The following is a 230,686-nucleotide window of genomic DNA, read 5'->3' on the forward strand; positions in this document are numbered from 1 at the left end:
CCCTAGGGGACGCCACTTTGCTCGGGGTATTGGGTGAAAGACGGTGCCGGCCTTATTGCTAAGCGGGTTTGTCAGCCGGTTTAGCAATAATTGCTCTTTAACAATCTGGAACAAGCTGAAAATTTGAAACAATCAGTAGCGTCGAAAGACGGTATTGATGAGTCTCTCAAAACTCCAGTCCGAAGACACCTTCGGGTTGTGAGGTTAAGCGACTAAGCGTACACGGTGGATGCCTAGGCAGTCAGAGGCGATGAAGGACGTGCTAATCTGCGAAAAGCGCCGGTAAGGTGATATGACCCGTTATAGCCGGCGATGTCCGAATGGGGAAACCCAGTGCAATCCGTTGCACTATCCTTATCTGAATTCATAGGGTAAGGAGGCGAACCGGGGGAACTGAAACATCTCAGTACCCCGAGGAAAAGAAATCAACCGAGATTCCCCCAGTAGCGGCGAGCGAACGGGGAGCAGCCCAGAGCCATCAGCGATATTCATGTCAGGAGAACGGTCTGGAAAGGCCGGCAGTAAAGGGTGACAGCCCCGTATCCGAAGGCGTGCGTATTGTGAGCTCGAAGAGTAGGGCGGGACACGTGGTATCCTGTCTGAATGTGGGGGGACCATCCTCCAAGGCTAAATACTCCTGACTGACCGATAGTGAACCAGTACCGTGAGGGAAAGGCGAAAAGAACCCCGGCGAGGGGAGTGAAAGAGAACCTGAAACCGTGTACGTACAAGCAGTGGGAGCCCTGATTTATCAGGGTGACTGCGTACCTTTTGTATAATGGGTCAGCGACTTATATTCTGTAGCAAGGTTAACCGTATAGGGGAGCCGGAGGGAAACCGAGTCTTAACTGGGCGTTAAGTTGCAGGGTATAGACCCGAAACCCGGTGAGCTAGCCATGGGCAGGTTGAAGGTTGGGTAACACTAACTGGAGGACCGAACCGACTAATGTTGAAAAATTAGCGGATGACTTGTGGCTGGGGGTGAAAGGCCAATCAAACCGGGAGATAGCTGGTTCTCCCCGAAAGCTATTTAGGTAGCGCCTCGTGAAGTCATCTCCGGGGGTAGAGCACTGTTTCGGCTAGGGGGTCATCCCGACTTACCAACCCGATGCAAACTGCGAATACCGGAGAATGTTATCACGGGAGACACACGGCGGGTGCTAACGTCCGTCGTGAAGAGGGAAACAACCCAGACCGCCAGCTAAGGTCCCCAAGTCATGGTTAAGTGGGAAACGAAGTGGGAAGGCTCAGACAGCCAGGATGTTGGCTTAGAAGCAGCCATCATTTAAAGAAAGCGTAATAGCTCACTGGTCGAGTCGGCCTGCGCGGAAGATGTAACGGGGCTAAACCATGCACCGAAGCTGCGGCAGCGACACTGCGGTGTTGCTGGGTAGGGGAGCGTTCTGTAAGCCGTCGAAGGTGGGCCGTGAGGTCTGCTGGAGGTATCAGAAGTGCGAATGCTGACATAAGTAACGATAAAGCGGGTGAAAAACCCGCTCGCCGGAAGACCAAGGGTTCCTGTCCAACGTTAATCGGGGCAGGGTGAGTCGACCCCTAAGGCGAGGCTGAAAAGCGTAGTCGATGGGAAACAGGTTAATATTCCTGTACTCGGTGTTACTGCGAAGGGGGGACGGAGAAGGCTATGTCATCCGGGCGACGGTCGTCCCGGTTTAAGCGGGTAGGTGGGATAACCCGGCAAATCCGGTTATCCGCAACACTGAGGCGTGATGACGAGGCACTACGGTGCTGAAGTGACAGATGCCCTGCTTCCAGGAAAAGCCTCTAAGCACCAGGTAACACGGAATCGTACCCCAAACCGACACAGGTGGTCAGGTAGAGAATACTCAGGCGCTTGAGAGAACTCGGGTGAAGGAACTAGGCAAAATGGTGCCGTAACTTCGGGAGAAGGCACGCTGGCGCCAGGTGAAAAGACATGCTCTTGGAGCCGAGGCCAGCCGCAGATACCAGCTGGCTGCAACTGTTTAATAAAAACACAGCACTGTGCAAACACGAAAGTGGACGTATACGGTGTGACGCCTGCCCGGTGCTGGAAGGTTAATTGATGGGGTCATCCTCAGGGAGAAGCTCTTGATCGAAGCCCCAGTAAACGGCGGCCGTAACTATAACGGTCCTAAGGTAGCGAAATTCCTTGTCGGGTAAGTTCCGACCTGCACGAATGGCGTAATGATGGCCAGGCTGTCTCCACCCGAGACTCAGTGAAATTGAACTCGCTGTGAAGATGCAGTGTACCCGCGGCAAGACGGAAAGACCCCGTGAACCTTTACTATAGCTTGACACTGAACCTTGAGCCTTGATGTGTAGGATAGGTGGGAGGCTGTGAAGTGCGGACGCCAGTCTGCACGGAGCCATCCTTGAAATACCACCCTTGAATGTTTGATGTTCTAACGTAGGCCCGTTATCCGGGTTGCGGACAGTGTCTGGCGGGTAGTTTGACTGGGGCGGTCTCCTCCCAAAGCGTAACGGAGGAGCACGAAGGTCAGCTAATCACGGTCGGACATCGTGAGGTTAGTGCAAAGGCATAAGCTGGCTTGACTGCGAGCGTGACGGCGCGAGCAGGTACGAAAGTAGGTCTTAGTGATCCGGTGGTTCTGCATGGAAGGGCCATCGCTCAACGGATAAAAGGTACTCCGGGGATAACAGGCTGATACCGCCCAAGAGTTCATATCGACGGCGGTGTTTGGCACCTCGATGTCGGCTCATCACATCCTGGGGCTGAAGTAGGTCCCAAGGGTATGGCTGTTCGCCATTTAAAGTGGTACGCGAGCTGGGTTTAGAACGTCGTGAGACAGTTCGGTCCCTATCTGCCGTGGGCGCTGGAAGATTGAAAGGGGCTGCTCCTAGTACGAGAGGACCGGAGTGGACGCACCACTGGTGTACGGGTTGTCATGCCAATGGCACTGCCCGGTAGCTAAGTGCGGCAGAGATAACCGCTGAAAGCATCTAAGCGGGAAACTTGCCTTGAGATGAGTCTTCCCTGACTCCTGGAGAGTCCTGAAGGGCCGTCCGAGACGAGGACGTGGATAGGCTGGGTGTGTAAGCGTTGCGAGACGTTGAGCTGACCAGTACTAATGCCCCGTGCGGCTTAACCTGACAACACCGAAGGGGTTTTGTGGGTTTGAGAGACGAGAGAAAGACAGGGTTTCAGGTATATTTTCGATAGACGCGGAAGCGGTGACGGACGAAAATAACAAGCAGCTTGTTCGGGATTGAATACAGGATTTGTCTGGCGGCAACAGCGCGGTGGTCCCACCTGACCCCATGCCGAACTCAGCAGTGAAACGCCGTAGCGCCGATGGTAGTGTGGGGTCTCCCCATGTGAGAGTAGGGCACTGCCAGACATCAATTCAGTCAGAGAAGCCATCCGTCCCCGGATGGCTTTTTTGCGTTTGCTCAGCAAAGTTGGGCCATATACCTTTCCTTATTCCCCATGAGTACCGCCGTGGTCTATTTCCCTTTTCGGTCCTACCTTAATTGATGAATCCATCTGTTCATCGTTGATTTACTGACATTAATTGCTTTGGCAACTTTGCTAACATTAGTTATTAAATTCAGAATTTGTTCTTTAATAGTGAATTAATTTCTTTGTTGTCCAATTTTGTGGTAAAAACGGATGTATATTTTAGATACAATATATTTGTTAACCTTATGATCTGTGTTCTTACGATCGGTTATGATTGTATATCACTGAATAAAAGGATAAACGCTGAATTTTCAAGGGTTACAAGCAAAATACAGTCGTCTTTTTCGGGATAATGTAGCTTGGAAACTATTAAGAGCTGATAATGCACCGTACATTTTAGCTTTTTTAAGCGATTTGTTTTCTGAAAACAGTGAAGCTCCCTTCAGCCAGGCTCGAATATTACTTGATGAAGAATTAATCCGTTTCCGGGAATTGGATATTTGGAAAACAGAAACATCAGCGGGGACTTATCTTAATAAATGGATTAAAGAAGGCTGGCTGCGAGAAATGAATGATGTCTTGACCAAAACGGATGCCAGTGAAATTGCTATTCGTTTTGTCCAAGGGCTTGATGAACATAATTCAGGAACAACAGCATCTCATCTGAGAATTGTTCAGGATGCAGTTAGGGATTTTGCAGTAGCAATTAACTCAAATGTTAATGAACGTATCACGCTTTTAAAATCCAGAATATCAGAAATACAAAGAGAAATTGACGCATTGCATTCTGGTGTTGTTATTGAATTAACTGTAGCGGAACAAAGAGAAAGAATCCGTGAAATCTATCACTTGGCATCAATTTTAACCGGGGATTTTCGCCGTGTTGAAGATGAAGTCCGTCGATTAGATCAAAACATTCGAATTCAAATTATTGAAGAAGATTCCACAAAAGGAAATATTCTTCTTTCCGTGTTGGAGAAAGAAAATTTATTATTCCAAACTGACGCAGGTAGTGCATTTGAAAGCTTTTTCCATTTGCTATGTGATCAGCACAGAACAACAGAATTGCGGGAACAGCTTCGTAGTATTTTAAGTCGTCCGGTTGCAAAGCATTTAACTACTCAGCAGCAACAGTTTCTCAATCGATTGATGAGAGAACTGAGTCGAGAGAGTGAAAGGGTTTTTCAGATCAGGCGCCGAATAGAAGAAAGCTTACGTGCTTACATAGAAAGTGGTTATGCTCAGGAAAATCGGGCAGTAGAGCGATTACTTAATCGATTGGAAAAACTGGCTGTTGAACTAAAAAACGCAGGATGTAACTTACAAACAGAAACAACCCTATTACTGCCTACCGGGACAGCAATAATAAACTCTCCTGACAGTATGCAACTCAAGTTACCTGATGAAAAACTCAATACTTCTGGTGTTGAGGAAAATCTAAACTCTAAGTTGCCAAGTACGCAGATGTTGGATTGTCTTGATACAGTTCAAGTCAGGTTAATTGCTGAAAAGATCCTGGCTACATTAAAAAAATATGGGCCAATGACGATAGCTTCTATTGTGATTCATAACCCTATTGGTGCAGGATTGGAAGAATTAGTTGCCTATTTGAGAGTGGCAAAATCGATAGGCATGGTGTCATTGGAAGAAAACGAATCAGTAGAGATCAAGGATAAACAAGGTGTCCATTTGCGGGCATCTATTCCAACTTTTATTTTGAGTGCCGATTTATTTCCCGACAATTTAGATGAGTTAGTCCTTTAAATTATCTGGCTAGAAAGTGGGGGATGGACTATGAATAAATATAAGAAAGAAACCAGTTTTTTTGATCAGTTAATAAAAAATCATACACAGTCAGAGCGTTCCTCTAATACTCCTAACACAGAGTTAAATGCAGACTTTTCATTTGGGGAAGTGCTTCCTGATGATCATATATTGAGAGAAGATAACCGTCATTCTGATTTATTGAATGATACGGCGAATGATAAAGGCATGCCTGTTGAAGCGCGTCAGGTATTAGTCACTTTATTACGTCATGGTGTCATATTGTCTTCACAGAAAATAAAGCTTTTTGCATCTCTTTGTCGCTATCAAAATGATATTCGTAAATATTTATCAGAAATTTATTTGAAATTAGTTCTGGATGAGAGAGTCGGGGTTGCGTTTATCGCAAATATTAATGATGAAGAAGACAAAAAATCTTTGGGGATGGATGATGATGAAGAGACATTGTCTATCATTAGCCGGAGAACGCTTTCTCTATATGACACGTTACTATTGTTGATACTTAGAAAACATTTTCAAGATCGGGAATCTTCAGGTGAACAAAAAATTATCATTGATATAGAACGAATTGAATCCAATCTGACTCCATTTCTGCCATTAACCAATAGCACCAAATCTGATCGTAAAAAACTCAATGGTGCCCTGACCAAAATGGTGAATAAAAAAATATTGAGTTCGGTACGAGGAAGTGATGATCGTTTTGAAATTACTCCAATCATTCGTTATGTCGTTAATGCTGAGTTTCTCGAAAAAATGCTTGCCGATTATCTCAACATGGTAAATGAAAAAGGTATAGCTCCCGGCAAAAAGAGTAGTGACATAAATAATGATGGTGAAACAGGAGATGACTATGTTGACTAACTCATTAATGCATACGAACCAAATCAGATTGGCTGAACTTTCCGTATATAACTGGGGTTCATTCAATGGACTGCACACCGCGCGGATTGATGAGGTGGGAACATTAGTTACGGGGGATAATGGTTCAGGAAAATCAACGTTTATAGATGGATTGATGGCTTTGTTGCTCCCCGCAGGCAGGGCGACATTCAACGTTGCAGCAGCACAGGGAGATCGTACTGACCGAACTTTAATTTCCTATATGCGGGGTAGTTTTGGTTCTGCTCATGATGGTGCTGGCACAAGAGTTAGAAGTAAACGTGAATCTGCCGTAGTTACCGGGCTCAGAGCATTATATCGGAGTGATGACGGTACAGAAATCACACTGGCAGCGCTTTTTTGGAACAGTAAATCAACCAATTCCCTGTCAGATGTGACACGGGTTTACGCCATTGCCAAAAGAAATCTGATACTGAAAGAAGTTCTTGATGCATTTGGTGAAGGTAATGTGCGGGCCCTCAAACAGTGGCTCCGTACTGATCCTGCCATAACATGTTGTGATGACCGATTCTCTGAATATCAGGAGTTATATCGAAAGCTCTTATATATGGATAATAAAAACGCTCCGGCATTGCTTTCACGGGCATTGGGTTTAAAAAAGATTGATGATCTGACAGAGTTAATTCGTGAATTGGTCCTTGAACCCAGTACCGTTAAGGATGATGCCAGAAAGATAGTGGGAGAATTTTCCGATCTCGTTGCTATACACAGCCAACTTGTAGATACCAGAGCACAAAGGGATCATCTGGCTAAATTACCAGAGCTGAATGCTAGTCTGGAAAAATCAATAAAAGATCTGGAAAAACTGACAGCAGAGAAAAATGAATTGCCTGCCTATTTGGGTGAAATTTTCACACAATTGTGGAATGAAAAAATTATTGAGATTGAAGCACAACTGCAAAATATTCACCAGCGAATAGAGCAGGCTGAGATACAAGAAAGGGATACTCATGAGTTGGTCGAACGAAGACACGAAGAATATCTCCAGCTTGGTGGTATTAAAATAGAATCACTTCGCAAAGAGATTCAGCATACTAAAGATCAATTAAAAAGGATTATTCGGGAATCCTCACAATATCAGGACAATGTTAAGGCACTTGACCTTCCTTCCACGTTGCAACATACCGTATTTATTCAGAACCAATCTACTGTTGCAAGCAGGTCTGCCAATATTCAGGCAGAGCAGGAAGAATATGAGCAACAATTTGGTACCATCAGTGGAGAATTCAGTCAGTTACAGGGAAAAATAAAGCATATTTCTCAGGAAATCAGCGAAATAGAGTCAAGACCTAACTCTAATATTGATGTGAGATATCAGCAGCTCCGGGATGAATTGGTTAATTCCCTTGAATTAAACAAAGATGACTGCATCTTTATTGGAGAATTAATTGATGTTCAGGAGCATGAAAAGGCGTGGCAGGGGGCAATAGAAAGGGCTCTGGGAGGGCTGCGTACAACGCTTGCCATCCCACAGCACCGCTACCCAATGGTGACACGCTGGCTGAATGCCCGTCATACTGGCTTGCATGTGAGAGTCCAGGTTGTCACTGAGATTCAGGATAACGTTGTCGAGTTTAAGCTGAATGGATATTTAAGAAAATTAGCATGGCGGGAACATCCTTATCGGGAATGGCTCAAACACCACCTCCTGCGCTTTGATCTGCAATGTGTTGATAATACGGAAGAGTTAGACAAAACATCGTATTCAATGACGCAGCAAGGATTAATGCACATGGATAAAGGGCGTTTTGAGAAAAAAGATCAGTACCGGATCGATGATAGAAGACGCTGGTATTTAGGTTTTTCAAATAAATCGCGTTTAGCCATCCTTAATCATGACAAAAATAATTTCATACAGCAGTTATCTGTAATTGAAAAGCAGGTCAAAGAAGCACAAGAGGCGTTGAATTCCATTGTTAATATCAAAATATTGTTGTAAAAAGTGCAGAATTATCAATTGGATGATATCAATACACCTTACTGGTATGACAAACTTTCAACCCTGGAAAGAGATCTGGAAGTACTGGAACAATCCAGTGATTCACTTGAAAAAGCGATGGAACGCTGGAAATCGGCGAAAGAACAGTTATTCCAGATCCAGTCAATATTAAAAGGGTTTAACGAACAATCAGGGGCGGTTAACTCAACGTTAAATGTGGCCAAAGGGGAATGGAGAAAAGCACAGGCCAAAGCATCAAAGGGGATATCCGATATCACGCGGCAGTGGCTAACCACTCGAGTGGGTAAGCTATATGCGGATGTATTGGATCGGGAATCAGAATTGGTTTCTCAGATTGAAGAAAAACTGGAACACCAACTGGAAAGTAGCCGTAACAATAAAAACCGGGCGGAAAAATCCTCTGTCAGCATAATGGCTTCGTTTAGATCCCATGAAAAGTGGCAGATTTATGCGGTGGACTGGCAAACCGATATTAGCAGCTTGCCTGACTACCTTAATCATCTGCAACAGTTGGAAAGTGAAGGCTTGCCGAATCTGGTAGATCAATTTATCGAACGACTAAATAAACATGCCACCCAGTCAATGGCAACTATCAAAACGAAACTTGAATCTGAGCGAGAAGATATTCTTGAGCGGATAGATATTATTAATCAGGTATTAAAGCGTACAGAATTTCGCTCAGGTACTTATTTGAGGCTGGGAAGCAAAAGGGAAAAATACCCACATGTTCAGGAATTTGATCGGCTTTTACTGAAAGTATTGAGTAAAGTGACAAGCGATGATCATGAAGGGCGATTCCGTGAACTCTGTAATGTGGTTTCAATTCTTGATAAAGCCAGCTCTTCCGGGACATTCACCACATTGGAAAGCCTGCGATTGCTTGATCCTCGTTATCAGATAGCATTTTATGCCGAAGAGATCGATGCTACGACTAGTGAGGTTCGTGACGTACTGGAATCATCCAGTGGTAAATCGGGAGGAGAAAAAGAATCTTTTGCTGCCACAATTGTGGCCGCGAGTTTAGCGTATGTATTAACCCCGGATGGTTATGACAGGCCAGTTTATTGCACTGTTTTTTTGGATGAAGCTTTTTCAAATACTGCGGAGTCTGTGAGCCGGCGTGTACTTCGTGTATTCAGGGAACTTTACATTCACGTTAATTTGATTACTCCCTATAAAAACCTGAACTTAGCAAGAGAATCAGCGCGTTCTTTACTAATTGCTGAACGAAATCAGGAAAATCATGATAGTCACCTTTGTGAAGTTACCTGGGAAGAAATTGACAGGATCATGAGTGAGGAAAAAAGAAACAAACTAGAAACTGAAATGCATGAATTTGGCATTAAGATTGAAAACTGACATGTAAAAATATGCAAAAAACACCACACACATATTCCTGGGGATTATTACCCACGCAGGTGAAAGAGATCGTCAGAAAAAGGGAATGGGATAACCTGTCTTCCTTAAAGGCACGTCTATTGGGAGCTAAACCATTTCCCATTCGTATTGGCTTAAAACCCCCCAGTGGTGCTTTTGCATTATCGGATTTGACACATTTTCAGCTAGTTGTCAGTGAATGGAAATCATTTTCCCACCAAGAAATGGTGTTGTGGTCGAGTAAAAAATTTCGTGAATTATCTGAGCAAGTTGTTCCAATTTGGGTTGTGATTGAATCCATGCAACAACTGATAAAGTTTTTAGGTAAGGACGCCATCCGCCGAAGTGTGATATGGGAAAGAAATATGAGACCCTTTTTACACATTGATGAAGTACTTTATTCGGCATTAGTCAAAAATATCGATATCGTAGAAAAAATCACGTTGAAAGAAGCGGAGTTACTGGCGAAATTACTTCCACAATTAAAACAAGGGCTAGGGAAAGGGCAATATCTACGGGCGCTGCCTATAATTGGTATTGATACCAAATTCTTGGAGAGTCACCTGCTCTTGTTGGAGGAACTTGTTGATATACTTCATGGCGGCGCAGTTTCTGAGGTTGGCGGGTTGGTGGATTGGCTAGGGTGTCAGACAAAGCCTAAAGGCTGGCTGACAATCAGGCCACTTTGTCCTCATGTTGTTGACGCACTTGGAGGATTACCCATCCTCCAATTACCTTATGAATTACTGAAAGAGTATGAATTACCGGCATCAAATATCCTGGTGGTGGAAAACCTGCAATCAGGTTTAGCATTGCCTGATATGCCGGATACGGTAGCCGTTATTGGGGGCGGGAAAAATATTGCCTGGATGGATGCCCTATGGTTGAAGAAAAAACATGTCGGATACTGGGGAGATATTGATACATGGGGGCTAACTTTCTTAAGTAACGCCAGAGGAAAGTGTACCAAATTAGAATCAATAATGATGGATATTAACACTGTTAAAACCCATGAAGATAGAATGGGGATTGAAGATACACCAACTGAAGTTGTTCCTGAATTTCTTAGTGAAGAAGAAACTAATTTGTTTAATGGTCTGCTTTCCGGTTGCTTTCAATCTTCTCGTCTGGAACAAGAACGTTTGTCATCAGATTACATTAAACATCAACTCATTATTTGGTTAACAAAATAGAACCTGCCCAAAAGGGCAGGGGAATTTTAGTATTTAATGCTAATGTACATTTCCTTGTTCAATACCAATTCCTGTCTGTGAACGCAGAAATTGCTTACGGAACATTTCTCTTTCCAGTTGACCTTGTTCTGATGTATCTGTGATGGAGAAAAGCCATGCAGCGAAAAATGCTACAATCATAGAAAATAGGGCTGGATACTCATAAGGATAAATTGGTTTTTCATGACCAAGAATACTAACCCAGATTGTTGGGCCAAGGATCATTAATACGACGGCTATCATTAATCCCAGCCATCCACCAACCAAAGCTCCACGTGTTGTCAGCCTGCTCCAATACATTGACAATAAAATAATTGGGAAATTACAACTTGCTGCAATGGAGAAAGCCAGACCGACCATAAAAGCAATATTTTGTTTTTCGAATAAAATACCTAATCCAATAGCGATAATTCCCAGGAAGACGACAGTAATTTTGGAGATTTTTAACTCATCCTGTTCATTGGCTTGTCCCCGTTTAATCACATTTGCATAGAGATCATGAGAAACAGCTGAGGCACCAGCCAATGTTAGCCCTGCTACAACAGCTAAAATCGTGGCAAAAGCGACAGCAGAAATAAAACCGAGGAAGAAATCACCGCCAACCGCACTTGCAAGATGGACTGCGGCCATATTAGTCCCACCAATTAATGTTCCGGTTGGATCTTTAAATGCAGCATTGGGGCTGACCAACAGTATTGCACCAAATCCAATGATAAAGGTTAGGATGTAGAAATAACCAATAAAACCGGTGGCATAGAAAACACTTTTGCGGGCTTCTTTAGCATCATTAACAGTGAAAAATCGCATGATGATATGTGGTAAGCCAGCAGTACCAAACATTAACGCTAATCCTAAAGAGAGCGCAGATACAGGATCAGAAACTAATCCACCTGGACTCATAATATCCTGCCCGTGTGAGTGTACGGCAATAGCTTCTTTAAACAGGGTATTAAAATTGAAATTCACGGTTTTCATCACCATCAAAGCCATAAATGTTGCTCCAGCCAACAATAAAATTGCTTTGATAATCTGAACCCACGTCGTTGCCAGCATGCCACCAAACAGTACATACAGAACCATTAGAATACCAACTAAAACAACAGCGATGTGGTAATTCAGCCCGAATAGTAGTTCGATGAGTTTTCCGGCTCCAACCATTTGTGCAATCAGATATAACGCAACAACAACCAGCGATCCCATTGCAGACAAGGTACGGATAGGACGCTGTTTTAATCGATAAGAAGCGACATCAGCAAATGTGTAACGTCCAAGATTTCTCAACCTTTCAGCGATCAGGAACAAAATAATTGGCCAGCCAACAAGGAAGCCGATGGAATAAATCAGGCCATCATAACCGGAGGTATAAACCAATGCGGAAATCCCCAAAAAAGAGGCTGCTGACATATAATCCCCAGCAATGGCCATACCATTTTGAAAACCCGTGATCCGCCCCCCGGCAGTATAGTAATCTGAACGAGAAATTGTTCGTTTTGATGCCCAATAAGTAATGTAAAGCGTGAACCCAACGAACAACAGAAACATGATAATGGCTTGAATATTCAAAGGTTTATTTTCTACATTATTACCTGAAAGGGCGTCTGCCTGGGCTAAGATAGGATAGAGGGAAGAAAATAGCAGTATTGTTGAAAGGAGAAGCTTTTTCATTTTCCCACCTCCTTGAGAATAGCAGATGTCAGACGATCAAATTCACCATTTGCTCTGACAACATAAATCCCTGTTAATATGAAAGAAATAAAAATAATACCGATACCAACAGGAATACCACGTGTTACGCTGGAGCCTTCATAAAGAGGTGTGCCAAGCCATTCGGGGGCAAAAGCAATGAGAAAAATAAAACTAACATAAAGCATTAACATAATGATGGACAACAACCAGGCAAAACGTCCGCGCTTCTCAACTAATTCCTTAAAGCGAGGATTATTCTCAACCTCTTGATAAATATCGGTATTCATCAGAGTTTCTCCTTTTAAATGTTAAAGGACGTACCTTAGGCCACATTAAGGACTATCAGATACGGAGCAGCCGTATTCGGAGGAATTCATGACTACTTATCACGTCCCTGAGCAGTTCTGCACTTTTTGATGATACGTTACCAAGCCGCCCCACAGCGGCATGGGTGTTTTACGGCATATGCTAAGACATAGCTATGGACTGCTTTTCTTCTAGTAGTTTTTCAACAACGCCAGGATCGGCTAGAGTGGAAGTATCTCCTAAGTTACTGGTATCACCGGAAGCGATTTTGCGCAAAATACGTCGCATAATCTTTCCTGAACGCGTTTTGGGTAGAGAATCTGTCCAGTGAAGAATATCAGGGGTTGCAATCGGGCCGATTTCTTTGCGTACCCAATTTTTGACATCGCTATACAGCTCAGGAGAAGGTTCTTCACCGTGAATTAATGTGACATAAGCGTAAATAGCTTGCCCTTTAATATGGTGAGGGATCCCAACAACGGCTGCTTCAGCGATTTTAGGATGAGCGACCAGAGCCGACTCAATCTCTGCAGTACCCAATCGATGGCCTGAAATATTCAGCACATCATCAACGCGGCCAGTAATCCAGTAATAGCCGTCTTCATCACGTCTGGCACCATCCCCACTGAAATATGCCCCTTTGAAGGTAGAAAAATATGTTTGCTCAAAACGATCATGATCGCCAAACAGAGTCCTGGCTTGCCCCGGCCATGAATCTGTAATAACAAGATTTCCCTCGCATTCACCACTCAGAATGTCACCTGAGTTATCCACTAATGCGGGGCTAATGCCGAAGAATGGCAGAGTAGCTGATCCTGCTTTGAGATCAGTTGCTCCAGGTAATGGTGTGATCATGAAGCCACCCGTTTCCGTTTGCCACCATGTATCGACAATAGGGCATCTACTGTTGCCTATTTTTTTGTAATACCATTCCCAGGCTTCTGGGTTGATGGGTTCGCCTACAGAACCCATGATGCGTAATGATGTACGCTTGGTTCCTTCAATAGCTTTATCCCCTTCGGCCATTAATGCACGAATGGCTGTTGGTGCGGTATAGAGGATATTCACCTGATGTTTATCGACAACCTGACTGAGGCGATTCACATCAGGATAGTTCGGTACACCTTCAAACATCACGGATGTTGCACCACAAGATAGCGGGCCATACAACAGATAACTATGACCTGTTACCCAACCAATATCGGCTGTACACCAATAAACTTCATCAGGGCGGTAATCAAACGTATATTTGAACGTCAAAGATGCGTAGACCAGATAACCCCCAGTGGTATGCAGAACCCCTTTGGGTTTACCTGTGGAGCCGGAAGTATAAAGAATAAATAGCGGATCTTCTGCATTCATCTCTTCGGCCTGACAGTCTGCATTAATCCCACTGGTTAATTTATGCCACCATAAATCACGTTCGGTCTGCCAGCTTGTTGCATTATCTGTACGTTTGAAAACAACAACATTGGTAACACTTGTCACGGCTGGATTGTTCAGTGCTTCATCGACATTTTTTTTCAGTGGAACAGTTCGTCCGGCTCGTATGCCTTCATTAGCAGTAATAATTAACTTGGCATTTGAATCGATAACCCGACCAGAAATTGCATCAGGAGAAAAACCACCGAAAATCACCGAGTGAATTGCGCCAATCCGGGCGCAAGCCAGCATGGCAACGGCCGCTTCCGGCACCATTGGCATATAGATAGCGACGACATCACCTTTTTTAATCCCAAGTTTTTTCAAAGCATTAGCGAATTGACAGACGTCGTGATATAGCTCTCGGTACGTAACATGTCTGGATTCAGCGGGATTATCTCCTTCCCAGATAATGGCAGTTTGATCACCACGCTCTTGTAAATGACGGTCAAGGCAGTTAGCACTTAGATTCAGTGTCCCATCTTCAAACCAGCGGATACTAATGTGTCCGGGGTCGAAAGAGCTGTTTTTAACCTTTGTATAAGGTTTTATCCAATCCAGTATCTTACCTTTCTCACCCCAGAACCCTTCAGGATCTTGTAGTGACCATTGGTAGTCTTGCATATATTGTTGCTTGTTTATCAGGGCTGTTTCTGCGATGTCAGCAGGAATAGGATGCTTGATTATTTGAGTCATATTTTTATCTCCTTGCAATTGTTAATACTATGTCAAAACAAGGTTAACTAAAGTGTAAGAAGAATTTTTGTTTCTTTTTTGCGCGGAAGATCACGCATTGGAAAGAATGAATTTCATGAGATGATCATTTAGTGCGGCGTATTTGTGAAAAATTAACTACCATTAATAATTTTATTTTTTGAATAAATACACTAACTAATGGATTTTATTCAGTTATTTTATCTAAGAAATGTATAAAAAGCGAAAGAGAAAGGAAACCATAGTTATAACATGGAATTGATAATCATTTTCATTGTTGTTTAATTCACTATAATAATCTTGCAGTTCACAAGGTGTGAGCCTCATACCCAACAAATAAAAGGTGTATATATTTTAAACAACTGGAGATATGACATGAGCCATTCACTACCTTCTCTACCATATCCTTATGATGCGCTAGAACCGCATTTCGATAAACAAACGATGATTATTCATCACACCAAACACCATCAAACCTACGTTACAAATACCAATCTTGCATTAGAATCCTGTCCAAAACTAGCCTGTCTGGAGATTGATGAACTCGTTCAGCGGCTTGATGAAGTTCCTGAGGATAAACGTACTTTCATGCGTAATAATGCAGGAGGTCATTCAAACCATAGTATGTTCTGGGAAGGTTTGAAATTAGGGACAACTTTATCTGGTGCCTTAAAAGCCGCGATAGAATGCGATTTTGGTAGCGTTGATGCTTTCAAAAAAAAATTTGAGCAAGCAGCCGCAACTCGTTTTGGTTCTGGGTGGGCCTGGTTAGTATTAAAAGAAGATGGCAAACTTGAAGTTGTTTCTACTGCAAATCAGGATAGCCCATTGATGGGTGAAGAGATTTCCGGTACTTCTGGTTATCCTATTTTGGGATTAGATGTATGGGAACATGCTTATTATCTGAAGTATCAAAACCGTCGTCCCGACTATATTGAGGCATTTTGGCATGTCGTAAATTGGGAAGAAGCGGCAAAACGTTACGAAAAAAAATGGAATAAGTTCTAAAAATCCCTCTCTTAATAATGCTGATCACTGCGGGGTCAGCATTTTTTTTACTTGTAGCAGAGATATTGACCTTTCACAATGCTCTCTCAAAGGGCAAAAGATGAAGCTTGCCGCGTTTATTCGGTCAGGATAATATTTATATTAGTCTATTGAGGAGAAATAGAAATGTATTACCCACAGGTATATAGAGGTAAAATAACATCTTCCGAAAAGTGGGGTTTCAGTGCAATCAACAAACTGTTGGTGAATGGCCGTTTACAGCTTACCTCTCTTGGTCTGGAAGGTGATGAACAGGCAGAGACTCGTTTTCATGGCGGTCCTGATCGCGCGCTTTGTCATTACCCTATGGAACATTACCTCTTTTGGAAAAGGCAATTTCCTGAATTAGTGGAATTATTTGTATCTCCCTTATTTGGTGAAAATATATCAACGGAGGGTATGACAGAAGAGAATGTTTTTATTGGGGATATTTTCCAGTGGGGAGAGGTAATTATTCAGGTGACACAGCCCCGTTCTCCTTGCTACAAACTTAATCTTATTACTGGAATTGCGAATTTTGCAGCTATGATGCAAGATGAAGGGTATTGTGGCTGGTTATATCGGGTCATCTCTTCAGGTTTTGTCAGTGCTGCTGAACCACTAAAATTACTCAGTCGAAATAGTGATGTTTCTGTTAAGGATGCTATTTCCATTGCTTTTCATAGCCCATTTGATGGAGAGCAATACCAACGTCTAATGGGTGCAGCAGGGTTATCTGCTAGCTGGAATCTAACGATGCAAAAGCGGATATTGCATGGAAAAATAGAGGATTTCAATCGTCGTTTATTTGGTAAATAATTTATTTACTGATATATATTTTAATTAAAAAATATGTTGTTTTCTTGTAGTGGACGATAACAATAATTTTGTTATCGTTATACTTATTTTTTCTATTTTGTTCTGCTCTTTCAAATTATTATATTGTTTCTTTTATATAAAATTAATTTATCAATATTCTATATCCTGAATTAGTGGAATTATTTGTATCTCCCTTATTTGGTGAAAATATATCAACGGAGGGTATGACAGAAGAGAATGTTTTTATTGGGGATATTTTCCAGTGGGGAGAGGTAATTATTCAGGTGACACAGCCCCGTTCTCCTTGCTACAAACTTAATCTTATTACTGGAATTGCGAATTTTGCAGCTATGATGCAAGATGAAGGGTATTGTGGCTGGTTATATCGGGTCATCTCTTCAGGTTTTGTCAGTGCTGCTGAACCACTAAAATTACTCAGTCGAAATAGTGATGTTTCTGTTAAGGATGCTATTTCCATTGCTTTTCATAGCCCATTTGATGGAGAGCAATACCAACGTCTAATGGGTGCAGCAGGGTTATCTGCTAGCTGGAATCTAACGATGCAAAAGCGGATATTGCATGGAAAAATAGAGGATTTCAATCGTCGTTTATTTGGTAAATAATTTATTTACTGATATATATTTTAATTAAAAAATATGTTGTTTTCTTGTAGTGGACGATAACAATAATTTTGTTATCGTTATACTTATTTTTTCTATTTTGTTCTGCTCTTTCAAATTATTATATTGTTTCTTTTATATAAAATTAATTTATCAATATTCTATATTAAAATGTTTGTTGATAAAATAAGATTATTATTAACTTGTTTATGATTAAAGGTTAAAAAGACTGATGTTTTTTAATGTGATATTTATCACAAAATAAGTACTCGTATTATTAGAATATGATTTATATGTGGATGATTTAAACCATAGAAGTATAGGTAGCCATAAATATTAGTTATATTAAGGGGTGGTTTATGAGTGTACCAAAGAAAATTCATTATTTTTGGGCGGGTAATAAAATATCAGAAGAAAATTTACAGAATATTATTGCTATGAAAGTGGAAAACCCTGGTTTCAGCCTTAATTTATGGGTAAATAATAAATCATTAATCAAAAAAACTTTTGATTCTCTCTTAAATAAATTTGGCTTAGGTGAAGTTTTTGGATGTGAATTTGATAAGGTACAGAGAGAATATTTTGAATCCAAAGATAGATCTCTAACAAAACAAAATAATTTTTTTATTAGAGATATAGGAGAGGCTTTTAAATCATTAGGTGGGGCTTTTTTTATTTTAGAGTCGATGTTTTATCGTAATATTAATGGGTATTATCATAATTATGCATTGGCTAGTGATATTGCACGTCTTGTCATTTTATATACAGAAGGAGGAATTTATCTGGATGTTGATGTTAAAGTGAAAGGTATCCGTTTTAATAAAAAAACCTGTTTTGATAATATTAATAGAGAGGCTAAATTTAAAAATATTAATGCACCATCAGGAATAGCTTTCGGTGATGCTAATGGAAAAGCATGGAAAAAAGGTAGTTATCTTGCAGGGAATGCTATTCTTGCGGCACCTGCTAAATCAACTATAGTTTTTAAAATATTAAGTATTATTAATAATAAAATAGAAGCTAATCTCAACCAAAAATATATTGATATAAATAAAAGAATACCAATAATTAAACCACATCATATAATAAAACCAATTTATCCAAACCAAATGATTCAACTAAAAAACTTTGCTAATCCGGGGCAACCAATTAGTTCTCTTGATAAAAATACTAAAATTGACAGATGGGAAGGTGTAAGTAGAAAATATCCAGACTGGGGAAAAGACACATGGTGTGCATCACGTGTTATTCCTGATTTTCGTTTTGATGCTGCTGTCAATAATACAGGACCAAGAGTATATCACGAGTATTTAAAAGAAATTAACAGAGAAGGAAAACCTGAAGTTCCTGTACATCTTAGGTTTGAAAAAAATGGAACGGAATTTTTTGAAAAAGTTGATGCACACGGAAAGTGGAGGAATACAAGAGAGCCAATGATACAACAAAGGGGATTTCGCTATGATGATGCAGAATTCCCTTCTTTATCTAATTTTATTTTGGGAGATGCTGAGATCAGGATGTTACTAAAAAAATTAAAATGGGTATAAACCTAAATGAAATTTGTAATTCATATGCCAAAGGGTATCAATACCAACCCTTTGGCATGCACATAAAATTATTACGGATGAGCAATAAATCCAACCGCCTCATAGACTTTATCCAGAGTCGCCTGAGCACGAGCCTGTGCTTTAGCGGCACCTTCTGCCATGATTTGGTTAAGTAAAGCTTCATCATTACGGAAATGATGGAAACGTTCTTGTAAACCTGCCAGCATTTCACATACTGCATCTGCAACTGCACCTTTCAGATGGCCGTACATTTTTCCTTCAAATTCGGCTTCCAATTCAGGAATTGTTTTACCTGTGACGCCAGAAAGTATATCCAACAAATTGGAAACACCAGGTTTATTTTCCAGATCATAACGTACACGAGGTGGCTCTTCGGAATCGGTAACTGCACGTTTGATTTTTTTGGCAACAGATTTTGGATCTTCCATCAGGGCAATCACGTTATTGTGGTTATCATCTGACTTTGACATTTTCTTATTCGGATCTTGCAATGACATCACGCGTGCACCGCCTTTCGGAATGAATGGTTCTGGCACAGTGAAAATGTCGCCGTATAAGGCATTAAAGCGCAGTGCTAAATCACGGGTCAGTTCAAGATGCTGTTTCTGGTCAATACCAACTGGGATCTGATTGGCTTGATAAAGCAAAATATCAGAAGCCATCAGGACAGGATATTCAAATAAACCTGCATTAATGTTTTCTGGATAACGAGCTGATTTATCCTTAAATTGGGTCATGCGGCTGAGTTCGCCGAAATAGGTGTAACAATTTAATACCCAAGCCAGTTGAGTATGTTGTGGAACATGTGACTGAACGAAAATGGTGCTTTTCTTTGAATCAATGCCACAAGCAAGGTAAAGCGCCAGCGTATCCAGTGTGCGTTTTTTCAGTTCTTCGGGATCTTGGCGTACGGTAATAGAATGCTGGTTAACGATACAGTAGATACAATCATATTCATCCTGCATTTTAACCCACTGACGTAACGCCCCCATGTAGTTACCGATGGTCAATTCACCGGAGGGTTGTGCGCCGCTGAATACAATGGGTTTTTGTGCGTTTGGTTTCATTGCAGTGGGTTCATTCATTTTATTACGCTTCCTGTAAGTTCAAAGTTGATAGTCCAATTGTTGGGATTAAATTCGAGAAATTGTCCAATATATAATCTGGGCGACTTAATGCTATAGATTCTCCATAGTTATATCCATAGGTTAAGCCAACACAAGGACAACCTGCTGCCTGTGCAGCCAAAATATCATTACGTGAATCACCAACGAAAAGCAATTCTTCCTTATGTAAACCAAATATGCCCATTGTCAGATACAGTGGTGCCGGATGCGGTTTTTTCTGTTTAACATCGTCACTACCCAGCACCAGTGAAAAGTATTCACTGATACCTAATGATTCCAGCAATGGCGCAATAAAAGGTGTTGGCTTGTTAGTGATAATCGCCATCGGCAGGTTATGTTTTGCCAGCTCTGCCAAAGTTTCTTTGACATGAGGAAAGAGTTTGCTGCCTGTTGTGACGGTGGTTTTATAGAATTTATCAAACAGTTCGCGGGTTTCTCGGTGCAACTCTGGGGTAAGTTCCACCGTCGCCCATTTCAATGCGCGTTCAACCATGATATCTGCGCCATTACCCACCCAAACCGCAACGCGTTCTTTTCCTGCTGTGGGCAGTCCTTTGGCAATCAGAGCCTGATCTAAAGCATCAGCCAGGCCACCGGCACTATCGACCAACGTTCCATCCAGATCAAATGCAATGGCCCGAATGTTTTTAACTACATTTTTTTCCATCATGTTGTCTGCCATTATGCTACTGTTGATAATTCACGGCGCATCTCATCAATGACTACTTTATAGTCAGGTTGACTGAAAATAGCGGAGCCTGCGACGAACATATCCGCCCCGGCCTGAGCTGCTGCGGCAATATTATTGGCTTTGATACCACCATCAATTTCAAGGCGAATATCGTATCCGCTTTCATCAATAAGTTTGCGTACCTGACGCAGTTTGTTCAGGGTTTCTGGAATGAAAGATTGACCGCCGAAACCAGGATTAACTGACATCAACAAAATGACGTCCAGTTTATCCATAACATAATCAAGATAGCTGAGAGATGTTGCCGGATTGAAAACCAAACCCGCTTTACAACCATGATCTTTAATCAGTTGCAACGTTCGGTGAAGATGCTCGCTCGCTTCGGGATGGAAAGTGATATAGGTTGCACCTGCTTTGGCAAAATCGGGGATAATGCGATCAACAGGTTTTACCATCAGGTGAACATCAATCGGAGCGGTAATACCATAATTGCGCAGAGCCTGACAGACCATCGGGCCAATTGTTAGGTTCGGGACGTAATGGTTATCCATAACGTCAAAATGCACAACATCAGCACCTGCTGCCAATACCTTTGCGGTATCTTCACCCAGACGGGCAAAATCTGCGGATAGAATGGATGGGGCAATCAGAAAATCTTTCTTCATTATTCTCTTCTCCAATTCATTGTTTATCCCCGTTATTTCAGGGGCAGGAAACCTCAATCACTTCTGGCAGTATAACGCCAAAAGTTCATCAACTTTACTGCGGGCAAGAATATTTCTACTTATTGTCCGGCGGGCTTTAACAATGTAAAGGGAAGCTTGATGATACCATTCCCGTGTCACCGGCGTGTCGTGATTGGATATAAGCACTGGAATACCCTGTTGCGACGAGAGGTTATAGGCGAGCTGCGCCAGATTTTCCTGATCCAGGAGGTTAAAACTATTTGTATGGTAGGCTGTAAAATTTGCCGTTGCTGAAAGAGGGGCATACGGCGGATCGCAGTAAACGACTGAGCCTTTTAACGTTTTAGTTAGTGCAATTCCGTAATGTTGGCAGATAAAGGAGGCCTTCTGGGATTTTTCGGCAAACCAGTACAACTCATTTTCTGGAAAATAAGGTTTTTTATAGCGCCCGAAAGGAACGTTAAACTCGCCCCGTGAATTATAGCGGCAAAGGCCGTTATAACAGTGGCGATTAAGATACAGAAACAACACACTGCGATAGAATGGATCTTTGCTTTTGTTGAACTCTTCTCTCAGGTGATAGAAGATCTCAGACGTGTTGAACTCTGGTAAAAATAAGGGACGGACATGATCAATAAATTCATCCGCACTGGATTTTACTGTGTTGTACAGGTTGATTAGATCACTATTTATATCTGATAAGATGTAAGAATCATAATCGGTATTCAGGAATACCGAGCCTGCGCCAACAAATGGCTCAATTAAGCGCTCGCCCTCTGGCAGATAACGTTTAATGTCATCCACCAAGGGGTATTTTCCACCGGCCCATTTTAAGAAAGCGCGTTTTTTTTTCATGCCGTCAAATAAAGTATTCAATAATTTCAGAGCCGCAGATTGTACTCTGTTTAGGACAGCATATCAGCGCCTAATAAAAATAGTTTTATTTTTTCAGATCTTGATGAACCTGTTGTAGTTTTCTTACCCAAGGTTTTTGTGTCTGAATGCCTGTAGGGAGTGAAGAAATTGCCTTTTTGGCCTCAGAAGCGGAGTTGTAACTACCGTAGATCAAAATAAACCATGTCTTATCATTACGTTTGGTTTCATAAACCTTGTAGTTAGCAAGGTTATTCTTTTTCGCAAAAGCGATCAAGGTATCAGATCGACTAGCGCTACTTAATTGAAGTGTAAATCGATTTGCAGGTACTTTCAGTAAGTCACCTGCTGCATTTGCAACACTCTGCTTATTCCCCTGATGATCGATGATGGCAGGTTTAGCTGTTTCCTTGTGCTGCTTGTCTGTTTTTCCTATTTTGGGAGGTGCAACCTTTTCAGTTTTTTTCTGTTCTACCGGCGGTGTTACCGTTTGTTTTACCGGGTTATTTTGTGATGGAACCGGTTGTGATGATGACTGATTTTTTTGTACGGTATTGTTAATGTTGCTCTGTTGTTGATTCAAAGTATCAGAAATATCGCCAGGTAACTCTATGCGCTGGTTGTAGCCACCGATTCCGGTTGTTGCAGGAGCGAGATCCTGACTAGGCGTACTGTTGATTGGTGGCATACCGATTTCGCGCGGATGATTCGTTGATGGTGCCGATGTGGCAGGTTCAGATGGATTTTCCTGCATACTATTTTGCGCATTAGTCGTTTGCGTGTTAGTAGAAGATGATGGAGAGCCCGACAGATCGATACTTTTCTCGACTGAATTCTGTGATTGCTGTTTTTCATGCTCAGTTGGGGATTTCAGAGCAGAACTGATAGTGATAATCAGCAGTAAAAGTACCAGTATACCGACCCCAATCATCATTTGTTGGCGTGATACTGCCAGCTTTGGGCGCTGGTTTTGAGTTCGCGATCGCTGAGGGCGGCGATCAGAAGCATCAGGTTTAAATTCATTTTTTGTTTCTTGCTTATTTTCTGATTTTAATTCGTCCATATGCCCTCCCAATCGAGATAATACTGCCAATTACTATTCTATAGGTTTGGCAGCCTGACCTAACTAAAACCGATAATAAAACTGATAATGTATTATACCCTCTATCTTTCAAGTTGCCTCTTTGTTGGCGGCAACTTGAAAGCTATCAGGCAAATCTGTCAATGTAGCTATTTTATAACAAACAACCGGAGAATGATGGATCATTCTCTGCAACGTCGGATGGCATCTAATATGACGTCTGTACTGATATCAGAACGAAGTTCTGCTTTCCCGATCGCCTTGGGCAAAATCAGATGAAGTTTACCCGCAGACACTTTTTTATCACGCATCATGTGAGGTAAATAATCTTCAGGGGACATTACTGCCGGGCCGTGAACGGGTAGTTTTGCCCTTTTCAGCAAGTTGATAATGCGTTGTGTATCTTGACTGGAAAATGTTCCAACAAGTTCAGAAGCCCGTGCAGCCATCACTATACCCGCCGCGACAGCTTGACCATGCAGCCAGATGCCATAACCCATGTTCGCTTCAATGGCATGTCCGAAAGTATGGCCGAGATTTAATAAAGCCCGCATTCCATTGCGTTCATATTCATCTGTTGCGACGACAAATGCCTTCAATTCACAGCAACGACGGATACAGTAAGCCATTGCCTGATGATCAAGAGCCAGTAATTTTTCAATATTGTCTTCAAGCCAGCTAAAAAACTCACCATCCAGGATCACGCCATATTTGATCACTTCCGCTAAACCTGCATACAGCTCTTGGGCTGGCAGGGTATTTAAACAATTGAGATCAATGACAACGGAGGCTGGCTGGTAAAACGCCCCAATCATGTTTTTGCCAAGGAGATGGTTGACCCCTGTTTTTCCACCAACGGAAGAGTCAACCTGAGCGAGTAGAGTGGTGGGTATCTGAATGAAACGAACACCGCGTTGATAGCTGGCGGCAGCAAACCCCGTCATATCACCGATGACACCACCACCGAGAGCGATAAGCGTTGTGTCACGACCATGATTATTTTCCAGTAAGGCAGAAAATATATCATTGAGCACAAAAAGTGATTTGTATTGTTCACCGTCAGGCAAGATAACTTCATTTACCCGAAGACCCATACTCTGCAATGTGGATTTTACCTGTTCAAGATACAGGGGTGCCAGTGTTTCATTGGTCACTATCATGACCTGCTGACCAGATTGCAGGGGCTTGAATGCTTCACTGCTGGAAAACAGCCCTTGGGCGATGGTAATCGGATAGCTTCTTTCACCTAACGTAACAATCACTTGTTCCATATCAGCTTTCGCCTTATCGTGCGTTGCGGAGCGAGTCCGCAAAGATCAATTTTTTTCCAATAGCTCAATAATTTGGTTAGCTACAACTTTGGCACTTTGCTCATCTGTACGTATAGTCAGGTCAGCAATTTCCTCATAAAGAGGATTGCGCTCATCAGCCAGATTTTCTAAAACTTCACGGGCTGGTGCATCAACTTGAAGTAAAGGGCGTTTTTTGTCGCGCTGGGTACGAGCTAACTGTTTTTCGATGGTTGTTTCTAAATAGACGACCACACCACGGGCAGACAGACGATTGCGGGTTTCTTTTGATTTAACTGAACCCCCCCCAGTTGCCAATACAATGCCTTGTTTCTCAGTCAGTTCGTTAATTATTTTTTCTTCGCGTTCACGGAAGCCTTCTTCGCCTTCCACATCGAATACCCAGCCCACGTCAGCTCCGGTACGTCGCTCAATTTCTTGATCAGAGTCGTAAAACTCCATATTGAGTTGCTGAGCTAACTGACGACCAATAGTGCTTTTGCCGGCACCCATAGGCCCAACCAGAAAGATATTGCGTTTCTCTGCCATGTTTTTGGTATTACTAAGATATTTGTTAATGATAACCCGCCCCGCCAATCAGATTAGCCGCGGGACCTAAACTGAAACCTCATGAGTGAGAATGTGAGATCAGATAGAAAAATTATCTCAACACATCAGCCTATATTGCAACTATATAAATCTGCACGAACCCGTGAAATTAGGTTCATGCTTTTTCCGGCTGATTATGACCCTACCTATGCATATTCCGGTAGGCTCTTACTGGTGATGAGAAATCTGCTCACTCAATTAGGTAAACCTTGTATGCTAAATTACTCTCAGCGTCAAATCCATAAACAGGTCAGACCAAGAAAAATAACCAGCAATATGGCAAAAAAAGTACAGAGATCTTTATCAACCGACTGATAACTATGCGTATATTTTCATTTGATTAAATATCGTCCAGTTGAGGTGTGATAAAAATTACGAGCTCTCTTCGACTATGTCGTTCTCCTTGTTGGCTAAATAATGATCCTAGTAGAGGAATGTCTGATAAGTAAGGAACCTTTTGTGTGCTGGCTCCTTTTTTCTGTTGAAAAATTCCACCCAGAATGAGGGTTTCACCACTTCTGACGGTGACTTGTGTCATAATTTCCTGTTTATCGATAGCCAGATTTTCATTCCCTCCCTGATTAATAGGAAGGCCGGGCGCATTCTGGCTGATTTTCAGCATTAACCGGATTTTTCCTTGTCTTAAAATGTGTGGAATTACTTCCATGCCTAATACTGCCTCCTTAAATTGAATCGTTGTTTTGTTTTTGTTCTGAACGAGATAAGGGATATCAGAACCCTGTTTGATACTGGCAGGTTGTTGATGTGAAGCGGTCAGACGTGGACTGGCGATGATATCCAGTTGATTTTCTTGCTCCAGAGCACTGAGTTCCATTTCTAACAGGTTTGCATGGATGCGGGCAGTGTTCAGTACCAATCGATGGCTTTGATTTCCTGCGGGTTGATGCAGATTCAAGCGGTTGAGGCCGAGTGAGCGATTTTGTGGATCGGCGGTGATACCCCAATGAATACCCAGCTCATGCAGTGCTTCTCTGCTGCTCGTAACAATATGAGCTGTGATTTGCACTTGCTGTTGTGGTGTATCCACTTCTTTCAGCCAGTTTTTGATACGAGTGATAGCATCAAACTTATCTTCTAATATCAAACTATTCGTTAAGTTATCATGTTCGACTTTTCCCCGTTTTGTCAGTAAAGCAGGCGTGTTTTTTTGTAATTGCTCTGTTATTTGTCCGGCATCGGCGTATTGCAGAGGAATAACCTGATATTCTATTTCTTGTTCTTCTTGAGCTGTCGGGAAGGACTGAACTTCTTCATCTACGTTATTTTTTGGCGGCTGAAAAGGGTCTCTCACTGTCATTGAATAAGTTGTTTCTTCCGGTTCTATTTCTTCGGCGGAACAGGAAAAAGTCAGGAGCAGGAAGGCCAGTAAAGCGAAAGCACGACGATTCATCATTTTTCCTCATAGCCGATATCTTTCAGCACCATACGGACAGTCAGATTATTATCGGCAGGTGTGATTGTGAGATGTTTTATCAGCAAGATAGGTTGTAATTGCTGAATCTCATTGATGAAACGGAGTAATTGCTCATAGGTCAGTGACAGTATGATATGCCATAAAACCTGATCGCCTTCCTTGATGCTCTTCCATTCCATGAGTTGACTCCCGGAATTGACCAAAGGCTGGTGGAGCCGTTTAAGGACGGTAGTTTTTAGCGGCGATGAGATATGACCGTTCTGGCTGAGCTTGGCTGTTATTTTCTGGATCTGTTGGTGGAGCTCAGTCAGATTAGGTAATGCGGAAAATTGGTTTTGAGATAAGGCAAGACCATTTTTTTGTTCTGTCAGTTTAACCTGAAGGGAATGAATGACATCTTCACTCTGTTGCCAGACAAAAAAATAGCAGCCCAATATAAGAGGAACGATCACCAATTGCTGCAATAAAAATAACTGCCATATGGGGCGAAATAACCACACAAGATAATTATTTCTCATTTCTGTCTCCTATTAACCAGTCTGCATCAATGGTGAATACCTTGAGGTAATCCTCAGATGTGGTGGTCATTTTTTTCAACTGGACATTGATAAGTGAAGTATTACCCGTCAGGTTATCCAGTAAGTTGGAGACATCTTCATAACTTTGGCTGTTGGCTGCAAAAACTAATTGCCCGGTGTCATCGCTGAAAGCAGTAAGCCAGCTTTTCTCCGGTAATAAATGAGGAAGTTGGCGAAATAGCTGTAAATATCGTTGATTCTGTTCCATGAATATCTGTTTTTTCCTTAACTGTTGGGTCAACTGATGGTGATGATGAGCCGCTTGTTCTGTTTCACTGATAATTTGTTTTAATTGCTCAAGTTGCTGGCTATTTTGGGCAAATTGATCGTGATATTGTTCGATTTTCTGCTGTTGTTGTATTGAGGTAAATACGAAAAAAGCCCCCCATAGAATCAATTGCAGGACAAGAAACAATCCCCATTTCCGGTATTGGCGTTTAAGCTTTGCCTGACGCCAGGGTAAGAAATTAACCTGATACATCATTGGTCATCCAAGTCATTGATCATCCGGTCTGAGAGCCAGCCCGGCGGCGATAATGAAAGCATCTGTTTGTGTCGGTAACGGAGGCTGATAATGGCGAAATGCTGCCAGCATATGCCAGATATGAACGGGTTCTTTGGGTACGGTTTGCTGTTTTTCTTTATTGATATCAGTAGATTGTTCGTCACTGTAATAAATGGTGTGGTTTTTACTTTCTGTTGTAATGGGTAACTGGTTAATAACTTGTGCCAGAAATGGATGAGACTGGGTTGAGATCAATCCATAATTAAAAGGGAGATTAGCTGGAGCGACCCACAGCCAGTCAGTTATCCGTTTATGGATCAACCAACTGTCATTGGGAATGCCGGCAGATCCTGCTGTATAACGTAATGCACAGGGCGCAATATCGATGGCATCAGGGAATAAACCGATGTCTGCGAGTAGTTCAATCCAGAAGTTGAGATCTTTTTGTCGGGTTGCACTGATGCAGATTTGCTGACCATGAACTCGATAATCCAGGGCAAGATCAGTGACAGGAAATTGCTTTTCAGCATTGGCGTGAATAAACCATCCGAGTTCCGGCTCCTGTAATGAGATGTGGTGAGGCAAAGCGATCTGTTTCTGTAAGGTTTGCTGAACAGGCAGTGCCAGCCTTAATTTAATCTTGTTAGGTAATATTTGACGCCATTGCATTAAAATGTACTGTAATTTTTCAGGGTGCTGTAACCACCCTCCTGAGACAGTGCCGTGTGATGTGTCTTGTAATAATGGTATTTCATTAAATAACGGTATCTCGTTAAATAAAGAGTATTGCCAGCAATGACGGAGTTGCCAGCCATTGCGACGTTTAATAGCCGCGATTGCCCGAATGTAATGTTCATGGATATCCAATCCGATATACCATCTTGATAGGTACATATCGTGATCTCCTTATCAGTGATTAGTGACAAATTGTTATTAATGAAAGGACATATTCATTGTGTTGTATAGCCTTTATACTACGTACTAATCGTTTATAAATTGCCTCATTAACATGGCGTGAGAAATTTCAGGTGAAGTTCATAAAGTATTTTTTGATCCTTGTCGTTGTTTGCATTTTATTGGGAACCGCCTCGATTTTGGGTTTGTACAAATATATCGAGCCACAGTTGCCAGATGTCGCGACTTTAAAGGATGTCCGATTACAGACACCAATGCAGGTGTTCAGTGCTGATGGCGAACTGATTGCCCAATATGGTGAAAAACGTCGTTTGCCGCTGACCTTGTCCGAAATACCTCCTTTAATGGTGAAAGCCTTTATTGCCACGGAAGATAGTCGTTTTTATGAACACCACGGTGTTGATCCAATAGGTATTATTCGTGCGGTCTCAGTTGTGATGACTTCTGGTCATGCTTCTCAAGGGGCAAGTACCATTACTCAGCAACTTGCGAGAAACTTTTTCCTCAGTCCGGAAAAGACTTTAATACGTAAGGCTAAAGAAGCGTTTCTGGCGATTAAGGTCGAGCAACTGTTAACCAAGAATGAAATTCTTGAGCTATATCTCAACAAAATCTACCTTGGTTATCGTGCTTATGGTGTCGGTGCCGCAGCACATGTCTATTTTGGCAAGAACGTTAATGAATTGACTTTGGGTGAAATGGCGATGATTGCCGGATTACCGAAAGCGCCTTCTACCTTTAATCCACTCTATTCTCATGAGCGGGCGCTTAATCGCCGCAATGTGGTATTGGGGCGTATGCTGGAGGAGGGATACATCACTCAGCAGCAATATTATCAGGCAAGAAGTGAGAAATTAATTGCCCGTTACCACACTCCGCAGATTGTTTTCTCTGCTCCTTACCTGACTGAAATGGTAAGGCAGGAAATGATTAACCGCTATGGTGAAAATGCTTATACGGATGGCTATAAGGTCTATACCACGATTACACGCAAACCTCAGCTAGCGGCTGTTGATGCTGTTCGTACCAATGTGATTGACTATGATGTCCGTCATGGTTATCGCGGTGCTCAGGAAGTGTTATGGAAAGTTGGCCAACCGGCATGGAGCCAGTCTCAGATTATCGATAAACTGAAAACTTTGCAGAAATATGACCCTTTATTGCCTGCCGTCGTGACGAGAGCCAACGCAACTCAGGCTGAAGTTATTTTGACGGATGGCAGTAAAGTTGAACTGACTATGACAGGCGTTCGCTGGGCACGTCGATTCAAGACTGACAATTTGCAAGGGCCTGCACCGCAAAGTGTTAATGAAGTGATTCGGGCAGGTGAACAGATTTGGGTCAGAAAAGTCAATAATATCTGGTGGCTGGCTCAATTGCCGGAAGTTAATGCTGCGCTGGTTTCCATCAACCCGATGAATGGTGCGATAGAAGCATTGGTCGGTGGATTTAATTTTGAATTGAGTAAATTTAACCGTGTAACTCAATCGTTGCGTCAGGTTGGCTCCAATATCAAACCATTCCTGTATACCGCAGCGATGGATAAAGGTCTGACACTGGCATCGTTGCTTAACGATGCACCTATTAGTCGTTGGGATGCAGGCGCGGGTACTGACTGGCGTCCGAAAAATTCTCCCTCAACCTATGATGGCCCGATTCGTCTGCGTCAGGGATTGGGGCAATCCAAGAACGTAGTGATGGTGCGTGCCATGCGTGCAATGGGCGTTGATTATGCCGCTGATTACCTGAAACGCTTTGGTTTGCCAGGTGAAAATGTTGTCCGCACAGAGTCGTTGGCATTGGGGTCTCCTTCTTTCACGCCAATGCAATTAGTGCGTGGTTATGCAGTGATGGCGAATGGCGGTTATCTGGTCGATCCTTATTTCATTAACAAAATTGAGAATGATGAAGGAAAAATTCTGTTTGAAACGAAACCGAAGATTGCTTGTCCGCAGTGTACCGATATTCCTGTGATCTATGGTGATACCGCCCGTTCCATTGAATTATCCGAAGATTCGATTGAAAACGTAGCCCATTCCAATCTTTCCGCCGAACCTGCTTTACCGCAGCCGGATCTGGAAAGTGTAGTGCCTAATGTGCATACCGATGATCAGCAGTATGCTCCGCATGTTATCAGCACACCGTTGGCGTTTCTGATCCATGACGCTCTGAAAACCAATATCTTTGGTGAACCGGGCTGGATGGGAACAGGCTGGCGTGCTGCTCGTGATTTGAAGCGCCGTGATATTGGTGGCAAAACCGGGACAACCAACAGCTCGAAAGATGCGTGGTTCTCAGGTTATGGGCCAGATATGGTTGCGACGGTCTGGATTGGTTTCGATGAGCACAGTAAAAGTCTGGGGCGCACACCCGCTCTGAAAGGGGAAGGTGGAGCGAAAACGGCGCAGCCAATTTGGGATGATTTCATGAAAATGACATTGGAAGGCGTTGTGGAAAAAGTGATGGAACCGCCAGAAGGTATTGTGTCTGTCACAATTGATCGGGCGACAGGCAAGCTCTCCAATGGTGGAGCAAATACCCGTAAGGAATATTTTATTGAAGGTACGCAGCCGACGGAATATGCCGTACCAGAGGCGGGAACGACAGTGACAGAGAATGGCGAGAGCCACGAACTGTTCTGATTGTTTTACATACCAGAATGTTAGGTAGTAAATAGAGATAAAAAGGCTCCGTCAGATAACTGACGGAGCCTTTAATTATTAATTTTATCAAATAATTATTACCAGATATCCACTGAGCAACTACGATTCATCCATTTTATCTTTTACGGCTTTGGCGAATGGTTTGCCACCATCCACGGCGGTATAGTGAATATGGATGTTGATATCTTTTAACCGCCACACAGATACAATGGCCGGGAAATAAAATATGTCATCGATCACGCTCTGATCTGGGAACTCCAGTGTCCAAGTGGAAATAGCTCCTGTGCCTTCGAACGGCAGGTAACGGTCATCATCAAACATCAGGGTATACAGCCAATTCTCTTTAGCTACACTGCCATCATCTTCAGTTAAGGAAGAGAGGGCGATTTGCTGTTGAGCACGCAGATTATTAACGACATTTTTGTTGTTACCTAATTTTCTGCTTGGATCATAGAGCCAATTTACACCGTCTATATCTGGGCTAGTTAACGTGGAGCTGCTGGTTTGCGTCAGAATAGCACTAATCTCCGATGACATCACAGAGCCAAGATTCAGTGTCTCCAACGAGATTGACACGGAGATCCGTTTAATCTGGCGCAGATAATGTCCGGGGTAATTTTCATCAAACAGCATGGAATCCAGCGTAAAGCTGATGGATTGTTTTTTATCGATCTGTTTTTTCAATTCGTTATTTGTCAGTAATGAATTCAGCGAGACAGTTTTCTTGATATTCAGACGACGTTCATTGCGTTGTAACCACGCATTTTCCATTTGCAGCAGATCCAACTGCAATGATTCCCCTGCCAGCAAACCACGATAAGAATCATTCCATGCTGTAGTTTTGATAAAGCTCTGACGCTTATAGTCCCCGACCTCATAACGCCAGCTACTTTCTGCCGTCAGACACATGGAAAGAACCGCGTCATAAGCCGGAGCATACAAGGCAGCGAGACGTCCCATCAACCATTGGTAAGTTGGTACGATCAGGAAGCCAGTGGTCATAAACTCGTACAATTCACGAGCAACAGATTGTTGTGTCTGAGCTTCCCGCAGGGCAATCTGGGCACTTTTGATCAGCAAGTCCTGCTCTTTCAATTGCATCTCAATAATATTGATTTCGCTTTGTGCCTGTTTGTACTCAATTTCCCAATCCTGGCGACGGCGTTGATAATCTGCGCCATCCTGTAGCCTTTCGGCGGCGATCTCCAGGGTTTCAGCCGTAAGTTGTGCAATAATTGCCGCTGTGGTGACTGGCGCTGAGTATTTAGCTCCCCCCATCGCCATGCCAAAAATGTTGGGCACAACCTCCAGTGCAGCGCCGGTAACGTAGAAGGGCGCCGCAGCCAGTTTGGCAACTTCTGATGCAGTTTTCATACTGATGGAGGAAATTTCTAAAGAAGAGAGGTTTTCTTCATATAAATTGTGATAATGCTCATATCTTTCCTGAGCCATATTTTTGCTTTCTTCCAGTGTCGCTTTCCCCATTTGGGCCATCTGAACAGCTTCTTGTTGCAGTTCAATAGCAAATTCAGACAATCTAATCACTTGTGATTGTTCCAATACTTCTTGCTCTGCATTGACTTCGCTTTCAATGGCTTGAAGTAATCGGTGTCCCATTTCAGTGAGCTGTTTCACGGCTTCACTGGCGCGTTTTAACATGATGGGAAAACGATACGGAGGAACCTGCTGCTGCATATTACTGAGTGCATTGGTGACGTAACTAGCATTTCTCTGCATCAGACTATCTGCATCTGCTGCACTGGCATAAAGTGGCAGAGGGAGGACTTTTCCATCTAATGTCAGCCCATGACGCAGGTTATAGAGTCGATTTTCCAGCGTTCTCTGGAGTTCGATCAGTTGGGTATTGAAAGGTGATACAAATAAACTATCAACAGCCCGAACATTGGGCTTAAAGGTAGTTTTAATCTTGTCGAGAGTAACGGGATGCCAGCGGGTTGCATCCAGACCTTTAGGTAATGTACCAAGTAGTTGCAGAGCTTGTTGGTAACATAAACCAGCTTCGTTGAGGCTGTCTCTGGTTAGTTTTCGGTAAAGATTATCACCTTCCTGTATCCAAAGTTTGATCAGAGAATGGAATAGTGACTTCTGATAATAAATAGGTTGGCTGTAGGCGACAGTATCCGCGTCGGCATTTCTGACCGATGGTGGCAGGTTACTACCACTTTCAATGATCGGACGAGAATTCCACATCCGAATGCCCCCATAAGGGTCAAACAGATAGTTGATAAACCAACGACGGGAATCATAGAAGCGCTGCTCTTCACCGAGTCGGGCAGAGACCAAATAGGGAAGATGGAAGAACAATTCCCAGAAATATTGTCCATTGGCACCGTTAAAATCGACTTTGGTCGGTGACGTTTTGTCATCCAATGCAGGTTCTGGCAAGGATTGAGTATCCCACGCCAGTACGCGCTCTATGGATTGGGTTGCCCGTGAAACTAGTTGCTTGCCAAATAGTGTGTTTAATCTAATGGCAGTAGAGTTGAAATCCAGTGTTTTGATATCGAGATATTGTGCCTGCTGTTTATTTCGTTGCAGTGTAATGGATGGGATCTTATCACTTTCTTCAAGATTAACTTCGTATATATTTTCAATAAACAGTACAGTTGAGTTTTTATCCTGAAGGTTCGGTATCAAAATTGTCGCCAAATTGAATAAGTACTTATTGATATTGGGATTAATAGGAAACTCGATTTCTCCCGTTGAAGCTTGACCATTCAGTTTTGCTTCTTTGCTGTAGAGGGATTTTTCCTTTGGATATGTAGTAAGGATCAAGAGAGAGTCAGCGTAATCTCCCCTGCTTTGGGTAGTATATTGTGTACTATCTATAGACGTATTGTTTCCTCCGATTGAGATAGATAGCTTTTTATTATCTCCTTTATCCCATTGCGTACTCCGCTGGAATGTTTCCCCATTAACCCATGAAAGATCACAGCTTTTAGTGATTTTATTCTTTTTCCACTCATTGGGTAATAACTGGAAAAGTTTTGTTTTATCATAGCTTATGGTGAATACATCTGTTGGTGCATCTTGCCCTTTCCATTCAAAATTAAACGTCTTGAGGCCTGTATCGCTGGCTGGTATTTTGACCTCAATATGAATATCATCAGTATTGATTATCCACTGAAGATCTTTGCTGGGAAGCTTGTTGGGGTCAACTGATGTTGCTTGATTCTGGATATTACGTTTGATTAACGTATTTTTGCCCGTTAGCAGAAGCTTGGTTTTTGTTTTGTCCAGCTTAACGTCCAAGGTCAAAATAGGGGATTTAATTGGCTTAAGTCTTCCCAATTCATGGCCGGTTTTTGTATCAGTTTCTTTGATGGTTACAAACTTATCCGTACCAGCATAATGATGTTGTAGAGTATCGGGATTTTTGAAGAGTTTGTACCACGTTTCAACAAGCTTTTTCTCGTCATCAAGCGTTTTTTTATCTACTAATAATAAATCGCGTAACTCAAGATAATAATCTTTATTTTTTCCCCACTGACTGCTGTTTTCTTCTTTGGTGTCGTACAATAGGACGCCCATCCAGGGATCCTCTTCACGTTGTACATCCACCATTGCGATCAGCGCTGGCTTGTATTTTTCATCCTTCAAGTAATGGTTTTCTTTATCAGGGATCCGTTCACCGTTTTTGGTTGGATATTCACCGTTGGCATCAGTACCATCCAGACGGAATAACTCATTGGGTGCACTCCATTCCCCATTGCTTTGCTTGAAGGTAAATTTCACATTGATGGCACGGTAATCCGTTGGTTTTTGATCTGCTCCCATCAATGGAGTGGCTTCACGCTCAACCCAGATGGCATATTGGCGGCCTGAAATAACAATAGGCCGGATTGCCAGTAAAGTACCTGATAATGATAGCGTGATTTTCTCCCACTCACCCCAAGCCAGCGGACTGATAACGTTGTTGCTATCACGCATGCTGATATCAAGAGTTCGCCAGTAATATTCCACAGGTTCGGAGTTGTTTTTGCCAATAAAATGATAGCGATCGCTTGTAGGATCAGTTCCGTCGATATAGCCGCTGATGAGTTGAAGATTGCTAATTCGTTCAAATTCGGTCAGATAACGCAAAATCGCTGTTTGGAGCATATCGTTATTTAAACGAGACTGGCCTAAATCGTTTTCCAAGTCGGCAAAAGCACGGGTTTTACGCAGCCTGCGTGTCGGATCGATAAAGTTTTCCGGGAAGTTTCTTTGTTTCTGCCAAACTTGCCAGTGGCTATATTGGCTCAGGTAACGATTCCAGTATTCAACCCCTTCATCAGTGATGGGTAGAGCATCATAACCCAGTTCCAGATGAGAAAAGAGGCGGAAGAGATAGCGCTGCAAGCTGGCAATACAGAAGGCTACCCGGCTGGTATCCACTTCTGCGGCAACCTGTATATCAGTCAGGAAATAGTTTGAAAGATCTTCAAGGGTGGTGATATCCGACAAAGAGTCATCGGAAGGTGCCCAGCGCCGCAAGAGATAGTCTACCAGTGCATCACGCCAGAGTTCATTGAGTAAACCTTCTGGTTTGGATTGGTCTTCGGGATTAATAGCAGCAAACAAAGCACTACTGACCTGATGCCAATGATCATAGTTAGACGTTGTTGTTAGTTTGGCGACATCTAATAATGGCTGGACAGAAATTTCACTTTTTTCTGCCAATGTCTTAAGCCGAATCACGTTACTGACCCCAACAACATTTTGAGCCACTTTATGGTCAAAATATTGGGTTATCCGCAGAATTTCTTTATCTGACCAGCCAATCAACTCAGCCAGATTGGTCGCAGCCAGCTCTGCTGTCCAGGCATTTGTGACAGGAGGGTTTTGTCCGATTTGGTTGGCCTGAAGCAGATAGTAAATGACATCGTCTTCAGTTTTATTTTCAGGTAATAAGTTCAACCAATCACTATAGCGGCTCAGGCGATGGAGGAAAGTTAAATCAAGGGGGCGAAGCTTGCCATCTTTTTGAAGCTTAAACCAGTCAGGATGGTCAATCAGAGCCTCTATACTTTTTTCTGTCAGCTTGAATATGTTGCAAATCGCGGAATAACGGCTGAGATCGTACCATGCAGCAATAGCTTTAGTTTTTTGCTGTTGATCACCTGAAAGGCGAATCAGGGCAATGGTATTACGCAGAAAATCGGCTTGCTTGTTGTTTGTCCACCGTAATAGTGGTAGGGAAAGCGTATTATCAATGTCAAAGACATGGTTGATAGCATTAACAACGAGATCTTGTTGGGCAATAAACGCATTAATAAGTAACGTTATTAGGTTTTGTGTCCAGATATCACCTTGTTGTTTCCATGCTTCCTCTTGAGCCAGATCTTTGAGGATTTTATTCACTTCATTGAACAGAGCCTTTTCTGTACCGTCATCGGTTGAAATAACATTGTCCAGAACAATACCGAGTTTTGCATCTACTAATTTGGTAAGGGCTGTCATCCAAATAACCGATGTGTTTTTCGCCTGAAAGCCCTGCATGGCTGAGGCAATTTTGTCTTCGGTCAGTAAAGCATCGCTTGCACTGGGGATAACCGATCTGACTTTTTTGAGCCAATCAATATTTTCAATATCAGCGGTAATATTGCTAACAGACTGATAAGGTGTCAGTAACAGGTTAAGGGAGAGAGGGGATAAGTTATGGCGTTTAATCCACTGTGTGGCATTCATGACAGCAATAAGCACATCCAGGATATCAATGACCTTAGCATCTTTATCCAATACCGGAATACCTGCCAGTTGTTGCAGATAGTTTGGATTATCACGGTTCAATAATAATAACAGCCCCAAACCTTCTTTAACTGACATACGTAGCAAGCGAGGCAACGCAACCAGACGATAGAGAGCAGAAACAACATCCAGTGAGCGTTTGGGCTTGCTAAGTTTTTGTGCCTGCATGACGAAAGAAATCAATATCTGGCAAGTGGCGTCATCAATATTCAGCCCTTTGCACAATTGATTAACTGTCAACGCGTCTGTCCCTTCGGTAGCCGCAGGATCAAATTCCTGGTTATCCAGAACCAGTACAGAGGAAGCAGAAGCTTGTTGTGATAAGCCCGGCGCGTTGAACAGACGATCAAAGAAAGAGCGCTTATTTTCAAGAGTATAAGGGGTTATATGACCAATAAAGGCGGCAAATTGTTCTGCGGTGGCGTTATATTCTTGTTGAAAATGCAGAAATACACCCAAAGTACGCAGTGTTGCTTCCGTGATAAAAAACTCAGTCTGTTTTTCGGCCTTACTTGCTGTTGCTAACAATAGATCCAGTTGTTCATATGTGAGTTTCAGTGCCTTCTGGATATGCAGAAAACGCTGGATACGGTCAAAGTTATCATTACTGACGCCTTTAATCCGAATAACATCTTGTGCGGTATCTTTATCTTTCGTTTTTTCCAGATAGAGAGCGGGTGCTTTACCTGCATTGATATATGACGCTGCATAGTTGGCACCGGAAGGAAATTGTTTATCCGCATTGGCTGGTTTAGCGACATTACTGGAATAGGTAACGATACTGTGTGTTGTGCTCTCTTCTGATATCCCATTGACAGCAAATAGTAATTCTGCTTCTTGGGAGCTCAGCCCGGTTTGTTGAGTAAATACCGTGAGACGCTCCAGAGACTCTACTGCTTCGGCAATATCGCCTTTGATACCGTAATATTTATCAAAGAAATCTTTTTGGCTGCTTTGTGATTTTTCCAACAGCAAAGCCTGAAGTTTTGGTGCCAAAGAGCTGCTTATCATCATTGCTGTTTGCAACGAGTCAGTACTCAGATTGTCGTCAATAAAATTGGGATACTTGCTATCAGCCTGTTGGATCAAATCCAGTAATGGGATCTCTTTCTCGGCCAAAACTGTTGTTGTTTGCTTTAGTGGAAAGTGAAACGGCAACGAAAGAGGGTAATGAATATCAGCCAGTGAATGAGACAAAGGTTGATTGTTATTTATATGAGTTTTGACTTTTTCAGCGAGGACTTCAATGATAAGCGGTAGTAAGCTACTGGTTTGATTTATATTAGTATTATCAAGCAATAACTTTTCGATATCAGGCCGGCGTTGGGTGAGAAGCCGGGTACTCTTTTTGTCTGCATTTTTTTCAAACATTTGAACCTGCTGGTACAAATCGACCAGATAGGCTAAAGGGCCGTCATTGGCTTCGGGTAACCCCGGAAAACAATAAATATCCTGATTATCGTTAAAGAGTGTTTTATAGCTAATCCGTGACTCTATATTATTTGCCATACATGATTACCTTTGAAATAGAAATTAAGTTAAAAGAGAACTGCACTCCTATTTTTCAGAACATTTTTCATAACATTCAGTTATGTTTTTGTATCTGTTGAGCGGTTACACTATGGCCTGTTACTGAACTCTATCCAGCCTAAAATATATTGCAGATCTGATCATTTCTTAAAAAGTTATTTTATTTCAACGGGGTTTTCCATATTATTTCTCATAAAGGGAAAAGGTGTGTTTTTATAGGAGGTTATTAAGATTATGTGTATTAATTTCAAAAAAATAATAAATATGTTTATTTATTATTTTTAATAAAGTTAAAGGTTTTTTTAATGTATATTGGGTGATGGTGTTTAATAATTTTATATAGTCATAAGAAATGGGCATTAAAGATCACGATCTTCAATGCCCTTTCATAATCTTGCTACATCATTAAATTTTTCTATGTTCCTGGGGATTTGTTCCCTTGTTGCCGCGAAGCAACATACCTGCTGTAAGCGTAGTCTTAACGTTTTTCATTCAAATATCGTTGTGCAAAAAATAAGGCGCTGATGTTTCTGGCTTCGTTAAAATCGGGATGTTCCAATAGTGACATCATATCCGTTATTGGCCAGCAAACCTGCACCAGAGGTTCTGGTTCATCTCCTTCCAGATTTTCGGGATAGAGATCTTGCGCAATGACAATGTTCATTTTGCTGGAAAAATAAGAAGGAGCCATAGTCAGTTTTGTCAGTAGTTCAAGCTTTTTTGCTCCTAATCCTACTTCTTCCTTTAACTCACGGTTGGCGGCTTCAAGGATACTTTCCCCCACATCAATCGTTCCTTTGGGAAAACCTAACTCATATTGCTCAATACCAACGGCGTACTCACGTATCAGGAGTAACTCATCACCAATCACCGGAATGATGAGGACTGCTTCATGATTAGTGGGCTTCATGCGCTCGTAAATACGTCTGGCACCATTACTGAATTCAAGATCAACGGACTGGATGTTGAATAGACGAGAATGGGCAATATCACTTATATTCAATATTTTAGGCTTTTTCAGATCAATCATGCTTGCCCCTGGCGGTTGTTGCGCATTAGTCAATTGAAAAATAATCCATCCAATCAGCTCATGGCGCTTGGGAAATACAATTTTTGTGGTGACATTGGATGTGAATCCAAACTTTGCTTTAATATGGCCGATTATGCTAGTAAATGATAGGGATTATCGCTTGTATGTATTTTTGTTACTATCTTACTCTTGCACAAAAAAGCTTCCTTTTACGAGTGGGTGTGAGAAAATTTATATAACATTTTGTAAATAAAATTAAAAATAGGAAGCGAGAATAGGAATAACCTGATTCTGAGTAATTCTTTAGATTGTTATTTTGTCAGCCTCTGTATTGCTTTATGGGCGTGGAGAAAAAATGAGCTCACTAGTCATTATATTGGCTATTTTTATCGTTAGCCTGACTATAATGGCTTCCTTTCTGACTTTCAGATGGAGGCGTTCTGATAACGCGCGTTACTTGTCATTGATGGCTAAAGCAGCTAGCCGCAAGCTAAGTGCGGATGAATCTCAAGCTATTGAGTCTTATCTGAAAAATATCCTGCCCAAAATGAAGTCAGACAGGAGCTATATGTCCGGCTGTCCGGCATTGCCGATCAGAAATGATACGGTTTATACCATTAGCCATACCATAACCCGTTTTTCCGCCGCTTCAGAAGAAGCGCAGCATTGGCGCTATTATATTGATGAAACGGAAATACATTTTCCTGCAATGCTTGAACCGTTCGTTAATCAGCGGAATACGGTAGACATTGTTCAAACTTCTTCGATACCACTCGTTATTGCAGTGAATGGTCACTGTCTTACTGATTATCAGCAGGATCTGAACACTCCAAATTTTAAGAAAACGGAACACGCTTCAATTCAGAAGAACGGTAATTCGAATGCCAATTTGTTGTATATGCGTAAGGAAACGCCGGAAGAGTATCGTCTGCGCCACTCAACAGGTATTCAGGAAGGGCTTCTGATGTGCATGGGGCTCTCCTTATGGTTTCTGGCTCTTTTTGTGCCTATACCTCTATTGCCGTGGCTAATATTCATTTCTGTTCTGCTTATATTTGCCAGTTTTTGGCCACTTTTCAGGTGGCCATCTTCACGTAATCTGTTGAATGTAAATTGCTTTAGCGGGATACTGAAACGCTGGGGTGTTTTCAGCGAGTTTGAGCCAGAACACAAAAAAAATATCTCATTGGGTGGAATTGACCTGATTTATCCCGCTCACTGGGAGCCGTACCTTGCTCATGAACTTGATCAAAATACCGATGTGGATATGTACTCCAGCTGCCATGTTGTGCGACAGGGACGTTATCTCTCGTTGCATGAGGAGGAGAAACACTATCCTTACCAGCGTTATCGAAAGAACCAGATGTTGGTGGTATTTTCTGTTTTAGCTATGTTATTACTGTACTTTTACCAACCGGCCAGTTTATCTATGCGGCTGAGTTTCGCATGGCTGCATGGCAGTAATACCAAGGTTATTACCAGCGTCAATGAACTGCTAAATATGCCACTCCGGGAAGGGGATGTACTGAGAGTTAAAGGCACAGGAATGTGTTACATGCCACCTATGTTGGATACTTTTCCCGGTCAGAATGGACTCTCTTTTGCTCCATTTAACTGTTTTGGTATCTATTGGAATAATGGCAGCTCATTCCCCAGGCCGGAATCAGAAATTATTAATAAAGCATCAGCATTGCTCAAAACGGTTAATGAGCAATTACGCCCATTGGAAAATAGCCGGAAATCTAATTCCAGTCTGAATGAAGTGATTGCTAAATCGGGAATGATATTACTCGATAATTTTTCTCAAATCATTTTGAATACTCAGGCACTTTGTCAGAAAGAAGTGGACTGTAATCGTCTGAAAAATGCTCTGGTTAATCTGGGTAATGGCAAAAATTGGGATGAGATTTTGTATCAGGCAGAAAAAGGGACATTGAATGGAACCAAAGTGTTACTGCGCTCTGTGAGTGCAGATGCATTGGGAAAACTTGTCGATGTCACTACCGCCTCATTTATTTACCGGGAAATTGATAAAGTGAGTATTCTCCTGAACAGCCCTCCACCGGGAGGTATTTTGCTGATTAGTGATGAAGACCGTCCACTGGTTGAATATCCGCTTGCGCCGATCATTTTTTATGAATACACCGCTTTGCAACAATGGGGTGAATTGCTACGGCTGGCGAATGTATTGACGCATATTCCATTTGAAACCGAAGGTATTGTGACGGGTTTATCTGAAGATGCAAACGGTACTCGTCATATCATGTTACATAGTGAACCTGATTCTATAACGCTGCTTCGTTATCTGGGAAGCTGCCTATTTTTGGCAGTAATTATGGCGACATTAATTGTTAATAGCATATTGGTCATTAAGAAAAAACAAAAAAACAGTCAGCGTCTTGTACGGATCAAACAGTACTATGACAATTGTTTCAAACTGAAACAACCGCCGATGAATTAGTGATATTCACGCGGGCTATGTTACCCTGAATCTGTTTTTAGCCAGCTTTAATCAGAGAGAAACAACCATGCCTAATTCAGACAATGATCAAGCTGTTCGCCTTGATAAATGGCTGTGGGCTGCCCGTTTTTACAAGACCCGTTCCATCGCGCGTGAAATGATTGATGGAGGAAAAGTCCACTATAATGGGCAGCGGAGTAAACCGAGTAAACTGGTTGAGTTGAACGCAGCAATTAAATTGCGTCAGGGCAATGATGAAAAAACAGTAACAGTTTTGGCATTGAGTGGCCAAAGGCGCAGTGCCACAGAAGCTCAACAACTTTATCAGGAAACGGCAGAAAGCATCATTAAGCGGGAAAAGACAGCTTTGGCCCGTAAAATGAATGCGTTGACGATGCCACATCCTGATCGCCGTCCAGATAAGAAAGAACGGCGTACCCTGATTAAATTCAAGAATACAAAATTTAATGAGTCGGGAGATACCCAATAGATTTCGAGTTGCTTCGCAGCCAACAAAGAGGCAACTTGAAAGATGAAGGGTATAACCGTCTCAGTGAAATGAGAGAGATTTATGATTAAACATGACCAATTACACCGCTTTTTATTTGAAAGCCATTCTGTCAGGGGAGAACTTGTTTCCGTAAGTGAGACTTACCAGCGAATGCTGGAGAATCACCATTTTCCCCAACCTGTACAGCAATTGTTGGGTGAGTTGTTGGTCGCCACCAGTCTGTTGACTGCTACATTGAAATTCAACGGGGATATCACAGTACAAATTCAAGGTGATGGGCCTGTTAAGCTGGCGGTGATTAACGGAAATAACCGACAGCAAATGCGTGGTACTGCGCGCATTGATGGTGATGTCAGTGCTGCAAGTCGTCTGCGTGATATGGTTGGTAATGGTTATATGGTCATTACGGTTACACCAACAGAAGGTGAGCGTTATCAAGGTGTAGTCGCATTGGAAGGAGAGACTCTGGCTGAATGTTTGGATGCTTACTTCAAACAGTCAGAACAGTTGCCGACCCGTCTGTTCATCCGAACGGGCATGCAGGATGGCAAAATGGCGGCTGGTGGCATGTTATTGCAGATCCTGCCGGATGCACAGGCAGGCAGTGACGACATACTTGACCATCTGGTTCAACTGACTGCTACTATCAAAGGCGAAGAGTTGTTTACGCTGGATGTGAAAGAAATTCTGCATCGTCTTTACCATGAAGAAGATGTCACGCTGTATGAACCTCAACAGGTTGAGTTCCGTTGCACCTGCTCTCACCAACGTTGTGCTGATACTCTGGTAACATTACCGGAAGCGGATTTGCAAGATATTCTGTATCAAGATGGTAAAATTGACATGGAATGTGAATTCTGTGGTATGCACTATATTTTTGAAGAGATAGCACTTAGCGAAATTAAAATAGCGAAAAAAGAACAGTTACATTAACTGTATTTATGATTTATTTTTAAAGGGCGTATAAATGCGCCCTTTTTATTATTTAAAAATTTTTATTCCGTGTTCTATGTCTCATATAAGCCTAAAAGAATAATATAATTTCAATTTTTTGATAACAATCGCTGTTAATTAGTCATATTTATTTATTATTTCTGGCAGAGATAGAGATGAAATCTAACTGATCAGGAGCAATAAATAAATGAGCGTTACAGGCATTACTGCGCAGGAACTTGTGGTTTATGGTATTCGTGATGTTAGCGAAGTTATTTATAACCCAAGTTATGAATTGTTATTCTCTGAAGAAACGAAATCCTCTTTACAAGGATATGAGAAAGGAACATTGACCAATCTTGGTGCTGTCGCAGTAGATACCGGGATCTTCACAGGGCGTTCTCCTAAAGACAAATATATTGTGCGCGATGATGTGACTCGCAATACGGTATGGTGGGCCGATCAGGGAAAAGGTAAGAACGATAATAAACCGCTCAGTCAGGAAACTTGGTCTCATCTTAAAGGATTAGTCACTCAGCAACTTTCAGGCAAACGTTTGTTTGTGGTTGATGCCTTCTGTGGGGCGAATGCGGATACTCGTCTGAAAATACGTTTTATTACAGAAGTGGCGTGGCAGGCTCATTTTGTCAAAAACATGTTTATTCGCCCATCTGATGAAGAGCTCATTAATTTTACTCCTGACTTTATTGTGATGAACGGTGCGAAATGTACCAATCCACAATGGAAAGAGCAGGGACTGAATTCTGAAAACTTTGTTGCTTTTAACCTGACAGAACGGATGCAGCTGATCGGCGGTACTTGGTACGGTGGTGAAATGAAAAAAGGGATGTTCTCAATGATGAACTACCTGTTGCCACTGAAAGGCATTGCTTCTATGCACTGTTCTGCCAATGTGGGTGAGGATGGTGATGTTGCTGTTTTCTTCGGCCTTTCTGGTACGGGAAAAACCACGCTTTCTACTGATCCGAAACGTAAATTGATCGGGGATGATGAACATGGCTGGGATGACGACGGCGTGTTTAACTTTGAAGGTGGCTGCTATGCAAAAACCATCAACTTGTCGAAAGAAGCTGAACCCGATATTTATCACGCCATTCGCCGTGATGCTCTACTGGAAAACGTCACTGTACTGGCAGATGGCACTGTTGATTTCAATGATGGTTCAAAAACAGAAAACACTCGCGTTTCTTATCCTATCTACCATATCGAAAATATTATTAAACCTGTATCAAAAGCAGGTCATGCGACTAAAGTCATTTTCCTGACTGCTGATGCTTTCGGGGTACTGCCTCCTGTTTCCTGCCTGACTCCGGAGCAGACTCAATATCATTTCCTGTCTGGTTTTACAGCAAAACTGGCGGGAACAGAGCGTGGTGTAACAGAACCAACGCCGACTTTCTCTGCATGTTTTGGTGCGGCATTCCTGTCATTACACCCGACTCAGTATGCAGAAGTGCTGGTCAAGCGTATGCAGGCATCCGGTGCGAAAGCCTATTTGGTTAACACTGGTTGGAATGGTACTGGCAAACGAATCTCTATCAAAGATACTCGTGCGATTATCGATGCTATCTTAAGTGGCGATATTGAAGATGTGGATACCATTGAATTGCCAATTTTTGACTTGGCTGTACCAACAACATTACCGGGCGTTGATACGGGGATCCTCGATCCACGTAACACGTATGCAGATAAATCTGAGTGGGATGCGAAAGCCAAAGATTTGGCACAGCGTTTCATTGATAACTTCGACAAATATACAGATACCGCTGCTGGCGCAGCATTGGTAAAAGCAGGGCCAAAGTTGTAAGAGATTCAGATTAGCTGGATTAAACAAGGTGGGACTGCGGTCTCACCTCAAATTATGAAACAACTGAAACCAACAAAATTTCCTCGTTTTTCTGTGCTGCATTACCTGATAATAGTTAAGCTTGAAATGTCAGGCCCAACTCACTTATTTTTTTGCATTTTGTAATATTCGATTTGACAGAGAATCTTATTTGAATATGCTTTTAATCTGTTCTTTTTCAAAACCTACAAGTTATTCTAATGTATTTACTTGTGATACCTGATATAAGTACTGCTGGTTTTAGTAGGATATGATTCAACGGAATAATACCGTTAAATTGATGCCCTTCTAAGTGTCAAGTTGTTATTTGCCTGCTGTTGATCTGCCGATTCTGATTACGCAATAAGGTAAATATCTCTCTGGATATATAGCGTTTTAAGCAACGTATGGCTTCCAGTTTTGAATGGCCTTCTCCAACCCGTCTAGCGACATATTCCTGTGTCCTAGCATCTGCACGTAGCCTGTCAATGGCGATGATATGAAGCGCGCTGTTCGCTGCACAATCACCTCCTCGGTTGAGACGGTAACGCTGATTTTTTCCTGAAGACGCCGGTACTGGACTTACCCCACATAGTGCAGCAAAACTGGATTCTGAACGGAGACGTTCTGGGTTATCCCCTGCGGTAATAAGAAGTTGAGAAGCGTACTCATAGGACTAGCGGGAACCCCTGACAGAACCGCCCCTTATCCTGTCCGCGACTTTGTGGATGCCAGTTGAAAACGGCAGTAAATTCACCCGCGGTAAGAAAAAGGTCAGAGAAGAGATCACTTTTCTGGTTGAGATTGATTTTGAGGGTGAAGTTCTCGACGGTAATGAATACCGGGTATTTTTTTACTATGCCGATAAGGCTGATTTAAAGGAACAAATCGACAGCCTGCTTGAGGAGGACCGCATTGCTGAATGGCGTCACTGTGTGGTTATATGACCCTGACCGGTGAGGCCACTGACCGGCACTGGATGAATATGGCGGGGGATGGAAATGATTGCCGGGGAGTTGTGCTCTGACCCGGAACCGTAAATGGCTGTCCCAATGCGCCCGCGAGTCCTAGTTGTAATGGCTCGCGTTTGAAATCCAATGGACTCGCATTTATTCGTTTCAACGGCACACTCGCGCATGTCACGCCAGGTCAAACATTTAACGAATTGAGCGAGAGCCAATGCTTCGTCATTACTCAGATTTATGTCCAAACGAGTGATGCTCTCCTGCCAGATGGTTAAAATATAACTTGCTTAATATTCGAGGTTATGCGTTAATAGCTTCGTCGGTTTGAAAGACAGATCTTATACAAAGCAGTTTATTAAAGCATTTCTCATCCTCAGGCGTTATCCCAGATATTCCCCTCTTTTTGAGTTTCTCCATTAAGCGCTAAGTAATTTCTGTAAAACAGACCATGTTTGCCTAAAAAGGTTTAATCAAAGGAAATATTACATGTCTGATAAAATGACTGGGTTAGTAAAATGGTTTAATGCGGATAAGGGTTTTGGTTTTATCTCCCCTTCTGATGGAAGCAAAGACGTGTTCGTACACTTCTCCGCTGTTCAGAGTAACGACTACCGCACTCTGTTCGAAGGTCAGAAGGTCGAGTTCTCCATCGAGAAGGGTGCCAAAGGCCCGGCAGCAGCAAACGTTGTGCCCACAGCATAAAATCTTCCTTGAATCCTTTCCTCTGCGATAACGAAGACGGCTTCTGGCCTGAGTGGACAGAGTGACGGGATGTCAGCATATTTTCAATGGTTCTGTCGCATTAAGCCCTGTTTGGATAATATGGCATTTTTTATTGGGTGAACTGACGATGTCCCTTATCCGAAATACGTTCAAACGCCTGCACTATCCTGTTGATATCATCGCTCAGTGTGTTCGTTGGTATCTGGCCTACGCGCTGAACCTGCGTAATCTGGAAGAAATGATGGCGGAGAGTGGGATTGCCGTTGATCATTCCACGCTCTCTCGTTGGGTTCATCGTTTAGTTCCATTGATGATTAAACGCTACTGGCGTAGTAAGCCCGCTGTTGGGCGTCGGTGGCGAATGGATGAAACCTCTATCAAAATCAAAGGACAATGGAGTTACCTTTACCGGGCATTGGATTCGGGCGGTAATACAATTGATTTTTTGCTGACGGTTCATCGGGATAAGAAGGCCGCACTTCGTTTCTTTAAAAAGGCGATGCGACAGCATGGGCAGCTTGCCGTGGTGACTATTGATAAAAGTGGTGCCAATAAAGTCGCGGTGGACGAATTAAACAAAGGAAAGCCAAAGGAAGAAGTCATTGTTATCCGGCAGAATAAATACCTCAATAACCTGATTGAACAAGATCACCGTAACGTCAAACAGCGAACACGCCCCTGCTGGGATTCAAAAATTTCAGGCGGGCTCAGACCGTATTAGCCGGGATTGAACCGGTCTGTATGTTGCGCAAAGGACAATACCTGCAAGAACCAGAATATCCAACTTCACCGGCGGCTTATTTCTATCGACTGACCGCATAAAAATAAATCAAGATACTTTCGCTCGAGAAGATCTCTGTTAATGCGACAGAACTAGAAAGGCTCCTTCCCAATCTGCATAGTTATCCAGTAAGAAAAAGAAAGCTTTTTTCATCCGCAACCTCCTTTTATATTTGGGCTTCAAATCATTAACCTGTGTCCCTATTCTTTCAAATAAAAGGTGACATTTGGTCATGATTCCAATTTATTGATAGTGATGAATATTTAAATAATCCCCCATGACTCTGTCATGCATTTCCGCGGATTTTGAAAAAGATAAGGTTTTGCGAGTCAGTCTTGCCAAATGCTGACGAAGATTCAGGTTATGTCTCTCTATGTGTTGTGTATAACGCTTGCTGACCACATGCAATTTCCCCATCAGTGTTTTTTCATCGCTTTTCCAGCCATCGGTCATACAGACCACTATGTTGAAAGGAGCCAGTAACGCCATCAAACGCATCAAGGTCTTTTTTGTTCTTGGGCCAAAAACGTGAGCAATCACTTTTCGTCTGAGTTTGTCGTAGGCATAAAAGAGCCAACGGGGCTGCTTCTTTGACTTCACATATGACCATTGTTCATCCATTTCACCGCAGACAATGACTTCGGTGCCGGAGACAATGGCTTCTGTTACCGATTGAGGTCTGAGTTTTTTAAGTGGCGGAGAACCGTATTCAGGCCAATTCCCATGACACGCGCTGTCGCGCGACATCCCCTTCCATTTATGGTCATATCGACGATTTGCTTATGTGTACTGGGACGACAAGCGGTATAGGTGAAGCGGTTTATCATTATGTGGGTTGTATTCAGAATGGCGGATACCTGTACCCGCGCTCATAATCTGGAACTCTCCTGCTGATATCTGTCCCAGATTTCCCATACTATCTTGATGTTCCACCGTACCGGAAAGTACATAGGTCAGAATTTCCATATCATTATGAGGGTGCATACCAACCCCTTGTCCTGCGTCAATCACATCTTCATTAATGACTCTTAGGGCTGAGAAACCCATAAAATTGGCATCATAATAATGAGAAAATGAAAAAGTGTGCCAGCTATCCAGCCAGCCATGATTGGCGTGGCCTCGCTCTGAAGCTTTACGTAGGTAAATCATTTTCAAAATCCTTCAGTGTTTTTTTGTAGTCTAGTTGAAGGAATTAAATATGAAATATGAGAAATTTAATCTGAGGAATCAAATTTTTTGAATAATTAAAAACAGGATATTGAGAATAAAAAAAAAGCCAGCATGAAGTTGCTGGCTATAAAAGTAAACACTGGAAGCAATGTGAGCAATGTCGTACTTTCACATGACCCTGAAGGTGGTGCACTGAAAGTAATAGTAATGATAATCGTTCTCAATATCATTTGTAAAGCGTTTTTTTGATCAAATTTCGTTTTTCTATCTCAAAAGGAAGATACATGTTACCCAAGTTACCACAACATATTGATTGCTTTATCGGTAATGCTGCTTTAATCCCTGATGAAATTGGTGAATCCCCTGGCAGTGTCTATAGTTTTATTCGGGGTAACGACCACTTTTTTCTCAAGTATTCTCCCGTCGTTTATGCAAATACGACTTATAGTGTCATGCGGGAGGTTTCAGTGCTGAATTGGCTTAATGGTCGCCTGAATGTGCCGGAAGTTGTGTGTGTTGCGGAGAATTCAGAAGGGGAGTTTATGATCACACGTTGTGTATCCGGTGAGCCGTTGTACACACGGATAAATGCTCAGCAACCTGTACTGGAACTGTTTTGTGAAGCTGTTCGTCAGATACAGGCTGTAACTATAATCGATTGCCCGCTTGACTCCGGGGTTAATTTTCGTCTTCAGGAACTGGAATATTTGCTGAATAACGATTTGTGTGCTGAAGAAGATGATCTTGAGCAATGGCCGGGAATAGCGACTCCACAAGATTTACTGGCACGTCTTCGTGCTACGTTACCGAGTGAGGAACGGGTATTTTCCCATGGAGATCTTTGTGACTGCAATATCTTCGTCAATGCACATGACGAATTGTATTTCCTTGATCTTGGCCGAGGCGGAATTGCAGATCGCTGGCTGGATATTGCATTTGTTCATCGCAACTTACGTGAGGAAGTTGCGATAAGTGCAGCTACCGAATTTCTAGATACGCTTGGCGGTCTTGATGACCCAGCCAAGCGAGTGTTCTTCGAGCAATTAGATGAACTATTCTAACCTGGTATGCACTCACTTAGCTGATGTAGGAGTGAGTGCTCCGTAGTTTTCTCCAATTCCATTTGGTAGAGGTTTTGCGTACTGATGTCAGAAAATTGATACGGTGTTGATTGATAACCCCGTAACCAGAGCAGAAACCATCCTGTATGTACATCAGGACATAGCCCGGCGAAGCGAAATCCACCTTTTTTTAGCTGTGGATATAACTTCAATGCCTCTTCACACGCAGGAAGTCTCAAATAGATTAACTGGTTGGCAGGGTAATCTATGATTTCCGATAAGAAGTCAGAGTCAACCTCATACAATGTGATTTCCAAACGCCGTCCACTGATTTTAGAGCTAATAAGTTTGGAGGTGACTACATTAGAATTAAAAGGAGAACGATCTCCTTGTTGTTCATCGGATGATCCACCAACGTATTGACCAATCTGGTCGGCCCAGTCTCGCAAGGAATGCGGCCAGTTCAGTTTAGGTAATGGAAATGCTTTAAGAGGCAAAATACCTTGTACAATACTTTCAGGCTCTGGTAACCCGAATGGCGAATCAACATAGTCCAGCATCAGTGCGGTCGAACAAAAGCCCAGGTTTTGTGCTAAATATTGGCTTTTCAGGTGCGAACAGACTTGTTTTATCGTCAACAAACTATATTGCTGTTCTTTCGCATAGTGGCACAAATAGTGACCCAAAGACTTCGCAATACCTCTGCCTTGAAATCCCGGATACACAGCAACCAACGCTAATTCAGCCTGATCTTGCTGCACAACATTTTTAACAAGCGCCGCATGACCAATCAGTTGTCCCTGATAAAAAGCCAAGGCTGAATGCCATTTTCCTGTTGTTTGATAATCATCTATCAATCTGGGCAGATAGATATCAGGATAAACGTATGAATCACCATAAACTTCACGGAATAATTTGCTGATATGTTTTCCGTCACCTGCTTGATAGTTGCGGATTTGAATAGCAGAAGGAAAAATAGTCATAGATTTCGACCTTCAGTTATAACTACGCAGATCCACAACTCGCTGCAATTTACCCGAACGCGGGTGGGTATACATTGCATCGATATTCGTTTGAACGATCTCCAGCATATTTTGGTGGAAATAAGCAATGCTCAGTCCGGGAAATGCTGAGAGTATGTTATGGCGTATTTTTTCAATATCGATTGATTGCGGGCTGGCTACCAACAATTTGATTTTGTCTTTTGACGCCTCCTGAGACAGTACCAATTGCCAGGCAAGTAACTCTGTTTGTGATGATAACTGGGTAGCTAAGTCGTCAGGAAATAGCGAAAGATCACCAAACCTGATCCGATAACCTTGGTTCGCGCGTCCTTGTAGCGCAAATTTACGATATGCCTGTTCTGATTCACACCAGCAAGCCAAATCACCAGTAGGATAGCGGATCACTGGCATCAGTTGTCTTTGTAAGCTAGTGACAACTAACATACCACGGCGTCCCGGCTCCGTGATGGGTTCATGGGTAATCTCATCAATAATTTCTATAATGGTATCTTCGTCGAAAACCCTGTGTTCTCCCGGCTCACACTCTGGGTCGGCAAAGCCGATTAAACCTCCGTCAACACTGGCACAACCAACTGAGCCAAAACGTGCCTGAGGGAAAACCTGACGCATTGCCGCTATCTGTCCTTCAAACAAGCTTTCTCCGCCATACAGAATGGTTTCTACCATCGGTAATGTTTGGCCGTTATCTTTCAGATACTGAGCAAAGCGAATGAGCTGGACGGGCACTCCCGCCAGCACGTTGATATTGTGGTACCGAATGTTATGTACCAGCAGCCCATCGTCAACCTTGCAAGTGAAAGGAAATTCCACGACGGGGAATGATGAGTTAGACAGAGCACCATGAATGAATAGCAAACTGGTGTAAAGGTCGCCGGCAAAAAATAGGTTGGCTACCCGATCACCCGGAGTCAATTGGCGGGCAATTGCTTTCCCAAAGGAATGAATAAATGCTTTCCATTCTTGTTGACCGAAAACGGATAGCCGACCATCACTGGTTGAACCACCAGTTTTAAACACATGTCCGCCTTCTAATGGAGCAGTAAGTACTGGCCAGGTTTGTAAATTATCTGAATGGGCCCAGTAACTACCGGGCTCAACCAGTGGCAAATCTTGTAGCGTCCAATTATCCGGGACGGACTCGTAAAGATTCCGGTAATAAACAGAATGCTCACGTACATGATTAAATAGATCAATTAACGTTATGCTTTTCATTATATTCGCTTCACCTAATCAGAATTTACGCAAGTCAATGAACAATGGTGCTTTTCCGCTATTGATATTCCGACGAAACTCTGTTGCCGGGGAAAATATAACTTCCAGATTCAGCATCCCTCCTTCAACCACTTCCTTTATTTTTATATTCTCTTCCAGACCTAATAAGTGCTCGCGAACTGCGTCAACATCGGGGTTCTCAATCAAGAGCTGAATGCCGCTGATCCCTTCATCGTTATGATCGATAAGCCATTGCACCGGGGCCTCCAGTTGTTCAGATAATTTAGTCAGATTGATAAAAATACTGCCGACACGTAACAGGGAACCATTACGTCCAACAAGCCGGAAACGCGGTGTCAACTGACCACAAGCACAAGGTTCAGCGATCCAGTATCCGAGATCGCCCAAATCGTAGCGCTGAACAGATTGTGCCTCACGGTGTCGGGAAGTGAATATCAGACGACCTGTTTCCCCCTCAGTTACTGGATTATCATTATGAATATTAAGTATTTCTAACCACTGATTATCAGCCATTAAATGGAAAACACCGTCTTCGCTGGCTGTGCATCCATGACCTAATGGGCCTGCATCTACTGAGCCGTAGACTGCGGAACGTATCAGAGTAATTCCGAACTCATTCAGGAAAGCCCGCTGGTTGACATTCAGGTGTTCACCGCCTAAAAACAGCTTGCGTACACCACCGTATTCACGCAGCTTGTCGGTTTCACTCAAGAACAATCGGTGTATCGTACTTGGCATTCCTACCAGAGTATTAATGCGTTGCTGCACAATTAAATCGGCTATTTCACTGAAATCATCATTGGTCGGGCCACCCATCGGATATTGAGCTACACCCAGCTTATCCAGAACAGTGAAGAAGCTCATCATTCCACCGTACAGTTTTCCTCCATACAACAGGTTCATGACCCGGTCTGTAGCAGGTTCAAGGCCACAGGCGAACAGTCCATCGGCTGCTGATTGCATTTGTTTGTGATAATCAGAGTAACTGTAAGCGGCCAGTTTAGGTGCTCCGCTGCTGCCTCCGCTGCGGAAGAACAGGCGGCCTTTTTCATTTGGAATCAGTGCCTGAAAATCTGCCTTATTCATGACTGGCAGGTTATCCAGCCCGTGCGGGCGGGGTGGCGGAATATCAAGGTGAGCAGAACCTGCCAGTATATCCGCAGGCAGGCTGACAGAAACCCGCTTGGCAAGGCGTGCCAGTGCATAAACGCCATCGTGCGGCTCACCGCTATAACCGCCGTGCATCTGACCAGCAGGGGCAATACGGCTAACTCCGGCAGCAAACAGGGTATGGCTCATTTCTGCAATATGTTCCTGACCGGCAACCAGAGCACAGCTCTGAAGATGGTTACGCCAAGGGCGCAGAATGGAACATAGCTGCTGACGAGGTGCCGGACGTAACTGCAATGTGCGGAACAGAGGAGAAGCGGCCAGTTCTTGTTCGTGCCGCCAGATTACCCGCCATTCATCCGCTTGCCAGAGTTTGCCACGTACTTGGGTGAATGCGAAATCGAGGCGCTGAAAAGCTACCTGAGTTGTAATTTCAGCCGATTCCTGAACGTCAGTCTGTAATACCGGATGTAATCCAGAACGACGTTCAAGAGCCGCTGCCATACGTTGTCCAATATCCTGCAAAACTTCCGGCTTATCACTATCGACCAGTAAACATTGCGGGCTGGAACAGGCTTGTTGGTCATAACAGCAAATATCATCTGCCAGTGCATCTAATTGTGCATCATCCACGGCATCAGGACTCAGCCAAGCAAAACTGATGCGATGTCCCCAATCAATCCAGCGGCAACCTGCCGGCAGTTGGGTACGAATGGCTGATAGTGCAGAATCTCCACCCCAAGCGGAAACAGCATCGGCCTGACTCAGTAGTTCTCCCAATTGTGTGACAGGTAATGACAAAACCGCGATCCGGTCTGCCAGATTGCCGGAAATATCGTGAGCCAGAAATGCATCCAGAAGCTGTGTACTAAATCCGTTATCGCTGCTGCTGGGACGTAGCCAGTTGATATTGCCGACTAACAAACTTTCCAGCACTGCCATAAAAGGAAGAAGTTGCGCATTGGAAGGTGTGATATGGACGACTAACCCCAGAGGTTTCCAGGCTTCGTAGCGATTCTGGTTATAATCGAATCTGCGCAGGGAAAAAGCATCCTGCCCCAGTTCTCGCTCCAATTTAGTTTGTAAGGCTTCACGTTGACAGAAGGTGATAAGTGCCTCACGCGTTTTAGCATTAAAAAGGGGATGATCATCCATCTTAGCGAGATGATTGGCGAAGCGTTGGGCGCACTCAAGTACCTGTTCGGCACTATGAGGTTGTGAGAGCAACTCTGGTAAACGTGTACGTAATTTTGCGATTTTCTGTTTTGCCAACGGATTATGTTCAACCGCAAGCTGATCATTAATTGTTTCAATGGAAGACATCTCAGGATCCCTTAATCAATTCAGAAGCGGCAATAGCACAACTACGACTTTTGCCAGTACCTGCACGGCCAAGCAGTTCAAACCAATCCGTATTCAATTCACAACCACAACTATCACCGGAATGCAGTACCGCCAGATCACTCATGACAATGCTGTGAGCCGGGCTGGAAGTGATATAAGGTGAGACGAAATGTAGAAAACCGGGTTCACCATAAGGCTGCCGTGATATGTTGGCTGTATGGCGTATATAAACCCGCGAGTAGACTGGAACGTGAAAACGATGGTGAGAACATTCCATGTAAGGCACAGGATGTTCAACTGAACCGTAACCGTCGCGACAACGTATATCAGGGATACCCAGTTGTTCTACCAGACGTTGATACAACTCCAGTTTAGGAATCGCTTTGTCAGCATGAGTTTTCCAGCCTCCGCCGAGGGAGACTAGCGAATCTGGATGTAATTTCAGAGCGGGTAATCCCATCTCTTCCATTCTTTGCAGGGTAAACCACAGGAAAGCAGGAAAGCCAAAAATACGCACGGGTAGCCCTTCTTCGGCGAATTCCTGAAGAACTCTGATTGTCCCGAAGGGATCGAATTCATTACTCTTACCGTTATGACGCAAAGCATAATAAGCCCGGTTTACAGGTGCATACTTACACAGAAACTGGTCGGTATAAGCTGTTCCCAGCGTAATGGAGCCAGCAGGTTCATAGCTGAGCAGCAGGTAGTTACACGGTTGCTCGGGGGTATTCCAATCATAATAATTGAAAATGTGATCCACCATATCCTGAGCCGCTGTGATACTTCTGTTATCGTAGTGCATGCGGCTTTTTTGCCCGGTTGTACCTGAGGATGTCAATTCCAGCGCATCCTTTGCACTATTGCTGACTATTAAGTTACGTTTAAAATAATTGGCAAATAGCGGTGGCAGGCTTGACCAGTCTTCCAGCTCCATTACAGCTTGTTTATCCAGACCATTATTTGTCAGCCACTGCTCATAACCCGAAGTATATTCACAGTGGTATAACGTCAATTCACGCATGGCATCATTAAATAATGCGTCATACTCGGCACAAGTATGATAAGGGTGTGCTAAGGCACATAGTGCTTTAACATGGGTTAAATTTTGCATATTTAAGACTCATTCTTTTTGAACAGAACAATCTTGGGATTCATTTCCCAATAAAAAATTAATAATTTTGTTTGTTCATATTTTGGATGTAATAATTTTTAATAGGCTTATTTCGTTATCTAATATCAATAAACCATTCGATTTAATAATTAATCCCTGAGCCTTGGTTGCAGAATGATGTTATGTTGGAAGGTGCTGACGGTTGTTTAAATTATTTTAAAAACTATATTAAATGGATATTTGACTAGAAAAACGTACTTTTACCAGTTTTATAGTTTGCTGTCAGTCCTAAGTTGGCGTGCATTATTCCAAACTGAAATATAATAATCAATCGATTTTTCTAATGTTTTTCGTGTGTTGAAGGATAATGTTATATCATTATTTAAGATGCCTGTTTCATTAATTATTTATTTTTTGTCATCTGCGAAATTAAATGAAATAATATGTTATTTTTCTGAGTAAATATTGATTTAAATTTTGGTGTTTATTCATAACCTAAATTAGCTATTAATAGCTCCTTAATAATTATTTTTACTTCAGTAGTAACAATTTTCTAGCACCGTAAGCTTGGTATTAATATATTCGGCAATAACTAAACATCGTCATAACATACATAGAAATTCTCATTGATATACTATTTATTTGGTATAATCCCAGTTAACTTTTAACTTCCAGTCTTGTCAAGGCAGCTCAGGTGTAGGAAGATATGGCTACAAATACAGAGTTCCGTTATATGCTGCGACAGCAATTCATACTGAGCAGGCAGTTAAATTAGCACTAAAAGATATTTGACAATGAATACCCCATTACTGAAACAACCTCGAATCACACAGAGTGATGTATTTTGAACGCGGATACATCACCATAGGCAGCGTTCTATGGTAATAATCAATTTTTAAGATGAGATTTACCATGCAGAAAAAACATTGGTCAACATATCAACTTCTTCATGATGTTATAAAAAATCCAAATATACATATTAAAGGTACTCATAGCTATTACAGCGATTGCTGGGACAATGGTTTTGAAGAATCTGTTGTCCGTTATTTACAAGGAGATGAAGGTAGCCGACATTGGGTCCCCAAATGGGATATAGACAAGCTATACATTGGTGACTATGTGTGTATTGGTGCTGAAGTGGTTATTTTAATGGGAGGAAACCATACACATCGTTCTGATTGGTTTTGCCTTTACCCTTTTTTGGAATTTATTGATGAAGCATATATTGGCAAAGGTGATACCTATATTCATGATGGTGTGTGGATAGGAATGCGGGCAATGATCATGCCAGGAGTCACAATTGGTGAAGGAGCTATCATTGCAGCAAACAGCGTTGTCACTCGTGATATTCCACCCTATAGCATTGTGGGAGGGAACCCTGCTAAACATATTAGATATCGTTTTGCTGAAGATGTTATTAATGAGCTTCTTGCTATGAAAATTTATGATTGGTCACCAGCCAAATTTGAAGCTATGAAGCGCTTTTTATGCGCTTCAGATATTGATGCATTGAAAAAAGCGGTTATGTTATATGATATGTTGAACTCGTGACCTCAAAATAATCGTATTATTTAGTTCAGACAGTTGCCAATTGGCAACTGTCTTTATGTTTTCCTTCCCAGCGAAGCTGGCAGGGGTTTATTGGAATAACCCCCAAACTTGTCAAGTTTGCTTTTCCGAATGGCATAATGACTTATTTATCTTCATGGTTAAGTTATTGCATTTCGTATCAGAACGGAAACAACCTCAAATTTGTCGGTTCTTCCACTGAGCTCCTGTCCGGGAGTTTTAGTATTTATTTGAAATTATTTTATTCCGGTATTAAATGTAGTTAGTGCTTAAATTTACATTAGTTGTGTAATCTGATTATTATAAAATAATATATAGTGAAGTTATTTTATGTTTTATATGGGTAAATATATGTGGATTTATTATAACATTATAATAATATTTTTATTTGGTTTTCCTTGTTCCCTGATTGTTATATTGGATTGATATTTATAGATAATTTTATATGAAATAATTTCAATTAAATATTAATACTAAATGGACAAAATACAGCAAGGATTTAGCTCTCATGCCAGTAGATATATTCAATAGATCCATTTTTATTTAGTTGTGGAATTCAGCGTCGATTAATAAAAATTGCGGTAGATCAAAGACGCTTATCTAAAAAAGGAAAAAAAAGAAAAAATGGAATACTTTCTTCCTGTTCACCAAATTAACCATTTATTCCATTGTCTGGAAAATTATTGCCACATAATTTTTTGTTGTGCAGTTATTAACCGGACTATGACATCCAGCACCTGAGAAAAAGTATTGCCTGAGTATCTTTCGATGCTCGGCGTGCCCGTTGTTATTTCTCCTAAAAATAAAAGAAAAACATTTGTGATGGTTTCTGGGAATAACAATTTTCAAATATCCAATAGATTCGTTGAGGTAGTAAGTAAATGAAAGACAGTATTACCAGCAAGGAAAATACCCTTAGAATGGGGTTGTTGGAAACCTGGAACGCCACGGAAATCCCATATCCTAACCATGTATGTATTCATCAGTTGTTTGAACAACAAGTAGAGAAAACCCCGGCTGCCGCAGCGTTAATCGCCGGGGATCAGACCCTGAGCTATGCGGAACTGAACGCCCGGGCCAACTGGCTGGCTTGTCAACTGATTGAACAGGGGATTTGTCTGGGTGACCATGTAGCGATCCTGTTAGAACGCTCTATTGAACTGGTGGTGGCTCAGTTGGCTATCCTTAAGGCTGGTGCGGTTTATGTTCCTGTCGATCCCAACGTACCGGATGAACGGAAAAACTGGTTGATAAATGATTGTGCTGCCAAATTACTGCTGACTGATATGCAGATGGAGATCCCGGCTGAATTGGTTGTCCCGCGGCTCCGTTTTACCCGTGAGACAGAACCGATCCGGGAAGAAGAGCATCGCAATCTTGATTTATTGGGTGCCAGCGCCGAGCCAGCGTATATCATGTACACCTCTGGTTCGACTGGTATACCAAAAGGGGTCATTGTGCCTCACCGGGCTGTTGTCCGGTTGGTTATCAATAATGGCTATGCTGACATCGAACCCAATGACCGGATTGCTTTCGCCGCTAATCCGGCTTTCGATGCCAGCACCTTTGAAGTTTGGGCGCCGTTGCTTAATGGTGCTGCGCTGGTGGTTATTGATCATACCACGTTACTGACGCCGCGGGATTTTGTCCGGGCGTTACAGGCGCATCGCATTACGGTTCTGTGGATGAGTGTCGGGCTGTTTAATCGGCTGGCGGTGGAGCTGTCCCCAGTGCTGTCTCAACTTAAAATATTGCTGGTCGGAGGAGATGTCCTCGATCCGCATGTCATTGCTCAAGTGCTGCGTAAGAGCCCGCCACAACAGTTATTGAATGCCTACGGCCCGAGTGAGGGAACCACGTTTACCACGACCTACCATATTGACGCGTTAACATCGGGTACGACTTCTATTCCTATTGGTCGACCCATTGCCAACACCCGAATTTATTTGCTGGATACTGACGGTCAGCCGGTGCCATTGGGGATGACCGGTGAGATTTATATCGGGGGTGACGGCGTGGCCTGCGGTTATCTCAATCGCCCTGAATTGACCGCTGAACGCTTTCTCACAGATCCATTTAGCAATAAACCGAATGCGCGTATGTACCAAACCGGAGATTTGGCCCGCTATCTGCCGGACGGCAATCTGGAATTCCTGGGCCGTAATGATCAGCAGGTGAAAATCCGCGGTTTCCGGATTGAACCGAGGGAAATTGAAGCCCGACTGGTGGAATATCCGGCGATATGTGGAGCTGTGGTGCTGGCGTTAGGGGAGGGGCAGGACAAACAACTGGTTGCCTATGTGTTGACCCAAGAGAATGAGGGATTGGCCGCCCGCCTGCGTGAACACCTGAGTGCGCGGTTGCCGGATTATATGGTGCCGGTGGCCTTTGTGCGTCTGGATGAATTTCCATTGACGTCGAATGGTAAATTGGATCGCCGGGCGTTGCCGACTCCGGGCGAGGATGCCTTCGCCCGTCAGGTTTATGAAGCGCCGCTAGGAGAAATGGAGATTATTCTGGCGATCCTTTGGCGTGAATTACTGGGTATTGAGCGTATTAGCCGACATGACAGTTTCTTTGCGTTGGGCGGTCATTCTTTGCTTGGCGTACGGATGATTGAACGCCTGCGCAATCTGGGATTGACACTGGCCGCCCGTAACCTGTTCCAGTGCCCGGTGCTGTCAGAACTGGCCCAGACATTGGAGCAACATCAGGTTGTAGCGATACCACCGAATGTTATTACGCCAGCGATCACCGCGCTGACGCCGGCAATGTTGCCGCTGATTGATCTGACCCAGTCGGAGATTGACCACATTGTTGAACAGGTGCCGGGCGGAATTACCAATATTCAGGATATCTATGCTTTGTCGCCGTTACAGGACGGTATCTTATTCCATCATCTGCTGGCGAAGGAAGCTGACCCCTATCTGCTGGCCTATCCGATGGTTTTTGCTGACCGGGCGCTGCTGGATCGCTATCTGGCGGCAGTGCAACAGGTGGTTGATCGCCATGATATCCTGCGGACCGCATTTATCTGGCAGGGTTTATCTGTACCGGCACAGGTGGTCTGGCGTCAAGCGCCTTTATCGGTCACTGAACTGACCCTGAACCCGGCTGACGGGCCAGTGGGTGAGCAATTGGCTCACCGTTTTGACCCACGTCAGTATCGTTTTGATCTGAGTCAGGCTCCGTTGTTACGTTTTGTAGTAGCACAAGAAGCAGTGGCGCAGGAAACTGATGGCCGCTGGCATGTGCTGCAATTGCAGCATCACCTGATTGGCGACCATACGACAATGGAAGTGATGCACCGTGAAGTGCAGGTCTGTCTTGCCGGACAGGATGACAACTTGCCAGTACCGACGCCTTTCCGCAATCTGGTGGCGCAGGCCCGGTTGAATGTCGATCAGGCAGAACATACCCGTTTCTTTACTAACATGCTGGCCGACGTGGATGAGCCGACGCTACCGTTTGGCCTAACTGAGGTGCATCGTGATGGTTCGCAGGTCACACAATCGCACCGGATGTTATCGCCGGAGTTAAACGACCGCCTTCGTCAGCAGGCAAAACGTCTGGGCGTCAGTGTGGCAACCTTGTGTCATCTGGCCTGGGCACAGGTGCTGTCACGAACCAGCGGGCAGAATAAAGTGGTGTTTGGCACGGTACTGTTCGGGCGCATGGCGGCGGGGGAAGGGGCTGACAGCGGCATGGGGCTGTTTATCAATACCTTACCGCTGCGGCTGGATTTGGATGATACCCCGGTACACGACAGTGTGCGGCTGGCACAGTCCCGGCTGGCCGGATTGCTGGATTATGAGCATGCTTCACTGGCGCTGGCTCAACGTTGTAGTGGGGTAGCGGGCGGCACGTCACTGTTTAGTGCCCTGTTGAACTACCGGCATAATGAGCAGCCGCTGATCCCACATGAAGTTGTACCGGGTATCGAATTTCTGGGTGAGCAGGAGCGAACCAACTATCCGTTTGTGCTGTCGGTAGAGGACGGGGGGTCTACTCTGGGACTGACTGCGCAGGTAGTACAGCCGTTTGAGCCGGATCGGGTATGCGGTTATATGCAACAGGCGCTGACAAGTCTGGCAGAAGCGCTGGAGCAGGCACCGGAAATGCCGATACGGGCACTGAACATTTTGTCTGAAACAGAGCGTGCATTATTGCTGGAAAGCTGGAACGCGACTGAAACACCGTATCCTGAACAGTTATGCATTCATCAGTTGATTGAACAACAGGTAGAAAAAACGCCTGACGCCACCGCGTTGGTGTATGAAGGACAAACCCTGAGCTATGCCGAATTGAATGCCGATGCCAATCGGCTGGCCCATCAATTGATTGCACTGGGAATCGCGCCGGATCAGCGGGTAGCGATCTGCATGGCAAACTCACCGGCACGGGTGGTGGGGGTGTTGGCGGTACTGAAAGCCGGTGGCGCCTATGTGCCGCTGGACCCGGCTTATCCGGGGGAACGTCTGGCGCATATCCTGAATGATGCGGCCCCCTCAATAATATTGGTTGATGAGACCGGACGGGTAGCGTTGGGCGAGGAGGCGCTTGCCGGGCTGACTTTGCTTGATCCGAACACCCGGCTTGATCCGAACACCTTGCCTAATCAGCCGGACAGCAACCCGCAGATAGCGGCGCTGACTTCCCGTCATCTGGCCTATGTGATTTACACCTCCGGTTCTACCGGCGTGCCCAAAGGGGTGATGGTTGAACATCGGGGGTTGGTCAATCTTATTCGGGATAAAATTGTCCAGTTTGGTATTCATTCCGGTAACCGGGTATTGCAGTTCGCTTCATTTGGTTTCGATGCCAGTGTCTGGGAAACCATGATGGCGCTGACCGGTGGAGCCAGTTTGGTCATTCCGGCCGACACGGTTCGTCAGGATCCGCACCGCCTCTGGCATTATCTGGAAGAGCAGGCGGTGACGCATGCTTGTTTGACTCCGGCTCTGCTACGGGATGGGGCTGATTTACCGGCGCTGACGATAAAGCCGACCGTGATACTGGGCGGTGAAGCGCCCAGCCCGGTGCTACTCCAGACATTGAGCCGTCAGGCCACACTGTTCAATGCCTATGGCCCGACAGAAATTACCGTGTGTGCCACTCACTGGCGTTGTCCGTGCTATATCGATACGGACTATACCGATGTGTTGGCACCTATTGGGCGTCCGACGGCGAATACCCGAGTTTATCTGCTGGATGACTACGGTCAGCCAGTGCCATTGGGGGCAGTAGGGGAGCTATATATCGGTGGTGTCGGTGTGGCACGTGGCTATCTTAATCTCCCTGACCTGACTGACGAACGTTTCCTGGCTGACCCGTTTAGTGATGCAATTGATGCGAGAATGTATCGCACCGGGGATTTGGCCCGTTATTTGCCGGATGGCAATCTGGTGTTTGTTGGCCGTAATGACCAGCAGATTAAAATCCGTGGATTCCGGATTGAGCCGGGGGAAATCGAAGCCCGGCTGACAGAATATCCTGCGGTGTGCGAAGCGTGGGTGCTGGCGCTGGGTGATGGGCAGGACAAACGTCTGGTTGCCTATGTCGTGGCGGAAGAAGATAGCGGATTAGCTGCCTGTTTGCGTGAACATCTGAGTGCTATTTTGCCTGATTATATGGTGCCAGCGGCTTTTGTGCGTCTGGACGCCTTCCCGCTGACGCCAAACGGCAAACTGGATCGGCGGGCGTTGCCGATGCCGGAGCAGAATGCCTTTGCCTGTCAGGTTTACGCAGCACCACAAGGGGAGACAGAAACTACATTGGCGGCTATCTGGAGTGAATTATTAGGCATTGAGCAGATCAGCCGGTATGACAACTTCTTTGCGTTGGGTGGTCATTCACTGTTGGCGGTACGGGTCATGAATCGTATCGCCGCTTTCGGTGTTGAACTGCCGCTAGGTGCCTTATTTACGTCACCGTCACTCGCGGCCTTTGCGGAGAAGATCAGCGCCCAGCGCAATGAGGGAAGGGATAGATTGTCTGAGATTATTCCCGTATCCCGTGATAATGCTTTACCGTTGTCATTCGCTCAACAGCGTTTGTGGTTCCTGGCGCAGTTTGATGGTGTCAGTGATACCTATCATATTCCGCTGGCACTGCACTTGCGTGGTAAGCTTAATATTACCGCCTGGCAGCAGGCGCTGAATCGTCTGTTTGCCCGCCACGAAGCGCTACGTTCAGTCTTTATTATGGCTGACGGTCAGCCTCAGGTTGAACTATTACCGGCGGAGTTTGTTCTGTCGGTGAAGCAATACGATCTGCGTAACACGCCTGAAATGGATGAGCAACTTAAGCTTTTGTGCGTACAGGAAACAGAAACACCGTTTGATCTTGCCCGTGGTCCCTTAATCCGTTGCGCGCTGATACAACGGGCCGATGAGGATTACGTCTTCTTGCTGACTCAGCATCACATTGTGTCTGATGGTTGGTCTTTAGGGATATTGAAATCAGAACTGAGCGCCCTTTATTCGGCTTGCTTGAATGAACAGCCTGATCCCTTGCCCGCGCTGGTTATTCAATATCCTGATTATGCCGCTTGGCAGCGTAAAGTATTCTCTGGTGAAGGGTTACAGGCGCAGAGTGATTACTGGAGCCGCACGCTGGCCGATGCCCCGGTACTGCTGGAATTGCCAACAGATCGGCCCCGTCCATCTCGGCAATCATTTATCGGCGGCCGGATACCTGTGCAGATTGATGCCACGTTAGTACAGGCCCTGAAACAGCTCGGACAACAACACGGCACCACATTATTTATGACATTGCTGACCGCCTGGGCGGCATTATTGTCGCGTCTGTCCGGGCAGGATGATCTGTTGATCGGCATACCGAGCGCTAACCGCAACCGGCGGGAGCTAGAGCCGTTGATCGGATTCTTTGTCAATACCCTGGCATTGCGCATTGATTTGTCCGGTACACCAGATATGGTCACACTGCTCCAGCGTGTGCGGCAGACGATACTGGGCGCACAAGAGCATCAGGATCTGCCTTTCGAGCAGGTGGTTGAGATCGTACAACCGCCCCGCAGACCGGAATATACCCCGTTATTCCAGGTGATGTTTGCCTGGCAGGAGAGTGATACAGAAGAGTGGCAACTACCGGGATTAGCGGTGACGCCAGTCGTACAGGGATACGATATCGCTAAATTCGATCTGCAACTGGAATTGACGGAGAAGGCGGGTGAGGTTGTTGGGGAACTGAATTATTCTTCTGCCCTGTTCGACCCTGAAACGATTGAAAGACAGGTCGGCTATTTGCAAATCCTATTGCGGGCGATGGTGAACCATCCTCAACAATCAGTCACGATTGTGGATATTTTGTCATCCACTGAGCGAACATTATTGCTGGAAACCTGGAATGCTATCGTAGCGCCATATCCTGAACAGTTGTGTGTTCATCAGTTGGTTGAACAACAGGTAGAGAGAACCCCGGACGCCATAGCGGTAAAGTATGAAAACCAGACGCTCAACTATGCTGAATTGAATGCTCGCGCCAACCGATTAGCACATCAACTGATTGCATTAGGTGTAATACCAGACCAACCGGTAGCTATTTGTGTGACGCGATCACTGGAGAGAATAGTGGGATTGCTGGCGGTGTTGAAAGCGGGCGGGGCTTATGTGCCATTAGACCCTGCTTATCCGAGTGAACGTCTGGCTTATCTGCTCACTGATGCTGCGCCAACTATTTTGCTGGCGGATAATATTGGGCGGGCGGCACTGGGTGAAGAAGTACTGAAGACGCTAACTGTACTCGATCCACATGCCCTGCCAGATCAGCCGGACACCGATCAACCAGACCATAATCCGCAGGTCCCTGATCTCACCTCACGGCATCTGGCATATGTGATCTACACTTCCGGATCTACCGGCAGACCGAAGGGGGTGATGATTGAACATCATAGTGTGGTTAACCTGACGCTGGAACAAATTGCCCAGTTTGATGTTGGTGTAACCAGCCGGATATTGCAGTTTGCCTCATTTGGCTTCGATGCCAGCGTCTGGGAAATCATGATGGCGTTGAGCAGTGGGGCTATGCTGGTTATTCCGACGGAAACCATTCGGCAAGACCCTTACCGTCTCTGGCATTTTCTGGAAGAGCAATCGGTGACGCACGCTTGTTTGACACCCGCCATGTTCCACAATGGCGACGGTTTGCCGGAGATAGCCATAAGACCTACATTAATGTTCGCAGGAGAAGCGCCGGCTACCGCCTTGTTTCAGACATTGTGCAGCCGGGTGGATTTGTTCAACGCTTATGGCCCGACGGAAATCACCGTTTGCGCCACCGCTTGGAACTGCCCGTCAGATTATACAGGGGGATTAATTCCCATCGGTAGACCGACCGTTAACAAACGTGTCTATCTGTTGGACAAACATGGTCAACCAGTGCCGCTGGGCGCAGTAGGTGAGTTATATATTGGTGGTGTGGGTGTGGCCCGTGGCTATCTCAATCGTCCTGAGCTCACTGCCGAACGTTTCCTGACGGATCCGTTTAGTGATGACGCCGATGCCCGGATGTATCGCACCGGGGATTTAGCCCGTTACCTGCCGGATGGCAATCTGGTGTTTGTCGGTCGTAATGACCAGCAAGTTAAAATCCGTGGTTTCCGTATCGAGCCGGGGGAAATCGAGGCGCACCTGACCGAATATCCGGCGGTGAGTGAAGCGTTGGTACTGGCGTTGGGTGACGGTCAGGATAAGCGTTTAGTTGCCTATGTAGTAGCAAATAATCTAGTGGCAAATGATGTAGTGGCAGAAGCGGATAACGGGCTGGCCGCCAGTCTGCGTGAATATCTGAGTGCTATTTTACCGGATTATATGGTTCCGGCAGCTTTTGTGCGTCTGAATGAATTCCCATTGACACCGAACGGTAAATTGGATCATCGGGCGTTGCCAGCGCCTGATCAACATGCTTTTGCCCGTCAGGTTTACGAAGCGCCGCAAGGGGAAATTGAGAGCGCACTCGCCACTATCTGGAGTGAATTGCTGGAGGTTGAGCAAATTAGCCGGCACGACAGTTTCTTTGCACTGGGTGGTCATTCGCTGCTTGCTGTGCGGATGATTGAACGTTTGCGGTGTATGGGGCTGGGCGTATCGGTCCAAACGCTATTCGAGCATCCGACACTTAGTGTTTTGGCCCAGTCTCTGGCTCAACATTGTGAAGTCAGAGTACCTGACAACTGCATTACACCGGATATTATTACGCTGACGCCAGAAATGTTGCCGTTGATTAATCTGACTCAGCCTGAAATTGACCACATCGTTGAACAAATTTCGGGCGGGATTGCCAACATTCAGGATATCTATGCCCTGTCACCGCTACAGGATGGCATTCTATTCCACCATTTGTTGGCAAACGAAGGCGATCCTTATCTGCTGATAACCCAACAGGCTTTTGTGGATCGGTCTTTGCTGGATCGTTATCTGGCCGCGGTACAACAGGTGGTTGACCGCCATGATATTCTGCGTACCGCTTTTATCTGGGAGGGATTATCAGCTCCGGCTCAGGTGGTTTGTCGTCAAGTTCCCTTATTCATCACAGAATTGGCACTCAATCCAGCTGACGGATCGATCAGTGACCAACTGACCCAACGCTTTGATCCACGCCAGCATCGTATTGACCTGAGTAAAGCCCCGTTGTTGCGCTTTGTCATTGCTCAGGATACCGATGGCCGCTGGATCCTGCTGCAACTGTTGCATCACCTGATTGGCGACCATACCACGCTGGAAGTGATGAACAGAGAAGTGCAGGCCTATCTTACCGGACGGGGAGACAGCTTGCCTGCTCCGATACCTTTTCGTACTTTGGTGGCCCAGGCTCAACTGGGAATCAGTCAGGAAGAACATACCCGTTTCTTTACCGATATGCTGGCGGCGGTGGATGAGCCGACGTTGCCGTTCGGATTGACGGAAGTACACCATGACGGCTCGCAGGTAACGGAATCGCACAGAATGCTGACACCTGCACTGAATAACCGTCTGCGTAATCAGGCCCGGCGTTTGGGCGTCAGTGTGGCGGCGCTGTGTCATTTGGCGTGGGCGCAAGTGTTATCGCGTACCAGTGGTCAGAAGCACGTGGTGTTTGGCACGGTACTGTTTGGACGTATGCAGGCTGGCGAAGGCGCCAATAATGGCATGGGACTGTTTATTAATACCCTGCCGTTACGGTTGGATATGGATGAAACCCCGGTACGGGAGAGTGTACAGATCGCCCATAGCCGATTGGCGGGGTTATTAGCGCATGAACATACATCACTGGCGCTGGCTCAACGTTGCAGCGGGGTAGCCAGTGGGACACCGCTGTTCAATGCGCTGTTGAATTACCGACATAATACCCAGCCGGTCACGCCGGATGAAATCATCAGTGGAATTGAATTTCTTGGGGCACAGGAGCGGACCAACTACCCGTTTGTGTTGTCGGTAGAAGATGGTGGTTCCAATTTGGGGCTGACTGCTCAGGTAGTACAACCCTTTGATCCGGAAAGGATATGCGGTTATATGCAGCAGGCTCTGGAAAGCCTGGCAGAGGTGCTTGAGCAGGCGCCGGAAACGCCGATACAGATGTTGGAAATTCTGCCGGAAACGGAGCGTGCATTGTTGCTGAAAACCTGGAATGCGCCCGAAATATCTTATCCTGACCAACTGTGCATTCATCAACTGTTTGAACAACAGGTAGAGAATGCCCCAGACGCCATAGCGTTGGTATATGAAAACCAATCCATTAGCTATGCGGAATTGAATATCCGTGCTAACTGGCTGGCGCATCAGCTTATTGCGCTGGATGTCGTGCCGGATCAACGGGTGGCGATTTGCGTGGCAAGTTCACCGGCGCGGATCGTGGGGCTGTTGGCAATATTGAAAGCGGGTGGTGCCTACGTGCCGCTGGATCCCGCTTATCCGGGTGAGCGTCTGATTCATATTTTGACCGATGCTGCACCGGCTATTTTGTTGGCAGATAATACCGGGCGTGCCGCACTGGGTGAAGAAGTACTGGCGAAATTAACCGTACTTGACCCGAATACCCTGCCTGATCAGCCGGATACCGATCAACCAGATAATAACCCACAAATCGCGGTATTGACCTCCTGTCATCTGGCTTATGTGATTTACACCTCCGGCTCGACGGGTATGCCGAAAGGGGTGATGGTTGAACATTGCGGGCTGGTCAATCTTATCCGGGATAAAATCGCCCAGTTCGTCATTCATTCCCATAGCCGGATGTTGCAATTTGCTTCATTTGGTTTCGATGCCAGTGTCTGGGAAATTATGATGACATTAGGCAGTGGCGCCAGCCTGGTTATTCCTGACGATGCGGTTCGTCAGGATCCGCGCCGCCTCTGGCATTATCTGGAAGAGCAAGCGGTGACGCATGCTTGTTTGACTCCGGCCCTGCTGCGCGATGGTGCAGATTTACCGACGATGACCATCAAACCAACATTAATACTGGGTGGTGAGGCTCCCAGTGTGGCCTTGCTTCAGGCACTGCGTGGCCGGGCAATGGTATTCAATGCCTATGGCCCGACAGAAATCACCGTTTGTGCCACCGTCTGGCGTTGTCCATCAGACTATCAGGGTGGATTCATTCCTATTGGACGTCCGACGGCTAACACCCGTATTTATCTGCTGGATGCCCTCAGTCAGCCGGTGCCTTTGGGAGCAGTGGGTGAACTGTATATTGGGGGGACCGGTGTTGCACGTGGTTATCTCAATCGTCCTGAACTGACCAGAGAACGTTTTTTGGCTGATCCGTTTAGTGATGACACTGATGCCCGGATGTATCGCACCGGGGATTTGGTTCGCTACCTGCCGGACGGCAATCTGGTATTTGTTGGTCGTAATGACCAGCAGATTAAAATCCGTGGTTTTCGGATTGAACCGGGGGAAATTGAAGCTCGGCTGACAGAACATGCCGCGGTACGTGAAGCACAGGTATTGGCACTGGGTGATGGGCAAGACAAACGTCTGGTTGCCTATGTAGTGGTAGAAACGGTGGTGGTAGAAACGGTAGCGGCAGAAGCGGATGACGGACTGGTTAACCGTCTGCGTGAACATCTGAGCGCGTCATTGCCTGACTACATGATACCGGCGGCCTTTGTCCGTCTGGATGTCTTCCCGCTGACCCCTAACGGTAAACTGGATCGCCGGGCGTTACCGGTGCCGGGGAAGGAAGCCTTTGTGCGCCAGACTTACGCGGCGCCACAAGGGGAAATGGAAACCGCACTCGCCGCTATTTGGCATGACTTACTGGGCGTCGAGCAGATAAGCCGGTATGACAGCTTTTTTGCATTAGGCGGTCATTCATTGCTCGCGGTACGCATGGTCGAACGTTTGCGTAACTTGGGTTTAACGCTGGCAGTACGTGACCTGTTCCAGTCTCCTGTACTGTCTGAACTGGCTCAAACCTTGAAACTGAATCAGGGCGAAGGTGTGCCTGCCAACGTTATTACACCAGCAACGACGGCGTTGACACCGGAAATGTTACCGTTGATTGACCTCACTCAGCCTGAGATTGATCACATCATCGAACAAATACCGGGCGGGATTACCAATATTCAGGATATCTATGCGTTGTCGCCGTTACAGGACGGTATTCTGTTCCACCATCTATTGGCAAATGAAGGCGACCCATATTTGCTGGCTGGTCAGATGGCTTTTGCGGATCGGCTTTTGTTGGACCGTTATCTGGCTGCGGTTCAACAGGTCATTGACCGCCATGACATCCTGCGTACCGCTTTTATCTGGGAAGGATTATCTGTTCCTGCTCAGGTGGTTTGCCGTCAAGTGCGATTGTCGGTGACTGAATTGACACTGGATCCCGCTGACGGGCCAGTCAGTGACCAGTTAGCTCAATATTTTGATCCGCGCCGACATCGTATTGATTTAGGACAGGCGCCGTTGCTGCGCTTTGTCGTGGCACCGGAGACCGATGGTCGCTGGATTGTACTGCAACTGATGCATCATCTGATTGGTGACCATACCGCGTTGGATGTGATGAGCAACGAAGTTCAGGCCTATCTTGACGGACAGGAAAACGTTCTACCTGAAAACAACCTGCCTGCACCGACACCTTTCCGCAATCTGGTGGCGCAGGCCCGGCTGGGGGTAAGTCAGGAGCAGCATGTTCGCTTCTTTACCGACATGTTGGCTGAGGTGGATGAGCCTACGTTGCCGTTCGGATTGACAGAGGTTCATCATGATGGCTCGCAAATTACAGAATCGCACCGGATGTTGACCGCAGAGCTGAATGACCGCTTACGCGGCCAGGCCCGGCGTCTGGGCGTTAGCCTGGCCGCCTTGTGTCATCTGGCCTGGGCGCAGGTGTTGTCACGTACCAGCGGACAGGAACAAGTGGTATTCGGCACGGTATTGTTCGGACGCATGGCAGCCGGTGAAGGTGCAGACAATGGTATGGGACTGTTTATCAATACGTTGCCGCTACGACTGGATATGGATAATACCCCGGTACAGGACAGTGTACAGGTGGCACATCGCTGGCTGGCGGGATTGTTGACACATGAACATGCGTCACTGGCGCTGGCTCAACGTTGCAGTGGGGTGCATGGTGGAACCCCACTGTTCAGTACCTTGCTGAACTACCGACACAACGCATTGCCGACGGCTTCAAATGAAATCATGGACGGTGTTGAATTCCTTGGTGCACAGGAGCGGACCAACTATCCGTTTACGCTATCAGTGGAAGATTTTGGTGAAGCACTGGGTTTAACCGCGCAAATTGTCCAGCCATTTGATCCGGAGCGGGTATCTGGTTATATGCAACAGGCACTGGAAAGTTTGGTGGAGGCACTGGAACAGACCCCGGAAACGCCGGTGCGGATGCTGGAAATCCTGCCTGAGACAGAAAAGAATTTGCTGCTGAAAATCTGGAACGCAACTGAAACAGCGTATCCTGACCAACTGTGCATTCATCAACTGTTTGAACAACAAGTGGGGAAAAACCCTGATGCCATGGCGTTGATATATGAAGAGCAAGCCTTCAGTTATGCGGAGCTGAACGGCTGTGCTAACCGGCTGGCTCATCAATTAATTGAACTGGGTGTGCAGCCTGATCAACGGGTGGCGATTTGTGTGAAGCGTTCACCATCAAGGATAGTGGGGCTGTTGGCAGTACTGAAAGCGGGGGGCGCCTACGTACCACTGGACCCCGCCTATCCGGGGGATCGTTTAGCTTATATGCTGAATGATGCCGCCCCGTTGGTGGTACTGGCGGATAATACCGGGCGTGCGGCACTGGGTGAAGAAGCGCTGGCGAAATTAACTGTACTTGACCCGAATACCCTGCCTGACCAGTCGGACAACAACCCGCAGATTCCTGCGTTAACTTCACGGCATCTAGCCTATGTGATTTATACTTCCGGCTCGACCGGAATGCCGAAAGGGGTGATGGTTGAACATCGTGGGTTGGTCAACCTTATCCGGGATAAAATCAGCCAGTTTGATATTCATTCCCATAGCCGGATGTTGCAATTCGCCTCATTTGGTTTCGATGCCAGCGTCTGGGAAATCATGATGGCATTGTGTGGTGGTGCCACTCTGGATATTCCTGCCGACACAGTTCGTCAGGATCCGCTCCGCCTTTGGCATTATCTGAAAGAACAGGCGGTGACTCATGCCTGCCTGACACCCGCTCTGCTGCGGGATGGTGCGGATTTACCGGAGATAAACATAAGACCAACATTGATACTGGGCGGAGAGGCTCCCAGTGCGGCGTTACTCCAGGCTCTGCGTGGACGGGCTACGCTGTTCAATGCTTATGGCCCGACAGAAATCACGGTATGTGCCACCACCTGGCGTTGTCCGGTAGATTATATTGATACATTAATTCCTATCGGACGTCCGACGGCCAACACTTGTATTTATCTGCTGGATGCCTGCGGTCAGCCGGTTCCAGTGGGAGCAGTAGGAGAATTGTATATTGGTGGTGACGGTGTAGCGCGCGGCTATCTCAACCGTCCTGAGCTGACCGCTGAACGTTTCCTGGCTGATCCGTTTAGTCAGACACCGGATGCACGGATGTACCGAACCGGGGATTTGGCCCGCTACTTGTCGGATGGTAACCTGATATTTGTTGGTCGTAACGACCAGCAAGTTAAAATCCGGGGATTCCGCATTGAACCGGGTGAGATCGAAGCCCGGCTGACAGAGTACCCGGCGGTGCGGGAAGCGATCGTACTGGCTCTGGGTGAAGGGCAGGATAAACGTCTGGTGGCTTATGTGGTAGCGCCAGCGGATGATGGATTGGTTACCTGTTTGTACAGCCATCTGAGAGCACGGTTGCCCGACTACATGATACCAGCGGCTTTTGTACGTCTGGACGCATTCCCGCTGACCCCTAACGGTAAGCTAGATCGTCGGGCACTGCCGGAGCCTGATCAGAATGCCTTTGCTCATCAAGCCTATGAAGCGCCACAGGGGGAGGTTGAGATCGCATTGGCTGCTATCTGGCGTGAATTGCTGGAGGTTGAGCAAATAGGCCGGTATGACAATTTCTTTGCGTTGGGTGGACACTCACTGCTTGCTATGCGGATGATAAACCTTGCCGCAGGTCGTGGTTTGATGTGTACATTGAATAACCTATTTCAATTCCCGGTGCTGGCTGAACTGGTAGCAAAAATCACATTAGATCCACTGCCTCAGCCGCAAAACAGTGCGATACCTGTGCGGCCATCCGGGATGGAACCACCGCTATTCTTTGTGCCCAGTGGCATGGATGATTACTCCTATGTATTTGGATTGGCTCAACATATTCAGTCAGACTATCCGATTTATGCCTTGCCCTGGCCGTCCATCAATGAAGAGCAGGTATCGACTATTGAAGCGTTGGCCACCAAAATGATCACCTTTATGAAGGCGGTTCAACCGGAAGGCCGATACCGGATCTACGGTTACTCTTCTGGTGGTGTACTGGCTTATGCCATTGCCCAGCAACTTTTGAACGCCGGTGAGACCGTTGATTTCCTGGGTTTGATTGATACGCCTGCCCCTCACTGCTTCAAGCAGCAGGTCATTCAACCAAAACTCCAGTTTCTTGCTGAACTGGCAAAACAGTCGGGCGGGGAACATGAAGAGGAGATTGCGGTATTGCATCAGAGAATCGATAAACTGAATTTGGTGCAATTTATTGCCGCGGCGCAAGAACTGGAACTGTACCCGGCCAACCTGCGTCCTGACTTGATCGCAAAACGTTGGGAACAGATGGGAAATTATGTGCAAATGGTTAAAGAATATGAACCACAAGCCCTGGCGATAACACTCCATCAGTTCTATGCGATAGAATCTTATCCGCAGATCCCTTTCGTTACGGAAGCTACATTACCCTCCTTGAGTATGGAACCGTCGTTAGGCTGGAAACAGGTCGTGCCTGATTCTTCGCTCCAGCTAACATCTGTACCGGGCGACCACTTTAGCCTGATGGAGGATAGTGAAAATAAAACCATTTTGGCTAAAACCTTAAGTATGGCGTTGGCAATGAATTGTGAAGCCGAGGCGGTGTAATGTCAGTGATATTGCAGGAATAGCAAGCGATTATTGACGGCGATATTGTCCGGCTAAAGATGTTTATAATGGCCGGACATCTCTTCCCAAATAGAACTAAGGTAAAGAACCCGCCAATTTGCGCTTATCGTTAAACCGATAAAATGTACGACGCCGATGTGTCAGTGGCGCTGAATCGAAGGTCACAGACGCGGTTCTGGAACAAGTCCCGGATTGGCAAAATCGCCATCTGGGATGGACTCTATCCAACGAAATAGATTACGCTAAATTTTTTATATTTATCAATGCATTATTGTCTTTCCATACATGATAAAGCCTGCGCACAAGCCCATGCAGAACTCCATGCCCATTGGAAGTTATACCCGCCAAGCCAGCCGGTAACATCAACAACTTCGCCAATAAAATACAATCCTTTGACCTTGTGGGATCCCATTGTTTTCGATGACAGCTCATTGGTGTCCACACCGCCAAGAGTAACTTCCGCCGTACGATATCCTTCCGTACCATTTGGTTGTACTTGCCAACATTGCAGGGTAGTGATCAGCTCTTTTTTCTGTGTCAGGTTAAGTTGTTTCAGAGAGAGTTCCGGTAGTTGACCAAGAGACTGCAAACATTCCACCAGACGTTTGGGTAGCAGTTTGGCAAGAGTATTTTTCAAACTTTGGTTAGGATGGGATTCTCGCTCCTTATCGAGGAAGATATCTAAGTCTGTATCAGGAAGTAAGTTAATACTCACGTACTCACCGGGCTGCCAATAACTGGAGATCTGTAAAATCGCGGGACCGGAAAGTCCGCGATGGGTAAACAGGATATTTTCTCTGAACACGGTGCCATCTTTCGCGGTGACAACCGAAGGAACCGCAACACCGGAGAGGGTTTGCAGTTGTTCCAGCAATGGTTTATGCAAGGTAAAGGGCACTAATGCCGCACGGGTCGGCAGGATATTAAGACCGAACTGTTCCGCGATGCGATAACCTAAAGGAGAAGCTCCCAATCCGGGCATGGATAGTCCACCAGATGCGACAACAAGTGAGTGCGTACTTACTTTTTTCCCCGATACGAAAACCTCAAATTCCTGTTCATGTTTCTCGATTTGTGTCACTTCGCTGCGTAGCCGGATTGTCACCTGACCTGCTTCACACTCCTGCAAAAGCAGATCGACAATTTGTTGGGCAGAGTCGTCACAAAAAAGCTGTCCTAACGTTTTTTCGTGATAGGCAATTCTATAACGTTGTACCAAGTCAATAAAATCCCACTGTGTATAGCGAGCAAGTGCTGACTTACAAAAATGTGGATTGGCAGAAAGATAGGCAGCAGGTTCAGTATACATATTGGTGAAGTTACAGCGCCCGCCTCCGGACATCAAAATTTTACGGCCTGCTTTTTTACCGTTATCCAGCACCAGAACGTTCAATCCTGCCTGCCCTGCTTGTGCAGCACAAAACAAGCCAGCCGCGCCAGCACCAATAATCACTACATCAAATTTTTCCATTAGTTTGTTGTCTCTATCTTGCTGAATTACTTTCTTGCCGGATCACTTTGCAGGAAATAAACTTCATTGTGGAGGGACTATCTGCGAAATGCAGAGAAAAATCAGCATTTGTTTGAACTTTTATCGTGACAAGTCATTTTTCATCAAAAAAATATCAAAACATAGAAATTATGTAATATATTGATATATATTATGAAAATGATTAATTTCTGTCGGTTTATTGTCATTAAATCAAAAAAAGGTCATATTTCTCTTTTCCCGCCAGCGTTTGTCACTGATAATGCGCCGCGTTCATGTCCTACTAACTGGCTTAACGTTTATGCTACATCTGTTTACTGGCCTGGATTTTTATACCGGCCTTATGTTAGTACTTGCTCTGTTGTTTGTGCTTTTCTATGAAGCCATCAATGGGTTTCATGATACCGCAAATGCAGTAGCAACTGTTATTTATACCCGCGCTATGCGTTCGCAATTTGCCGTTGTCATGGCAGGGGTTTTTAACTTTTTTGGGGTCCTCCTTGGTGGATTAAGTGTCGCTTACGCGATTGTGCATCTATTACCTACAGATCTTCTGCTGAATGTCAGCTCAAACCATGGTTTAGCGATGGTTTTTTCCATGCTGCTGGCGGCAATTATCTGGAACCTGGGCACATGGTATTTCGGCATTCCGGCATCCAGCTCTCATACGTTGATTGGTTCCATTATCGGTATTGGCCTGACCAATGCGATAGTGACCAGCTCTTCTGTTGTTGAGGCGCTTAATATTCCGAAGATGATACAGATTTTTATGTCGTTGATTCTGTCTCCTTTGATTGGTTTGGTGATTGCAGGAGTGATGGTCTTTTTACTGCGCCGTTACTGGAGCGGAACTAAAAAGCGCCGTCGTATCCATATGACTCCAGCTGAACGTGAAAAGCAGGATGGTAAACGTAAACCACCATTCTGGACACGGACTGCACTAATCCTTTCTGCTGTTGGTGTGAGTTTTTCTCATGGCGCAAATGATGGCCAGAAGGGTATCGGTCTGATCATGTTGGTATTGATTGGTGTCGCGCCTGCTGGCTTTGTTGTCAATATGAACTCAACAAGCTACGACATTGCCCGCACCCATGATGCAGTTGTTCATTTACACCAGTATTATGAACAACATGCTCCTGCGCTTTCTCATGCGATTGAGCTAACTCCGGCTGTATCCGCGGTTGAAGACCAACTGGATATGACTTTCCACTGTGATAGTTCACGTGCGTTGGTGGTGCTGAATAACGCGGAAACAATGTTGGGAAGCATCCAGAACTTCAATCAGTTGACCCCAGACCAACGTAACAATATGCGTCGTATGCTGATGTGTATTGCTGATACTGCGGGAACAGTGGCTAAACTGCCTGAAACCAGTATGGAAGATGCACGTTTCCTGCATAAATTGCGTAAAGATCTGCTGAATACCGTTGAATATGCGCCAATGTGGATCATTATCGCTGTGGCTCTTGCCCTGTCTCTGGGGACAATGGTTGGTTGGAAACGGGTTGCTGTCACTATTGGTGAGAAAATCGGTAAAAAAGGCATGACATATGCCCAGGGAGTTTCAGCTCAGGTTACAGCAGCAGTGTCGATTGGGGTTGCCAGTTATACGGGGATGCCAGTATCGACAACGCAGGTTCTCTCTTCTGCGGTAGCAGGTACAATGCTGGTTGATGGTGGTGGTGTTCAAAGTAAGACTATCAAAAATATCATGCTGGCGTGGGTACTGACGTTGCCTATTTCAATTGCATTGTCAGGCTGCTTGTACTGGATTGCTCTGCAACTGATCTAATCGTTTTTAGGAAAAAGGGTTGAGCTATATTCATCAACCCTTTTTATTGCACTTTATCATTTTCACATTCTCTTTCCTTTGCCGTTGCTATTACTCTCAAGCAATTACTATCAGACACAGTAAAACAATCCCACATAACACACTCGTCAATATAAATTGTTTCCGTAGCCTTTCGCAGAAAAAGATAACATCGGTACTGTGATGGTTGAGATAGCTTTGCGAATTGATGTAGTGTATCAGCCGAATATGTTTACCAAACTGACCATTAGCAGTAAAAAAACCATTACCATCAATAGATTGGTATAGCATCGGATCTGCCTGGCGCAAAATAGATAATAATACGCGGAGCGAAGAGACGTAGCGTAATATATTGATAATACAGATAATGCAAATTGCCCAAAAGAATGCAACCATACTGAACATATTTCCCCCTCCTTAGAGCGGCAATGAAATACCAGATTAAGAATTCATCTCAAAAGATAGCAATATGAATAATCACTGTATTAAATTTTAGGAGGAAATGGCGTATTAGAAAAGTCAAACGACCGTGAAAAATAGGTTCAAAACAAGGAATGTGATGCTGATAAGGTTTTAATATTACTATAGTGTTGTAAGCAGATATCTGTGTTTTCAAATGGTTAAAAAAATAAAGTAACAAGTTGTGATCACAACAACACTCGAAAGAGACCTCAAGCAGTTATAGTATAAGCATAGAATCACGGCGTTTAATGTCGCCAATCCATTTTATGGAAGGAGTTCACTTATATGGCTTACAAACATATCCTTGTTGCAGTTGATCTATCTCCAGAAAGCAGGATCTTGGTGGACAAAGCGGTTTTATTGGCAAAACCATACAATGCCAAAGTTTCCTTGATCCATGTTGATGTTAACTACTCTGATCTTTATACCGGTCTAATTGACGTGAATCTTGGTGATATGCAAGAGCGTATTGCTGATGAAACCCGTAATTCTCTGAAAGAGCTATCTGCCAATTCAAGCTATGAAATTCAGGAAACACTGAGTGGCAGCGGTGACTTAGGGCAAGTTCTTGTTGATGCTATCAAGCAATATGATATGGATTTAGTTGTGTGCGGTCATCATCAGGATTTTTGGAGCAAGCTAATGTCTTCGGCACGTCAGCTTATTAACACAGTTCATGTTGATATGCTGATTATTCCATTACGTGATGAAGATTAATCTTCGGTTAAAATTGGATTCTGTGAAATCGTCTGCTTGTGCAGGCGATTTTTTTTGCCTAAGAAAAGATGATGACTCTTTTAATGATACTTTTTGGAAACTGTTAGAATTATTTTTAACAAAAATTATAAAAATAGTTATTGAAATTCAATCATAAAACAGTGGTATATTCAGAAAGCAAACCGTAGTTACCTCACATTTTCGACAAAAAATAAGATACCCAATAGATTCTGAGTTGTATCGCAGCGGCAACTCGCAAGATGAAGGGTATAAGGGAAATGGCTGGGGGAGCATCACATCTGAATGATATAAAGGAAGCTATAAATGAATATTTCATCATCTTTAGTCTCATTTCTCGAATCAATCCAGTATCACAATCCACATCAATCAGAATATTTACAAGCAGTAAGGGAAGTGATGACATCACTTTGGCCTTTTCTTGAAAGAAATCCGCAATATCGTGAGCAAGGTTTGCTGGAGCGTTTGGTTGAACCGGAAAGAGTTATTCAATTCCGCGTTAGCTGGGTTGATGATCAGGGAAGAGTTCAGATGAATCGCGCATGGCGAGTGCAGTTTAATTCTGCCATTGGGCCATTTAAGGGAGGGATGCGTTTTCATCCTTCTGTTAATCTCTCAATCCTTAAATTTTTGGGTTTTGAGCAGACGTTGAAAAACGCTCTGACAACGTTGCCAATGGGGGGTGGAAAAGGGGGTTCTGATTTCGATCCGAAAGGAAAAAGTCAGGGTGAAATCATGCGGTTTTGTCAGGCATTGATGACAGAATTGTACCGCCATCTGGGACCTGATACCGATGTACCGGCCGGTGATATTGGTGTTGGTGGTCGGGAAGTTGCCTTTATGGCGGGGATGATGAAGAAATTATCCAACAATACAGCTTGCGTTTTCACTGGTAAGGAGCTTTCTTTTGGTGGCAGTTTGATCCGCCCTGAAGCAACGGGTTATGGCCTGGTTTATTTCACTCATGCCATGCTTAAACGTCATGGTATGGATCTGGATGGGATGCGGGTATCCGTTTCTGGCGCGGGAAATGTTGCTCAATACACTATCGAAAAATGTATGGAGCAGGGCGCTAAAGTGGTTACGGTATCTGATTCTGGCGGTACTGTACTGGATGAAGAAGGTTTCACTCTAGAAAAGCTGGCTCATCTCGGAGAGATTAAAAACAAGCATTATGGTCGTGTCGAAGATTATGCCAAAGAGCGTGGTTTGACTTTCCTTAAAGGTCAAAATCCGTGGTCGGTGCCTGTCGATATTGCTTTGCCTTGCGCTACCCAGAATGAGCTGGATTTGGAAGATGCGAATTTACTGATTAAGAACGGCGTAAAAGCGGTTGCGGAAGGGGCAAACATGCCAGCAACGATTGCAGCGACGGATGCTTTCCTTGAGGCGGGAGTTTTGTTTGCACCGGGTAAAGCGGCTAATGCGGGAGGCGTGGCGACTTCTGGTCTGGAAATGGCGCAGAATGCAGCCCGTCTGAGCTGGAAAGCCGAGAAAGTGGATATCCGCTTATATCACATTATGCTCGATATTCACCAAGCCTGCGTAGAATATGGTGGAGAAAGCAAACAGACCAACTACGTACAGGGCGCGAATATCGCTGGCTTTGTTAAAGTCGCTGATGCAATGCTGGCACAGGGTGTATTGTAATCCAGTGAGCTTATCAGCGAACAATAAGTGATTTTTTGATGAATAAACCCCATGTTGCCATGGGGCTTAGAATCAGAAGTACAATCAAGGCAAGATAGTACTGGGTATGTCATATCCCGTAAAGGCTTTGTTTTTTAGATTATATATCCTATCCGCAACGGCAATCGTTTCTGGCCGATGGGCTACAAAAATGCGGGTAATGGACATTTTGAGGTGGTCAGCAACAGGTTTTGGCTCTGCCTGATTGGCTTTTAGATTTTAAAGTAACAGAAGTGGCAGGGACTTGTTTTTAGGGCTTTTATTGCCCTCCCTTTAATAACACTAATCGCAATAAAATGTGATTATGCATGCATTTGGTGTTTTTCAAAAAGGGTATCCTATTTATCATCAGTGGTTTAATACCATAAAAATTTACTCAGATAACTGTAATCTCGTTTTTCACTGTAGAGCATTATTAGAAATCACATTGAAATTTTTGATGATTTTCAAAGTATAGAATTGAGTATGTATACAAATAAAAAACGAAATAATAGTAAATACACAAAATCGTAAACTGGGTTATAAGGGAAAGGCAGCCATTAGCCTTTCTGCTATGGCTGCATAATTGTTTTTAGTAGGCAGGACGCCTACTTAAGTGACGTAATTAACAAGGATAGATATCAAAACGGTGATTTTTAGTAGCAATCGCCGCAGATGCTTTAACCCCCGCCAATGGCTCTGCGTAATCCGGTCGTTTCACTACAACACGCCGTTTTGCCAACGCACGGGCCGGTGCCAATAATGTATCGGCATCTTCATCTGCACCCACCAGCGACTGGAATACACGCATCTCTTTTTTGACCAGCGCGCTTTTTTGCCGGTGCGGATACATCGGATCAAGATAAACTACATCAGGCTGTGGAGTGATATCCGTCAATGCGGTAATACTTGAGGCGTGGATCAGTGTCATGCGTTCTTTCAGCCAGTCCCCAATCTCTTCATCCTGATATCCACGCTGTAGCCCGTCTTCTAATAAAGCCGCGACGACAGGATGGCGTTCCAGCATTCTGACATGACAACCAGTTGCAGCCAGCACAAAGGCGTCACGTCCTAACCCTGCTGTTGCATCAACCACTGTGGGTAAATAGTCTTTCTTGATACCAACTGCTTTGGCGACGGCTTCACCACGACCGCCACCAAATCGGCGGCGATGAGCCATCGTACCGGCAACGAAGTCGACATAAATCCCGCCCAATTTAGGTTCATCGCGCTTGCGCAGTTCCAGCCGTTCAGGGGTCAGTACCAAAGCCATAGTGGAATCTTCATCGTGTATCAGACCCCAACGTTCAGCTAATTGAGATAAGGCGCTGTTATCAGCGCTCTGTTCGCAAATCAAACAAATCTTCACGCGAATTTCCACACAAGTTATCCAGTGATACCGGCACTTTTCAGCATCGCATCCAGTTTTGGTTCGCGACCACGGAAGCGAACAAACAGCGTCATTGGATCTTCTGAACCGCCACGGGACAGGATATGGTCGAGGAACGACTGACCTGTTGTACGATTGAAAATCCCTTCTTCAGAGAAGCGGGAATAAGCATCTGCTGCGAGCACATCTGCCCATAGATAACTGTAATAACCTGCTGCATAACCACCATTGAAAATATGGCTGAGAGAGTTCGGAAAACGGTTCCACTCTGGTGACGGAACGACAGAGACCTGTTTCTTCACGGATTGTAAGGTTGGCAGGATTTGCGCCCCTTTTGCTGGGTCATATTCAGAGTACAGGCGGAAATCAAACAGACCAAACTCCAACTGACGCAGGAGAAACATTGCGGCCTGATAGTTTTTCGCTGCCAGCATATTATCCAGCATCTCTTGTGGCAGAGGCTCCTTAGTCTCATAGTGACCAGAGATAAACGCCAGTGCTTCCGGCTCCCAACACCAGTTTTCCATAAACTGGCTTGGCTGCTCAACCGCATCCCACGGCACACCATTGATGCCGGAGACATCCAGCGTTTCAATTTCGGTCAGCATATGGTGCAGGCCATGACCAAACTCATGGAACAGTGTTATCACTTCATCGTGAGTAAACAGAGCAGGTTTATCACCAATCGGTTTATTGAAATTACAGGTCAGGTAAGCAACAGGTTTCTGTATTTCACCGGCAGCGTGGCGCATTCTGCCAGCACAGTCGTCCATCCATGCGCCGCCACGTTTATGCTCACGGGCGTAGAGATCCAGATAGAAACTGCCACGCAATGTCTGCTTTTCATCATACAGTTCGAAGAAGCGAACATCAGGGTGCCAGGTTTCGACATCGTGTCGCTCTTTGGCTGTGATGCCATAAATGCGATGGACAACTTCAAACAACCCTTCAATTACCTGTTGTTCAGGGAAATAAGGACGTAGTTGTTCATCATCAATGGAGAAATGATGTTGTTTCTGTTTTTCGCTGTAGTACGTCAGATCCCATGCTTCCAGCTTATCAACGCCGTAATGTGAACGGGCAAAGTTGGTCAGCTCTTCCAGTTCCTTTTTGCCTTGACCATGAGCACGATGAGCCAGGTCATTCAGGAAATCGAGCACCTGCTGAGGTGTTTTAGCCATTTTGGTGGCAAGGGAGTGTTCGGCGTAGTTTGTGAAACCCAGCAATTGAGCGAGTTCATGACGCAATGCCAACATTTCCGCCATAATGGCGTTATTGTCCCATTTCCCGGCATCAGGCCCTTGATCAGATGCGCGGGTAGTGTAGGCGTAATACATTTGCTGACGCAGTTCACGGTTATCAGCATAGGTCATGACAGGAAGATAGCTTGGCATATCCAGCGTTAGCAGCCAGCCTTCCTGATCTTTGGCTTCTGCGGCGGCTTTAGCTGCCGCTTTGGCACTTTCAGGTAAACCAGCCAGATCATTTTCATCGGTAATGAGCTTCGTCCAACCCATTGTGGCATCCAGTACGTTATTGCCGAATTGGGAGCCGATTTCTGATAAACGTGCAGTAATTTCACCGTAGCGTTTCTGTTTTTCTTCCGGCAGACCAATGCCTGTTAACTCAAAATCCCGCAGTGTATCTTCAATAGATTTGCGCTGTGGTTGGGACAGAGATTCAAAAGACTGGCTTTCTTTGAGCGATTTATAAGCCTGATATAGTCCTTTATGTTGCCCAAGCCAGGTACTGAATTCGGAAAGTAGGGGCAGGCTTTGCTCATAGGCTTCGCGAAGCTCCGGGCTATTTTTGACGGAGTTCAGATGCCCGACAGGTGACCACATACGGGAAAGCTTGTCTGATGCTTCAGAGAGAGGTTGGCACAGGTTATCCCAAGTGAAAATTGAATTCTCGGTTAAAATCTTCTCAATTACCTGACGGTAGTTCGCCAGTGTTTCTTTTACAGCAGGAACGACATGTTTAGGTTCAATCTCAGCGAACTTAGGCAATACTGAAGATGTCAGTAACGGATTAGTCATAATGAGAGCCTTTCTTTGTATGTGGGTATAAGCTGTGATCAGCCTTATATCCCATTATGGGTTATTGACGATAGATGGGGATAAGATAGCGTGAGTTCAATGCTGATATTGTATTGTGATATGTAGATATATGCGAATACTTAGCAAAATCCGCCGTAAACCCTCGCCCAGTGCGGGCGGGGATATAAGGCGCTGTTATCAGCGCCTTATTCGTACAATTTAACAAATTAACACAAATAATTATCCAGTGATGCCAAGTCTTTTCAGTAGTGCGTCCAGTGATGGTTTACGGCCACGGAAGCGAATAAATAGTGTCATTGGATCTATCGAACCACCAAGAGTCAGATAATCATCAAGGAACGATTGACCGGTTGTGCGGTTGAAAATTCCCTCCTCAGAGAAGCGGGAGTAAGCGTCCGCAGCCAGCACATCTGCCCACATGTAGCTGTAGTAGCCTGCTGCATAGCCGCCGTTAAAAATATGGCTGAAAGAGTTCGGGAAGCGATCATAATCCTGTGATGGAACCACAGAAACATGCTCTTTCACTGACTGCAATATTGGCAGAATTTGCGCGCCTTTAGCCGGGTCATATTCAACGTGCAGGAGGAAATCAAACAGACCATACTCCAACTGACGCAGCACTGACATAGCGGACTGAAAATTCTTCGCTGCCAGCATATTATCCAACATTTCTTTCGGCAGAGGCTCTTTGGTTTCATAATGACCAGAGATAAATTCCAATGCCTCTGGCTCCCAACACCAGTTCTCCATAAACTGGCTTGGACATTCCACAGCATCCCACGGTACACCGTTAGTGCCGGCAACATCCAGGGTTTCAACCAGGGTTAACATGGAGTGCAAACCGTGGCCGAATTCATGAAACAGAGTTTTCACTTCCGAGTGTGTGAACAGAGCGGGTTTATCACCTACAGGCCTATTGAAGTTGCAGTTAATAAAAACGACAGGTTTCTGCAACTCACCGGAAGCAAGACGCATTCTGTCAACATAGTTGCTCTTCCATGCTCCGCCTCGTTTATTTTCGCGGGCATAGAGATCCAGATAGCAGCTACCGCGCAATGTTTGCTTTTCATCATATAAGTCAAAGAAACGGACATCAGGATGCCAGGTTTCTACATCATGGCGCTCTTTAGCGGTAATACCATAAATGCGGCGGACAACTTCAAACAGCCCATTGAGTGCGCGTTGTTCAGGGAAATAAACACGCAGCTGTTCTTCATCAAAGGAGAAATCATGCTGTTTCTGTTTTTCGCTATAGTACTTCACATCCCAGCTTTCCAGATTATCAACCCAATAGTGGGAGAAGGCAAAATCACAAAGTTCTTCCATCTCCCTTTCACCCTGACAATGAGCGCGGTTGACCAGATCGTTTAAGAAATCCAGAACTTCTTTTGGTGTCTTCGCCATTTTGGTTGCGAGAGAGTTTTCGGCGTAGTTCTTAAAGCCTAACAGCAAAGCGAGTTCATGACGCAGAGCGAGAATTTCCGCCATAATCGAGGTATTGTCCCATTTGCAGCCATTCGGCCCTAGCTCAGAAGCGCGAGTTATATAGGCGGTATATATTTCTTCACGCAAGTCACGGTCATCAGCATAGCTCATGACAGAATTATAAATGGGGGGATCCAGTGTCAGTAACCAGCCATGCAATTCTTTCGCTCTGGCGGCGGCTTTGGCCGCATTTTGGGTGCTTTCAGGCAAACCCGACAGATAGTATTTATCAGTGATGAGCTTAGTCCACCCCATAGTGGCATCCAGTACATTATTGCCAAACTGGGAACTAAGTTCAGATAAACGGGCAGTGATCTCACCGTAGCGTTTTTGTTTCTCTTCCGGTAAAGCAACGCCGGACAATGTAAAATCAAGCAGCGTATCTTCAATGGCTTTGCGCTGCGATTGGGATAGCTCCCTAAACGCCGGATTTTCTTTTAGTGACTTATACGCCTGATATAATCCTTTGTGCTGTCCCATCCAAGTATTGAACTCGGCAAGTATGGGGAGGCACTGCTCATAAGCCACCCGGAATTCCGGGCTATTCTTAACGGCATTGAGGTGCTTGATCGGAGACCAGACACGTCCAAATTGATTTTTCGCTTCAGAGATTGGTTGGCACAAATTATCCCAGGTAAATGGGGTATTTTCGGCCAGAACTTTCTCAATCACCTGACGATAGTTGGCTAACCTTTCCTTTACAGCTGGTACAACATGTTCTGCTTTAATAGAAGCAAATTTGGGTAGTCCAGAAGATTCTAGTAATGGATTAGTCATAATTAGCGCCTTATTAGTATATTTGGGTATACCACTATCCCAAAGGGTTGGTGTTGAAAGACGGAAATAAGATATCGTGAGTTCACTGCAAATGCCGCCATTTTATGTGAATAATTACTCTCTTTTTATATCAGTGATCTGTGAAATAGCGTGATAACATCAGTGATAGGCGCAACGTCAAATAATAGGAAAGAAAAAACCAGCAAATGTTATTGCTGGTTTCATAATCATAATAAGCAGTTAAATAAGTTTATTTCACGTTGGTTATGTTAAAAAAATAGCATACTCCTCGTCTCTTCGTTTGAGATTAAAAAAATAATTCCAAGCCATTAAACCAGTGTCTTTTTATATATAATCAGTCACTATTATTAATAGAAATAAAAATCAATTAGTTATTTCCATAGTGATCTGTGTTCCATCACGGCTTACATATCCATTCTGACAATTTGATTCATTGCCGTCACAAATAAATTTAATAGGAATCTCGCACTCTGTATCCACATTCACAGGAGTAAAATAGGTACGCCAGCCTGTCATCATATCAATGTATGCTGTGTGCAATTCTACATTGCAGCGTTTTCCCCAGGCGCTTGCCTTATAAGACACAATAGACCATGTAACCCATTTATCCAATGAATGGCATTTGCCAATGAAATTATTACTATCTTCTAAGCTAAAGTTTCTTTCTTGTTGAGGGAGTAAGGTTATGTCATCTGATGGCCCGGCATTATACATACATTGGTATCCTGTACGTGTAATGATTACTTTGGCGGTTTTGCTATTATTTTTGAAGTGCGCGTTATAATATGCTGAAAAAACAGATGGCTTATGGATGGTTTTGTTATTTTCTATTTTATGATCATTTTGCACTGTGTTATTTTTAGTGAAAGCACTACTCGCAAAAAGTATCATACTTAAAGATAAACTGTATGCTATATATTTTTTAAGTGATTTCATGTTTATTCCCTCTATTTAAATTAAAAAAATTATTTAATTACGTTCAAAATACAGTGTGACAACAAGAGAATGTCAGTCAACAAAGCTGTAATTTGAAAAGGTGGCTATATTGGTATGCTTTATATTTAAGTATAGCAGAAGTGAATGAAAGTAAAGCTGGATGTGGGATTTTATTTGTACTGGGAAGATATGTTATTTTTTTACCGTTTTTATTTATAATTTTTCTTTCTGATTAATATTATGCCTCACCTTCTATTTGGCTAGGCATAATATTAAAATTACCTTATAAACAATATATTATGATGGAATTGAATATATAAATAATATTGTTATGTTGAAATTAAATATATTGCTTCATAAGGATTGAGCTTAATTTCCTTCTCTATTTTTTTGCTGATGATGGGTAAAGCAAAAAGACGGCAAATAAATTCTGCGACTAATCCCCAAATAAGTTAAGTATCTTAAGTAAAACATAGTGGCATACTCCGTGTTTGAGATTAAAAAAGTATGGCATAGCTTTTGTACAAATGCTATGAAGCAGAATCATGAATATATTGCTACTGCATGAATTCCCAGTCATTAAACCAGTGTCTTTTTATATATAGTCAGTCAGTATTCACTTTGTTAATCATTTACTTCCATAGTGATCTGCGTTCCATCACGACTTACATATCCATTCTGACAATCTGATTCACTGCCGTCACAGATAAATTTAACAGGAAACATGCATTCTGACTCCTCATGAGTAAAATAGGTACGCCAGCCTGTTATTATGTTAATGAATGTTGTGCGCAATTTTACATTACAGGCTTGTGCCCTAGCGTTTGGCTTATGATAGACAATAGTCCATCTAACCAATTTATCCGAATAACGGCAAAAACTAAAGAAATTATTATTATCTTCTAAGCTAAAATTTCTTTCTTGTTGAGGCGCTAAGATTATATCATCTGATGGCCCGGCATTATACATACATAGGGAGCCTTCATATATAATATTTACTTTGGCAGTTTTGCTATTATTTTTGAAGTGTGCATTATAATATGCGGAAAAAACAGATGGTTTATGGATGGTTTTATTATTTTCTATTTTATGATCATTTTGCACTGTGCTGTCTTTAGTGAAAGCACTACTCGCAAAAAGTATCATACTCAAAGATAAACTGTACGCTATATATTTTCTAAGTGTTTTCATGTTTATTCCCTCTATTTAAATTAAACAAAACTGTAATTTGAAAGGTGGTTATATTGGTATATACCCTATGGATTTCAAGATGTAACTTGAAAGACGACGGGTATATTTTATTTTAAGTATAGCAGGAGTGAATGAAAGTAAAGCTGGATGTGGAATTTTCTTTGTACTGGGGCGATATATTATTTTCTTACCGTTTTTATTTATAATTTTTCTTTCTGGTTAATATTATACCTCACCTTTTATTTGGTGAGGTATAATATTTAAATTACCTTATAAACAATATATTATGATGAAATGAAATACATAAATAATATTGTTATGTTGAAATTAAGTATATTGCTTCATAAGGATTGAGCTTAATTTCTTTCTCTATTTTTTTTGCTGATGATGGATAATTACTGATGAGTACCCGCCAATCTTGATGTGTGAGTTCAGGATCTTGAGACCAAAGTTGTGTTTCATCACTTAGATTGGCTATAACCAACAGAGTTTGATCCTGCCAACGACGCAAATAACACCACAGTGAAGGATGGTCGGGTAAAAGATCCAGATAATCACCATGAGTTAGGATGGGTTGTGTTTTTCTTAACTTAATCAAATCTTGGTAGCAGTAAAATACAGAATCTTTGTCCAGTAATACTGCTTCTACATTGATTTCACGATAATTATCGCAAGTAGCGATCCACGGAGTACCCGAAGTAAAACCAGCGTTGCTGGAATCATCCCATTGCATCGGTGTTCGGCTATTGTCACGGGATTTCTGTGCCAGAATTGCCAGAATTTCTTCTGGCTGTACGCCTTTTTCAATACGCTCTTGATACATATTCAGGCTTTCAATATCCCGATAGTCTTCGATATGCTTAAAGTGAGGATTTGTCATACCCAACTCTTCACCCTGATAAATATAGGGTGTTCCCTGCATGCCGTGTAGCACCATCGCTAACATTTTGGCAGATGTTTTATGGTGTTGGTTTTCATCACCAAACCGGGAAACAATGCGGGGTTGATCGTGGTTACACCAAAAAAGTGCGTTCCAGGCTTTTTGATGCATGCCCTGTTGCCATGTCGAAAAAATCCTTTTCAGCTCAATATAATCAGGCTTGGCTAGAGTCCATTTCTCACCATTAGGGTAATCAACTTTCAGATGATGAAAATTAAACGTCATGGAGAGTTCTTTGCCATCCAATGCGCTATAGTGGACACAGTGTTCAAGGCGTGTGGAGGACATCTCTCCGACAGTCATCAATCCCTTAGGTTGGAAAACATCACGGCTCATCTCCTGCAAAAACTCATGTATCCGCGGGCCATCGGTATAAAAACAGCGGCCATCACCATGCTCATCATTAGGATAGTCCTGTTGTTTTGAGACGAGGTTAACCACATCCAATCTTAGTCCATCAACGCCACGGTTGGCCCAGAACTCACAGATTTTCTTCAGCTCGGTTCGAACGGGTTCATGTTCCCAGTTCAAATCAGCTTGTTCTACAGCAAACAGATGAAGGTAATACTGTTGGCTCTCTGGATGCCACTGCCACGCGTTACCGCTGAATTTGGATTTCCAGTTATTAGGAACGGAATCGTTAGCGCTTTCCCGCCAGATATAAAACTGGCGATAAGGGCTATTAATATCTTGTGCCGCCTTAAACCATGGATGCTCGGTTGAGGTGTGGTTAAAGACCATATCTAAAATGATGCGAATGCCACGACGATGGGCATTTTCCACCAGATTATCAAAGTCTTCCATTGTTCCATAATCAGAATTAATGGCGCAGTAATCGGCAACATCATAGCCATTGTCTATCTGTGGAGATGGATAAATTGGTGTGATCCAGATAGCGCCTACACCGAGGCGCTGTAAGTAATCCAGACGTTGGGTGATCCCATTAATGTCTCCCGTACCACTTCCTGTACTATCCTGAAAACTTTTTGGGTAAATCTGGTAGATAGTACTGTCTAACCACCACGGTTGTTGTTCAGTCATAACAATTCCTATTAACCTGTATCCTATTAACTAGTTAACTTGCTGCTCTATTAGCCAATGCGACTTTGCGCTCATTCCTGCGATACATCAGAATGGTAAGTACCATTGGCATAACAATAACGATAAGCATGGCAATAAGGTAGATTACCCAGAACTGGGGTTTGATGGACAGAAGACCCGGTATTCCTCCCACACCGATGCCATAGGAAGTAACATGATTGAGTCCACATACCAGACCCGCCAGGCTGGTTCCAATCATTGCACAGAACATGGGGTAGCGGTATTTCAGGTTAATACCATACATGGCAGGTTCGGTAACGCCGAGATAGGCTGAAATCGCCGCCGGAACTGAAATCTCCCGCTCTTTTTCTTTTTTGCTCGCCCAGATAATCCCGATAACCGCAGAGCCTTGAGCAATATTGGACAGGGCAATGATTGGCCAGATAGGTGTTCCGCCTGTGCTTTGGATCATTTGCAGGTCAATGGCCAATGTAGTCTGATGCACGCCAGTGATAACCAGTGGAGCATAGAAGAAGCCAAACAAAGCGGCACCAATCGGAGCAAAACTTCCGGTCATCAGCCCTTTGACACACCATGCAACACCATCACCGATCACACGCCCAATCGGGCCAATTAACGCATGGGCAAGGAAAACTGCCAGCAACAGGGAAACGACCGGAACAATCACCAGATAAAGATAATCCGGCACCAGCTTCTTCAAGCGTGTTTCAATCCATCCTAAGGCCAGACCAGCCATCAGGGAAGGTATAACCTGAGCCTGATAACCCACTTTGGAGATGGTAAACCAGCCGAAATTCCAGACATCAGGCACCTGTTGCCCAAGTAAGTAGGCGTTCATTAATTGTGGGGAGACCAGAGTGATCCCCAGAACGATGCCCAGAATGGGGGTTCCTCCCATTTTTTTAACGGCAGACCAGCAAATACCGACAGGCAGATAGAAAAATATGGCTTCACCAATCAGCCAGAGGAAATCATAGATGGTTTGCCAGATTGGATACATCTGAGCGAGGGATTTTTCTTCACTGAATGGAATTCCCCCGATCAAGTTGCGGAGGCCTAATATCAGACCGCCACTGATAAGAGCAGGCAGCAATGGGAAGAAGATCTCAGCAAAATGTGAAATTGCATTTTCATACCATTTCATATTTTGTCGCGCGGCCTGTTTGACCTCTTCTTTATTGGCCGACTGCTTTCCGGTGGCGGTGAGCAGAGCTTTATAGTAGATATCTACATTCGTCCCGATGACCACTTGGAACTGGCCGGCATTAGTGAAACAACCTTTTACCATTGGTAATTCTTCAATAGCTTTGGCATCGGCTTTTTCTGGTGTATTAAGAACGAACCTAAGTCTGGTGATACAATGGCTTACGGAAGCAATATTCTCTTGCCCCCCGATTAACCTAATAAGATTATCAATATCCTTTTGATTTATTTGTTTTTTCTTCATGCCTTTTCTCCTTTATATGGCAGGAGTAGTGAATTGAATAACGTAAATTGGTGCTATACTCGTCGTCTTTCAGGTTGTAGCTTTGTTGGCTACGTTCACTCATCCCAGTCACATAGTTATCTATGCTCTTGGGGATTAATGAAAGGCTCCTGCCTCTCACCGGAAGCCAGCCTTTGGCTGGGCAAATTCGTTCCCTTGCCGCCTCACTGCATCTTGAAATCCATAGGGTATAACAGAATGATTACTTTTATGATGAGATAATTCATAGAATGAAGTAATAGCCAGTCCATCCTAGTCAGATTTCAGAATTTTGAATATGAAAAGATACGTTGTTTGAGTTTTAGATCACACTTTATTCTATTAGTGTGAAAATATAATACTTTTTATATTACTTAAATTTATTGTTTTAGTGGTTTTAATTTCCTTGGAAATTAATAGGTATGTGTGATGGATATTGTTTTTATTATATTTATTATCTATTAATGCTAAAAATGAAAACGAATTTTATAGCTTTGTTAATGTGTATTCTCATTTAACTGAAAAATAAGATCTATGGTCATTATTAGTCATATCGGACATGGCGAGCGCATCCATATCAGCGCGAAATGCAATTAAAGGTTTGGCCAGATCATTAAATCATGGCAATATTTTGCGGTTTTAAATTCCCGACCAGAGAGTTCGGGGATTTGTAAATTTTGTCGGGTTTCTTTACTGAATTTTGCTAATGAAAATAATTTTTCACTGACATTGTATTTATTTATGTCTACTATCTTACCCTTTTATGCCGAAATTAATTTGAGCAATGAAAGAAGCATCGAGAATATATCCGTTGTTTTCCAAGTTGCAGATTTGCTGGTTGCAACTTGGAATCTAAGGGATGATGTACTTTTTGGCGTTAAAAATATTTGTCATTCCTGTATTACAACCCGTCTGATTTCCGCAGCAATCGTATCAAGTTGTTGTGTAGAAACACTACGGATATCCGCCTCCACTTTACCTTCATTGGCTTTATATTCCCGAAAATAAATCGCAATATTGCCTTGTCGGAGTTGTGCCAGAATTTCAAATGTATTTTTATTAATTCTTTGTTCGTCGAAAGTAATCTCAGCCCGTGCTATATCGCGACCAGCGCTGTCCCAGACGATTTTGGCGGATATGCCGGGAATGTGATTAAGTTTTTCAATAAATGGTTCCAATCTTGCGATCATCTCAGTACCGGTTTCTTTTTTGGCTTTAAGGTACTGCTCGATAGCTAATGTCAGGCCAAGAATGCCCTCTTTGCCGATTTTCATGGCGCGCCCGATACCGTGACTTTGCCGTTTAACCCACTCAACATAAGGTTGTCTGCCAATCACCAAGCCGCTGGTAGGGCCTTCAATCGCTTTGGCTCCGCTGTAGATCACCAAATCCGCGCCTTGCTGGTAATAAAGGGTTAAATCTTCCTCGGCTGCGGCATCCACAATTAAAGGCAGGTTGTGCTGATGTGCGATGTCAGCCGCCTGTGCGGCAGTCAGCATACTTTTCTGGACAGCATGGTGTGATTTGATATAGAGGATAGCAGCGGTTTGAGAGGTGATTTTAGCGGCCAGTTGAAAGGGAGTGCATTCGTTGGCAAAACCTGCTTCGATGACTCTGCCGCCACCCAATGTCATCATCGTCTCAACAGGAGCACCAAAGTTTACGTTATGTCCTTTGGCAATGATGATGTCACGGGGAATGGATTTCCCTGAGTTGTGCAGATTAAATACCAAGTCATTGTCATCTTTGGTTATCACCGCTGCCACAGATTGGGCGATCCCCGCTGAAGCGCAGGAGACGATAACTGCGTTTTCTACGCCAAGTAAATTGGCAATATATACTCCTGTTTTATTTATCAGGTCATCCATCTCAAAATAATGGTGAAGTCCTGTGGTGACCTGTTCAATCACGTCAGGACGTGGTGTTGAAACGCCCAGTGCGGTCATCCGTCCGGCAGCATTGATGACCTGTCGCAATTGATATTTTTCATACAGAGATGTCATTGTGAGTGCTCCTGTTGGTCACTATCGGATCTGCCACTACGATATCTGTGCCAGAAACGATAGCGGCAATGGGAATAAATTGTTGAGTGCCGACTCTGACTTCTCCTTCGGCATCCACAAGCTCAATATGTTGATTTTTCAGCTCAAAAATCGTGATATCACCATCAAAACCACGTTCCAGCCGGCCTTTGCGTGGCAAACGCAGGAAATTTGCTGCATTGATCGTGACACAGCTAAGGACTCGTTCAGGGGAAACTCCCATACTGAGGAATTTATTCATTACGATAGCGAGGCTATAAACCGGCCCGCCCATCCGGTTTCGTTGGTAAATATCGGAACTGATCATATGGGGATAGGCTGCGGAGCGTATGGCTTGTTCCGCAATCCTGAAGCTGAAACTTTCTGTACCATGCCCTACATCTAAGATGATCCCTCGCTCTATTGCCCGTTGAATGGCGGGTTTCAGATCACCTTCGTTATCAAGGATACGGTTCGGTTTGCCGTTAAAGCAGTGGGTGATGATATCGCCTTTGACCAGTTGATCAGCAATTTCCTCCAGATTGGGTGGGGGATTGCCGATATGCACCATCAATGGCAATCCGTTCTTTTGCTGCATCATTTTTGCTTTGAGCAGAGGTTGGAGGCCATTTTCGCCCACCACGCTTTTGCTCATACGGGCTTTCAAGCCAATGACAAATCCGGCATGGCGTTTGACGGCATCTTGCAGGCTGTTATCGTCAATCTGGGTTAAATCTGCCAGTTCGTTCTGGTTCCTGATACCGGTACGGGCAATATTCAGGAAAGCGTAGACATGGGTTTTCGCCTTACGTGCTGTAGTATAAAAATGGTCAATATCATCCGCTCCTGTGCTACCGGCATCGACCACCGTTGTGACACCACTGGCTACGCCGATTAAATCTGGGTCATCAAAATAGAGAGGAGATTGTGGGTAGCAATGCGTGTGGGCATCAATCCAGCCCGCGCTGATGTGGTAATGACCGTACAAATTAATCTCTTTGTTGGCATTCAATCCCGTTGCCACAGCAGGGCCGATATCGATTATCCTGCCATGATTAACGATGATATCAATGATATCTCCGTTGATGAGTTTTCCCTGTCTGATGATTAAGTCATACATGATAGCGATTCTTTACGTAGGATCTTTACGCAGAAAGAGGGAAGAAATAACCGAGTACCATCGCACCCAAAATAGCGCCACCTGCAACCGGTTTTTTCCATAAATAAAAGAGTAGCGCACCAACCAGTGAACCGATACCAATGGGAATCGAAGCCGCCATCGCTGCCAGAATGATTAATGGGCCGAGAAAGCGACCGGAAGCGTTACCGGCACCCATCATGACATCCGCCCCAAAGGTGGAATTTCCCTGATTAACGGTGAATTTCCGGGCAAGGATAATGAGTAGTCCGACCGCAACACCCAATAACATGCCAGTGAGCAGTGAAGCCCAGAAATTGGTGACCAGAAAATCAAAACCCCCTGCCAGCAGCAGCGCAGGAACACCCAAACCGATACCCGTTTGCAGGGCACCACCGATATCCAGGATCCCGACTAATGAACCTTCGATGATCCGGGCGAACAGAAAACTGGCTCCGAATGCGGCCACTGCGCCGTAAGCTCCGGTATCAATGCCGGAGCGCAACATAGCGACGAATGCCACTTCATTGAATGCGCCGAATCCATATACGACGTACATATGTGTACCGGCAAAAATTCCGGCTGACAGCAGACCGACAAACAGCGGGAATGTCCATTCTGCATACCAGAAATCGCTTTTGTTCAGTTCTGTATTCATGGTTATTTTCCACTCAATATTATTTTCCACTCAATAGTTGATGGATATGTTGCAGCCAGTTCGGCGTTTCCAGTGTGAAAACGGTCAATAGTTTAAGATCGAATTCACGGAAGAAGCCGCTGAGGACAAACAGTAAAACGACGGCGACCAGCATGGTTCGGGTCACTTTATTCCAGCCATTGTCATCGACGCCTTTCCCGATCAGGATACCGAGAACCAGACCGGGAATAGCATTCCCCATGATCAATTGCGCGCAGCCGCCAAACAGGGTGGCCCAGAAACCGGAGCGGCGACCGGCATCCATAGCTGCCAGCCAAAACAGTACAGGCATCACGGTATTGACCAGTAAATTAGCAGCAGGCACCAACACATTGGTGGCGGTAGTTTGTAAAGCTGTCGGAACAGCAGAAGCGGTGGTGTTCAGGAAAGCGACTAACAGTGCACCGACTATCCCACAGGCAATGGCCATTCTTTTGGGGTTATGCAGCGTCTCTGCTACATTGCGGTTCTTGATCATCAGGGCAGCGGCTCCCCAATTGGGAATAATGCGATGATCGACATCTTGTGTGAACGCTCCGGCAGCGACGGATGAAGCCCAAGCGTTAAAGAAGAAACCAAGTCCAAAAGAGAAGTGGGATGCGGGATCACCTTCGCAGGAATTTAATTCTCCTAGTGTGCGGAAAGCGCCCATTCCCTGTACTGTCGGAGCATGGAACATGCGGGCTGCTCCGGCACCGAGGCCAAAACCGCACAGGCCACCAATCAGGAATGACATACTGAGTATTTCGAGAAATGACGCTGTAGCTCCCATAAGATTTTCCCCATATCAATCAGGCTTTACGATAATTGACTGAAATGAATGGCTTGTACATCCAGCAAGGTGACATTGACGAAAACATCCAGTACAACGGAATAGTGTTCACGTTGACGAGGCAGGAAAAAGAACAGGAACTTATCTGTTGTCACTGTGCTGGTGGCTTTGATAATGGCAACATCCTTCGGTTCAATGCGCAGGATCAGGTGGGATGTTCCTTTCAGTACCGTGCGTTGTACGGCATTCAGCGCATCGGAGACGGCTTTTTGTTTAGTATCACCGACGCCGCTGACCCTAACTGAGGTTTCGAGCACCGATTTCATGATTAACTTTCCTGTTTTTGACTGTTTGATTTTGTGGATAAAAAAGCCCGTACAAGGCGTTCGCCCAGCTCAGCTTTATCCATAAAACCAAATCCAAGCACAGTACAGCCTTCGTGGATGGCGGTTTCGCCTTCTTCAATGGAACGCATACCGTGGCGAATTTTATAGCCATATTTGTTCTGTGCCGTGATTGCGCCAGCACCTCCACTTCCGCAGAAAGAGATACCGATATCCCCGTGTTCACTGTGCATTACATCACCCAGTTTCATATCTGCGGCTATGCCGGAAATGACTATCGCTTTGCCGCCAGCAGCTTCAACACCGACAGCCACATTTTGTCCTTTACCTAAACGATCACCAATCACCACAATGATTTGTTTTTTCATAATGTTATCTCCAAAATATCCTTGCCAAAATACGATTCCCGAAAACCTTGTCTCTGACGGTTAAGGATTGGAACGTGCAATTTCAAAGTGCACAGATAGCAGATAAACCTCTTCGGCGGCTAATCCGGGGAGGGATTCGACGACTTGGGCAGCCAATGTGATGGATTCTGGTGAGATTTCATCAAACAGAGAATAATCCACTTCTGGCAAAGGCTCTTTTGTTTTGGCTCTCATGACCATAGATTTGACATGAAATTCCAACATCTGTTGCTGAACTTCGGTGGTATAAGCACCCGCCTCTTCCAGCCATACACCAATAAGCCTCAGTAATTTTTGGCTGACAATTTCGGGATCATGAGTCTCTTTTGCCATGTTGAAACGCACAGGGAGATTATTCATAACTGGTTTCCCCATCAAATCGACCATTAGGCTAACGTGGTGTTTTTTTACTGAGATGACTTTAGCGATTTTATTTTCGGCTTTGGAGTTGGCTGATTTCCGTTTCAAAGTGGAAATTAACTGAAAATGGTTAGCCACTGTGGGATTTTGGGGCATATTTGAGTAAAAAACAGGGAGGGAGAATTTTCTCAACCTGCGAATCTGGTCACATTATAATCTTTGGTTTCTGCTGATGTTTGATAATCGACACATATTTATTCAGCGAGAGCGGGTAAGACTGTCTCTGGCTATTATCTGAAAATCAAGGAAGTTTCTGCTCCGCAATAGTCTTTTTGTCGCTTTTTCCCTGACAAATGTAACAAACAGATCATAAATCGCCATGGCTTCTTCATAATCATCTTTGCTGATAGCAAGCAGGAAAATAACGTTTGCCTGCTCTTTTGTTTCCTTGTTCCATTCAATTCCTTTAGGGGCAAGGATGGTGACGACAACTGTTTTTAGTGCCAATAACCCTAATGTGTGCGGCAGTGCAATATTCTCACCTAATAGCGTGGAGATAATCGATTCCCGTTCGGTCAACGAAGCGCAGAAGTTTTCTTCCACATAGCCATCTGCCTGTAATTTACGGCAAACCTTTTTAAACAAGTCTTTCTGAGTCATTTCATCTTTGATAATCATGAAATAACGTTCATCAAAAAAACGTTCAAGAATGTAAGGATAGGTCTGATCCTGCATGACCAGTTGCCGAATCTGCTTCAGTTGATAGGAAGTCGGAAATGCGGAGATTTTGGTGACAGGTTTATTTTTTTCATGCAAGTGCGAAGTTGTGATGACGAAGTTCTCTTCCACATATTCTAATAAATCGTATTCGTGAGGCAGCAAGACACGTTGGATACTGAGTTGGGGGAATTCACGGGCAATTTGGGCCTCGATCATCCGTTGGGTAGCATTACCAACATCGGTGACGATCAGCACATGGTTAACCCGGCTATAATGACGCTCAAGGCCAACGCCGATATGTACAGCCAGATAGCCAAGTTCATCTTCACCAACAACACAAGGAAATTGATCTTCTATACGGCTCAGAGCGCTGACGACCACATCATAGGCGAACGGATAATATTGTTTGATCTCGGCTAACAGCGGGTTTTTCGTATTGATTTGATTCTGTAACCGGCTGACTAATACCGCTAAATGAGTCGCAAGATCGTGTCTTAACTTGCTGTCATGACGTAAGTCATAGTTATAGGATTGACTGATGTAGTTAAGGATATCTCCCACCCATTGATGGCTATCAGTGAGTTGACTGGTGAGAGTATTCGGTTTTGGAATTCGCTGAGCAGCGATCTGCCTGCCGAGATAGAATGTTTCTGCGGCAGGCATACCATTGTTCCAAAAGAGACTCAATGCTTTTGAAATTTCATGTACTGCATTTTGGATCGCGTTATCCAGCTCACTGACTGAACCAGAGGGCAGTCGATGGCTGTGACTCATTCTGAGAATAGAAACCGCACAGTTGAATATCAGATATTGTCGCCCTTCACTGGTCACGCGGATATCAAATCGGGTCAGGCTGTTTTGCAGGTTTTTTTCAATATAGGTCAGATCGATATTGGTCAGAATATCCGGCCTGAACTGGCTGAGAGAGGGTTCAAAAGCCAGTAAAAAGCGGTGGATCAAAGTATCCGTCAGGCAGGCACGAATTAATCTTTCATCGCCACTTAATTTAGTACCCAAATGGGGAGTACTTTCCAATTGCAGGGGATATTTGCTTAAGATCTCACGTATAACGCCCATACCATGTTGCAGCGTGCTACGGCTGATAGACCATTCTTCCGCAATATTATCCAGTTTGATGGGGGCTGAACCCATTAGCAGTTTGAAGAGCAAAGCATCAATGCGATCATCGGCTGTGTGTGGGATCGTTCTGATCGTCTGCTTTTGTTGGATCAGGGAAGCAAATAGTGAAGGATCTTCAATGTGAAGAGTATAACCGACCTTACGTTTATAAAAGATCTGCGTTCCATAATCGCGCAGAATATCATTCAATTCAGCTATATCTGTACGGATAGTCCGGCTGGAAACTGCAAAGCGTTTTGCTAATTCAGCCTGTGGCAATATTGCTGCCTGAACGGCCTCAAAGATATAGACAAGGCGAGAATAGGGGAACAGGGCCACGGTGATACCTTTTGCAAATAATCATGCTGTTGACTTGATATCCATAATGGTTTCGATTGCGCCACTGCTCAACAATTGCTGTTTATTAGGTATTGCCTGAATCGAATGGCTGACTGGCAGAACGCGAATGCCTGAGCCTAAAAACACGGGAACCGTAGTAATAAACAGTTGTTGTAATTCTCCTGCATCTGCAAAAAATGCAGCCGTTTTCCCTCCACCAATGACCCAAACATCTTTACCTTTAGCTGCCGCTTTTGCTTTGACAGCAATTTGATTGGCTGAATCATGCGTGACAACAGCATTTATTTCTGCCGGAATGGACAAATTTCTGGAGGAGAGAATAAAAGAGGGAATATTCTGATATGGCCAGTGACCAGAAGTATTTTTCATAATCCATTCATAAGTGCCTGCACCTATAATTGCCGCGCCAATGCTTTGATAAAATTTCTCGTAAGGAGTGGCATCATCGCTGAGGGTAAATGTCTCTAACCAACCTAATTCATGGTTTTCTGTAGCGATATAACCATCCATTGTGGCGGCAACATAATAAACGAGCTTTGACATATCTTTCCTTATTTTTAATTTTTAGGATTTGTGGATGTTTGAGCAATCCAATAGGTGTTGAGGATAAATTTTTTATTAAATTAATTAATAACTCTATCAGGAGAATCAGAAACCGATTAACTTTTTAAAGTAATATTTTAGAAGTGCATGTTTAAAATTGATGTTTGTCACATAACTTACTGAAATAAATGGATTGTCTATATTTTTTATGTATTGATTGTCACAAACACTGAGGATATAGAACGGTAATAAATAATTTCTATTGTTGATAATTATACTCTGAAAGATGAAAAGCATAATTAAAAAATAAGAGCTGTCTTACTGGACACTAGTTTGATTTGTTCATAAGACATTTTTATTATAATGCAATGGGTTAGGGAACGGATTTAACCAAAAAAAAGATAAATAACTATGTCTAAATTTATTATTATGCGGAATAACCGGACGTTACTTAATGAAACTGTCTTTTATCTGACTCCTGAACAGAAAGCGATGTTGATGGTGTTTTTGGCGGAGACAAAATCTCCAGATTCATTGGGAACAAAGTATGATGAAAAAGAAGCTAAAGATACTATGCAGTATATGCATGATGCCTTATTAAACAGAGTTAAGTTCCCTAAAGCACATGAACTTGATGTACCAAAACATGGAAATAAATTAATTGGACTAATTTCAGGGCCTCGGACAATAGAAGGATTTCAGCAATACCCTAATATTAAAAATGATATAAAGGACAGAATTGATAGTATGATCGCGACTGCGAATGATGGAACTCACTCGAAATTTTTAGCCTACCGACGATTAATTACAAATGCCATAAATATAGCAAAAAGTAATAAAATATCTAATGTAGAGATAGTTGCATGGAGAACAATCGGGCGTGGCTCTCCTGGTCCAAATTTCATAAAAGTATTTTCATTACAAGGGCAAGATTTTTATAAGTTGTCTGATAGTTATCTAAAATAAGAGATTGAATATGAAATATTTAATTGGGCTATGTATGATTTTATTCCCTTTAGTTGTTTTTTCAAAACAAGAAGCATTAGATTTTAATATTTTGGAGAAAACAGGACAGTGGGGAATATATTACAAAAAAACAAAAGCCACTCTATATAAAAGCCACTCTATATAGAAGTGGCTTCAAATAATCTTTGTTCAATTGCGTATTACTTTAAATTATCTTTGAAAAATGAAGTCAGTTTCGTGAAAGGAATGAGATTGGTACGATCATACAGGTCAACATGGCCCGTGCCTGGAACGATATACAATTCTTTAGGTTCAGCAGCACGCTTGTAGGCATCTTCACTGAATTCCTTCGAATGTGCCTGATCTCCGGTGATAAACAGCATCGGACGCGGTGAAATGGTTTCGATATCGTTGAACGGATAGAAATTCATAAACTTCACGTTGCTGGTCAGTGTCGGATGCGTAGTCAGCTCTGGTGAGGAGCCTTTCGGCGTAAACTCACCGCGAGGTGTACGGTAGAAATCATAAAACTCTTTCTCAATCGGTGACGAGTTTTCATCAATCTTATGCACAGTACCACTGGTGTATTTAGTTTTGCCCCCGGTGAACTCGACATAACGCTGCTCTGCTGCATTGGCGATGATTTTCTTACGTTGTTCCAGTGTTAAGGAATGGTTGAGCATGTTACGGTTAGCGGAACCCATGTCGTACATGCTAACAGTGGCAATCGCCTTCATACGAGGATCGATTTTGGCCGCGCTGATAATAAAGCTGCCGCTACCACAGATGCCCAGCATACCGATACGATTTCTGTCCACAAATGGGCGGGTGCCGAGATAATCCACTGCGGCGCTGAAGTCTTCCGCATAGATGTCTGGAGAAACGGCATTGCGTGGCTGGCCTTCGCTCTCACCCCAGAAAGAAAGGTCGATAGCTAACGTTATAAAGCCTTGTTCAGCCAGTTTCTGAGCATACAGATTTGCGCTCTGCTCTTTTACAGCACCCATTGGGTGGCCAATGATTATTGCCGGATTTTTAGTGTCCTGATTCATGTCTTTCGGGATGAACAGATTCCCAGTAACATTCATCTGGTACTGGTTTTTAAAAGTCACTTTTTGCAGGGTAACTTTATTGCTTTTGTAAAAATTATCTGCACCGTTAGACATATCTGCTCCCGTTGCAGCGAATGAGCTGATTAACAGCCCTAACAGCATGGTCAAAGTTTTCATGGAAATATCCTCATTGAAGGTTTAGATAAGCGGGCATATGCACGCCGGTTACTATGTTGATTACTCCGTCAGTGTGTTCGTGAAGTCAAAAAAGCCAGACAGGCGGCAAGCATTAGTAGTACGCCACTGGTGATGAATAGGCTTCGATAACCGCTGTGGTTAAAGGTCAGCCCCCCTATGGTGGAACCCAGAGCAATAGACAGTTGGATGACTGCCACCATTAAACCGCCACCTGCTTCGGCGTCCTGCGGTAACGTTCTGGCGATCCAGGTCCACCAACCGACGGGCGCGGCGGTGGCAACCAATCCCCAGACTCCGAGCAACGGAGCAACGATCCAGACTTTATGACCGAATGCCATCAACGCACCGGTAATTGCCATCATCAGTAATGGGATGGCAATAAGCGTTTGATAAAACCCCGTTTTCAGGAACGTGCCGATGACCAGAGTCCCTACAAAACCGGCAATACCAATTGTCAGTAAAATCATCGACAGTGCCGGTATACCGACATGGGTGACCGTCTCAAGGAACGGACGCACGTAGGTAAAGAAGGTAAATTGCCCCATAAAAAAAATCCCACAGGCTGTCAGCCCTGAGACGACGAGTGGCTGTTTAAACAAACGAAAAATATTGCCTGAAGGAGAACCATTTTTTTCGTACTTTATGGCGGGCAGACTGAGCCACTGCCAGATAAATGCAATCAGCGCGATCGGTACAAGGCAGAAAAATGTGCCACGCCAGCCCATCACTAAGCCTAGGTAACTCCCTAGCGGTGCGGCGATGACTGTCGCCAGTGCATTGCCACCGTTGAAAATCGCCAGTGCGCGAGGTACTTGATGTTGCGGTACTAAACGAATGGCTGCCGCCGCCGACATGGACCAGAAACCGCCAATAGCGATTCCGATCAGCGCACGTCCTGCCATATAGGTTAGGTAATTAGGTGCCAGCGCTATCACTACACTGGAAAACGCCATCAAGGATGTCATCCCCAGCAGCAGTTTACGGCTTATGTTCCTGGCAAGCGTGGATATCGACAGACTGGTCAGCACTGCCAGAGCACCGGAGATTGTAATTCCCTGACCAGCCAGCCCCTCGCTGACGCCCAGATCACGGGAGATTGGTGTTAATAGGCTGACAGGCATAAACTCTGATGCCACGAGGGCAAATACGCACAGCGTCATCGCCAGTACACCGTTCCAGTACGCTTGTGTTTGGGTATGCTGTTCTGACATGTCATTCAGATGTTTTGTCATGAATTGTCTTATCCTCTGTTTTAAGGCATTCACACACGGATATAAGGCGAATTTTGGGAAAATGGAGGGAATTGCCTCGCTAGCGTGTTTTCTTTAAAGAATGTTTTTCTGATAAAAATTCTACACACGTGGTGTGTTCTGACTAGCTAATGAATTCTTAATAGTCTTATAATCCAGGCTTATAAATCTAAACTGGTGGGGGATATGGTGAAACGTAATCTTAACGATCTTCTCTCGTTTGTCACGATAGCACGTGAGGGCAGCTTCACTCGTGCTGCTGCATTGCTTGGGGTGACGCAGCCCGCCCTCAGTCAGGCGATCACCGGACTGGAAAATCGCATGAAGATCCGTTTGCTGACACGTACTACGCGTAGCGTTTCCCCGACAGTTGCCGGAGAACGGCTACTGCGGGCTATTGGTAATCGCTTTGATGAAATTGAAGCGGAACTGGATATGCTGACGGAGTTGCGCGATAAACCGGCTGGCACAGTGCGGATAACCTGTGGTCCGAATGTTCTGCACACTGTCCTGTTACCCAAACTTGCGCCTTTACTCCGTGAGTATCCAGATATCAAACTGGAGTTTGATGCGAACCACGGGTTTCGCAATATTGTGGAAGATCGATTCGATGCGGGAGTACGTTTGGGCGATACCATTGATAAGGATATGATTGCAGTGCCGATTGGTCCGCAATTACGTATGGCGGCAGTAGCATCCCCGGACTACTTCGCCAGCCATCCTATACCGCAGACACCGCAGAATTTAGTGCATCATAATTGTATCAGTATGCGCATGACGAGTTCCGGCGGACTCTATGTCTGGGAATTCGATCATGAAGACGGGCAGGTGAACGTGCGTGTGGACGGACAGCTTATTTTTAATACTTCGGCACATATAGTAGATGCTGCGTTGGCTGGGCTGGGGATTGCATTTTTGCCGGAAAAAGAATTTGGCTCACATATTGAAGAAGGACGCCTGATACGTGTATTGGAAGAGTGGTGTGCGCCTTTTCCCGGCTATTACCTTTATTACGCTAGCAGAAAACAGCCTTCTCCGGCATTTAGGCTTGTTGTCGATGCACTATGGGAAAAGAAATGTCCGAATCTACCAAAACAATGGTAGGAAGTTGATCAGGCATAAACATTTCCTCAAAATTGATTGTCAGACGGTACTAAGTTCCGCTGCGTAATCCACCGAAACGACGATAATACGCGGCAGCAGGTTGGGGCAGTTTACCTATGGTGGTTTCACATTGTTCACTGATGTACCGTGTTGCGGCAGGGCCAATGCGCTGGTAAATGTTGATACATAAATGACGGGCGATTTGCCCTTCCCACTGTGCAGGCAGCAGGACATTCGGTAATAGTGGATCGCGCAGTACAACACGGCGGTAAAAGTGGATAAGCAAAAGGCGTAGTTGAAAGCAGCGTTCTGGTGTCAGTTCGTCTGTGTTGCAGTCTTGCAATAGTTTCATTAAAGGACGGAATGAGATGATAAATTCATGGTAGTGCTGAGCAACCTGATCCAGTGACCAACTGGCGGATACCCGCTCTTTCAGGCTCTGTTCTGAACGGGGATAAGGATAATCCGCCCGGAAGTAAATAACAGAGTCACTGGCGTTGAGTTCTCCAAGCAGGGCCGGAATATCACTTTGTGAGCTGCTGGGGGCAGCCATTAATGTGCCGTTGAGTTGACCAAATCCAAGCCAGCTCAACTCTTTTTTCAGGCGGGAGCGTTCTTCTTTGTTGCTTTCTTCCAGTAGCAGCAAATCCCATTTGCCATCCCATGCAGGTTGTTCGCTGAGATAAATTTTACTCTCAGCATGGCGAAATTGGTTCATGCCGCGTTCTGTGATGCGGTAATAGCTACGACGACCTATTTTCTCCACTTCCAGCCAACCCTCTTTTTGCAAACGAAAGACAGATGTTCGCACAAAGCGGTCACTGAATCCCATCGGCTCCAGCAGAAGGCTGAGACTGCCCAACCAGATTTCACCACCCCGATGACTGAGGGCATCACCATACAGAGAAATGATCAGCGATGTTCCGCTAATCGGTTGGGCATCAAGAGCATATTGAATAAAATCGTCGAGTTTGTGTGTCATATTTTTGTTATTTTCGAATCGAAACTGTGTCATAACATTAACATAACTGAGTGGTGTGTTTGGAGAAACTACCACCGCTTTCCATAAAATTAGATAGTCAACAGTGGTAGAAAATTATCTATACCGACGGTTATCAATCACCCGAACTGCTTTGCCTTCTGAGCGGGGAATGTCTCCGCAGTTGACGATGCTGACTTCTGTATTGATACCGACCATAGATTTAATGTGGTGGCGCAGTTGGTGGCAAATGCCACAGCGTTGTTGGAAACTAAGTTGATTAGGTTCTTTCAGTTCGACCTTGACGGACAGGCTGTCATAATTACCCACACGGTTTACTTCCAATTGATAGTGTGGTGACAGTTCCCTGAAACGTACAATCTGTTCTTCTATCTGTGAGGGGAAGACGTTAATACCACGGATAATAAGCATATCGTCGGAGCGTCCGGTGATCCTGTCCAGACGGCGCATATTGCGGGCGGTTCCCGGTAATAAACGTGTCAGGTCACGGGTACGGTAGCGGATCACAGGCATGGCTTCTTTGGTCAGCGTTGTGAAAACCAGTTCGCCATTCTCTCCGTCCGGCAGTACATTCAGGTTGTCCGGATCAATCACTTCTGGATAGAAGTGATCTTCCCAAATGGTGGAACCATCAGCGTATTCCACTGATTCCATCGCGACACCCGGCCCCATGACTTCGGACAGGCCATAAATATCCAGCGCTTTGATGCCCATGCGTGTCTCTATTTCCTGACGTAGCCCTTCCGTCCACGGTTCGGCTCCGAAAATACCCACCCGCAGGGAACATTGTCTGGCATCGCCTCCCATTTGGCGCTCCAGCTCGTCCAGTAGTGTCAGGCAGTAGGAAGGTGTCATCATGATGATGTCAGGTTTGAAATCCCGGATCAGTTGTGCTTGTTTTTCCGTTTGTCCTCCAGACATGGGGATCACGGTTGCACCCAGACGCTCAGCACCGTAATGTGCACCTAATCCTCCCGTAAACAGGCCGTAACCGTAAGCAACGTGTACTTTATCTTTGGCTGTTACACCAGCAAAACGCAGACTGCGGGCGACCAAGTCAGCCCAGTTATCAATGTCCTGTTGGGTATAGCCCACGACGGTCGGACGACCTGTCGTACCAGATGACGCATGAATACGCACAATTTTTTCCATTGGCACGGCAAAGGTATCAAAAGGGTAATTATCCCTTAGATCCTGCTTGGTGGTGTAAGGGAATTTCTTGATGTCATCGAGTTGTCTGAAATCACTGGGATGAATGCCGATGGCATCAAATTTGCGCTGATACATTGGTACGTTGTTATAGGCGTGATGCAGCGTCCATTTTATTTGCTCAAATTGCCGTGTCTGAATTTCGTCGCGTGAAGCAAATTCAATAGGATCGAAATGTGCATTGGTGTGTGGAGTAAAGCGTGAGTTGAAGTGTTGTGCGTTGTTGCTCATAATTTCCCGCCATTTTGTTGATTTTGTTGTAACAGGCTGTTTTTATAGTTATATGCGTTCGATAATCATGGCGATACCTTGTCCCACTCCAATGCACATGGTGCATAAGGCATAACGGCCCACCCGCCGTTCCAGTTCAAGAGTGGCTGTCAGCGCAAGGCGGGCACCACTCATGCCCAACGGATGCCCTAGCGCAATTGCGCCGCCATTCGGGTTGACATGCTCTGTATCATCCGGCAATCCCCATTGACGAATGACGGCCAGTGACTGGGCTGCAAAGGCTTCATTCAGTTCAATCACATCCATTTGGTTCAGGCTCAGGCCCGCAAGTGCCAGTACTTTTTCAGTGGCAGGCAGTGGCCCTATTCCCATAATGCGCGGTTCAACACCACTGGTGGCGGTTGCGACAATACGTGCCCGCGGTGTCAGCCCATGTTGTTGAACTGCTGCTTCTGAAGCGATGATCAGAGCGGCTGCTCCGTCATTGACGCCGGAGGCATTGCCGGCAGTGACTGTGCCGTTAGCACGGAATGGGGTTTTGAGCTTTTGCAACTGCTCGAATGTTGTGTCAGGCCGAGGATGTTCATCCTGTGAAAAAAAATCTTGTGAAACCAAAGCGGTTACCCCTTTTTGGCGGGTATCAGGTAGAGTAACAGGAGTGATTTCTTCGGCCAGAATACCGCGTTGTTGAGCTTTGGCTGTACGTTGCTGGCTACGCAGAGCGAAAGCGTCTTGAGCATCCCGGCTGATTTCAAATTGGGCAGCAACGTTTTCTGCGGTCTCCGGCATTGAATCCGTGCCAAATTGTTGTTGTATGTGTGGATTAATGAAACGCCAGCCAATCGTGGTATCGAATATCTGCGCCTGACGGCTGAACGCACTTTCTGCTTTTCCCATCACTAATGGCGCCCGGGTCATGGATTCAACCCCACCAGCCAGTATCAGATGAGCTTCGCCAGCTTTGATACTACGGGCCGCAAAAGCCAGTGCCTCCAGGCCAGAACCACACAATCTATTGAGGGTTGTTCCGGGGACGGAATGTGGCAGCCCAGCCAGTAGTACCGCCATGCGTGCGACGTTACGGTTATCTTCGCCAGCCTGATTTGCACAGCCGAGGATGACGTCATCAATACTTTGCCAATTTAATGTGGGATAACGTGCCATCAATGCTTGTAATGGCAGAGCGGCCAGATCATCAGCTCGCAGACTGGCAAGGGCACCACCATAACGCCCGATAGGGGTACGTACTCCATCACAAATAAATGCATGATTCATGATTTTTCTCTCCGATGCTCTTTAGGAAGAGAGGTTTGGGAAGGAAGAGTTTTTGAGGGCTCTTCTAAAACTGAATGACCAAGGCGATGAGCGTGACCACGGAAGAAGGCCACCGTTTTGCCATTCTGGTTGGTAACTTTGACGTCATACAACCCAGACGTTTTTCCCTGATGTTGTACCGAAGCGATAGCCGTGAGTTGGTCACCGTTAAAGACCGGACGAGTGAAATCGATACTGCATCCGGCAGCCACAGCAGCAAGTCCTTCACTGTTACAGGCATAGGCGAAAGCCGTGTCAGCCAGAGTGAATATGATGCCGCCATGACAGGTTTTATGACCGTTGAGCATGGTAGGCTCAACGGTCATGCTTAATTGAGCGATCCCGATATCGATGTAGTCAATATGTATACCCATATGGTTGGCGCAGGCATCTTTGGTATACATGGCCTCAATGTGGTGCCGGGCAAGTTGTTTAGGAGAGTTGCTCGTTTTATTAGGCATGATTTTTCTTCTTATATTGATGTTCATGTTGCTGGGCAGACGGGTACTGAGGTGAGATATGTGGTGGTGAGACATAACCCGCAGCCAGTTGGCGCAGCAAAGGTGACGGACGGTAACGAGGTTCGCCGTAGAATTGTTGTAAGTTTTCTAACGTACTGAGAATGTGCTTCCAGCCAAGCTGGCTCCCCCATGTCAAAGGGCCAATGGGATAATTAACGCCATAGCACATTGCCATATCGATATCTTCGGCGTTGGCGATACCTTTATTAAGAGCATCCAATGCTTCGTTGCACAGCATTGCTACAATACGCATGGTCAGCAGAGCCGGATAATCCGGCAGTAAAATCAACTGTTTGCCGAGAGCGTGTAGAAATCTGATCACTTTTGCAGTCTGTTGCTGAGTATTTTGGCAGGCTGCACTGATCGTCATTATCGGAGCGGTCTGATGATTGGCCGATAGATCAAACTGCACTACCGACATCCCAATTTCATCAGTAAGTTGTGAGCTAGTTTTCCCCGTTGCCAGCATAAATATAACGTCATCAATCTGTAATGCTGGTGATGGTAGCTGAATATTCTCGCTTTTTTCAGTAGCAATTTTATTTGGGTGTAATAATTCGTGTTGCTGTAACAGCGCGGTAAAGTGCGGCAGGGCAGACCAATTACCGATTATTTTAATTTGTTCAGGTGGTATTAGTGTTGTCGGTGATGTTTCTGTAATTATCTCCATAATGGAGGGAATAAATTGTTGTTGCGCTTTGTCAGCGTAACCCTTACCCGCGTAAACATAAAATCCCCGGCCACTTTTACGCCCCAGATGATTGGCTTCCACCAGTTCTTTTTGTCGTAGTGATGGCTGAAAACGTGTATCACCGTAGAAAGCATGGAACAGGGATTCGGTCACAGCGTAATTAACGTCATGTCCAATTAAATCGGTAAGCTGCAATGGCCCCATCGAAAAGCCGCCGGAGTCTTTCATAACAGCATCCAGTGTTGCGGGGGAAGCAATTTGTTCTTCCAGTGCACGCAGGGCTTCCGCATAAAAAGGGCGTGCAATACGGTTAACGATAAAACCGGGTGTGGAACGACAAATGACAGGCTGTTTTTGCCAGTCGCTCACGAGACGTTTAAGGGTTGCTATTGTCTGTGGGGAAGTTTCTAACCCCCGTACGACTTCTACCAGTTTCATCAATGGTGCAGGATTGAAAAAATGCAGTCCTGCCATACGCTGAGGAGCTTCCAGCACGTGGGCAATTGCAGTAATTGACAACGATGAGGTATTACTGGCAAAAATGGTTTGTTCTGAACAAAGGGATTCCAGTTGGCGGAATAGATCCTGCTTCGCTGCCAGCTTTTCGATAATCGCTTCAATGATCAGTACGCTTGGTGCCAGTGCTTGTAATGAATCTACCAGAGTGATACGTTGCAACAGAGCCTGGGTTTTGCCTGCATCTGCTTTGCCTGCCTCGACACGTTGATGCAGACGGGTGTGGAGTGTACTCAGTGCGCGTTGTGCCGCTTCACTATTTACATCAAACAGCAGGACAGTATGTCCTGCCTGAGCTGTTACCTGAGCAATGCCGATACCCATCGTGCCTGCACCAATCACAGCGATTGGGCCTTCCGGTATTGATTCATTGAGTATTGAATTATGAAATATTGGACGATGATGTACAGGCATATTCATGGTTATCTTCCTTTGAATTGTGGTTCGCGTTTTTCTATGAATGCGTTGACGCCTTCCTGGAAGTCTTCAGTGTGTCCGCACTGGCGTTGTAGATCGCGTTCGAGATTAAGTTGCTCATCTAACGTATTGCTTGCCGCGGCATAAGTGGATTTCTTAATACACGCGAGAGAGAAGGTTGGCTGGGTTGCCAGACGTTGCGCGATTTCCCAGGCTTTCTCCTCTAACTCATTAGGCTCGAAAACCTGCCAGATCATTCCCCATTCCAGTGCCTGTTCAGCGGTGATTTTGTCTCCCAATAAAGCCATTCCCATGGCTCTGGCATGGCCAATATGATGAGGCAGGAACCAGCTACCGCCTGCATCCGGTGTCAGGCCGATACGACAGAACGCCTGAATAAAGCTGGTGTCGCGGGCTGCGATCACAATGTCACAGGCCAAAGCGATAGAGAGACCGGCTCCTACGGCTACACCATGCACAGCACAGACCACAGGTTTGGGTAAGGAAGTTAGACGGCGGATCAGCGGATTGTAGAAAGTTTCAATGGAATAACCGAGATCAGGAGCGCCACCTACATTGATAATAGCGCTGCGATCGTTTAAATCTTGCCCCGCACAAAAGCCACGTCCGGCTCCTGAGAGCAGCACACAGCGCACCGATTCATCCTGTTCAGCAATCTTTAGTGCTTCACTTAGCTGCCGGTGCATTTCCTCGTTAAAACTGTTTATACATTTTGGGCGGTTGAGTTTAATGCTAAGGACACCTGCTTTAATTTCAGTGAGGATCGTGGGTATATTTTCATTTTCCATCTACTAGCATCCTTTAAATGTTGGATTACGTTTTTCAAGGAAGGCCGAAATACCTTCCTGACGGTCGGTTGTACCTGCCAAAGCAATAAAGTGTTGGCGCTCGGCAGACAGCCCTTGTGACAGGCTGGTTTCGTGTGCAGTCCTGAGCGCAGCCTTAGCCGCCCGCAATGCCAGCGGCGAAAATTCACTGATACGGTTTGCTATCTGTTGTGCCCGTTTCAACGTCAGGTTATCGATACAGACTTCACTCACTAACCCCGCTTGCAGTGCCTGATGAGCATCGATAGCTTCACCTGTAAATATCATCTGGCTGGCAAGGGCTTTGCCAACACTGCGAATAAGTCTCTGTGTACCTCCCGCGCCCGGCATTAATCCCAAAGTGATTTCCGGCAGGCCGAAGCGGGCACTTTCACCGCAGATCACCAGATCACAGGCCAGTGAAAGTTCACAACCCGCGCCGAGCGCATAGCCATTAACAGCGGCTATTATCGGTTTGCTGATATTGTTCAGGCGTTGCCAGAGTTGAGGACGACGATCAGTTATTGCGGTAGCAACCGTCTGTTGCTGTAGTTCTTTGAGATCGGCACCCGCCGCGAAACAGCGCTGTGAGCCGGTAATGATAATAGCGCCAGTGCCGATATCGGTATCCGCCTGCTCCAGATGCTGTACAAGCTGTTCCAGACAGTCATTACTGAGAGCGTTGCGCACTTCTGGACGGTTGAGAGTCAGTGTGCGTACCCGCTGTTGCTGCTGGCATAAAATCCATTCTTGTTTCATGGTGGCTCCTGATTTGTGACCATTTTTTCTTGAAAATTTCTTATTGATGAGAAATCTTAGACGTCAAAATCAACAACGACACCGTCGCCTTTCGGCCACGACTGACAGCTTAAAATATAGCCGGAAGCCAGTTGGTCCGGCTCCAGGCTGTAGTTCACTCCCATATCCACTTCACCGGATTTGAGCCGGCATTTACAGGTGGCGCAAACCCCGCCTTTACAGGCATAGGGTAAATCTGCTCCCTGACGCAGGGCTGCATCAAGAATGCTGTTATCCTCAGCGTGCATGACAATATTTAAGGTGCGGCCATCCAGATGAATTTCGACACGGGTTTCATTGCGTTCGATCAGATTGTCTGGACGGAAAGTGGAGTAAAGGGGACGATTCCCCGTGTTGAAACGTTCACTATGAATGTATTCAGACGGCATGCCAGCCTGCTCAAGTGCTATTTTGGCATCATCCAGCATAGCTTCAGGCCCACAAAGAAAGGCGTGGTCAAACTGAGCAAAAGTGAGCAGGGTTTTGCCGATACGTAAGAGACTTTCTGCATTGATACGACTGTTGAACAGCGGACTGTCGGTAGTTTCCTGACTGAATAGGTATATCGCCTGAAAACGCTGTAGATAGCGGTTCTTGAGATCAGACAGTGCTTCTTTGAACATCACGGAGCGACTGGTACGATTACCATAAATCAGAGTAAAAGAACTCTCTGGCTCCAGGGCCAGTGTGCTTTTGATAATCGATAAGATCGGGGTAATACCGGAACCCGCTGCAATAGCCAGATAATTTCCCCGTGTATCAGTATCAGGACGATGACCGAAATTACCTTGTGGCTGCATGACTTCTAATTCATCGCCAACTTCCAATTGTTGGTTGATAAAGGTGGAAAAACGCCCCTGATAAACGGCTTTGACGCCGATTTGCAATAGATTATCCAGTGGCGAACTACAGATGGAATAACAGCGGCGTAGCTCTTCCCCACCTACCTTTGCTTTGAGTGTCAGATGCTGACCGGGCTGATAGTGAAAGAATTCTCTTAATTCATCGGGTATATGCAGCGTGACTGCAACGGAATCAGAAGTTTCCCGCTCAATAGCGGCAATACGTAAGCGATGAAATTGTGTTCGCTGAAACGGTGCCCGCTGGAGTTGCGTCCGGTAAGATTGTTCCTGTTGGAACTGTTTTTGTTGAGAACTGGGACGATGAAGAATAGTCATCTGCTGCTCCCTTGTTAAATACATTTAAAATTAAATACATTTGAAATAATCGAAGGGCTCCAGGCATTGTCGGCAGCGATAAAGCGCTTTGCAGGCGGTGGAACCGAATTCACTGATTTTCTCCGTCTCATGACTGCTACAACGGGGGCAGATGATGGATTCTGTATCTGTCGGTTTCTCACAAGCTGAGCCTTGCGGCGGCGCGATACCGGATTCACGTAAACGTTGCCTGGCATCTGCATTCATCCAGTCAGTTGTCCATGCCGGACTCAGACTCACATCGACATGTACTGGCGAGAACCCTGCCTGAGTCAGTGTTGTGTGGATTTCATTGACCAGAAATTCTGTCGCCGGGCAGCCTGAATAAGTCGGGGTGAATATCACCTGCCAGCCTGTTTGTTCGGCTTGCTCAGTTTGGAAAGGCAGAACAGCCCGTACCATACCGAGGTCGGTAATGGATAGTGTGGGCAATTCTGGATCGGCAATCTGATGTAAACACTGCCAGATCTGATGGACTTCCGGCTGCTGCAATGTTTTGAATTGCTGTTCCATCATTTCCTCCTGATCTTATCGGGCTTGGTTATCGGGTTATCGGATTTAGTTATCAGCCTCAGTCACCAGTTACAGTTTGGGTAAGTCCGTTGCAAAAATTGCATTTCTGCCAGTATGTAACCCAAATGTTCGGTATGTTGCCCTTGTTTGCCGCCCTGTCGATAAGGTATTCCCTCTGGTATGTTTAACGCGGCTTGCAAGAAGGTCTCTTTGACGATTTGTTGCCACGGTTCATATAGTGTGCGGGGATCGATGGCAATTCCGACCTCAGCAAGTTGTTGTTCCACTTCATCACAGTGGAATAGTTCGCCGGTAAAGCGCCACAATTGATTGACAGAGTTTTGCATTTTCTCGTGACTTTGTTCTGTGCCATCCCCCAGACGGATCATCCAGCCACGGCTGAAACGCAGGTGATATTCCACTTCCTTCAATGATTTATTACTGATGGCTGCTAGCTGAGGGTCCTGACTTTGCCCTAATGCCTGATAAAGTAAGATGTGATAGGCATCAATGAAAAATTGGCGAGCCAACGTATCGTTAAAGCCACCATTAGGTTGTTCCACCAGCAAAAGATTGCGGAATTCTCGCTCCTCACGACCAAAAGCCAGTTTATCTTCATCAACTTCTGTCCCGTGATTTGTTCCGTAAAGCGTGGCGGCATAACTGAGAAAGTTACGTGCCTGCCCCAGTAAATCGAGACTAATATTGGACAGCGCTAAATCAATCTCCAGCTCTGGCGCATGACCACACCATTCGCACAGGCGTTGTGCCAGAATCAGCGGGCTGTCTGCCAGACGCAGTACGTAGCTAACAAGGATATCGTTAAAAAGCGTCTGGTTGGGTGAAGCAACACGAGATGTATTCATGTCTCACCTTTACATATTCTTAATGCCATCAGGGATCGTGTAGAAAGTCGGATGACGGTAGATTTTGTCTTCTGAGGGTTCGAAAAAAGCCCCGCGATCTTCTGGTTGTGATGCAACCAGATAAATGGATTTCACCACCCAGATAGAGCAACCTTCATTGCGTCGGGTATAGGCATCACGTGCATTTTCCAGTGCCATTTGATCATCTGCTGCGTGGAGGCTGCCGACATGACGGTGAGTCAGCCCCTGCTTGCTGCGGATAAAGACTTCATACAGTGGCCAATCGGTATCGTTCATGTTTTGTCTCCTTTTCCGAATCTGACTAATAACGCAATGGATTAAGCAGCCTGTTTTTTGGCAGCCATTTTTTTGGCATGAACAGAAGCCGCTTCACGCACCCAACTCCCGCTTTCCCACGCACGGCGTTTGGCTTCCAGACGTTCGTGATTGCATATGCCCCGCCCTTTGAGCACTTGATAGAATTCATCCCAATTGATTTCACCAAAACGGTAATGACCAGTGGTTTCATCCCAGGTCAACGCTGGATCGGGAGCAGTCATGCCTAATGCTTCCAATTGAGGGACGGTGTTATCAATAAATTTCTGTCGCAGTTCATCATTACTGAACCGTTTGATTTTCCAGGCCATGCTTTGGGCACTGTTGGGAGAATCACTGTCATTGGGGCCGAACATCATCAGCGTCGGCCACCAGAATCGATTGATGGCATCTTGCAGCATGGCACGCTGAGCTTCGTTACCCTTTGCTAATGCCATAACCGCTTCATATCCCTGCCGCTGGTGGAAACTCTCTTCTTTACAGATTTTGACCATAGCACGGGCATAAGGGCCGTAAGATGCCCGGCACAGGGCGACCTGATTAACAATTGCAGCACCATCCACCAGCCAGCCAATGACTCCGACATCAGCCCAGCTTAAGGTGGGATAGTTGAAGATTGATGAATATTTCATCTTGCCATCCAGTAGCTTCTGGTAGATGTCCTGACGAGAGCAGCCAAGTGTTTCTGCGGCACTGTAGAGATAAAGCCCGTGCCCTGCTTCATCCTGTACCTTTGCCAATAACACCGCTTTGCGGCGCAGTGTGGGGGCACGAGTGAGCCAGTTGGCTTCCGGTAACATGCCGATAATTTCTGAGTGTGCGTGTTGATTGATCTGACGTATCAGGTTTTGGCGATAGGCATCGGGCATCCAGTCCTTAGCTTCAATGGAAAGATCTGCCTCGATCTTGGTGTCAAAGTGCGCCTGGAGTTGCTCAGTTGTCATATATGCTCCACATATGATTCTTATTTTTTAGTTTTAAAGATAAAAATGAATCATTAAATGAAACTGTAAATCTACAAATCGATAACAAAAATATCAAACGGTTTGTTTGTATATTTGTCGAACACATCACAATATTTGCTTTTTATTTTTTAAAGAAGCCGTGATTAATTTTTATTGTTAGGGAAAAGTAAGGATATTGACATGCACCGCCCCTAATATGTTCTAATTTTGTTAATTTATCAGATGGTCTTTTTCATGGATTATGTGATACATAAATGTTGTAGATGTAGTTAATGATGATTCATTAATACAATCGGTGGAGAAAAAAATGCAACAGTTAACCAGTTATATATGTGGTGCCTGGGTTTATGGGAAAGGTAATGCCAGAACTATTCACCATGCAGTAAATGGTAAAGCCTTGTATCAGGTATGTTCAGATGGGCTGCCACTGGCTGATAGTCTCAGTTATGCCCGGGAAAAAGGGGGCAAAGCTCTCGCGGCTATGACATTCCAGCAGCGGGCTCAGATGATGAAAGCCGTTGCAAAGCATCTGCTTGCTAATAAAGAAGCCCTGTATGCTATTTCAGCAGAAACCGGCGCGACCCGTTCGGATGGCTGGATAGATATTGAAGGAGGCATCGCAACGTTATTTTCCTATGCGGGTCTGGCAGGACGTGAGTTACCGGATGATGTTTTGTGGCCGGAAGATGAGATGATCCCACTTTCGAAACAGTCCCAGTTTGTCGCTCGCCATGTTCTGACCTCTCGTCCCGGCGTTGCGCTACATATCAATGCGTTTAACTTCCCTTGTTGGGGAATGTTGGAAAAACTGGCTCCGACCTGGATGGCGGGTATGCCGGCGATCATTAAACCTGCGACAGCGTCAGCACAATTGACACAGGCGATGGTGAAATTGATCCTCGACAGTGGCTTAGTGCCGGAAGGTGCATTGCAACTGATCTGCGGTGGAATTGGTGATCTGTTTGATCATCTCAATTATCAGGATGCAGTCACTTTTACAGGTTCAGCCCAGACGGGTCAGAAATTGAGAGTTCATCCACGGCTGATTGAGAAATCAATTTCATTCACGATGGAAGCGGATTCCCTCAATTGCTGTATTTTGGGGGAGGATGTTACGCCGGAAATGCCAGAATTTGGTGTGTTCATTAAGGAAGTTGTCCGTGAGATGACGGTAAAAGCAGGGCAAAAATGTACGGCTATTCGGCGTATTATTGTGCCGATCAGTCAACTTGAGGTGGTTAAACAAGCGCTGCTTAAACGTCTGTCTGGTGTAGTGGTAGGTGATCCTGCTTTACCGGATGTACGCATGGGGGCATTGATCAACCTTGAACAACGGGGTGAAGTCCAATCCAAGGTTGATGAACTGTTACACGGTGGCTGTGAATTACTGTGCGGCGGTGCGTTGGATAAGTTAGTGCTGGCAAATAATACCCACAGTGATGGGGCATTCTACCCGCCAACTCTGCTTTATTGTGCAGATCCGATGACCAATCAGGTCGTACATGAAACGGAAGCCTTTGGGCCAGTTTCCACTTTGATGGCTTATCAGGACACGGAACAGGCGATTGCTCTGGCCTTGATGGGGCAAGGTAGTCTGGTGGGTTCATTGGTCACGGCAGATGAGCAAATTGCGATGCAGGTTATCCGGGCAACAGCTTGTGCTCATGGCCGTATGTTGATTCTGGATGAGGCGGCATCAGCGGAATCCACAGGACACGGTTCTCCGCTACCTATGTTGGTACATGGCGGGCCGGGACGTGCTGGTGGTGGTGAAGAGCTGGGTGGATTGCGTGCGGTGAAACACTATATGCAGCGCACAGCAATTCAGGCCAGCCCAAGTATGCTGGCGGCTATTGGTCGTGAGTGGGTGCGCGGTGCGAAAGTGAAGGAAGATCCTGTTCATCCGTTCCGTAAGTATTTCGAACAAATTGAAATTGGGGAAAGTCTGCTGACTGCTCGCCGGACGGTGACAGAAGCGGATATCGTCAATTTCGCCTGTCTGAGCGGGGATCATTTTTATGCCCATATGGATAAAATTGGTGCGGCTGAATCCCTGTTTGGTGAGCGTGTGGCGCATGGTTACTTTGTTGTATCGGCTGCTGCCGGTCTGTTCGTTGATGCACCTGTCGGGCCTGTCTTGGCGAACTACGGTATGGAAAACCTGCGGTTTATTGAACCAGTGAAAATTGGTGATACGATTCAGGTTCGGTTGACCTGCAAGAAGAAGATCAAGAAAGTTCAGAAGACCCCGGATGACAAGCCACAGGGTGTTGTCATTTGGGATGTGCAGGTTTTGAATCAGGAGCAACAGCCTGTCGCCCTTTACAGCATCCTCACATTGGTGGAGCGGCAGCAGAGGGATCATGTTTAACTCGTTAATATGCTCTGAATAAGAGAGATAAAGTGCCTGAGGAACAATATTAATAAAATAAAGTGGTGATATTCCTCAGGCCAGCTTTTACAGTCTGAATTCGGGTTGGTCATTATTATCGGAGAGCGAAAGTTGCAGCTTTTTGAATAGTTCTTCTAAGCTTGAAATTAAATAAGGGATAAATTTTTCGTTTCCTAAAGTACGTGTAAAGATATTATTTGGCAAATTGCGATCGACCAGTTGTGAGAAATCTGTACGATTAAGCTTCATAGATTATCCTCTCTTCAACTAAATGTGTATTTCTACCCACTCGTTTTAGGTTACGGTAGGCGGCTTGTTTACTTGCCAGGCGGAGTGGTCTGCCAATTTATTTGATATTACAGATAATATTGGGGGCTGACCTTTTTGTGTGTGTAAATTCAATGATACCGAAAGGGGTTTTGTAGGTTCCTTTACGGCCTGTAGTCATCACTGTCAACCGATCAATTGGAATTTGTGAAATGGCACCGTATTCAGATAGTGCAGATTCTAAGCTGACATAGTTGTATTCACCTCTCCTCATTGCTTTGGCAAGATCTTTAGCGGTGAAGACATAGCGGCCTTGTTGATCAAATTTACTCAGGCGTTGAATAGCGGTAGTTTGATTCATGGTATTAAGTCTATACTTATATCACTTTTAAATGTGGTTTATGTCTACCTGATAGGGAGTGTTTTTATATTTCTACCTTTGCTCGATTTCCTTTCATTTTGATACGCGACCACTTGGTTAAAGGAAAGTCGAGCTGACAACAATCAGACCGAAAGAGTGGCCTCAAGAATTATGAAGTGATTTTTTTATGTTGTCATTGGCAAGTAATTTATGAGTAGAACTCATATGTTTTTTGACTTTCAATGTATTTTCAAAAAACTGCTTTATTCCTCTTTCTCTTTCCAATCCTAACGTTGTTGTTAATGAGTTAATAGAACATAAATATTTTTATTATTAACATACTCTCGTCCTGGAGTGACTGATTCATTAATGTATCTGCGTATTTCATCGCGCATTCCATATAAATAAATATAAATCACTGGGGGAATTATTGGCTACTATACCCGTCGTCTTTCAAGTTGCAGTCTGAAATCCATAGGGTATATTTTTCTATTTAAAGATATTTCCCAGATATATTCAACCGACTGCTTGCCTGCAAGATACGCATAATTGTTTCGGCCCCGCTGCGATTAGGGTTGATGCGGATCATGCGTTTCTCCAGGGTGGGATCTGCCTGACGAAATGTGTCGGAAATTCGGTAAAACAGGGGCGGGATTTCAAATTTCGATTCGGCACCGACGGGATAAGGTAGTGCACCCAGTGTGTGTGCGGTGGCCAGCACTGCATCCGCAATAGGTTCGTAAAATTCCACTAAGACGACTTTTGACTGAGCATTGGCGATAAATGCCCGCTTCACTTGTGGCACTTCACCCTGATTCAGCCTTGTCACCAGCGATTCATTCACTTCAGACTGTACTGCGTGCATGACCGGGGCGAATACTAACCCACGTAATGCTTCCATCGCCTGATAACCCTGAATCTGGCAGCCACCGGAGTACATGCCGTGGCGTAGTTTATCAATCACAGCTTGTTGGCCGACAACCACGCCTACGCCTTGTGGCCCCAGTAATTTGAAGCAAGAAAAGGCAGAAAGTGTTGCGCCGTATTCACAACCAATATGTGGCACCTTCATTGCGGCATAATTGTCATCTACCAATGAGGGAATGTGATATTGATTTAAGATGGCGATGATATTTTGCAGGGCATAGCAATCATCGATTTTCTGCCGTGTATGCTGGATCAGGCAGGTTGCTGGCTGATATTGCTTAATGCTGGTTTCAAGTTGGTTTGTACAGTTGAAATCAGCATATACAACATTAAGACCCATTTGTTCAATTGATGTTTTTGTTGTGGGATAAACGGGGGCATCATGCACCAGTAATGTCTCATGAGGACGAAGCAGTGCTGCTAGCCCAGAACGTAAAGCACCGGTTCCTGCACCATTGACAAAGGCCGCTGCTTCAGCCCCGAAGTACTCGGCGATTACCCTTTCAATACGCTGAGTCATCCGGGGTTGATGGAGATCCGGGACTAATCCCAGATCCCCTTGTGAGAGAAAATCAGCTCCGGGAAAGTGACGACAGATAATATCCACCAGCTTAAATTGCTGCTGTTGGGCTTGTGCCATAGTCATACTTTTCAGTGGATAGCTTTGCAATGGCGCTGTTTTCATTCTCTCACTTTATTCCTGTTAATTTATTCCTGCTAAATAGAGCACGTTGGCAAGAATACCTACCGCAATGGTTGCAATCGGGCCGATTGCCATTTCAACCAAAGGACGTTTGGAAGTACGGTTGAGCAGGTAGATACCTGCCACAATCATAAAGCCCATACCCGGCAGAATCGCGTTGGAAGCAATCATACCACCAACCAACAGGGCGACTTCGAGCATTTTGGTGATCGCGGTACGAATATGGCCACTACAGGCTTTAACTCCGGGGTATTTATCCAGCCAGATTGCAATTTTCGCCAGCAACTGGATCTCAATAAACATAGTGATACCGCCTGCAATAAAGGCGAGCCACGGGTTATTGGTTGCCAGACCTGCCACAAAGACAAATTTCATCCCGTTGGGGCTATACACGCCAGTGGCGATTGCTGTCGTACCAACCAGTGGAACAAACCCGATAGCACGAGCCAGCGCTACCAGCAAGGCGTTGGTTTGTTCATCTTGCGCCATTAATTGCAATGATACCGGGCCTTCTGCCAGCAGGCTGAAAGACATAGTAGCCGCACTTGCAGTCAGACCCCCACAGAGGATGAGGAGCCATTTGTTTTTCTGGATGCGTTCAATACGGGTCGAAAACAGCCCCACTAAGATTTCATTAGCACCTTTTGGTGCTGCTGAGGTTTGATTTGCTGATGATGTATTATCTGCAAGATGTGCCGGACGTTCACGCATGGCAAAGTAGAACATTGCGATCATCGACAGCAGTAAAGCCGCTCCATTCGGATCGACGCTGACAGGTTTTTCGATTAAACCACCAAAACTGAGCGGGCCAGCGGCTTTGGTCGCCAGATAACCAATCAAAGCGGTTAACATCACTAGCAACCCTTTGCGGTAGCCATATTGGTAGCCGACGACCATCGCAGGGAACAGGGCAAAACAGGCCACAATTGGATCGCCGACTTTTTTTAAGTCGTCAGTGAAATTAACCGGCAGCATGGCAAAAAGTTCCACTACTGAACGCAGCCCTGCCAGTAAGGCAATGGCGTACAGCGCGCCGATGATACCTGACGCGATAAACCCTCTGCGGCTGTTGGCACACCAGATACCAATCATATCCGTACCGAGCAGCAGGCTGTGAACCAGTACGATTGGCGCTGCCAGCGAAAAGGGAATACCAAATCCCACAACCAGACCAATGCTTAAGGCAAAGCTCGTCGCAGCGAGTGCTTTACGACTCATTCGACCTTCAAGATATTCGGGAAGCAGCGGACGCAGACCATCATGGAAAACGGCGATACCACGGTTTGCCATCATGGCAGCAATCGCACCAATTGCAGCCAGTAATCCTGCTTTAAAGGGGTCGACTTCCATCAATCTCATCAGGAAATCATGAAAATGTTGCATGATATGCTCCTTATTGAGAAATGATCGTGTTAATGATCACTGGCAGAACAATATCGATATCTTGCCCTGTAAAGCCAAACGCTTTTTTGCCTGCTTTTACATGAGCAATAATCTCATCGTCCGGTAAGATTTTTCCCGGCATGCCAATGGTGGCACAGAGATCTAAACCGATAAGTGCAATGGCGATTGCCAGTGCTCCACCTCCTCCGGTATTACAGGCACCAAAATAGTAATCGGCATTGCCATTCTTAATTGCCATGGATGCTTCGATATCATTCATGATGACAATCGAGGTAGCTTTATCTCCTGCCAGTTGCCGTATACATTCGGCTATTTTTTCTTTTTCTATTTGTCCACCAACGACAAATTTCATGTTGTTATCCCTCTCTTTAAATTATCTTTTATAAAATATTGTTTATTTTTTGGAAAAAAGCTTATTGAAAAAGTGATGCCGGAAGAATTGTGCAGGGTTATCACGTAACATTCGGTCTATCTGTGTTTGGGTAAAGTCGGCTGCCAGCAACATCGGAACGAATACAGTCAATAAGTAATCGAAACCAATTCCTCCGTTGCTTTTCAGATGAGAACGGCGGGTTATATCTTGCGAGAGCATCACTCTGTCGAGTAGCCCACGTTTGGCAACCGCCTGCAACATCGCAATGCGGCTGCTGTCAGGATAGTAATTGTTTTTACCAATGGTATCGAATTGTACCCATGCGCCTTCTTCGAGCAGGGGAATAATCGTGTCCAGATTGTCTTTCAGGTCACAATGACCAACCGCCACGTGTTCAGGAGAAACACCAAATGCCCTGAGGAGTGCTAATTGTTCACGCCCCATAGTACTTAAAGTTGTGTGGGTGGAAATAGGACACCCGGTTGCATGATGTGCCAGGGCTGCCGCTGCAAACACTTTTCGCTCATCTTCGGTGATTTGCCCGAAACTGGAGCCGATCTCTGCAATGATGCTGGCTTTTAACTCCGTACCGTCAATGCCTGATTCAATGTCAGTGATCATCTCTTCGGCAATGTCTTGTATGCTTAATTCGCTGAAATGGGCAGGGAAGAAAGGCTGTTTATAATAACCCGTCGAGGCGATGATGTTGACGTGGGTATCACGTACCAAATTCAGCAGGAAGGAGGCATTGCGCCCCATGTAGCGGTTGGTGACTTCCACAATGTTGCGTAATCCTAGCGTATACAGGTGGCGAAGTTCATCAACAACTAGCTCGTATTGATCTAATCGGCAATCGAGATTGCCTTTAGCTTCGGATAGATCAATATGCAAATGCTCATGCACATAGGTGTAACCTGATGTATCAATCCTGGGTGAGGAATACGGAGCGGAATGTGTGGGGGTATTCCCAGTCTTTTTCTGGTATTCCATAACTATTCCATAAATAAAACATAACTATTCCGTAAAAAAATAGTTACGTAGCATGATGCTGTAAATCTACTATAGCGAAAATAACATTATTTAAGGGCGGAATAATATTAACTGTAATACCTCTATTAAGTGTTTATTGGGCATAACCATTGTTTTTCCAGTTACCTTGGCTGTCATAAATACCTTCCAGTTTGGGTTCTCCTGACTGAATACCTGAAATTAAGGCGACATCGCTGCGGGTCACGAAAACCTGAGCACGGAAACACATAATGACTGGACTACCGATAGGATGGGGGCCTGCTAATGGCAGATGGTAATCAATACAAGGTTCACCTAACCGTAATATGCGTACTGTCTTATATGAACTATTGTGTTCTGGGTTCTTGGCGGGAAAAACCAGTGCATGCTTCATGTGGCTGCGTTTGTAGTAACCGCCACCATAACAATAACTGTTGCCATCGTAGTGATGGGATATCTCTGATACATAAACCATAGCGATATGTTCAGGTTCTCGGCCAATGGCATTGGCAGGTATTGTTCCGGTCAGAGCATGTCCGGGTTCTAAATGAGTTGCACCATATTTCGCTAACAGAGGAATGGTGCTACTGCTTGTTGCAGAAGGTGCATTGATTTGTGAAAGGGAAATACCGAGCTGTGCAAGTTTATTTCGCGCTCTGATAAGTGTCTGCAAATTGACGGTTGGTAAGGTTGTCTGATACTGCTCATTCCATGCCAGACAAGGAAAGTGGGTCAGGCCACATAGTTTAACACCCGGCATTTGCTTTAAAGCATCAACAGCGGTGTCGATCTCATCAAAGGGAATGCCTGCTTCTTGACAAGTAAAGGATATATCACGTTGAGTAAAGACTTTCAGCATGATGGGCTGAACGCATCCCAGTTTCTCAGCTGTATCCGAGATTGCCTGAGCTTTTTCTATCGAGAATACTGTGATTATCTCAGGGTTACGCTTAAGCATAGTTTTTATCAGGTGAGTTGGCGTCTGTACCAGATGACCAATGTGACATAACGGTATATCGTGTTGGCTCAGGCTATAGGCTTCTTTGAAATCTACGGCTACGACACCGGGATAACCGAGTTCAATCAGTTTTTTGGTCAACCAGGGATTACGACCAAACTGCTTGGTCATCAAATAAAGTTGGATGCCATATTGTTTTGCTGTTTGCAGTAAATGTCGGCCATTATTTAACACTTGGTCGACATCAATGACGTAAGTATCTGGTAAGATTACCCCTTGCTGCCAAAGACTTTTTGCTACCTCAATCAATTTAGGGTTCTGTTTTTTTAATGCGTTAATAAACATAGATTTCCCTTCATAGCTGCAAAGCAGCTTGCCTGTGCGAATAATAAAAATTATTGAATAATATTAATTTTCATTTTTTTGAATATTTATAGTATAAAAAAATCAATGAGTTTTTGTTGTAAGTATTAAACCATATAAATTTATCAACAGGTAGCCTTCTTCATTAGGATGTAGGGTGAGTGTAAATTTCTCCAGCAGGGAATAGTGAATTGTGAGTAATTGTGTGTAGTCTTCGGATTGCTCTATTTTTTCCAGAATTTCTTTTTCTATGGGGGAAACGATTTCGCCACGACGTGATCGCATGAAAGCACTTGCCATGTGGGTAAGCGCCATTTCACCTTGTGGATGACGGACAGGGATCAGCCAGATATCTTCCAGAATATGCACGACATCAAGCATGTTATCGTAGATATCTTTATCGATGACACCACCTTGCAACAGGATAGTTAACCGTTGTTCTACCATCACTTTTTGTTATACGTTTGGTTATTACTTGTTTTGATTGATGCTTGCTATTGGTTAATAGAGGTCAATAAATGGGTTCGATTATACCTGCTACCACATTCTGTTGGTGAGTCAGCAGGGCATCTCTGTCAACCATAGTACGCAAGAGCTGTTGGATAGGAATATTATCCTTACGGGCAAGGATAACAGCCTCGGAAGCTTTGATAAAACACTCACTGTCGTCTGGAAGTTGGGTCATCAGGCCCTCTGCAATTAGCTCGTGACCTTGCCCGACGTTCCAGATGGCCGCGTCAATGTGGCCTTTTTTGATTTGATTCAGACATTCGTGATAAGAGACCTCGACCAGTTCAATTCCTTTCCCTGCAAAGTACTGATTTGTCATTATTTTTTGGTCGGCTGAGGTACTGTCTAACCCTACACGACGGATGGATTCCATCTCGCCTTGACGAAAGATTAATCGATGTCTGTCTGTATAACTTTGTGTCCCTAGTGATAGCGCAATATAAATATTTTTAATTTCTGGGTGTTGCTCTGCGGCAAGTCTTGATGTTACTGCTAAGTCATAGACTCCATTCAGTAAGCATTCAATGCGGATATCTGAACCTCGCATATGCGCAAAGTAAAAAGGAACTCCTGCACATAATGCTTTTAAACCACTGGCCAGACCCTCATAAGCACGGGTATAAGGAAGGGGCATTGCGCAGACCACATTGCCGATATCGGCGTACTCCAGCAACAATTTGTGGTTAATATGCGAAAGAAAACTGCCATTCCGACCACGACGCTTAATCCCAACCGCCTGTGATTGTTCGAGAGATTTTAATGCTGCCTGCATTAAACCTACGGACAATTCACACTCTTTTGCCAATAATTCTATGGTTTTCAGGCGGTTGCCACATTGTTCAGAGAGGAGATAACGAGCCAAAAATGATTGCGCAATCCCCTCTTTTTTAATGAATGTTTGACTCATCATTACAAGTTTTTATCCATTCTCGTTTATCTTCATAAATTTGAACATAAACCGCAACAAGCGAATTAAAGAAAAGGGAGTAATATCACAATTACAAAATAAATGAAAATTTAAAAAATAATAAAAACTAATATTATCAATCTTTTGAAGATATATTTTAATTTTATATTGAAGATATAAAAATAAGCATTATGGGAGAATATAGGGAAATGATTTGTTTCCTGCTTCTATGTTTGCTGTAATTTTCTGCCTGGATGGTGATTTTTGCTGCACTATTTGTCATCTTATGAATCAGTTTGATTGTATTTTGTTCTTTGTCTTACCGTAAAGTAATTAATCGGATAGTTGCATTTTTTATTTTGACTCTATTAAATTTTATTTAATTATGATGTAAAAAAAGACAAAATTCGTATGTTTATTATTCTAATATTTTGTTTTTGATGATTGTGCTGATATAGCATAGGGTTATTACTGATGAAAATTATAGCAAATGATGTATTAATAGAAATTGAAGATAATGGTGAAGATCATGACAGTGAAAAGCGTCCGTTAGTATTACTTATTATTATGTGGAGGATAAGAATGGTGTGAATTAGATTAGGCGAGGTAAATAGATATGGAGTTGATTAATTTTTTATCATCCTTTCTCTGAATAAATTAGTCAGAGAAAGGATAAAGTTGCATTAATCATTATATTGGCTTAGTCATAAGTTGGGTATCTTTTATTATTGCTTCCCTAATGGTTAACATAAGTTATCTCATATTGTCTTTTCAGCCTATTAATATCCTATCACTGTGGTAAAAATATACTATCTGAACTATTAGTAGAATTAAATGAAAAATCAAGGAATTTTAATAGAACATATTTATGATTGATTTCGAAACTTTATGATTCTTTTTTGGAGGATGTTGAGTGAAAATAGGTTTTTATGGTGGAAATAGAAAATGGCGATAGAAGATTACCGCCATTTTTCAAACATTTTAACGGGTCAGATTAAATCAGCCTTGTGATTGCGCTGACTTAACGTTTTGCGCCAACCAGTCAGCAATACGCTGTTTTTGTTCATCAGTCAGCCACATACCCAACTTAGTGCGACGCCAGATCGCATCATCCAACTGAGTGACCCACTCGTGTGCTACTAGATAACGCAGTTCAGCTTCGTACAAACCATGACCGAAGAATTCGCCCAAATCTGTCAGCTCATTTGCACCATTCAGAATGATGTTGCTGCTGCTGCCGTAAGTGCGGGCATAACGTCGCGCTACTCCTTCTGGCAACCAATTATAGCGTTTACGCAGTAAACGTGCGTATCCATCGCGGTCATGGCCTTCCAGCTCTCCGCCAGGTAGTTTGCCATTTTTAGTCCATGCCTTGCCGGCGTTCGGATAATACTGTGCCAGTTTATCCATCGCATGTTCGGCGAGTTTACGATAAGTCGTTAGTTTACCACCGAAGACCGACAGCAGTGGTGCTTGTCCCTGCTCATCTTGAACATCCAGTGTGTAATCACGGGTGATAGCCTGTGGTGAATCGGATTCATCATCACATAGTGGACGCACACCGGAGTAAGTCCAGACCACATCAATACGGCTAAGCTGCTTCTTGAAGTGATCATTATAAACTTTCAACAGATAATCGATTTCTTGATCGTCGATTTTGACTTCTTTTGGATCGCCTTTGTATTCAACGTCTGTTGTACCGATGATGGAGAATTCATCATTCCACGGGATCACAAATACGATACGGTTATCTTCGTTTTGCAGGATATAGGCCTGAGGTTCATCGTGAACACGAGGTACAACGATGTGGCTACCCTTGATCAGGCGGATACCATAAGGCGATTTCAGTTGCAGGCCATTATCAAAGAAGTTTTTAACCCACGGGCCAGTCGCGTTAACCAGACCTTTTGCCTGCCATGTTTCGGTCTCACCAGTGACAAGATCTTTGGCTTCCACCAGCCAGTAGCCATTTTCACGCCATGCGCGGGTAACTTGAGTGCGGTTACGGACTTCACCGCCATGTTTTTGGACTTCCTGAGCATTCAGCACGACCAGACGTGCATCGTCAACCCAGCAGTCAGAATATTCAAAGCCATGACTAATGGCAGGTTTTAGAACTGAGTTTGTACCGAATTTTAGTCCCTTACTACCTGGCAAACTCACACGTTTGCCCAAGTGATCGTAAAGGAACAGGCCAAGGCGGATCATCCAAGCCGGGCGCAGGTGTGGCTGGTGTGGAAGCCGAAAACGCATTGGGAATGCAATGTGGGGAGCCAGTTTTAATAAAACTTCGCGTTCTGCCAGTGCTTCACTGACCAGACGAAATTCATAATGTTCCAGATAGCGCAGGCCACCGTGGATCAGTTTGGAACTGGCTGATGACGTCGCACTGGCTAAGTCCTGGCCTTCTAACAGCAGGACAGAAAGTCCTCGGCCAGCAGCATCTGCCGCAATACCAACGCCGTTGATTCCGCCGCCAATTACAATTAAATCTTTGGTTTCCATCGCATACCCTCTGAAATGTTCGAAACAGTTCTTTAATGTTCGTTTTCGCTCAATGATTGTAATCAAAAATTCATCAATCGCCAACTATTAACTAGGAAAAAAATATTTGCGTGATGCAGATAACAAATAGTTATCTTATATATAAGATTAATAAGGAAATTGTCAGAAGCAAATCAGAGGTAGTGAGTGACTGTGAGGATACAAGGAAGAGTGTTTGAAGTTGTGAACAGGAGAAACGGATGGTGGGAATAGCCCGCCTGTTTTTTAGACGGGACATAAACAAAATATAACTAACATAACCCCGGTTTTAACACAGTTCCAGTTTGACGTTATATTGTTCGATGATTTTCTGGATGTTGGATGGTAGCGCTTTATCCGTAAACAGGAAATCGATCAGGTTCATGTTACCGAGGTTAACCATGGCGCTGCGGCCAAATTTGGAATGATCTGCAACCAGCATGACACAGCGCGAGTTTTCGATAATTGCGCGTTTGGTTCTGACTTCATGGTAGTCGAACTCTAATAGAGAACCATCAGAATCAATGCCGCTAATGCCGAGAATACCGAAATCAAGGCGGAATTGGGAGATGAAATCCAGCGTTGCTTCACCAATGATGCCACCATCACGGGAGCGTACTTCGCCACCTGCCAGAATCAGGTGGAAATCTTCTTTTCCCATGAGCAAGGTTGCAACATTAAGGTTGTTGGTGACAATCCGCAAATCCCGATGATCGATTAATGCGTGGGCTACCGCTTCCGGGGTAGTGCCAATATCAATGAATAGGGTTGCACCATTTGGGATCTGGGTGGCAACTTGCTGGGCAATGCGGGTTTTTTCATCTGACCACATAATTTTGCGATCATGGTAAGCCGTGTTGACGGAACTGGAGGGTAAAGCGGCACCGCCGTGATGACGTTGGATCTTATTTTTGTCGGCCAATTCGTTCAAATCACGCCGGATTGTTTGTGGACTGACGTCAAAGTGTTCGACCAGCTCTTCAGTGCTGACATAACCTTGAAGACGTACCAGCTCGATTATTGCATCATGTCGCTGCGTTTGCTTCACAACATTCCCCTAATGTTTTACCTAAATTAATTATAATTGACTGACTTTATTTGGAATATTATTAATTTTTTTGTTTGCGTAAATTGTCCCATAATCCCATCAATAACCCGATGATTAAGCCTGAAAAATGGGCTGCATTGGCGATATTGAGTGAAAACATATTGAAATAGCCAACGAATAACCAGATAACCGAGATGGCGATAAGCCCTCTGGGAGCACTGACGCCCTTACCGGGAGACATTTCTCCGGTCAGCCAAACATAACCGATCAGAGCATAGACCACACCGGAAAGCCCACCAAAATGTGAGCCACTGAAAAGTGATTGTGCCCAACCACTGAAAAGTGCAGAAACTATTGTGATTTCAATAAGTTTTGCGGTGTTAATATTTTTTTCAACCTGACTGCCGAAATACCACCAAAGCACCAAATTAAACAAGATATGTAGCAATGAAAAGTGCAGAAATATGGGGCTGATCCAACGCCACAATTCCAGATGTTGTTCATTGTTGGGCCATGCCAGCCAGCGCATAACCTCATTAATTCCAGCAAACTGCATCCAGAGATAAACCAGAATACAGAGCGCGGTTATGGCGATAGTCAATGGGCCTGATTGGCTTTTCAGCGTGTTCCAGCTTAGGTTGTTATGGTATTGCAAAGGCGTGTTTGATTTACCTGTTTGCCAGCTAGCAGCTTGATAGCGTTCATTAAGCGGATCACGGACAAACTTGTTGAGTTCTTGTTCAACAAAATTTAATTGGCTTTTGTCTTCCAGCCACAGCTCAACCACATGCGGTTCATTGGCAGGCCGCATAGTCAGGTGAATACCCTGTGTCGTCATATAATCAATGAAGGCCTGAGCCAGTCTTGGATTAGATATTGAGGTTACATGGATCATTGCGCGTTTTATCTGCCTTAAATTGGGGTTAATGGCACAGGAGCTTGTTATGCAGAAACGGACTATACCGCAGTTAAAGACACCGTACTTAAAGACACCATAGCAAAAGATTAAAACTTATTCAGAATGAACAGCATGAGGATAATCTTTTTTCCACCCGTCAAAGCCACCGTTAACGCTGTATACGGTTTCAAAACCAATATTGATGAGGTACTGTGCAGCTCCCTGACTGCTGTGCCCGTGATAGCACATCACCATGACTGGTTGGTCAAAATCGGCGTCTTGCAGGAATTTATTGATAGTTTCATTCGTTAAATGAAATGCACCTGTTACGTGCCCTGCACGGAAACTCTGCGGATCACGAATATCCACCATCAGAGCGCTTTTATCGAGCCAGTTTTGGTAGGCTTGTTCAGGGCTTATTATTTGAAAATGATCCATAAATACTCAACGTTATTTCTTAAATTTTCATTTTAAAGTGTTAGTTTCTTAATAATCTTATTTTATAACTCTACAGCCTTCCCAATTTTGGCATTGGGAAGGCATAACCAAGTGAGCAGAAGTACTAAGAACAGAAAATAAAATTAGTAGTAAGAGTGTTCGCCACGCTGATGTTCGGTCAGGTCTTTGACGCCTTTCAATTCAGGGAACATCTGTAACAGCTGTTTTTCAATCCCTTCTTTCAGGGTGACATCGACCATAGAACAACCGTTGCAACCACCACCAAATTGCAGGATGGCATAACCATCATCGGTGATTTCCATCAGGCTGACACGGCCACCATGACCTGCGAGTTGAGGATTGATCTGTGATTGCAGGAGATATTCAACGCGCTCAATCAGTGACGCATCGTCTGCCACTTTACGCATTTTGGCGTTTGGTGCTTTCAGGGTCAGTTGGGAGCCAAGCTGGTCAGTCACAAAATCAATGACAGCCTCTTCCAGAAAAGGAGCGCTGACTTCATCAACATAGGCAGAAAGCTTGTCAAATTTCAATTCGGTATCAGTGGCTTCAACAGCATCAGGTGGGCAATAGGAAACACCGCATTCAGCAGTCGGCGTTCCTGGATTAATGACAAAAACACGGATTTGTGTACCCGGTTCTTGATTTGCCAGTAGCTTGGCAAAGTGCGCTTGCGCTGCTTCAGTAATATTAATCATGTCATTTGCTCAATAGTTGACTGTTCTAGTTGGTTATAATACGCCCATTTATAAAGGAACTACAAGGTTCGGCATATTGCCCAGGCTTGCACGGAGCGGGCACCCGCACGAATTAACAACTGTGTGGTTTCGTGCAAAGTCGCGCCTGTGGTGATCACATCATCGAAAATGGCGACATGTTGATCAGTAAAATTGCCGCGCAATTGAAAGGCATACTTAAGATTGGTTTTCCTTTGGGCGGCAGATAAGCCCCGTTGTGTGAGTGTAGCACGTGTGCGTTGTAAAAGATTAGGTTGATATTGGCATTGCAACCAGCGTGCCAAAGGTTTGATGATGAGTTCAACCTGGTCAAACCCTCTCTGCCAGCGCTTTTGGTGATGCAGGGGAATGCCAAGTATACAATCCGGTTTGTTCCAACGGCCATCACGATAACCTTGCAGCCAATGCAGAAGAAACAGGCGAGCCAATACTGCCGCTATTTGTGGTGCACCATGATATTTGTAGCGGCGGATAAGCTGGTTCAACGGTGGAATGTAATCAGTAACAGCGATAAGCCGTTGCCACGGTGGTGGATCTTTTAGGCAGCGGCCACAGAGGAAATTATTGGATTCGGCAGGTAACGCGCAACGCGGACAAACACGCTCTAATCGTTTTAGTCTCTGGTTGCAGATATGGCAGATTCCATGATGGGCAAAATACAAATTTTGATGGCATAGCCAACAGTATCCAACCATTGTTAGCATAGTTTTCTTCCTTGATGAGAAATCCCTGATGACAAATAAAGTGAGAATAACAATGGGTAAGTTGTTTTGGCAGACTTTAGGTGAAGTTCCTCGTGATATTGTGATGCTGCACGGATGGGGGCTGAATGCTGAAGTTTGGCGTTCAGTAGAAACACGATTGGCTTCGCATTTTCGTTTACATTTAGTGGACTTGCCGGGATATGGCCGTAGTCAGCCGTATCCGGCTATGACACTGAAAGAGATGGCGGAGACAGTGTGGCAACAGGCACCAGAAAATGCCCTGTGGCTTGGATGGTCGCTGGGAGGATTGGTTGCTAGTCAGATTGCATTAAACCATCCTGAACAAGTGGCGGGATTAATCACGGTAGCATCTTCCCCAAAATTCAGTGAAGACGGGGATTGGCCGGGAATCAAACCAACTGTTCTGAGCGCTTTCAAACACCAACTGAGCGAAGATTTCCAGAAGACTGTTGAGCGTTTTCTGGCACTGCAAACGTTGGGGACGGATAGTGCCCGCCAGGATGCTCGTTTACTGAAATCGGTGGTATTGAATCAACCGATGCCGACCGTGGAAGTGCTCAACGCAGGGCTGGAAATTCTGCGCACGGAGGATTTGAGGGCTGAACTGGCACAGCTTCAATTACCTTTCTTGCGCATCTATGGTTATCTTGATGGTTTAGTACCGCGCAAGATTGCTGCATTGCTTGACAGTCAGTGGTCGCATACGCGCTCTGTCACTATGCGTAATGCGGCTCATGCATCATTTATTTCTCATCCTGATGAATTTGTGGATGTATTAATGGATTTTGTGGGTGGTGAAATTACTTATTGATAATTACTCAAAATAGCAATTACTCATAATTACATATAAAAAAATTACCCATAACAACAATGTTATGGGTAATAAATATTACGGAGAATTGATCATTTATCTGACAGGATAAACTTCAGTCACAATTTCCGGCGTATTGACGATAGTATCGAGTATAGGGCAATTACTTTCTACAAACTGAATAAAGTCGTGAATTTCTTGGTCAGTATTATCTGCCTTTATATAAAATTTTGACGTGATTTTGGAAAAACCGATTTTGGCGTTTTTATTTTTACCTGTGAAACCGTCGGTATCCAATTCGCCTTCCATTTTTACCTGAATATCGATCAAATTGATTTTATGTTTGCGGGCAAAACTTTTCGCCACAATACACTGACAAGCTCCGAAAGCTGAAAGAAGTGCTTCCACAGGGTTCATGGCTTCATCTGTTCCACCCAGATGTTTGGGTTCATCCACATGAAAGGTAAAACCCCGAGATGAGCACTTCATTTTAAGGTGACCAGCAGATTCGATTGTTGCAGCAAATAACTCTTTAGGCATATTAGTATCCTCAGGTTATTAATAATAATGATAGAACTGCATATGAAATAATAAGAAAACGGTTTTTATTTTTCAATTTATCATGATGGTTAAGTGAATTACCGTGCTGTTGTTAACGAATTAGGCGTTGGTCGAATGTAAAGTTTAATTCTTTAACTGATTCAATGGATTTGGAAAATTTAGGGTGGTTTGGGTTGATAATGGCGTTGTTTTCGTAAGGAACAATACAAGAAGGAATTATCAGGGCAACATTTTCTGCCGCATTTAGCCAGCCACTACCTATATCCATGGTTGAAACAGGTGCGGGGTCACGCCTCCAGTCATCAGGGAGATAGCTGTGATCCAAGTAATCCACATTTTTATCTGCTAACTCAATAGAAAATAGCTGGTATTCTTCAAGAAGGCTTTCTTTTGAGGTGTGGACATACAGTTCTAGTGTAGCAAGGGCGATGGAACTGGACACATAGACAGCATGGTATCCCTTATGATTCCAGCGCCCACCAAATCTTTTGGCTCCATACCCCGTCCATGCTTCATTGGCATGAATGGATTTTACTAATCGGTAAAAAGTCATGCAATAACACCATGTTCCAGTCGGCCAATGAGGTCCATCACTTCAAGAGCACCACTTTCTGTTGAGATAAGGGAAATCGGTGCAATATTGCCTAGCCCTTTAACAGGCTCCTTGAGCCAATGATAGGCCGCTTCTTTATCACCATTGAAGAAATTGATGGCTGCATCAAACACGCGAACCAAGCGAGCTATACGTTCGCTTTCATCGGGTGAAAATGGGCGACTAGAACTTTTACGACGTGCAACATTACGTTCACTGATACCAGCAATGCGAAGAATGTCGGCTTTAGATATCTCTGAGTCTCGATGAAGATTATCCAGCACATCAAGTGGTAATCCGGCTTGTAAGGTTTCGATCAGATCACTTCCCCGGTTTGCTGGTAGTCCTACAGAGCGCCAGAGAGCTTTCTTACTGATCGTATCATTTGGTACATAGATTCTCATAAATCACTCCCCAAAAATGACAAATGTCATAATTAATATATGACATTTGTCTGTTTTCGGCAAGCTGCTTAAGTATTCCTAAGAGGGGAAATATGAGATATTGCTTAATCTCTTATCACCAATTGATACGCCTTAATATCGCATTTTTGCGTTTCCGGGCACTGCTTACAGCCACCACTCAGGCAGGAGGAAATATCCACTTCCTCTAATTTACCCATTGTCACCAGCTGCTTGAGCATGGCTTCAACCGTGGACTGTGGTGCTGAAAGCTGATGGCTCAACGATCTTACGTCGGTACGTCCATTAAGGGCAACGGTATCCCGGATTTGCAACAGGCTAATCATAATGGCTCCTAGTGACAGCTACCGCCGGAACATTCGCAGCTCCGGTCTTTGGTACTACTGAGTGCAATTGTGACTTTGCTGCGTGCGCGACGTAAACCGATAAGGACGAATATATTAAACAGAATGACAGCCAAAATAGTGAGCAAGCTGCTTTGCGGATGTGCAGAAAACGTCGCGACCTGATAGAATAGTGCAGCCAGAGAATAGGCGACGTTTAATCCCCATAGAATGGAAAAAGTCATCCAGCCACGGCTGGTCTCACGGGCAATAGCTCCCATGACAGAAACGCAGGGAACGTATAACAGAACAAAAATCAGGTAACTATAGGCTGCGATAGTTGAACCAAATTTAACGCTCATCACTCCCATAGAGCTACTGTCCATATCGCCATCGCCTTTGCTGGCCTCAATAGGGTTAGACAGAGCGCTGAGAGTCAATGCCTCTTTCAGACTATCCCATGTTTCTGTCACTGAACCTTTCAGTTCATCCAGTAAATTGAATTCATCCGGATTGAATGGCTGTTTAGTGATATTTTCAGCGGTATAAAGCGTATTCAGTGTACCGACAACGACCTCTTTTGCCATTGCTCCCGTGATCAGGCCGACGGTTGCCTGCCAGTTATCAGCATGTACACCGATAGGCTGAAGGATCGGAGTGATGACTTTACTGACTGATGCCAGAGCAGATTCGTTGATATTGTCTACGGTCTTGCCAGAGAAAGAAAAACTATTGAGAGCGCCGATAAGCATACTGGCGGCGACAATCACTTTACCCGCACGGATCACAAATCCTTTCAGACGTTGCCAGGTCTGGATTAGCAGGGTCTTGGCATGGGGAACATGGTATACCGGCAGCTCCATGACAAAAGGTGATGCTTCGCCACGCATTATGGTGAATTTAAGCAGCAAGCCTGTCAGGATAGCAACGACAATACCGAGGATATACAGAGAAAAGACGATACTTGCGCCATGTTTATTAAAGAAGGCTGCGGCGAAGACGGCGAAAATAGCCAACCGAGCACCACAGGACATAAATGGTGCCATCATGATAGTAATCAGTCTTTCGCGTGGCGCATCCAGCGTTCTGGAACCCATCACGGCAGGGACGTTACAACCAAAGCCGACAATCAATGGAACGAAGGATTTACCCGGCAATCCCAAGGACTGCATCAATCTGTCCATCACAAATGCTGCCCGAGCCATATAGCCAGAGTCTTCAAGGAAAGAAAGAAACAGGTACATCATGCCGATCTGCGGAACCAATGGCAGCATGGTATTGATACCACCACCGATGCCCTGCGCAAGGAAAATCGTCAGCCAGCCGGGGAAGTGGAGTGTATGGCCGAGCCATTGCATACCATCGATAAAAATAGTGGAAGAAGCACCATCAAAGATGGGTTGTAAGGCACCACCAATATTAATCGCCAGTACGAACATGAGGTACATGACAAACAGAAAGATAGGTACACCCAGCCAGCGATTGAGGATAATTCTATCCATCGTCTGAGTCAGTTTATTGGGAATTGCGGAGTGGATATCAGTGACTGCCATACACAGTGCGTTAATCGTTTGATAGCGGGCATCAGCAATAATAAGCTCCGGCTCTTCAATTTGTTGTTGTTGCAGGCGAGTTTTACTTTCAGTCAGTTGCTCCTGAGTCAGCCCCGAACGTGCAAAACTGTAAATATCTCCTTCCAGTACCTGTAAGCTGAGCCAACGACGTTGTTGTGGATTGAATTTCTCTGAGATCTGGCCGACAAGGAGATCGACTTCCTGCCATAAAGTTTTAGGGTAATCAACCAACACTGGCCGAAGAGTTTGTTGATATTGGTCAATAGCATCTTTCAGAGCTTCTATCCCTGTAGAACGGGTAGAAATGAGCGGAATTACCGGACAGCCAAGGTGCTGTTTCAGTGTCGCGATATCAATGTTGATATGTTGGCTTTTGGCGATGTCCAACATATTCAGGGCAACAATACAGGGAATACCAAGCTCGATAAGTTGCAGCGAAAGATAGAGATTGCGTTCCAGATTCGAAGCATCAACGACGTTGATAAACATATCGGCTTCACTACTCAGTATATAGTGGCAGGCAATTTGTTCGTCAATCGAAGTTTGTTCAGAAATGGTAGTAAGAGAATAAGTACCGGGAAGGTCTACAAGGTCTATTTGATGGTTTTGGGTGGAAAAATGCCCGGTCTTACGTTCAACCGTAACCCCAGACCAGTTGCCGACTCGTTGTCGGGAGCCTGTAAGTTGGTTAAATAAAGTGGTTTTCCCAGAGTTGGGATTACCGATCAAACCTATAGTTAATTGCTTCATCATATTTTTTTACTGCTCAGGAATATTGCACGTCATTACATTCAGCCTGGACTGAACTTAGACTTCATTCTGCTGGATTTACTGCTAATGTGAGGAATGCTAAGTCTTTTTTACGGAGGATAAGATTAACTCTGCGTGTTTCTATTTGAATAGGATCGCCCAAGGGGGCTACCCGGATGACCTGAAATGTGGAGCCGGGCAACATTCCCAGAGACAATAACTTCTGTCTGTATGCTGGATTTATCTGCGGAAAGAATCCCAGAATTTTATAGCTTTGATTTGGAGTCAATAACATATAACACTCCGTTAAAATTAGAAAGGTAGTGATTATGAGAATTATTATCCTCAATAAAGTAAAATTCACAAGAAAAAAGTACATTAATTATTTTGAATTAAAGTACTAATGAGAATAATATGCAATACCAATACTATGTGTCTATCACGAATGATGATGGAATAAATTGATATTAATCAGATTAATGGTGATTTTATTGAAATTAAAGTTATGTAAAGAATGTATAAGGGGAGCTAATAACAAGCTCCAATAAGAAATGGAGCTTGTTGATATTTATTTTTTATATGAATTTTTTAAATGTATTTTGTTTTATTCATTAATTTTTTGGTGGATGAAGCAGGTCACTTAATGGCACCGGAACACGGGCATCATCCTGGTGGTCACTCCAAAGTGTTGAGTCATATACCCACCATGCTTCAATTTTCAATTCGTAGAAACGGCGTATCGCATTACCATAATAATCAGTGATAGGGCGGGATTTTTTCTTTCTGATATTCTCATCTGGATAAGTTTTCAGGAAGAAGTAGTCATATGTTTCTTGTAATTCGTCGTCGGGGACTTGATAAGCATGGCCAATAAATTGAGAGCCTGCGAGTATCAGCGTTGAGTCCGGCATGGTGATGCTGCTGTATATTGTACCGCTGACACAAGGGTTCATGCACAGCTCCTGAGAGTGTCGGGTATCTTGTTTTGAGTACCAAATTAAACTTAATGGATTGTATTTAGGAATATAAAAGAGCGTTGATGACCAAACTGATTCTGCGTCTGGATCGTTAGTGGCAAGGTTGAAAAATCTTATATTGCTGAGTAAGTCAAAACTGCTTTGGACATATTTATTCATAAATTATTCCTTAACAATTTAAATTTTTGCTATGTTTTTAATTTTATTAAATAAATTACCATTATTATGGTATGTGTTATTATGAAATATATTTATTATTAAATATATTGCGGGATGAATTATACGAGTTATTAATGAGGGACGTCAGCCGTTATCACTTATTTAAATTTATTACATTACCAATAAAAAAATCATCATAACGAAGGTTATGTTTTTTTATGTATATGATTGAGAAATATTTTCAGAAATAGAAATAAGATTACATTAATTAAAATTCGTCTTATCTACCAGAATAAACTGACCCTTTCGGGCCAGTTCAGGAAATGATTTATAGAAAGAAATTAACGTTTTTTATCAAAGGCGGCGGCCAATGCATCACTCATGATATTGTTGGTCAATGGTGCAGAGTTTGATGAACGGAAGTTATGGCGACCTTTGCCATTTTTGCTGCGTTCATTGCTGTTATGTTCATGGCGATTGCCTTCCTGAGTGTTGCCACGGCGAGCTGGTGCTTCACCTGGTTGTTCATCAAGGCGCATCGTTAGTGCAATACGTTTACGGTTCAGGTCAACATCCATCACTTTGACTTTCACGATATCACCTGTTTTCACGATGGTGTGTGGATCTTCCACAAAGCGATCGGATAGGGAAGAAATGTGCACTAATCCATCCTGATGCACGCCAATGTCAACGAAAGCACCGAAGTTGGTGACATTGGTGACAGTGCCTTCCAGAATCATACCTGCTTGCAGGTCATTCATTGTTTCAACACCGTCGGCGAAAGTGGCTGTTTTGAACTCAGGGCGTGGATCACGACCGGGTTTTTCCAACTCTTTCAGGATATCGGTTACTGTCGGAATACCGAATTTTTCAGTTGTGAAATCCTGAGCCTTCAAACTGCGCAGAGCGGCTGGGTTGCCCATCAGTTCCGGCAAAGTCTGTTCTGTTATTGTCAGAATTTTTTCAACGACCGGATAGGCTTCAGGGTGAACGGTGGAAGCATCCAGCGGGTTATCGCCCTGATTAATACGCAGGAAGCCCGCACATTGCAGGAAGGATTTTGGCCCAAGGCGTTGAACTTTCAACAATTCTCCACGGTTGTTGAAACGACCATTCTCATCACGCCAATTCACGATATTCTGGGCGACAGAGTGAGTCAGGCCGGCGACACGGGTCAGTAAGGAAACTGATGCAGTATTCAGATCGACACCAACACTGTTTACACAGTCCTCAACGACTGTATCCAGTTTTTTGGCAAGTAGGGTTTGGCTGACATCGTGCTGATACTGACCGACACCAATGGATTTAGGATCGATTTTCACCAGTTCTGCCAGGGGATCTTGCAAACGGCGGGCGATGGAGACAGCACCACGCAGCGAAACATCTAAATTAGGGAATTCTTGCGCGGCTAGCTCTGAAGCGGAGTAAACAGATGCGCCCGCTTCGCTGACCACGACTTTTTGCGCAGTGACGTCAGGATACTGTTTCTGAACATTAGCAAAGAAGCGTTCTGTTTCACGGGATGCAGTACCATTACCAATAGCTACCAGATCAACATTGTGTTTGGTACATAGGGCTGCAATGGCTGCCGCTGCTTTATTTTCCTGGCCAGTATGTGGGTAAATGGTATCCGTAGCGAGCAGTTTGCCTGTCGCATCTACGACCGCAACTTTTACTCCTGTGCGGAGACCCGGATCTAATCCCATTGTGGAATGCATACCCGCAGGTGCTGCCATCAACAGATCGTTCAGGTTACGGGCGAAAACGTTGATCGCTTCATTTTCAGCTTTTTCGCGCAGCGTCCCCATCAGTTCGGTTTCCATATGCAACAGCACCTTAATGCGCCATGTCCAGTTCACGACAGCCTTGCGCCAATTATCAGCTGGTGCGTTATTCAGGCGCAGGTTCAAATGCTCTGTGATGATCTGTTCGCAATAACTTTCCTTAGGTGCTTCTTCAAATTGAGGATCAGCATTCAGGGACAGTTGCAGGATACCTTCATTGCGTCCGCGGAACATGGCAAGGGCGCGGTGGGATGGTACAAAGGCGATGGCTTCATGGTAATCAAAGTAATCGCTGAATTTGGCACCTTCTTCCTCTTTACCTTCAACAACTTTCGCAACCAGATGTGCATTTTTCCACAAGTATTCACGTATTTTCACCAACAAAGAGGCATCTTCAGAAAAACGTTCCATCAGGATATAGCGGGCACCATCCAATGCGGCTTTGGTATCTGCAACGCCTTTGTCTGCGTTAACATAAGCAGTTGCAGCCGATTCCGGTTCTTGCTGTGAGTCTTGCCATAGCAGATCTGCCAATGGTTCTAGCCCTGCCTCAATGGCAATCTGCCCACGGGTACGGCGCTTAGGTTTATAGGGCAGATAGAGGTCTTCCAGTTCGGTTTTGCTCAGAGTGGTATTAATGGCTTCAGCCAGTTCATCCGTTAATTTTCCCTGTTCTTCAATAGATTTCAGGATAGTCTGGCGACGGTTTGACAGTTCGCGTAGATAACCAAGGCGGTTTTCAAGCTGGCGAAGCTGTGTATCATCCAGACCACCAGTGGCCTCTTTACGGTAACGGGCAACAAAGGGAACAGTATTTCCTTCATCAAGTAAGGTAATGGCTGCTAGGACTTGTTGTGGTTGAGCCTGTAGCTCACCAGCAATGATTCGACTTAAAGATTCATTCATGGTCTGTTTTCTTCAACTTTCTCAGCGCCTGTAGATATCAGCAGACAGGGCCAAATTTATCTGATCTACCCTTCATTCAAATTGCTTTTTGCTGGCAGCAACTTGAAATCCATTAAGTATAGATCCTGACAGGGTTCAAACTTGACTCCATTATATACGTATAGAGCGAGATAATTTCCAGTTTATACTCTTCGTCTTTCAAGTTGCCTGTTTTGTTGGTGGTATTTACCCGTTTGGTTGCCTCCGGTTGTTCGGCTGTTACTTGTTGTTGTGATGCAACTCGAAATCTATCAGGTATAGCACAATATTTCTGTCAGGTTGCGACAGAATTCATCGAATATCTGTACGGTTAAGATATAGTACTGCGCCATTAATCATATTTTCTCAAGTGGGATTTTCATGGGCAAAAGTAACTACATTACCCGAGAAGGCTGGCAGGCGCTTGATCAGGAACTGAAGTATCTCTGGAAAATTGAGCGCCCAAAAGTCACTCAAGCTGTGTCTGATGCAGCCGCGTTGGGGGATCGTTCAGAAAATGCAGAATATATTTATGGTAAAAAAAGGTTAAGGGAAATTGACCGTCGTGTGCGTTTTTTATCCAAAAGATTGGATGTTCTGCAAATTGTGGATGCTGATCCGCGGCAGGAAGGAAAAGTTTTTTTTGGAGCCTGGGTTAAAGTCGAAAACGAAAACGCCGAAGAATATATTTTTCGCTTAGTGGGGCCGGATGAATTTGACCCTGCCAAAAAATGGATTTCAATTGATTCACCTGTGGCAAGGGCGCTGCTTGGTAAGCAGATCGATGATGAAATTACCGTCATGACACCTAATGGTAAGGCGGTTTACTGGATATTGGAAATTAGTTACCAGCCATTGGAAGCATAAAAATTAGGTGTAAGTGGAAACAAGAAAACAAGGATGAGAAACAGAAACATAAGCAATTATTGCCAATATTATAAATATTCCTAGAATACATGACCTTAGTGTCTTTTAGAGCATGGGTTTTCTGTGAGAATAATGGATATTGCGAGCATGGAACATCTTGGGAGCTGAAAAATGCAAGAGAGTTATAAAATCCTTGTTGTTGATGATGATATGCGTTTGCGCGTATTGCTTGAGCGCTATTTATCGGAGCAGGGTTTTCAAGTTCGTTGTGTTGCAAATGCAGAGCAGATGGATCGCTTGTTGACCAGAGAATCTATTCAATTGATTGTACTGGATTTAATGTTGCCGGGCGAAGATGGATTATCTATTTGTCGAAGATTGAGAAGTCAGCATAACCCGATCCCCATCATTATGATCTCCGCGAAAGGGGAAGAAGTTGACCGGATTGTTGGCCTGGAAATCGGTGCAGATGATTACCTTGCAAAGCCTTTTAACCCGCGAGAACTATTGGCACGTATCCGTGCTGTCCTGCGCCGTCACTCTAATGAATTATCTGGCGCTTCGACACCGGATAACGCGATAGTGACCTTTGGTAAGTTTAAGCTGGATCTTGGGACTCGTGAAATGTTTCATAAAGATGAGCAGTTGTCCCTGACCAGTGGTGAATTCTCTGTATTGAAAGCATTGGTATCTCATCCCCGCGAACCTTTATCACGGGATAAGCTGATGAGTCTGGCACGAGGCAGAGAGTATGGTGCTATGGAGCGTTCCATTGATGTGCAGGTTTCCCGTTTACGTCGTTTGATTGAAGAAGATCCCACCCATCCCCGTTATATCCAGACTGTTTGGGGACTGGGATATGTTTTTGTTCCTGATGGTAGTAAAGGCGTAAGTTGTTGAGTATAAAACAATAAGTAGAAAGACATATATAAATTGTAGTAAAGCATAATTGGAAGTAAAGCATGAAAAAACTCAGGCTCCTACTGCATGGTGTATTCCCCCGTGTCGTGTATTGGATGTTGGCAATGCTGTTGGGTAGCCTGATGGTCAGTTATCTGGCTGCTTATCTACTATTATTAGTACTGGCAAAATTATCAGTATTGGAAAAAATATCATTTATCAGCGTGTTACCGTATGTCTTTATCAGTGTGTTGATGACAGTACTGTCTGTTTCTACGGTATTGGGTTTTTACCTGCGTGCCCAAAAACAGCCTTTAACCGCCATACAGAAAGCAATAATAAAGATGGGAAAAGGGAAAGTCGTTACGGCATTACCTGAATCGGGAGCACCTGCCATACAGTCGGTTATCCGGGCATTTAATCAAATGTCGATGAGGATTAAATCGTTGGAGGATGAGCGTGTCATTTTTATGGCAGGCATAAGCCATGACTTACGTACTCCACTGACTCGTATACGGTTAGCGATCGAATTGATTGGTGGAGAAGATGATTTCCTGTGTGAGTCGATTAATCGTGATATTGAAGAGTGCAACGCAATCATTAATCAATTCATCGATTATCAGCGGTCTGGGCTGGATACCTCAATAGTTCGCTGTGAATTAAACCAACTTATTGAGGACGTGATTGGCGCAGAAAAAGGAGTAATGGCAGAGAAGGCGAGTACAGAAAATAATAGTACCGGAAAAAATATCGAAGATAACCTGTCCGCCGCTCCTGTTTTCATTATGGCTAATCCACTTTCAGTTAAACGTGTTTTGGCGAATATGTTCACCAATGCCCATCGTTATGGCAACGGCTGGATCCGCATCAGTAGTGGAGCCACTGAACAATTTGGCTGGTTTCAAATAGAAGATAATGGGACAGGTATAACACAAGAAGAAGCAGCGACTTTGTTTCAGCCTTTCATGCAGGGAAAACAGAGTTACAGTAATAAACTCCATCATCATAATAGTGGAGTCGGCTTGGGGCTTGCTATTATCCGCCGCATCATCAACCAACATCACGGTTATCTTGACATGGGCAGAAGTGAGAGAGGTGGGTTATCCATTCGCGCCTATATTCCATTGGCGACCAAACCATTAGTTATGGAACCATCAGCCATAGATTAAGTCTGTTCATAATACGTGTAAGATGTTGGCATAGTGAAATAACGGCAACGGATTCTCCCTTGATGACTTGGGAAGTGATGCTCGGGAAATTGAACCAGAAAAACATTTGGTGGGAAAAATTTTTACCCAGCATATAGAGCGACGTAATCTGACTCTACGCATTCATATCAAACGATTAGCAAGAAGAACTATTTGTTATTCACGCTCGATAGAAATTCATGAAAAACTTATTGGTGCCTATATTGAAAAACATCATTATAACGCTTTGGAGTCATGACCTAAATCCGAAGCCAGTTCCCGTCAGCGTTTGAAAACATACGATGCCAATATTTTACACGTATTATGAACAGACCCGTAGATGACAAGTCATGACATTGAATTGATGAAATTCAGGCTATGGGATATGAGTATGAATGAGATAGTAGCGGGAATTTCTGAATGACTGTCATAAAAATGTCATAATTCATACATTTTACTGTCATTAAGTTGACTTATTTTTCCTTCCTGAACCATTTTTTACCTAAAAACTAGACTGTTGACGTTGTTGAAAGTTGTTTTTAATGAATGATGTGTATCTCAGCAGGAGGATGTATGAAATCAATGCGTATCACCGCGGCAGGTATCATGGCAACAGTATTTGCTATGACGTCTTTGTCTTCATTTGCTACAACTACCAGCTTGACGGGAGCTGGTGCGACATTCCCGGCACCGATATATACCAAGTGGGCAGATTCTTATCAAAAAGAGACTGGTAATAAAATCAATTATCAAAGTATTGGTTCTTCTGGTGGTGTAAAACAGATTATTGCCAACACGGTTGATTTTGGTGCATCAGATGCCCCACTTACTGATGACAAACTGGCTTCTGAAGGTTTATTCCAGTTTCCGACCGTGATTGGCGGTATTGTGCTGGCGGTGAACCTTCAGGGTATCAAGTCCGGCCAATTGGTATTAGATGGCAAAACTCTCGGTGACATCTATTTGGGAAACATCAAAAAATGGAATGATCCCGCCATTGCGAAATTGAATCCGAATCTCAAACTACCTGAGCAAAATATTGCAGTGGTTCGCCGTGCGGATGGCTCCGGTACTTCCTTTGTTTTCACCAGCTACCTGTCCAAAGTGAACAGCGACTGGAAAGCAAAAGTCGGGGCAGGTTCTACAGTGAAATGGCCGATCGGGCTGGGTGGTAAAGGCAATGATGGCATTGCGGCGTTCGTCCAGCGTCTGCCAGGCTCCATTGGTTATGTTGAATATGCTTATGCGAAACAGAATAACCTCGCTTATACCAAGTTGGTAGCCGCTGATGGAAAAGTTGTCGCTCCTACAGAAACTAATTTCAGTGCGGCAGCAAAAGGGGCGGACTGGAACAAAAGTTTCGCACAGGATTTAACTAATCAGCCCGGTGAAAATGCGTGGCCGATCACTTCAACGACATTCATCCTAATCCATAAACAGCAGAAAAATGTCACACATGGGGCAGAAGTTCTGAAATTCTTTGACTGGGCTTATGAGAAGGGCGGCGAGCAAGCGAAGGCGCTGGATTATGCTGTGTTGCCAAAAGCCGTCATCGAACAGGTACGTGCAGCCTGGAAGAATGACATCAAAGATAAGCACGGCAATGCCTTGTATTAACAATTCGTTGTATTAGAGATTTGTTGTATTAGTGATGCTATTGAAGGGAAATAACCCAAATGGAAACTGAGCGCATGGCCGAACATAAAACTATACATAGGAAAACTATACATAGAAAAACCATGCATAAGACAGTACAGAAAGCACCAGGTAAGCACGGTGATATTATTTTCAGTACGCTGGTCAGGCTGGCGGCCCTGATGACGTTATTTTTGTTGGGAGGCATTATCATCTCGCTGCTCATTGCTGCCTGGCCGAGTATGCAGACATTTGGTTTTGCTTTTCTATGGAATAAAGATTGGGATGCACCTGCGGGGGTTTTCGGCGCATTAGTACCGATTTATGGCACATTAGTGACCTCATTGATTGCCCTGATTATTGCCGTTCCGGTCAGTTTTGGTATCGCTCTGTTTTTGACAGAACTGGCACCAAATTGGTTGAAACGACCGCTTGGTGTGGCAATTGAGTTATTGGCGGCGATCCCTAGTATCGTTTATGGCATGTGGGGGCTATTTGTCTTTGCCCCGCTTTTTGCTGCTTATTTCCAGCAACCTGTCGGTGATCTGTTGTCGAGTATTCCTGTCGTGGGAGAACTGTTTTCCGGCCCGGCTTTCGGCATTGGTATTCTGGCTGCGGGCATCATTCTTGCCATCATGATTATTCCCTATATCGCTTCTGTGATGCGCGATGTATTTGAACAAACTCCCGTTATGATGAAAGAGTCGGCTTATGGGATTGGCTGTACAACATGGGAAGTGATTTGGCATATCGTTCTGCCTTACACCAAAAATGGGGTAATTGGTGGTGTGATGTTGGGGCTGGGGCGTGCACTGGGAGAAACCATGGCAGTGACTTTTATTATCGGCAATACCTATCAACTGGATAGTTTCTCCCTCTATATGCCCGGAAACAGTATTACTTCGGCATTGGCAAATGAATTTGCCGAAGCAGAATCTGGTTTACATACTTCTGCATTGATGGAACTGGGGCTGATTTTATTTGTTATCACCTTTATTGTTCTTGCGTTATCAAAATTGATGATCATGCGTCTGTCCAGGAATGAGGGGCGTTGAAATGGTAAGAATTGATAAACGTCATAGGTTACAAGCCTGGCGACGTCGGAAAAATCATCTCGCCCTGTTTCTGTCTATGGCAACAATGGCGTTCGGTTTGTTCTGGCTGATTTGGATTTTAATCTCCACAATCACTAAAGGTATTGATGGTCTGTCTCTGGCGTTATTTACCGAAATGACGCCACCGCCCAACTCAGAAGGAGGTGGGCTGGCAAACGCCATTGTCGGTAGTGGACTTTTGATCTTCTGGGCAACAGTATTCGGTACGCCATTGGGAATTATGGCGGGTATTTATCTTGCTGAGTATGGACGTCGTTCTCCGTTGGCTGAGGTGATCCGCTTTATTAATGATATCCTGCTTTCTGCCCCTTCTATTGTTGTAGGGCTGTTTGTTTACACGGTAGTTGTGACGAAAATGCAGCATTTCTCCGGTTGGGCAGGGGTAATCGCGCTGGCTCTGTTACAAATCCCAATTGTTATCCGCACAACGGAAAATATGTTGAAACTGGTGCCGGATAACCTGCGTGAAGCAGCTTATGCACTGGGAACACCGAAATGGAAAATGATCTCCGCCATTACGTTGAAAGCTTCAATATCGGGCATTATTACAGGTGTGTTACTGGCCATCGCCCGTATTGCAGGGGAAACCGCCCCGTTGTTATTCACTTCGCTTTCCAACCAGTTCTGGAGCACTAACCTCAGTCAGCCAATTGCCAATCTGCCTGTCACTATATTCAAATTTGCTATGAGTCCATTCTCAGACTGGCAACAACTGGCATGGGCCGGGGTTTTACTGATTACCTTATGTGTACTGTTGATTAATATTTTGGCGCGGTTGTTATTTGCCAAGAAAAAATTCTGATATTAGAGGTACTGATATTGAAGAGAGAAGCGTTGATGAGTAAAGCCAATGATGTTGCAGGAAGTAAGATTCAGGTACGTAATCTGAATTTCTATTACGGCAAATTCCATGCACTGAAAAATATCACGTTGGATATTGCACAGAATAAAGTCACTGCTTTCATTGGCCCGTCGGGATGTGGCAAATCAACATTACTGCGTACTTTTAACAAAATGTATGAACTGTATGGAGAACAGAAGGCAGAAGGCGAGATCTTGCTGGATGAAACGAATATTCTGACCGATAAACAGGATATTGCTTTGTTACGAGCCAAAGTAGGCATGGTTTTTCAGAAGCCGACGCCATTTCCGATGTCGATTTACGACAATATCGCTTTTGGCGTGCGTTTGTTTGAAAAACTCTCAAGGGCTGAGATGGATGAGCGAGTCCGGTGGGCGCTGACAAAAGCTGCATTGTGGAACGAAACTAAAGACAAGTTGCACCAGAGTGGTTACAGCTTGTCTGGAGGCCAGCAGCAGCGTTTGTGTATTGCCCGTGCTATCGCTATCCGCCCGGAAGTTTTGTTGTTGGATGAGCCTTGTTCTGCTCTCGATCCGATTTCTACAGGACGTATTGAGGAGCTGATTAGTGAATTGAAATCGGAATATACCGTAGTGATCGTCACACACAATATGCAGCAGGCGGCACGTTGTTCTGATTATACGGCTTTTATGTACCTCGGTGAGTTGATTGAGTTCAGTGACACTGACATCTTGTTCACCACACCGAAAATGAAGCAGACCGAAGATTATATTACTGGTCGTTATGGTTGATATGGGCAGATACGAGGTAGCGTAAAGATGGACAATCTGAATTTCGGCAAGCACATTTCTGGTCAGTTCAATGCTGAACTGGAACATATCCGTACTGAATTAATGGCAATGGGTGGATTGGTAGAAGAGCAGCTCAGTAAGGCGATTCTGGCAATGCACAATCAGGATAAACAGTTAGCTCAACAAGTCATTGAAGACGACCAGAAGGTCAACATGATGGAAGTGGCGATAGATGAAGCCTGTGTTCGTATCATTGCCAAACGCCAGCCTGCGGCAAGTGATCTGCGCCTGATAATGGTTATCTCAAAGACTATTGCTGAGTTGGAACGTATTGGTGATGTTGCGAATAAAATTTGTCAGACGGCGCTGGAGAAATTTTCTCATCAACAGCAGCCGTTGCTAGTCAGTCTGGAATCTTTGGGCTGGCATACCATTCGGATGTTGCATGATGTATTGGATGCTTTTGCCCGTATGGATTTGCAAGAAGCCATTCGTATCTATCGTGAAGATAAAAAAGTAGATCAGGAATATGAAGGTATTGTGCGCCAGTTAATGACTTATATGATGGAAGATCCACGTACTATTCCAAGCATCATGACCGCACTTTTATGTGCCCGTTCTATTGAGCGTATCGGCGATCGTTGTCAGAACATTTGTGAATTTATCTTCTATTACGTCAAAGGACAGGATTTTCGTCATGTTGGGGGTGATAAATTGGAAGAACTGCTTACTAAAGATGAATAATTTTTATGACTGAAACATGGGTATTCTCTTAAGTGCCGTTAAAAGCTTACTTAAAATATTATTCCAAAATGCTATAAATATAGAATTTTATATTATTTCAGGTGCTATGATGAAATTGATAGTTTTTATTGGACAATAAATAATTATTAACAAATTAAGGGGTGTCCAATGAAATTCCGCAATCAATCTCGGATAGCAGTGACTGCGTTACTGACCAGCCTGGTATTAGTTTCTGGCGTAGCGAAAGCAGACAAACTTGATGATATAAAAAAAGCTGGTACGGTTCGTATTGCGGTATTCGACAGTAATCCCCCTTTTGGCTTTATCGATCCTAAAACGAAAAAACTCGCTGGTTATGATGTGGATATCGCCAATGCAATCGCCAGTGATCTGGGCGTGAAACTGCAATTGCGCCCAACCAATCCTGCAAATCGTATTCCACTACTCTCTTCCAAGAAAATTGACTTAATTGCTGCTAACTTCACGATCACCGATGAACGGGCAAAACAGGTAGATTTTTCCATTCCTTATTTTGCTACAGGGCAAAAATTCATTGCCCGTAAAGGTGTTCTGACTAATCCGGATGATATCGCCAAATTGCGTATCGGTGCGGATAAGGGAACTGTACAGGAAATTACACTGCGTGAGCGTTATCCAACTGCGAAAGTTATCTCTTATGACGATACCCCGCTGGCATTCGCGGCGTTGAGAAATGGTAATGTTCAGGCGATCACTCAGGATGATGCAAAGCTGGTGGGTTTGTTGGCAAATGTTCCTGAAGCACAAAAAGCAGATTTTGAAATATCACCTTTCAGTATTACCCGGGAATATCAGGCTATAGCGGCTTCAAAAGGAGAAACCCGGTTGGTTGAAGCGGTTAACCAGACATTGTTGAAACTGGAGAAAGAGGGTGAAGCAGAGAAAATTTACAACCGCTGGTTTGGCCCTGACACAAAATCTGCCCAGCCGCGTGGTGATTTTAAATTTGCTCCATTAAATAGTCAGGCAGCGAACTAACACACGTCTGGGAAAATGACATCGGAAACCAGCCCCGTCTTTGTGCGGGGCTTTGCCATTTGTTGATGTGGTGGTGAATAATATGTTTGAGCAATTTATTGATGAGTACTTCTTGGCTCCTGAATATCTGCAATGGCTCTGGCAAGGGTTCTTGATTACATTATGGATCTCTGCCTGCACCATTGCTTCTTCCACCTTACTGGGTTTTGTCATTGCGGCAGCGCGGGACAGCCAGATCAAGCCATTGCGTTGGTTGATTACGGTGTACACCTCGATATTCCGCAATACCCCATTGCTGGTACAACTGTTTTTCTGGTATTTCGCTTCCGGCCAGATTTTGCCTCAAGATGCCATGATCTGGCTGAACATCCCCCATGAGACTACGATTGCAGGTTTTACTCTGGAATGGCCTTCATTTGAGTTTCTGGCTGGATTTATCGGCCTGACACTCTACTCTGCACCTTTTGTGGCGGAAGAGTTAAGAGCTGGAATGCAGGGTGTTGGACGCGGCCAAAAATATGCTGCCCACGCATTGGGTTTAACTGGTTGGCAGGCCATGCGCCATGTCGTACTACCACAGGCATTGAAGATTGCCATGCCGCCACTTTTGGGGCAATACATGACCATCGTCAAGAATTCATCATTAACAATGGCGATTGGTGTCGCTGAACTTTCCTATGCTTCCCGTCAGGTAGAAACACAGTCTCTGCAAACATTTGAAGCGTTTGGTGTGGCGACAGTACTCTACATCGCTATTATTGCTGTGATGGAAGGTTGGGGGCAATGGCGTCAGCAGAGAATACTGGCAAGAGGGTACTGATATGGACTTTACTGTTATAGCAGAAAACTGGCGCTATTTGCTGTTGGGAACGTTTCCCGACGGGCCGTTGGAAGGCGCAGCTTTGACATTGATGATAAGTATTATGGCCGGAGTGATCTCCATCGTCTTGGGGACAGTGGCAGGAGTCGCATTGGCGATGTTGCGTGGTTTTTGGGTAAATCTGCTGGCAGCGGTACTGGGATTTTTTCGTGCCATTCCGGTTATTATGCTGATTTTCTGGACTTATTTCTTGTTACCAGTGGTTTTGGGTATGGAAATACCTGAAATCACTACTGTAGTTTGTGCGCTGGCATTGATCACTTCTGCTTACCTGGCCCATGGTGTCAAAGCGGGCATTCTGGCGATTGGTGAAGGACAATGGCGTGCAGGGCTGTCTTTGGGTTTCAATCGTTGGGAAGTATTGTGGCATATCGTTCTGCCACAGGCATTGCGTATGATGGTGCCTTCGTTTATCAACCAATGGATTGCGTTAATCAAGGACACTTCTCTGGCCTATATTGTCGGAGTAGCAGAACTGTCATTTTTGGCGACACAGGTTAATAACCACAGTATGGTTTATCCGATGGAAGTCTTTTTATTTATTGCGTTAGTTTATTTTGTGATGTGTTTGTCACTGGAATTGGCTGCTAACTATGTCGCTCGCCATTTTTCGGTAAGCCGTGAGAAAACGGCATTCTTGCGATTTTGGGGTATACCTGACAGGCTTCGAATGGTATTTAGACGGCAAGTGAATGGCTCTTCAGAAACTTGTTAGCTCTATGTTTGTAACCACGGTATCTGGAATAAAACGAAGGTAACAAAGAGACAACTTAAAAAATTGAATAAACTTATCCCAACTAAATCATATTAGCTGGGATTTTTACTAGTGATATATCCCGGAAAGGAACGATTGTATTTCAGCGCTTAATATGACTTGGTATTTTTCTCTGTCAAACCCGGCAGGATCCTGTGATGGAAGAAAATCAATACTCTTCATATGTGATGGAAATGGGCTTTGAAAAGAGTGATACCCTGCATTTGTGACAGTTTTATTCACAACATTAGTATGGTTTTCAATAACTGATGTACACAATATGTCAGATAAATGGTCTTTTTCCGCAGTTAACAATAATATTGGAACATTGACTCTATTTAAAGAATCTTTGTAATTAAACCATCCACACGCCGGAGCTAATAATATAAGTGAACAAATTCGGTTATCATATGGAACGGTAATTTCTTCAATCGATTGACCGCTTGTTTTATCTGGAATGGCAACAGGTATACCACCACTGATAGCAAGGGCTGTATATCCTCCCATTGAATGCCCAATTAATGTTATTTTATCTTTTAATAAATGGTTACTCACCGATTCATTATTAACAATATGATCAATAACTAATTTGATGTGTCGGGGCCTGTTTTCTAAATTGGCTAATGTCCCAGCCAAAGAGTCATCAAAATAACAGTTCCCAGGATGTTCTAATGCTAATACGGCATACCCGGATTTAACCAGTGAGCACATAAGATCCCAATGAGTTAAAGATGAGCTGCCACTACCATGGGATAAAACAATTAAAGGTATTTTATCTCCGTAAATTGAGGCGTTCATTGCAACAGAGATATCATAAGGCCCAAACTTTTCTGATTTCTCAATTTCTCGTGTTGGATAAAAAAAGTGAATCGGTATAAATTTACCTTGTTTATCATCATAAACTTTATTACTTATATATCCTATATTTACCATGCTGTGTCCTATCCTTTTTCTGTTCAGTTGAAATGTTATCCCTATGATATTTTGGTGTCCATGATAATTGGACTGCTACAGAAAGAAATATCTATATTTAGCCTTTACATTGACTTCTCCGGGCTTTGCTGCGCCTGCTCTTTTACAGAGAAAGGGCGAACTGTGTCTTCCTCCAGCCTGAGAGATGGCTTGAAAGATTTAGCGGGATGATGATGCCTGATATCATACTATTAAATTCTCCTCATGAAAGGTCAATATGTACTAATAGTGATTCCTGAGTTTAATATTCAGTATCAACTAAGCACTTTATCTTTTTAATTATAACCCTGTTGTTATGATAGAGTATGTTTTTATTTCTATCTAAAAAAACGCAAATTATATTATTTACTATGTTGATCTTTCTGCTAAAGAAGTACAAAGATTTTATATAGGTTACTAATATCTATTTTAGAATTTAGGTGGTATTTTTTTATTGTTTTTTCTGTTATAACAGGCTATGGTGAATACTGATAACAGGTTAATATAATATGGCAAATTCGATTTATGTGACAATTAAAGGAAAACTTCAAGGCTTGATTTCTCAAGGATGTTCTACATTAGATTCCATTGGTAATAAATTTCAGTTAGGGCATGAAGATCAGGTTTTTGTATTACAATTCAATCATGGTGTTTCTCGAGCACAGAACGTTGCTCACCAGCCAGTTAAATTTGTCAAGCCATTGGATAAGTCATCACCGTTACTATTGATGGCAATTTCAAACAATGAAGAACTGGATCTGATGTTTGATTTTTATCGAACTTCGCAAGCTGGTGGGCAAGAGCGTTATTACTCTGTTAATTTAAGAAATGCTAAGTTATTAAATGTTAATGTTCAATATCCACATTCTGTTAACCATAATGATAGGCAACCAGAAGAGGTCGTTGCAGTTCAATATAAAGATATCGTTTGTCAACATCATATCGCTGGTACATCAGGATATTGTGTTTGGGAAGAAACAGTTTATTAGGTTATATAAACCACTTATATAAATTATTAACAGAGTGACTTTTACATAATTAATTTACCTTTAGTGATGATAAGTATTATTTAATATTAATTTAATAAAGTAAATTATGTTGTTTGAAATAAAAGAAAAACAATATATATATATTTAGATACTGGTGTAATTACTAAGTGATCATGAGTGGTGATTAAAATGCGATTTGACAGTCTTACATCACAACTAAGAGATGAATTTGATGAAAGTAAGCTACCCGATTTTCGGTACTCTCATCAGTTGAGGATGACACATCCTAGTGCTGCTAATATTGATTTTCAGGCTATTGCTGATGCATTGGATTGCCACCGTGATTTTTATGGTGCTGGAATTATTTATTCGGATGGGTTATCTAAGCGTTATTTAGTTAGACCATCAAAAAGACGTAGAAACCAAACTACTTCAGAGTTAACACATATTATTATCTTTAATCTAGAGGCGGAGACAGTTGCTCCGGAAGTAGAGTTGAAAAAAACGGTTTCAGAGCCTAGTTTGGTATGGGAAATTGGATCAACAGCGCTTTCGTGTGGTTCTGCATTGGCATTTATAGCGGTTGAATTTCTTTCAGCAGCAGCAGTTCCAGTTACCATGGGGACAAGTTCAGTAGTTACTGTTTTGGCTTATAGCGGTGCTGCTGCAAGTTCTCTTCAATGTGGAAATGGCATATATAGGGTTTATCAACTTACTAGTAATGGTGAGGAAGGGATAGAGCATGTTGCTTGGTTAGATTCACAGGATTGGTATGTTGCAACGACTACAATGCTGGATATAACCTCTCTCGCTTCTGGTTCAGCAGCTTTAAAGGAAGCCTACCATACTTACAGAATAATGAAGTCTACATCTTCCCGTAATGCATCAGAATGGTTGAAAAATATGCCAAGATATGAAAGAAAACGGTTAACAGAGGAGATTATACGACATAACAATCCCGGCATTTCTAATCAGGCTATAAAAGATGCAATAAGAAGAGGAAAATATCCTAAACATTATCCAACAGAAGAAATTCATAGGACTTTGCGAAACCACTTGATAAATTCTCTTTCTGCTGGTGGTGGATTTTTGGGAAGTGGAATGACTGGCAGCATTAGGAATCCTGAAAATATAGCTAAATCAGTCAACTATGCTATTGGTGCAATTTTTTCTATTGTGGATGAAAAACCAGCAGGTTATCTTCAAAATGGTTATTAATGGAAAAGTGTTTTTTACTGAAATTTGTATGAAAATTTTGAATATTCAACTTATTATAAGATGATTACAGAAATAAGGAGTAAAAAGAGATAAAAATAATATAAAGATTTAATAAATTTGGAAAATAACATGAACTTAAAAAATATATTAACAAACAGGCAACTCAGAAGTATTATACATTTGTATAAAAATACAGATGATAGAATTGAGAATAGTGATTCCTCTCTGTTGGATGAACTAAATACTGTTAGACTTAAAGATAAAATAACTATCAATCGCTCTTCAGAAGAAAGTGTATTGATGGCCTTGTTTCCTATACTGATTTCTGTTTCTTATGTAATATTATTTTTTGTATTTTATAATTTTTATTTTTCTTCTGATGTTGCGCGTTTTCAACGTTCTGCCAGTATATTTATCATTTCTATAATCTCGTTATCGACGCTTTATGCTTACAGAGGAAATCTCTTTGCGTTAAAAACACTGAATGGGTTGAACACATTAAGTATTATTTTGGCAATTACTCTTATTCTGCTTGATTACTTTGTCTATTATATGCACCACGAATGGTATTTGTTGACCATTGTTTTTTTCAATTTTCTCTCGAATAGGATAATCATTAACAGTGAAGCGTTTTCTCAAGCTATGAGAAAAATCCTATGGTTTAAAATAAAGAACTCTATCCTGAAAAAAAATATAGTTAGAATTGCAGAAGAGAATATTATTGAGTTACATAACCGCTCGAAAAAAGTAAATATCTTCAATATTTTTTGGCAATATTGTGTATTAAATACCAATCTTAATAATACACTTAGAGAAAGTTATGCGCTTAACCAAAGAGTAGAAAAAAATGATGCTAGTCTACTGGCAGAAAAGAGATTAAATAAGTATCGGTATTTATTGGACTTTGATATTCCGAAAAAAGCATTACTGATAACATTATTTTCTACTATTTTACTAATTAAATCTTATGTAATGACTACATTCATATTGTTATCTCATTTGGATAACAAAAATGATTTGCCAATTTTATTTTTTATTGTCGCATTGGCTTTAGTATTTGCTTTCTTATCCATTTCATTAACTCATAGGGGAATAACGTTGGGGTTCAGGATGTTAACTGTAGCACGCTATCTCTTTGTGGTACTCTTTATCTCTCTGATAAGTTTAAAATTCATTGCTGGTGTATTGGATTATAGCAATGTCTTTTTGTGTATTATCTCCGTGGATTTTTTACTGACATTCTTTATGCTAAATACCCAATATTACAGTCACTACCTTAAGGAACTACATTGTTTTCAGGCATGGCATAAAATGATCAGAAAAAATAGTCAATAGAAGAAAGTCATTTAATATTGAAATGCTTTTTGATGCCAAACTATTCGACCGAAAGAATCGAATAATTTGGCAGATTCTAATAATAGTTAATCGTGCTGCCTTCTTGCAAAAAACACAATCACCGCAGCACATAACAGCAACATTACACCCGCAACGGTTAAAACTGATAGAATTGAGCTATCAAAAGCCTGCTTTGCTGCACGGGCCAGTGATAGAGCCGCATCGCCTTTTAAACTTTCTGCAACGATAAGAGCCTCATCAATACTATTTTGTAGTGAGCCACTCTGTATAGACTCTGGTATGACAACATCGGCCGGTAGGGTAAATGATGCCGTATAGATCGCTACCATCAGGCTACCGAGAACGGCTATCCCAATCAATCCACCAAATTCATAGGCAATTTCCTCAATTGAAGCGGCTGTACCTGCATTGTGCTCAGGAGCATTGAACATGATGGATGTAGAAGCTGCTGTCATAGCGGCACCGATGCCAAACCCAATCATGGCAAACGCAGTTATTTGCACTAACACGCCGGATTGGAAGCCGATGAGATAGCCAAAAATACCAAGTCCGGCAAAGATGAGTGAGATCCACATAATTCTTGCTGCGCCAAATTTGGGGATGGCAATACCAGCCAAAGGCCCGGCAGCAAAAGAAGCTAAGGGAATAGGTAGGATAAACAATCCTGCTTGTAAAGGTGATAAGCCTACCACCAGTTGAAGCCGTTGACTGATTACAAGCTCCACTCCCACGAGGGCTGCTGTGGTAACAAAAGCCGTTGCGACTCCGGTGGCGAAACCGTAAGAACGTAATAGATTAAAGTCGATAATTGGTACGGATGAACGGCGTTGCCGACGAACGAACATAACTATGAAAACAATTCCGATGACGCTGGCTATCATGGCAGTTTCCAGTGATGGTGCTTGTTTACTAATTTCTTTGATAGCCAAGGTAATGCCAATCAGTCCAATCATGATTTGGATAGAAGCAAGTAGGTCAAATGAGCGGCTCGGATTACTTTGACTTTTGTTAATGGTGGTCAGAGCAAAGATAAATGCGATGATGACGATAGGAACGTTGATCAGGAAGACAGAACCCCACCAGTAATATTCGAGCAGTATCCCACCGATAACGGGGCCAAGCGCAGCTCCTCCCGAAGCAACGGCTGACCAGATGCCGATGGCAAGAGCACGTTCATTCGGATCTTCAAAAGCCTGACGGACTATTGCCAGCGTTGCGGGCATCATCATTGCTGCACCAATGGCAAGTACCACTCGTGCACTGATCAATGTACCGGGATTGGGAGCAAACGCGGCGATAAGTGATGCCATGCCGAACACAACCAGCCCGGAAGTAAACAGTTTCTTGGCTCCAAAGCGGTCACTTAACGCTCCTGTACCGGGAAGCAGGCCAGCAATGGTCAATGAATAGGCGTTCATGATCCACAGTTTTTCGGTGGAAGAAGCGCGCAGGTCATGTGTCAGGCGAGGCAAGGCTGTATAGAGAACAGTCATGTCGATAACGATTAGAAAAAGCGCGCTGGAAATGACAGCCAGCATGAGCCAGCGAATATTCGATTTCATGCGAGAACTCATCAATGTGGTTGAAGGATTTTGTGCTGTTCAAGCCTTGACGGCACAGAGTCCTAACATTATAAATACATACGTATTGAATTAAAAGGGGGGCTCTGATGGGACGACGTAGAACAATTGACCGGGAAGTTTTGCTGGATGCAGCGGAACGAATCGTGACAACACATGGCGCTGCGGCTCTGACTATTGATGCAGTGGCAAAATCGGTGGGGATCACTAAGGGTGGAGTTCAGTACAGTTTCAATACGAAGGACGCATTTATTGATGCGATGTTTGAACGTTGGGAACTGAGTTACCAAGAGCATTTTCGCACAATAGCCGGAGAAGATCCTGATCCGTTGACAGCGGTACGTGCGCATGTTGAGGCCAGCCAGCACTCTGATGAAGTGTCATCTGCAAAAGCAGCAGGTTTACTGGCTGCTTTACTTCAAACACCTGAACATCTTGAGTCAAGCCGTGCTTGGTATAGTCAGCGCATAGCGGATCTGGATACAACGACGGAAGAAGGGCGTCGGGCGCGCTTAGCTTTTCTGGCCACAGAAGGGGCATTTGTCCTACGTTTCTTTGGGTTAATGGAGATTGGTAAGGATGAATGGACGGATATTTTCACCGATATTCTTGACATGATGCCATCCAAAAATAACGCATAAAACAGAGTCAATTTAATGAGGCTCGTTTATTATATAACTTATTGATTATACTAATAGCAATCGTTTTCTTTTTGGGCCTTGAGGGATAACGATTTGTTCGGATTTCCTGTAGGATAGGGCGAAAACTTCATCTTTTGGGGAATAAAATATTAATGAGCACACTCAATTCTGGCTCTGTAAATCGTCAGGGTTTACTTCAGCGCGTGTTTAAATTAGAGGAACATGGCACGACAATTCGTACCGAAATGATCGCTGGGCTTACAACCTTTCTAACCATGGTTTATATCGTCTTTGTGAATCCACAAATTTTGTCTGTTGCAGGAATGGATATCAAAGCCGTATTTGTTACTACCTGCTTCATCGCTGCATTTGGCAGTATTATGATGGGAATAACGGCAAATTTACCGATTGCTGTTGCTCCCGCGATGGGACTGAATGCTTTTTTTGCTTTTGTCGTAGTCGGTGCTATGGGTATTTCATGGCAGGTTGCAATGGGGGCGATTTTTTGGGGTGCAGTAGGATTGTTTATCCTGACTGTTTTCCGTATCCGTTACTGGATGATAGCTAATATCCCTGTGAGTTTGCGCGTCGGTATTACCAGCGGTATCGGGCTTTTTATTGCCATGATGGGGTTGAAAAATGCCGACATTATCGTATCGAATCCAGATACGATCGTCTCCATCGGCAATTTTGCTTCCCACAATGTACTGTTGGGTACATTGGGCTTTTTTATCATTGCCATTTTAGCAGCACGTAATTTTCATGCAGCGGTATTGCTTTCCATCGTAATAACGACGGGGATCGGGTTTATGATGGGGTATGTGGAATATCAGGGTATTTTTGATCTGCCACCCAGTGTAATGAGTGTTGTTGGTAATGTTGATGTGAAAGGAGCTCTGGATATCGCGTTAGTAGGGGTTATTTTTTCTTTTATGCTGGTAAACCTGTTTGATTCGTCCGGTACGTTGATTGGTGTAACCGATAAAGCCGGTATTGCTGACAATAATGGTAAATTCCCGCGGATGAATCAGGCTCTGTATGTTGATAGTATCAGCTCAGTGGCTGGCTCTTATATCGGAACTTCTTCGGTAACCGCTTATATAGAGAGTTCTTCTGGTGTTTCTGTTGGTGGGCGTACCGGATTAACTGCCGTTGTTGTCGGTATTTTATTCCTGTTGGTGATGTTTATTTCTCCATTGGCTAGTATGGTTCCTGCTTATGCCACAGCAGGTGCGCTGGTTTATGTGGGGGTTCTAATGACATCCAGCCTGACACGGGTGAAATGGAATGATCTGACTGAATCCGTCCCGGCATTTATTACCGCTGTTATGATGCCATTCAGCTTTTCTATTACCGAAGGTATCGCATTGGGATTTATTGCTTATTGCGCTATGAAACTGGGAACAGGGAAATGGCGTGAAATTGGCTCTTGCGTTATTGTCGTTACTTTACTGTTTATATTGAAAATGGTGTTTGTGGATGTCCATTAAACACAATGCTGTCTAATCTGATGTTGTGTTGAGAAGAAAAAGCCTGACGGTATACTCACTTTCAGGCTTTTTTGCGGTAACTAGAAGATTATTGAAGATGTTGACTGTTTTTGGGAGCAACAAAGCCGATGCAGACGATCTCAGCTTCCGAACTTGGCTGAGCTTGAAACGTAAATTCTTCTTTGTGGCTGATCGTTAATTCAGGCCAGGTTATCAGTGTTTGTTGAAAGGTCTCCTGTGAACAATCTGTTCCCCTTTCTCCTACTAGCAAAGCACCATATTTCACAATATCGTTCTCTTTAATGTGGCGGTTGTATATATTGGGCGGTGCACCATTGTCTATTTCCCACGGCTGTATGGTTTGAGGGCGATAATGACTGTAAAACGTCAGCCATTGATGCAGATATTCTCCTCCAACGTAATGCAGTGGTGTTGAATACAATTCATTCCAGCGCTGATCAAGTTGGCTGGTAAAGGTTTTTATCCCTTCAAACTTTTCGCCAGCTCCCCGAACATTTGCCAGCATGACACTGGTATAGCCAATAAGAACCAGCACACCAAACAAGGCCAACCCTCGTAATATTCCCAGTAAGGATTTATGGGGAGGTACAATTATCGAACCTACCAGTAGTGCAGGTGCTACCGCCATGAATGGCTGGAGCCATTCGGTCATCCGTCCACCCTGATTAAAAGAGAACCAGGCATAGATAATCAACAGGGGTAACAGAATAACGATATTAACCAGCCTGTTGGATTGTTGTTTTGGCCAGCCAATTTTTCCGCCTGACAGATAAGTAATCACTCCCACGATGATGAGGGGATAGAACACCGAAAGTACCGCGCGTGTAGTATGCAGATTAAATCTATGCTCGATTTGGGAGTCTACCCATTTAAATGCAGAAAAATCGTTATGTATCAGCCACCAGACGTTGGGTAATATCAGTATAAGCCACAATACAATGGCGAGATAAAAGAGTGGTTCCCGATATTGGCACCGTACTTTGGGAGTAAACAGGGAGAGCAAAAAGACTGAACCAACGATTGCAAGTGAAGAATATTTGCCCATTGTCGCCAGCCCTGCCGCTAATGCGAATGCCAGCCACCATTTCGGATGGTCATCAATGGCTTTCAGGAAGAACAACAATGACCACGGCCACAACATCACCAACAGGTAATTATCGTTATAAGGAATGATATCGAAATTGATGATACCAGACAGATTGAGTGTCAGCATGGCAAGCCAGGCTAACTCAACTTTACCTGTTAACCGGAAGGCCAGACGCCAGACGCCAAGCATGCCTATGGCAATGGCAACAAAATGGGTGAAATACCAGTAAAAGCTGAGAGAAATATGACTAATATAGATCGCTGGTAACATCACAGTGCCTACCAGCCACGGATTTTTCGGGGATCCCCATTCTCCATTTATGCCCCAGTTTAAGGCTTCTACAGCATCATACGGAACAGTCGGATCCAGTGAATAACTTGCTACTATCCATAAGACAGCATAACCAATGCACCAAAGATACAGAGGTATGCGATAAGAAGTATCGAAGAAACGCATAGAGAATTGATGCTCGTAATACTTAAGTTAAGGTAATCTGAAATATTAGCCGAACTCGAAAGAATAAGTAAATGACGTTGGATGTTATAAGTGGATTCTGTTAGATTCCGCCGAAAATATTTTGATAACACGAGTTGAGTCACAAGCTATGAGTCAATTAAACAAAAAATCCCCTGTAAAAACGTCAGCGGGTAAGCAAAAAAGAAAAAGTCGTGAAGAGTTGAACTCTGAAGGACGTGAGCGTAAACGCCAGAAAAGACAGCGTGGTAATCCAGCTGGTAGCCGTCACCAGGATAATAGTAGTCAGAAAAAACAGTCTGGCACAAAGCAGGAACGAGATCCTCGTATCGGTAGTAAAGCGCCGATTCCTTTGATCATCGGCGAAAAAATAGCAGTAAAAAAACCAGTAGCAGAGAAGCCTAAAGCAACGCCAAAACCTCGTTTATCAGCGCAGGAAGAACTGAAAATGCTGGAAAATGATGAGCGTCTGGATAGCTTGCTGATACGCCTTGAGCAGGATGAAAAACTCTCTCAGGAAGAGAATGCTTATGTCGATAGTATGCTTGATCGTATTGATGCTCTGATGGAACAGTTGGGTATTGAGCCGGAAGGTGGTGATAGTGAAGAAGAAGAGCAGGAAGATATCATGCAGCTGCTGAAAGGTAAGTAATTCCTGAGAAATAAGTCGTTCCGGTTATAAATTGTTGTGATCATAAAGGCAGGGCATCCCAGGATATACCCAATGATAAAGTGTATAACCATAGCATTTACATGGTATTTGCTATAGTAATTGGGTAAACTACAGTGGCTATTTGATGGGCTAAAACAGCGGAAGGAATAAGCATGTCAGAGCAAGCCATTGTCTGGGATCTGCCTTTGATCCCAAAATACAATTATTCAGGGCCTCGTTACACTTCATACCCAACAGCATTGGAGTTTAACCAACAGTACGATAATACTGCATTTGCACAGGCCGCCGTGCGTTATCCTGATCGCTCTCTTTCCCTCTATATCCATATCCCATTCTGTCACAAACTTTGTTATTTCTGTGGCTGCAATAAGCTGGTTACTCGTCAGAAACATAAAGCAGATGAGTATCTGCAAGCTCTGGAAAAGGAAATTACAGCGCGGGCAAAATTGTTTGCTCAGAGAAAAGTCAGCCAGATGCACTGGGGAGGAGGAACACCGACTTATCTGAACAAGGCACAGATCAGCCGATTGATGGCAATATTGCGTAGTCACTTCCACTTTCTGCCTGATGCAGAACTTTCCATTGAAATTGATCCACGTGAAATTGAACTGGATATGATTGACCATCTGCGCCATGAAGGTTTTAACCGCCTGAGTATGGGGGTGCAGGATTTCAATAAGGAAGTTCAGCGTCTGGTTAATCGGGAACAGAATGAAGATCTTATTTTCGAACTGGTTAACCGTGCCCGGGAAACTGGTTTTGCCTCCATCAGTATCGATTTAATTTATGGTTTGCCGAAACAGACTGCAGAAAGCTTCGCTTTCACCCTGCAACGAGTGTTGGTGCTATCTCCTGATCGTCTGAGTGTATTCAATTATGCTCACATGCCGAATTTGTTTGCGGCACAACGTAAAATTAAGGAGAGTGATTTACCGAGTGCGGCACAGAAACTGGATATTTTGCAGCAAACTATTACTATTCTGGCAGATAATGGCTATCAGTTTATTGGTATGGATCACTTTGCCCGCCCTGATGATGAACTGGCTATTGCCCAGCGGGAAGGGGGACTACATCGTAATTTTCAGGGATATACCACACAAGGAGAGTGTGACTTATTGGGCGTCGGTGTTTCTGCTATCAGTATGCTGGGTGACAGTTATGCACAGAACCAGAAAGATCTTAAAACCTACTATGCAGCAGTAGAGGTGCAGGAGCATGCGTTGTGGCGTGGTTTGAATCTGACGCAAGATGATTGTATCCGCCGTGATGTGATTAAGGCGTTGATTTGTAATTTCAGGCTGAATTTTGCTGATATTGAACAGTGCTACGCAGTGAATTTCACGGATTATTTTGCTGAAGATCTGCAATTATTAGTGCCGCTGGCGGAAGATGGGCTGGTCAAGGTCACTGAAACACAGATTCAGGTATCACCGAAAGGACGTTTATTAATCCGAAATATTTGCATGTGTTTTGACAGCTATCTGCGTAATCAGATGCGTCAGAGACAGTTTTCGCGAGTGATATGAATATCTAATACCTTATACTGAGCCTGTTCAGGACAGTATCTCTGGGATCCCTGATTTCTTTCCAATTCTTTGCTAATAGTTGAGGGATTTCGATTCAGTAACGCGGCAATAGCACACGGTGAAAATCCTGCTTTTTTAAGCTGAAAATTTTGTTTCGGTCAGTTGTGTATAGAACATAGGGCATTTTCCTTTGGCGAGGAAGGTGCCTACTGTAGCAACTGACCGATTTTCTGAGAAATTGCACTTATTAGGCGAATCCGCCTGCTATATGATTAGTGGAAATTACTGACCTTCAGCTTTTTTGGTTTCAACCACTTTAGATTCATCTGGCAATGGCCCCGGTCTCATAATCTGATTAAAGCTATTCCTGAGCTGATTCACATCAACAACCGCTTCACCTTTAGGTTGCACCAGAATAAATGCAGTTTCCTGAGATAACATCTCTTTCAGCTTTTTGTTCAAAACTTGTGGTGTAAGGGAAGATAAAAACATCTGCCGCAGTCTGCGATATTGCTCAGGTGCAATATCTATCACATTATTTTGTTGGGAGAGCAGACGCTGGTTAATCAATATATCGGTGTCTGTACGCGCATATACTGCAAAGAGGTGTTGAAGCTGAAGACGTTTCTGATTATACAGTTCATCAAATTGCTCTTGTGGCAATCCGTTTTCACGTAATGACGCCAGCGCAGAGGCCAGATAAAGTGTGGATTCCGTCAATTTGCTTGATGAAGTGTCCAGATTCAGGTAGCAGTTCGCCCGCAGGTAGACGACCCGACAATCCAGATCTAATTTTGCGTCATTTTGCTTTTCTTTCAGCCACAATTGTAAGTAACGGTAAAAAGCTTCGCGAGCAAGTTCGTTTGACCAATGCTGAAACAATACCTGAGAGTTGTTAATCGGTTGCCAGTTCAGGTTCCAGACTAAAGAGAGCCGATCTTGTTTAGCTTTATCACTTTCTACTCTCAATATTTCTGCTTTTACTGGCAACAGTATGGGAACAGCAACAGGTGTCTGACGTTTTCCTTCTAATGATGAAAATGCCTGATTGAGCCGTTCTGGTAATACCCGACTATCAACGTTGCCGGCAACATATAATGTCATTGCATCCGGCGTATACCACTGCCGATAGAATTCTTTGACTTTTTTCACATCTACAGATGTTGATACATGCGCTCCGGGATCATGACCAAGCAGAGTCGAACCTTGCAGGCGTATACGCCATACCGGATCCTGAACATCTGTCGGCAGAGTCGATACCAGATGTTCAGACGTTTTCATAGCCTGAGCCAAAGTCTGTGGCGTAAATACTGCACCTCCCGCAATATCGGATAACCAGATCAGCGCATCCTGCAATAATTCAGGGCGGTTATTTGGTAAGCTCAGGCTATAGAGGGTGAAATCATATGAAACTATGGCGGGCGGAAGGGGGTTTTTGCTATCAACCGCGTTGTACCACAGATTTTCCAATTTTTGCGAAGATAAATCTTTACTGGAGGATAAGACGATCTTGGGAATGAGGTAGGTGTAACCCTGCTGCTGGTTTTTCTCTGCCAGAGAGCCGGTTTTCACCATTAAACGCAACTGTATTTTGTCTTTGGGGCGTTGCGGAGTTTGCAGGATTTGCCAACTGAACCCATTTTCTAGTTTACCTTGTTGCCAGGCTGGATCAGGCTGTAAGGTTTCCGCCTGAGCAAAGTAAGTCGTAGCCAGAATGGTGCCACTAATAAGATATCCGATTTTCTTGCCTTGCATTCTTACTTACCCCTACCTATTTAGTTTTATCCTTGTCTGAACCAATAAAAGGCTTCTGGATATTATCACCGAAAATTAGACCTTTATTCACCTTATAAGGTTTCATTTTGATGGAGGTTTTTGCTTTGCTTATTAACTTGACGATTATAACCTTTCACCAACAACCCCAATTCATCATCTTGGTGACTTTTGGGACAAGGCATAGGGACAGGAGGATGCTCTTCATTCAGTTCTCGTGCGATGTCACGCAACGGATGTATGATGATACGATTTACACACCAACTTATCGACACGGTAAGAATAAGTGCGAGCAATAAATAAGTGGTCAACATTAATGCCAGTGTGTTCAAAGCAAATCGGTACACACGGTTGGAATCAACCTGCAAGATAAGATGCCCCTGCGATGCTATGTCTTTTGATGAAATACCATAAACATGTAATGGAATATTTAACTCAACCGGAATACCAAAAACCCGCTTTGCCAATTCAGGTATAGGCCGATGAGTCGCGAAGTCCAAATTCATAATCCGGGAATTATTCTGCGATATCAGTTCAGCTCGCCCTAAGATGCCCGACGTTTTTAACTCAATCAGTAGAGTTTTCGCTTTATTGAGATCAGATCTCAGCAAAGCATCTGTCAAAGGAGCCTGGATCTGAGCTGCCGCATTGTTGAGCTGGTTAATATAATCATCTTTTCGTTGCTGTAACAAATGCGATAATTGGATAGTAATGAAAATAGCAAGGGTGACCAAAGTGACTCCTGTCACTGCCGCCATTTGTTTAATGGTTAACGAACGTTTGACTCGCAATTTCATTTTATCCAAACCAATACTTGACCAAAGACTGGCTACCACACCGTAATAATGCGACTGAGTATACTTGATTTTTCTTGCTATCGTCTTGTTTTGATAAATACAAGTGAGATAAATGACGGCAATATAGTATTTGCTTTTTGTGACGTTTATCCCTTTCATCTTCAAGTTGCTGCTTTATTAACTATATTCATTCCCCGGTCACATGGGTTTTATGACTGTAACCTTATCATATAACCTCCAGCTTCCGGGGAGTGACTCATTTAACGTTGTACAGTCACTTGAAGTCCATTCGATATGAATCAGATAACGTTATACTACGATCTGACACAATTATGCAGGTGGATTTGCATTTTGCTCAACAGCAAAGCAGGCAACAAGTCGCTCGTTATATTGCTTTAGTTTAGGGTGGAATTGGGTGCATGGGCCAAATGCATGGCGGCAACGGGCTGCAAAAGCACAACCCGAAGGCGGATTCATCGGACTTGGCAATTCTCCTGTCAATTTGATACGTTCACTACGCAGTTCTGGATTCAACCGCGGTGTTGCAGACAATAACGCCTGCGTATAAGGGTGACTCGGGTTATTGAAAATCGTTTCCTTACTCCCCTTTTCAACACAGCGCCCCAAATACATAACCATAACTTCATCGGCAATGTGTTCAACCACTGAAAGGTCATGGGAAATAAAGACATATGACAGCCCTAATTCCTGCTGCAAATCCATCATCAGGTTCAAAACTTGCGCCCGTACGGAAACGTCCAGAGCAGAAACTGGCTCATCCGCAATTACCACGTCAGGATTTAACATCAACCCACGAGCAATCGCAATGCGCTGACGCTGACCGCCAGAAAACATGTGAGGATAACGCTGGTAATGTTCAGGCTTTAATCCCACCTTTTCCATCATATCCAGGACTTTTTCTTTGCGTTCATCCGGTGCCAATGATGTATTGATAAGTAAAGGCTCTTCCAGAATCTGACCCACTTTTTTACGCGGATTCAAAGAGGCGTAAGGATTCTGAAATACGATCTGGATTTTCTGTCGTCGGAGTTTTTCTGCTTCTTTATCTGGCAATAGTAAGTCTTGTCCCAAATAATAAAGCTCTCCTTCTGTCGGTTTTTCTATCATGGTCAGCAGGCGCCCCAAAGTGGATTTCCCACAACCTGATTCTCCTACAACCGCCAGTGTCTTACCTTTCTCCAGTTCAAATGAGACACCATCCAGTGCCTTCACTATCCTCTCTGGTGAAAATATGCCTGTTTTAACTGGATAATATTTTTTCAGTTCAATAGCCTTCAGCAAAGGAATCGTGTCTTTTTCCTGCCAGTTTTGTTGTTGAATAACTGTTTCTTGAGCACTCATACTGTCGGCCTCCCCTCATCATCCAGTGGCATATGGCATTTAACCTGACGTTCTCCAACAACTTTCAATTTCGGCTCCACTTGGCGGCAATGCTCATTGACATAAGGGCAGCGAGGATTGAGCAAACATCCTGTCGGACGATCATATTTCCCTGGAACAACGCCCGGCAACGAAGCCAGACGGGATTTATCTACCGCAAATTCCGGCAATGCCCGCAATAATGCCTGTGTATAAGGATGACGCGGTGCTCTGAATATTTCATTCGACTTGCCAATTTCCACTATCTGCCCGGCATACATCACAATAATATGCTGAGCAGCTTCCGCAACCAGAGCCAAATCATGGGTGATCAAGACCAGTGCCATGTTTTCTTGCTGCTGTAACTCCAGTAACAATTCGATGATTTGTGCCTGGATAGTCACATCCAATGCCGTTGTCGGTTCGTCGGCAATCAGCAGCTTCGGACGACAAGCAATCGCCATCGCGATCATGACACGTTGGCTCATTCCACCTGATAGTTGATGTGGATATACATCTAAGCGAGAGGCTGGATCAGGAATTCCTACCTGAGTCAGCAGATCAATTGCTCGTTGATAACGGGTTTTTCGGTTTCCTCCCTGATGGACTTTAAGCGCTTCCATGATCTGATAACCCACGGTGTAGCAAGGGTTAAGGCTGGTCATCGGATCTTGAAAAATCATCGAAATTTCTGCACCAACCAGCTGGCGGCGCTCTTTTTCGGAAATCTTTGTCAGATCACAGCCATCAAATTCCAGCTTCTCTGCCATGACCTTGCCCGGATAATCTATCAACCCCATAATCGCCAGCGAGCTGACAGATTTGCCCGAACCAGACTCTCCAACAATACCGACAACCTTCCCCTGCTCAACACTGTAGCTGATACGGTCAACGGCGCGGAATGGTGCACCTTGATCACCGAAGTGTACCGATAATTGGTCTATATTTAACAATGCCATATCATACCCCTACTGCTTGAGCTTAGGATCGAGCGCGTCACGCAACCCATCCCCCATCAGGTTAAATGCCAGTACCGTCAAAAGGATAGCCAGCCCAGGGAAAGTTACGACCCACCATGCACTCTGAGCAAACTGCAAGACATCTGACAGCATAGTTCCCCATTCTGGTGTTGGTGGCTGTGCTCCCATTCCCAGAAAACCCAGGGCAGCCATGTCGAGAATAGCATTCGAAAACCCTAATGAAGCCTGCACAATCAAGGGAGCAAGACAGTTTGGCAAGATATTGATGAACATCTGACGCATCGCCCCCGCACCAGCAACCTGAGAAGCGGTCACATAGTCACGATTCACTTCAACTAATACTGCCGCTCTTGTCAGGCGAATGTAATGAGGCAGTGCAACAAATGTCAGAGCCAGTGACGCATTGACGATAGATGGGCCGAAGATAGCCACCAATACCAATGCTAATAACAGGCTTGGCAAGGCCAGCATGATATCGACTATTCGCATAATGGCAGTATCAACAATTCCACCAAAATAGCCCGACAGCAATCCCAGAATAATCCCCATCACCAGCGACATCACAACAACCAGACAGCCAACCAGCAAGGAGAGACGCGCGCCGTACATCAAGCGAGAAAGGATATCGCGCCCAACATCGTCAGTACCGAGAATAAATTGCCAGCTTCCCCCTTCCTGCCATACTGGCGGGTTCAACAGGGAATCGCGGAACTGTTCTGCTGGGCCATGTGGTGCCAGTATCCCGGCGAACAACGCGATCAACAGCATCAAAACAATATAGGCAAGACCAATGACGGCACCTTTGTTACGTTTAAAGTAATGCCAGAACTCCTGCATTGGTGTCATCAGTTTCGGTGCACTTGATGTTATTTGCTCAGTTGCTTGTGGCTCCGTTATTTGAGTCATCATGTGCTCCTTATCTCTTATGCCGAATACGTGGATTGACAATGCCATACAGTAGATCAACCACAAAATTGACCAGAATGATCATTGTCGCCACCAGCAATACGCCACCTTGCACCACAGGATAATCACGGCGCTGGAGAGCGTCGATCAGCCAACGCCCCAGCCCCGGCCATGAAAAAATGGTTTCCGTCAGAATAGCCCCCGCCAACATAATACCCACTTGCAGGCCAATCACCGTGACTACAGGCAGCAACGCATTGCGCAACGCATGGATAATAATGACACGCATCCGGCTCAGACCTTTTGCCCGTGCAGTACGGATATAGTCTTCACCCAATACTTCCAGCATGGAAGAACGAGTCATACGTACAATCACGGCTAACGGGATCGTACCTAATACAACAGCAGGCAGGATCATGTGCATCACAGCATCAATGAAGTCACCATCTTCCCCCCAAATCAGGGTATCGATCAGCATAAAGCCGGTCAGAGGATAGCTATCATCGAGAAACACACTGTCGCTTATTCGGCCGGAAACCGGAGTCAGGTTCCAGTGAACAGAAACCAGCATGATGAGCATGATGCCCCACCAGAAAATAGGCATTGAATAGCCCGTCAGTGACAGGCCTACGGCGGTATGATCAAAGACAGAACCACGCTTAACCGCTGCCAACACACCGACAGGAATACCGACAGAGATGGCAAATAACATGGCACAGATGCCTAATTCTAATGTTGCTTTAAATCGGGGGACAAATTCATCCCACACCGGGATACGGCTTTTCAGGGAGATCCCTAAATCACCATGCAGTATGCCACTGACATAATGAAGATATTGCTGCCAAAGAGGTTTATCTAACCCCATTGCTGCCATCAGTTCAGCATGGCGCTCGGCAGAGACACCCCTTTCTCCCGCCATAATCAGTACCGGATCACCGGGGATCATATGCACAAAAGCGAAAGTCAGCAGGGTAATACCAATAAACGTCGGGATCACCAGCCCCAGACGCCGGAGGATAAATTGCAGCATATCCTGAATTCTCTTTTTAGTTATCAGTTACAGCTCTCAGACTGTTTGTGTGATACACAGACCTGCTTGCCCACCAGAGAAGCGCAACCCTCCCCCGGAATGTTCGGGAGAGGGTCAATCACAACAAATCAAGAACAGGATTATTCGAGATCTACATTGTAAAAGAGGTGCCTGCCGAGCGGATCGACCTCATAACCCTTCACTTCTTTACGAACAGGTTCGTAAACCGTAGAGTGGGCGATAATCAATGCAGGGACTTGCTCATGCATTACTACTTGAGCCTGCTTATAAAGCTCTGTGCGTTTGGCAATATCAGCCGTTGTACGTGCTGGCTGAATAATGTCCTCAAACTGTTGGTCACACCATTTTGAATAATTGGAACCTCGTTCTTTGGCTGCGCAACTAAACAGGGTTCCAAAGAAGTTATCAGGATCTCCATTATCCCCCGTCCATCCCATCATGACGTTTTGAGGTTCACCATCTTTGGCACGTTTCAGATATTCGCCCCATTCATAACTGACTATCTTGGCTTTTACACCAATTTTGGCCCAGTCAGCCTGAATCATTTCCGCCATACGGCGGGCATTCGGGTTATAAGGACGCTGTACTGGCATTGCCCAAAGATCGGTTTCAAAGCCATTCGGGAAGCCAGCATCTTTCAGCAGTTCTTTAGCCTTCACCGGATCATAGGCGTAATCTTTGATATCTTTGTTATAGCCCCACATCGTAGGAGGGATCAGGTTTTTCGCTTTCTGACCGGCTCCTTGATACACAGCCGCAATGATGGCATCTTTGTTCACCGCCATCGTCAACGCCTGACGAACTTTGAGGTTGTCCATTGGCTTTTTGGAGACGTTATAAGAGAGATAACCAACATTCAGCCCTGCCTGTTCTTTCAGAACAATATCTTTGTTCTGCTTCATGCTCGCAATATCAGCAGGGTTCGGATATGGCATGACCTGGCATTCATTTTTCTGTAATTTTGCATAACGTACAGAGGCATCAGGCGTAATGGAGAAGACCAGACGATCAATTTTCGTCGGCCCTTGCCAATAATCTTTGAACGCTTTATAGAGAATGCGGGAATCTTTCTGGTATTGCACTAACTGGAACGGCCCTGTACCAACCGGATTCAGATCCACTTTTTCCGGCGTGCCGACCTTCATCATGGCATCAGCATATTCTTTGGAGAGAATCGAAGCAAAATCCATGGCTATATTAGCCAGGAAAGGGGCTTCAGGACGGGACAGCACAAAGCGGACAGTATAGTCATCCACTTTCTCTATTTTGCTGATGATATTCCCCATATCCATGCCGATAAAGTATTCGTAGCTGCCACCGGATACTTTATGATACGGGTGATTTTTATCCTTTTGCCGCATAAAGGTAAAGATAACGTCATCGGCATTGAAATCACGCGTGGGTTTGAAATCTTTACTGCTCTGCCATTTTACGCCTTTGCGCAAATAGAATGTGTAGATTTTGCCATCGTCACTGATTTCCCACCGTTCAGACAGACTAGGAATAATCTCTGTTGTACCTGATTTGAAGTCCACCAGACGGTTATAAATTTGTCTGGCAGTTGCATCAAAAGTTGTACCAGAAGTGAATAACTGCGGGTTAAAGCCTTCAGGTGAACCTTCAGAGCAATAAACCAGTGTTTTTGCCTGCACACTGGCTGCTACAGCCAATGAAACAAGACCAATACCCAATTTCAATAAACTGGGTTTTTTCTTTTTGGAGATAGTCATTACTTAAACTCCGTTTGTGATGTTTATTGTGCCTTAGCCAAGCCCAGAGTTTCCTGCCTGAATATCACTGCTCCGGCTTGTGTTATTGTCGTAGATTATCAATTAATCAATTGTTATTCCTGACGTCAATATAATCACTATGGCTTATGAAACAATAGAAAAACATAAAAGAAAAAAAACATTAACAACTCTGGTTAAAAAATATGACACCAGGCGCAGATATAGATAAAAAAACTGAGAATATCACTTATTAAAAGAATTAATTTCTATAAATTATAATTTTAAATTTGTGACCGATACTTAAATAATGAACAGAAAAAATTATAAGAAGGGTGACGTGGTACAAGGTGCCGAATCGAATCAAGAAAAATAAATGTTTTAAATTCATTCAATTCAGGTGAAATTAATAACATCATCAATTAAATTGGCTATTAGAATGCTTATTGTACAATCTCAAGTGGAAGGATTAACGTTGGTTTCTGCTGATAGTGTTTTTTCGGAATATGGCATTCGATTAATCAACGCCCGGCTATGAGCTAAAAAAGAGTAAGAGTGCGGTTTATTTTTCATTTGTCACATATGAAAAAACCCCGCTCAAAGAGCAGGGTTTTAGAATGCTGGTCGGCGAGAGAGGATTCGAACCTCCGACCCACTGGTCCCAAACCAGTTGCGCTACCAAGCTGCGCTACTCGCCGAAAACGAAGCGCATTCTACTGCCGGTATCACGGGTCGTCAATATTTTTTTAAAGGTAAGTAGTTATTTGATGATAATCCATCCAAAGTTTACACATTGTAATATTTTCAGACAGCAAAAAGCCCCGCTATGATCCGCGAGGCTCTGTCTTAAAGGTAATTAGCTTTAAAGGCAATTTACACTAACTCAATAAAACTCATCAGCAATTACTGGAGCAGCGAAATATCCGCTACCTGCAGGAACAACTCGCGCAGTTCACTCAATAGCGTCAGGCGATTTACCCTTACTTGCAGATCTTCATCCATGACCATTACATTGTCGAAGAATGCATCCACAGCTTCACGCAAAGAAGCCAGTTCAACCAGCGCATCCTGATAGTTGCCTTCTGCAAACAGAGGTGCCAGCTTCTCTTTCAATACAACAAGGTGAGTCGCCAGTTGGATCTCTTCCGCTGCTTTCAACACTGAAGCCTGCACAGTGTCATTCAGCTTCTCTTCTGATTTTGCCAGAATGTTAGAAACACGCTTATTCGCTGCCGCCAGAGAAACTGCTTCATCTAATGTACGGAAATGCGTTACCGCTTTCACACGGGCATCAAAGTCTGCCGGTTGAGTCGGGCGACGTGCTAGTACGGACTGGATAGTATCAACGCTGTAGCCCTGTTCCTGATACCAGGTGCGGAAGCGGCCGAGCATAAACTCAACCACATCAGCTACAACGTTTTCATTGGTCAGCTTATCGCCGTACAGACGAACGGCTTCTTCAGCCAGAGTCTGGAGGTTGAGAGGCAGTTTTTTCTCAACAATAATACGCAACACACCTAATGCGGCACGACGCAATGCAAACGGGTCTTTATCCCCTTTAGGATGTTGACCGATGCCGAAAATCCCTACCAGCGTATCCATCTTATCGGCGATCGCTATGGCACAGGAAACTCCGGTAGATGGCAGATCATCGCCAGAAAAACGCGGCTGATACTGTTCATTCAGCGCCAGTGCCACATCTTCAGCTTCTCCGTCATGACGGGCATAGTGCATTCCCATCACACCCTGCGTATCGGTGAACTCAAAAACCATGTTGGTCATTAAGTCACATTTGGACAGCAAACCTGCGCGGGTCGCATGAGTAACATCCGCCCCGATCTTTTCAGCAATCCAGCCAGCCAGAGCCTGAATACGGTCTGTTTTATCGCGCAGTGTACCCAGTTGTTTCTGGAACAGAACGGTCTCCAGACGTGGCAGGTTATCTTCCAGACGCTGCTTACGGTCAGTATTGAAGAAGAATTCAGCATCTGCCAGACGTGGACGCACTACTTTTTCGTTGCCAGTGATAATCTGCTGAGGATCAGAAGATTCAATATTGGTAACAAAAATAAAGTTCGCCATTAATTTGCCGGATTTATCGTAAACCGGAAAATATTTTTGGTCGCCTTTCATGGTATAAACCAGCGCTTCAGCAGGTACTTCAAGGAATTTTTCTTCGAATTTTGCTGTCAGAACGACAGGACATTCCACCAATGAAGTGACTTCCTCCAGCAAGCTGTCAGTCAGATCTGCTACTCCACCAAGCTGTGTAGCGGCTTGTTCTGCATCGCGCTTGATCAGGGCCTTACGTGCTTCATAATCCACAATGACCCGACCACGTTCCTGCAAAATAGCCGGATACTGCTCTGCGTTATTGATGGTAAACTCCGCCTCACCCATAAAACGATGACCACGGATGATACGATCAGATTTGATACCCAGAATTTCGCCTTCAATCACTTCACTACCCAGAAGCATTGTGATGGTATGCACAGGACGGACGAATTGGGTTTCTTTATTACCCCAGCGCATTAGTTTAGGGATCGGTAATTTGCTCAATGCACTGCTTACCATATCCGCCAGCAATTCTTTCGCTTCATGGCCTTTAACTTGAGCACGATAAAGTAACCATTCACCTTTATCGGTTACCATACGCTCAGCCTGATCAACGGTGATACCACAACTGCGCGCCCAGCCTTCCGCTGCTTTGGTTGGTTTTCCTTCCGTATCAAACGCCTGAGCAATAGCAGGGCCACGTTTTTCTACTTCACGATCAGCCTGTGCCGCCGCCAGATTTGCTACTTTCAACGCCAGACGACGAGGAGCAGCAAACCAGCTAACTTCACCATGACCCAGATTGGCGTTTTTCAGTTCTACTTCAAAATTGGCCGCAAAGGATTCAGCCAGTGAACGCAGTGCCTTTGGTGGCAACTCTTCTGTGCCGATTTCCACAAGGAAAGTCTGTTGAGTCATGATGGCCTCTTATTTTCTGTTACACATAGGGAAGCCAAGCGCCTCACGGGAGGCATAATAAGCTTCAGCAACTGCTTTGGTCAGGGTACGGATGCGCAAGATATAGCGCTGACGCTCAGTCACGGAAATCGCTTTACGGGCATCCAGCAAGTTGAAGGTATGACCGGCTTTTAAAATGCGCTCATAAGCCGGAAGTGGCAGTGGAGTCTCCAACGCCAGTAATTCCTGTGCTTCTTTTTCATATTGCTCAAAGCAGGTAAACAGGAAGTCGACATCGGCGTGTTCAAAGTTGTAAGTAGACTGCTCAACCTCGTTCTGGTGGTAAATATCGCCATACGTGGTTTTACCCAACGGGCCATCACTCCACACCAGATCGTACACACTGTCTACGCCCTGAATGTACATTGCCAGACGTTCTAAACCATAAGTAATCTCGCCAGTTACTGGTTTACATTCAAGACCACCGACCTGTTGGAAGTAAGTGAACTGAGTCACTTCCATGCCGTTCAGCCAAACTTCCCACCCCAGTCCCCAAGCACCTAATGTCGGGTTTTCCCAGTTATCTTCAACAAAGCGGATATCATGAACGGTAGGATCAAGCCCCAACTCTTTCAGGGAACCAAGGTAAAGTTCCTGAATGTTATCTGGAGATGGCTTGATGATAACCTGAAACTGATAGTAGTGCTGGAGTCGGTTTGGGTTTTCGCCATAGCGTCCATCAGTTGGACGACGGGAAGGTTGCACATAAGCTGCTGCAATAGGCTCCGGCCCCAAGGCACGCAAGCAGGTTATAGGGTGAGAAGTTCCTGCGCCGACTTCCATATCCAATGGTTGGACAATAGTACAGCCTTGACGCGCCCAGTAATTCTGTAATGTCAGGATTATCCCCTGAAAGGTTTTGATATCAAACTTTTGCATGTTGAATTCGCACGCGATATATGAATTTAAACGAAAGCGTTCAGTATACCCTCTGACTGTAAGATATACAGCATTGATCATGCCCAATTTTGTCACAGTATAAAAAAATCTTATCTCTGCCACTTTACTTGTATATTTATACAGCTAAGATTGGTGTAATTATTCACCATTATCTGTGGAGACGTGCGATTCATGAATAAGGAAATAACTCGCTGTGGTTGGGTTACATCTGATCCTGATTATCTGGCTTATCACGACAATGAATGGGGTAAACCGCTAAAAGACAGCCTACAGCTTTTCGAACTGATTTGCCTTGAGGGACAACAGGCTGGTTTATCGTGGCTCACCATTTTGAAAAAGCGGGAAGGTTATCGAAAATGTTTCCATCAATTTGATCCTGTCAAAATTGCCGAAATGGATGAAAATGATGTCGAGAAATTGATGCAAGATCCTGCCATCGTCCGCAACCGTGCTAAAATCAATGCCATAATTCATAATGCCCGTGCTTACCTGAAAATGACCGAACAGGAAGAAGATTTCTGTGAGTTTATCTGGCGATTTGTTGATAACGACCCGCAAATTAACCACTGGAAAACACTGGCAGAAGTGCCTGTCAAAACCGCCCATTCTGATGCTCTCTCAAAGGCACTGAAAAAACGTGGATTTAAATTTATCGGCAGTACTACTTGTTATGCCTTTATGCAGGCTGCGGGTTTAGTCAATGATCACATCGCAGACTGCCTATGTCGAAAAATTGAAAGCCGAAAAACTGAAATCAGTGCATAAAAATAGGTGGCAATTTGTTGTTAAAATATAAGACCATAAAAATATTAAATATCCAGTTTCAAAATCCAACAACAAGTCACATTACAATATATAGCAATACAGAATAGAAACTTTACCCCATTGCACCACAATAAAGTGCGGGGTATGGTGTCCTCTTATCCTACAAAAAAGACGCAGCTGCTGTTATGAAATTCTCTCAATTCGGAAACAAGTTCACACAAGATTCAGGAATTACTCTCCTGATGAATGATCTCAACAAAGGTTTGAGAACACCCGGCGCGATTATGCTAGGTGGTGGTAATCCTGCTCATATTCCTGAAATGGATGAATATTTCCAACAACTATTGACAGATCTAGCGTTAAACGGTCAATTAACCGAAACTCTATGCAATTATGATGGGCCACAGGGAAAAAACACCTTAATCGCAGCTTTGGCTCAAGAATTACAAGAAAAACTCGGTTGGGAAATCCACCCGCAAAATATTGCCCTGACCAATGGCAGCCAAAGCGCCTTCTTCTACCTGTTCAATTTATTAGCGGGGCGTGCCGAAGATGGTTCGATGAAACGGGTTTTGTTTCCTCTTGCGCCGGAATATATTGGCTATTCTGATTCTGGTCTGGATGAAGGTTTATTTGTTGCCAATAAACCCAATATTGAATTACTACCCAATGGTCAATTTAAATATCGGGTTGATTTTGATCACCTGAATATTTCTGAAGATATCAACTTGATCTGTGTTTCCCGTCCAACTAACCCAACAGGTAATGTCATCACCGATGAAGAATTACTGCGTCTGGATGCATTGGCTCAGCAACACCAAATCCCTCTGCTGATCGATAATGCCTACGGTGTACCGTTCCCGGGTATTGTATTCAGTAATGCAACTCCTCTTTGGAACCCGAATATTATCTTGTGCATGAGCCTGTCCAAACTGGGGCTACCGGGTACTCGCTGCGGAATCATCATTGCCAATGAGAAAATTATCCATGCTGTCAGTAATATGAATGGTGTTATTAGCCTGGCACCAGGCGGAGTTGGCTCTGCTATTACGCTGGAAATGATCCGCCGTAATGATCTGTTCCGTTTATCCCAGAATGTTATTCAGCCATTTTATAAAAAACGGGTAGATAGCGTAATTGAGATCATTCGCCGTTATATGTCAGAAGAGCACTGCCTTATTCATAAACCAGAAGGAGCAATATTCCTCTGGCTATGGTTTAAAAATCTGCCGATTACGACAGAAATTCTTTATCAGCGATTAAAAAAACGAAAAGTGTTGATGGTGCCGGGCCACTACTTTTTCCCTGGTTTGGAACACAACTGGCCTCATGCCCATCAATGTATGCGTATGAACTATGTGCCTGATTTGGAGAAAATCGAAGAAGGTGTCCGTATTTTATCCGAAGAAATTGAAATCGCTCATAAAGAAGCAGATCGCTAATCGGAATAATAAAAAAGCTCCCTCATTTAAAGTGAGGGAGTAAGATGATAACGAGGACTTTTTACCTGAGAACAGGACAGTAGTTATTAGAATCCCAAAAGAATTCTTCATACATAGTAGGAAAGGAAAACAATCCTTGTTTATACACTTTCCCTGAACTCGGCATATTTAACCAGAAAATAAAAAATATAATGACCTGAATAGGCAGGGTTTTTTAACTTTAAATTGCCTCTGCTATGTGAAATTAAGATAATTGCCACGCATTATGTGATCTAAAGCACATTTAATGCATTAAACAAATATGATTAATTATTTAACACTGTTTTTAATCCCTCACATCTTACAGAAAGTAATCATCTACACCTAATTACCAAACCTTATTTCCTCAAACTCAGTGCTTAATCTAAGCAATGAAAAATATTCATTTGTGTAATTGCTCATACTGTTGATAAATTCAAAAGTAATAATTTATATATGTTCTTACTTTTTTATTAAAAATAATAAAAAAGATTTAAAAATCTTCTGCCGAAAAAATTATTGCATTTAACAATAAGCGCTATAGCAAACTGAATATAACCTGACTATAGTAAATAATCATAAAGAGTTATCTTTATGATTAGGAAAAGTAACGTTAAAGTAGATATAAGAATTTGGATATCGGCAAATTAACTCATTGGGTTCATGGAATAGAAATGATGAAAAACAGTAAACTGCTTTTGTTATCCGCTACTATATTTGGATTGTCTCTGCTTACAGGCTGTTCCAGCATCATGACACATAGTGGCCCCAATCAGGGATATTATTCTGGGGCACAAGCTAATATTAACATGTTAAAAGATGACAAAACGGGATGGTTTCTGAAACCTTTGCTCGCAGTAGATCTACCATTCTCAGCCCTTTTAGATACTCTTTTGCTCCCTTATGATTATGCTTTCTCAAATCAGGATCAAACAGGGAAATCACCTAAGCTTCGTATTGAAAAACTGGAAAAAAATTTAACTCATACACAACAGATATCAGAAGAGTCCACGAATGATGAAGACTGATCCTTCATCGCTCTATCAATCCCAACTCTGCCAGTACCCATTGTGCTGCAAATTGTCTTAATGTGTTTTTTCAGGCATCGTTATTGTGCAAAGATGGTGCAACGATGCCTGTTTCGACAATAAAGATCTGACGATAGCCATTAATATCCCGCATAAAAGCAACATGTCGGTCATCGGGTGAGATCACTATTGCATCTGCACATGGAGCAATGTCAGTACGTGCTGTTAGCCGCTGAACTTCACCATTTTGGCTGTTACAGATCATGACACTGTTATCACAGACAAAAGCAATAAATCGGCCTCGGCTATCCCAGTTAAATGCAGATTGTATGTCATGTACATTATGCGTGACCTGTATTGGTTCTCCCCCTTTTGGGGATACATACCATAACTGGATAATTCCCTTATCATCTTTCATCAGAAAACAAATTTTGCTGCCATCCGGAGATGTTCTTAACCAATGCCTAGGCGTACTGACCACTCCCGGCCAATGATTCTGGTGGGTAAATGTTAAACGTTGCTGTTTCACTCCCGCAGGTGGTGCAGGTAAGGTCGTTTCCGTTCCGGTTAATGGCTGATTACCTTCAACTGCATAATCTTCATCATGCTCAGGTAGGTCAATAAGGTAAATTTCAGGGATCTTTTCACCATTTTCAGCACATGTATCACCAATAAAAGCCAGAGCCCAACGCTGCCATTGTCCATTCTTTTTAAGATAACCCTGCTGCCCAATCCATCCTTCTTCATATGCACGATTGATCTCATCACTACCAGGGCGTGGACGTGCTGTAGTGCGGCTTACTACCACCGAAAAATAGCTACCATCATATTCTCTTGGATGCTTTTTAGCTGATATCACCGCTCTTAGTGGAATAGCGACAGCTACATTGCGTAAATCAAGTGCGGGATCTAACTCATGTATAACATGGTCGTTATAGGTAAAGCTTAAACGACTGCCATCAGGACTGAAAACATGCACGTGTGTACCACCACGCAAGGCTCCGGCTGTATAAGGTGAGGTAATGTCCAACGCATCAATATTAACAGCAACATTTGGCTGCATATCGGAAACGATCACACCACGCCGATGATGAAAATCGTATTGCCAGTGAGTATCGGGATTTTCCGGGCCATGAATAAATGCATAACGAGCCGGTTCCTGCGGACTAACTGTGACAACACCGATATGTGCGCCATCTTTTGCCTGATAAATGATCTCTGTCTGTCCATTATTTATATGAATTTTTTCTATCGTTAAGCCAGTAAAGTCTGCCCCGTTAGGACGTACATCATAGACTAACCACTGGCTGTCAGGGGTCCAGATATTTATATTAGTTATCTGATGGCTACGGTTGTCGAATGTAATCTGACGTTCCTTAAAAACCATTTTTCTACCTTAATATTCGAGGTTTCGGATAATAAAAACTAATGCTATTAAAATTTAACTAAAAAATTTCAATCGAGACGTTATTATTTCAGCATTACTCTTTACTTCTACGTTATATTCCATTTGATTAAATTTATGCTACTCAGTGTCCTTTATATCATTGGTATCACGGCTGAAGCCATGACAGGTGCCTTAGCCGCAGGTCGTCGAAAAATGGATGTGTTCGGCGTGATTATTATTGCTTCTGTAACAGCCATTGGTGGTGGTTCCGTTCGTGATATTATTCTGGGCCACTACCCGCTTGGTTGGGTTAAAAACCCAGAATACATTGTGACTGTTGCCTGCGCCGCAGTAGTCACCATTTGGGTTGCCCCAATGATGAAACACCTTCGGCGTTTATTTCTTATTCTTGATGCGATTGGTTTAATTGTTTTTTCAATTATTGGTGCACAAATCGCACTGGATATGCACTGCAGCCCAGTCATTGCCGCCATTGCTGCTGTTATTACCGGTGTTTTTGGTGGAGTACTGCGCGATATGTTTTGTAACACCATTCCGTTAGTGTTCCAGAAAGAGATCTATGCGGGTGTCTCTTTTGCTGCTGCCTGGTTATATATCGCTTTATTACATACTCCACTGCACCCAAACAGCGTAATTATCATCACCCTTGTAGCAGGCCTGACCGCCCGCTTGATTGCTATTCGCTATCGTCTTGGGTTACCCATCTTCAATTATGATGGCGCTGACCATTGATATTAATCTGGGCGTTTGGAGCAAGTGCTTGCTCCTTCGCTCTTGCGTGTTTGCTTATCTACTGTTTTCTTTTCTGTGTTTTCCTTTTCTACATTTCTCGACTTCCCGGTAAAGAAACCTACTGCAAAGAAATCGCTTCCTGTAAAGAAGCTGCATCTTGAAATTCATAGGGTATGTGAAAAGCTATTCCATGCACATTAATATTAATTCCCTGTAAAATTAACGTCTCAACCAGTTCTTTAACTTCGGGGTATTGTAAAAACTCCTCAATTTTTGTTCTTTGTTTTGCTGTTAAAGTACTGTCGGTTCCTGTTTCTGATAATTGTACATCCCTGTACTGATTCACTTCTTCCATAAATCTATTGGCGTAAGGCATCCCTATCGCTTCACGCCATAATGAGACTGGCTGTCGTTGTGCCTGTTGGAATTGGGTGAAAATTAGCTCCGCACGTTTAGCACCAATGTTAGGTATTTCAGCAAGTTGCTTCGTATTCAATGCCAACCAGTCTGCCAAATGTGTTACCCGTCCATCTCTTACTAAAGCAGCCCATATACCTTGTCCAACACCCTTCATTTTCAATTTTTTCCCCATCCATGTCAGACGAGCAATAAACTGCTGTTGGCAATCTTGGTTATTCAGTACAAAACAACTGAGCGAATGAAACTGCTGCGTATTAGGAGGTTGAATATTTTGACGTTCCGCAATGCGCCATACCACTTTATCGAGTTTTGGTATGCCATGCCCCGCCAGTGTCACGGTTACTTTATCCCCCGGATAAACATCCCACTGCTGCCAACGTTTTATTGAACCAATATGAACCCGATTGATTTTTCTATCGTCTAATTGCACTTTTTCCAGCTCCAGTAAAACAGATATTTTTCCTGTCCGACCTATCTTGAACTGAACATCTTTTACTGTTGTAACTTGCTGTTGCAAAGGATACTTCCACGCAATCGACCAACTGTTTGAACCAGAACGCCATTGCATGCCAGCAGGCTCAGTTTCCTGTCTTAAAACAACACCGTCTGTGGCAAAAGGGAGAGGATGGGTAAAATACATTTTCCACTTTTCCTCCGCATCTTCTGCATTGAAAATTTGATGGCTATATTGCTGTGTAATGGGAAATCCCATTGATGTCAGTTTCTCCAGTTTAACTGCCATCTCATTTGGCCCATCCGGCCAGCTCCATACAAATATCCCTATTTGGCTGAGTTCCGGTGAAGGAGTTTTACGCATCATCAACCCAGCTACTTTGCTGCGCGCATTCTGACTACCTGCAATAGATTGACGATGGTTATTCTGTTGCCAAAAGAGTTCTCCTTGTAAAATCATATGGTCCGGTGCATTTTCTATCTGTTTAGGAATACTGGAAATAAATTCACTTTTATCCAGCCAATCCGTCCCTTCTGCACCATTCCCTCTGCTGATTAATCCGACTAAGAGACCGTTTTGATAAACCAACGTAACTGCAACTCCATCAATTTTAGGCTGTACCCAAACGGCCGAACGTCCTTGTAACCATCGGCGAATTTCCTCTATTCTTTTTAGTTTATGCAGGCCTGTATGCTGAACAGGGTGAAACTGTTTTCCGCTAGCTAGACCCACCTTATGTAGCACCACCGCCGAGAATGATTTGTCTATCACAAAAGCTTTGTCTGATACTGTCTTATTTGATAAAGCAGATACAGCAGGGGTATTGTCTTGTTTTTGTTTTAAACAATCCTGCCAGAGCGTCAGGGTTTCCAATAGTTGATCATAAATCTCATCATCTATTTCACTGATTCCCTGCTGACGATAAAGGTGATCCCATTTTGCTATCTGTGGTGTCAGGCGTTCTATTTCAAGCTGGAGTTTTTCCTTTGACCAAGCCGGGCAGTTTGCTAATACCATCGGCATTCCAAACAACAACACCAAAATTATAATCAGAAAATTAAGCATCCTTGCTCCATATGTCCCTTAAACACGAGCAGAGAATAAAAAGAAATTCGGCTTGTACCAAGATAGAAGAAAAGAGTTTGAGAAGTGTTTCGAAAAATAATTATTCAATTTCTGCAACCGTTTATTTTCTCTGAAATTGTCTCGCAAAATATTGCCTGAATATCTGTTTGTTAAGAAAAAATTTTGTTGAAATGCCCGTTGACATGTATTGTAACGCTGCATGGATTAGCGTCTCCGTGTATACTATGTGGGATTTAACTTCCTGCGCTTGCATTTATTAATACCCCAATCAGTCAAGAAATCAGCATGAGTCAAGGAACGTTATATATTGTTTCTGCCCCAAGTGGAGCAGGTAAATCAAGCCTTATTCAGGCTTTATTAAAAACCCAGCCTTTGTATGACACTCAGGTTTCTGTTTCACATACAACTCGTCCGGCACGCCCTGGCGAAAATCATGGTGAACATTATTATTTCGTCACAGTCGATGAATTCCAAAATATGATTAACCATGATGAATTTTTGGAGCATGCCTGTGTTTTCGGTAACTATTACGGTACTTCCCGCAAAATTACCGAAGATACTCTCGCTAGTGGTGTTGATGTTTTTCTTGATATTGACTGGCAGGGTGCGCAACAAATCCGTCAGAAAATGCCTGCGGCTCGTAGCATTTTCATTCTTCCTCCTTCAAGGGAAGAATTACTCCGCCGTCTGCGTGGCCGTGGTCAGGACAGTGAAGAGGTCATCGCTAAACGAATGTCTCAGGCAGTTGCAGAAATGGAACATCATGGAGAGTATGACTACGTAATCATCAACGATGATTTCAATACGGCTCTGGCCGATTTACAATCGATTATTCGTTCCGAACGTCTGCGATTAGAAAGGCAGACTCAACGACATGATGCGTTAATCAGCAAATTATTGGCAGACTGAACTAAGTTTCAGTATTATGCCCAGTCACTTATTTATCTGTGGAGTAGCACACATATGGCACGCGTAACTGTTCAAGACGCAGTAGAAAAAATTGGTAACCGTTTTGACCTAGTGTTGGTCGCTGCTCGCCGAGCACGCCAATTACAGGTAGGTGGAAAAGATCCTCTTGTTCCAGAAGAAAACGATAAGATGACTGTTATCGCTCTGCGTGAAATCGAGCAAGGTCTTATCAATAATAAAATTCTTGATGTTCGTGAACGTCAAGAGCAGCAGGAGCAAGAAGCTGCAGAAATCAAAGCTGTTTCTGCTATCGCCGACGGTCGTCGTTAATTTTACGGTAGGTCTGCCTTGTACCTGTTTGAAAGCCTGAACCAGCTTGTACTTAAATATTTGCCTGAAGATCAAATTGATCTATTAAAACAGGCTTATGTCGTAGCACGGGATGCCCACGAAGGGCAAACCCGCTCCAGTGGTGAGCCATATATTACTCATCCAGTCGCTGTTGCTTGTATTCTGGCTGAAATGCGTCTTGACCATGAAACACTTATGGCCGCACTTCTGCATGATGTCATTGAAGATACTCCAGCGACATTTCAGGATATTGAGCTATTATTCGGCACAGCCGTCGCTGGATTAGTGGAAGGTGTCTCCAAATTGGACAAGTTGAACTTCCGTGATAAAAAGGAAGCTCAGGCCGAAAACTTCCGCAAAATGATCATGGCAATGGTACAGGATATCCGTGTCATTCTGATCAAACTGGCAGACCGAACACACAACATGCGAACCCTTGGCTCTCTGCGCCCTGATAAACGGCGGCGCATCGCCAGGGAAACGTTGGAGATCTACAGTCCGTTGGCCCATCGGTTGGGGATCCATCACCTGAAAACAGAATTGGAGGAGCTTGGCTTTGAGGCCTTATATCCTAACCGCTATCGGGTGATCAAAGAGGTTGTTAAAGCTGCCCGTGGCAACCGTAAGGAGATGATCCAGAAAATTCTGGCAGAAATTGAAGGTAGATTAACGGATGCGGGTATCCAATGTATCGTTAATGGACGGGAAAAACACCTCTATTCTATTTATCGTAAGATGCACCTGAAAGAACAGCGTTTTCATTCCATTATGGATATTTACGCGTTTCGTGTCATCGTCGGCAATCTTGATACCTGTTACCGTGTTTTAGGGCAAATGCACAGCCTGTATAAACCCCGTCCCGGTAGAGTGAAAGATTATATTGCCATTCCTAAGGCCAACGGCTATCAATCCTTGCATACCTCTCTAATCGGTCCACATGGAGTACCTGTTGAAGTCCAGATCCGGACAGAAGACATGGATCAAATGGCAGAGATGGGGGTTGCGGCACACTGGGCTTATAAAGAACAAGGGGAATCAGGTACCACAGCGCAAGTCCGTGCCCAGCGCTGGATGCAAAGCCTGTTGGAGCTTCAGCAGAGTGCTGGTAGCTCTTTCGAATTCATTGAAAGCGTCAAATCTGATCTATTCCCTGATGAGATTTACGTTTTTACTCCTGAAGGGCGTATTGTCGAATTACCGGCAGGTGCAACACCTGTCGATTTTGCTTATGCCGTCCATACGGATATTGGTCACGCTTGTGTCGGAGCTCGAGTTGATCGTCTGCCTTACCCGCTATCTCAGACCTTAAGCAGTGGGCAAACTGTCGAAATCATTACCGCCCCAAGCGCACGCCCTAATGCGGCATGGCTGAACTTTGTCGTCAGCTCTAAAGCACGTGCTAAAATACGTCAGTTACTGAAAAACCTTAAGCGGGATGATTCCGTCAGTCTGGGAAGGCGTCTGCTCAATCATGCACTTGGCAATGGACTGAAAATTAACGATATTTCACAGGAAAATATCGACAGAGAATTGGCAAGAATGAAACTTGCTTCACTCAATGACCTGCTGGCAGAGATCGGATTAGGTAATGCGATGAGTGTCGTCGTTGCCCATAATCTATTGGGTGCAACAGAAAAAATTCCGAATGGCAGTAACAGTCAATCTCGTAAGCTGCCAATCAAAGGTGCTGATGGCATCCTAATTACCTTTGCTAAGTGTTGTCGACCGATTCCGGGTGACCCGATTATTTCCCACATCAGTCCGGGGAAAGGTTTAGTTATCCATCACGAATCTTGCCGTAATATCCGCGGTTATCAGAAAGAACCGGAAAAATTTATGCCTGTTGAGTGGGATAAAGATATCAATAGCGATTTTATCGCTGAAATTAAAGTTGATATGTTTAACCATCAGGGAGCACTGGCAAATCTGACAGCAGCTATTAATGATGCAAATTCCAGCATCCAAAGCATGAATACTGAGGAAAAAGATGGCCGCGTTTATTGTGCTTTCATCAGGCTGACAACCAAAGACCGTATCCAGTTGGCAAATATCATGCGTAAGATACGTGTTATGCCAGATGTACTGCGAGTCAGCCGTAACCGAAACTAGAGGTTATGAATCCTAAACGTTATGCATGTATTTGTCAGATGATGGCAATGCGTCAACCTGACCTGACAATTTGTTTAGAAGAAGTACACAAACTCCATAATATATCCGCAGTTATTCGCTCTGCGGATGCAGTTGGTATTCATCAGATCCATGCCATTTGGCCTACTCATCAGTTACGGACTCAACTGTGGTCGCGCATCGTAAAGGGCTGGAACGACCATTCATTGATAAACAAGGGCAAATTATCGCAAGTGAATCTTGGTGGGTAACAATGCAGGCAACGACCGCACCATCAACAGGGAAATAAATCACACTGACGGAGAAAAGGTATGAAAGGCCGATTACTTGATGCCATCCCATTAACCACTTTACATGGTGTTGGAGCCAATCAGGTGACTAAACTTGCCAGATTAGGATTGGTCAATCTACAGGATTTGTTGCTGCATTTACCTCTCCGTTATGAGGATCAAACCCGCCTGTATGCTATTAACGATGTATTACCCGGTATTTATGCTACGGTGATGGGTGAAATATTGCGTACCAATGTGGTTTTTGGGCGCCGGCGTATAATGACCTGTCAAATCAGCGACGGAACTGGCATATTAACTCTGCGTTTTTTTAATTTCACTACTGCCATGAAGAATAGTCTGGCAGAAGGCAAGCATATCATTGCTTATGGTGAAATCCGCCGCGGCTCCCAAGGAGCAGAAATTATTCATCCAGAATACAAGATCCAGCAACACGCTGAGCGCATTCAATTGCAGGATACATTAACTCCTGTCTATCCCACGACAGAGGGAGTGCGTCAAACCACACTGCGCAAGTTGATCGAACAGGCTCTGGAACTGCTTGATACTTGTCCAATTAATGAATTATTACCAGATCAGTTTAGTCAGCAGATCATCAGCCTTCCCAATGCCCTGCGTACTCTGCACCGTCCACCACCAGATATTTCTCTGGCGGATTTGGAAAATGGTAAACATCCAGCACAACACCGATTAATTCTGGAAGAACTGCTGGCACATCATTTAAGTATGCTGGCTGTCAGAGCTGGTGCTCAGCGTTTCCATGCCCAGCCGCTCACAGCAGATAATTCATTAAAACAGCAATTACTGGATCAGCTCCCTTTTTCGCCAACACGTGCGCAGGAGCGTGTAGTAATGGAAATAGAGCATGACCTAGAAAAAAATGTCCCGATGATGCGGCTGATACAAGGTGATGTCGGTTCCGGTAAAACGCTGGTGGCAGCACTCGCAGCAATACGGGCTATTGTTCACGGTAAGCAGGTTGCCTTAATGGCACCGACCGAACTTCTTGCGGAGCAACATGCCAACACTTTTCGCCAGTGGTTTGAACCACTTGGTATTCAGGTAGGATGGCTTGCGGGTAAGCAAAAAGGCAAGGCGCGCCAAGCGCAACAAGAAGCCATTGCCTGTGGTCAGGTAAGTATGGTCGTTGGTACTCACGCAATGTTTCAGGAGCAAGTTAAATTTGCCGGGCTGGCATTGGTCATTATTGATGAACAACACCGATTCGGTGTTCATCAACGTCTGGCACTTTGGGAAAAAGGGCGTGAACAGGGGGTTCATCCTCATCAATTGATCATGACTGCAACACCGATTCCACGAACATTGGCAATGACCGCTTATGCCGATTTAGATACTTCCATTATTGATGAGCTTCCCCCTGGACGGAAATCTGTAACAACGGTCGCTATCCCTGATACTCGCCGGAATGAAATTGTTCAACGTATCAAAAATGCTTGCTTAGACGAAGGGCGTCAGGCTTATTGGGTATGTACCTTGATTGAAGACTCCGAAGTTCTGGAAGCACAAGCTGCTCAGGTTACCAGTGAAGAATTGGCCCTGGCGCTACCTGAGCTGAAAATTGGCCTCGTGCATGGGCGGATGAAACCGGTGGAAAAGCAATCCATTATGGAGGCTTTCAAGCAAGGTGAATTACAGTTATTGGTTGCCACCACGGTGATTGAAGTCGGTGTGGATGTCCCTAATGCTAGCCTGATGATCATCGACAATCCTGAACGGTTAGGGCTGGCTCAGTTACATCAGCTCCGTGGCCGCGTTGGGCGTGGAGCTGTAGCTTCTCACTGTGTCCTGCTCTATAAAACACCGCTGACCAACACAGCTAAAATACGTCTGCAAGTCTTACGGGATAGTAATGATGGTTTCGTCATCGCCCAAAGAGATCTGGAAATTCGGGGGCCAGGTGAACTGCTTGGTACGCGTCAGACCGGTAACGTCGAATTCAAGATTGCTGATTTATTAAGGGATCAGGCAATGCTCCCCGAAGTACAACGTATTGCCCACTATATCCATCAACACTATCCTGAACATGCCAAGGCATTGATTGAACGCTGGTTGTCCGACCGCTCGCAATACAGCCATGCCTAATCAACGAGCTATCATGCTTATAAGATAATTAAAAAAATGCCGCTGATAATTGCAGCGGCATATTTAGCCAAGATATCAGGCAAAAGCAAAGGTGAGTTAAGTTAGCCTACTACAGATGGGAATACTGGTAATAACAGATAAATCTTGATAACGGCTGAGTTAACGATATCAATAAAGAACGCACCTACCATCGGTACGAGCAAAAACGCCACATGTGATGGCCCGAAGCGGTCAGTAATCGCCTGCATATTTGCAATCGCCGTTGGTGTTGCACCCAAACCAAAACCACAGTGACCAGCTGACAATATTGCCGCATCATAATTTTTACCCATCACTCTGTAAGTGACGAAAATAGCGTACAGAGCCATAACCACTGTTTGTATAGCAAGGATCACCAGCATCGGCAGCGCAAGGGATGCCAGTTGCCATAATTTAAGACTCATCAATGCCATTGCCAGGAAGAGAGACAAACTGACGTTACCTAGCACTGACACTGCCCGGTCAAATACCCGATAAAAACCAAGCAGGGACAAGCCATTACTGAGTATCACTCCGGTAAACAGGACACACACAAAAGTTGGCAAAAAGAGCGTACCTTCCAGAACCTTCTCAAGATAGCTACCCGCTAACAAACAGATAGATATTAAAGCGATGGTTTCGAGCATTACTAATGGTGTAATCAAACGGCCGGTATAGGGTTTTTCAAACGCAGTCGGAACTTCAGTATCTTCAGCTTTCAGGCCAGGTGTTTTGTTATTCCTTACCAGCAGACGAGCAACAGGGCCACCAATCAGGCCTCCTAGTATTAAACCAAATGTTGCACATGCCATTGCAACTTCAGTGGCATTCTCAAAACCATAACGTTCAGTAAATACCTTACCCCAAGCAGCACCAGTTCCGTGTCCTCCTGAAAGGGTGATTGAGCCAGCCAACAGCCCCATCAATGGATCAAGCCCAAGCATTTTCGCCAATGCAATCCCCACTGTGTTTTGCACCAACAATAAGCCCACAACGACAACAATAAAGATTACCAAGGATTTTCCACCTGCTTTCAGGCTGGCAAGGTTAGCGTTTAAGCCTACAGTAGCAAAGAACGCTAACATAAGAGGATCTTTGAGAGATAAATCAAAGCTAACTTCCCAGCCCGTGGACTGTTTAACTATCAGAAGAACAAAAGCAACCAGCAAGCCACCTGCGACCGGCTCTGGAATCGTATATTTTTCAAGAAATGAAATTGACTGTACGAGTTTTCTTCCCACTAGCAAAACAAGTGTGGCAGCCACGAGCGTGCCATAAATATCCAAATGATACATTTATGTACCCCATCCATTGTTAAAATTATGTGAATTTAATGCGACGTTATAATCATCCTATAAAAACGCCAAGAGCAGGTAAGGGTTGGATTAGAAAAAAAATTACCGATAAATACAAGATAAAACATTTAAAAATGTGACGAAATAAAGTTATACCTCATAGGTAAAATTTCACGCAATCGATTGCTTTTATAAGCCAGAGCAATAAAATGTGTCTTTTGTTGACTCGAAACTCCACACCATGGCTACCTCAACCCACAAACACTCAGAATCAGAAATCCCCGAAAAATCGGGTAGCGAATTAATTTACCGTCTGGAAGATAAACCACCTCTTCCACATGCCCTGTTTGCCGCCTGTCAGCATCTGCTGGCAATGTTTGTTGCTGTCATCACACCAGCGATATTGATCTGTCAGGCTCTTGGGCTTCCCGAACAAGATACACAACGCATTATCAGTATGTCCTTGTTTGCTTCAGGGTTAGCCTCACTTATTCAAATCCGTTCCTGGGGGCCAATTGGCTCAGGTTTGCTTTCCATTCAAGGAACCAGTTTTAATTTTGTAGCTCCTCTTATCATGGGTGGCCTGGCCATGAAAAATGGAGGAGCCGATATTCCAACAATGATGGCTGCCCTGTTTGGTACATTGATGCTTGCAGCAACCACTGAGATATTTCTTTCCCGCATACTGCATCTGGCCAGAAAAATCATCACACCTCTAGTTTCCGGCATTGTTGTGATGATTATTGGTCTGTCACTGATTCAGGTTGGGTTAACTTCTATCGGCGGCGGTTATACCGCTATTCAGCAAGGCACATTTGGTGCCCTCGAAAACCTTTTGCTGGCGGGAGTTGTTCTTGCCATTATTGTGTTGCTGAATCGCCAACATAATTCCTATTTACGGGTTGCGTCTCTGGTTATTGCCATGGCAGTAGGATATTTAGTCGCTTGGTATATGGAGATGCTACCCCATTCAACTACAACAGAAGACAAACCAATTATCATTGTTCCCTCTCCACTGTATTACGGGCTTTCTTTGGACTGGAATTTGTTGATCCCACTTGTCCTGATTTTTATGGTGACGTCACTGGAGACAATCGGTGATATTACAGCAACTTCAGATGTTTCTGAGCAACCTGTCAGCGGCCCGTTATACATGAAGCGTATTAAGGGCGGTGTACTGGCAAATGGTCTCAATTCGATGGTTTCTGCTCTATTTAATACATTCCCGAATTCCTGCTTTGGTCAGAATAATGGAGTAATCCAACTGACTGGTATTGCCAGCCGCTATGTCGGTTACATTATTGCTTCCATGCTGATTCTATTAGGGCTATTTCCGGCAGTAGCAAGTTTTGTACAGCATATTCCTGAACCGGTATTAGGTGGCGCTACTATTGTGATGTTCGGTACGATTGCCGCATCTGGTGTCAGAATTGTTTCCCGTGAACCGTTAAATCGACGTGCCATTATGATCATCGCCTTGTCACTGGCTGTGGGATTGGGCATTTCTCAACAACCACTGATCTTACAATATGCACCTGAATGGGTAAGAAACCTGCTTTCTTCTGGCGTTGCCGCTGGCGGGCTCACAGCCATTCTCCTAAATCTGGTTTTTCCTCAAGAAAAATAGCCATAATTTTCGCCTGGCTCTTCTTCTCCCGCTTATATAGCGGGAATTTTTTGTGTAACTCTTCGCATATTCTTTTGCAATATTCTTCGCAATTTTCCTGCCAGTATGCCGGAATGAGTGCTTTTTCAGTGTTGCCTATTGAGTAGCGATCCGTTTTACGGCATAAAAGGGATTCTTTTCAGGACGAGCGTATTGAGGTGAGATTATGAAGTGGTTAGGGAAATGCTTTGCTACTCTGCTGTTGTTACTGATTCTGGCAATGATCATTGTTTATTTTGTTGCCCAGACACATTGGGGAGCTAAACAAATAAGCCAGTGGATCAACAAGCAAGGTTATTATCAGGTCAATATTGAAAGTATCGACCACAGTTGGCTCCGACCTATGACCCTAATGCTCAATAATGTGAGTGTCAGCGATAAACAGAGTTCTTTCTCACTCAATACCAATACGGTGGATCTGGATCTCAAATGGCAATTCCTGCCCAAATTCACAGATCTCCATAAGCTGACATTACAACAAGGTAAGTTAGCGCTGTCAGGCAATCAGTTTCCCCCTGCTTTGAAAGCCGATATTTTACAACTGAATCAGATGGATATTCAGTTAACAACCCCTCATTCGCAAATTCAGGGAAAAAATATTATCGGCGGTATCACCCCCTGGATACCTGATACCAACTCTCCTTTTGGTTCGGGGCAGTACCAGTTCAGTGCCAGTACAATCAGTATAAATGGACTTCCGTTTGATAAGGTCGTCATGCAGGGAAGCCACCAGAATAACAGTCTGACCATCAGCGCCTTTGGTGCAGAGTTTCTGAAAGGTTTCATCTCTGGAAATGGACAACAATTACCTGATGGCAGTTGGAGCTGGGATAATATCCTGATCAATGATATACGCTGGCAGTCCCCAATGGCACTGGCTGCTCTGGTAGAAAAAACTCATCAACTCCCGACCATCCACATTAAAGATCTCAATCTCACTAACGCCAAACTACAAGGGAAAGATTGGTCTGTCGATTATCTTGATACAACCATCAAAGGACTGGGGTTAGTTAATGGTCGTTGGCAGGCCGAAGATGGCTTGATTGATTTTAATGCCATGAATATGACCTTCAATGACGCTCAATTCCGGGATATATTGGGTAAATTCCGCTTTTCCGGTGATATTTTTACCATCGCCAATCTGACAGCTCATTACCAGAAAGGTTTATTCAATATTAAAGCTCAGTGGGATCGCCAGAGCCGCCAGTTAACCCTCAACGACAGTTCAGTGACAGGCTTGATTTACTTCCTGCCAGCAAAATGGCGTGACTATATCAAAAATCCCGCATCAGAATGGATTTCAGCACTGAAATTAAACAATGTCAGTATTAACAATACACTCCTGATTGATGCGAATCCTGATTTTCCATTTCAGCTCACCACACTATCAGGCTATGTCGATACTATGGATATCCTGAAAAATGGTCATTGGGGATTATGGAATGGACAAGCATCGTTACAAGCCGCCAGCGGAACATTCAATAAAGTAGAAATCGCTCGTCCTTATCTGCAATTACATGCTACAGATGACAGAGTCGTGGTTGATAAAATGAATGCCTTCACGGGTGATGGATTACTACAATTTAACGGTATGGTTGAACAGTCAGCTTCTCAAAAACCTTTTCAGCTCAACTTCAAGGGAATGAATGTGGATTTGGGTATTCTGCCACAGTGGGGTTGGAGACCGCTCAATGCACATGGCGATGGCAATTTTTCACTAGCTATCACCGGTGATCTCTCTGCTGACAATATTAAGGAGACCATCAGTGGCACACTGGCGGCTGAAGACAGGTCATCCAATAAAGAGTCACAGTCCATTAAACAAGGGGTAATGACGACCGATAGCAGCCCTGTCGGTCAATCTGATGCAACCCAATCTGACGAAGCAGGACAATCTCACACAGAGCAATCATAAAAAATAGAACAATTGCAAAAAGATAGCGAAAACAGTTCTGCCACAGAAAAGGGTAGAACCTGAATCGCTATCCAGTTATAGCAGTTCAGATTTTCACAGGCCGTTCAGCAGGCAATACGATATAAGTACCGGTGAACACACTACCCACTCCCAGTTCACCGCTTACTTGTACTTCCAGCTTAACACGCGCTTTATTGCCACGTGCAAGTCGGGCTAAATCACCGCTTATATTATTGAGGTCAGCAACAGCACTGGGGCGGCCAGTGATTGGTTTATGGTAACGAATATTCGCATCAACCAGAATGATATCTCCCCCCAGTTGACGCTCCTGCAATAACAGCCAGATCAATCCCCACGCTGTTAATGTCGATTGAGAAAACAAACTACCGGCAAAAATAGTATGGTGAGGGTTCTGGTTACCTGCTTCCGGCATTGTGGTAATAAAACGCTGCCCTGTGTACTGAGTAATACGCAGCCCCATTTTTTCACTCAAGGGAATGTGCTTGTACCACGCCTGTTGCAATTCCGCACACCAGTCCGGACGGTGCAAAATATCATCAAGACTTATAATAGGCTTAATCATCAAGAAGTGATTAATAGGAGACGACTGGGCACCATTAATAAGTCCCCGGTTTTGAAATCCCAACTTACTAAAGAAATCAACAGCATCCTCACGCGCACTACAAACAATCCGCTTTACACCTTCTTGTCTGGCAACGGATTCCAATGCCATTGCAATCAGTGTGCCTAACCCTTTCTGTTGTTCATTAGGGTCAACGGCCAGAAAACGGATAGCACCTTCACTATCTGCATTGATATATAAACGCCCAACAGCAATCGGTTTACCCGTTTCATCCACCACCATTTGATGATGAGCCATCGAATCATAAGCATCTCTTTCTGAGCCAATCGGCTGGTGAAGTGGCTTACGCAGCATCTCCCAACGAAATTGGTAATAGGTTTCTAGCTCTTGTTCGGTTTGAGGTACTCTGAGGTGATACATAGAAACAGCCCCTTCTTTGCGTGTTGTCATGTGTAGTCAAGGAAATATATATAGCAAACGATAGTTATCTTATTTTTGTTATGTTCAGCGCTCCCGAAAGTACGCACTTATACCCGTTGTCTTTCAAATTGCAACTTTGTTGGCTGCATCCTGAAATCCATTGGGTACACATCATACTTGCAACCAGAAAGTCACAGGCCCATCATTTGTCAGACTTACTTTCATGTCCGCAGCAAATTGCCCCATTTCTGTTTTTATACCAGTTGCACGGCACTGTTCAACAAAATAGCGATAAAGTTGATCAGCTTTTTGGGGGGTAGCGCCACCAGAAAAACTCGGTCTTAAACCTTTTTGAGTATTAGCAGCCAGGGTAAATTGGGAAATAACTAATAAGCTCCCATTAGCTTGCTGAACATTCAGGTTCATTTTTCCATGCTCATCGCTGAACACGCGATATCCCATTACTTTGTCACACAGACGCTGGGCTTTTTGTTGATCATCTTCTTTTTCAACCCCCAGAAAAACCAGCAGTCCCTGCTCAATTTCTCCAATAGTTTTACTATCAACAACAACTTTTGCCTGTGTTACACGTTGAATTAATGCAATCATTTTTCTTGTGAGTGATCCATAAAAGATAGAGTAACTTGTAGGGATAGTATCTTGCTTGCCAAGATGCTATCCCATTTAGAACCTGTTAACTGTTACGTGAAACAGTTACATGAAAACGGTTATGTGAAAGATACTATGTTGCTTCGGGAAGTGAGAAGTCATGTGTTTTAAAATAATCAGGAATGATTTTCCTGTCAGTCACATGAATGGCATTGATACCTAATTTCTGTGCTGCATCAATATGTTCCAAAACATCATCAAAAAAAACTGCCTGTTCAGTAGTTACACCTTCTTTTTCAAGCAAATATTTAAAGATATCCTGATTTGGTTTACGCATTCCCAAGTCTTGGGACAGATAAAGAAAATCTGCCGAAGCAGTAATTTCAGGATAGTGCTGTGGCCAGTACTGGAGATGCAAGTGGTTTGTGTTGGATAATACAACAACCCTATGCCCTTGCCCCCGCAGTTTATTCATTAACTCAATGACTTCCTGCCTGACGCCAATGAAAATCGCATTCCAACCTTCAGAGAATTGTTCAAAGCTGAGTGAGATCTCCATTTCATCACACAGCACTTCAACAAATTCTGTATCCGTGATTTGCCCACATTCATGCTTTTCAAACGCCTCTCCCATTGTAAATTTGGTCGTCAACGTTGCCAGTGGTGTACCACTTAAGTTACTCCAGACAGCCAGTACTCTTTTAAAATCAATATCAATAATCACATTACCCATATCGAAAATGTACAGCATAATCCCTCCTGACTGGTGCTTATGGTTTTGTACTTTTATCATAATTTAATCAAGAAAAAAGGGTAAGACGACAAAGAACAGACAAATTACGCTATTGAGCAATCGTCATTGAAACAGTTAACAATTTAACTAAATCGTAATACTAGCAGGCTGAGGCAGGTAAGCGACAGGGAGAAGAGTTTGGTCAGAAGAGCGCTGATAAAACTCAGGGTGCCGAAGCACCCTAAGCTATTCAAAAGAAATTAACCTTCTTTACTACGGCTTGCGCGACGACGATCATTTTCAGTCAAATGGCGTTTACGCAGACGAATTGATTGTGGTGTAACCTCAACCAGTTCGTCATCATCAATGAACTCCAGCGCTTGCTCCAATGTTTTCTTGATATGTGGAGTCAGCGTTGTCGCTTCATCTGTACCAGAAGCACGAACGTTAGTCAGTTTTTTACCTGTCAGACAGTTTACGGTCAGGTCATTGGAGCGAGAATGGATACCAATGATTTGGCCTTCATAAACTTCTGTACCGTGACCAAGGAACAACTTACCACGCTCCTGCAAACCATACAGAGCATAAGCAACGGCTTTGCCCTGACCATTGGAAATCAGTACACCATTCTGGCGACGACCAATTTCACCCGGACGGATGTCATCATAGTGGCTGAAGGTTGCGTACAGCAGACCAGTACCGGAAGTCATGGTCATAAATTCAGTACGGAAACCGATCAAACCACGGCTTGGGATAACGTAGTCCAGACGCACGCGACCTTTACCATCCGGCAACATATCACGCAGTTCACCTTTACGTTCACCAAGCGCCTGCATCACATCACCCTGGTGCTGCTCTTCGATATCCAGTGTTACCTGTTCGAAAGGTTCCTGCTTACGGCCATCAATTTCACGGAAAATAACTTTTGGACGAGAAACCGCTAATTCGAAACCTTCACGACGCATATTCTCAATCAGGACGGAGAGGTGCAGTTCACCACGACCAGATACACGGAAAGCGTCTGGATCTTCAGTTTCTTCAACACGCAGTGCGACGTTATGAACCAGCTCTTTTTTCAAACGATCCAGGATCTGGCGGGAGGTCACATACTTACCTTCACGGCCACAGAAAGGTGAGGTGTTAACACAGAAAAACATGCTAACGGTAGGCTCATCAACTGCTAACGCTGGCAGAGCTTCAACTGCATTAACCTCACACAGAGTATCAGAGATGTTCAGTTCACCCAGACCGGTAATCGCAATGATATCACCGGCTTCCGCTTTGTCAGATTCGATGCGATCTAATCCCAGATGGCTGAAAACCTTACCAACTTTACCATTACGCGCCTTACCTTCACTATCAATAATCGTGATGTTCTGGTTTGGTCTTACCGTTCCACGCTTGATACGACCGATACCAATAACCCCAACGTAGTTGTTGTAATCCAGCTGAGAAATCTGCATCTGGAATGGGCCATCAAGATCAACTTTAGGCGGCTCAACATGCTCAACGATTGCCTGATACAGCGGAGTCATATCCTCGGCCATATCTGTGTGGTCGTTACCGGCAATCCCCATCAGTGCAGATGCGTAAACAATAGGGAAATCCAACTGTTCGTCGGTTGCACCAAGGTTTACGAACAGGTCGAATACCTGATCGACTACCCAGTCAGGGCGAGCGCCAGGACGGTCAACTTTGTTGATAACAACGATTGGCTTCAAACCGTGGGCGAAGGCTTTCTGAGTTACAAAGCGAGTCTGCGGCATCGGGCCATCCATCGCATCCACCAGTAACAAAACACTGTCGACCATTGACATCACGCGCTCTACTTCACCACCGAAATCGGCGTGGCCCGGGGTATCTACGATATTGATGCGGTAGTCATTCCATTTAATAGCGGTGTTTTTTGCAAGAATGGTGATACCACGTTCTTTTTCCAGATCATTGGAATCCATCACGCGCTCGGTCGCGGCTGCACGCTCACCAAATGTACCAGATTGCTGTAGAAGTTTATCAACCAGCGTAGTTTTGCCATGGTCAACGTGAGCGATAATGGCAATATTTCTTAAGTTATTAATTGACAAGTATTTTTACCGTTTTAGCTATTTGAAGAAATATTAAATACAGACAGCGTGACAGATTGCAACGCTACTCTCATTTAACACAAATATGGTGCTATTTTACACGTTATAGCTACAGAGTGAAATAAATGTGAAGTGCATCACTTTTGAAGTTTATCTATTTTCTGAATATAAACGTGTCATAACTTAAAGTGATAATAACAGTAACTGTAATGGATTAACCTTATTTATTTTCACTAAAATGGTGCATTATTGTCATTTTTATTCACTAATTTAGTGCAAGAATACTTAAGGATCCCTCTGTGCTTTTGTCTATTTGCTGAGTTTTATACCTATTTATAAATATACACAATCAGATTCAATGGCTTTTAAAAGTTGGCACGTTTTTCGCAATGTGTTCTGGCATTGAAAATCGCAATAAAATTGGCTGTATACAAAGACACTATCAGCCACTTAAGATAGGGTAGCCAGCGCCTTATCCAGCCTACGTAAACCAGGAGAACTCATATGTCCGTTGAACATGTTTTGTCCATGATTGAAGAACATCAGGTGAAGTTTATTGACTTACGTTTTACTGACACTAAAGGTAAAGAACAGCACATCACCATTCCTGCCCACCAGATTGATGAAGATTTCTTCGAAGATGGCAAAATGTTCGACGGTTCATCTATCAAAGGTTGGAAAGGTATCAATGAATCCGACATGGTACTAATGCCAGATCCATCTACCGCAATGCTTGACCCTTTCTTTGACGATGCCACGCTCATTATACGTTGCGATATCCTGGAACCTGGCACAATGCAAGGTTATGGTCGTGATCCTCGCTCTATTGCAAAACGTGCGGAAGATTTCCTGCGCGCAAGTGATATTGCAGATACTGTTTTGTTCGGGCCAGAACCGGAATTCTTCCTGTTTGATGATGTCCGTTTCGGCAATTCTATTTCAGGTTCTTATTATCATATTGATGATACCGAAGCGGCCTGGAATAGCGGCACTCGCTATGAAGGTGGTAACAAAGGCCATCGCCCAGGAGTTAAAGGTGGCTATTTCCCTGTCCCTCCGGTGGACTCTTCTCAGGATCTGCGTTCAGCAATGTGCCTGACCATGGAGGAAATGGGTTTGGTTGTGGAAGCCCACCACCACGAAGTGGCAACAGCAGGTCAGAACGAAGTCGCAACTCGTTTCAACACCATGACCAAAAAAGCGGATGAAACCCAGATTTATAAATATGTGGTACATAATATCGCCCATGCTTTCGGCAAGACAGCGACATTTATGCCAAAACCGCTGGTCGGAGATAACGGCTCTGGAATGCATTGTCACATGTCACTGGCTAAAGGCGGTGTCAACCTGTTCGCCGGAGACAAATATGGTGGGTTATCTGAATTGGCTCTTTACTATATCGGCGGCATCATCAAACATGCCCGTGCCCTGAATGCCTTTACTAACCCAACCACTAACTCGTATAAACGTCTGGTACCTGGTTTTGAGGCTCCCGTGATGCTGGCCTATTCTGCCCGCAACCGCTCTGCATCTATCCGTATCCCGGTTGTAGCCAGCAGTAAAGCTCGTCGTATTGAAGTACGTTTCCCAGATCCGGCCGCAAATCCTTATCTGGCCTTCTCTGCTCTGCTTATGGCTGGCCTTGATGGTATCATCAACAAAATACATCCGGGCGATGCGATGGATAAAAACCTGTATGACTTGCCAGCCGAAGAAGCCCAAGAGATCCCAACCGTAGCCTCTTCTCTGGAAGAAGCACTGGCTGCACTGGATACAGATCGCGAATTCCTGACCCGCGGTGGTGTTTTCACTGATGATGCAATTGATGCTTATATTGGTGTCTTGAACAGTGAAATCGAACGCGTTCGTATGACTCCACATCCTCTGGAGTTTGAACTGTATTACAGCGTTTAATGCTTGAAGGCACTACAATTGCTCCTTTTTATTTTGTTGCCGTGAAACTTTTGGCCCATCTTCGGATGGGCTCTTTTCCCTCTGAACTTTCCTTCTCGATAGAGTGGGTGACCAATTCATGATCAAATAAGATACAACGCACCAAAAAAGTGCAAAGGCTGAAAGGTTGGATAGAAATGGCTGATTTTCCCAAAACAGAACAGATTCTTGATTCACTGATAAACAGTGTGTTGGTACTGGATAACGATTTAATTATCCACTATGCCAATCATTCCGCCATGCAACTTCTGGCACAAAGTACACGTAAATTATTTGGCACTCCTCTTCCGGTATTGTTCAGCTATATCTCATTAGATACGGAATTTATGCGTTCCAGTCTGATACGCGGGCATGGTTTTACGGATAACGAAGTCATATTAGTGATCAACAATCACTCACATGTTATGTCGCTCAGTGCCCAACCAATTTCCGAACAGTTTATTCTGCTGGAACTCGCTCCTATGGATAGCCAGCGCCGTTTAAGCCAAGAGCAGATACAACAGGCACAGCAGGCGGCTGCGCGGGAATTGGTTCGGGGGCTGGCACATGAAATCAAAAACCCACTGGGGGGTTTACGGGGAGCCGCACAATTATTGGCAAAAACACTGCCAGATCCCTCCCTGCAAGAATATACTCAAGTCATTATCGAACAGGCAGACAGGCTTCGTACCCTTGTGGATCGATTATTGGGGCCACAGCATCCCGGAGCTCAGATCCGCCAGAGCATTCACCATGTGGTAGAACGGGTCTATCAATTGGTATCACTGGAAATGCCCGACAATGTCACATTAATCAAGGACTATGATCCCAGCCTGCCGGAGCTATCCCATTACCCTGATCAGATTGAACAGGTTTTATTGAATATTACCCGCAATGCCCTACAAGCATTGGACAGTAAAGGTGGCATAATCACTTTACGAACCCGAACAGCATTCCAAATCGCCTTACATGGTGAGCGTTATCGCTTAGCTGCCAGAATTGATATTGAAGATAATGGGCCAGGCATTCCTCCCGGTATTCAGGATACGCTATTCTACCCGATGGTAAGTGGGCATGAGGGAGGAACCGGGCTAGGTTTATCTATTGCCCGCAGTCTTATTGATCAACATTCTGGAAAAATCGAATTTACCAGTTGGCCGGGACATACGGAGTTTTCCATTTACCTGCCTATCAAGAAATAGGGGATACCATGCAACGAGGAAAAATCTGGATCGTTGATGACGACAGCTCTATCCGTTGGGTACTTGAACGAGCGCTGAGTGGCGCAGGTATGGAGTGTATCAGTTTTGAAAACGCAGATTCCGTATTGGCAGCACTATCACAAGGTTGTCCCGACGTTTTGCTGTCAGACATCCGCATGCCGGGTCTGGATGGGCTGAGCTTGCTCAATCAAATCAAACAGAACTATCCACAACTTCCGGTCATCATTATGACTGCTCATTCCGATTTGGATGCAGCCGTCAGCGCCTACCAACACGGTGCATTCGATTATCTACCGAAGCCATTCGATATTGATGAAACTGTCGCGTTGGTTGAACGTGCATTAAGTCATTCCCGGGAACAACAACACTCATCCCGTAATTCTAAAATATCGTCATCAGTCTCTGAAATGATTGGAGAAGCTCCTGCCATGCAGGAGGTATACCGGATTATCGGACGGCTTTCCCGCTCCTCCATCAGCGTCTTAATCAATGGTGAATCAGGCACAGGGAAAGAATTGGTTGCCCATGCTCTGCACCGCCATAGTCCAAGAGCCGCAGCCCCTTTTATTGCCTTGAATATGGCAGCAATCCCAAAAGATTTAATTGAGTCAGAATTATTTGGTCACGAAAAAGGGGCTTTCACTGGTGCCAATCAGATTCGCCACGGGCGTTTTGAGCAAGCTAATGGAGGTTCACTGTTTCTGGATGAAATTGGCGATATGCCACTGGATATCCAAACACGCCTATTGCGGGTTCTGGCAGAAGGGCAATTCTATCGCGTAGGTGGCTATGCGCCAGTAAAAGTTGATGTACGAATTATTGCAGCGACCCACCAGCACCTTGAGCAACGGGTTAAGGAGGGTAAATTCCGTGAAGATCTCTATCATCGTCTGAACGTGATCCGCGTACAATTGCCACCTTTGCGGGATCGTGCAGAAGATATTCCCCGTCTGGCACAACATTTTCTGCAACAGACAGCCAAAGAGCTGGGCGTTGAAGCGAAAACACTACATCCTGATACCGAAACAGCTCTGATGCACCTGTCATGGTCTGGAAATGTCCGTCAGCTAGAGAATGTTTGTCGCTGGTTGACGGTGATGGCAGCCAGTAAGGAAATCCTGGTGCAAGATTTACCGACTGATTTAATTGAAAGTCAGTCTTCTAAACAAACAGATAATCTTCCTGTTTCCCTCCTTTCATCAGGAGATTGGTCACAGCAATTGGCATCATGGGCAGAAAAAGCCTTACAGGAAGGCCAGGTTGATCTCCTTTCCGATGTATTACCGCGATTAGAACGTACATTGCTTAGTTGTGCCTTGACACACACTAATGGACATAAACAGGAAGCTGCCCGTTTACTCGGTTGGGGAAGGAATACAATAACGCGGAAATTGAAGGAATTGGGGTTGGGGTAGGTATACTTTTAACGCGTCACTATCTTTGTATGGTGCACCCGCAAGTTATTTCTCCTGTATCAGCGGTTATCGGCTTTTTGAACCAGAACAGCATAAGAGATTTATCATTATTACCCGGCTTCAATGCTGTTAGGCTGTATGGAATACTTTCAGGAGTTATAATCAATACCATATTTATCAAGTTTCGTATTGGTTTGAGGCGCTTTTTTAAAATATAAAACTCCCAATTTTGTATTTGTTACAATTCCGTATCCCGCTTGTAATACCGAATACAGTGTTACCCTGCTCAAAGTAGGATACAACCCCCGTGATGCTACGTTGTTCAACACCATCCTGCAAAATGGTCAGTGTGGCTGTGCGATCCAGTACGGTTGGAAAATCAATAGCCGGATCAGCACTCGCCAGTCCTACATTCAAGTTGAACGGTTGGGAAAAACTTTCATTCAAAGTGAAGTCCATAACAACAAAGTTTACTCGCCACCGACGTGTTTGGCGGTACGGTCACGCTGTTCAGACACATAACGCAAGCGGTCATAACGGCCGAGCAGCGCGTTAAAACGCTCATTGATTCCTTTCATCAGTACAGGCGGAACAGCTTCGCCTTTTTCCACATGAGCACTCAACTGGCGCAGCAGCTCTTCCAGTGGTACTTCGCTGCCGTGGCTGCGCTGGATGTCGTAAATGGCAGTCTTAAGATAAGAGAGGGTAAAACTGCCACGGGTGCGCTCCTGTAACAGGATTTTGTCTGCCAGTTGCTGGAGCTGATCACGAGTGGTGTACCAACTGCCTTTCAACGGTACGCTGTCGATACGGGCAGTCATCTGTTGTTGCCAGTTACGGGTGGCGTTAACCTGCTCTGCCGATTGTGGCCACTGTTTCTCAGCGGTTGTTGTCACTGTCCGGGCTGCTTCCCATGTGGCGAGAGGAGATGTCTCTGCCAAACGGTCAAGCTGGAATGAATAGTTTGCTAAGGCCGGCTGGTACAGCCACGCCAATCGTGAACCTGCTGGTTGTTCTGTCATGGCATTCAATTGCTGTTGCAGCGGTTTGTAGAGCAGCAACCAGCTTCCTATCAATACCAATACCCCCAACAATGCCCCAAGACCAAAGCCCTGCCATGCTGTCAGGCCGCGCGGCGGTTGTTCAGGAAACTGTACTTTGACCCTCTGTTGGTTACCCGTTGTAATACTTTCAGGATGTGGCGGTAGAGAAGATGGTGATGTTTCCGGCTCTGATTCGGATTTGGACAGATAGACCAGTGGTGGCATCTGTACCGGCTGATGTACCGGTTTCGCGGCCTGCCGAGGTTTCTCCAGTTTTTTCGCCGCGTTCTGGAAGAACCACAGTAAATTCTCCACTCTCGGTAAACGTTTCAGGTCGGATTGCTGTAGCCGGTCGATAATCAGCTGAAGTGCCCGCTCGGCACGATAAATCATCCGCAGGTCACTGGCGGCAAAGTCCAGTTGACGCAGTATGCTACCAGTACGGGTGTGGAACCATTCCAGCAAATCAGTACGTACCTGCGGCTGTGGCGGCCACAAGGCATCCCACTCACTGACGATAACACCTGCCAACAGTTCACAACCTTCAGTGAATCCCGCCAGCCCGTTTAGCTGCATTCTGGCTAATGTGTAATAAATTGCCGTTTGCAAATCAACGCCATTGGTTTTGAACAAGGTCAGTGACAGCGATTCCACCAGCATCCAGTTCACTTCCGGTTGCGACGGATGGCTGGTTTTGTTGATTTCATCGCGGATAACCGCGAATTCCGGCAGGTTCAGTGGACTGCCGCCTGCCCGGATAATGAGATTTTCAGGGTGCCCGCTCATGTCTGTTTTTTCTCCTTAAAAAAACCTGCCCGGAGGCAGGAGAGGTTTTTACTTTCAATACTCTTCACCTCAATAGAGGGTATCCGGCAGTTTGAACTGGCTGAACAGCCCACCGGCAAACGGGTTGTCCGATTCATCCACGTAGATGCGGTAGGTCACCTCACCTCCCTCTACGCTAAAGCGTACGTCGAAGGAACCCGGTTGAACGTTGGTCAGTTTGCCGCTGTTAATCAGCCGCAACTGAGCCCACGGCCCCACATAGCTGACAGAGCGCGGTGCCTGATTGCTTCTGTCCGGCATCAGAGTCAATTTACTTTCTGTACCCGCACGCATGGTGTTCGGCCATATCAGACGTGCAACATTACTGCGGCCGTGGGTATAATCCACCAACTGACCATCAAGGTTCAGCAGAGCACGACGTTTGTTACCAGTCAGATTCACTGGCTCAATGGCAAACTGAGTTCCCAACCCATTTTGTGGTGAGAAGAAGGTGGCGCGAATGCGGTTTGCATTCTCCAACTGTTTCAACACGTCAGGACGGATCAGTTCACGACCATCCGTACCCGTGGTGAGGTTGTTTGCCACAAATGGTTTCAGGCTCTGCTTGTAGAAAGCATCCAGTGTGCCGTCCGGACGGAAGAAGCGCTCAAATTCGCTTAACGGTACTTCTTCTTTAGCATTCGGATTGAACGGATAACGGCCAGCCAGATAGGTGTTGTACTGTTTGACGACAGTATCTTGCCATTCCACTTCCAGTGAGCGTACCGCCTCCATCATCACCACACGCCACGCCTGATTAGCCAGTTCTCCAACCCAGCGATCTAACGGCTCTGGCAGGTTTTTCGCCATCTGCTGTACTTCAAAAATCGCATCACTGTTGTTCTTATCCAGACGCATCTGAACTGCTTGCAGTGCCGCCTTACCGGGTGTTGGTGAATTCTGGATAGCCAGCAGATAACGATGCAATGCCATCAATTTCTGGTAGACGCTTTGCAATGTACTGCCCTTATCACCATGCTCAATCAATACGCCGGCTTCCTGTGCAAAACCACGGCTGATATCCGTCAATAAGCTGTAATCCTTTTTCTCCAATAACGCATTTCTTTCCGTATTGCTCAATGAGCTGTCGAGCATCGGCGGGTTGGTGTTATCGCTCAGGATTTGTAACGCCCGTTTGATAGGCTGTTCACCACTAATTACCTGTTCAATGGCACTGATAGCCTGTGGCAAATCCTCAAAATCACGTACTTCGAGGTTGTTCATCGCTGCCCGCCATGTTGCGGTGTAATCTGCCAGGTACAGTTCAGTGATTTCATTCTCAATCCTATCCCGATCTGCTTTACTGTAATTGTCTTTACGTTGTGACGGCTCCGACTCTTTGTATTGATCTTTATTCTTCGATAAGTTCAGCACCCAGCTATCCATCTCGGTCAGCTCTACCAACTTATCACTCTGCTGGACGAAGTAATCCATAAGGCCATGACGGGTCAGGAACTGAGGTATCACCAGCCGTTTTTCGTTACTGGCGACAAATACGCTGTCAAAACTCGGGCCAATCTGATCACGCAGGTTGATAGGCGCTGACAGAGTATCCTGAGCCTTGATACGCAGGTTTTGATAAACCCGTTGTTTAACGGAGAGTGTGCTCAGCTCCTGCTGAGCCTGTCGGATTGGTTTCGCAAACGGAGCGAAGCTATCAATAGCCTCCCGATCGCCTGCATCGCGTTTCTCTTTCCACTTAGAAAGATCCAATGCGTAATTCAGGTGGGTCAGCAATGCCTCCTGCACATCACGCTGACCATAAAACGCCTTACTCCAGCGCTCACGCATATACTGTGCCACCAACCCTTTATTACGTTTACTCTCATCTTCCATCATGCGCATGACACGCAGAATTTCGAGTTTTTCCTCACTGCCTGCTGGTGCCTTATTCAGGTCATCCAACAGAACACGCATCAGGGATGGCAGGAAATGCTGCTCCAGCAGATTCAGATACGTGTTTTCCACTTTCTTCCCTACCCGGCTGCCCTGATACAACCCCATGTCCGTCAGGAAAGATTTGTTCTCGTAGTAGTTGCCGTAAGCCAGTGTTGCGTCACGGATCGGGTTCAGCAACGGCAACTGGAGACTACCGTAGTTGTCATCACCTTTCGGAGCGGGTACAGAGAGGAATTTTTTCGCCTCTGCCAGCACTTCTTCCCCTGCCCGATAGTTTTTCTGGTAGAAATAATGCCAGCCACCCCACATTGTCAGTATGACCAGCGCACTAACGGTGGAGAAGGTGTACAACTGGCGGCGATTGCGGCTCAGCCAGATCCGGTTTTCTGCCGCCAGATTCGGCTCTGCCAGTAATACGTCTTCAAACAGGGATTGAGTGAAGTATGGCAAAGTGTCACCCGTCGGCCATGTCGGAAACGCCTGCGTACCGAGGTGATACTGCGCCGAAGCCGACTGGGTAAATATGTCGTCCATCTGTCCCATCTGATGGGCGGAAGTCAGGTAAACTCCGCGCAGCCTCGGACGATGGTTTTCGTCATTGTACAAAATGTCTTCCAGCATCTGCACGATATAACTGTGCAGACCCTGAATCTGACGGGTGAAACTGAACAATGCGCTGCGCTGGTTGGCATCAACACTGTTCAGCATCATATCCGGCATTGCACCGTTCAGGTTGTTCATCCACTTCTGCCAGAATTGTTCCAGCTCACTACGCCATGCTTTTTCATCACGGCTGCTAAGGTGATTGTTGAGACTGAAAGTAACACCGAGGATCTGATCACGCTGTTTGCGATCCAGTGACTGGTACATCGCCTCAAAGCCGTGCAACAAGTCAATCTTGGTCATTACCAGATAGAGCGGCAACTGACTGTGGAAGGTCAGACGGATTTCTTGCAAACGCTGGTGGATTTCCCGCACGTACCGATCCCGTTGTTCACGGTTATCTGTCAGCAAACGCAAAGTGTCTACGGTCAGAATAATGCCGTTAAGCGGCTGACGCTGACGGTTTTCCGACAACCAGTTCAGCAGAGCTTCCCACAGGCGACTGTTGATCTGCGGTTTGTCACTGTTCAGCGGAACGGGCTGGTCAATCAGATGGCCTCTGGGGTCAATGATGACTGCTTTTTCCCCCAACCAACAACGCAGCAACAGAGGAATTTCGCCGTCCTGACGCAGGTATTCCGGTGCGGCAATTTCAGACAGTTTGTAACCTTCCTTAATCAAAGAAGTTTTACCGCTCTGCTGGCTACCGATCACCATGTACCACGGACGTTCGTACAGGTAGTTGTAGGAGTCCAGATGGCGCTGTAACTGAGATTTCCAGTGATCGAGGTAACGGTCTTGGTATTCAATATCTACGCGTACCGGATCAACCACTTTCAGTTCAACGTCAAGGTTCAGTTTTTCAAGCTGACGCAAGCGACGCCATGCTTTCATGCCGATCCAACCTAGCACAGCCATAATGATAATGGCCGTCGCCAACCAACGGGCAGCAAGGCTTTCCAGCGGGTAATCTTCACGTATTTTCCATTCCGATCCCCACCACCAGACTGCTATCAGGAGCAGACAGGGGATAAGCGCCAGAATAAGTGCCGTCGTTGCTTTAAGACGCGGCATGGATTTAAATTTCCCCAGCGCCGGCAAGACCGATTTCAATTGAGAGATTGATGACAAAGAGGGCCATTTCATGGGTTAACGCTCCTGTTGGAAGCAGTATCCTTATCAAGCGAAGGGATTTTTTCAGCCAGTAAAGTCAGTAGGCTGGGTTCCCATTGAGTCAATAACATGTGTTGTCCAGTGTGTAACAAATTCCGGTAATGCTGCTGTGCCAGTGCTGTCATGCCAGCTTCTTCAAGAAGTTTAGCATTGAGCAACTGACCATAGAATTGATCACGGGGCTCCGTGAGTTGCTGCTGGTGCTCTTCCAACATTTTCAGGGCTGCTTCCAGCCCTTGCTGCTGGAAACATTGCCAGATAGCTTCCTGATCAGCAGACACCGAACCGCCTCCGGTTGATGCAGTCGGTTCAGGTGCCAGCCAATTCAGAGTCTCTGTAGAAATAAACGAACTCATATCGGAAAAACTTAAGGTTTTTAATATGGGTAACCGTTCTAAAAACGCATTCAGTTCGTTACGAATGGCCTGTGCAACATTTTTATAGCCCAGTTGTAACGCGGCCTGAGCAGCAATGGCGTGTCCATCCAGCCAGTAAGGCGCAAGTGTCAGACTCTGCTCGATCTGCGCCAGCAGCTTGTTATCCGCTGTTGGCAGCCTTGCCAAATAATCAGCAGTACGATCCGCAGAAGTCGGTGCCAACGGTGTTTTACCCGTGGCATTCGCCATTGGTGCCGTCGTGATGGTATGCCAGACGGCATGACGGCGCAGGCAATAACCGATAGGTGATTCCGGATATCGTTCACAAAGCAGATCTGAAACCGTCATCAGGGTTTGTTTCCACGCTTTTTCGCTGGAGCTATTGACGTCCACTTCCGGCATTGGTGCAACTTCATTGACCTGATGTGAATCTGTCTGATGTGAATGTGCTTCAGTCTCTGCTTTGGGTGCCATTGATATCGCAGGAGTAGGCTGTGATGGTGCCGGGCTTGCTCCTGGCTGACGGTTATAACGGGTACGCAGTTGATCAATTTCTTTTGCCAGATCAGGTTCACTCGCGTGCCAGCATTGTGCAAGATGAGCTAATACCCCTTGTGCATCATCCCGTTGATTTTTGCTGGATTGCTCTGTAAAGCCTGCCTGAGCAGAATCAAAACGTTTGATCACCTGCTGTGCAAGACGGCGCTTCAACAATGGTTTGTTCGGCCATGCTTTTTCCCAGTAGTTTTTCACGTACTCAGTCAACAGCTCTATCGCTAAGAGCAATTCAGCAGGATGGCCTGCGTGTTGCAGGGTTCGCAGCAAGTGCACCATCAACCGGAAATCTTTGCTGGTTTCGCTGAAAAGTTGCAGAGCCTGTCGCTGGATTTCTCCGATATCCAGCGAGCTATGTGACAGCGAGCCAAATTTAATCATTTCGCCATCAATAAATTCCCATGCCGGTTCATTGTCATCCAGAGCTTTGCCAATCTGTTCGTCGGACAGTGGGGTCAGCAGGGAGCCGAACCAGTCGAATTGTGTTCTGATATCCATGTCGATTACCAACGACAGGCTTCGCGCAATGGTTTCGCGGCCTGCTCCAACTGAGAAATGTTAAAGGTTATCTGGCTACCTTGACCTGGCGTGATGGTCATCTGGTCGCTGCCCATTAAGCGTTTGATTTCATCAATCCCCGGCAAGCCACGGCTGGATTCCCATAAGTAACCGCGTTCCCGCAAGAACCATTCGGTTTTGAACTGGGTTTTGTTTGTCGTGATAGTGACCTCCCCCGACTCCGCCGGTTTAGGCAAAGCTACCTGCAAACGGGTGATGCGATCAATGCAGCTCAGCATCAAGACAGGCCGCGGTGGCGGAACCCCGATTGCAGGGGTGGTCAGGACTATCCGGGTTGTACCGTTTTCTCCCTGTGTGACGATGAAACCGGTGGAATAATCGGTACGTTGCATTTCCTGCTCCATCGCTTTCCGCCATAAAGGCCCCATGTCTTCCAGCGTCACAGGCAAAGCATTGACCTTAAGGTTATCCAACTCCCTGTCATAACATGCCAGTCGGATAAGAGGAGATGGCTCAAAGCGGCATTGTTGCAGTGCACTCAATTGTTTTTCCTGTTGTACAATCACTTCTTGTACAGCCACTTCCTGTGGTTTGGACTCTGCGATTTCTTTTGCCCCTGCCATCTCCGCAAGTTTGGGATCGCCTGCCAATGACGCAAGTAATGAGCTGATAATTAACACAATATTCATAATCTACACCCGTATTTTGCCAGTTTGTAAACCAACGTGCGCTGAGCAATGCCCAGACTTTGAGCAATCAGTCTGGTGTCATTGCCATATTGACGCTGACGTTGAACCAACACGGCACTTTCAAATTCTTCTATGGCTTTTGGCAGATTATCGATGTGGCTGTAATCCACGGAGATACTGCCTGCCCTTGAGTTTTTCGATTCACTCAGGGAGGCAAGCAGTTCATCCAATTGTTTTTCTTTTTGGCGCTGGACCTGAAATACCTGACGGATCTGGCGTAACTGCCCACGCAGTTGTTCAAGTTCCTGCAACTTTTTCAGACGGTGCTGCATGACATGGCAATAGATGCCGAACATGTTTTCATTGTTGATAAAATGGCTGACATTTTCGGCAAAAATGGCAATAACACCGCAAGCCTGTCCGTTGTAGTCAAACAGAGGAATGGCATACAACCCGCAGTTATGCGGCAGCTCTGCAATAAATGTGCGGAAGTGAATATCGTCAATACGTGCCCCGTGGTTAAGGGAATCCCATAACGTTGAGGTTCCCTTACGCAGCACTTGTATCAATGGGTTATTGACATCATCAATATCCACATGCAGCCTGCGTGAGCTGGTTTGCTGATGTTCTGGTAAGTTAAGATCTGGCAGATTGATGTTTGGCAAATTACAGCATTCCAGCCTGTTTTCATGACTGTTAAGCAGGAAAACTAAAAGGGCATCAAAACGCGAGCTTTGGCTCACCAGCAAAAAGTGGTCAACCAGTTGTTCAATGGTGTTATCTTCCAATAACGCTAACGCGCTTTTCAGCCGCTGTTTCATTATTCTGCCTCCTCAACCTCTGCGTGGAACTCATGTTCTGCTACGGTTAAACGAATGGCACGGATTGGGGTGCCTGCTGCCATTTTCTGCAATAGCAACAGTGAAACTGGCGGCAACAGTGCACCGTCAATGATGGATTCCAGCATACGGGCACCATTTTCCGTACGGGTAGCACGTTGCAGGATCTCTTCGGCCACATCATCGCTGATAGTGACTTCTGCGTTGAAGCGTTGGGACAACAGTTTGTCCAGTCTGTCCAATTTGGCCCGAATGATAGTTTTCAGCGTTTCATGGCCCAGCGGCAGGTAAGGGATCACTTCCATACGAGCCAGCAGGGCAGGTTTGAAGAATGCCGCCAGTTCCGGGTAAAGCTGATCATTGATCTGCTCTGGTTGCTCGGCGTAATCAACAATGGTTTGGTAGCCCAGATTGGAGGTCAGGAAGAACACGACGTTTTTACAGTCGATGATACGGCCTTCACCATCTGCTAATTCACCTTTGTCGAATGCCTGATAGAACAGGTTCAACACATCCGGGTGAGCTTTTTCCACTTCATCCAACAAGACAACGGAATAAGGTTTCTGACGGATAGCTTCGGTCAGCACGCCGCCTTCTCCGTATCCCACATAACCCGGAGGAGAACCGATCAGACGTGAAACGGTGTGTTTCTCCTGAAACTCAGACATGTTGATAGTGGTGAGGTACTGACGACCACCAAACATCAGTTCAGCAAGTTGCAATACGGTTTCGGTTTTACCAACGCCACTTGGCCCTACCAACAGGAATGCTCCCAGAGGACGTCCCGGACGACGCAGGTCAGCACGTGCGGTCAACAGGTGCTTATGCAGGTATTGAATAGCAATTTCCTGCCCTTTGATGCTCTGTCCCAGATGGATAGGCAATTCAGTCACGATTGACAGTTCGCTCTGTGACAAGCGGTTCAACGGAACACCCGTCCATTCAGCGATAACAGCGGCAATCTGGGTTTTGTCCACATGCGGAGAAACCAGTGTTTGTTTCTGCTGAAGTTCAGCCAATTGTGCGTTGAGTTGTGCCAGTTTTTCGATCAGAGATTGTTCATCGGCTGGTTCTGCGGCAGTTTCTTCTTGTTCGCTCGTGTTATTTTCTGCTTGATCACCAGACAACAGCTGACTGCGCAATTCGATGATCTGCTTCACCAGTTCCTGCTGTTGCTGCCAACTGTTTTCCAGAGTGGTCAGTTGCTCCTGGATCTCTTGTTGCTGGTTTTGCAGCTCTTCCAGTCTTTCTGCATGTTCGTTCAGCCCCATCCGCTGTTCTCTTTCCAGCACATCGATTTCCATCTGCATTTGATGAAGTTCGGTCGTCAGGGAGGAAATCTGACGCGGTGGCGATGTCAGGTTAATAGCTACGCGGGCACAAGCGGTATCCAAAACATCAATCGCTTTATCCGGCAACTGACGACCAGAGAGATAACGGTCACTCAATATGGCTGAGGATTTCAGTGCTTCATCGTCGATCAGGACCCCATGTGCCTGCTCGTAGATGGCTCGCAGGCCACGCATAATGATGGTTGCTTCTGCTGCGCTGGGTTCAGAGACTTTTACTAACTGGAAACGACGGGACAATGCCGCGTCTTTCTCGAAGTATTTTTTGTACTCGCTCCATGTCGTTGCAGCGATGGTTTTCAATTCACCACGCGCCAGTGCAGGTTTCAGCAGGTTGGAGATATCCAGTCCGCCGGCCTGATTACCTGCCCCAATCAGGGTATGGGCTTCATCAATAAACAGAATGATCGGCACAGATGACTGATTGATTTCAGTCATAATGCCTTTGAAACGTTTTTCAAATTCACCTTTGACTGCGGCTCCTGCCTGCAACGCACCGAGATCCAGAGTCAGCAATTCACTGTTACGCAGTTTATCTGGTACACGATCATTGATGATACGCAGCGCCAGACCTTCAATCAGAGCACTTTTACCTACACCTGCTTCACCCACAACGATGGGGTTGTTTTTACGACGGCGGCAAAGAATGTCGATCATCAGGTCGATTTCATTATCACGGCACAGTACCGGATCGAGTTTGCCCTGACGAGCCTGCTCAGTCATGTTCTGGGTAAAGCGCGCCAGCAAGCTGTCACTGTTTGCCGGATGTACACCTTGCCCCTCTTTATCACTGGCACTGAAAGGCTGTTCGGCAGAGCCATTTGTCCATTCAGCAAAGTTCTGGCGCAGCAGTTCACGGTTAATGCTTGCCAGCAAACGCGCAGACTGCGGAGCCAGATAGCGCAGTGGGCTGAATAACAAGGCAATCAACATTACGCCACTGCGCAGTTCGGGATGTTGCATTTCGGTGGAAGCCAGCAGCCAGCTATCCTGTAACCATTCCACCAGCATTGGAGAAAAGTTCGGATAAGTTTGTACAATCGCCTGATGATGTGCGACCACCTGATCGAGTTGCTCTTTCAGCAAATCTTTATCGACGTCTGCTTTATTAAGGATCAAACGCACATCACTGAGTGGTGTATCGATCATTTGCAGCAGCAGTTGAGCAACCGTGATCTCAGGTTGCTGTTGACTGACGCAGGATGCCGCCGCCGCTTCCAGTGCATGACGGGCCATCGGGTTTAAACGGTTTACAAGAGTGGGCAGATCAATCTGAATCATGACGACTTCCTATCTTAATAAGTTATTTAGCTGCTTTAATATGTCTTGAGTCTGATCACCGAGGCGGATGGCATAAAAGCTATAAATCGCAATCAGCAGACCGACGCTTATCACAAACAGATGTTTGATTTTCAAACGCCTGCTCAGGCGATAACGCGCATCTCGTTCGTTGATATTGACATACAGCGTGGTCGGTGGTGCTTCTCCACGCAGTGAGTGAAGTTGCTGCTGCAAGCGGCGGAACAGGCGGTCAAAGTCGTCATTTTTCTGGGTACTGACTTTGTAACGTCCGCGATAACCAAGACAGAGACAGAGGTAAATGAACTCCAGCAGGTGCTGGTAGCGCTGAGCCTCTCCCATCAGGCGTTCGAGCAATACAAAGACTTTCTCACCGCCCCAGGTTTCATTGTGGAAGTGCACCAATAGTGATTGCTTCAACCACCCATTCTGGCTGTTCCAACCGTGCCCCAATGCGGTTTCATCAATGAAGGTACACAATACGTAACGGAATGAAACAATCGCACCGGGTTCATAACCTTTGGTTTGCAGAAGCTGCTCAATAGCGCGAATGTCAGTAACAACCTGTTGGTAAAGCTTATCTGGCAGTGCCTGATCACTCATGTCCTGCAAACGCAGTACCATCCCCAGTAAAGGAGTGGCGGCGTCGATCATCGGGTTAAGGCTTTCACCACGTAACGGTAGCTGGTACTGGCGCTGAAACGTTTTCAGCGTTTCAGCCTGTTTTTCAAATTTTTCCAGTGACGGACTGTCAACATTGATATCACTCATGATTATTCCTTACCGCCCCTGATAGCCCAGAGCTGCATATCTAAGTCAGGAAAATCCCCTGATACGTGGAACGCGATGGAATTGCCCTGCTGGATCTCTTTCCATGCCGGACTCTTCTGATCCAGACGGAAGTAGGTATATCCAGAGTGATATGGCAACTGGCGAGGTGCTGCGGACAACGCAATCAGTGGTACACCCGGCAACTGAACGCTGACCAGATCACGGATACGTTCCATAGAAGTGACTTTGGTTTGCTGTACGAACTGACGACGCAACTGTTCCTGTGGTGTGCTAGCGCTGATAGCCAGAACAAATTCGGCTTTACGCAGCAAGTCGTTGTCGTGGAGTGTTGCGACACGAATACCACCTTCGTTCTGTTTCAGGGCAATTGATGTTGCACGTGGTGTCAGAACAACGTTCAGCGCATCACGGATAGCGTGCATGGCGTCCTGGAAAGTATCTGTCAGATTATTGTGATCATAGGCCAGAATATTTCCCGGCAGACGGCTTGCGTCCGTGAAGGTTCTCAATTCGCCACAGGTTTGGATCAATTGGGTATACAAATGCAGCGGATGCAGGACGGTTTGTTTAGCATAATGATTGAACAAAGGTTGAACGCGGTTCAACAGTTGGAGCATCATGAATTCTGCCACATCTGCAACGCCCTGCTGACCCGGAGAACCAATGCGTTTCGCCAATGTTCTTGAACGTTCTGTCAGTAATCCATCAATTTCCACCATGAAGCGTTTTAGTTTGTCAGCAATAAAAATGGACAGGCAGGTCGGGATAAATTCGTTATCCAGAACGATTGTGCCATCTTTCTGCTTTTCTTTGATGCGGCACAGCGGAATGGCAGTGTAGGCACTCATATCCTCAGAACCCTGCATCAGTACCGGAGTCAATTGAGCAAGATTAAGAATGGAGGAGTCACCACCTTTAGTATGCAGGTCACGAATATCGCTCGGCAATTCGCGGTAACGTACTGCACTCTGAATTTCAGCATCCCGATCAGCCACTTCACGAATGGTATCGCTGGACATCGGTAATGCCAGATAGACGTCTTTGCTTTTCAGATCATTGATGTTTTCAATATCCAGTGGTTTTGGCAGCAGATCCTGACTCGGTGCTGAAAACACTGTACCGTCCGGCATGATGCCGCTGGCTTCGGTGATACCGATACGTCCTAGCTTAAGCAAATCATCATTGATGCTCAGGGAGCTGAAACCATGACCGTATGCTGTCAACACGGAGACAAGACTATGAGCCAGATAATCATTGTGTTTTTGTTGTTGTTGGAAATGTTGTGGCTTGATGAATAATCCTTCGTGCCAAATCACCCGATTTTTTCCTGGCATGATTACTCCTCCTCCTCTTTTCTAAGTTCGACGTCGTTATTTCTGACATGCACCAAAATGTTGTAATGGCGACCCATGTCTTTTACCCGGATGATCTTTTTCCATTCAGACTGATTGACGCCTGCATAATGAACAATGACACCGATGTAACGGTTCTTCTTTTCCAATGTGATCGTTTCCAGAGGCTTATATTGCCCCGGCAACAGGGTGTAATCCTGATGATCGATGTAATTTTTTCCCAATGCTTTTTCGAGCTTGTCACTTTCAAGCTGGTCATAGTCGGCAGCCAGAAAACGCGAATCTTCACTGAGATAAACCAGATTCATCTCAACAGGCGCGGGTTCACCACTTTCATTGGGATTGATATCGGGTTCAGCCAGCAATGTGATGTTGGCAATTGAGGCTTGTTCACTCGGTTTTCCCACAGGAGTGGAAGGATCCCAAATGACCTGCCCAACTTTTTTAGTGGCGTTCCATGCGCTGCTACAGCCGTTCAGTAATATCACTGACAGCAATAAGATCCCTGTGGCCCATATGCGCTGACTACCGGAACGTTTCATCATTGGCGTCCTCTAAGCCCTGACGCAGTGCGCGGTCATAAGCCTGCTCGTACACCTCGCGGAATAACTTTTCAAACCCCTGCTGGCGGCTGGAAGCCAATTCGCGGTAATAGTTGGTGTACATTTCCCACGCCCAGGACGCATCTTTGTTCCTGACCTCATTACTACGGCGATAGTGTGAGAATCTGCGGAGTAATTGTTCAGGGGAAAAGGCTTCCAGCATGGTATCCAACGCCGCGGAGATCGCTGTCCGGTTGGCCTGATAATGCAGTTGCAGGTTATGCAGGCTTTCCGCTACGGCGGCGGGTGCTGACAGGTGTACAGGACTTTTCTGATCGGAAAACATCACCTGCATGGTGGTGTCATAATCCATATTCAGACGTAGTGGGTTATCCTCAATAGGACGAAGCTGTTTATCACGTAATCCGTGCTGTTCACGCTGGAGCGCCAATAGCCCTTCGATCGCCGCTTTCATGGTTTTACCCATCTCTTGCAGAAAATCGTTGGCCTGCTGGGTGTCATGCAGAGGTAACTGTGTATCCAGCCCGCGCATCAAAGGGGTAATGGCGACATGATCAACATCCATATCTTCGTAATGCCGATCGGAAGCGATATCCGGTAAATCAAGAAACTCCTGATCCATAACACTGCCTCGGTTATCAGAAATAGGGTTAGCAAATGGGGGGGATTGATAATGATCAGGCGGCAAAAGCTGCTCCGTATCATCGGCTTCAACCTGTGGTTGCAATGTAGTCAGACTCTCACTATCAAGTACTCTGAGAGGATCATCGCTGAAACGGTGCATTACGGTTGGCGCAATACTGTCATCTTTGGCAAACACGGATTTTTGTAGCGATACACCTTCCATCATGGCATCCAACGGATTTCTGTAACTGGAAACCAGCGCCTCCGGTGATACCGTCGAAGGGTCAACCCGATCCGCCTCAGAAAAGCTGACGTGGATCTTGATCGACAAGTTACCCGCCTTAATCTGATCTCCCTGTTGTAAACGGATCAGACCGGATTGCGGTGTTAGTGGGGCATTATTTATCTGTACCGGATCAGCAAGCACTTGCAGGCAGAATGAACCATCACGCCATTGAATAGAGAATTGTGATGGCTGGATATTGCCCTGGCTGTCCTGAACAGACCACAAGTGACTTTCACTGCTACCGACCGTACCACCCTGTGTCGAAAACTGGTAGCTGGCGGCTCGACCACTCTCTAGTTGCTCACTGTTGAGCACCCGCAATGAAAGCGTTGGTTGATGTTTTTCCATAGTCGTTATTCCATAACTGAAATTGTGACAGAGGGTTTCTTTTCTGGTTCTCCGAGAAAGCTGGTCCATCCCAGATGGTTATTCTGCTTCGCCCCCAACACCATGCCACTGACCTGGTTTTCCGCCAGGCCAAGACGCAATTCCCAGGCAAACTGGCTGCGCATGACGAAAGAGATAAACATCACCAACGGGAGATAGTTCTTTCCATCCGGCAGGAATGACAGAAACCGATCACGGGGCAGATTGTTGATACTGAGCAGAAACTTTCCGCTGTAATCCCCGATCCATGAGCCGATGGTGAAGTTCTGCCCCAATACGGACAGTTCGGTATCACCAATTTTTTGCCCTTTATTCGTGCCACCCAGTCGATTCTGTTGATCAACGGGGATGATGACTTTTCTGAATTGCCAGCCGTGCAAAGTGACATCCTGCAAATCAAAACAGTGGGAAACCAGGCTGCATATCACCTCCGGTGAACGACCGGGGCTTGCCAGCAACCCGGCATACGCCAGCATTTTGCTGTGATTGATGTTCAGCATCCGGCGGTTGACATCACTTCCCAATCCCACCAGCGAGAACATGCGCTGAGAAAAGCTATCTTCCCCACCTTGCTTAAAGCAGATGTAATAGCGGTATTTCCGCCAAATCTGGTGCAAGAGCGTGATTAAGCGGTGGTTAAACAGATTGAGGAAATCCGTCAGTCGGTTTTCGCCTTGTGCGTCTTCCCACGCTAGTGCATCCAGGTAATAACCCGGCATCGGGGATTGGCTGCCATGTAGCCCCATAAAAGAGACTTCCAGCTCAAAATACCCTTGCTTAGACTGCTTCAGTGCAATCACATCACGAGTAGGAAATGCCAGACTGGCATTGGATTTGAAACGGACAGATTCACGATCAGGCCGATCCGTCTCGCCGGTTTTTTCCCACGCTACCGCCAGCTGATTGAGCAATTCGACCAGCTGGTAAAAGTTGTATCGTGAGATATCCAATGCCAATGGTGTGGCAGGATCCTGCTCAGTGATTACATCAACGAGTGTTGACCTATCTGTACCGGCCATTCATAACATTCCTGATTATCTAAATTGATTACCTTCAACATATGAAAAGCGTTGACGCTGGCATACAGTGAGAAAAACCGTGACAGAATCGTACTGAATAGATACAGCTCGCCTTCCGAACTGAATGCCTGTTGCCGGATATACAAAGTGGAACGCAAACCACGTACAGGATGTCCGCGGAACAGGCGATCTGTCGGCTCTGTCTCAATCTTTTCAATGGCATCAAGCCGTTTCTGTGATGATCGTTTGGACTGTCGATTGTGAATACTTGGAAAATCGTAAGTACGCAGCACCTGTTTCAGCGCATCCTTATCCAGCAATGACATATAGTTCAGCGACATATTTGACAGCAACGACCAGTGCAAACCACCATCCAACAACGGATAAAGCGGTACTGACGGACGCGTAATATTGCGGAATGTTGCAAATGACGGGCTGCCGATGGAGGGGTAATTAATGTCGCCGACACGAAGCTGCAACGGCAATTCACGGTTGGTACATGTCAGGCCGATAGAGACGTTCTCTTTTAGTTTGAGCCTGAGTAGATCTGATTCATCCCCACGTACAAATGAGATGAAATGTTCCAGCCCTCTGCGGAAAGATGACTCTTTCACTCGCAGACGGTAATAGCGCATTGAGTGTTCATCTTCGTTATCAATCTGATGATTGAAACTTTCAAACGGGGTATAAACCCGTTCACCGATACGTGCCCGACTGCGTTCGCCATTTTCTCCCGTCAGCCAACTTTCAACACCATCTACAGAAAAGATGTCGTAGTTATCAGGAAAGCTATAACTGGCCTTCAATGGGTATTCAGTCTGACTGCCATTCAGTTCAATAGCTTCACTGTCCATTGGAAACAGATTAATAGCCGGCGTACAGTGCAGACGGAAAGTATCGTGGCGAATCTTAGCTTCTGGTGGTAACGCCTGAGAAAAATGTAAATTCAGTTTGAAATCTTTGGTTTTGAGATCTTCAGGAAATTCAGGGAATCCCTTAACGTCAAAAAACAGGAAACTTTCCGCAAAACAGAAATATTCCTGCAAAATGCGATACCCCATATAAGCATTTTTGGGATAAGGCAACAGCGCATCTTCCCGTTCAAATCCAACCGGTACGAAGTCAAAATCCGGCAGAGGAATAACCGTATCACCAATCACCAATTCTGCTTTTCTGAAGTAATAGCAGAGCCAGAAATAGAGTTGAGAAGTGGTATAGTCATCACCACTCAGATAGAACCGCAATTTACCCAGCTCCAGTTCATGCAGGTTCAGTTCCGTTTTCGAAGCAAAATTCAGACCAATAATCCCTTGCTCATTACTATTATTAACGGAAATGTCCTGAATGGAGAGCGGAAAAAGCCAGACATCACGGCACAATGTGAAAGTACAGCGGCTATGATCGTCTCTTTTGCCACTCGATTGTCCGTTCAAAGAATGGTCGTTCGAGTAAATATCATCATGAGTTGACAGCGGATTACTCATAATTTGTGTGCCGCGCTTAACCTGTGTTGCTTTCGTCACAACACTCTCATCAGGGGTATATTCGATGATGGTCATGCTAGGTGTCGGACGCAGGTAATTAGGCCAGAGCATATTGAGCAAGCCGTGAGTCAGTTCCGGGAACTGATCATCAATCTTTGCCCGCAGATTGCCTGTCAGAAATGCAAAACCTTCAAGCAAACGTTCAACATCGGGATCAGAGCCTTGTTCAGACAGAAATGCGGCAAGATGAGGACGCTCAACTGCGGCTTCTTTCCCCAGTTGTCGCAAATAGTTCAGCTCATCTCTGAAATATTTTTCAAATGACATTTATTGAGTTCGCTCCAGGCAATAGCGCCGGTTGTTATCCAACTGGATGCTGAATTCCACAACATCGTTGATATCATCCAGGGAAATCTCAGCACTGATATGAAAGCTCAATAACAACGGATCTGAATCATCATTGATGGCACTGACAGAAACCGCTGATATTCTGGGCTCATAATTTCTGATGCACTCTTCTATCGCCCACTCGATACTTTGTTTGAAATCCACTGACGTTGCAGTTGCATCATTGAGGTCAATGACACCCAGCTCAATGGCACTCTGGCAGGCACCAGGGCGCGTATTCAGCACTTCGTTCAAATGCTTCTTTATAGAATCAAGCAGTGCACGCATCCTTGACTGACGGGAAGAGCCGGAGCTCTTCCCTTGAATGCGCTCGAACAGACTGGCAGAGCTGCCTCTGTTCCAACTGTACAGCGCAGCCATGATTATTCCTTATCCAAACGTCCGACCAGAGACAGTTCGAAACTTGCACCCATGTATTTGAAGTGTGGGCGAACCTGCATTGCCACCTGATACCAACCTGGATCGCCTTCAACGTCCAATACCTTGATTTCAGCGGCGCGCAGTGGGCGGCGGCTACGAACGTCAGTTGGTGGGTTTTCCTGATCAGCGATGTACTGTTTCAGCCACATGTTCAGTTCGCGCTCCAGATCCTGACGCTCTTTCCAGGAACCGATCTGCTCACGTTGCAATACTTTGATGTAGTGAGCCAGACGGTTGATGATGAACATGTATGGCAACTGAGTACCCAACTTGTAGTTGGTTTCCGCACTTTTCCCTTCACGGGTATTTGGGAAAATTTTTGGTTTCTGAACCGAGTTTGCGGAGAAGAATGCAGCGTTATCACTGCCTTTACGCATGGTCAGAGTAATAAAGCCTTCTTCCGCCAGTTCAAATTCACGACGGTCAGTAATCAGTACTTCAGTTGGGATCTTCGCCTGAACCTGACCCATTGCTTCATACAGATGGACTGGCAGATCATTTACTGCACCGCCACTTTGTGGACCGATGATGTTCGGACACCAGCGGTATTTAGCGAAGCTGTCAGTCAGACAGCTTGCCAGCAGATAAGCAGTGTTACCCCACAGATAGTGTTCGTGGTCACGGCTGACATTTTCCTGATAGTTGAAGTTTTTGATTGGATTTTCAACGGTAGAATATGGCAGACGCAGTAGGAAACGTGGCGCGGTTAAGCCCAGGTAGCGAGAGTCTTCAGACTCACGCAATGAACGCCATTTGGTGTGTGACGGGCCTTCAAATGCGGATTTCAGATCCTTGATAGCTGGCAGATCAGTAAAGCTGTTAACACCGAAGAATTCAGGTGAAACAGAAGAGAGGAATGGCGCGTGAGCCATTGCTCCTACCGAACTGACATACTGCATCAATTTGATGTCAGGAGTGGTGTTGCTAAAAGCATAGTTACCAACAACGGCAGCAACAGGTTCACCACCGAACTGGCCGTAACCCGTGGAGTAAACATGTTTGTAGAAACCAGACTGAATGATCTCAGGAGAGAATTCAAAGTCTTCCAACAATTCATCTTTAGTCGCATGAATAACGTTGATTTTGATGTTTTCACGGAAATCAGTGCGATCCACCAGCATTTTCAGTGAACGCCAGGAAGATTCCAGCTCCTGGAACGGCTTAGCGTGCATGATTTCATCCATCTGCTCACTCAGCTTTTTATCAAGCTCAACGATCATTTTATCAACGAGAAGTTTGTTGATAGGTTCTTCGTTAGAGCCTGTATCCAGAATGCTGCCAATAAAGGCTGCTACACCCTGTTTTGCAATATAATAGCCATCATTTTCAGGAGTCATCCTCGCTTGAGACATGATTTCATCAAGCAGAGAAGTCGTTGCGCCAGAAGCAAGTGCTGTGCTGTTTTCTTCGTGCTGAGCCATTTAAAATTCCTTTAACGAGTTATTTTTTATTGATGATTTCAAGTTCTTTCAGGAGTTGCTCACGAACGGATTCATCATCCAGCAGTGACTGCAAGCGAGCGCGAAATGCGGGGATATTTCCCAGAGGGCCTTTTAATGCAACTAATGCTTCACGCAGTTCCAGCAGTTTATTCAGCTCTGGTACTTTCTTGGCGATATTATCCGGTGAGAAATCACTCAGTGATTTAATTTCCAGATTAACTGGTAGATCTTCTTCACTATTTTCTTCAAGGCGATTAGGGACGTTAAAAGTCAGGTTGATGTTCGCCTCATTCATTACCGCATTAAAATTATTTTTATTCACGGAAACGGTCTGTCGTTCTTCAATTGGCGTATCTTCTTTCTTTCCTTTCAAGTCACCAATAACCAGAAGATTCAGAGGTAATTCAACTTCTGCGGTCTGGTCGCCGGTATTAGGAACATATTTAATATTAATTCTTTCTTTCGGAGCTACGCTACCAGGACTATTCTTACTCATATTTCAACCCTTTGGCTAATACAACCATGAACTGTCTAACAACCCATTATTGGTAAGAGAATAATTACAATGTTTAACCGTATAACAAACGCAGCAGGCCTTCCTAAAGAAATAGGCTGCGCAAGACAACTGTATTTGCAGGAACAAATAGATTTTTATATATCAGCATATAGATAAAGATACAGAAATATTCTATCCAATAGTGGAATTAACATCGATATAAAAAATCGTCAATAGCGAGTTTGACACTTTATTTTTTTGATGTAAAGCCAAAACACTTATTGATAACCCCCTCTATTCTGGCTTTTAGTACCTTTATGGTGTTTTCTAGAAACTTATAAATATTTTTTCCTTACAAAATAGATAAAACTTTGGTTTTACTCTCTATAAGAGTATATAGACCGATTACCTGTCAATTGTATATAAAGGAATATTTTTCATATCTTGTGAATAAAATATAGTCTGCAAATTTGTGACCTATGATTATCATAAAGTATATTTTTTATTTTATTTAGATCAATTATTCTCCATTAAAAACCTTATCCAACTCATTTTTTTGACGCATATCACACTTTATAAATGATCATAAAAATTATATTATTAAAAAATAAAAATACACTTATTATCAACATGTTACATAAATCAAAAATATGAAGATTGATTTTTATACAGAGAAACAGCCTTGATTTTTATAAAAATTTAGCCATAAATATTACGACGGCAATGATTATAAAATTTTTATTTGTCATTGAATTTAAACTCGTCTTGCAATTTACAAATAACTTTGCATCAGACAATTTCAGCTTTATTATTCGCCCCAAGTGTTCGGCATCGCTAATTTCATTTCATCAATGAATGGAATCATCACGCAAGGAATGAGCACTTACACTTATATTTATATTGGTAAATTTTTATAGGATATTCATATGCCAACTCCATGTTATATTTCCATCAACGGAAAAACTCAGGGTAATATCACTGCTGGCGCATTCACTGCTGAATCAGTAGGCAATATCTTTGTTCAGGGTCACGAAGACGAAATGCTGGTTCAAGAATTTGACCACATTGTTACTGTTCCAACTGATCCACAGTCTGGTCAGCCTTCTGGTCAGCGTGCACATAAACCATTCCGCTTCACCGTTGCACTGAATAAAGCAGTTCCTCTGCTTTACAACGCACTGGCTTCAGGCGAAATGTTAACAACTGTAGAACTGAAGTGGTATCGTACTTCTATCGAAGGTAAACAAGAGCACTTCTTTACTACTAAACTGATAGATGCAACTATCGTTGATATCGACTGCAAAATGCCACACTGCCAAGATCCAGCAAAATCTGAATTCACTCAGTTGATTCGTGTTTCTCTGTCTTACCGTAAGATCGAGTGGGAACACACTACTGCCGGTACTTCTGGTGCTGACGACTGGCGTGCGCCAATTGTTGCTTAATATCTTATTCATCAGATTTTAAATAATAAGTTTTAAGCAATAAATTTTCAGCCAATGAATATTATTCATTGGCTGAATAATACTTTCCCACATTACCTCCCTCTATTAATTTACTTTAATTCACTTTTTCCTTGTTTATATTTCATTCTTTTGTTTTTTGAAAGTAAGATTTTTATATAGTGATTATTTTCTCAATAAATAAGAATGTATAAATTAATAATCACATGCACTATTAATAACCAATATCACACTTTTAAACACGAATTTTTGAAAAACAAAACTCGTGTCTTTCCACCATTTATTTGAAATTTCAGTTAAATCCACTTCTCATTTGAGTTAGTTTTAAATCACACGACAAAACATAACTAAAATGGGTAATAGTAAATGGTTAAGTTAAATATATAACTATAAATAATCATATAAGGCAGACTGATCCCGTTAATCAGAGCCAAATAAAATAATTTCTATGCTTAAATGATTAATTAGTGAACCATTATAACTATATCCAATAGATCTCAAGTTACTTTTCAACTTAACCATTATCATTTGGGTGTTGCGATGTTCAAAAATACAGCAATCATCGTCTTGTTAGCTACCTCTTTTAAGGTAATTTCATTGCCTGAAACTCCCGACTCCGCACTATCTATGACTGAATCCACAATGGATGAAGCCAGAAGAACCTTACAGGACAGTTCACGAGAAATAGGCCGGTTAATTGAACAACGCCGACATCAAGGATTTATTGATCGTACTGATAACACTTCGCCACAAACCGTATCACCCGTATTGGTTGAAGCACCACCATGTCTGGATATCAATGGTGTTTATCTTCAAGGAATGACTCTGCTCTCTCTGGCAGATCTGAATATACTCAGTGCATTGCCCGATGATTGCATTACTAACAATGACATCAACAAACTGACAGCAGAAATCACTAATCTCTATCTTGCCAAAGGCTATATTACAGCTCGGGTACAATTTATTCCTCCCAATCACCGTGGAGAATTGGGACTCAATGTTGTTGAAGGGTTCGTCGAAACCATTGAAGGCGGTGATCACTGGGTTAACAGCCGGATGTTATTCCCCGGATTGATCAATCAACCTTTGAATCTCAATCAGTTGGATCAAGGGCTGGATCAGTCGAATCGCTTACAATCAAACAAAACAACGCTTGATATTCTGCCCGGTACAGTTAATGGCGGCTCTATCATCAGGCTGCATAACCAGCATTCCCCCCCGTGGCGGATCACCGTAATAACTGATAACTATGGGCAAAAAAGTACTGGTAAATGGATTAGTCGGCTGAATACCAGTATCGACAGCCCTTTGGGATTATCCGATTTCATCAGCCTCAGCGGTGTCAGTACCCTCGATAAACCCAATAGCCAATATAACCGGGCCGCCACTCTGTTCTATTCACTCCCTTACGGGGCTGTGACTTTCAGCGGCTTTACCAGCTATTCCCGCTACACAAGCCATCCAAAATTACAGAAACATTCGAGCAAACTGCATGGTAATTCACAACAGTCGGGCGTACGTATGGATTGGATATTCCACCGTAATCAATCGCAGCTCTCGACGGCCAACAGCCAATTTGTCTACAAGAATTACAACAACTATTTCGGTCTTGAGAAACTTAGGCACAGTAGCCAGACATTAACTGTGTTTTCACTGGGAATCAGTCATTTACAAATTATCCCCAGTGGACTTATCACTTTTGAAGCCGGTATTGAGCAAGGAACGCCGTGGTTCAGTGCTCAAACCTCCACAGACAACCTGAATAAGCAATTCACCAAAGGGAAGCTATCAGTAAATTTACAGCAGCACTTCAAATTATTTGCCATGCCGTACCGGTTTAATAGCCAGTTTTACGCTCAGTACAGCCCAAAAGGATTACCCAGTGTTGAGTGGCTCAATATTACCGACCGTAATACTGTGCGGGGGTTCAGCAATCATACACTTTCCGCAGATAACGGCTGGTATCTGAGAAATACCTTATCCCATTCAATACCGCTGTCTGAAAGTTCACTTACCCTACGTATCGGCGCAGATATCGGCCAGATCAAAAGTTACAACCACCAGGAATCATGGAAGAGCAATGCGGGATTAAGTGTTGGTATGGCTTTGCGCTATCAACATTTCTTTGCCGATGTTGAGATGAGCCGCGGCAAAACGCTAGTCCATAAAAATAAGGGTAAGGATGAACCCATGCAGCTGTTAACCCGTTTTTCTTACACTTTTTAGCTTATTAAATCATCAGATTTTTTAACCGTAGCCAACTTGGGAACCTTCTCCCAAGGTAGCTGCACACTCACAAGAAAGAAAGTAAACAGAGGTAATAATATGAAGAGAAAAAAGTTCAGATTATCTCCTACGGGGAAACTTGCTGCATCAATGGCAATTATTCTGACAACTTGTTCAACCAGTTTTGCCAACGTCATTACGCCCGGTGGTGATGCAGCTCATCGCCCGGATGTCACCATTGCAGTAACAGGCGCTACAGTCGTTAATATCGTAGCCCCTTCCGATTCGGGTTTATCCCATAACCAGTATCAGGATTTTAACGTCAACCAAATGGGGGCTGTATTAAATAATTCATTGGTTAGTGATCAATCCGAACTGGCCGGGCAGTTATCAGCTAACAGTAATTTGAATGGGCAGGCAGCCAGTATCATTCTGAATGAAGTAGTCAGTCGCAACCCTTCATTCTTACTCGGTAAACAAGAGATCTTCGGCATGGCCGCCGATTATGTGCTGGCAAACCCCAACGGCATCACCTGCAACGGCTGTGGCTTTATCAACACGAATCAGGCATCTCTGGTTGTCGGTAACCCGTTAGTTGAAAATGGTATCCTGCAAGGATTCAAGAACTTCGATAACCAAAATGCCTTAAATATCAGAAACAATGGCTTGTCCCACAATGATGTTCTGAACCTTATCGCCCCCAGAGTTGATATCAACGGCAAAGTCATCATCCCAAAAACGCTCAATATCACAATGGGAAATAATCAGATTACAGCGGATGGCCAGATCCTGGCATCACAGCAATCAGACATGGGCGCACTTGATAGTTACTACCTCGGTAGTATGCAAGCGGGACGTATTCGTCTGTTGAATACTGCAGAAGGAAGCGGAGTCAATCTGCAAGGTAAGATGACTGCCGATGATGGTATTTACCTTACCTCCCACGGTGATGTGAAATTGGAGGCCGCTAACCTGCAAGGCGGAGATATTACATTACAGGGCAAAAATCTGCGGTTTCAAGGTCGCCTTAACCGGACTTCATCACATGAAACAGGCGATGATAATTATGAAAGCCGTTTTAGCGGCGTCCATACCTCGCAAAAGCAAATTAACGAATCCATTGCCCGCACTCAACTTACCGGTAAGAACATCACACTAATCGCCCACCAGAATAATCAGGTGATGGCAACCGATATTGCAGGGGATAATATCAAACTAACCGGCGCCAATCTGAAGCTGGATGGTCAGCAACTTCACCAGCTTGACCGTAATATCAACAATAAATGGCGATTATCCTGGCAGAATGATGTCACTATTGAGAGTGAAAAGTACCAATATGAAGGAAATTCCCTCAAAGCGCGGGAAAATGTTCATCTGACCGCAAGTGAAGGCCGTGCCGAAATACTTGGCAGTAAAATTACCGCCGGAAACCAGCTTTCCATATCCGCTAAACAAGATGTAAAACTGGCTGGTTTAGTGGAATCAGAAATGACCATTGAAACAGGCTATAAAAAGAATCATTCCCTGGCACTGCAAACTGGTAACTGGACAAAGGCCAATACTGCTCAGCGCAGTGTCAACAGTGAGTTGAACGCAGGGGGAGATCTCGGGATCAACGCAGGAGCTAATGCTGAAATTATTGGCTCTCAGGTACATTCAGGCAAAAACCTGATTGTTTCAGCAGGGCAACAGGTAAAAGTCTCTACGCAATCCCTCGTCAATGATCACCTCATTGAGAAAAATAAACACTATTGGGGTGGCATTGCAGGTGGCAGCAATAAAGACAACCAGGATAAAGTGGAAACACACCATGCCTCTGACATCAAGGCAGATGGGCATTTACTGCTGACTGGAATAAATGGTGTCACCATTACCGGCAGTAAGGTAAAAGCGCAACAAGGAGCGTATGTTGAAGCTAATGATGGGCAGTTAGTCATCGATAATGCTGTTAGTCATGCCTATAAAAAAGTTGATGAGAGAAAGGGCACAATCTTTAATATCACCAAAAATTCCAATCAGGAACAAACAAACCAGCAAACTAGCTCCGGTAGCCAGTTAATTTCTGATGCTGACCTGAAATTACTCAGTAACAAAGATATCAATGTCATTGGCAGTCTGGCGAAAAGCGCAGGAGAGCTGAATCTGAATACATCAGGCAAAATCAATGTACTTGCCGTTGATGCACAAAATAAGTATCAGCAGGAAAAAACCAATCTTGACTGGCACTATTACACTAATGAGACGAAAGATAAGCAATACCGTGCTGGTGTCGGTTTTGAACATACCGTCGATAGTCAGAAAACCCACTCCACCGCACAGCATCAGGCGGAGTTGCACGGTAGCCACCTTTCCATAAACTCAGGAAAAAATGTCACCCTTACAGGCGCAAAACTGGTAACAACACAGGGTGACGTCAAAATTACGGGTGATAACATCGCTCTGCTGGCAGCGGAAGATCATACAACAACCGAGAATTCACAGGCCAAAGTCCGTGGCGGTGTATTCGCTACTGGTGGCATGGATAGGATCGGAGGTGGAGCTGAGGGTGGTTATTCCAATAATGTTCATTCCCAGAACCGTACCACTGCGGTAGTGTCAAATACTCAGATCAATGGCAACCTTGAACTGAACGCAATGGGAGAACTGAAACAACAAGGCACTCAATATCAGGTACAAGGAACTTATCAGGCTAATGCGGGCAGTATTAAAAATGTTGCGACTGCCAATACAGAATCAAATTCCACAAGCCAATTACAGGTAGGTGGTGAAATCAGTGGTTCAGCCGATTACAGTGCAACGTCCCGTCCGGTGGAAAAAACGGCCAAAGCCGCAACCGACGGGAAATTGGATACCGCGATCTCAAAAACCGGATTGCCAAATGCGGGTCTTGA

General features: G+C 44.5%; 171 protein-coding genes, 2 tRNA genes, 2 rRNA genes and 8 pseudogenes (2 of these 183 only partly in view). 67 read left to right on the forward strand and 116 right to left on the reverse strand.

Annotated features, from left to right (window positions below; all coding sequences use genetic code 11):
- The 8 genes from HGO23_RS00250 to HGO23_RS00280 all read left to right on the forward strand — a co-directional run.
- Positions 1–15 (forward strand) — tRNA-Glu (locus HGO23_RS00250); it begins 61 nt to the left of the window's first position.
- Positions 16–202: 187 nt separating this feature from the next.
- A 23S ribosomal RNA gene (locus HGO23_RS00255) occupies positions 203–3,111 on the forward strand.
- 132 nt (positions 3,112–3,243) lie between these two features.
- Positions 3,244–3,359 (forward strand): 5S ribosomal RNA (rrf, locus tag HGO23_RS00260).
- Between the two features lie 365 nt (positions 3,360–3,724).
- Complete coding sequence (locus HGO23_RS00265) at positions 3,725–5,185, forward strand: DUF3375 domain-containing protein (protein WP_099135489.1); 1,461 nt, start codon at positions 3,725–3,727, stop codon at positions 5,183–5,185.
- A 30-nt stretch (positions 5,186–5,215) separates the two neighbouring features.
- Positions 5,216–6,067 carry a DUF4194 domain-containing protein gene (locus HGO23_RS00270; protein ID WP_209027571.1) on the forward strand — a complete coding sequence of 284 codons (852 nt, stop codon included), beginning with the start codon at positions 5,216–5,218 and terminating at the stop codon, positions 6,065–6,067.
- Positions 6,057–8,045 carry an ATP-binding protein gene (locus HGO23_RS19485; protein ID WP_244967853.1) on the forward strand — a complete coding sequence of 663 codons (1,989 nt, stop codon included), beginning with the start codon at positions 6,057–6,059 and terminating at the stop codon, positions 8,043–8,045. Before HGO23_RS00270 ends, HGO23_RS19485 begins: the two co-directional genes overlap by 11 nt.
- A gap of 3 nt (positions 8,046–8,048) precedes the next feature.
- Entirely contained in the window at positions 8,049–9,425 is a 1,377-nt protein-coding gene (locus HGO23_RS19490) for an SbcC/MukB-like Walker B domain-containing protein (RefSeq protein ID WP_244967854.1), read from the forward strand.
- 11 nt (positions 9,426–9,436) lie between these two features.
- The gene (locus HGO23_RS00280) at positions 9,437–10,636 is read left to right on the forward strand and encodes a DUF3322 domain-containing protein (RefSeq protein ID WP_209027572.1); all 1,200 of its coding nucleotides are present in this window, start codon (positions 9,437–9,439) and stop codon (positions 10,634–10,636) included.
- A 39-nt stretch (positions 10,637–10,675) separates the two neighbouring features.
- Here HGO23_RS00280 and HGO23_RS00285 read toward each other — a convergent pair whose 3' ends face one another.
- The 3 genes from HGO23_RS00285 to acs all read right to left on the reverse strand — a co-directional run bounded on the left by HGO23_RS00285 (position 10,676) and on the right by acs (position 14,785).
- Entirely contained in the window at positions 10,676–12,340 is a 1,665-nt protein-coding gene (locus HGO23_RS00285) for a cation acetate symporter (RefSeq protein WP_099135485.1), read from the reverse strand.
- A complete protein-coding gene (locus HGO23_RS00290) occupies positions 12,337–12,648 on the reverse strand; it encodes a DUF485 domain-containing protein (protein WP_209027573.1) in 312 nt (103 codons plus the stop codon). The genes HGO23_RS00285 and HGO23_RS00290 overlap by 4 nt, the downstream gene beginning before the upstream one ends.
- A 181-nt stretch (positions 12,649–12,829) precedes the next feature.
- On the reverse strand, positions 12,830–14,785 hold the full coding sequence (gene acs, locus HGO23_RS00295) for an acetate--CoA ligase (RefSeq protein ID WP_209027574.1): 1,956 nt from the start codon (positions 14,783–14,785) through the stop codon (positions 12,830–12,832).
- A gap of 393 nt (positions 14,786–15,178) precedes the next feature.
- Here acs and sodA point away from each other — a divergent pair, with 393 nt between their 5' ends.
- The 4 genes and pseudogenes from sodA (at position 15,179) to HGO23_RS00315 (ending at position 18,815) form a co-directional block, all read left to right on the forward strand.
- A complete protein-coding gene (sodA, locus tag HGO23_RS00300; protein ID WP_209027575.1) occupies positions 15,179–15,811 on the forward strand; it encodes a superoxide dismutase [Mn] in 633 nt (210 codons plus the stop codon).
- A gap of 165 nt (positions 15,812–15,976) precedes the next feature.
- Positions 15,977–16,648, forward strand: coding sequence for a 6-hydroxyaminopurine reductase (gene yiiM / locus HGO23_RS00305; protein WP_209027576.1), 672 nt, complete (start codon positions 15,977–15,979; stop codon positions 16,646–16,648).
- Between the two features lie 161 nt (positions 16,649–16,809).
- Positions 16,810–17,271 (forward strand): annotated as a pseudogene (locus tag HGO23_RS00310) (MOSC domain-containing protein); the annotation flags it as partial.
- A gap of 356 nt (positions 17,272–17,627) precedes the next feature.
- A complete protein-coding gene (locus HGO23_RS00315; protein WP_209027577.1) occupies positions 17,628–18,815 on the forward strand; it encodes a TcdA/TcdB catalytic glycosyltransferase domain-containing protein in 1,188 nt (395 codons plus the stop codon).
- A 71-nt stretch (positions 18,816–18,886) separates the two neighbouring features.
- Here the strand turns inward: HGO23_RS00315 and trpS are convergent, their stop codons facing one another.
- The 11 genes from trpS to HGO23_RS00370 all read right to left on the reverse strand — a co-directional run bounded on the left by trpS (position 18,887) and on the right by HGO23_RS00370 (position 28,604).
- Entirely contained in the window at positions 18,887–19,921 is a 1,035-nt protein-coding gene (gene trpS / locus HGO23_RS00320; RefSeq protein WP_209027578.1) for a tryptophan--tRNA ligase, read from the reverse strand.
- 4 nt (positions 19,922–19,925) lie between these two features.
- Positions 19,926–20,630 carry a phosphoglycolate phosphatase gene (locus HGO23_RS00325; RefSeq protein ID WP_209028661.1) on the reverse strand — a complete coding sequence of 235 codons (705 nt, stop codon included), beginning with the start codon at positions 20,628–20,630 and terminating at the stop codon, positions 19,926–19,928.
- 14 nt (positions 20,631–20,644) lie between these two features.
- Positions 20,645–21,319, reverse strand: coding sequence for a ribulose-phosphate 3-epimerase (gene rpe / locus HGO23_RS00330; protein ID WP_209027579.1), 675 nt, complete (start codon positions 21,317–21,319; stop codon positions 20,645–20,647).
- A gap of 57 nt (positions 21,320–21,376) precedes the next feature.
- Positions 21,377–22,195 carry an adenine-specific DNA-methyltransferase gene (dam, locus tag HGO23_RS00335; protein ID WP_099135478.1) on the reverse strand — a complete coding sequence of 273 codons (819 nt, stop codon included), beginning with the start codon at positions 22,193–22,195 and terminating at the stop codon, positions 21,377–21,379.
- A gap of 85 nt (positions 22,196–22,280) precedes the next feature.
- On the reverse strand, positions 22,281–23,276 hold the full coding sequence (locus HGO23_RS00340) for an SPOR domain-containing protein (RefSeq protein WP_209027580.1): 996 nt from the start codon (positions 23,274–23,276) through the stop codon (positions 22,281–22,283).
- Between the two features lie 200 nt (positions 23,277–23,476).
- Positions 23,477–24,565, reverse strand: a complete 1,089-nt coding sequence (gene aroB, locus HGO23_RS00345) for a 3-dehydroquinate synthase (protein WP_209027581.1) — start codon at positions 24,563–24,565, stop codon at positions 23,477–23,479.
- Between the two features lie 45 nt (positions 24,566–24,610).
- The gene (aroK, locus tag HGO23_RS00350; protein WP_038260059.1) at positions 24,611–25,132 is read right to left on the reverse strand and encodes a shikimate kinase AroK; all 522 of its coding nucleotides are present in this window, start codon (positions 25,130–25,132) and stop codon (positions 24,611–24,613) included.
- A 400-nt stretch (positions 25,133–25,532) separates the two neighbouring features.
- Positions 25,533–26,606 carry a secretin N-terminal domain-containing protein gene (locus HGO23_RS00355; RefSeq protein ID WP_244967855.1) on the reverse strand — a complete coding sequence of 358 codons (1,074 nt, stop codon included), beginning with the start codon at positions 26,604–26,606 and terminating at the stop codon, positions 25,533–25,535.
- Entirely contained in the window at positions 26,603–27,145 is a 543-nt protein-coding gene (locus tag HGO23_RS00360) for a hypothetical protein (RefSeq protein WP_209027582.1), read from the reverse strand. The genes HGO23_RS00355 and HGO23_RS00360 overlap by 4 nt, the downstream gene beginning before the upstream one ends.
- Positions 27,135–27,689: a PilN domain-containing protein gene (locus HGO23_RS00365; RefSeq protein WP_209027583.1), complete on the reverse strand. Its 555-nt coding sequence runs from the start codon at positions 27,687–27,689 to the stop codon at positions 27,135–27,137. Before HGO23_RS00365 ends, HGO23_RS00360 begins: the two co-directional genes overlap by 11 nt.
- Before the next feature lie 12 nt (positions 27,690–27,701).
- Positions 27,702–28,604 (reverse strand): type IV pilus biogenesis protein PilM, encoded by a 903-nt coding sequence (locus HGO23_RS00370; RefSeq protein WP_099135471.1) that lies wholly within the window; start codon positions 28,602–28,604, stop codon positions 27,702–27,704.
- A 134-nt stretch (positions 28,605–28,738) separates the two neighbouring features.
- Here HGO23_RS00370 and mrcA point away from each other — a divergent pair, with 134 nt between their 5' ends.
- Entirely contained in the window at positions 28,739–31,267 is a 2,529-nt protein-coding gene (gene mrcA, locus HGO23_RS00375) for a peptidoglycan glycosyltransferase/peptidoglycan DD-transpeptidase MrcA (RefSeq protein WP_099135470.1), read from the forward strand.
- Positions 31,268–31,387: 120 nt separating this feature from the next.
- Here mrcA and HGO23_RS00380 read toward each other — a convergent pair whose 3' ends face one another.
- Entirely contained in the window at positions 31,388–38,548 is a 7,161-nt protein-coding gene (locus tag HGO23_RS00380; protein ID WP_209027584.1) for a Tc toxin subunit A-related protein, read from the reverse strand.
- Positions 38,549–39,047: 499 nt separating this feature from the next.
- A complete protein-coding gene (gene nudE / locus HGO23_RS00385) occupies positions 39,048–39,599 on the reverse strand; it encodes an ADP compounds hydrolase NudE (protein ID WP_099135468.1) in 552 nt (183 codons plus the stop codon).
- A gap of 355 nt (positions 39,600–39,954) precedes the next feature.
- On the opposite strand from nudE, the gene HGO23_RS00390 reads away from it, so the two are divergent.
- From HGO23_RS00390 to pckA, 4 genes are all read left to right on the forward strand, one after another.
- Positions 39,955–42,060: an IgaA/UmoB family intracellular growth attenuator gene (locus HGO23_RS00390; RefSeq protein WP_209027585.1), complete on the forward strand. Its 2,106-nt coding sequence runs from the start codon at positions 39,955–39,957 to the stop codon at positions 42,058–42,060.
- Positions 42,061–42,127: 67 nt separating this feature from the next.
- Positions 42,128–42,550 carry a ribosome-associated heat shock protein Hsp15 gene (gene hslR, locus HGO23_RS00395; protein WP_099135466.1) on the forward strand — a complete coding sequence of 141 codons (423 nt, stop codon included), beginning with the start codon at positions 42,128–42,130 and terminating at the stop codon, positions 42,548–42,550.
- Positions 42,551–42,631: 81 nt separating this feature from the next.
- Entirely contained in the window at positions 42,632–43,504 is an 873-nt protein-coding gene (gene hslO / locus HGO23_RS00400) for an Hsp33 family molecular chaperone HslO (RefSeq protein WP_209027586.1), read from the forward strand.
- A gap of 208 nt (positions 43,505–43,712) precedes the next feature.
- The gene (pckA, locus tag HGO23_RS00405; RefSeq protein ID WP_209027587.1) at positions 43,713–45,332 is read left to right on the forward strand and encodes a phosphoenolpyruvate carboxykinase (ATP); all 1,620 of its coding nucleotides are present in this window, start codon (positions 43,713–43,715) and stop codon (positions 45,330–45,332) included.
- A gap of 334 nt (positions 45,333–45,666) precedes the next feature.
- Here pckA and HGO23_RS00410 read toward each other — a convergent pair.
- A pseudogene (locus HGO23_RS00410) lies at positions 45,667–46,023 on the reverse strand (transposase); the annotation flags it as partial.
- A gap of 55 nt (positions 46,024–46,078) precedes the next feature.
- On the opposite strand from HGO23_RS00410, the gene HGO23_RS00415 reads away from it, so the two are divergent.
- The gene (locus tag HGO23_RS00415; RefSeq protein ID WP_209027588.1) at positions 46,079–46,297 is read left to right on the forward strand and encodes a hypothetical protein; all 219 of its coding nucleotides are present in this window, start codon (positions 46,079–46,081) and stop codon (positions 46,295–46,297) included.
- On the opposite strand, the gene HGO23_RS20000 is transcribed toward HGO23_RS00415, so the two are convergent.
- On the reverse strand, positions 46,279–46,560 hold the full coding sequence (locus HGO23_RS20000) for a DUF7706 family protein (RefSeq protein ID WP_422645767.1): 282 nt from the start codon (positions 46,558–46,560) through the stop codon (positions 46,279–46,281). The two genes, HGO23_RS00415 and HGO23_RS20000, sit on opposite strands and share 19 nt — an antisense overlap.
- Before the next feature lie 241 nt (positions 46,561–46,801).
- Here HGO23_RS20000 and cspE point away from each other — a divergent pair, with 241 nt between their 5' ends.
- The gene (gene cspE, locus HGO23_RS00420; RefSeq protein ID WP_099135462.1) at positions 46,802–47,017 is read left to right on the forward strand and encodes a transcription antiterminator/RNA stability regulator CspE; all 216 of its coding nucleotides are present in this window, start codon (positions 46,802–46,804) and stop codon (positions 47,015–47,017) included.
- A gap of 148 nt (positions 47,018–47,165) precedes the next feature.
- Positions 47,166–47,860 (forward strand): IS6 family transposase gene (locus HGO23_RS00425; RefSeq protein WP_209027589.1). Its coding sequence is split into 2 segments (ribosomal slippage): positions 47,166–47,718 and positions 47,718–47,860, totalling 696 coding nucleotides; the frame shifts between segments, so codons are not numbered across the junction.
- Positions 47,861–48,062: 202 nt separating this feature from the next.
- On the opposite strand, the pseudogene HGO23_RS00430 reads toward HGO23_RS00425, so the two are convergent.
- Both HGO23_RS00430 and HGO23_RS00435 read right to left on the reverse strand, forming a co-directional pair.
- Positions 48,063–48,637, reverse strand: a pseudogene (locus tag HGO23_RS00430) (IS1 family transposase); the annotation flags it as partial.
- Positions 48,618–48,968 (reverse strand): annotated as a pseudogene (locus tag HGO23_RS00435) (pirin family protein); the annotation flags it as partial. The pseudogenes HGO23_RS00435 and HGO23_RS00430, both read right to left, overlap by 20 nt.
- Positions 48,969–49,273: 305 nt before the next feature.
- On the opposite strand from HGO23_RS00435, the gene HGO23_RS00440 reads away from it, so the two are divergent.
- Positions 49,274–50,050, forward strand: coding sequence for an APH(3') family aminoglycoside O-phosphotransferase (locus HGO23_RS00440; protein ID WP_209027590.1), 777 nt, complete (start codon positions 49,274–49,276; stop codon positions 50,048–50,050).
- Here HGO23_RS00440 and HGO23_RS00445 read toward each other — a convergent pair.
- Genes HGO23_RS00445 through HGO23_RS00460 form a run of 4 tightly spaced genes read right to left on the reverse strand, consistent with a single transcriptional unit; the run spans position 50,047 to position 55,873 of the window.
- The gene (locus HGO23_RS00445; protein ID WP_209027591.1) at positions 50,047–51,033 is read right to left on the reverse strand and encodes a GNAT family N-acetyltransferase; all 987 of its coding nucleotides are present in this window, start codon (positions 51,031–51,033) and stop codon (positions 50,047–50,049) included. The two genes, HGO23_RS00440 and HGO23_RS00445, sit on opposite strands and share 4 nt — an antisense overlap.
- Before the next feature lie 12 nt (positions 51,034–51,045).
- Positions 51,046–52,287, reverse strand: coding sequence for a phenylacetate--CoA ligase family protein (locus tag HGO23_RS00450; RefSeq protein ID WP_244589875.1), 1,242 nt, complete (start codon positions 52,285–52,287; stop codon positions 51,046–51,048).
- A gap of 18 nt (positions 52,288–52,305) precedes the next feature.
- Positions 52,306–54,741: an acyl-CoA reductase gene (locus HGO23_RS00455; RefSeq protein WP_209027592.1), complete on the reverse strand. Its 2,436-nt coding sequence runs from the start codon at positions 54,739–54,741 to the stop codon at positions 52,306–52,308.
- A 1-nt stretch (position 54,742) separates the two neighbouring features.
- The gene (locus HGO23_RS00460) at positions 54,743–55,873 is read right to left on the reverse strand and encodes a LuxE/PaaK family acyltransferase (RefSeq protein WP_099135457.1); all 1,131 of its coding nucleotides are present in this window, start codon (positions 55,871–55,873) and stop codon (positions 54,743–54,745) included.
- A gap of 912 nt (positions 55,874–56,785) precedes the next feature.
- On the opposite strand from HGO23_RS00460, the gene HGO23_RS00465 reads away from it, so the two are divergent.
- Both HGO23_RS00465 and HGO23_RS00470 read left to right on the forward strand, forming a co-directional pair.
- Positions 56,786–57,424: a CatB-related O-acetyltransferase gene (locus HGO23_RS00465; protein ID WP_209027593.1), complete on the forward strand. Its 639-nt coding sequence runs from the start codon at positions 56,786–56,788 to the stop codon at positions 57,422–57,424.
- A gap of 923 nt (positions 57,425–58,347) precedes the next feature.
- Positions 58,348–73,968 (forward strand): annotated as a pseudogene (locus tag HGO23_RS00470) (amino acid adenylation domain-containing protein); the annotation flags it as partial.
- A 289-nt stretch (positions 73,969–74,257) separates the two neighbouring features.
- Here HGO23_RS00470 and HGO23_RS00475 read toward each other — a convergent pair.
- Positions 74,258–75,460 (reverse strand): BaiN/RdsA family NAD(P)/FAD-dependent oxidoreductase, encoded by a 1,203-nt coding sequence (locus HGO23_RS00475; protein ID WP_099135454.1) that lies wholly within the window; start codon positions 75,458–75,460, stop codon positions 74,258–74,260.
- 319 nt (positions 75,461–75,779) lie between these two features.
- On the opposite strand from HGO23_RS00475, the gene pitA reads away from it, so the two are divergent.
- Complete coding sequence (pitA, locus tag HGO23_RS00480) at positions 75,780–77,270, forward strand: inorganic phosphate transporter PitA (protein ID WP_099135453.1); 1,491 nt, start codon at positions 75,780–75,782, stop codon at positions 77,268–77,270.
- A gap of 96 nt (positions 77,271–77,366) precedes the next feature.
- Here the strand turns inward: pitA and uspB are convergent, their stop codons facing one another.
- Positions 77,367–77,693, reverse strand: a complete 327-nt coding sequence (gene uspB, locus HGO23_RS00485) for a universal stress protein UspB (RefSeq protein ID WP_209027595.1) — start codon at positions 77,691–77,693, stop codon at positions 77,367–77,369.
- Positions 77,694–78,035: 342 nt separating this feature from the next.
- On the opposite strand from uspB, the gene uspA reads away from it, so the two are divergent.
- On the forward strand, positions 78,036–78,467 hold the full coding sequence (gene uspA, locus HGO23_RS00490) for a universal stress protein UspA (RefSeq protein ID WP_099135451.1): 432 nt from the start codon (positions 78,036–78,038) through the stop codon (positions 78,465–78,467).
- Between the two features lie 324 nt (positions 78,468–78,791).
- A complete protein-coding gene (gene gdhA, locus HGO23_RS00495; RefSeq protein ID WP_099135450.1) occupies positions 78,792–80,135 on the forward strand; it encodes an NADP-specific glutamate dehydrogenase in 1,344 nt (447 codons plus the stop codon).
- Positions 80,136–80,778: 643 nt separating this feature from the next.
- On the opposite strand, the gene rsmJ is transcribed toward gdhA, so the two are convergent.
- The 16 genes from rsmJ to HGO23_RS00575 all read right to left on the reverse strand — a co-directional run bounded on the left by rsmJ (position 80,779) and on the right by HGO23_RS00575 (position 99,961).
- Positions 80,779–81,522: a 16S rRNA (guanine(1516)-N(2))-methyltransferase RsmJ gene (gene rsmJ, locus HGO23_RS00500; RefSeq protein WP_099135500.1), complete on the reverse strand. Its 744-nt coding sequence runs from the start codon at positions 81,520–81,522 to the stop codon at positions 80,779–80,781.
- Between the two features lie 17 nt (positions 81,523–81,539).
- A complete protein-coding gene (gene prlC / locus HGO23_RS00505; protein WP_209027596.1) occupies positions 81,540–83,582 on the reverse strand; it encodes an oligopeptidase A in 2,043 nt (680 codons plus the stop codon).
- A 240-nt stretch (positions 83,583–83,822) separates the two neighbouring features.
- The gene (prlC, locus tag HGO23_RS00510) at positions 83,823–85,865 is read right to left on the reverse strand and encodes an oligopeptidase A (RefSeq protein WP_099135448.1); all 2,043 of its coding nucleotides are present in this window, start codon (positions 85,863–85,865) and stop codon (positions 83,823–83,825) included.
- A gap of 384 nt (positions 85,866–86,249) precedes the next feature.
- Entirely contained in the window at positions 86,250–86,822 is a 573-nt protein-coding gene (locus HGO23_RS00515; RefSeq protein WP_099135447.1) for a hypothetical protein, read from the reverse strand.
- 624 nt (positions 86,823–87,446) lie between these two features.
- Complete coding sequence (locus HGO23_RS00520; protein ID WP_099135446.1) at positions 87,447–88,013, reverse strand: hypothetical protein; 567 nt, start codon at positions 88,011–88,013, stop codon at positions 87,447–87,449.
- A gap of 316 nt (positions 88,014–88,329) precedes the next feature.
- On the reverse strand, positions 88,330–89,994 hold the full coding sequence (treC, locus tag HGO23_RS00525; RefSeq protein WP_209027597.1) for an alpha,alpha-phosphotrehalase: 1,665 nt from the start codon (positions 89,992–89,994) through the stop codon (positions 88,330–88,332).
- Between the two features lie 34 nt (positions 89,995–90,028).
- Positions 90,029–91,462, reverse strand: coding sequence for a PTS trehalose transporter subunit IIBC (treB, locus tag HGO23_RS00530; RefSeq protein WP_099135444.1), 1,434 nt, complete (start codon positions 91,460–91,462; stop codon positions 90,029–90,031).
- Positions 91,463–92,370: 908 nt separating this feature from the next.
- Positions 92,371–93,483, reverse strand: coding sequence for a DgaE family pyridoxal phosphate-dependent ammonia lyase (locus tag HGO23_RS00535; protein WP_099135443.1), 1,113 nt, complete (start codon positions 93,481–93,483; stop codon positions 92,371–92,373).
- A complete protein-coding gene (locus HGO23_RS00540) occupies positions 93,467–94,621 on the reverse strand; it encodes an amidohydrolase/deacetylase family metallohydrolase (protein WP_209027598.1) in 1,155 nt (384 codons plus the stop codon). Before HGO23_RS00540 ends, HGO23_RS00535 begins: the two co-directional genes overlap by 17 nt.
- 25 nt (positions 94,622–94,646) lie before the next feature.
- Complete coding sequence (locus HGO23_RS00545; RefSeq protein ID WP_099135441.1) at positions 94,647–95,297, reverse strand: DUF4310 family protein; 651 nt, start codon at positions 95,295–95,297, stop codon at positions 94,647–94,649.
- A gap of 19 nt (positions 95,298–95,316) precedes the next feature.
- Positions 95,317–96,108 carry a DUF4311 domain-containing protein gene (locus HGO23_RS00550; RefSeq protein WP_099135440.1) on the reverse strand — a complete coding sequence of 264 codons (792 nt, stop codon included), beginning with the start codon at positions 96,106–96,108 and terminating at the stop codon, positions 95,317–95,319.
- 26 nt (positions 96,109–96,134) lie between these two features.
- Positions 96,135–96,434 (reverse strand): DUF4312 family protein, encoded by a 300-nt coding sequence (locus HGO23_RS00555; RefSeq protein ID WP_099135439.1) that lies wholly within the window; start codon positions 96,432–96,434, stop codon positions 96,135–96,137.
- 2 nt (positions 96,435–96,436) lie between these two features.
- Positions 96,437–96,820 (reverse strand): SFCGS family glycine-rich protein, encoded by a 384-nt coding sequence (locus HGO23_RS00560; RefSeq protein WP_209027599.1) that lies wholly within the window; start codon positions 96,818–96,820, stop codon positions 96,437–96,439.
- A gap of 60 nt (positions 96,821–96,880) precedes the next feature.
- Positions 96,881–97,219: a transcriptional antiterminator gene (locus HGO23_RS00565; RefSeq protein ID WP_099135499.1), complete on the reverse strand. Its 339-nt coding sequence runs from the start codon at positions 97,217–97,219 to the stop codon at positions 96,881–96,883.
- 258 nt (positions 97,220–97,477) lie between these two features.
- The gene (locus HGO23_RS00570; protein WP_209027600.1) at positions 97,478–99,397 is read right to left on the reverse strand and encodes a BglG family transcription antiterminator; all 1,920 of its coding nucleotides are present in this window, start codon (positions 99,395–99,397) and stop codon (positions 97,478–97,480) included.
- A 21-nt stretch (positions 99,398–99,418) separates the two neighbouring features.
- Positions 99,419–99,961 (reverse strand): dihydrofolate reductase family protein, encoded by a 543-nt coding sequence (locus HGO23_RS00575; protein ID WP_099135436.1) that lies wholly within the window; start codon positions 99,959–99,961, stop codon positions 99,419–99,421.
- Between the two features lie 411 nt (positions 99,962–100,372).
- Between HGO23_RS00575 and HGO23_RS00580 the strand changes: the two genes are divergently transcribed.
- The gene (locus HGO23_RS00580) at positions 100,373–100,927 is read left to right on the forward strand and encodes a hypothetical protein (protein ID WP_209027601.1); all 555 of its coding nucleotides are present in this window, start codon (positions 100,373–100,375) and stop codon (positions 100,925–100,927) included.
- A gap of 10 nt (positions 100,928–100,937) precedes the next feature.
- The gene (locus HGO23_RS00585) at positions 100,938–101,093 is read left to right on the forward strand and encodes a hypothetical protein (protein ID WP_209027602.1); all 156 of its coding nucleotides are present in this window, start codon (positions 100,938–100,940) and stop codon (positions 101,091–101,093) included.
- Between the two features lie 34 nt (positions 101,094–101,127).
- Here HGO23_RS00585 and HGO23_RS00590 read toward each other — a convergent pair whose 3' ends face one another.
- Positions 101,128–102,156: an alpha/beta hydrolase gene (locus tag HGO23_RS00590; protein WP_209027603.1), complete on the reverse strand. Its 1,029-nt coding sequence runs from the start codon at positions 102,154–102,156 to the stop codon at positions 101,128–101,130.
- Between the two features lie 68 nt (positions 102,157–102,224).
- Positions 102,225–103,409: an MFS transporter gene (locus HGO23_RS00595; RefSeq protein ID WP_209027604.1), complete on the reverse strand. Its 1,185-nt coding sequence runs from the start codon at positions 103,407–103,409 to the stop codon at positions 102,225–102,227.
- A 207-nt stretch (positions 103,410–103,616) separates the two neighbouring features.
- On the opposite strand from HGO23_RS00595, the gene HGO23_RS00600 reads away from it, so the two are divergent.
- Positions 103,617–104,531 (forward strand): LysR family transcriptional regulator, encoded by a 915-nt coding sequence (locus tag HGO23_RS00600; RefSeq protein WP_169923032.1) that lies wholly within the window; start codon positions 103,617–103,619, stop codon positions 104,529–104,531.
- Between the two features lie 49 nt (positions 104,532–104,580).
- Here the strand turns inward: HGO23_RS00600 and paaX are convergent, their stop codons facing one another.
- The 12 genes from paaX to paaA form a co-directional block, all read right to left on the reverse strand.
- The gene (gene paaX / locus HGO23_RS00605; RefSeq protein WP_099135498.1) at positions 104,581–105,513 is read right to left on the reverse strand and encodes a phenylacetic acid degradation operon negative regulatory protein PaaX; all 933 of its coding nucleotides are present in this window, start codon (positions 105,511–105,513) and stop codon (positions 104,581–104,583) included.
- A 114-nt stretch (positions 105,514–105,627) separates the two neighbouring features.
- Positions 105,628–106,971 carry a phenylacetate--CoA ligase PaaK gene (gene paaK, locus HGO23_RS00610; RefSeq protein WP_209027605.1) on the reverse strand — a complete coding sequence of 448 codons (1,344 nt, stop codon included), beginning with the start codon at positions 106,969–106,971 and terminating at the stop codon, positions 105,628–105,630.
- A 48-nt stretch (positions 106,972–107,019) separates the two neighbouring features.
- Positions 107,020–108,246, reverse strand: a complete 1,227-nt coding sequence (gene pcaF / locus HGO23_RS00615; protein ID WP_209027606.1) for a 3-oxoadipyl-CoA thiolase — start codon at positions 108,244–108,246, stop codon at positions 107,020–107,022.
- The gene (gene paaI / locus HGO23_RS00620; protein ID WP_099135429.1) at positions 108,243–108,746 is read right to left on the reverse strand and encodes a hydroxyphenylacetyl-CoA thioesterase PaaI; all 504 of its coding nucleotides are present in this window, start codon (positions 108,744–108,746) and stop codon (positions 108,243–108,245) included. The genes pcaF and paaI overlap by 4 nt, the downstream gene beginning before the upstream one ends.
- Complete coding sequence (locus HGO23_RS00625; RefSeq protein ID WP_244967934.1) at positions 108,739–110,427, reverse strand: 3-hydroxyacyl-CoA dehydrogenase; 1,689 nt, start codon at positions 110,425–110,427, stop codon at positions 108,739–108,741. Before HGO23_RS00625 ends, paaI begins: the two co-directional genes overlap by 8 nt.
- A gap of 8 nt (positions 110,428–110,435) precedes the next feature.
- Positions 110,436–111,239 (reverse strand): 2-(1,2-epoxy-1,2-dihydrophenyl)acetyl-CoA isomerase PaaG, encoded by an 804-nt coding sequence (paaG, locus tag HGO23_RS00630; RefSeq protein ID WP_209027608.1) that lies wholly within the window; start codon positions 111,237–111,239, stop codon positions 110,436–110,438.
- Between the two features lie 3 nt (positions 111,240–111,242).
- Positions 111,243–112,016 (reverse strand): 2,3-dehydroadipyl-CoA hydratase PaaF, encoded by a 774-nt coding sequence (gene paaF / locus HGO23_RS00635; protein WP_209027609.1) that lies wholly within the window; start codon positions 112,014–112,016, stop codon positions 111,243–111,245.
- A 56-nt stretch (positions 112,017–112,072) separates the two neighbouring features.
- Entirely contained in the window at positions 112,073–113,233 is a 1,161-nt protein-coding gene (gene paaE, locus HGO23_RS00640; protein ID WP_099135425.1) for a 1,2-phenylacetyl-CoA epoxidase subunit PaaE, read from the reverse strand.
- A 30-nt stretch (positions 113,234–113,263) separates the two neighbouring features.
- Positions 113,264–113,785, reverse strand: a complete 522-nt coding sequence (gene paaD / locus HGO23_RS00645) for a 1,2-phenylacetyl-CoA epoxidase subunit PaaD (RefSeq protein ID WP_099135424.1) — start codon at positions 113,783–113,785, stop codon at positions 113,264–113,266.
- 62 nt (positions 113,786–113,847) lie between these two features.
- Entirely contained in the window at positions 113,848–114,651 is an 804-nt protein-coding gene (gene paaC, locus HGO23_RS00650) for a 1,2-phenylacetyl-CoA epoxidase subunit PaaC (RefSeq protein WP_209027610.1), read from the reverse strand.
- Positions 114,652–114,660: 9 nt separating this feature from the next.
- Positions 114,661–114,948, reverse strand: coding sequence for a 1,2-phenylacetyl-CoA epoxidase subunit PaaB (paaB, locus tag HGO23_RS00655; protein WP_038264718.1), 288 nt, complete (start codon positions 114,946–114,948; stop codon positions 114,661–114,663).
- A gap of 41 nt (positions 114,949–114,989) precedes the next feature.
- Positions 114,990–115,931 carry a 1,2-phenylacetyl-CoA epoxidase subunit PaaA gene (gene paaA, locus HGO23_RS00660; RefSeq protein WP_099135422.1) on the reverse strand — a complete coding sequence of 314 codons (942 nt, stop codon included), beginning with the start codon at positions 115,929–115,931 and terminating at the stop codon, positions 114,990–114,992.
- 328 nt (positions 115,932–116,259) lie between these two features.
- On the opposite strand from paaA, the gene paaZ reads away from it, so the two are divergent.
- A complete protein-coding gene (paaZ, locus tag HGO23_RS00665) occupies positions 116,260–118,323 on the forward strand; it encodes a phenylacetic acid degradation bifunctional protein PaaZ (RefSeq protein WP_209027611.1) in 2,064 nt (687 codons plus the stop codon).
- An 87-nt stretch (positions 118,324–118,410) separates the two neighbouring features.
- On the opposite strand, the gene HGO23_RS00670 is transcribed toward paaZ, so the two are convergent.
- From HGO23_RS00670 to gntX, 15 genes are all read right to left on the reverse strand, one after another.
- Positions 118,411–118,593: a hypothetical protein gene (locus HGO23_RS00670; RefSeq protein WP_099135420.1), complete on the reverse strand. Its 183-nt coding sequence runs from the start codon at positions 118,591–118,593 to the stop codon at positions 118,411–118,413.
- 97 nt (positions 118,594–118,690) lie between these two features.
- Positions 118,691–118,972, reverse strand: coding sequence for a hypothetical protein (locus tag HGO23_RS00675; RefSeq protein ID WP_422645766.1), 282 nt, complete (start codon positions 118,970–118,972; stop codon positions 118,691–118,693).
- 493 nt (positions 118,973–119,465) lie between these two features.
- Positions 119,466–120,569: an aminotransferase class V-fold PLP-dependent enzyme gene (locus HGO23_RS00680; RefSeq protein WP_209028663.1), complete on the reverse strand. Its 1,104-nt coding sequence runs from the start codon at positions 120,567–120,569 to the stop codon at positions 119,466–119,468.
- Positions 120,570–120,602: 33 nt separating this feature from the next.
- Entirely contained in the window at positions 120,603–121,985 is a 1,383-nt protein-coding gene (locus tag HGO23_RS00685) for a YhfT family protein (RefSeq protein ID WP_209027612.1), read from the reverse strand.
- A 10-nt stretch (positions 121,986–121,995) separates the two neighbouring features.
- A complete protein-coding gene (locus HGO23_RS00690) occupies positions 121,996–122,358 on the reverse strand; it encodes a DUF2620 domain-containing protein (RefSeq protein WP_099135418.1) in 363 nt (120 codons plus the stop codon).
- Positions 122,359–122,400: 42 nt separating this feature from the next.
- Positions 122,401–123,369, reverse strand: coding sequence for a phosphotriesterase-related protein (locus HGO23_RS00695; RefSeq protein ID WP_099135417.1), 969 nt, complete (start codon positions 123,367–123,369; stop codon positions 122,401–122,403).
- A 133-nt stretch (positions 123,370–123,502) separates the two neighbouring features.
- Positions 123,503–124,690 (reverse strand): YhfX family PLP-dependent enzyme, encoded by a 1,188-nt coding sequence (locus HGO23_RS00700; RefSeq protein ID WP_099135416.1) that lies wholly within the window; start codon positions 124,688–124,690, stop codon positions 123,503–123,505.
- Positions 124,691–124,792: 102 nt separating this feature from the next.
- Positions 124,793–125,155, reverse strand: coding sequence for a PRD domain-containing protein (locus HGO23_RS00705; RefSeq protein ID WP_099135415.1), 363 nt, complete (start codon positions 125,153–125,155; stop codon positions 124,793–124,795).
- Positions 125,156–125,219: 64 nt separating this feature from the next.
- Positions 125,220–126,125, reverse strand: a complete 906-nt coding sequence (gene yhfZ / locus HGO23_RS00710; RefSeq protein ID WP_244589879.1) for a GntR family transcriptional regulator YhfZ — start codon at positions 126,123–126,125, stop codon at positions 125,220–125,222.
- Between the two features lie 999 nt (positions 126,126–127,124).
- Entirely contained in the window at positions 127,125–128,630 is a 1,506-nt protein-coding gene (gene glpD, locus HGO23_RS00715; RefSeq protein ID WP_099135413.1) for a glycerol-3-phosphate dehydrogenase, read from the reverse strand.
- Positions 128,631–128,937: 307 nt separating this feature from the next.
- Positions 128,938–129,696 (reverse strand): DeoR/GlpR family transcriptional regulator, encoded by a 759-nt coding sequence (locus tag HGO23_RS00720; RefSeq protein ID WP_209027613.1) that lies wholly within the window; start codon positions 129,694–129,696, stop codon positions 128,938–128,940.
- Positions 129,697–129,757: 61 nt separating this feature from the next.
- Positions 129,758–130,591 (reverse strand): rhomboid family intramembrane serine protease GlpG, encoded by an 834-nt coding sequence (gene glpG / locus HGO23_RS00725; protein WP_099135411.1) that lies wholly within the window; start codon positions 130,589–130,591, stop codon positions 129,758–129,760.
- A 117-nt stretch (positions 130,592–130,708) separates the two neighbouring features.
- Positions 130,709–131,032, reverse strand: coding sequence for a thiosulfate sulfurtransferase GlpE (gene glpE / locus HGO23_RS00730; RefSeq protein ID WP_099135410.1), 324 nt, complete (start codon positions 131,030–131,032; stop codon positions 130,709–130,711).
- Positions 131,033–131,175: 143 nt separating this feature from the next.
- Positions 131,176–131,751 (reverse strand): Fe-S biogenesis protein NfuA, encoded by a 576-nt coding sequence (nfuA, locus tag HGO23_RS00735; protein WP_209027614.1) that lies wholly within the window; start codon positions 131,749–131,751, stop codon positions 131,176–131,178.
- A gap of 59 nt (positions 131,752–131,810) precedes the next feature.
- The gene (gene gntX / locus HGO23_RS00740) at positions 131,811–132,494 is read right to left on the reverse strand and encodes a DNA utilization protein GntX (protein ID WP_209027615.1); all 684 of its coding nucleotides are present in this window, start codon (positions 132,492–132,494) and stop codon (positions 131,811–131,813) included.
- Between the two features lie 52 nt (positions 132,495–132,546).
- On the opposite strand from gntX, the gene bioH reads away from it, so the two are divergent.
- Positions 132,547–133,326 carry a pimeloyl-ACP methyl ester esterase BioH gene (gene bioH / locus HGO23_RS00745; protein ID WP_099135408.1) on the forward strand — a complete coding sequence of 260 codons (780 nt, stop codon included), beginning with the start codon at positions 132,547–132,549 and terminating at the stop codon, positions 133,324–133,326.
- 96 nt (positions 133,327–133,422) lie between these two features.
- Here bioH and HGO23_RS00750 read toward each other — a convergent pair whose 3' ends face one another.
- The 8 genes from HGO23_RS00750 to HGO23_RS00785 form a co-directional block, all read right to left on the reverse strand.
- Positions 133,423–133,866, reverse strand: coding sequence for an OsmC family protein (locus HGO23_RS00750; protein ID WP_099135407.1), 444 nt, complete (start codon positions 133,864–133,866; stop codon positions 133,423–133,425).
- A 112-nt stretch (positions 133,867–133,978) separates the two neighbouring features.
- Entirely contained in the window at positions 133,979–134,440 is a 462-nt protein-coding gene (locus HGO23_RS00755; RefSeq protein WP_099135406.1) for an RES family NAD+ phosphorylase, read from the reverse strand.
- Entirely contained in the window at positions 134,437–134,883 is a 447-nt protein-coding gene (gene parS, locus HGO23_RS00760; protein ID WP_209027616.1) for a type II RES/Xre toxin-antitoxin system antitoxin, read from the reverse strand. Before parS ends, HGO23_RS00755 begins: the two co-directional genes overlap by 4 nt.
- 104 nt (positions 134,884–134,987) lie before the next feature.
- Positions 134,988–135,227 carry a FeoC-like transcriptional regulator gene (locus HGO23_RS00765; RefSeq protein ID WP_099135404.1) on the reverse strand — a complete coding sequence of 80 codons (240 nt, stop codon included), beginning with the start codon at positions 135,225–135,227 and terminating at the stop codon, positions 134,988–134,990.
- A gap of 8 nt (positions 135,228–135,235) precedes the next feature.
- Positions 135,236–137,548, reverse strand: a complete 2,313-nt coding sequence (feoB, locus tag HGO23_RS00770) for a Fe(2+) transporter permease subunit FeoB (RefSeq protein WP_209028664.1) — start codon at positions 137,546–137,548, stop codon at positions 135,236–135,238.
- A gap of 64 nt (positions 137,549–137,612) precedes the next feature.
- The gene (gene feoA, locus HGO23_RS00775; RefSeq protein ID WP_038261750.1) at positions 137,613–137,843 is read right to left on the reverse strand and encodes a ferrous iron transporter A; all 231 of its coding nucleotides are present in this window, start codon (positions 137,841–137,843) and stop codon (positions 137,613–137,615) included.
- A 316-nt stretch (positions 137,844–138,159) separates the two neighbouring features.
- On the reverse strand, positions 138,160–138,684 hold the full coding sequence (locus HGO23_RS00780) for a hypothetical protein (RefSeq protein ID WP_099135403.1): 525 nt from the start codon (positions 138,682–138,684) through the stop codon (positions 138,160–138,162).
- Positions 138,685–139,025: 341 nt separating this feature from the next.
- Positions 139,026–141,374: a Tex family protein gene (locus tag HGO23_RS00785; RefSeq protein WP_209027617.1), complete on the reverse strand. Its 2,349-nt coding sequence runs from the start codon at positions 141,372–141,374 to the stop codon at positions 139,026–139,028.
- A gap of 399 nt (positions 141,375–141,773) precedes the next feature.
- Between HGO23_RS00785 and greB the strand changes: the two genes are divergently transcribed.
- The 12 genes and pseudogenes from greB (at position 141,774) to HGO23_RS00845 (ending at position 152,066) form a co-directional block, all read left to right on the forward strand.
- Positions 141,774–142,259 carry a transcription elongation factor GreB gene (gene greB, locus HGO23_RS00790; protein WP_209027618.1) on the forward strand — a complete coding sequence of 162 codons (486 nt, stop codon included), beginning with the start codon at positions 141,774–141,776 and terminating at the stop codon, positions 142,257–142,259.
- 171 nt (positions 142,260–142,430) lie between these two features.
- Positions 142,431–143,159, forward strand: coding sequence for an osmolarity response regulator transcription factor OmpR (ompR, locus tag HGO23_RS00795; RefSeq protein ID WP_099135400.1), 729 nt, complete (start codon positions 142,431–142,433; stop codon positions 143,157–143,159).
- A gap of 62 nt (positions 143,160–143,221) precedes the next feature.
- On the forward strand, positions 143,222–144,328 hold the full coding sequence (locus HGO23_RS00800) for an ATP-binding protein (RefSeq protein WP_209027619.1): 1,107 nt from the start codon (positions 143,222–143,224) through the stop codon (positions 144,326–144,328).
- 61 nt (positions 144,329–144,389) lie between these two features.
- Positions 144,390–144,605, forward strand: a pseudogene (locus tag HGO23_RS00805) (IS1 family transposase); the annotation flags it as partial.
- Positions 144,606–144,919: 314 nt separating this feature from the next.
- Entirely contained in the window at positions 144,920–145,963 is a 1,044-nt protein-coding gene (gene pstS / locus HGO23_RS00810; RefSeq protein ID WP_209027620.1) for a phosphate ABC transporter substrate-binding protein PstS, read from the forward strand.
- A 122-nt stretch (positions 145,964–146,085) separates the two neighbouring features.
- Positions 146,086–147,036 (forward strand): phosphate ABC transporter permease PstC, encoded by a 951-nt coding sequence (pstC, locus tag HGO23_RS00815; RefSeq protein WP_209027621.1) that lies wholly within the window; start codon positions 146,086–146,088, stop codon positions 147,034–147,036.
- Between the two features lies 1 nt (position 147,037).
- Positions 147,038–147,898, forward strand: coding sequence for a phosphate ABC transporter permease PstA (gene pstA / locus HGO23_RS00820; RefSeq protein ID WP_244967856.1), 861 nt, complete (start codon positions 147,038–147,040; stop codon positions 147,896–147,898).
- 35 nt (positions 147,899–147,933) lie between these two features.
- Positions 147,934–148,710, forward strand: a complete 777-nt coding sequence (pstB, locus tag HGO23_RS00825; RefSeq protein ID WP_038261735.1) for a phosphate ABC transporter ATP-binding protein PstB — start codon at positions 147,934–147,936, stop codon at positions 148,708–148,710.
- A gap of 27 nt (positions 148,711–148,737) precedes the next feature.
- A complete protein-coding gene (gene phoU, locus HGO23_RS00830) occupies positions 148,738–149,454 on the forward strand; it encodes a phosphate signaling complex protein PhoU (protein ID WP_047681600.1) in 717 nt (238 codons plus the stop codon).
- Positions 149,455–149,622: 168 nt separating this feature from the next.
- Positions 149,623–150,471 (forward strand): ABC transporter substrate-binding protein, encoded by an 849-nt coding sequence (locus tag HGO23_RS00835; protein WP_209027623.1) that lies wholly within the window; start codon positions 149,623–149,625, stop codon positions 150,469–150,471.
- An 82-nt stretch (positions 150,472–150,553) separates the two neighbouring features.
- Positions 150,554–151,291, forward strand: a complete 738-nt coding sequence (locus tag HGO23_RS00840; protein ID WP_099135395.1) for an amino acid ABC transporter permease — start codon at positions 150,554–150,556, stop codon at positions 151,289–151,291.
- 1 nt (position 151,292) lies between these two features.
- On the forward strand, positions 151,293–152,066 hold the full coding sequence (locus HGO23_RS00845; protein WP_209027624.1) for an amino acid ABC transporter permease: 774 nt from the start codon (positions 151,293–151,295) through the stop codon (positions 152,064–152,066).
- A gap of 108 nt (positions 152,067–152,174) precedes the next feature.
- Here HGO23_RS00845 and HGO23_RS00850 read toward each other — a convergent pair whose 3' ends face one another.
- The gene (locus HGO23_RS00850) at positions 152,175–153,038 is read right to left on the reverse strand and encodes an alpha/beta hydrolase family protein (RefSeq protein WP_209027625.1); all 864 of its coding nucleotides are present in this window, start codon (positions 153,036–153,038) and stop codon (positions 152,175–152,177) included.
- A 527-nt stretch (positions 153,039–153,565) separates the two neighbouring features.
- On the opposite strand from HGO23_RS00850, the gene HGO23_RS00855 reads away from it, so the two are divergent.
- The 3 genes from HGO23_RS00855 (at position 153,566) to HGO23_RS00865 (ending at position 156,598) form a co-directional block, all read left to right on the forward strand.
- Positions 153,566–154,045: an Hcp family type VI secretion system effector gene (locus tag HGO23_RS00855; RefSeq protein WP_209027626.1), complete on the forward strand. Its 480-nt coding sequence runs from the start codon at positions 153,566–153,568 to the stop codon at positions 154,043–154,045.
- 189 nt (positions 154,046–154,234) lie between these two features.
- A complete protein-coding gene (gene ssp4 / locus HGO23_RS00860) occupies positions 154,235–155,263 on the forward strand; it encodes an Ssp4 family T6SS effector (RefSeq protein ID WP_209027627.1) in 1,029 nt (342 codons plus the stop codon).
- Between the two features lie 129 nt (positions 155,264–155,392).
- Complete coding sequence (locus HGO23_RS00865; protein WP_209027628.1) at positions 155,393–156,598, forward strand: hypothetical protein; 1,206 nt, start codon at positions 155,393–155,395, stop codon at positions 156,596–156,598.
- Positions 156,599–156,684: 86 nt separating this feature from the next.
- Here the strand turns inward: HGO23_RS00865 and HGO23_RS00870 are convergent, their stop codons facing one another.
- Complete coding sequence (locus HGO23_RS00870; protein WP_209027629.1) at positions 156,685–158,181, reverse strand: MFS transporter; 1,497 nt, start codon at positions 158,179–158,181, stop codon at positions 156,685–156,687.
- 107 nt (positions 158,182–158,288) lie between these two features.
- On the opposite strand from HGO23_RS00870, the gene HGO23_RS00875 reads away from it, so the two are divergent.
- Both HGO23_RS00875 and HGO23_RS00880 read left to right on the forward strand, forming a co-directional pair.
- Positions 158,289–158,840 (forward strand): TetR/AcrR family transcriptional regulator, encoded by a 552-nt coding sequence (locus HGO23_RS00875; RefSeq protein ID WP_099135387.1) that lies wholly within the window; start codon positions 158,289–158,291, stop codon positions 158,838–158,840.
- 152 nt (positions 158,841–158,992) lie between these two features.
- The gene (locus HGO23_RS00880) at positions 158,993–160,330 is read left to right on the forward strand and encodes an NCS2 family permease (RefSeq protein WP_209027630.1); all 1,338 of its coding nucleotides are present in this window, start codon (positions 158,993–158,995) and stop codon (positions 160,328–160,330) included.
- An 88-nt stretch (positions 160,331–160,418) separates the two neighbouring features.
- Here the strand turns inward: HGO23_RS00880 and HGO23_RS00885 are convergent, their stop codons facing one another.
- A complete protein-coding gene (locus HGO23_RS00885; RefSeq protein WP_209027631.1) occupies positions 160,419–161,894 on the reverse strand; it encodes a glycosyltransferase family 39 protein in 1,476 nt (491 codons plus the stop codon).
- A 148-nt stretch (positions 161,895–162,042) separates the two neighbouring features.
- Here HGO23_RS00885 and yihI point away from each other — a divergent pair, with 148 nt between their 5' ends.
- Together yihI and hemN are read left to right on the forward strand one after the other, a co-directional pair.
- Complete coding sequence (yihI, locus tag HGO23_RS00890; protein WP_099135384.1) at positions 162,043–162,564, forward strand: Der GTPase-activating protein YihI; 522 nt, start codon at positions 162,043–162,045, stop codon at positions 162,562–162,564.
- 173 nt (positions 162,565–162,737) lie between these two features.
- On the forward strand, positions 162,738–164,111 hold the full coding sequence (gene hemN / locus HGO23_RS00895) for an oxygen-independent coproporphyrinogen III oxidase (protein ID WP_209027632.1): 1,374 nt from the start codon (positions 162,738–162,740) through the stop codon (positions 164,109–164,111).
- On the opposite strand, the gene HGO23_RS20010 is transcribed toward hemN, so the two are convergent.
- The 11 genes from HGO23_RS20010 to glyQ form a co-directional block, all read right to left on the reverse strand.
- On the reverse strand, positions 164,084–164,221 hold the full coding sequence (locus HGO23_RS20010) for a hypothetical protein (protein WP_099135382.1): 138 nt from the start codon (positions 164,219–164,221) through the stop codon (positions 164,084–164,086). The genes hemN and HGO23_RS20010 overlap by 28 nt on opposite strands.
- Before the next feature lie 172 nt (positions 164,222–164,393).
- A complete protein-coding gene (locus HGO23_RS00905) occupies positions 164,394–165,866 on the reverse strand; it encodes an insulinase family protein (RefSeq protein WP_209027633.1) in 1,473 nt (490 codons plus the stop codon).
- A gap of 92 nt (positions 165,867–165,958) precedes the next feature.
- Entirely contained in the window at positions 165,959–166,681 is a 723-nt protein-coding gene (locus HGO23_RS00910) for a HAMP domain-containing protein (protein ID WP_099135494.1), read from the reverse strand.
- Positions 166,682–167,011: 330 nt separating this feature from the next.
- A complete protein-coding gene (gene dppF / locus HGO23_RS00915) occupies positions 167,012–168,043 on the reverse strand; it encodes a dipeptide ABC transporter ATP-binding subunit DppF (protein WP_099135380.1) in 1,032 nt (343 codons plus the stop codon).
- On the reverse strand, positions 168,040–169,020 hold the full coding sequence (dppD, locus tag HGO23_RS00920; protein WP_099135379.1) for a dipeptide ABC transporter ATP-binding protein: 981 nt from the start codon (positions 169,018–169,020) through the stop codon (positions 168,040–168,042). The genes dppF and dppD overlap by 4 nt, the downstream gene beginning before the upstream one ends.
- Positions 169,021–169,029: 9 nt before the next feature.
- On the reverse strand, positions 169,030–169,947 hold the full coding sequence (gene dppC / locus HGO23_RS00925) for a dipeptide ABC transporter permease DppC (RefSeq protein WP_099135378.1): 918 nt from the start codon (positions 169,945–169,947) through the stop codon (positions 169,030–169,032).
- 10 nt (positions 169,948–169,957) lie between these two features.
- The gene (gene dppB / locus HGO23_RS00930; protein ID WP_099135377.1) at positions 169,958–170,977 is read right to left on the reverse strand and encodes a dipeptide ABC transporter permease DppB; all 1,020 of its coding nucleotides are present in this window, start codon (positions 170,975–170,977) and stop codon (positions 169,958–169,960) included.
- A 140-nt stretch (positions 170,978–171,117) separates the two neighbouring features.
- On the reverse strand, positions 171,118–172,728 hold the full coding sequence (gene dppA / locus HGO23_RS00935; RefSeq protein ID WP_209027634.1) for a dipeptide ABC transporter periplasmic-binding protein DppA: 1,611 nt from the start codon (positions 172,726–172,728) through the stop codon (positions 171,118–171,120).
- Positions 172,729–173,346: 618 nt separating this feature from the next.
- A tRNA-Pro gene (locus HGO23_RS00940) sits at positions 173,347–173,423 on the reverse strand.
- Between the two features lie 205 nt (positions 173,424–173,628).
- Positions 173,629–175,698, reverse strand: a complete 2,070-nt coding sequence (glyS, locus tag HGO23_RS00945) for a glycine--tRNA ligase subunit beta (protein WP_209027635.1) — start codon at positions 175,696–175,698, stop codon at positions 173,629–173,631.
- Between the two features lie 9 nt (positions 175,699–175,707).
- Positions 175,708–176,616 (reverse strand): glycine--tRNA ligase subunit alpha, encoded by a 909-nt coding sequence (gene glyQ / locus HGO23_RS00950; protein ID WP_209027636.1) that lies wholly within the window; start codon positions 176,614–176,616, stop codon positions 175,708–175,710.
- A gap of 192 nt (positions 176,617–176,808) precedes the next feature.
- Between glyQ and HGO23_RS00955 the strand changes: the two genes are divergently transcribed.
- The 3 genes from HGO23_RS00955 to HGO23_RS00965 all read left to right on the forward strand — a co-directional run bounded on the left by HGO23_RS00955 (position 176,809) and on the right by HGO23_RS00965 (position 179,890).
- Positions 176,809–177,402, forward strand: a complete 594-nt coding sequence (locus HGO23_RS00955) for a DNA-3-methyladenine glycosylase I (protein WP_209027637.1) — start codon at positions 176,809–176,811, stop codon at positions 177,400–177,402.
- Between the two features lie 185 nt (positions 177,403–177,587).
- The gene (locus HGO23_RS00960) at positions 177,588–178,844 is read left to right on the forward strand and encodes a valine--pyruvate transaminase (protein ID WP_099135373.1); all 1,257 of its coding nucleotides are present in this window, start codon (positions 177,588–177,590) and stop codon (positions 178,842–178,844) included.
- Between the two features lie 695 nt (positions 178,845–179,539).
- Complete coding sequence (locus HGO23_RS00965) at positions 179,540–179,890, forward strand: YceK/YidQ family lipoprotein (protein ID WP_099135492.1); 351 nt, start codon at positions 179,540–179,542, stop codon at positions 179,888–179,890.
- Positions 179,891–179,960: 70 nt separating this feature from the next.
- Here the strand turns inward: HGO23_RS00965 and HGO23_RS00970 are convergent, their stop codons facing one another.
- A complete protein-coding gene (locus HGO23_RS00970) occupies positions 179,961–181,277 on the reverse strand; it encodes a YidR family protein (protein ID WP_209027638.1) in 1,317 nt (438 codons plus the stop codon).
- Positions 181,278–181,412: 135 nt separating this feature from the next.
- Between HGO23_RS00970 and HGO23_RS00975 the strand changes: the two genes are divergently transcribed.
- Positions 181,413–182,030, forward strand: coding sequence for a trimeric intracellular cation channel family protein (locus tag HGO23_RS00975; protein ID WP_209027639.1), 618 nt, complete (start codon positions 181,413–181,415; stop codon positions 182,028–182,030).
- Positions 182,031–182,148: 118 nt separating this feature from the next.
- On the opposite strand, the gene ligB is transcribed toward HGO23_RS00975, so the two are convergent.
- Positions 182,149–183,921 (reverse strand): NAD-dependent DNA ligase LigB, encoded by a 1,773-nt coding sequence (gene ligB, locus HGO23_RS00980; RefSeq protein WP_244967857.1) that lies wholly within the window; start codon positions 183,919–183,921, stop codon positions 182,149–182,151.
- 354 nt (positions 183,922–184,275) lie between these two features.
- Between ligB and gmk the strand changes: the two genes are divergently transcribed.
- From gmk to recG, 5 genes and pseudogenes are all read left to right on the forward strand, one after another.
- Complete coding sequence (gmk, locus tag HGO23_RS00985; protein ID WP_099135369.1) at positions 184,276–184,899, forward strand: guanylate kinase; 624 nt, start codon at positions 184,276–184,278, stop codon at positions 184,897–184,899.
- A gap of 54 nt (positions 184,900–184,953) precedes the next feature.
- Positions 184,954–185,229: a DNA-directed RNA polymerase subunit omega gene (gene rpoZ, locus HGO23_RS00990; RefSeq protein ID WP_047683454.1), complete on the forward strand. Its 276-nt coding sequence runs from the start codon at positions 184,954–184,956 to the stop codon at positions 185,227–185,229.
- An 18-nt stretch (positions 185,230–185,247) separates the two neighbouring features.
- On the forward strand, positions 185,248–187,359 hold the full coding sequence (spoT, locus tag HGO23_RS00995; RefSeq protein WP_099135368.1) for a bifunctional GTP diphosphokinase/guanosine-3',5'-bis pyrophosphate 3'-pyrophosphohydrolase: 2,112 nt from the start codon (positions 185,248–185,250) through the stop codon (positions 187,357–187,359).
- Positions 187,360–187,364: 5 nt separating this feature from the next.
- Positions 187,365–187,547, forward strand: a pseudogene (locus tag HGO23_RS01000) (tRNA (guanosine(18)-2'-O)-methyltransferase TrmH); the annotation flags it as partial.
- 141 nt (positions 187,548–187,688) lie between these two features.
- Positions 187,689–189,770, forward strand: coding sequence for an ATP-dependent DNA helicase RecG (gene recG / locus HGO23_RS01005; RefSeq protein ID WP_209027641.1), 2,082 nt, complete (start codon positions 187,689–187,691; stop codon positions 189,768–189,770).
- A 101-nt stretch (positions 189,771–189,871) separates the two neighbouring features.
- Here the strand turns inward: recG and gltS are convergent, their stop codons facing one another.
- Complete coding sequence (gltS, locus tag HGO23_RS01010; RefSeq protein WP_099135366.1) at positions 189,872–191,083, reverse strand: sodium/glutamate symporter; 1,212 nt, start codon at positions 191,081–191,083, stop codon at positions 189,872–189,874.
- Between the two features lie 241 nt (positions 191,084–191,324).
- Between gltS and HGO23_RS01015 the strand changes: the two genes are divergently transcribed.
- Both HGO23_RS01015 and HGO23_RS01020 read left to right on the forward strand, forming a co-directional pair.
- Entirely contained in the window at positions 191,325–192,710 is a 1,386-nt protein-coding gene (locus HGO23_RS01015) for a nucleobase:cation symporter-2 family protein (RefSeq protein ID WP_209027642.1), read from the forward strand.
- Between the two features lie 205 nt (positions 192,711–192,915).
- Positions 192,916–194,664, forward strand: a complete 1,749-nt coding sequence (locus HGO23_RS01020) for an AsmA family protein (protein WP_099135364.1) — start codon at positions 192,916–192,918, stop codon at positions 194,662–194,664.
- Between the two features lie 85 nt (positions 194,665–194,749).
- Here the strand turns inward: HGO23_RS01020 and fabY are convergent, their stop codons facing one another.
- The 4 genes from fabY to typA form a co-directional block, all read right to left on the reverse strand.
- Entirely contained in the window at positions 194,750–195,667 is a 918-nt protein-coding gene (fabY, locus tag HGO23_RS01025; protein WP_099135363.1) for a fatty acid biosynthesis protein FabY, read from the reverse strand.
- Positions 195,668–195,838: 171 nt separating this feature from the next.
- Positions 195,839–196,276 carry a D-aminoacyl-tRNA deacylase gene (dtd, locus tag HGO23_RS01030; protein WP_099135362.1) on the reverse strand — a complete coding sequence of 146 codons (438 nt, stop codon included), beginning with the start codon at positions 196,274–196,276 and terminating at the stop codon, positions 195,839–195,841.
- A gap of 133 nt (positions 196,277–196,409) precedes the next feature.
- Positions 196,410–197,027, reverse strand: a complete 618-nt coding sequence (gene yihX, locus HGO23_RS01035; protein ID WP_209027643.1) for a glucose-1-phosphatase — start codon at positions 197,025–197,027, stop codon at positions 196,410–196,412.
- Between the two features lie 242 nt (positions 197,028–197,269).
- The gene (gene typA / locus HGO23_RS01040; RefSeq protein WP_099135360.1) at positions 197,270–199,093 is read right to left on the reverse strand and encodes a ribosome-dependent GTPase TypA; all 1,824 of its coding nucleotides are present in this window, start codon (positions 199,091–199,093) and stop codon (positions 197,270–197,272) included.
- Positions 199,094–199,597: 504 nt separating this feature from the next.
- Here typA and glnA point away from each other — a divergent pair.
- The 3 genes from glnA (at position 199,598) to glnG (ending at position 203,663) form a co-directional block, all read left to right on the forward strand.
- On the forward strand, positions 199,598–201,007 hold the full coding sequence (glnA, locus tag HGO23_RS01045) for a glutamate--ammonia ligase (RefSeq protein ID WP_099135359.1): 1,410 nt from the start codon (positions 199,598–199,600) through the stop codon (positions 201,005–201,007).
- A 176-nt stretch (positions 201,008–201,183) separates the two neighbouring features.
- Positions 201,184–202,227: a nitrogen regulation protein NR(II) gene (glnL, locus tag HGO23_RS01050; protein WP_209027644.1), complete on the forward strand. Its 1,044-nt coding sequence runs from the start codon at positions 201,184–201,186 to the stop codon at positions 202,225–202,227.
- 8 nt (positions 202,228–202,235) lie between these two features.
- Positions 202,236–203,663 (forward strand): nitrogen regulation protein NR(I), encoded by a 1,428-nt coding sequence (gene glnG, locus HGO23_RS01055; protein WP_209027645.1) that lies wholly within the window; start codon positions 202,236–202,238, stop codon positions 203,661–203,663.
- A gap of 267 nt (positions 203,664–203,930) precedes the next feature.
- Here the strand turns inward: glnG and HGO23_RS01060 are convergent.
- The 16 genes and pseudogenes from HGO23_RS01060 to tssB all read right to left on the reverse strand — a co-directional run.
- Positions 203,931–204,131 (reverse strand): annotated as a pseudogene (locus HGO23_RS01060) (contractile injection system protein, VgrG/Pvc8 family); the annotation flags it as partial.
- Positions 204,132–204,133: 2 nt separating this feature from the next.
- Positions 204,134–205,492 carry a VasL domain-containing protein gene (locus HGO23_RS01065; protein ID WP_209027647.1) on the reverse strand — a complete coding sequence of 453 codons (1,359 nt, stop codon included), beginning with the start codon at positions 205,490–205,492 and terminating at the stop codon, positions 204,134–204,136.
- A 69-nt stretch (positions 205,493–205,561) separates the two neighbouring features.
- Entirely contained in the window at positions 205,562–209,179 is a 3,618-nt protein-coding gene (gene tssM, locus HGO23_RS01070; RefSeq protein WP_209027649.1) for a type VI secretion system membrane subunit TssM, read from the reverse strand.
- Positions 209,176–210,636, reverse strand: coding sequence for a type VI secretion system protein TssA (tssA, locus tag HGO23_RS01075; protein WP_099135354.1), 1,461 nt, complete (start codon positions 210,634–210,636; stop codon positions 209,176–209,178). Before tssA ends, tssM begins: the two co-directional genes overlap by 4 nt.
- A gap of 5 nt (positions 210,637–210,641) precedes the next feature.
- Positions 210,642–211,346: a type VI secretion system-associated protein VasI gene (gene vasI / locus HGO23_RS01080; protein ID WP_099135353.1), complete on the reverse strand. Its 705-nt coding sequence runs from the start codon at positions 211,344–211,346 to the stop codon at positions 210,642–210,644.
- A complete protein-coding gene (locus HGO23_RS01085) occupies positions 211,343–212,167 on the reverse strand; it encodes a Fis family transcriptional regulator (RefSeq protein ID WP_099135352.1) in 825 nt (274 codons plus the stop codon). The genes vasI and HGO23_RS01085 overlap by 4 nt, the downstream gene beginning before the upstream one ends.
- Complete coding sequence (gene tssH / locus HGO23_RS01090; RefSeq protein WP_209027651.1) at positions 212,167–214,815, reverse strand: type VI secretion system ATPase TssH; 2,649 nt, start codon at positions 214,813–214,815, stop codon at positions 212,167–212,169. The genes HGO23_RS01085 and tssH overlap by 1 nt, the downstream gene beginning before the upstream one ends.
- A 9-nt stretch (positions 214,816–214,824) precedes the next feature.
- Positions 214,825–215,604 carry a type IVB secretion system protein IcmH/DotU gene (icmH, locus tag HGO23_RS01095; protein WP_099135350.1) on the reverse strand — a complete coding sequence of 260 codons (780 nt, stop codon included), beginning with the start codon at positions 215,602–215,604 and terminating at the stop codon, positions 214,825–214,827.
- A 2-nt stretch (positions 215,605–215,606) separates the two neighbouring features.
- Complete coding sequence (gene tssK, locus HGO23_RS01100) at positions 215,607–216,959, reverse strand: type VI secretion system baseplate subunit TssK (RefSeq protein ID WP_099135349.1); 1,353 nt, start codon at positions 216,957–216,959, stop codon at positions 215,607–215,609.
- Positions 216,960–216,961: 2 nt separating this feature from the next.
- Positions 216,962–217,522: a type VI secretion system lipoprotein TssJ gene (tssJ, locus tag HGO23_RS01105; RefSeq protein WP_416777117.1), complete on the reverse strand. Its 561-nt coding sequence runs from the start codon at positions 217,520–217,522 to the stop codon at positions 216,962–216,964.
- Positions 217,503–218,798, reverse strand: coding sequence for a type VI secretion system-associated FHA domain protein TagH (tagH, locus tag HGO23_RS01110; RefSeq protein WP_099135348.1), 1,296 nt, complete (start codon positions 218,796–218,798; stop codon positions 217,503–217,505). The genes tssJ and tagH overlap by 20 nt, the downstream gene beginning before the upstream one ends.
- A gap of 5 nt (positions 218,799–218,803) precedes the next feature.
- Complete coding sequence (tssG, locus tag HGO23_RS01115; RefSeq protein WP_099135347.1) at positions 218,804–219,856, reverse strand: type VI secretion system baseplate subunit TssG; 1,053 nt, start codon at positions 219,854–219,856, stop codon at positions 218,804–218,806.
- Positions 219,820–221,667 (reverse strand): type VI secretion system baseplate subunit TssF, encoded by a 1,848-nt coding sequence (tssF, locus tag HGO23_RS01120; protein ID WP_209027653.1) that lies wholly within the window; start codon positions 221,665–221,667, stop codon positions 219,820–219,822. The genes tssG and tssF overlap by 37 nt, the downstream gene beginning before the upstream one ends.
- A complete protein-coding gene (gene tssE / locus HGO23_RS01125; RefSeq protein ID WP_099135345.1) occupies positions 221,668–222,108 on the reverse strand; it encodes a type VI secretion system baseplate subunit TssE in 441 nt (146 codons plus the stop codon).
- Between the two features lie 2 nt (positions 222,109–222,110).
- Positions 222,111–223,589: a type VI secretion system contractile sheath large subunit gene (gene tssC, locus HGO23_RS01130; protein WP_099135344.1), complete on the reverse strand. Its 1,479-nt coding sequence runs from the start codon at positions 223,587–223,589 to the stop codon at positions 222,111–222,113.
- A gap of 19 nt (positions 223,590–223,608) precedes the next feature.
- Positions 223,609–224,106, reverse strand: a complete 498-nt coding sequence (gene tssB / locus HGO23_RS01135) for a type VI secretion system contractile sheath small subunit (protein ID WP_038269549.1) — start codon at positions 224,104–224,106, stop codon at positions 223,609–223,611.
- 926 nt (positions 224,107–225,032) lie between these two features.
- Between tssB and HGO23_RS01140 the strand changes: the two genes are divergently transcribed.
- From HGO23_RS01140 to HGO23_RS01150, 3 genes are all read left to right on the forward strand, one after another.
- On the forward strand, positions 225,033–225,551 hold the full coding sequence (locus tag HGO23_RS01140) for an Hcp family type VI secretion system effector (RefSeq protein WP_099135343.1): 519 nt from the start codon (positions 225,033–225,035) through the stop codon (positions 225,549–225,551).
- 558 nt (positions 225,552–226,109) lie between these two features.
- Complete coding sequence (locus HGO23_RS01145; protein ID WP_209027655.1) at positions 226,110–227,795, forward strand: ShlB/FhaC/HecB family hemolysin secretion/activation protein; 1,686 nt, start codon at positions 226,110–226,112, stop codon at positions 227,793–227,795.
- A gap of 99 nt (positions 227,796–227,894) precedes the next feature.
- Positions 227,895–230,686 carry the 5' portion of a hemagglutinin repeat-containing protein gene (locus tag HGO23_RS01150; protein WP_209027657.1) on the forward strand. It continues 1,636 nt past the right edge of the window, so 2,792 of the gene's 4,428 nt are visible here — the first part of the coding sequence; the start codon lies at positions 227,895–227,897; its stop codon lies beyond the right edge, outside the window.

Origin of the sequence: Xenorhabdus budapestensis, assembly GCF_017743015.1 — a bacterium.
Classification (GTDB): domain Bacteria; phylum Pseudomonadota; class Gammaproteobacteria; order Enterobacterales; family Enterobacteriaceae; genus Xenorhabdus; species Xenorhabdus budapestensis.

Bases quoted from the DNA above. Each gene is read 5' to 3' on its own strand.
- HGO23_RS00270 (WP_209027571.1), top strand. From the start codon at position 5,216: ATGAATAAATATAAGAAAGAAACCAGTTTTTTTGATCAGTTAATAAAA.
- HGO23_RS19485 (WP_244967853.1), top strand. From the start codon at position 6,057: ATGTTGACTAACTCATTAATGCATACGAACCAAATCAGATTGGCTGAA.
- HGO23_RS00280 (WP_209027572.1), top strand. From the start codon at position 9,437: ATGCAAAAAACACCACACACATATTCCTGGGGATTATTACCCACGCAG.
- HGO23_RS00285 (WP_099135485.1), bottom strand. From the start codon at position 12,340: ATGAAAAAGCTTCTCCTTTCAACAATACTGCTATTTTCTTCCCTCTAT.
- HGO23_RS00290 (WP_209027573.1), bottom strand. From the start codon at position 12,648: ATGAATACCGATATTTATCAAGAGGTTGAGAATAATCCTCGCTTTAAG.
- acs (WP_209027574.1), bottom strand. From the start codon at position 14,785: ATGACTCAAATAATCAAGCATCCTATTCCTGCTGACATCGCAGAAACA.
- sodA (WP_209027575.1), top strand. From the start codon at position 15,179: ATGAGCCATTCACTACCTTCTCTACCATATCCTTATGATGCGCTAGAA.
- yiiM (WP_209027576.1), top strand. From the start codon at position 15,977: ATGTATTACCCACAGGTATATAGAGGTAAAATAACATCTTCCGAAAAG.
- HGO23_RS00315 (WP_209027577.1), top strand. From the start codon at position 17,628: ATGAGTGTACCAAAGAAAATTCATTATTTTTGGGCGGGTAATAAAATA.
- trpS (WP_209027578.1), bottom strand. From the start codon at position 19,921: ATGAATGAACCCACTGCAATGAAACCAAACGCACAAAAACCCATTGTA.
- HGO23_RS00325 (WP_209028661.1), bottom strand. From the start codon at position 20,630: ATGGAAAAAAATGTAGTTAAAAACATTCGGGCCATTGCATTTGATCTG.
- rpe (WP_209027579.1), bottom strand. From the start codon at position 21,319: ATGAAGAAAGATTTTCTGATTGCCCCATCCATTCTATCCGCAGATTTT.
- dam (WP_099135478.1), bottom strand. From the start codon at position 22,195: ATGAAAAAAAAACGCGCTTTCTTAAAATGGGCCGGTGGAAAATACCCC.
- HGO23_RS00340 (WP_209027580.1), bottom strand. From the start codon at position 23,276: ATGGACGAATTAAAATCAGAAAATAAGCAAGAAACAAAAAATGAATTT.
- aroB (WP_209027581.1), bottom strand. From the start codon at position 24,565: ATGGAACAAGTGATTGTTACGTTAGGTGAAAGAAGCTATCCGATTACC.
- aroK (WP_038260059.1), bottom strand. From the start codon at position 25,132: ATGGCAGAGAAACGCAATATCTTTCTGGTTGGGCCTATGGGTGCCGGC.
- HGO23_RS00355 (WP_244967855.1), bottom strand. From the start codon at position 26,606: ATGATGAATCGTCGTGCTTTCGCTTTACTGGCCTTCCTGCTCCTGACT.
- HGO23_RS00360 (WP_209027582.1), bottom strand. From the start codon at position 27,145: ATGAGAAATAATTATCTTGTGTGGTTATTTCGCCCCATATGGCAGTTA.
- HGO23_RS00365 (WP_209027583.1), bottom strand. From the start codon at position 27,689: ATGATGTATCAGGTTAATTTCTTACCCTGGCGTCAGGCAAAGCTTAAA.
- HGO23_RS00370 (WP_099135471.1), bottom strand. From the start codon at position 28,604: ATGTACCTATCAAGATGGTATATCGGATTGGATATCCATGAACATTAC.
- HGO23_RS00380 (WP_209027584.1), bottom strand. From the start codon at position 38,548: ATGGCAAATAATATAGAGTCACGGATTAGCTATAAAACACTCTTTAAC.
- nudE (WP_099135468.1), bottom strand. From the start codon at position 39,599: ATGATTGATCTGAAAAAGCCTAAAATATTGAATATAAGTGATATTGCC.
- HGO23_RS00390 (WP_209027585.1), top strand. From the start codon at position 39,955: ATGAGCTCACTAGTCATTATATTGGCTATTTTTATCGTTAGCCTGACT.
- hslR (WP_099135466.1), top strand. From the start codon at position 42,128: ATGCCTAATTCAGACAATGATCAAGCTGTTCGCCTTGATAAATGGCTG.
- hslO (WP_209027586.1), top strand. From the start codon at position 42,632: ATGATTAAACATGACCAATTACACCGCTTTTTATTTGAAAGCCATTCT.
- pckA (WP_209027587.1), top strand. From the start codon at position 43,713: ATGAGCGTTACAGGCATTACTGCGCAGGAACTTGTGGTTTATGGTATT.
- HGO23_RS00415 (WP_209027588.1), top strand. From the start codon at position 46,079: ATGCCAGTTGAAAACGGCAGTAAATTCACCCGCGGTAAGAAAAAGGTC.
- cspE (WP_099135462.1), top strand. From the start codon at position 46,802: ATGTCTGATAAAATGACTGGGTTAGTAAAATGGTTTAATGCGGATAAG.
- HGO23_RS00440 (WP_209027590.1), top strand. From the start codon at position 49,274: ATGTTACCCAAGTTACCACAACATATTGATTGCTTTATCGGTAATGCT.
- HGO23_RS00445 (WP_209027591.1), bottom strand. From the start codon at position 51,033: ATGACTATTTTTCCTTCTGCTATTCAAATCCGCAACTATCAAGCAGGT.
- HGO23_RS00450 (WP_244589875.1), bottom strand. From the start codon at position 52,287: ATGAAAAGCATAACGTTAATTGATCTATTTAATCATGTACGTGAGCAT.
- HGO23_RS00455 (WP_209027592.1), bottom strand. From the start codon at position 54,741: ATGTCTTCCATTGAAACAATTAATGATCAGCTTGCGGTTGAACATAAT.
- HGO23_RS00460 (WP_099135457.1), bottom strand. From the start codon at position 55,873: ATGCAAAATTTAACCCATGTTAAAGCACTATGTGCCTTAGCACACCCT.
- HGO23_RS00465 (WP_209027593.1), top strand. From the start codon at position 56,786: ATGCAGAAAAAACATTGGTCAACATATCAACTTCTTCATGATGTTATA.
- HGO23_RS00475 (WP_099135454.1), bottom strand. From the start codon at position 75,460: ATGGAAAAATTTGATGTAGTGATTATTGGTGCTGGCGCGGCTGGCTTG.
- pitA (WP_099135453.1), top strand. From the start codon at position 75,780: ATGCTACATCTGTTTACTGGCCTGGATTTTTATACCGGCCTTATGTTA.
- uspB (WP_209027595.1), bottom strand. From the start codon at position 77,693: ATGTTCAGTATGGTTGCATTCTTTTGGGCAATTTGCATTATCTGTATT.
- uspA (WP_099135451.1), top strand. From the start codon at position 78,036: ATGGCTTACAAACATATCCTTGTTGCAGTTGATCTATCTCCAGAAAGC.
- gdhA (WP_099135450.1), top strand. From the start codon at position 78,792: ATGAATATTTCATCATCTTTAGTCTCATTTCTCGAATCAATCCAGTAT.
- prlC (WP_209027596.1), bottom strand. From the start codon at position 83,582: ATGACTAATCCGTTACTGACATCTTCAGTATTGCCTAAGTTCGCTGAG.
- prlC (WP_099135448.1), bottom strand. From the start codon at position 85,865: ATGACTAATCCATTACTAGAATCTTCTGGACTACCCAAATTTGCTTCT.
- HGO23_RS00515 (WP_099135447.1), bottom strand. From the start codon at position 86,822: ATGAAATCACTTAAAAAATATATAGCATACAGTTTATCTTTAAGTATG.
- HGO23_RS00520 (WP_099135446.1), bottom strand. From the start codon at position 88,013: ATGAAAACACTTAGAAAATATATAGCGTACAGTTTATCTTTGAGTATG.
- treC (WP_209027597.1), bottom strand. From the start codon at position 89,994: ATGACTGAACAACAACCGTGGTGGTTAGACAGTACTATCTACCAGATT.
- treB (WP_099135444.1), bottom strand. From the start codon at position 91,462: ATGAAGAAAAAACAAATAAATCAAAAGGATATTGATAATCTTATTAGG.
- HGO23_RS00535 (WP_099135443.1), bottom strand. From the start codon at position 93,483: ATGACATCTCTGTATGAAAAATATCAATTGCGACAGGTCATCAATGCT.
- HGO23_RS00540 (WP_209027598.1), bottom strand. From the start codon at position 94,621: ATGTATGACTTAATCATCAGACAGGGAAAACTCATCAACGGAGATATC.
- HGO23_RS00545 (WP_099135441.1), bottom strand. From the start codon at position 95,297: ATGAATACAGAACTGAACAAAAGCGATTTCTGGTATGCAGAATGGACA.
- HGO23_RS00550 (WP_099135440.1), bottom strand. From the start codon at position 96,108: ATGGGAGCTACAGCGTCATTTCTCGAAATACTCAGTATGTCATTCCTG.
- HGO23_RS00555 (WP_099135439.1), bottom strand. From the start codon at position 96,434: ATGAAATCGGTGCTCGAAACCTCAGTTAGGGTCAGCGGCGTCGGTGAT.
- HGO23_RS00560 (WP_209027599.1), bottom strand. From the start codon at position 96,820: ATGAAAAAACAAATCATTGTGGTGATTGGTGATCGTTTAGGTAAAGGA.
- HGO23_RS00565 (WP_099135499.1), bottom strand. From the start codon at position 97,219: ATGAATAATCTCCCTGTGCGTTTCAACATGGCAAAAGAGACTCATGAT.
- HGO23_RS00575 (WP_099135436.1), bottom strand. From the start codon at position 99,961: ATGTCAAAGCTCGTTTATTATGTTGCCGCCACAATGGATGGTTATATC.
- HGO23_RS00580 (WP_209027601.1), top strand. From the start codon at position 100,373: ATGTCTAAATTTATTATTATGCGGAATAACCGGACGTTACTTAATGAA.
- HGO23_RS00585 (WP_209027602.1), top strand. From the start codon at position 100,938: ATGAAATATTTAATTGGGCTATGTATGATTTTATTCCCTTTAGTTGTT.
- HGO23_RS00590 (WP_209027603.1), bottom strand. From the start codon at position 102,156: ATGAAAACTTTGACCATGCTGTTAGGGCTGTTAATCAGCTCATTCGCT.
- HGO23_RS00595 (WP_209027604.1), bottom strand. From the start codon at position 103,409: ATGACAAAACATCTGAATGACATGTCAGAACAGCATACCCAAACACAA.
- paaX (WP_099135498.1), bottom strand. From the start codon at position 105,513: ATGACACACAAACTCGACGATTTTATTCAATATGCTCTTGATGCCCAA.
- paaK (WP_209027605.1), bottom strand. From the start codon at position 106,971: ATGAGCAACAACGCACAACACTTCAACTCACGCTTTACTCCACACACC.
- pcaF (WP_209027606.1), bottom strand. From the start codon at position 108,246: ATGAATCATGCATTTATTTGTGATGGAGTACGTACCCCTATCGGGCGT.
- paaI (WP_099135429.1), bottom strand. From the start codon at position 108,746: ATGCCTAATAAAACGAGCAACTCTCCTAAACAACTTGCCCGGCACCAC.
- HGO23_RS00625 (WP_244967934.1), bottom strand. From the start codon at position 110,427: ATGCCTGTACATCATCGTCCAATATTTCATAATTCAATACTCAATGAA.
- paaG (WP_209027608.1), bottom strand. From the start codon at position 111,239: ATGGAAAATGAAAATATACCCACGATCCTCACTGAAATTAAAGCAGGT.
- paaF (WP_209027609.1), bottom strand. From the start codon at position 112,016: ATGAAACAAGAATGGATTTTATGCCAGCAGCAACAGCGGGTACGCACA.
- paaE (WP_099135425.1), bottom strand. From the start codon at position 113,233: ATGACTATTCTTCATCGTCCCAGTTCTCAACAAAAACAGTTCCAACAG.
- paaD (WP_099135424.1), bottom strand. From the start codon at position 113,785: ATGGAACAGCAATTCAAAACATTGCAGCAGCCGGAAGTCCATCAGATC.
- paaC (WP_209027610.1), bottom strand. From the start codon at position 114,651: ATGAATACATCTCGTGTTGCTTCACCCAACCAGACGCTTTTTAACGAT.
- paaB (WP_038264718.1), bottom strand. From the start codon at position 114,948: ATGAACGATACCGATTGGCCACTGTATGAAGTCTTTATCCGCAGCAAG.
- paaA (WP_099135422.1), bottom strand. From the start codon at position 115,931: ATGACAACTGAGCAACTCCAGGCGCACTTTGACACCAAGATCGAGGCA.
- paaZ (WP_209027611.1), top strand. From the start codon at position 116,260: ATGCAACAGTTAACCAGTTATATATGTGGTGCCTGGGTTTATGGGAAA.
- HGO23_RS00670 (WP_099135420.1), bottom strand. From the start codon at position 118,593: ATGAAGCTTAATCGTACAGATTTCTCACAACTGGTCGATCGCAATTTG.
- HGO23_RS00675 (WP_422645766.1), bottom strand. From the start codon at position 118,972: ATGAATCAAACTACCGCTATTCAACGCCTGAGTAAATTTGATCAACAA.
- HGO23_RS00685 (WP_209027612.1), bottom strand. From the start codon at position 121,985: ATGCAACATTTTCATGATTTCCTGATGAGATTGATGGAAGTCGACCCC.
- HGO23_RS00690 (WP_099135418.1), bottom strand. From the start codon at position 122,358: ATGAAATTTGTCGTTGGTGGACAAATAGAAAAAGAAAAAATAGCCGAA.
- HGO23_RS00695 (WP_099135417.1), bottom strand. From the start codon at position 123,369: ATGGAATACCAGAAAAAGACTGGGAATACCCCCACACATTCCGCTCCG.
- HGO23_RS00700 (WP_099135416.1), bottom strand. From the start codon at position 124,690: ATGTTTATTAACGCATTAAAAAAACAGAACCCTAAATTGATTGAGGTA.
- HGO23_RS00705 (WP_099135415.1), bottom strand. From the start codon at position 125,155: ATGGTAGAACAACGGTTAACTATCCTGTTGCAAGGTGGTGTCATCGAT.
- yhfZ (WP_244589879.1), bottom strand. From the start codon at position 126,125: ATGAGTCAAACATTCATTAAAAAAGAGGGGATTGCGCAATCATTTTTG.
- glpD (WP_099135413.1), bottom strand. From the start codon at position 128,630: ATGGAAACCAAAGATTTAATTGTAATTGGCGGCGGAATCAACGGCGTT.
- glpG (WP_099135411.1), bottom strand. From the start codon at position 130,591: ATGATCCATGTAACCTCAATATCTAATCCAAGACTGGCTCAGGCCTTC.
- glpE (WP_099135410.1), bottom strand. From the start codon at position 131,032: ATGGATCATTTTCAAATAATAAGCCCTGAACAAGCCTACCAAAACTGG.
- nfuA (WP_209027614.1), bottom strand. From the start codon at position 131,751: ATGATTAATATTACTGAAGCAGCGCAAGCGCACTTTGCCAAGCTACTG.
- gntX (WP_209027615.1), bottom strand. From the start codon at position 132,494: ATGCTAACAATGGTTGGATACTGTTGGCTATGCCATCAAAATTTGTAT.
- bioH (WP_099135408.1), top strand. From the start codon at position 132,547: ATGGGTAAGTTGTTTTGGCAGACTTTAGGTGAAGTTCCTCGTGATATT.
- HGO23_RS00750 (WP_099135407.1), bottom strand. From the start codon at position 133,866: ATGCCTAAAGAGTTATTTGCTGCAACAATCGAATCTGCTGGTCACCTT.
- HGO23_RS00755 (WP_099135406.1), bottom strand. From the start codon at position 134,440: ATGACTTTTTACCGATTAGTAAAATCCATTCATGCCAATGAAGCATGG.
- parS (WP_209027616.1), bottom strand. From the start codon at position 134,883: ATGAGAATCTATGTACCAAATGATACGATCAGTAAGAAAGCTCTCTGG.
- HGO23_RS00765 (WP_099135404.1), bottom strand. From the start codon at position 135,227: ATGATTAGCCTGTTGCAAATCCGGGATACCGTTGCCCTTAATGGACGT.
- feoB (WP_209028664.1), bottom strand. From the start codon at position 137,548: ATGAAGCAATTAACTATAGGTTTGATCGGTAATCCCAACTCTGGGAAA.
- feoA (WP_038261750.1), bottom strand. From the start codon at position 137,843: ATGTTATTGACTCCAAATCAAAGCTATAAAATTCTGGGATTCTTTCCG.
- HGO23_RS00780 (WP_099135403.1), bottom strand. From the start codon at position 138,684: ATGAATAAATATGTCCAAAGCAGTTTTGACTTACTCAGCAATATAAGA.
- HGO23_RS00785 (WP_209027617.1), bottom strand. From the start codon at position 141,374: ATGAATGAATCTTTAAGTCGAATCATTGCTGGTGAGCTACAGGCTCAA.
- greB (WP_209027618.1), top strand. From the start codon at position 141,774: ATGGGCAAAAGTAACTACATTACCCGAGAAGGCTGGCAGGCGCTTGAT.
- ompR (WP_099135400.1), top strand. From the start codon at position 142,431: ATGCAAGAGAGTTATAAAATCCTTGTTGTTGATGATGATATGCGTTTG.
- HGO23_RS00800 (WP_209027619.1), top strand. From the start codon at position 143,222: ATGAAAAAACTCAGGCTCCTACTGCATGGTGTATTCCCCCGTGTCGTG.
- pstS (WP_209027620.1), top strand. From the start codon at position 144,920: ATGAAATCAATGCGTATCACCGCGGCAGGTATCATGGCAACAGTATTT.
- pstC (WP_209027621.1), top strand. From the start codon at position 146,086: ATGCATAAGACAGTACAGAAAGCACCAGGTAAGCACGGTGATATTATT.
- pstA (WP_244967856.1), top strand. From the start codon at position 147,038: ATGGTAAGAATTGATAAACGTCATAGGTTACAAGCCTGGCGACGTCGG.
- pstB (WP_038261735.1), top strand. From the start codon at position 147,934: ATGAGTAAAGCCAATGATGTTGCAGGAAGTAAGATTCAGGTACGTAAT.
- phoU (WP_047681600.1), top strand. From the start codon at position 148,738: ATGGACAATCTGAATTTCGGCAAGCACATTTCTGGTCAGTTCAATGCT.
- HGO23_RS00835 (WP_209027623.1), top strand. From the start codon at position 149,623: ATGAAATTCCGCAATCAATCTCGGATAGCAGTGACTGCGTTACTGACC.
- HGO23_RS00840 (WP_099135395.1), top strand. From the start codon at position 150,554: ATGTTTGAGCAATTTATTGATGAGTACTTCTTGGCTCCTGAATATCTG.
- HGO23_RS00845 (WP_209027624.1), top strand. From the start codon at position 151,293: ATGGACTTTACTGTTATAGCAGAAAACTGGCGCTATTTGCTGTTGGGA.
- HGO23_RS00850 (WP_209027625.1), bottom strand. From the start codon at position 153,038: ATGGTAAATATAGGATATATAAGTAATAAAGTTTATGATGATAAACAA.
- HGO23_RS00855 (WP_209027626.1), top strand. From the start codon at position 153,566: ATGGCAAATTCGATTTATGTGACAATTAAAGGAAAACTTCAAGGCTTG.
- ssp4 (WP_209027627.1), top strand. From the start codon at position 154,235: ATGCGATTTGACAGTCTTACATCACAACTAAGAGATGAATTTGATGAA.
- HGO23_RS00865 (WP_209027628.1), top strand. From the start codon at position 155,393: ATGAACTTAAAAAATATATTAACAAACAGGCAACTCAGAAGTATTATA.
- HGO23_RS00870 (WP_209027629.1), bottom strand. From the start codon at position 158,181: ATGAAATCGAATATTCGCTGGCTCATGCTGGCTGTCATTTCCAGCGCG.
- HGO23_RS00875 (WP_099135387.1), top strand. From the start codon at position 158,289: ATGGGACGACGTAGAACAATTGACCGGGAAGTTTTGCTGGATGCAGCG.
- HGO23_RS00880 (WP_209027630.1), top strand. From the start codon at position 158,993: ATGAGCACACTCAATTCTGGCTCTGTAAATCGTCAGGGTTTACTTCAG.
- HGO23_RS00885 (WP_209027631.1), bottom strand. From the start codon at position 161,894: ATGCGTTTCTTCGATACTTCTTATCGCATACCTCTGTATCTTTGGTGC.
- yihI (WP_099135384.1), top strand. From the start codon at position 162,043: ATGAGTCAATTAAACAAAAAATCCCCTGTAAAAACGTCAGCGGGTAAG.
- hemN (WP_209027632.1), top strand. From the start codon at position 162,738: ATGTCAGAGCAAGCCATTGTCTGGGATCTGCCTTTGATCCCAAAATAC.
- HGO23_RS00905 (WP_209027633.1), bottom strand. From the start codon at position 165,866: ATGCAAGGCAAGAAAATCGGATATCTTATTAGTGGCACCATTCTGGCT.
- HGO23_RS00910 (WP_099135494.1), bottom strand. From the start codon at position 166,681: ATGAAATTGCGAGTCAAACGTTCGTTAACCATTAAACAAATGGCGGCA.
- dppF (WP_099135380.1), bottom strand. From the start codon at position 168,043: ATGAGTGCTCAAGAAACAGTTATTCAACAACAAAACTGGCAGGAAAAA.
- dppD (WP_099135379.1), bottom strand. From the start codon at position 169,020: ATGGCATTGTTAAATATAGACCAATTATCGGTACACTTCGGTGATCAA.
- dppC (WP_099135378.1), bottom strand. From the start codon at position 169,947: ATGACTCAAATAACGGAGCCACAAGCAACTGAGCAAATAACATCAAGT.
- dppB (WP_099135377.1), bottom strand. From the start codon at position 170,977: ATGCTGCAATTTATCCTCCGGCGTCTGGGGCTGGTGATCCCGACGTTT.
- dppA (WP_209027634.1), bottom strand. From the start codon at position 172,728: ATGACTATCTCCAAAAAGAAAAAACCCAGTTTATTGAAATTGGGTATT.
- glyS (WP_209027635.1), bottom strand. From the start codon at position 175,698: ATGACTCAACAGACTTTCCTTGTGGAAATCGGCACAGAAGAGTTGCCA.
- glyQ (WP_209027636.1), bottom strand. From the start codon at position 176,616: ATGCAAAAGTTTGATATCAAAACCTTTCAGGGGATAATCCTGACATTA.
- HGO23_RS00955 (WP_209027637.1), top strand. From the start codon at position 176,809: ATGAATAAGGAAATAACTCGCTGTGGTTGGGTTACATCTGATCCTGAT.
- HGO23_RS00960 (WP_099135373.1), top strand. From the start codon at position 177,588: ATGAAATTCTCTCAATTCGGAAACAAGTTCACACAAGATTCAGGAATT.
- HGO23_RS00965 (WP_099135492.1), top strand. From the start codon at position 179,540: ATGAAAAACAGTAAACTGCTTTTGTTATCCGCTACTATATTTGGATTG.
- HGO23_RS00970 (WP_209027638.1), bottom strand. From the start codon at position 181,277: ATGGTTTTTAAGGAACGTCAGATTACATTCGACAACCGTAGCCATCAG.
- HGO23_RS00975 (WP_209027639.1), top strand. From the start codon at position 181,413: ATGCTACTCAGTGTCCTTTATATCATTGGTATCACGGCTGAAGCCATG.
- ligB (WP_244967857.1), bottom strand. From the start codon at position 183,921: ATGGTATTAGCAAACTGCCCGGCTTGGTCAAAGGAAAAACTCCAGCTT.
- gmk (WP_099135369.1), top strand. From the start codon at position 184,276: ATGAGTCAAGGAACGTTATATATTGTTTCTGCCCCAAGTGGAGCAGGT.
- rpoZ (WP_047683454.1), top strand. From the start codon at position 184,954: ATGGCACGCGTAACTGTTCAAGACGCAGTAGAAAAAATTGGTAACCGT.
- recG (WP_209027641.1), top strand. From the start codon at position 187,689: ATGAAAGGCCGATTACTTGATGCCATCCCATTAACCACTTTACATGGT.
- gltS (WP_099135366.1), bottom strand. From the start codon at position 191,083: ATGTATCATTTGGATATTTATGGCACGCTCGTGGCTGCCACACTTGTT.
- HGO23_RS01015 (WP_209027642.1), top strand. From the start codon at position 191,325: ATGGCTACCTCAACCCACAAACACTCAGAATCAGAAATCCCCGAAAAA.
- HGO23_RS01020 (WP_099135364.1), top strand. From the start codon at position 192,916: ATGAAGTGGTTAGGGAAATGCTTTGCTACTCTGCTGTTGTTACTGATT.
- fabY (WP_099135363.1), bottom strand. From the start codon at position 195,667: ATGTATCACCTCAGAGTACCTCAAACCGAACAAGAGCTAGAAACCTAT.
- dtd (WP_099135362.1), bottom strand. From the start codon at position 196,276: ATGATTGCATTAATTCAACGTGTAACACAGGCAAAAGTTGTTGTTGAT.
- yihX (WP_209027643.1), bottom strand. From the start codon at position 197,027: ATGCTGTACATTTTCGATATGGGTAATGTGATTATTGATATTGATTTT.
- glnA (WP_099135359.1), top strand. From the start codon at position 199,598: ATGTCCGTTGAACATGTTTTGTCCATGATTGAAGAACATCAGGTGAAG.
- glnL (WP_209027644.1), top strand. From the start codon at position 201,184: ATGGCTGATTTTCCCAAAACAGAACAGATTCTTGATTCACTGATAAAC.
- glnG (WP_209027645.1), top strand. From the start codon at position 202,236: ATGCAACGAGGAAAAATCTGGATCGTTGATGACGACAGCTCTATCCGT.
- HGO23_RS01065 (WP_209027647.1), bottom strand. From the start codon at position 205,492: ATGAGCGGGCACCCTGAAAATCTCATTATCCGGGCAGGCGGCAGTCCA.
- tssM (WP_209027649.1), bottom strand. From the start codon at position 209,179: ATGAAATGGCCCTCTTTGTCATCAATCTCTCAATTGAAATCGGTCTTG.
- tssA (WP_099135354.1), bottom strand. From the start codon at position 210,636: ATGGATATCAGAACACAATTCGACTGGTTCGGCTCCCTGCTGACCCCA.
- vasI (WP_099135353.1), bottom strand. From the start codon at position 211,346: ATGAATATTGTGTTAATTATCAGCTCATTACTTGCGTCATTGGCAGGC.
- HGO23_RS01085 (WP_099135352.1), bottom strand. From the start codon at position 212,167: ATGAAACAGCGGCTGAAAAGCGCGTTAGCGTTATTGGAAGATAACACC.
- tssH (WP_209027651.1), bottom strand. From the start codon at position 214,815: ATGATTCAGATTGATCTGCCCACTCTTGTAAACCGTTTAAACCCGATG.
- icmH (WP_099135350.1), bottom strand. From the start codon at position 215,604: ATGAGTGATATCAATGTTGACAGTCCGTCACTGGAAAAATTTGAAAAA.
- tssK (WP_099135349.1), bottom strand. From the start codon at position 216,959: ATGCCAGGAAAAAATCGGGTGATTTGGCACGAAGGATTATTCATCAAG.
- tssJ (WP_416777117.1), bottom strand. From the start codon at position 217,522: ATGATGAAACGTTCCGGTAGTCAGCGCATATGGGCCACAGGGATCTTA.
- tagH (WP_099135348.1), bottom strand. From the start codon at position 218,798: ATGGAAAAACATCAACCAACGCTTTCATTGCGGGTGCTCAACAGTGAG.
- tssG (WP_099135347.1), bottom strand. From the start codon at position 219,856: ATGGCCGGTACAGATAGGTCAACACTCGTTGATGTAATCACTGAGCAG.
- tssF (WP_209027653.1), bottom strand. From the start codon at position 221,667: ATGTCATTTGAAAAATATTTCAGAGATGAGCTGAACTATTTGCGACAA.
- tssE (WP_099135345.1), bottom strand. From the start codon at position 222,108: ATGGCTGCGCTGTACAGTTGGAACAGAGGCAGCTCTGCCAGTCTGTTC.
- tssC (WP_099135344.1), bottom strand. From the start codon at position 223,589: ATGGCTCAGCACGAAGAAAACAGCACAGCACTTGCTTCTGGCGCAACG.
- tssB (WP_038269549.1), bottom strand. From the start codon at position 224,106: ATGAGTAAGAATAGTCCTGGTAGCGTAGCTCCGAAAGAAAGAATTAAT.
- HGO23_RS01140 (WP_099135343.1), top strand. From the start codon at position 225,033: ATGCCAACTCCATGTTATATTTCCATCAACGGAAAAACTCAGGGTAAT.
- HGO23_RS01145 (WP_209027655.1), top strand. From the start codon at position 226,110: ATGTTCAAAAATACAGCAATCATCGTCTTGTTAGCTACCTCTTTTAAG.